The following is a 226,944-nucleotide window of genomic DNA, read 5'->3' as shown; positions in this document are numbered from 1 at the left end:
CAGCGGACTGGAGACCACCATCCTGTTCGACCTGGGCATCGACCTGCCCCATTTCGCCGCCTTCGACCTGCTGCGCGACCGCGTCAGCCGCATGGTGGTCGAGGCCTACTACCGCCGCCACCTGCAGATGGCGCTGGCGCGCGGCACGGGCTTCGTCATGGAATCGGCCACCTGGCGCGCCCACGCCGACTGGGGCCCGAAGCTGGGCTATGACGCCCACGCGCTGGATGCCGCCAACCGCGACTGCATCGCCCAGCTGCGCGGCATCCGCGACCGCTACGAGACCGCCGCGACGCCCTGTGTCATCTCGGGCAACATCGGGCCGCGCGGGGACGGCTATGTCGCGGGCGCGATCATGACGGTCTCGGAAGCCGAAGCCTATCATGCGGTCCAGGTCGAAAGCCTGGACCGGGCCGGAGTGGACCTGGTTACGGCCATGACCCTCACCAACGTGCCCGAAGCCATCGGCATCGTCCGCGCGGCAAAGGCCCGTCAGGTGCCGGTCGTGATCTCGTTCACGCTGGAAACCGACGGGCGGCTGCCGGCCGGCGACACGCTGGGCGATGCCATCGCGGCGGTGGACCGGGCGACCGGCGATGCCGCGGCCTACTTCATGATCAACTGCGCGCACCCGACGCACTTCATGGGGATGCTGGCCGAAGCCGGCGACTGGAAGCACCGCATCCGGGGCATTCGCGCCAATGCCTCCCGCATGAGCCACGCGGAACTGGACGCGGCGACGGAACTGGACGACGGCGATCCGCAGGAATTGGGGGCCGAATATGCCGAACTGATGGCGTTGCTGCCGGATCTGGCGGTCATCGGCGGCTGTTGCGGCACTGATCACCGGCATGTCGCGGCGGCGGCGGACTGCTGTCTGGGTCCGCAAAGCCTCGCCGCCTGAGGCCCGGAAACGGGTGCGGTTTTCCAGCAAAGCCGCACCCGCTATCCTGACAGGATGACCCGCCCAGTGACTGAAACTGTGACTGAATCTGTGACCGAACCTGCGCCCGATTCCCTCGACCCGATCCTTCGTCCGTGGACCGCCGCCGATGCGCGGGCCTGCCTGCGGGTCTTCCGGCGCGCGGTCAGCGTCGGGGCCGCGCACGCCTATTCGGTCCCGCAGCGTCATGCCTGGTCGCGCATCCCCTACAGCTTCGACCGCTGGCGGCAGCGTCAGGCGCGCAACCTCACGCTGGTCTGCGCAACCTGCGACGGCACCCTTGCGGGCTTCACCGAATACCGCGCGGACGGGCACGTGCACATGCTGCACGTCGATCCGGCCTTCACGCGGCGGGGCATCGGCATGGCCCTGCTGCGGGCGGGCGACGCCATCCTGACCGCGCGCGGCGTGCATCACCGCAGCACCTGGGCCAGCCACGTCTCGAAACCGGTGTTCGCCCGTGCGGGCTTCACGGCCACCGGCTACCGCCTCGCCCCGGCGGCGGACCAGCGTCTGCTCACCTGGCGCATGGTGCGCCGCGGCGGCGTTTCGTGTGAAAGCATCCGGTGATCGCTGCCGGTCTGACGCCGGCCTCCCTGCGGAAAGACCCTATTCGGGGCATCCGAGCACGGCCTCGGGCGATCCGCCGTAGACGTTGGCAAAGGAATGCCGCCAGTTCCGGGTCAGGCCGATGTCCGCATAGAAATTCCCGAATGACTCCGGTCCAAATCGTTCCTCCAGTTCAAGAACAGCAAGCTTCGCGACCGTTCGGGGTCCCAGAATGCGTTCGAAACTGGCCACCTGCCGGCGACGTACCCGACAGATGTCAGATGCGCGATAATCGTAGTCGGAAATTGTCTGCTGGTAGCGGCGCTTGATCCCGGCGACGCTTGTGTGCATCCGTTCACCGGCATATTCCGGAAAACCCTCCAGCATCCAGTAGGGACCCGGCGACCCGAACACGGGCAAAAAACCGGCTGGAAGCTGTGCGAAGGCTCCCGACACCTGCGACTGAAAGCTGTGCAGATATTCATGAGCGACGACAGCCGCTACTGTTTTCAGATAGCTCGGATCCTCGATCAATCCGGCGCCCGATCCGCCAGTCAGGCAGATCACGATGCGAAAGGCATCTGCAAATCCGGCCACCGATCCGTCGCGCCTGCAGACACGCGACCACAGCCGAATATCCGAATCGATGCCATCTTCCGAAACGCCCTGCTTTCGGGAGACCGTGGCAAGGCCCGACGCGGATGCGGCCAGGTAGATGCTGACAGGCACAGGCACATCGGCGCGGTAAGTGTCCTGAACATGGGCAATCGCCCCGGATACCGCTTTACCGAGTGACGTTTCGTGGGGCGTGAGAGCGTTCGACAAAAAAACCTCGTATCTGTGGCTCCTCGTCGGCCAGAACTGCCTCAGGGCGCGAACGCGCTGGCCGAACTGAAAACAGACGACAGTAGGGGAGAACAGGATACCGGTCCGATCATGCCCGTTCCGGATGTCGTCACGCAGCCGGAGCAGCGCATCGACATCATCAATTCTCAATTCTGTTCCTGCCAATTCGCGCAGTTCAGCCAGTTGCTGGTCGACGCACTGCCGGGCAACAGCGTAACCGGTGTCCATTGAAGCCTTGGCGGGCGACAGCCAGGCCATCATCAAGAATGGAACCATCCAGAGTCTGCTCGTCACAACGCCGCCCTTCTTCCGTTCGCTGCTGCCCGCAGTATGCTTCTATCGCCCGTCAGGATCACCGTAGGTGGCATCACCGGAATATGGGTCACCTTCGTTGAACCTCGGACGGCCAAACGCAAACTGTTCATCCGAGATGCCTCTGCGATAGATGTCTGCCGCCCTGCGTCGACGCTCTTCATCCTCGATCGCGCGGATTTCATCATCCGGTACGTTTTGCGGGCGCTGCTTGGGCATTGTGCCATAAATTCGATCCCCGATGCCTTGTTCATGCCAGCTCGGGATTTTCTGCCCGCGAGCGGGGCCGCCAACGCCCCTGTTCTGCGCACGCGCCTGCCCGACACCTATCATCTCACGCACTGCCTCGCCAATGCGCGAAAGCAACCCGACCGCCGCCTCGTGTTCCTCCTTCGTGGGCAGGGTGCGGGGGTCTTGCTGGAAGGTGCGGATGGTGCTGCGGCGGCTGTTCAGGACGCGACCGACATAGGCGGGCTCCTGCGGGGTGAAGGGTTTGGGGCGCTCCGGATCCGCCCCCACCAGATCGACCACATGCGGCGTCGCGATGAAACTGAGCTTCTTCTGCGTCGGCCCGCCGGGCAGCACCGTGCCGTCATCCGTCTCGCCCTGCGCCTTCTGGAAGGCCATGGTGATCGGGCGGATCTGTTCGGCGCCGCGCGGGTCTGCGGCGTCGGGATCGGGCGCGGGCGGCAAAACCGCGCGATGACCGGCGAGCGTCAGTCCGTTGGCAATCGTGCGCACGTCGCCCGCACGGTTCGGCTGTCCCGGCCCGACACCTGATTTGATCGGGATCGGCACATTCTGCGGCAGCCTTGCGTTCTGTGCATGCTTCTCGGCGGCGACGCGTTTGGCGGTCGGGCCCTTGGGCTTCACGACGGCATCGGCCGCCATCGCGCGCTTCTGTTGATAGTCCCGGACCTGCTGGAACAGGGCCGGCTTGTCGAGCTGTCCCGGCGTGAGGAACTTCAGTGGGCGGTTGTCGATATCGTCCATCGCATTGACGGTCTTGATCAGTTCATTCTCGTCAATGTCCTTTTCGGGATCAATGCGGTCGGTCACGGAAAAGGGTTTCGCTGTCATCGTCATGCTTCCTCCGGGTTTGCAGGTTGATGACTGTGTATTTATACCGCTCACAGTAAGGCGTACCGGGAATCTTGGATCTTTCCGGAAACCGGCGTCCGGGATGGCGCGGTTGGCAGGTGCGCAGCCTGGGCGACGGCGATTTCCGTCCCGACTTAACAAGAAGCGCAACAGGCCCCATAAAGGCAGGACAACCAGTGACGGATCGGGGAGGATTTCAGGCATGGATGTACGCACGCTGATGAAGCGGTCGGCGACCTTTTACGCGGACCGGGAATGCGTGGTCTGGCGCGACCGGCGGCATACGTTCGCCGACATGTGGACGCGCGGCTGCCAGCTGGCCAACGCGCTGCTGGCCATGGGCCTGAAGCCCGGCGACCGTGTCGGCGTGCTGGAAGACAATTCCATCGAGAGCGCGGATTTCTTCCTGGGCGCGGCCATCGCCAACATCGTGCGTGTGCCGCTCTACGCCCGCGACAAGCGCGAGATGCACCTGCACATGCTGGGGCACACCAACTGCCGCGCCGTACTGGTGGCCGGGCACTATGCCTCGGACATGGACGGTTTCGTCGACGAGCTGCCCGATCTGGAACATGTCATCGTCCGCGACGAGACCTACGAGGACTGGCTGAAGCAGCAGTCGCCGGACGATCCGGACGTCGACGTCGACCCCGACGACAATTTCATCATCCGCCACACCGGCGGCACCACGGGCAAGCCAAAGGGCGTGGCCTACACCCACCGGGCCTGGCTGGCTGCGGGCCGCGACTGGTTCTACCTGTTCCCGCCGGTCGAGCCGGGGGACGTCTGCATGCATGTCGGCCCGATCAGCCATGGCTCGGGCTACCAGTTCCTGCCGATCTACCTGGCGGGCGGCTGCAACCTGCTGCTGGATCATTTCCATCCGGCCGAGACACTGGACCTGATCGTGGACGAGAAGGTCGGCTACGCCTTCTTCGTGCCCACCATGCTGAACACCATGCTGCAGGATCCGACCTGCGAGGGCCGGGACTATTCGGCGCTGAAGTGCATCACGGTCGCCGCCGCGCCGATCGCCGACGCCACCGCCTACCGGGCGCGCGAGGTGTTCGGCGACGTGCTCTATCAGGGCTACGGCCAGACCGAGGTGCTGCCGGTCTCCATGATGGGCCCGCGGCAATGGTTCGCCGAGGTCGAGGGCTCCAACCCGATCCGCTCGTGCGGCATGCCCCTGCCCTTCGCGCAGATCCAGATCTGGGACGAGGAGAACAACGAGGTCCCGCTGGGCGATCCGGGCGAGATCGTGGCCAAGACCGACGGCCAGATGGTCGGCTTCTGGCAGAACCCAGAAGCCACCGCCGAACGCGTCATCGACGGCTGGGTGAAGACCGGCGACATCGGACGGCTGGACAGCAACGGCTATCTCTACATCCTGGACCGCTCCGACGACATGATCATCTCCGGCGGCTACAACATCTGGCCGCTGGAGCTGGAGAACGTCATCGCCGATCTGCCGGGCGTGGTCGAGGTCGCGGTGTTCGGCGTGCCGCACGAACGCTGGGGCGAGACGCCGATGGCGCTGTGCGTGCTGGACGGCAGCCACGACGTGTCCGAGGACGATGTGATCCGCATCTGCCAGGAACGGCTGGGGTCCTACAAGAAACCCAGCAAGGTGGCGTTCCAGAAGGACCCGCTGCCCAAATCGCCCGTCGGCAAGATCCGCCGCAAGGACCTGCGCGAACCCTACTGGGAAGGCATCGACCGGCGCGTGGCCGGCAGCTGAGGCCGTCCGGGCGCGGGGAGAAGCGCGCGGATGCGGTCGTGACAGACCATCACGCGCAGCGTTACCACCTGCGAGAACAGTGGCAGGTTTCACCGCCCGCTGGGTTCCGGGATCGAGTCCCGGAACAGGGATGAGTGTGTGGATGCGGTCGTGACAAACCATCACGCGCAGCGGGATCCCCGGTCAGGCCGGGGACAGGCTTGATCAAAGTTTACCCCGCACCCCGATGCGGGGCTGCCCAGTGCAGCGGCCCCGTCTGCCAGAACCGTGACAGATTTCGCCATCCGCTGGGTTCCGGGATCGAGTCCCGGAACGCGTGGGAGCGTGTGGGGAGTCCCTTATGAAAACCGCCACACGCAGCGGGATCCCCGGTCAAGCCGGGGACAGGCTTGATCAGTTGAGGGTCAACCCTCTCCAACTGCTTAACAAGCTATGCGTTTAACGCAATGCTGCGCGTGCGAAGGGCGGATTGCCGGGGGTTCGCAACGCATTATGTTGTGGTGCAACAAACGCACACAGAAGGAGCGACCCCATGCGCTATGAACAGATCAACCGCTTCGACAATGCCGACTATGCCTCCATCGCACACGGCATGCCGGAATACCGCGTCCTGTCCTACACCGAGATCGATAACGGTGTGGCGCTGGCCCGTCAGTACCAGGGCCAGGTCTACGCGAACGCCATCCGGTCCGCCTGGCGCTGGGTCAGCGGCCTGTTCGGCCGCCGCAGCGATGCACAGACCGCTGCCTGAGCACAGTCGATACCGGCGCGGGAGATACCGCCGGAACGGTTTCCCTCGCCGCTGAAATGCCCTATGTCTCCGCCCGGTGTGACGGATTTTGCCGTCACGGAACGGAGCGGGAGCCATGACGGACACTCAGGACAGGAAGATCAGGGTCGGCATTCTGGGCGCCAGTGGATACACCGGCGGCGATCTGGTGCGGCTGCTGGTCCGACATGGTGCCGTCGATATCGTCTTCATGACCGCCGACCGGCACGCCGGCAAGCAGATGGATACGGTGTTTCCGCACCTGTTCGGTCTGGAACTGCCGCCGCTGGTTTCCGTCGATGAACTGGCCTGGTCCGCCGTCGATGTGGATGTCGTCTTCTGCTGCCTGCCGCATGGCACGACCCAGAACATCGTCAAGCAGATCCTGACCGAGAACGACAGCATCCGGGTCGTGGACCTGTCTGCCGACTTCCGGCTGGACGATGCCGACACCTATGCCGAATGGTACGGCCACCCCCACTACGCCACCGAGATCCAGCCGCTGGCGGTCTACGGCCTGCCGGAATACTATCGTGAACGGGTGGTCTCGTCGCGGCTGGTGGCGAACCCCGGCTGCTATCCGACCGCCGCGCTGCTGGGTCTGCTGCCGCTGGTCGAAGCCGGCCAGATCGATACCGGCGACGTCATCATCGATGCGAAGTCCGGCGTCTCCGGGGCGGGCCGCGGCCTGAAGGAGAACCTGCTGTTCTGCGAAGCGGGCGAGGGCATCGCGCCCTATGCGATCGCCGCGCACCGGCACGCGCCCGAGATCGAGCAGGAGATATCCAAGCACGCGGGCGGCGCCGATACGCATGTGAACTTCACGCCGCACCTGATGCCGATGAACCGGGGCGAGCTGTGCACCTGCTACGTGCGGATGACCGGCGGCGCGACGGTCGCCGACCTGCGTCAGACCTTCGAGGCGCGCTTTTCACAGGAACCGTTCGTCAGCCTGGTGCCCGAGGGCGTGATGCCCTCGACCCGGCATGTGCGCGGATCGAACTATTGCCTGGTCGGCCTGTTCCAGGACCGCATCCCCGGCCGGGCGATCGTCGTCGCGGTGATCGACAATCTGGTGAAGGGATCGTCCGGCGAGGCGATCCAGAACATGAACCTGATGTTCGACCTGCCGGAAACGCAGGGGCTGGAACAGGCTCCGCTGTTCCCGTAGGGCGGTCCGCTCCCGGTCCCCCCCGGACGCCATCTGTCGTGACCAGTGTCTGATGACTTCACCAGACCCTATCCCGGTCTGCGCTCGAACGACGGCAGGCCGTCGGGGATGTGGTGATAGGGCTGCCGGTCGATGGTGAAGATCGCGGCCTGCGGCTTGAACGCGCTCCGATCGTCCAGCGTGCCGACCTTGATCACGAATGAATCAGGGCGCGACGGTGTCCGCGACCCGATGGCCGTGCCGCAATCGGCGCAGAAATAGCGGCGCACCGGCTTCTCCAGATCGGACCGCGCGAATTCCTTCGGCTCGCCTTTCGTGAACCGGAAACCGTCCGCAGGCACCACGATGATGACATTGGGGTTGCCGCCGGTGATGTACTGGCATTCGCGGCAGTGGCACTGCATGGCGAACTGTTGCTCCCCGGTCGATTCATAGCGCAGCGCGCCGCAATAACATCCGCCGGTGACGGCCATGGTTTCCTCCTCAAGATGATCTGCCGGCCCGAATCTAGTCCAGTTCGACCCTGGGCGACAGCCCGCTCTGCCAGTCGATCATTGACTAAATCGGCGTGTCCGCTATCAACACGGCGCAGCATTGAACAGGCGTCCCCCGGCGCGCCGCACTGCAGTCAGTCAGAACACAAGGCGCGTTGATGGCATCGAAGTCCAAGGGCGGCATCCTCGAAACGATCAAGACCGTGGTCTATGCCGTGGCCATCGCCATGGTCATCCGCACGTTCGCCTATGAACCGTTCAACATCCCGTCGCGGTCGATGGTGCCGACGCTGCTGGTCGGCGATTTCCTGTTCGTGTCCAAGCTGTCCTATGGCTACAGCAGGCATTCCATCCCCTTCAGCCCGGACCTGTTCGACGGCCGGATCCTGCAGACGCCGCCCGAACGCGGCGACGTCGCGGTCTTCAAGCTGCCGTCCGACAACCGCACGGACTACATCAAGCGCGTCATCGGCCTGCCCGGCGACCGCATCCAGATGAAGGCGGGCGTGCTGCACATCAATGACAAGCCGGTCGAGCGCGTCCGGGTCGAGGATTTCGAGTATGTCGACGCGGCAGGCCGCCTGAGCTTCGTGCCGCAGTTCAGGGAAACCCTGCCCGGGGGCCGTGTCTATTACACGCTGGATGCCTCGCCGAACCAGCGCTACGACGATACGGGCGTCTACAGCGTCCCCGAGGGGCACTATTTCATGATGGGCGACAATCGCGACAATTCCACCGACAGCCGGGTGCCGATGCGGCTGCGCGGGGTCGGCATGGTGCCCGCCGAGAACCTTGTCGGGCGGGCGGATGTCCTGTTCTTCTCCATCGATACGGACTTCGAATGGTGGCAGGTCTGGAAGCTGCCGGCGAACATCCGTTATTCGCGCCTGGGCGACCTGATTGAATAGCGCCCTGTCCGGCATCGAGACCATCCTCGGACACCGGTTCGCCGAGCCTGCGCTGCTGGCCGAGGCCCTGACCCACCCGTCGGCGCTGACCCGCGGGCGCAGCGACCGCGCCAGCGACTACGAACGGCTGGAATTCCTGGGCGACCGGGTGCTGGGGCTGGTGATCGCCGAGCAGATCTATCTGGGCTATACGGGCGCGAATGCGGGCCGGCTGGCATTGCGCTACAATGAAATGGTCCGCAAGGAGACGCTGGCCGAGATCGCCGTCGAGATCGGGCTGCCCGATCACATCCGCATGTCCGACAGCGAGCGGGCGAGCGGCGGGCTGGCGAAACCCGCCATCCTGGCCGACATCTGCGAGGCGGTGATCGGTGCCCTGTTCATCGACGGCGGACTGGAAGCGGCGCAGCGGTTCATCCTGCCCGTGTGGAAGGACCGCATCGCCGGCCTGAAGAAGGCACCGCAGGATGCGAAGACCGCGCTGCAGGAATGGGCGCACGCCCAGGGGCAGGAACCGCCGACCTATGAGGTGATTGCGCGCGAGGGGCCGGACCACGCCCCCAGCTTCACCATCCGCGCGGCGCTGCACGCCGGGTCGGCGGAGGCATCCGGCCCGTCGAAGAAGGAAACCGAACGCCGCGCCGCGAAGGCGCTGCTGGAAAAGGTGACAGGCAAAGATGGCTGAAGATCGACCGACACAGGAAACCCGCGCCGGGTTCGTCACGCTGGCCGGCGCCCCCAACGCGGGCAAGTCGACCCTGCTGAACCAGCTCGTCGGCGCCAAGGTCTCCATCGTCAGCCCCAAGGTGCAGACCACCCGCGCCCGCGTCATCGGCATCGCCATCGAGGGCAATGCGCAGATCGCCTTCGTCGACACGCCGGGCATCTTCATGCCGAAACGGCGGCTGGAAAAAGCCATGGTCGAGGCCGCCTGGGGCGGCGTCTCGGACGGCGATTTCACGGTGCTGCTGATCGATGCGCAGCGCGGCGTCTCGGAGAACGTGCAGCGCATTCTGGACGGGCTGGCCGAACAGAAACGGCCCATCTGGGTGGTGCTGAACAAGATCGATCTGGTGAAGAAGGAAAACCTGCTGGCGCTGGCCGCGCAGCTGGGCGAGATGGCACAGGTCGAGCAGATCTTCATGCTGTCGGCGCTGAAGGGCGACGGCGTAAGCGACCTGCTGGAAGCGCTGGTCGCGAAGATGCCGGTCGGCCCGTGGCTGTATCCGGAAGACCAGATCTCCGAGATGCCGAACCGGCTGCTGGCCGCCGAGATCACCCGCGAGAAACTGTTCATGCGGCTGCATCAGGAACTGCCCTATGCGCTGACGGTGGAAACCGAAGCCTGGGAAGAGAAGAAGGACGGGTCGGTCAAGATCAGCCAGGTCATCTACGTCACCCGCGAGGGCCACAAGGCCATCGTGCTGGGCAAGGGCGGCAAGAATGCCCGCATCGTCGGCCAGATGGCGCGCGAGGAACTGTCTGAACTGCTGGAAAGACCGGTGCACCTGTTCACCTTCGTGAAGGTGCGCGAGAAATGGCTGGACGATCCCGCCCGCTACCGCGAGATGGGACTGGACTTCCCCAAGGGCTGAGAACCGGTCCTGATCGGAAGCCCGACGGTTCGCCTTGTACAGGCGACCTTCGGCACAAGCCTTCCGGCAATCACGCCGCCATCGCCCATCGCCCCCGGATAAACCGGGGGTGACAACCTTCCGCCCGGCATCTCCGCCGCCACGAACCGTCACCCCCGCCGCCGTGCGGGGGTCAGCCGGGCCGCCAGCACCACACGTCACGACGAAGGCCCGCCGGGATGAATGCTGAACCACCGGCTTCAATCGTTCGCGTGCGTACGATATAAGGGCGGCATGAGCGTTTCAGGGGAGAGCTTCCGGGAGGATGAGCGGCCGCGGCGCGGGCTGCCGCCCGCGCTGGTGAAGGACCTCACGCGGCAGGATGACCGCAAGGCCTGGGCCGGCGTGATCGAACTGTACGGCGTCATCGCGGCCCTGATCGCGATCGCGGTCTGGGCCTGGCATCCGCTGGTCACGGTCATCGCCATGTTCCTGATCGCGACCCGCCAGCAGGCCTGTTTCGTGATCGCGCACGACGCTGCCCATTACCGCCTGTTCCGCCATCGCACCCTGAACGATGCGGTCGGCCGCATCACCGGCGGGATCGTGGGCATTTCCATGTGCACCTATCGCGTCACCCACCGGCTGCATCACAACCATCTGTACGAGAAGCAGGATCCGGACATTCCGCTGAACGCGGGCTACCCGCGCGGACGGTCCTATCTGCTGGGCAAGCTGTTCAAGGACCTGTTCGGGCGCACGGCCATCATGACCTACCGCTATTTCTTCGGCGCGCCGGCGATCAACGCCGACACCGGCGACAGCAACCGGCCGCTGAACGATACCTCGCCGCGTCTGCGGGCGGCGGCGCGGGCCGACCGCTGGTGGGTGCTGGGATTCCACGCCGTCATGCCGCTGGTCGCGCTGGCGGGCGGGTTTCTGATCGAGTACCTGATCCTGTGGGTGCTGCCGCTGCTGACCTTCCTGCAGCCGATCCTGCGCCTGCGCGCGATCTGCGAACATGGCGCGGTACGCGATGTGTCATCGCCGCTGACCGCCGCGCGCACCAATACCGGGCCGCGCTGGCTGATGTGGCTGTTCTTTCCGCATCATGTGAACTTCCACATCGAGCATCACATGTACCCGTCGATCCCCTTCTACAATCTGCCCCGTGCGCACGAACAGATGCTGGCCCACGGTGTGCTGGAAGGTGCCGAGGTCCGCGACGTGCGCGAGACCCTGAAGCTGGTGATCGCCGACAAACCCGTCCCCCAGCCGGAGACCGCCGCCGCATGACCAACCTGACCGACCTGCTGCAGATCGCCGAGGACCGCGCTGACGGACGTCCCGCCCTCATCTACCGCGACCGGGAGATCGGCCACGCGGACCTCGCCGCCGAATCCCGGCGGCTGGCCACCGGCCTGAGCCGGCTGGGCATCGGCAAGGGCGACCGGGTCGGGTTCTGGCTGCCGAACGCGCCCGCCTATCTGGCGATGTTCTTCGCCTGCGCGCGGCTGGGCGCCATCGCCATGGCGGTGAACACCCGCTACAAGTCTGCGGAAGTGGCCGATCTGGTCGGGCGCGCCGGGGCGACGGCGCTGATCTACTGGCCCGACTTCAAGGGCATTCCCTTCAACGACATGCTGGCCGAGATCGACGCCGCCGAGGTGCCGGATCTGAAGCATCTGATCGTCTATTCCGAAGAGGGCGCGCCCGTCACCTCACCGTTGAGCGGGGTCGAGGCGGTCGCCTATGACGATCTCGCGGCGTCGGAGGAGATGACCGAGGATCACGCCGACGACAGCCTGGGCTGTGCCATCTTCACGACGTCGGGCACGACATCGAAGCCCAAGTTCGTGCTGCACAACCAGTCGTCGATTGCCGATCACGGCCTGCAGATCGCCGACGCGTTCGGCTGGCGCGCCGAGGGCATCACACACCTGATCGCGGTGCCCTATTGCGGGGTCTTTGGCCTGACCCAGGTCATGGGCACCATCGCCTCGGGCCGCACGGCGGTCACCATGCCCTATCTGGACGTGCCCGAAGCCATGCGGCTGATGAAGGCGTACCGGGTGACCCACACCGCCGGATCGGACGACATGTACAACATGATGCTGGAAGCGACCGATGAACCGGTGCCGTTTCCGGACTTCCGGTGCGGCATCTACGCATCGTTCAACGCGGCGCTGGACGATATCGTCGAGCAGGCCGACGCGCGCGGCATGTATCTGATCGGCGTCTACGGCATGTCCGAGGTGCAGGGCCTGTTCTGCAAGTGGCCCGACGGTGCGTCCCCGGCCCATCGCAAGCGCGGCGGCGGCATTCCCATCGGCAAGGGCGCCGAACATCGCGTGCGCGACACCGAAACCGGCAAGCTGCTGGGCGTCGGGGAACCGGGGGAACTGGAACTGAAGGGCCCGTCCCTGATGATGGCGTATTTCCGCAATCCGGAGGCGACCTCGAAGGCCATGACCGATGACGGTTTCATCCGCACCGGCGATCTGGCGCAACTGACCGATGACGGCGGCTTCCACTATCTGTCGCGCATGGGCGACGTGCTGCGGCTGGGCGGGTTTCTGGTCGCGCCCGCCGAGATCGAGGCGCGGGTACTGGAGCATCCTTCGGTGGCCGACGTTCAGGTGGTTGGGGTGACTGTCGGGGGCCGCAACCGCGCCGTTGCCTTCGTGCTGCCCGAAGGCGCGGATTTCGACGAACAGGCGGTCGTCGAACACTGTCAGACCGGGCTGGCCAAATACAAGGTCCCCGCCCGCATCGTCGCACTGGACGCCTTCCCGGTGACCCAGTCCGCCAACGGCGTCAAAATCCAGAAGGCCAAACTGCGCCAGATGGCCGAAGCGCTGTAGAGGCCGATACGCAATCCGCATGTCCCGATCTTCCAGCCTGAGCGGCCATGCCTATCGCCCCGAGATCGACGGCCTGCGCAGCGTCGCCGTGCTGCTGGTGCTGGTATTCCACGCCGAGTTCGCCATCGCCGACGGACATCTGCTGAGCGGTGGCTATGTCGGCGTCGATGTCTTCTTTGTCATTTCCGGCTATCTGATCACACGCATCATTCTGGCTGATCTGAACGGCGGCGGGTTCAGCTTCGCACGCTTCTACGAACGGCGCGCCCGCCGGATCCTGCCCGCGCTCTACGTCGTGATGCTGGTGTCGATCCCCTTCGCCTTCTGGCTGCTGGTCCCCCACCAGCTCATCGGTTTCGCCGACACGGTCGGGTCCACGGTCGGTTTCTTCTCGAACTTCCTGTTCTGGAAGCAGGCCGGATATTTCGATGTCGCCGCCATCGAGAAACCGCTGCTGCACACCTGGAGCCTGGCGGTCGAGGAACAGTTCTATTTTCTGTTTCCCGTAATGCTGCTCGGCATGGTCCGGTTTATGCCCCGTGCCTTGCCTGCGATCTGCCTCTTCCTGCTGCTGGTCTCGCTCGGCGCGGCGCATTTCACCAGCGGACGGTGGCCTGACGCCGCCTTCTATCTCCTGCCGATGCGCGGATGGGAACTGCTGGCGGGCGCGATCCTCGCGGCGCTGGAACTGAGCGGGCACCGCACCGCACGGTCCGCGCCGGCACTGATCCTGCCCGCTGCCGGTCTGGGCCTGATCCTCTACGCCGCCGTCGAGTTCGATGCGCAGACGCGTCATCCGTCCATGATCACGGTACTGCCGGTTCTGGGGACAGTCCTCATCATCCGGTTCTGCAACGGACGCGACATCGTCTCGCGCCTGCTGGGCAGCCGCCCCTTCGTCGCCGTCGGCCTGATCTCCTATTCACTCTATCTGTGGCATTTTCCGGTGCTCGCCTTCGCACGTTTCGCCGATCCCGGCCTGAGCGATGCCGCACGCCTGCTCTGCCTGATCGGATCCGGTGCGCTGGCCTGGCTGACCTATGTCGCCATCGAGAGACCCGCGCGCGACCGCACGCGGCTTGGCCGGAAAGCGCTCATTGTCTGGGTGCTGGCCGCGACGCTGCTGCTGCTGGGCTTCGTCGGTGCGGCGCACTGGAGCAGAGGATTTCCGGGACGCTACGATCCGGCGGAACTCGAACTCATCAACCACGACACCGAAACGAACGCCGCCTACGTGAGGGCCCGTTTTCAGGCCCATCGGCTGGCCGGATTCTCCAGCAATCCCGAGACCCTGAAGATCATGATCATCGGCGACAGCTATGGTCAGGATCTGGCCAACGCGCTGCACGAAGGCGGCCTGCTGGAAAATGCCGAGCTCTCGACGCACTACATCCCGGCGATCTGCGGCAACCTGATGGTACAGCAGGACCTGACCGATCTGGTTGCCGAGAAGGACCGCGAGGTCTGCAGCCGCTATGCACGTTACGCGGAACCCGGTCTGGAAACGCTGATGGCGCAGGCGGATATCATCTGGCTGGCATCCAGCTGGCAGCCCTGGCAGGTACCGCTGCTGAACGACTCCCTCGCCAACATCCACCAGCAGACAGATGCCCGTCTGCTGGTGGTGGGCACGAAGGGTTTCGCGAAGCGGGACGTGCAGTCGCTTCTGGCCCTGTCGCACGATGCCCGCGCCGCATTGCGCGATCCCGTCCCCGAGGCCGTCCTGTCGACCAACGCAAGGCTGGCGACAGCGCTGGATGAGGCGGCCTTCATCGACGCGCAGTCGCTGATCTGCGGTGCCGGGACGGACTGTGCCGTGTTCGATCCGGGCCTGCGCTGGATCTCCTACGATGGCGGACATCTGACACAGGCCGGCGCCGCCCACCTGGGCCGGCAACTGGCCGATCATCCGCAGGTGCGCGCGGCCTATCGGCTGGCACGCTGACCCGTTCATCCGCGCTCAGGATGCTGTCGGGCAGTAGATCTTCATCGCGGCGCTGCGGCCGCGGATTTCGGCCTGTGTCACGAACCGGCAGGCGGCCGCGCCCACCATGGCCGAGCTGCGGTCGCAGATCAGGGTCCGCGTCCCGTGCTGCTTGTTCAGCTGCTCCAGCCGGGCGGCCAGATTCACCGTGTCGCCGATCACCGTATAGGACTGGCGCGCGCGGCCGCCCAGGGTCCCGGCGATCACCGGGCCGGTTGCGATGCCAACGCGGACGTTCAGATGCTGACCGTCGAAGGCGTGTCCGGCGACCAGTTCGTGAATATCCGCCGCCGCCGCGCAGGCCGATAGCGCCATGTTCGGTTCCGCAAGGGGCGCGGAAAACGTGGCCAGCAGACCGTCCCCCTGGAACTGAGTGACGATCCCGCCGTGCCGGGCGATCACCTCGCCCACGGCGTCATAATAGGCGTTCAGCATGGTCAGCACGCGGCCCGGATCGGCCTGCTCGCTGGTCCGGGTGAAGCCCTCGATATCGGCGAACAGGATGCAGGCGTCCCGGCGGACCGGCTGCAGGATGCCCTCGTGGCTCAGCAGGGCGCGCGCGGCTTCCTCGGGCACATATTTGCTGAAGGTATCGCGCACCAGGCGGCGTTCTTCCTCAGCCTCGGCAAACCGGCGGAAGGTCCGGCGGCCCCGCCACGCGGCCAGTGCCAGCAGTCCCGAAAGCGCCATCATGGTCAGGGCTTCCAGCAGGCGCGCGGAATTGTCGAAGAAATCCGGATGCAGGAACAGTTCAAGCGCATCCGCCGGATTGCTGTTGCCCGTCCCGCCCGGCAGGTCGAACCACGTCAGCGTCCCCGCCGTCTGCGTCACGACGAAGGTGGTGACAATCCATGAGGCCGAGATGAGCACCCCCACCCCCAACACCAGCCCCGGGGAATTGGTCAGGGCCACCGCGCCGAGATAGATGAAGAAGAACAGGAAATATTCCAGCCGGAACGACTGCACCAGCGTCCAGAGGTTGTCGCCGAACGGGTTGCGGAAGACCACCGCGATGAAGATCACCGTCAGGTCGAGCGCGACGAAGCAGTAGCGGCCCCAGCGCCGGAACCAGCCGCGGTCCGCCATCGCCATCTGAAGCGCGCTGATCGCCGCGAACCCGGCAACGCCCAGCAGCACCTCGGTCTGGGTCTCCTGCGGAAACCCCAGCGGCACGTAGAGCGCAAAGGCCAGGCAGAAGACCAGGCGTCCCAGACCGGCGACCCGGAAGCCGAAGATGTTCTCGGCGCGCCGCGCCTCGACCGCCGATCCCGGCACCAGCTGCCCGCCGTTCAGCCATTGGCGGAATTTCAGAACTGCATGCCGTCCGATCGGATTTCCCGAATTTGCCACTTCCGACTCCTGCCTCCGCAAGGTCTGATACGGCGATGCAGCCGCTTACAGGCCTTACCATGTGGCGCAGTCTGCTGAGGTAACCAATTGTAAATCGTCCAGACCACTTCCAGGCCTGACGGGGTCGGTAGCAGCAAATATCAGCTGGCTCTTGCCATCTCAGGACGCGGGGACGGTTCGCACGACCGTTCCGGCGGAAAGCATAGTTGCGCGATGGTGCCTTCTCCCACAGTACTCAAGAGCTTCAACCGACCATCGTGCAGGAGCATCAGCGCATTCGTCAGTGGCAAGCCGACGCCCGCCCCGGATTTGGCGGTTTCCGCCTGCGAATATGCGTGCCCGAAATTATCGACGATGGTCGCAAGCTGCTTCCCGTCTATCCCCCTGCCGGTATCGCCGATCTCCAGCGTGATCGCCCTGTTCTTGCCGCACCGCGCACGCAGTTCAATGAGGCCGCCTTTGGGCGTATGGGTCAAGGCGTTCCGGCACAGATGCAGCATCGCCTCCCGTACCTTGACCGGATCGCCCCAGAGATCGGGCAGATTGCCGTCAGGCTGGATCCTGAATTCGATCCCCTTTTCCGCGCACGAAGGGCCCACCATCAGGCGCACCGACTCCAGTGCATCAGCGAGAACAATCTGTTCTTCCTCCAGATCCTCACCGCCACTTTCGATGCGTGAAAGATCCAGCAGATTGGTGACAAGCTTGAGCAGACTGGAGCCGGCATCGTGGATGCCATCGACATACTCGCCGTTCTTTTCATGCCCCAGAGAACCGAACGCCCGCATCTTCAGCATTTCCGAAAAGCCGATAATGGCGTTCAGCGGCGTACGCAACTCATGACTCATGTTGGCCAGGAACGCCGCGCGGATCTTGTCGGCTTCCTCGTGGCGCAGCAACTCCACTTCCAGTTGCTGCTGACGTGCCTGGCTGCGGATCATCCGCCGCGCCGTCATTGCCGCCCAGAACGCCGCCCAGAACACGAGTATCGAGGCAATCGCGATGGGCAGGATATAGAGTTCAGTCAGTTCGCCCACGCCGACGTTCACGCACTGATGCACAAGAACCAGACGATCACCGCCGTCGGAAAGCGGCGTCACGTGCCAGACAAGACGCGCGTCGTTGATATCCAGAACCTGCTGGTATGATTTCAGATCAGGCTCAGCCGTGATCCTGGCGATCACCTCCCGCATGCCGAACGGCGGTTCGCCAACCCAAGATTGGCCGGAAATCTCATTCCCGGCATTCAGGACAAAGGCGGCGACCTCCGGCGATTCCAGAACTTTGTGATCTTTGAGAAAGCTGTCTCGATCCTCGACACCGTAAAGATCAGAACGCAGGACCGACCCGAAGGAATTCAGGACACTTTGCTGATGCCCGACACTGATCGAATCACCGCTCTGAAAGGCGACAGCGCCCAGGAAAAGAAACAGGATTGTCAGGCCGATCGCTGCGTAAACGGCGACCCACGCGACCCGCAGCATCAGACCGTCTTGGTGCGCGTGCTGAAACCGGCCATGAAGTAGACGGGGCAGAAGGCCATCAGAGCCGATACGATGTTCACCACACCGAACAGGCCGAGGGCCCACGCAATCAACTGATTTGCAATGATGTCCTGATCAATGACCCCAATCCAGAGCAGAACCAGTCCTATAATCAATCGCAGGGCGCGGTCGACATTGTGCATATTCTTGTTCGGCATTTTTTCCCCTGTGGCTGGTCATCCATCACGGATGAAAGGACGTCGATGACTTCGGAGATAACGGCTGAATCTTAATCATCCGTGAAACATCAAGCCATAAGCAAACATCGTGCCAGAGATTACCGCTGCGCGGTTTCCCAGTCCGGATGGATCCACGGTTCCCGGTCGTCCGGCGACAGCGGCGTCCGGCCCAGAACATGGTCGGCCAGCTTTTCCCCTACCATGATCGACGGACCGTTCAGGTTACCGTTTGTAATCCGCGGGAAGATGGAGCTGTCGATGACGCGCAAGGCCTGGACACCGATCACGCGGCCTTCCGCATCGACCACGGCGCCGGGATCCTGCGGGTCGCCCATGCGGCAGGTGCCGCAGGGGTGGTAGGCGCTCTCGACCGCTTCCCGGATGAATTCGTCCAGCGCGTCGTCCGAGGTCACATCGTCGCCCGGCGCGATCTCCGGCCCCGCGAAGGGCGCGAAGGCGGGCTGTTCGAAGATCTCCCGGCTCAGGCGGATGCAGGTGCGGAAATCCTCCCAGTCCTGATCGGTGGACATGTAGTTGAACAGGATCGACGGATCGGCCTTCGGATCGTTCGACGTCAGGCTGACCCGGCCGCGCGAGGCCGAGCGCATCGGGCCGACATGCACCTGGAAGCCGTGGCTGGCCGCCGGGGCCTTGCCGTCATAGCGGATGGCGACGGGCAGGAAGTGATACTGGATGTCGGGGTAGGTCACGCCCTTGCGGGAACGGATGAAGGCCGCCGCCTCGAAGTGGTTGGTCGCGCCGAGACCCGTCTTCGTGAACAGCCAGCGCGCGCCGATCATCGCCTTGGAAACGAGGTTCAGGCTGGAATAGAGCGAGACCGGTTCCTTGCAGATCTTCTGGATGTAGAGTTCCAGATGGTCCTGCAGGTTGCCCCCGACACCGGGCCGGTCAGCCAGCACGTCGATGCCGTGTTCGCGCAGATGATCGCCCGGACCGATGCCCGACAGCATCAGCAGCTTGGGCGAATTGATCGACGAGGCCGACAGGATGACTTCAGCCCTGGCCCGCACCTGCTCGATCTTTCCGCCCCGCTCGATCTCCACGCCGACGGCGCGGCCGTCCTCGAAGATCACCCGGCGCGCCAGGCAGCGCAGCAGGCGCAGGTTCGGACGCTTCAGCGCGGGCCTCAGATAGGCGTTGGCGGCGGACCAGCGGCGGCCCTGCCAGACCGTCATCTCCATCGGGCCAAAGCCTTCCTGCTTCTCGCCGTTGTAGTCGGCGGTGGTCTCGTAGCCCGCTTCGGCCCCGGCCCTGATGAAGGCGTCATAGAGCGGATTGCGGCCCGGTCCCCGGCTGACGTGCAGCGGCCCGTCCTGCCCGCGCCAGCCGGCCTGTCCGCCATGGCTGCTTTCCATGCGCAGGAAATAGGGCAGCACGTCCCGGTAGGCCCAGCCCCGCGCGCCCGCCTGCGCCCAGCCGTCATAGTCCAGCGCATGACCGCGCACATAGACCATGCCGTTGATCGAGGACGAACCGCCGATCACCTTGCCGCGCGGACAGGCCAGCTGCCGTCCGCCCAGGTGCGGTTCCGGTTCGGACCGGTAGCCCCAGTCATAGCGGGACATGTTCATCGGATAACTAAGGGCTGCCGGCATCTGGATGAAGGGGCCTGCATCCGTGCCGCCGAATTCCAGCACCAGCACCGAATGCTTGCCGTCTTCGGACAGGCGGCTGGCCAGCGCGCTGCCCGAACTGCCGGACCCGACGATGACGAAATCGGCCTCGCCTGCGCTATTCAGGGTTTCTTTCATGGCCCCGTTCCATAAAGCACTTGCGGGGTGCGCGAAACCTGCAGTGCACGTCATCGCGACTTTCGTCTAACGTCCCGCGAAACAGGAGCATGAATGTCCGATAACAGCAAACAGGCCGGACCGGTCGAATTCGTCATCATGATGGCGCTGCTGATGTCCATGATGGCACTGGCCATCGATACGGTGCTGCCCGCCCTGCCGATGATGGGTGACGATCTGGGCGTCGCCGATCCGACGGACAATCAGCTGATCATCTCGGTGCTGTTCGCCGGGCTGGGGCTGGGGCAGCTGATCTACGGCCCGCTGTCGGACGGTATCGGACGCAAGCCCGCCGTCTACATCGGGGTCACGATCTTCCTGTTCGGCTGCATCCTGTCCCTGGTGGCCGAAAGCTTCACCGTCATGCTGATCGGGCGCGGGCTGCAGGGTTTCGGTGCGGCCGCCACGCGCATCGTGACCGTGGCCCTGATTCGCGACAGCCTGTCGGGCCGGGCGATGGCGCGGATCATGTCCTTCATCATGGCGGTCTTCATCCTGGTGCCAGTCTTCGCGCCGATGGTCGGTCAGGGCATCCTGTATCTGGGCGACTGGCACCTGATCTTCGTCTTCTTCATGGTGCTGGGCATCGGGGCAACGCTCTGGTTCGGCCTGCGCCAGCCGGAAACCCTGCCCGCGGAAAAGCGCGGCCCGTTTTCGATCCGGCGCATCCTGCGCGGTGTCGGCGCGGCGGCGTCCCACCGCACGACGCTGGGCTATACCATCGCCACCGGCTTCGTCTTCGCGCCGTTTCTGGCCTATCTCAGTTCATCGCAGCAGGTGTTCCAGGACATCTACGACACCGGCGACGCCTTCGTCTTCTACTTCGCGGCGGGTGCGGCCACCATCGGTGTCTCGTCGGTCCTGAACGGGCGCATCGTCATGCGCTACGGCATGCGGCGGCTGCTGCGGCTCGCCCTGACCGGCAGCATCCTGGCCTCGGCGGTCATGATCGCCTGGATGCTGGCCAGCGGTGCCGAGCCCGGTCTGACCGGCTACATGATCTATCTGATGGTCGTGTTCTTCGGCACGGGCATGCTGTTCGGCAACATGAACGCCGTGGCGATGGAGCCGATGGGCGACAATGCGGGCGCGGCGTCCGCCTTCATCGGCTTCTGTTCGACCATCGTCGGCCTGCCCATCGGCATCGCGTTCGGCATGGCCATGGACGGCACGGTGCTGCCGCTGGCCATCGGCTTCGCGGTCTGCAGCCTGACCGCCCTTCTGATCACCCGCTGGGCCGATACGGGCCTGCCGACGCGGCCCGTCGAGCCGAAGCAGGCTTGACCCCCGGGCCGCAAGTCCCGAACCTTCAGCGAGGGCGGGGAGGCCTTCTGACATGAGTGACGACACAGCAGCAGCGCGCATGGCCGCCATCCGGGCCAAGCGGGATTCGGTGATGGACGGCGGGCGGCCCGAGGCGGTGGCAAAGCAGCATGGCCGGGGCCGGATGACGGCCCGCGAGCGCGTGGCGGCGATGCTCGATCCGGGCAGCTTCCGCGAGATCGGCGCGCTGGTGGAACCGATGCGGGACACTGACCTGACCAGCGTGCTGGAAGCCCCGGCGGACGGCATCGTGGCGGGCCGCGGCACCATCGAGGGCCGACCGGTCTATATCCTGGCTGACGATTTCACCGTGCTGGGCGGCTCGGTCGGGCCCATCGGATCCGACAAGACGCAGCGCCTGATGGATCTGGCCGAGCGCACCGGCTATCCGCTGGTCTGGCTGCAGGAAGGGGCCGGGCATCGCATCCAGGACGGGCTCGACAGCCGCCATTTCGTCTCCGCCGGGCCGCTGTTCTGGAAACTGGGACGCCTGTCGGGCCGGGTGCCCGTCGTCACCGCCGTGCTGGGCCCGGGCTCCGCCGGGCCGACCAACATCGCCGCCTTCGCCGATTTCACGGTGATGTGGCGGGGCCGCGCCCAGATGGGCATCGGCGGTCCGCCGCTGGTCAAGGCGGCCACCGGCCAGGACATCGACACCGAGGATCTGGGCGGGGCGGCGGTACAGGCCGACCGCCAGGGCATGGCCGACATGGCCCCGGACACCGAGGAAGCATGCTTCGCGGCGCTGCGCCGCTATCTCTCCTTCATGCCGTCGAATTCCGAACAGTTGCCGCCCGTGACCGAATGCAAGGATCCGATCGACCGGCGGTCGGACGATCTGTCCGCCATGATTCCGGACAGTCCGCGACGGTCCTACGACATGCGCAAGGTGCTGCAGGAAATCGTCGACCGCGACAGCTTCTTCGAGATCAAGCCGACCCACGCGAAGAACATCACCACCGCCTTCGCACGGCTGGGCGGCAGGCCGGTCGCCCTCATCGCCAACAACCCGCAGTTCCTTGCCGGCATGCTGGATGCGAAGGCGTCCGAGAAGGCGGCGCGCCACATTGCCATCGCCGATGCCTACGGGCTGCCGCTGGTCTATTTCATCGACGTGCCCGGCATCATGGTCGGCTCCGATGCCGAGGCCTCCACCCTGGGGCTGCGCTCGGGCAAGCTGCTCTATGAACTCGCCGTCGCCACCGTGCCGCGCTATTCGGTGGTGGTGCGCAAGGGCTATGGCGGGGCCTATTACGCCATGAACGGCGGGCGCGGCTTCCACGCGGACGGCTGCTGGGTCTGGCCGACCTCGGACGTCTGCGCCATGTCCATCGAGACAGCGCTGAACGTCGCCTATCGCCGCGACTGGCAGAACGCGCCCGACCCGGCGGCCCGCAAGGCCGAACTGGAAGCCGAGATCCGTACCAAGCTGACGCCGCTGCGCGCCGCCGAGCACTTCGGCATCGACGATGTGATCGATCCTGCCGAGACCCGTCAGGTGCTGGCCGAAGCCATCGCCATCGCACCCGCGCGCCCGCACGATCCCGGCCCCCGCAAGAAACGCGCGATCAGTCCGATCTGACCGTGGCCTCGCCGGGTGGCACCCGACGGGCCTGCCATTCGGGCGGTGCCACCAGATAGCGAAGCGCGGTGCGCGGTCCGGGTGCCGTCGCCATCTTGCGGCCCAGCCGTACAAAGCCGTGGAACAGAACCGTCAGCGGGCTGTTGCTGTCGATCGGCTCGACCAGGCCATAGATCACCGGCTCGGTTTCTTCCGCAAACGTGCCGAACAGCCGGTCCCAGACAATCAGGATACCGCCATAGTGGCGGTCCAGATAGGTGCCGTTCGAACCGTGGTGCACGCGGTGATGCGACGGCGTGTTGAACACGGCCTCGATCCAGCGCGGCAGCCTGCCGACCAGTTCGGTATGCAGCGGTGTCTGATAGGCCAGCACCACCGCTGCCGTGAACAGCACAAGCACCGGATCGAACCCGATCAGCACCAGCGGCAGATGGAAGATCACCGGCCAGAAACCGTCCATGATGCCGAACCGCGACGCCACCGACATGTTGAAGTTGGGCGAGGAGTGATGGACGCTGTGCGTGGCCCAGGCGGCGTTCACCCGGTGCGAGAACCGGTGCTCGGCATAATAGGTCAGATCGGCCAGCACGAGACAGACCGCCGCCGTCAGCCATGTCGTCGGGATCTCGAACAGGGCGTGGTTCGACACCGCGTCCTGAACATCCGGGAAGACCAGCGTCGCCACGACGAAGGTCACCACGAAGACGGCAAGACAGCCATAGCTGACCGCAACATCGCCCACCAGCCGCCAGTTCAGCTCACCGCGGACCGCATGGCGGATCAGCTCAGCCGAAAGCAGGACAAGGGATGCGGCGAACATCCAGTCATCCATCAGCGCCTCCCAGACGGGCAGCCGCATGATGTCGAGGGGCAGAAACAGAAAGTCCAACGCAGGGCCTCATGGGTATGGCAGTTGATTATCAAGTGTGATAATAAATGGGGCACTCATGTAAATTGTCAAGACTGATAATCAATCATGCCCAGACCTGATCTCAAAGCGCTCCGTCGTGAACAGATCCTTGATGCGTTCGAGCGCTGCATCGCCCGCGATGGCGTCGAGGGTGCCGGCCTGGATCGCGTGGCCGAAGAGGCCGGACTGGCGCGCGCCCTGATCCGCCACAACATCGGCAACCGTGACGCGGTGCTGGCCGCCGCCGTCCATCGCTTCATCGAGAGATCGCGTGTCGAATGGGCCGAAACACTGGCCGGGATGCCGCGCCGGAACGGCCTGAAGACACTGGTGGGCTGGCTGTTCGATCCCGCGCACGCCGACCCGCACATGGTCCGCGTGTCCGAAGCGCTGATCGCGGCCTGCACGGGCAATCGCGAGCTGACCGCGCAGATCCGGCAGTGGCTGACCGGCTTCACCGATGCGCTGCAATCGGCCATTGCCGACCATCATCCGGACGCCGCCGAGCCCCGCGTGAAAGCCGTCGCCGCCGGATTGACGGGCATCTATTTCAATCTTGATTCCGTGACCGTGCTGGGCGAGATGCCGGACCTGAGGGATGCCTCCAGAGAGGCTGCGCTTCTGCTGGTGGCCGCCCTGGACGGCTGACGGCCGTCTGGTGTGCGCCCGATCAGGCGCGGTCCGGGCGCATCTGCTGCAGCCGGTCGATCCGGTCCGCCACCGCCGGGTGGGTGCGCAGCCACGATGACCGCTTCAGTCCGGTAAACTCCTCGATCGTGTCCTTGAGATGAAGCCGGTTGGCGAACTGGATGCGGGCGAGCGCCTGTACCAGCGCCGCCGGGTCGCCGGTCAGCCGCACCGCGCCCGCGTCCGCCGCATATTCGCGGCGGCGCGACACCGCCAGCAGCAGCCCCGACATCAGCGTCGGCGCAACGGCGAGAAACCAGTAGACCCAGTTCGGGGCCAGCACCCGCCCCCATATCATGAAGGCCGCACCCGCCGTGATCAGGCTGACCACCGCGAGCGCGAAGGTCACGCGACTCAGGGCCTCGCCCAGCCGCATCAGGCGGATATCGCCGCTTGCGATGTGCGTGACCTCATGCGCCAGCACAGCCAGAAGCTGACGTTCCGACAGCATGTCGTGCAGGCTTTCGGAGATCAGGATGGTCACCCCGTCCCGGCGGTTCACCGACAGCGCATTGGGCGGCCCGCCCGTCCAGCGCAGACGCGGCGCATCCGGCAGGCCCGCCCGTCGCGCGATGTCGGAAAACCGCTCCCCGAAACCGGGCGACAGGCGCTTGCGCGACGGCGACGGCGCAGACCGCCTCAGCAGCGCCTCGTGCGGCACGCGCGGCAGGGTCAGCACGGCGAAAATCAGGCCCAGCACCACGAAGGCCGCGATACCCCAGCCCGATACCGCCCAGGCGGCCACACCGCAGACCAGCGCCATGCCGATCAGCGGCAGGCGGTCCAGAAGGGCGGCAAGGCGGGCGCTCATCGCCGCGGCTACGGCGCGCGCAGCACGGTCGCGGCACCATCCGCCAGCGGAATACGAACCGTATCGGTGCCCTCGACCGAGAAATCGCCCGCCACGGCGGCGGCAAGCGGGCGGCGATGCAGTTCCCGGATCCCGCCGCCGGCGAAACTGACCACGACGACCGCGCCTCGCGTTTCGTCGGGCAGCACGAGATCCGGCAGGCCGTCACCGTCCCAGTCCAGCACGGCGCTCAGACCCTGGTCGCGGCTGCCGATGGCGTGGTTGGAAAAGCCCCACCGCTCGGCCACCAGCGTCATCTTCCGGCCTTCGGGCCGCAGCAGCCGCAGCGTGCCGCCGATGTGCGGCGTCTCGACCACGGCGATCTCCAGCGCGCCGTCCCCGTCGAAATCGGCAATGCCCGCGGGATTGAGCCAGCGGTTCGCCGTCCCGATCCAGGCGTCGCGCGCGATCAGCTGCAGGCGGCCTTCACGGATACCGTAGACCGCCAGGGCCGCGCCCTCCGTCAGGCTGCTCTCCACGACCACCAGTTCGTCCGTGCCGTCGCCGTTGAAATCGGCCAGACGCACCTGCCGGTCCTCGAAGACGGATGTTTCGGGCAGACGCAGGCCGAGCACCCGCCCGCCCCGAAGTTCGGCCATCAGCGCGCCCGCCTCGATCCGGTCGCCCAGAATGCCGTGCCGGTAGCGGTCGGTGGGTTCGGCCAGCCAGGCCCGGCGGACCACGCCCGCGCCTTCGGCGACGACGGCATCGGGCAGGGCACCAGCCGGTCGTGACTCGCCCGCGATCGCGATCGCGCTGCCGGCCGTCACGGCACAGAGCAGCAGGACCGGAAGCAGCTTCACGCGAAGCGGTCCGTGATCAGCCGGTACATGGCGCGCAATGCCATGGCCTCGCCGCCCCTGGGCCGTCCCGCACGGTCGCGGCTGTTCCAGGCCATGATGTCGAAATGAATCCAGTTGGCCGGCTCGGCGACGAACTCCTTCAGGAACAGCGCCGCCGTGGATGCACCGGCAAACCCGCCCGATCCGGCGTTGTTGATGTCGGCGAAGGGCGTGTCCAGCAGATGCCGGTAGTCCTGATGCAGCGGCAGCCGCCAGACGGGGTCCATCGCCTCGGCCCCGGCCTTCACAACCGCTTCGGCCAGCGTGTCGTCGTCGGCGAAGAAGGCGGCGATCTCGGTGCCCACGGCCACCCGCGCCGCGCCGGTCAGGGTCGCGAAGTCGATCAGCAGTTCCGGCGCTTCCTCGGACGCCAGGGTCAGCGCATCGCCCAGCACCAGCCGTCCCTCGGCATCGGTGTTGCCGATCTCGACCGAGATGCCCTGCCGCGTCGAGAGGATGTCGCCGGGGCGATAGGCATTGCCGGAAATGGCGTTCTCCACCGTCGGCAGCAGCACCCGCAGCCGCACCGGCACCTGCCGCGCCAGCAGCAGATGCGCCAGTCCCAGCGCGGTGGCCGCGCCGCCCATGTCCTTGCGCATCAGCATCATGCCCGCCGCGGACTTGATATCCAGTCCGCCGGTATCGAAGCAGACACCCTTGCCGACCAGGGTTACCTTCGGCGCGTCGGCCGGGCCGAAGGTCAGGTCGATCAGCCGCGGCGGGTCGTCCGAGGCCCGGCCGACCGCGTGGATCATGGGAAAATTCTCCGCCAGAAGCTGATCCCCGGCGATGACGTTCACCGCGCCGTCGAACCGGCCGGCCAGTTCCCGCGCGGCGGCCTCCAGTTCCGACGGCCCCATGTGGTCGGCGGGCGTGTTGACCAGATCGCGGGTCAGGCAGATGCCTTCCGCCATGGCGCGCACAAGATCGCGGTCGGCGGCCTCGGGCCAGACCAGCGCGATCTCGGGCCGGTCGGTGGTGCTGAGATAGCGGTCGAACCGGTAGCCGCCCAGGGCCCATCCGGTCGCGAAGGCGGTCATGTCGGGGTCGTCCAGCGCGCCGGCATCCAGGTGAAACGCCCCCGGCCACAGGGCTTTCCGCAGATCGGCGATGGCCCACATGTCCGGATCGTCGGCCACGACCCACAGCACACCCGCCGGCGCACCCGACGCGTCGGGCAGGCGTGCCGAACTGCCCGGCTTCATCCCGTCCGCCCGGTCCGCCAGCCAGTTGCGCACCGGCTCGGGCCGCCCGGCCAGCCAGCCCGTCACGTCCGCCGCGCGCACCAGAAACACGGGCAGGCTGTCATCTGACGGTTCGATCAGGTCGAAGTCGGTCATTTCAGCAAGCCCTTTTCCTCGTAATACAGTCTGGCCCCCGCATGGAACGGTATGGTCACGCCCTTGACCGCCTGTTCCGGCGACAGGCGGCGCGCCTGCACATGACCCGAGTTCAGCAGGTCGCGGTTCTCGGGCCGCCACAGCGCCGCCGTGATGTCGCGGATCAGGTCGACCGGTGCCGATGCATGGGTCACCAGCTGCGCCCCCACCGTCAGCGTGGGGACCGGCTCATCGGTGGCGTAGATCTCCGCCGGGATGGTATCGGCGGCATAGTAGCGATTGGCGATCATCAGTTGCTCGGCGGCGATGCCGCTGATCGGCACGATCTCGAACTCGCCGGTTTCCATCAGTTCGCTGACCGCCGTGGACGGATAGCCGACGACGAAGAACGCCGCATCCACCTCGCCGTCCAGCAACCCGGCGATCGAGGCCGCAGGTCCGGCATTGATCGCCTGGATGTGATCGTGGTCCAGTCCGAAGGCCGCCAGGATCAGCAGCGCGTTGATGCGCGTGCCCGATCCCTCCCGGTCGATCGCCACGCGCCGGCCGCGCAGGTCCGGTATCGTACCGATCTCCAGATCCTTGCGCGCCACCAGGTGGACATATTCCGGATAGAGGTTGGCGATGGCCCGGAGATCGGGAAACCGGCCCTTGCCGGTGTAGACCGCAGCCCCATCATAGGCCCAGGCCACGATATCCGCCTGCGCCAGCCCGGAATCGAAACGGCCGCTGGCGATGCCCTCGATGTTCTCGAACGAGCCTCGGCTGGTGACGGCGGTCGCGATCAGATCATCGACGCCGCACGCCCCGCCCTCGTTGCAGGGGGAGCTGCCCCGGGGCCGCGAGATCGCCGCCGCGATCAGCGATCCGACCGGGAAATAGGTCCCCGCCGTCGATCCCGTCCCGATCGAGAAGAAGCGGGTGTCGTCGGCCGGAACGGTGCTGCTGAAACAGACGACTGCGGCCAGAAGCGCGCAGGCACGGGCAAGATAATTCCACATCGGCATGATGTCCTTATACGCCGATGAGAGGCGGGAACAACCGCCTTCGCCACCGGCTTCGCTGCAGGTCGATGATTTGTGATCGCGCGGCGGCTTCCGGCCATCACCATCGAACCGCATCAAAGATCGGCGACGACCCTGTCTGCAGCATGAACCGGCCGGCGCATGGCCAGCAGACGGCGCGCCTCGGCGGTCTGTCCCTGCCGCAGCAGCGCGTTCAGCAGCGCGAATTCCAGCAGGTCGCGCTGCGCCCGGCTGCCGCCGATCCGCTCGTGCTCGGCCATGATGGCGACCAGCGCCGCCGTCGCGCCCGCCGCGTCATCCTGCGCCAGATCGCGGAACGCGACGGCGATGGCGCGCACCGTATCCGCCGCCGGTCCCTTCGCCCCGTCGATGATCCGGTTCAGTTGGCCGTCGTTGCCCGCAAAGGCGAAGATGATCGCCGCGTGCGCATCGACGAAGCCGATGCCGGTGCGCGGGAAGGTGGCTGCGGCGTAGTCGCTGAGGTGCTGCCACTGGGCGGCGGGCACATCGACCCCCGCCACCTGCGCGCGGTAGAGCAGGGCGGCGCTGTCGGTGATCACATTGATCGACGGGCCCCAAGCACCGCCCGGCTTCACCGCCGCCTCATAGGTCCGCCACATCGCGTTAATGCGCCCCTGCGCCAGGTGCGTCAGCGCGACATGCCAGGACAGGTGGCAGTGCAGGATGCCCTCGCGCTCATAGTCCGGCATCCAGTCCGTCACGCGCCGCAGGCCGGCATCCGTATCGCCGGCCTCGTAATCGACATGGGCGCGGATGTGGACGTTGTGGGCGCTGCGCGGACGGCCCTCCAGCGCGCGCTCGATGCTGTCGCGGGCGACGTCGGTCTGTCCCGCCTCCACCTGCGAGAACGCGTGCTGGCCCAGAAACCACCAGTCGTCGCCATAGTCGGGCAGCAGCGATGTCGTGAAAGCGAGCTGTTCCGCCTCCCGGCCCCGCTGACCGCTGAACCCGATCAGACCGAACACGCCGCAGCAGGTCTGCGCCACGACCGCATCACGGGGATGGTCCAGCAGGTGACGGCGGATGCCGCCATAGGCCTCGGCCATGCGGCCCTCGATCAGGTCGGTCATGACCGTGCGATGCGCGGCCTCGCGATCCGTCAGGGCCGCGCCGCCATCCTTAGCGCGACCGATCGCGGTGCGCGCCGCGCGGCCGTCGCCCAGAAACTGGAAGCTGCGCGCGAGGGCCACATGCGCCAGCGAGAATTCGGGATCGGCATCGATGGCGCGCTGAAAGGCGTGTTCCGCCCCGCCATCGGCGGCCAGCAGGCGGTCCACCCCGTCCACATAGGCATCCCGCGCCGCATTCGATTGCGTCGAAAGTTCCAGTCCGTAGCGATCATCCAGCATCATGCACCCTCCCCGGCCGGCACCAGCCTATCCGGCCCGAAACCGGGAAGGAAGAGGGACCGCCCCTGAGACCGTCAGGAGGCCTGCTTTGCCTCGAAGCTGATGACGGGTTCCATGCGGGACAGGATGTCGTCGGCCAGGTGGCATTTGACGAAGTGGCCGCCGGCAACTTCCTTCGACGGCGGCACCTCGGTCTCGCACAGGTTGCCCGGCACCTGATCCTTGTAATTACAGCGCGTCTGGAACGGACAGCCCGGCGGCGGGTTCATGGCCGAGGGAATATCGCCTTCCAGGATGATGTGTTTCTTGGTGACGCTGGTGTCAGCAATCGGGATCGCCGACAGCAGGGCCTCGGTATAGGGGTGATAGGGCGGCGAGAAGATGTCGTCGGTCGTGCCCTGCTCGACGATGTGGCCCAGATACATGACCACCACACGGTCGGCGATGTAGCGCACCACCGACAGGTCATGGCTGATGAACAGCATGGTCGTCTTGGCCTTGCGCTGGATGTCCATCAGCAACTCGGTCACCGCCGCCTGCACCGACACGTCCAGCGCCGAAACCGGCTCGTCGGCGACCACGACCTTCGGTTCACCGGCGAAGGCGCGGGCGACACCGATCCGCTGTTTCTGGCCGCCGGAAAGCTGGCGCGGCATGCGGTCGGCGAAGGCGCGGGGCAGCTTCACCAGATCCAGCAGCTCCAGCATCCGCTCCCGGCGCTCGGCGGTATTGCTGCCGATGTTGAACTTCTCCAGCGTGCGCATGATCTGCGATCCGACCGAATGGCTGGGGTTCAGCGTGTCGAACGGGTTCTGGAAGACCATCTGGACCGAGGCGACGGTGCGGCGGGTCCGGTCGTTGACCTCGGTATCGCCGATGGCGACCGAGCCGAGCATGACATCGCCGTCGGTGGCGGTCTCCAGCCCCAGCAGCACCTTGGCCAGCGTGGACTTGCCGCACCCGGATTCGCCGACGATGGCGACGGTTTCGGATTCGCGCGCCTGGAAGGTGATCGCTTCGTTCGCCTTCACGGTGCGCGTGTCGCCGCCGCCGAAGATCTTGTTGGCGGCGACGTCGTAGTATTTCTTCAGATCGCGGATATCCAGCATCACGTCGCCGGGCTTCACCGGGTCCTCCACCAGCCGCCGCTCTGGCTCCGCCGCCCAGTCGATCTCGGCGATGCGGACACAGCGCGAGCGGTGGTTCCCGGAATCGGGGATCGGCTGCATCGGAATCGGCCCCGCGTTGCAGACCGATTCCACATAGTGGTCGCAGCGCGGACCGAAGTTGCAGCCCACGGGCCGCTCCATCGGCAGCGGCAACTGCCCTGGTATCGCCACCAGCGGGCGGCTGTTCTTGTCCGCGCCCGGCAGCGGGATCGAATTGAACAGGCCCTGCGTGTAGGGATGCCGCATGCGGTCGAACACGTCGTTGACCGTACCGGTTTCCACCGCCTCGCCCGAATACATCACCGTGATCCGGTCGCAGGTTTCCAGGATCAGGCCCAGATTGTGCGAGATGAACAGCATGGAGGTGCCGGTGTTCTCGGCCAGTTCCTTGACCAGTTCGACGATACCCGCCTCGACGGTGACATCCAGCGCCGTCGTCGGTTCGTCCAGCAACAGCAGGTCGGGCTTCGACAGCAGCGCCATGGCGATCACGATGCGCTGCTGCTGGCCGCCGGAAATCTGGTGCGGATAGGCGTCCATGACCCGCGCCGGATCGGGCAGCTTCACCGAGGCCAGCATCTCCAGCGACCGCTGGTAGGCTTCCTCTTTCGAGACCTTCTCGTGGATCAGCGGCACTTCCATCAGCTGCCGGCCGATCTTCATCGCGGGGTTCAGCGAGGCCATCGGTTCCTGATAGATCATGGCGATCTTGGAGCCCCGGATGTCGCGCAGTTCCTCCTCCGACATCTCGCCCATGTCGCGGCCCTTGAACTTGATCTTGCCGCCGACGATCTTCCCGCGATTGCCCATGTCGCGCATGATGCCCAGCGCCACCGTGGACTTGCCGCAGCCGGATTCGCCCACGAGGCCCATGGCCTCGCCCGGCATCACCTTGCAGGAAAAATCCATCACCGCCGGAATCTCTCCGGCGCGGACGAAGAACGAGATGTTCAGGTCTTCGATCTCCAGGATCGGCTGGACGTCTTCGGTCATGGCATCAGTCCTTCAGCGATTCTTCGCGCAGGCCGTCGGCCAGCAGGTTCAGGCCCAGCACCAGCGACATCAGCGCCAGCGCCGGCGGCAGCGCCAGATGCGGGTAGATCGACAGCAGCTTGCGGCCCTCGTTGATGGTCAGGCCCCAGTCCGGGCTCTCCGGGCTGACCCCCAGGCCGAAGAAACCCAGCGTCCCCAGCAGGATGGTCGTGTAGCCGATGCGCAGGCAGAAATCGACGATCAGCGGCCCGCGCGCGTTCGGCAGGATCTCCCACAGCATGATGTACCAGGGCCGCTCTCCCCGGGTCTGCGCCGCCGCCACATAGTCGCGCGTCTGGATGTCGATGGTCAGGCCGCGCACGATGCGGAACACGGTGGGCGAGTTCACGAACACCACCGAGACGAAGATGTTCAGCAGGTTCGGGTCCATGTAGAAGACGCCCAGCGGATCGGCATTGAAAGCCAGTCCCGAATAGGCCCACAGCCCGACGATCAGGGTCACCGCCAGATAGGCGGCCAGCTTGTGCTTCTGCTCGCCGAAGCGCGACGAGAACAGCAGCACGAAGAACACGATCGGGAACAGGAACAGCACGCCCGACAGCACCAGCGGCACGCCCGTCGTCCGGATCTCCGGCGTGACCAGCAGGTAGAACAGCAGGATCACCGGAAAGGCCAGAACCAGATTGGCCAGGAAGCTGAGCAGCGTGTCCAGCTTGCCGCCGTAGTACCCGGCGGGCAGGCCCAGCGTGATGCCGACCATGAAGGCGAAGACGGTCGCCGCCGGCGCGATCGACAGCACGCTGCGGCTGCCCATCACCAGACGGCTGAAGATGTCGCGGGCCAGATTGTCGCCGCCCAGCAGGTACCAGGCGTCCTCCAGCCCGCGTACAGGCGTGCCGGGTTTCTTGTTCTTCATGCCCGACACCTGATCCAGCGCATCGAAGGTCACGATCAGGTCGGCGAAGATCGCGGTCAGCAGCCAGAACAGGCAGATGACCAGGCCGATGGTGCCGATGCGGCTGCCCAGCAGCTTGCCGTAGAGGCCCAGCTTCGACCTGAAGCTGTAGGACAGGAACAGGATGACGGCGAGGCCGATCCAGACGGGCAGGAATTGCCAGAGGATATGGCCGGTGATTTCGAGACTGCTCAAGGGTTCCATCCTGCGCTCCTCAATTGACGCGAACGCGCGGGTTGAGGAAGACGTAGCCGACGTCCGAGATCAGCTGCGTCAGCAGCACGACCATCACGGCGACGACCGATGCGCCCATCAGCAACTCGATGTCGTTGTTGCCGGCGGCCAGCACCAGGGTCCAGCCGAAGCCCTTGTAGTTGAACAGGGTTTCGACGATCACGACGCCGGTCAGCAGCCACGGGAACTGCAGCATGATCACGGTGAAGGGCGCGATCAGGGCGTTGCGCAGCGCGTGCCGCATGACGACATTGCGGAAGCTCACGCCCTTCAGCCGGGCCGTGCGGATGTACTGCGCCGTCATCACCTCGGCCATCGAGGCGCGGGTCATGCGCGCGATGTAGCCGACGCCGTACAGCGCCATCGTGGCCACCGGCAGCGTGAAGTTGGCGAAGGTGATGTTGTCCATCGCCGAGGCCGCCGTGCCGTTGAACCATTGCAGTCCGCCCAGACGGCTGGCGAAGATCACGATCAGGATGACGCCCGAGACATATTCGGGCGTCGATGTGGACAGGATCGAGAAGGTCGACAGCGTGCGGTCGGTCCGCGTGCCCTCGCGCATCCCCGCCAGCACCCCGATCAGCAGGGCCGTGGGCACCATGACGACCATCACCCAGAACATCAGCATGCCGGTCAGGCCGAGCTTCTTGCCGATGATGTCGATCACCGGTTCGTTGAACACCGTGGACTGGCCCCAGTCCCCCTGCAGCACGCCGCAGAAGGTCGGCGCGTCCGCGGGGTCCGTGCCGGGCCGGATGCAGCGGCCGATGGTCTTGCCGTTCTCCTGTTCGTTCACGAACCCGGGCACGACACCCAGCCATTCGCCATAGCGCACCAGCAGCGGCTGACGGTAGCCGTTGCGCGTCAGCCAGGCATCGACTTCCTGGTCGCTCATGCGCTGGTCGCCCTCACTCTTGGTGAGTTTCTCCAGGTTCGGTTCCAGATTGGTCAGAAAAAAGACGATGAACGTCAGGCAGAGGGCGGTCAGTATCATGACCCCGCTGCGTCTCAGCAAAAAGCTTAGCATCCCACTCCCCAACAGTGGCCCATCACCGGAACCCTTGCGGATTCCCCCTGTCTTGCCGCGCCGCGTGACACGACGCGTTCCTCATCCGGCGATCTCTTGGTGGATGCCTTTGCGTAATCGGGCCGGGGCGGCCAGCCGGATTGCGAAAGGGCAGCGAAGGGGACAGCAGGACCGGGGGCGCCGCAGCGCCCCCGCCCGCATGGGAAGGACTTACGCCTTCCAGTACATCTCGTGCGGATAGTACTCGAACTGGATGTGGTGGGCAGCGCCCCCCACATTCTTCTTCGAGAAGTTGGTCAGCGTCCGCCAGTACGGCTGGATGATCACGCCCTCGTCCTGCATGATCTTCTCGACCTTGGCCATGATCTTGGACCGCTTGCCCGGATCCGCGACGGCCAGCGCCTCGTTCAGCAGCTTGTCGAACTCGGCGTTCGCGAAGCCGGCCTCGTTCCAGGCCTCGCCGGTGCGATAGGCCAGCGCCATGATCTGCACGCCCAGCGGACGATGGTTCCAGTTGGTCGACGAGAACGGGTACTTGGTCCAGTCGTTCCAGAAGGTGTTGCCCGGCAGCACCACGCGCTTGACCTTGATCCCGGCCTTGCGCAGCTGGTCGGCCACGGCATCGGTCGTGTCCTTGCGGTACCCGGCGTCGATCGAGATCAGCTCGTGCTCGTAATCGCCCATGCCGGCCTCGTCCATCAGCGCCTTGGCGCCTTCCGGATCGTACTTGGCGGGGCCGATGTCGGCATATTCGGGGTGCATCGGACCGACGTGGTGGTTCTCGGCGACGATGCCCAGACCGGCGATGCCCAGTTCCAGGCAGACCGCGTTGTCGGTCGCCATCTGCAGGGCGCGCCGGACGCGGACATCCGCGTAGGGCGTCTTGCCGTCGACCACGGCCTGCTGGTTCGGCCGCACGACCACGGTCGCCGCCGTCACGATGTCGTCGCGGCGCCAGCCTTCCAGGGTTTCGAAGATCTCGATGAACTCGCCCTCGATCGAATAGGTCACATCGACCTCGTCGGATTCGGCGGCGGCGACCCAGGCGGCAGGTTCCTGGCCGTAGTCGATGAATTCGAAGCGGTCCAGCCAGGCGCCGTTGCCCTCGTTCCACCAGGTATGATCGGTGTTGCGGACCAGCACGCCCTTCACGCCGACCTCCAGCGATTCCGGAATGTAGGGACCGGTGCCGAGCGGGTTTTCCAGCGCGGTGTTGAAATCGTAGTCCTTGTGCGTGATCGCCGCGGGATAGTCGGCCATGCCCGGAATGATCGAGATGTCGGACTGCGGCAGGGTCAGCTTCACGGTGTGGCTGTCGACCACCTCGATCGCGCCCTCGATCGCCTTCTCGGTTTCCGGATCGATCAGCGAATTCATGCGGCCGGCCATGGAATTGCCTTCCACGGACTTGTCGCACCAGCCTTCGATGTTGCGGGCCACATCCTCGGCGGTGAAATCGTCGCCGTTGTTCCACTTCACGCCCTTGCGCACGTTCAGGACGTAGGTCCTGGCATCTTCCGAGACCTCCCAGCTTTCCAGCAGCTTGCCCTCGAAGGTCGCGTCATTGTTGTACTGGACCAGATATTCCAGCCAGCCGCGCGAAAAGTTGGCGATCTGCGACCAGTCGTAGGCGCGGGGATCCTTCAGGCCGCGCACTTCCTGCTGCATCTTCACCGTGCCGCCCATCTTGGCGTGCGCCGCCGCGTTGGCGGTCTTCGGTGCCGCCAGACCCAGCATGCCATAGGCACCGGCGGCGGTCGCGCCGAACGCGCTGGCCAGCGCGACGAACTCGCGGCGGCTGACATCGGTGCCGGACTCGCGGGCCGCATCGGCCATGGCGTGGATATGTGCGGGCACCTCGCCCGTGTTGGACTTGTAGAACTTCATGAATGCCTCCTGGATATTCCCTGTTCGCGCCGGTTTTTTCACCCGCGCAGCTTTATCGACATGAATTCGGAACCGCAGCGTTCCGCACCGGACCCCGGAAATGTGTATCGGCCCCGGGTCTCGAACGTGTCCTTCCCTGCGTTTCCGACATGCCGCGTAAGTCGCATTCTTGAGGCCGGACCGGGATCGGCCTGTCCCCAAAACGACACATACGGCCATGATGACGGCAGCGATTATAACGTGCGTGAAACAGGTTCGGCCACCGTCAATGGGAAATTGGTATCAGGCCACCCGGTTCCACGGGTTATTCGGATGTTGTTTCGATTTCGGAATATTCAGATGTCCGACGACACCTCGCCCCTTGCACGACATCCGGCGTGTCGCCGCGGGAACAGCCTACCGGTCCGCTGCCGGGCCGAACAGCCCCTCCAGAAGCGCTGCGAACCAGTCGGCCTGAGCCCGGTCATGGCGGATCATCAGGGCATCCTGCTCGTGGCGATCCTGCGCGCCGTTCCTGCCGAACATGGCCCAGTCTGCCGCCTGCCAGCGCCGGAAACCCTCGATGGTCACCTCGGGATGGAATTGCAGGCCGTAGACCTTCCTGCCGTATCGGAAGGCCTGGTTCTCGAAGGCCGCGCTCTGCGCCAGCCGCTGTGCGCCGGCCGGTATGTCGAACATGTGATGATGCGCCTGACAGAACCAGCGCGGGCGGTCCAGAAAATCTGAAGCGCCGGGTACGGGATCGACGCGATAATATCCGAACTCGTGGGGGTGGCCGGGTTTCGGGCCGCAATCCGCTCCCAGATGAAAGGCGATCTGCTGTGCGCCCTGGCAGATTCCCAGCATGGGAAGTCCAGCCTTCAGGCACGCGGCGATCCAGCGGTCCTCATCCTTCAGAAACGGATGCCGTGCCGTCTCGGAGACATTGTAGGGCCCGCCGTGCAGGACGGTACCGGCCACCGATTCGTCCACATCACCGAGCGTATCGCCGGCAAAGGGCTTTCGCAGGTCGATCTCGTAGCCACTGCCGTGCAGCCACGTTTACACGCGGTCATCGGGCGGATCGTCCCCGTGGCGGATGACAACAATCTTGCGCCGCCCGGCCGGCGGACGCTCAGACAACCCTGCGACCGTCCTGCTGCCGCTCGGGCTCCAGCGACGTCCTGGCGAGATATCCGACGGCCTCGCTCAGACCGCTTTCGAAGGGGATCTCCAGGTGGGCCAGCGTGGCCTCGATCCCCGCCAGCGCGCCCAGGATCATCGGGTCGTTCAGGTCGCCCATGTGACCGATCCGGAAGACCTTGCCCGCCACCTGGCCCAGTCCGCCGCCGATGGCCACATCGAACCGCTCGCGTGCGGTGAAGCGGATCAGGTCGGGATCGACGCCCTCGGCGGTGCGCATCACGGTCAGCGCGTCCGCCCGCTGTGCGGGATGCACGGCGTTGAATTCCAGCGCGCCGCCCTCGGTCCAGCGCGCGGCACAGGTGCGCACGGCCTCCGCCAGCCTGCTGTGGCGGGCGAACACCGCTTCCATGCCCCATTCATTGATCATGGTGATGGATTCCTGCAGCGCGAAGAACAGGTGCTCGGGCGCGGTGCCGGCGAAGCGGTGATACTGCTCGCGGCCCATCCGGTCGGTCCAGGACCAGTAGTTGCGGTGCCGCGCGCAGGCCTTCGAGGCTTCCAGCGCCCTGTCGCTGACCGCGTTGAACGACAGGCCCGGCGGCATCATCAGACCCTTCTGGCAGGCCGCGATCACCACATCGATACCCCAGTCGTCCATCGGCAGCGGCATGGTCATGAAGGACGCGATGGCGTCCACGACCAGCAGCGCCGGGTGCCCCGCCGCGTCGATGGCGGCCCGCAGCGGCGGCACATCGGACAGGACACCGGTCGCGGTTTCCACATGCACCGCCAGCACCGCCTTGATGCGGTGGCCGGTGTCCGCGCGCAGGGCCTGTTCCAGCGCGTCCGGATCGATTGCCGACCGCCAGTCGTTGGGCAGGGTCTCGACGCGGATCCCCAGTTCGTCCGCCATCTCGCCCCAGGTCTTCGAAAACCGCCCGGTCTCCGGCATCAGGATGGTGTCGCCGACATCGAACAGATTGGCGAAGCAGGCTTCCCAGGCACCGTGACCCGATGCGGTGTAGAAGAACACTTCCGACGTCGTGCCGAACAGCGGCTTGATCGATTCCAGGCATTCGGTCGCGATGTCCATGAAATCGGGGCCCGAGAAGTCCATGGCGGGCCGATGCATGGCGCGCAGGATGCGGTCGGGAATGTTCGTCGGTCCGGGGACCTGAAGAAACTGGCGTCCGGGTCTGTCAGGCATGCGTGCGTCCTCGCGTGACAATCGTCGATCAGGCCAAATGGACCGATTGCCGGGCCAAGTCAAACACGCCGGGCCGGAACACGCGCCGACGGGACAATCCGGTCGGGGGCCGCGGCGGCCTCGGGACGCGGTTCGCGGCTCTCAGGCTGGGGCCAGCCCTGTGCCAGATGGGGTAAGTGCTTTTTCCGGGACAGACCATCCGGCGCTGAACGGGTCGAAAACGTGATTTGCGGTTCGGAAATGTGATCGCCCGCACGTTCGAAAGGCAATGGACAGTTGGCCGCCCCTTGCTGTGGTCTGATCGTACGGCGAACGAAAAGAAGCGGGAACGGACTGATGGCGGATGAGATCGAGACCGGCGAAGACATCAGCGGCAGCGGGCGCAACGACAAGCTGTCCGGCACGGTCGGCAACGATACGATTTCTGGCCAGCGGGGCAACGACCAGCTTGAAGGCGCGGGCGGAGACGACCTGATTTCGGGTGGCGACGGCAGCGACCGGCTGTCCGGCGGCGACGGCAGCGATTCCCTCGACGGCGGATCCGGCAAGGACACGATCGCCGGGGGTGCCGGCGACGACACGCTGTTCGGCGATACCGGCAACGATCAGCTGGACGGTGGCGCGGGCGACGATCTCTTCGTTCTGAAAGGCAATGATGGTCTTGACCGGTTCACCGGTGGCGACGGCCAAGACACCATTGATGCCTCGGAAGCAGGGACGGTCACGTTCAACACCTTCAACGCAACCGAATCTGGCATCGAGGTCGTGCGCGCCGAAACCATCTCCGGCACCGGCGGCAATGACCGGATCGACCTGTCGGGTGCAACCACCGAAGGCACGGCGCTGATCGACGGCGGGCGCGGCAATGACCAGATCACCGGCACGGCGGAGGCCGACACCATCGACGGTGGCGAGAGCAGCGACAGGCTGTTCGGTGGCAGCGGCGATGACGTGCTGGACGGCGAATCCGGCAAGGACACGATCTCCGGCGGCGACGGCGTCGATACGCTGGACGGCGGCAACGACAACGACCTGCTGATCGCCGGGGACGGCGGCGGCGTGCTGCGCGGCGGCAGCGGCACCGATACGGCCGATTTCTCGAACTTCGACGACGCCATTTTCGACGCCGACCAGAATCTGGTTCAGGCCGGTGGCAAGCTGTTCGAACTCGACAGCATCGAGAAGGTCATCGGCGCGACCGAAGGCTCGATCGACGATGGCGTCATGCGCGGCACGGACGATGCCGACGCCATCGAAGGCACCGAAACCGATGATACCATCGACGCCGGTGCGGGTGACGACACGATCAGGGGCGGGGGCGGCAACGACACGATCGATGGTGGCGCGGGCACGGACCGGCTGGGCTTCGGCGATTCCGGACGGGGCGTCGAGGCAGATCTGGAAACCGGCGAAGCACGGGTGAATGTCAGCGACACGGGCCTGAACATGTCCGTTTTCGCGATACCTTCGACCCGCAACCTCGACGACATCGATTTCTCGGCAGAGCCGATCCATACCGGCATCACGCCCGACATCGACTTCGCCAACAGCGGCGGCGGCTTCATCGAGAACGGCCCGACCGACCGGTTCGCCGTGAAGATCGACGGATCCCTGAACCTGTCGCAGGGCGGCACCTTCACGTTCCATACCGGTGCCGACGACGGCGTGCGTCTGCTGATCGACGGCCAGGTGGTCACCGACGATCCCAGCCAGCACGGTTTCCGTACGCGAAGCGGCGAGATCGAGCTGGAACCGGGATCGCACACAATCGAGGTGCTCTACTTCGAGAATGGCGGCAAGGCCGGGCTGAAGGTCGAGATCGAAGGCCCCGGTTTCGATGGTCCCACGGTCATCGGCGGGGATCTCGTCTCCACGAACAATGCCCCGGATGCCGTGACCAGCTTCGAGAACATCGAGGACCTGACCGGCTCCGGACAGGCCGACACGCTGTCGGGCGATGCCGGTGACAACCGTCTGGAGGGGCTGGGTGGCAGCGACCGGATTGAGGGCCGCGAGGGCAATGACGACCTGCGGGGCGACGATGGCAATGACACGCTGTCGGGCGGCGCGGGCGATGACACGCTGCAGGGTGGCGATGGCAACAACGTGCTGGACGGGGGCGACGGAACCGATACGGCTGACTACGCCGCTGCGGACGGCCCGGTCGCTGTCGACCTGTCGGCGGGCACGGCGCAGTCGATCACCGATCTTTCCGCCGGCCTGAACGCCAGGTTCTTCGCCATCCCGTCCACCCGGAACCTGGACGACATCGACTTCGGCGCGACGCCGATCCATCAGGAAACCATCGACGGTGTGGCCTTCGAGAACAGCAGCGGCGCATTCTTCGAAGGCGGTCCGACGGACCGGTTCGCCGTGCAGATCGACGGTTTCGTCGAGGTCTCCGAGGGCGGTGAATTCACCTTCCACACCGGCGCCGACGATGGCGTGCGGCTGCTGATCGACGGTGAAGTGGTGACCGACGATCCGGGTCAGCACGGCTATCGCACGCGCACCGGCAAGGTCACGCTGGAGCCGGGCCTGCACGCGGTGCAGGTGCTCTATTTCGAGAATGGCGGCAAGGCCGGCCTGAACGTCGAGATCGAGGGGCCGGGCATCGAGGGCCGTCAGATCCTGGGCGGCGATCTGGTGAAATCGGGTGACGCGCCCGACATCAGCGACCGGCTGGCCGGTATCGAGAATGCCGAGGGTTCGGGCTTCAGCGACGTCCTGACCGGCGGCGATGGCGCGAACCTGCTGGACGGCGGGGCGGGCGACGACACCATCGCTTCCGGCGGTGGCGAAGACACGGTTGACGGCGGCGCGGGCGACGATGTGATCATCGCCGGGCCGGGCGGCGGCACGATCCGCGGCGGCGACGGGACCGATACGGCGGACTTCTCGAACCTGGAAGGCGCCCTGCACGATCCGGACGCGGGCACGGTGACCGTCGGCGATGACGTCTATCTGCTGGAAGGCATCGAGGTCGTGCTGGGCGCGGAGTCCCCCGCCGCGCCGCAGGATCTGTTCACCGACGGGGACGACGTGGTCGATCTGGACCAGGTCAACCTGGAAGAATTCACCGAAAGCTCGATCCTCGCCGGCCTGGACGGCGACGATTCCGTTTCCCTGTCGTCGAATCCCGGGCAGGTGGTCGGCGGCGCATCCGGCTTCGACGTCGGGTCGGGCAACGATACGGTCGTCGGACGCGGCCTGGACGATGTCGTGCGCGGCAACAGCGGCAATGACCTGCTGTTCGGCGGCGACGGCGCGGACACGCTGGACGGCGGTGACGACGACGATGTGCTGCGCGGCGATGCGGGCGACGACAGCCTGACCGGCGGTGCGGGATCGGACCTGCTGCGCGGCGGCGAGGGCAACGATACCGCCGACGGCGGTACCGGCGACGACCAGTTGCGCGGCGCGGATGGCGACGATTCGCTGGACGGCGGCGAAGGCAACGACCGGCTGCGCGGCGACGCGGGCAACGATGCGCTGAACGCGGGCGTCGGCAATGACACGCTGTTCGGCTCCGGCGGCAACGACGTGGTCTTCGGCGGCGACGGCAACGATCTGGTGCAGGGCAACTTCAACGACGACCAGCTGTTCGGCGGCGAAGGCAACGATACGCTGAACGCGGGCGGGCAGAACGACCAGGCCTTCGGCGGCGCGGGCGATGACAGCCTGCTGGGCCAGACGGGTACCGATCTGCTGGACGGCGGTGTCGGCGACGACACCCTGCGCGGTGACATCCACGACGACACGCTGATCGGCGGCGCGGGCGCGGACAATCTGCGCGGCGGTGCGGACGATGACTCGCTGGACGGCGGGGACGGCAACGACTTCGCCGACGGCGAGGATGGTGACGACATCGTCATCGGCGGCGCGGGCGACGACACGGTGCGCGGCGGCGACGGCAACGATCTGCTGGACGGCGGCGATGGCGCGGACAAGCTGCGCGGCGGCACCGGCAATGACGCGATCATCGCAGGCGCGGGCAACGACTTCGTCGGCGCGGACAGCGGCCATGACACGGTCGATGGCGGCGCGGGCGACGATTCCATCTTCGGCCTGGGCGGCAACGACTCGATTGATGCGGGCGACGGTGCGGACCTGGTCCGCGGCGGCAACCTGAACGACACCATCCACGGCGGCGCGGGCGACGACACGCTGGAAGGCGAAAGCGGTGCAGACGTGCTGGATGGCGGCGACGGCTTCGACCGGCTGCTGGCGGGCTCCGGCAATGACGCCATCTTCGGCGGTCTGGGCGACGACTTCATCCTGGCGGGCGAGGGCAACGACCGGATCGAGGTCGGTGAGGGCGCGGATCAGGCCTTCGGTGAAGGCGGGCGCGACACGCTGATCGGCAGCGACAGCGGCGAGACCCTGTTCGGCGGCGGCGGCGAGGACCTGATCGATGCCGGTGCCGGCGATGACCAGATCGACGGCGGCATCAACAATGACGTGCTGAACGCGGGGGACGGCAATGACGACGTCTTCGGCGGATCGGGCAGCGATGCGATCGACGCGGGCGCGGGCGACGACGTGATCGACGCGGGCTCGGGCAATGACACCGTGGTTGCGGGCGACGGCGCGGATTTCGTCATCGGCGGGTCGGGGCTGGACAGCATCGACGGCGGCGCAGGGGCCGACACCATCGGCGGCGGCATCAGTGCCGACAGCATCCGGGGCGGCGACGGCGACGACAGCCTGTTCGGCGGGGCGGGCAGCGACGACATCTTCGGCGATGACGGTTTCGACCGGATCTTCGGTGATGCGGGCGACGACGCGCTGATCGGCGGTCTGGGCGACGACACGCTGCAGGGCGGCGAGGGCGACGACATTCTGGACGGCGGCGCGGGCGCGGACACTTTCGTGTTCCAGGCCGCGACAAGCGGGGCCTCCAACAATGACACCATCACCGACACCGACAGCGGCAACACGCTGGTCTTCGAGGGCCTTCAGGGTGACCCGGACGGCGTCGGGCTGGATGACGTGGACTTCGTGGAGAACGAGGACGGCACCTGGACCGCCTCCTTCCCCGGTGCAGGCGGGTCGATCACCTTCGATCCGACAGTGGTGACCGAGATCAACCTGTCCGACGGGATCGGCGGCACCAATGCGTCCATGCTCTACAACGGCGGCGCGGGCACCTACGAGGTCTTCGATCAGGACGCGAACCTGCTGTTCCTGATGTAGGCGGCGTCAGCCGCTGCGGCGGCGCAGCATCTTCTGCAGCAGCTTCGGACCGACCTCGGGCCGGCTCCAGGGGCAGACGGCGATGCAGATGCCGCAGCCGTAGGTCTGGTTGAAGTACGGGGCGCAGCGGTCGAAATCGACGTACCACTTGGTGACCCCGCGCACGAGCTGCTTCTCCGGCGCGATGGCGTCCGGCGGACAGGCCGTTTCGCAGACCCGGCAACTGCTGCAGAAATCGTCCACGCCGAATGCGTCGGGCGCATCCGCGACCAGCGGCATGTCGGTCACCACACCGGCCAGCCGGAACGACGACCCCAGCGTGCGGTTGATGATCGATCCATGCTTGCCCAGTTCGCCGAGTCCCGCCTCCAGCGCAGCCGGGATCAGGGTCATCGGCCCGCCGGTCGGCCCGCCATGGGGATGGGCGTCATAGCCCTGCGCCCGGATCCAGTCGGCCAGCGCGCGGGCGGCCCGCGTGCCGCGATTGTACTGCCGCATCACCTCGACCACCGACGGCGGATCAGGCGCGGTCGCCAGCTCGGCATGGTCCATCTGCACGGCGATGACGATCACCCAGGGCAGGTCGAGATCCATACCCTCATAGACCCATTCGGGCCGCATCCGCGCGATGCCGACCTGATCGGATTCATGATCCAGTGCGAAGGCTTTTGCCGCTTCCGAGAAGGCGTCGGGACTGTCCGTCACCTTCTCGTCCGCGATCGGCGTACGTTCGTTCGGGCCGCGACCGCCCAGCCCGTGCTGCATCTCGGCGACTTCCGGCACGTCCTGCCGCGTTTTCTCCAGCATCCACATCTGCATCGCGCCGTGCGCCAGCGTGCGCGGGTCCTGCCAGTAGATCGGCGTCGGCTTGCGCACGTCCGCCTCGCCCAGCCCGTTCACGTCGTTGCCCGACACATCGGGGATGATCGCCTGCTGATCGGGATCGATCGCGGCATCCAGCACCCTTCCGTCGTAGGCGCGCCCCGTCATTGTTCTCCCTCCCCCTTTGAAGGGGGAGGGCAGGGGCGGGGGTTGGCTGCGTTTGACCCAGTCGCAATGTCTGCACCCGATTGCCGAGCCATCAACCCCCTCCGACCGCTGACGCGGCCACCTCCCCCTCCCGAGGGGGAGGCGTTTTCTCGACCGCAAGTCATGACGCTTCCTTGCGGTAGCCGAAACTTTCGTTGATGCGGCCCAGGATGTGAGCGCCTGCCGTCGTGGCCTCGCCGGTCGCACCGAAGTCTGCCGGATCGACGGGCGCGTCGAAGGTCGGGTCATAGAAGGTTGCGATGGACAGCCGGTCATCGGCATGGCGATTGCGCGCGCGGTGCGGCGTCGAGCGATAGCGCCCGCCCGTCCAGCGCTGCATCAGATCGCCCGCATTCACCACCAGCGTGCCGTCCATCGGCGGCGCCGCAATCCAGTCGCCGTTGCGGTGCAACACCTCCAGCCCGCCGCTGCCGTCCTGCCAGAGCAGGGTGATCAGGCCGAAATCCGTGTGCGGCGCCACGCCGAACTGATCCTCGCCCAGCTCCATCGGCTGCCGTGGATACCAGACCGCCTGCGTGCGCTGCAGCGGCTTGTCATAGTGGGGGCGGAAGAAATGCCGCTCCGCATCCAGGCTCAGCGCCACCCCCTGCAGCAGCAGATCGCCCGCTGCGGCGATGGCCGAGAAATAGCGCTCGAAGGCCGAGCGGAAGTTCGCCGGCGAATCCGGAAACACGTTCGGGCCGCGCAACGGCTGACCGGCGGCGACATCCGGGTCGTCCAGCGGCAGGTCGAGACCGATCTGGAAGAACTCCTTGTGGTCGGGCTTGGTCGCGCCATACATCTTCGCGTCGCCCAGCGCGTTCCAGCCGCGATGGTGTTTCGTGACCGCGACTTCGCGCTTCGCCTCTGCGGGTTGGCGAAAGAAATCCAGCGCCGCCGCCTGCGTTTCCGCCAGCAGGTCTTCCGGCACGCCATGGCCAGTGATGTAGAAAAACCCGTGCTCTTCCATCGCCGCCGCAATCCGGGCCGGCACATCGCCGCCGCCGTCGCTTTCACGCAGCGGGCTCAGGTCGATGACGGGCAGGGTGGTGGTCATGAGCTACCACCCGCACCGGGACTTGATCCCGGTGCCCAGCCTGGCATCGACGCCTTGTCGTCGCGTTCGGAAACGCTGAGCCGCGCTGCGTGCCAGCCGCTCCATCCCACGCCGCGCGGTTTCCCCATGCTCACGGCTTCAGCACCTGCCGTCCGGACACGGTACCGTCGATCAGCGCCTGCAGGGCATCGTTCGCCTCGGCCAGCGGCCGGGGCGTGACCGGGATCGGCGGGACCTTGCCCGCGCGGACGAGCTGCATCAGTTCGTCCATGTCCTGCAGCGAACCGACGTAGGAGCCCTGAATGGCGAGCTGGAAGATCGGCATCCGCGGCAGGGCGACCGGCAGCGCCTCGCCATAGAGACCCACCAGCACCAGCTTGCCGCCCTTGGCCAGGCAATCGAGCGCAAAGCCCGCCGTTTCGGGACGTCCGACGAAGTCGATCACACCCTTCACGCCGCCGCCCGCCAGTTCCTTCAGCTTCTCGGCAGCATCGTCCTGGCTGTTGTCGAAGGTCTCGTGCGCCCCCGCCTGACGTGCCACGCTGCGCTTCTCGGCATCGGTGTCGGCAACGATGATCTTCGCCCTGGTCACGTGTTTCGCCAGCATCACGGCGGACAGGCCGACCCCGCCCGCGCCGATGATGACGACCGTGTCCTTCTCGGTCGCATCGGCCAGTTTCTTCAGCGCGCTGTAGGCGGTCAGGCCCGAGCACGCGTAGGTGCAGGCCAGATCCATCGACACGTCACCATGGTCGAACAGGTAGCGCTTGTCCGGGCAGATCACGTGGGTCGCGTAGCCGCCGTCGCGCCGGGTGCCGAGCGGACGCGTGGTCAGGCAGTTGATGTCCATCCCCGCGTCGCAATGCTCGCAGTCGCCGCAGCCGATCCAGGGATAGACCACATAGGACTGGCCGACCTCGACGCCCTCGACATCGGGCCCGACCGCCTCGACGATGCCGCCGATCTCGTGGCCCATGGTCATCGGCAGCTCGACGCCCATGTCCGACAGTCTGGCGAAGTGATCCTTCGACATGCGGAACCCGCCCTCGTGCAGGTGCAGGTCGCTGTGGCAGACACCGCAGGCGGAAATGCGGATCAGGATCTCGGACCCCTGCGGCTCCGGCGTGTCCATCTCGCGCTCTTCGAGGGGTTCACCCCAGTTGATGATCTGCTGCGCTTTCATCGGTCATCCCCTCCCAAGGTATGCATCCGAGTAATTGAGCCCTTCCCCGTCCTTTTCTTCAAGCCGGAAGATGGTGCGCAGGTGAACTTCATCCGGGCCGTCATAGATCCGGAAGGCCCGGGCCTGTGCCAGCGCGTCGGCGAAGGGCGCGTCATCGGTCATGCCCATCGCACCGTATATCTGTACGCCCCGGTCGGCGATGTTCTGATAGGCGCGGGCGACGGCGATCTTGATCAGGCTGATATCCTTGCGGGCGAGCTTGTTGCCCTCGCGGTCCAGCCGCCATGCCGTCCGCTGCACCAGCAGCCGGGCCTGCTCCAGATCCATCCGGGATTCGGCAATGGCGTCCTGCACCGACGAATAATCGCGCAGGGTGGTGCCGAAGGTCTGGCGCTTCGCGGCGCGCTCCACCATCAGCCGGATCAGCACCTCGCAGCGGCCGATGGCCCGCATGCAGTGATGGATGCGCGCCGGACCAAGCCGCGCCTGACCGATGAGAAATCCCGCGCCCTCTTCGCCCAGACGGTTGGCGACCGGCACCTCGGCGTCCTCGAACAGCAGTTCGGTGTGGGGCGTCACCTGCTCGACATGATGCATGACGGGGATCTTGCGCACGACCGTCACGCCCGGCGTGTCCTTGGGCACGATCAGCATGCTGTGCGTCTTGCCGCGCGGCGCATCCGGGTCGGTGACACCGACCACGATCAGGAAGCTGCACTTCGGATTGGCCGCCCCGGTTGCGAACCACTTCCGGCCGTTCAGCACATAGCTGTCGCCGCGCCGTTCCATGCGGGTCGCGATGTTGTTGGCATCCGACGAGGCCACGTCCGGCTCGGTCATCGCGAAGGACGACCGGATCTCCGCATTGAGCAGCGGCACCAGATATTCGGCCTTCTGGGCCGGGGTGGCGAACATCTGCAGGATTTCCATGTTCGGCGTGTCCGGCGCATGGCAGTTGAACGCCTCCGACGCCCAGCCGATCCGCCCCAGGATCTCGGCGATGGAGGCGAACTGCAGGTTGGTCAGCCGCGTCCCCGGCTCATCGTCGGCCAGCCGCGGCAGGGCCATGTTCCACAGGCCCAGTTCGCGATTGCGCGCCTTGAGCTCTTTCAGGAACGCCGGTTCCAGATCTCCGGCGCCTACCGCATCGGCATAGTCGGCGCATCTCGGCAGAATATCGTTCTGAAAGATTCGCTCGACCTGATCGGCAATCTCGCGCGTCTGCGCATCTGTCTCGAAATCCATAATTCTTTCTGGTCTCCCCATCGAACCTGTTGCCGTAATAATTCACTTGTATTAAGCTGAGCGCAAGACCGCCAGCAAAAGCGGCCACTGAAGACAGACAGAATTCCGAGGGAGGGCGACGGGTGGACACCCGCGAAGTGCTGCTTGAAACGGCGGAACGCCTGTACGGCGAACGGGGCATCAACGGTGTGTCGCTGCGCGAGATCGTGCGCGAGGCCGGACAGCGGAACGCCTCCGCCGCGCATTATCACTTCGGTTCCCGCGAGGGCCTGATCGAGGCCATCTTCGAGAAGCGCATGTCGGCCATCGACGCGCGGCGCAATGTGATGCTGGATCAGCTCGAAGCCGAGGGCCGGGCCGGCGAGATCCGCGCCATCGCCGAATGCGTGACCTGGCCGATCGGCGAGATGATGGTCGGTTCGGAAGACGGTGCCAGCTACATCCGGTTCCTGACGCAGATGTTCCTGACGTCCGATTTCGACGTGGAGGATTTCGTCGGCGGGCGCTGGAATCCCGGCATGCGGCGCTGCTACGAGCACCTTGAAGCCGCATTGGGCGAGATGCCCGCGGCGATCCTGCGGCAGCGGTTCCTGATCGTCATGCATGCGGGCACCTTCTCGCTGGCCGACATCGACACCGCGCGGCGGCGGCGTGCCGCCCAGAACCAGCCCTTCGATCTGGAACGGGCGATCGAGAACCTGATTGACACATGGGTGGGCGCGATGACCGCGCCGATCAGCGAGCAGACGGCCACACGGCTGGACGGCAAGGCAGCCGCCTGAGCCGCCGCAACGACCACGATACCTGGGGAGGAGACGTGACCATGGGATACGATCTGATCGACGTGAAACCGATCGCGGGGAACATCGGTGCCGAGATCGGCGGCATCGACATGGCGCAGCCGCTGGGCAACCAGGCGTTCAAGGAAGTGCACGACGCCCTGATGGCGCATCAGGTGATCTTCTTCCGCGATCAGGACATCAGCCCTGCCGAGCACGTCAGCTTCGCGCGGCAGTTCGGCACGCTGCATGTACATCCCTATGCACCGCATCACCCGGACCATCCCGAGGTGCTGATCCTGAAGAGTTCGAAGAAGAACCGCTCGGCGGCCAACGTCTGGCATTCCGACGTGACGTTCGAGGAGGAACCGCCGCTGGGGTCGATCCTGCTGGCGCGCGAGGTGCCCGAGCACGGCGGCGACACGATGTGGGCCAACATGTACATGGCCTACGAGGCGCTGTCCGAGCCGATGAAACGCTATCTGGAAGGCCTGAAGGCGCGCAACACCGCAGGCAAGGCCAGTTTCGAGAAGGCCTACGACAATCTTTCCGACGCGGAAAAGCTCGAGATCCTGAAGGGCCGGATGGCCCAGGAGGGTGCCGAACATCCCATCGTGCGCACCCACCCGGTCACAGGCCGCAAGGCGCTGTATGTGAACGCCATCTTCACCCAGAAGATCGTCGGCGTCTCGTCGAAGGAATCCCGCGCCATCCTGGATTTCCTGTTCGACCATCTGAAGCGCCCGGAGTTCACCTGCCGGTTCCGCTGGGAAAAGGGGTCGGTGGCCTTCTGGGACAACCGCTGCACCCAGCATTATGCCGTCGCCGACTATGGCGATGCGACGCGCGAGATGCATCGCGTGACCGTCAACGGCGACCGGCCCTACTGAGGATCACATGCGCACAGCTTCAGACCCCCAGGCGCCCGCGCCGAAAGACGAGGAGCGCAATGTCGCGCCTCTGACCGATCCGTTCTCGCGTGCGCTGCGGATGATCGGTCTGGTCGCTGCGGCACTGATCGCGCTGCACGCTATTTTCGTCGCCTTCCAGGGGCAGTATGTCAGCCCGGAACTGATCCGCGCCGCGGCGATGTTCGTCTGCGCCCTGATCGTGGTGTTCACATCGCCGCTGGCCGCCAACCTTGGTCTGCGCAAGACCCCGCAGGTGGCCGTGTGCTGGATCGTCGATCTCGCGCTGCTGGCCAACCTCGGCTACGCCTGCTGGAACTTCCTGAAGAAGATCGATGATATCGAGAACCTGATCGCCGAATTCTCGACGGTGGATCAGCTGACGGCGCTGATCGCGGTCCTGACCCTGCTGGAACTGACGCGGCGCGCCTTCGGCATCGTGCTGGCGGGCGTCGGCCTGGCCACGCTGCTCTACTGCCTGTTCGGGGAAAACCTGCCGTGGATCTTCCGCCATTCCGGATTCAGTCTGGAGCTGACCATGGAGATCCTGTGGTTCGGGGTGCAGGGCATCTTCGGCGATCCGGTCGGCATCGTGGTGCTGCTGATCTTCATCTTCATTGTCTTCGGCGCCCTGCTGGAGGGCACCGGCGCGGGCGCGGTGATGATCCGCATGGCGCTGGTCGGCACCCAGGGCACGCGCGGCGGCCCCGGCCATGCCGCCATCATCGCCTCGTCGGTGTTCGGCATGTCTTCGGGCAGCGTGGTCGCCAACGTCGTCGGCACAGGGGTGGTCACCATTCCGCTGATCAAGCGGCGCGGTTTCAAGGGATCCTTCGCGGGCGCGGTCGAAGCTGCTGCCTCGACCGGGGGACAGATCATGCCGCCCGTCATGGGCGCGGCGGCGTTCCTGATGGTCAGCCTGGCCGGCGTGCCCTATCAGACGATCTGCATCGCCGCCCTGATTCCGGCCCTGCTCTATTATGGCAATCTGTTTGTCTCGGTCGGGCTGGAAGCCCGGCGTCTGGGCCTGAAACCGACCCCGAAGGCGGAACGCAGGAAACTGGAGACCGGCGACTGGCTGCTGTCACTCAGTTTCGTGCTGCCCATCTGCGCCATCATCGGCACGCTGGCCATCGGCCGCTCGCCGTCCATGGCCGGCTTCTGGGCCGTCGTGGCGACCGTCGTTTCCGGCCTGGTCCTGAACCCCAACCTGCGCCGCAATCCGGGTGCGCTGCTGAAGGCCCTGTCCAACGGCGGCGTGGCCGGCGCACGGATCATGATGGCGGTCGGCACCATCGGCGTGCTGGTCGGCGTGTTCAACCTGACCGGCCTGGGGCTGAAGTTCGCCACCCAGGTCGCGCTGCTGGGCGACCAGTCGCTGTTCATCGCGCTGCTGCTGGCCGCCGGATCCTGTCTGGTGCTGGGCATGGGCATGCCGACCCTGCCCGCCTATCTGATCATCGTGCTGGTCCTGGGCATCGCCATGAAGAAGCTGGGCGTGCCGGACCTGTCGATCCATCTGTTCGTCTTCTACTTCGGTGTGCTGTCGGCGGTGACCCCGCCCGTGGCACTGGCGGCGGTGGCCGCCGCGCCCATTGCCGGGGCCGAGCCCATACGCACCGGCATCAACGCGCTGAAACTCTCTCTCGTGGGATTCATCGTCCCCTTCGTCTTCATCTATGAACCGCAGGTGCTGCTGGTGGTGGAGGACTTCGACCTGCTCGCGTTCCTGTGGGTCATGGGTCGGCTGATCTTCGCCATCTGGCTGATGTCGACGGCGCTGATCGGCTGCGAGATCGACCGCCTGCCCGCGTGGTCGCGGATCCTGCGCATCGTCGCCGGATTCGGCCTGATCATGACCTTTACCGAACTGCAGTTCGCGGCCATCGTTCTGGGCGTCGCCCTGATCGCGGTCAGCGTGATCACCGCGCGCCGCAATGCGGCGGCATCGACAGCTTGAGTTAAGATTTCGACCACAACAATGGCTAGACAGAGCCTTAACAGGGAGGAAAGAACCCAATGAAACGACGCACTTTCATCGCCGCCGCAGCGGCCGTCGCCACGGCGCTCGCCGTCGGGGGCGCACAGGCGCAGGACAAGAAGTTCCTGACCATGGACGGCTTTCCGGCCGGTTCGACGCCGGGCCAGTTCGGCATCGCCTTCACCCAGGTCGTGCAGAAGCATCTGCCCATCGAGATCCAGGTCTCGGTCGGCAAGCCGGCGACGAAATCCGCGCTGGACGCCGCCAAGCAGAAGGTCGACCTGTTCCTGACGGCACCGACCATCAACCAGTTCATGCAGACCAAGACGGCCATGTTCGCCAAGGTCGACGATGCGCCCGAGTTGAACGCCAACCTGCGCAACATCATGAACTACAATCTGGGCCCGTATCACATTGTGGTCTACGAGGACTCCGGCATCACGTCGCTGGCCGACTTCAAGGGCAAGAAGGTCTTCCTGGGCCCGCCCGCCGGTGCCGCGACCAAGGTCGCGACCCAGATCATGGAAGCCGCCACGAACCTGGTCCCGGGCGAGGACTATGAGGTCATGCGCTATGACTGGCAGTCCGCCGAGACGGCCTTCCTGGACCGTCAGATGGACGTCTATATCGCGCCGACCACCCTGCCGAGCCCGTCGGTACAGCAGTTCGCGCTGGTGTCCCCGATCCGCATCCTGGGCATCCCCGCCGATGCATGGGACCAGCCTTCGATGAAGGCCGCGCTGGGTCTGCCGGGCCGCACCGTGCAGGACATCCCCGCCGGCACCTACGAGAACCAGGCCAACAAGGAAGACGTGAAGACCATCGGTTCCTGGGTCGGTCTGGGCACCAACAAGTGGGTGGATGAGGAAACCGTCTACCAGATCACCAAGGCGATCTGGGAAAACATCGACGACTTCTACCAGACCGCCGAATGGATGAAGGGCATCACGAAGGAAAGCATCTTCAACGAGAGCAACATCCCGCTGCACGCGGGTGCCTACCGTTACTACAAGGAAGCCGGTTTCAACGTGCCGGCCGACCAGATCCCGCCCGAGGCGAAGTGATCAGCGTGACGTGACGACCGGGGCGCGGTTTCGGCTGCGCCCCTTTTTTTGATCATTTTTTCAAGCGAGACCACCATGTCCAGTATCGATTCCAGGGCCAATCTGAAGCGCATGTTCGAGGCGAAGTCGGTCGCCATCATCGGGGCGTCGGGCGATCCGACCCGCATCGGCGGACGGCCCGTCGCCATGATCCGGGACATGGGATTCGAAGGCACGCTCTATCCGATCAATCCCAACCGCGACGAGGTTCAGGGCCTGAAGGCCTACAAGACCATCGCCGATGTCCCCGGCGACGTCGATCTGGTGATCTGTGCGGTGCCGGGCGGTCTGGTGGAGGACATGCTGCGCCAGTGCGCGGCGAAAGGCGTGGCCGGAGTGATCGTCTTCGCGGGCGGCTTCGCCGAGGTCTCGGAAGAAGGGGCCGAAGCGCAGGCGCGCCTGACCGCCATCGGGCGGGAGTCGGGCATGCGGATCGTCGGACCGAACTGCATGGGCTTCGCCAATTTCGCCAACAACCTGCCCGCCAGCTTCCATCCCGCCTTCGCGACCCCCATGCCGAAGGGCAAGATCGGTCTGGTGTCCCAGTCCGGCGCGTTCGGCGGCCTGTCGTCCATCATGGCGACCCAGCGGGGCGTGGGTTTCCGGCATGTGCTGACCACGGGCAACGAAGGCGATGTCGGCGTCGCCGACTGCCTGGATTACCTGGTCGACGATCCGGGTACCGAGGTCATCCTGCTGTATATCGAGGGCGTACGCGACGGGCCGGCCTTCCTGGATGCGCTGGCCCGCGCCCGCAAGGCGAAAAAGCCCGTGGTCGCGGTCAAACTCGGGCGCACCGATGCAGGTGCCAAGGCCGCGGCGTCTCACACCTCGGCGCTGGCCGGTGCGGACGCGATCTATGACGCGGCGTTCCGGCAGTTCGGTGTGCATCGCGTGCATTCGATCGAGGAATTCTTCGATACCGGCGCGGCGCTGGCCGTCGGCGGACTGGCGCAGGGCGACGAGATCGCGCTGGTCACCGTCTCCGGCGGTGTCGGCGTGCTGATGGCCGACGACGCGGCGGCGCGCGGGCTGGACGTCAGCGAACTGCCACGGGGCACGCAGAAAAAGTTCAAGGAGATCGTCCCCTTCGCGGGCGTGAACAATCCGCTGGATGTGACCGGCCAGATCATCAACCAGCCGGAGATCTTCGAACAGGCCATGCGGCTGGTGCTCGACGAGGGCACCTATGATTCGATCGTGGGCTTTCAGGGTGCGGGCCTGAACACGGCCGAAGCGGCGGCGACGGCGCTGACCATGTGGGAGGCACTGAAGAAGGACTATCCCGACAAGTGTTTCGCGGTCGCCTCGCTGATGAGCGTCGAATCGCAGCAGATGTTCGAGGCTGCCGGAATCCCCGCCTTCCGCGAGGCCACCCATGCAACCCGCGCCATGGCCGCCGGGGCCTATTTCACGCGTCAGTTCGCGCAAGGGTTCGACTGGAACCCGGCACAGGGATCGGACGCGGGCCTGGAAGACGGCCCGTTCACCGAGGCGCGGGCGCTGAAAACGCTCGCCGCCGCAGGTGTGCCGGTCATGGAAACGCGCGTGGCGACCAGCGCGAAGGATGCCGCCCGCGCCGCCGGTGACCTGGGCCTGCCCGTGGTCATGAAGATCGTCTCGCCCGACATCATCCACAAGTCCGACGTGGGCGGCGTGAAGCTGAACCTGTCGAGCGCATCCGAGGTCGAGAGCGCCTTCACCGAGATGATGTCCGGGGTTGCCGCCAGGGCGCCGGATGCCAAGCTGGAGGGCGTGCTGCTGGCCCCGATGATTTCCGGCGGGGTCGAGACCATCATCGGCGTGCACATGGACCCGGTCTTCGGCCCGGCGGTCATGTTCGGTCTGGGCGGCGTCTTCGTGGAGGTGCTGAAGGACGTGACCTTCCGCATGGCCCCCTTCGACACCGCCGAGGCCCACCGCATGATCGACGAGATCCGGGGCCGGGCGATGCTGGACGGGGTACGCGGTGCGCCGGCCTCCGACACCGACGCGCTGGCCGAGGCGCTGGCCGCCGTGTCGCGCTTCGCCGCCGCCCATCGCGACCGGCTGCTGTCGATCGACATCAACCCCTTCGTCGTGCTGCCGAAGGGCGAGGGCGCGATGGCGCTGGACGCGGTCATCGAACTGCAGGACTGAAATCATGTCATCCCCGTTTCTGCCCGGCAGAACACGGGGATCGGCATCAGGAAATGGCTGGTTCACCCCGATCCCCGAGTGGCTGTGCCATCGAGGATGACAACAGTTTTGAGAGAACGCTGACATGATGCAGAATGCCCTCACCGAACGGTTCGGCCTGAAGTACCCGATCTTCGGCTTTGCCCATTCCATCGACGTGATCTGCGCGCTGGCCGAGGCCGGCTGCTTCGCGGTCTATGGCGCGACACGCGACACGCCGGAAGAGATCGAGGAACGGCTGGCCCTGATCCGGTCCCGCATCGGCGACCGGCCGTTCGGCGTCGATCTGGTGATGCCGCGCGGCATGCCGCAGTTCGCCGACAAACAGGCCGTCATCGACCAGCTGCCCGAAACCCATACGGACTTCGTGAAGGGCCTGTACGAGAAATACGAGATCCCGCCGGCGACGAAGCCCGGCATGCGCTCGCGCTTCCTGCGTTCGGACGAGATCACCAACCGGCAGGTCGAGGCGGTGCTGTCGTCGGATGTGAACATCTTCGCCTGCGGGATTGGCGCGCCGCCCGACGTGGTCGCCGAAGCCAAGCGCCGCGACATGACCACGCTCGCGCTGGTCGGCCACCCGCGCCATGCGCAGGCCGCGCTCAGGGCCGGCGCCGATCTGCTGGTCGCGCAGGGCCACGATGCGGGCGCGCACACCGGGCCCATCGGCACCTTCTCGCTGGTCCCGCAGATCGTCGATGTGGCGGGCGACGTGCCCGTGCTGGCCGCGGGCGGCGTGGCCACGGGCCGCCACATCGCGGCGTCCTTCGCGCTGGGTGCGCAGGGCGTCTGGATGGGCACGGCCTGGCTGACCAGCCACGAACACGCGCTGCATCCGGTGATCGTCGACAAGCTGCTGGCGGCGGGCAGCGACGATACGGTCATCAGCCGGGCCAACTCCGGCAAGACCTTCCGCCAGATTCGCACGGCCTGGTCCGAGGAATGGGCGAAACCCGATGCGCCGAAGCCGCTGCAGATGCCGCATCAGGACATGCTGATCGGCGACCTGCTGGGGGCCATCGGCGAGCATGAGATCGAACCGCTGATGCATTCGGGTGCGGGGCAGTCGGTGGCCTATTCGACCGAACAGAAATCCGTCGCGCAGATCGTCGACGATCTGGTGACACAGACCGAAGCCGCGCTGGCCCGGCTCGCCTGACCGACGCCACGGCCAGTCGGGCCGATCAGTAGGTGGCGCGGCCGCCGGAAATGTCGATGACCTGGCCTGTGGTGAAGCTGCAGTCCTCGGACGCCAGCCATGCGACGAGAGCCGCGACTTCCGCCGTCTCGACAAAGCGGCCCATCGGAATCTTCGACAGCATGTAGTTGATGTGTTCTTCCGACATCTGGTCGAAGATCGCGGTGCGCGCCGCCGCCGGCGTGATGCAGTTCACCGAGACGTTCTTGTCCGCCAGTTCCTTGCCCAGCGACTTGGTCAGCGCGATCACCCCGGCCTTCGACGCGGAATAGGCCGAGGCGTTCGGATTGCCTTCCTTGCCCGCGATGGAGGCGATGTTGACGATACGCCCGTAGCCGTTGGCGATCAGCTTCGGCGTCACCGCGCGGCAGCAGTAGTAGACGCCGTTCAGGTTGATATCGATGATCTGCTGCCATTCCTCCGGGCTGTAGTCCCAGACCGTCCGGTTGGCGCCCGCGATGCCCGCGTTGTTGACCAGGATGTCGATCCCGCCCAGCACGGCCTCGGTGGTGGCCAGCGCCATGTCGATGGCGGTCGGATCGGTCACGTCCACAGCGATGGCCGTCGCGCCGATCTGGTCCGCCGTCTGCCGGGCGAGGTCCAGATCACGGTCCCACAGGACGGTCTGCGCACCGGAGGCGATGAAACGTTCGGCGATGGCGCGCCCGATGCCCTGGGCCCCGCCCGTGACGATGGCCTTGCGGCCCTGCAGATCGATCTGGTTCATGATGCTTCCCCCCTCAGGATGTCGGTGCCGGTTTCTCCACCGTCAGCAGCAGCCGCCAGGTGACGATGTCCTCGCGCGGCTGATCGGCATAGTCGGCGTGCACCGGCAGGCTGTCCGGATCGTCGACCGTCCAGCGCTCGGCCTTCAACGTGCGGAAGCCGGTCTTTTCCAGCCGCGCGATCATGTCCGAGGCCGGGATGCGGTTGATGTACTGCACGTCGTTCTCCAGCAGCCGGTCGAACGTGGCCTTCGAATGCCGCAGGTAATGCTTCTTCGAGCGCGATGGATCGTAGTGCGCCAGATGGTCGTCCAGCCCGACCTGGGCGACCATGCGCCCGCCGGGTTTCAGCACCCGGAACCAGTCGGCGGCGTTCCGGTCGAAGCCCGACGCCACCACATGCTCCAGCACATCGACCGAGAAGATCACGTCGAAATGGTTGTCGGCGTAGGGCAGCCTGCCGTCGTGGTCGATGTCATAGCGCATGTTCAGCACGGCATAGACCTCGTCGAAACTTTCCGCGCGCTGCATGGCGGCCAGCCGCTGCTCCGCCCTGGCCCTTCGGTCCGGCGACAGGTCCAGACCGTCCAGCGCCTGCCGCAGCACCGGCAGCTTGGCCTTCAGCGCGCCGAAGGCCCGGTTGTCCCAGACATCGAAGCAGGCCGTCTCGCCGTCGTGGATCAGCGCGGGCAGCATGCTGTAGGCATGCATCCAGCCGGTGCCGAGTTCCAGAAAGGCGGGTGCCGGCCCGAGATCGGCCTCGGCAATCCTGTCCAGTACCCAGCCGGCACGTTCCATCGACAGCTTGCGATCGGTCTTGCGATTGCCCAGCCATCGATAGAGTGCCTTGGTCGGACCCGTTGCCGAGAAGGCCCGCAGCGCCGTGGCGGCCAGATAATAGTTCACCCGGGTGCCTTATTCCGCGTCGGCGGCGACCTGAACCTTGACCATGCGGCCCGGCTCGCGCGGCGGCTCGCCCTTCGGAATCGCGTCGACGTGTTCCATGCCGTCGGTCACCTGTCCGAACACCGTGTACTGGCCATTCAGGAACGAACCCTGATCGAACATGATGAAGAACTGGCTGTTCGCCGAATTCGGGTTCTGCGACCGGGCCATGCCGACGGTGCCGCGCTCGAACGGCACGTTGGAGAATTCCGCGGGCAGGTCCGGCTTGCGGGAACCGCCGCGGCCGGTGCCGGTCGGATCGCCCGTCTGGGCCATGAAGCCCGGGATCACGCGGTGGAAGATGATGCCATCATAGAAGCCGTCGCGCGCCAGTTCCTTGATGCGCTCGACATGTTTCGGCGCCACGTCGGGCAGCAGTTCAATGGTCACACGACCGGTTTCAGTGTCGATATAGAGGGTATTTTCCAAGTCGGCAGCCTCGCCTTGCTTTGCGGTTGCAATCAGAACGACGCTCATCAGCGCCAGAAGGAATAGACGCATCACGATACTCCCAGAGATGCAGATGTGCGTGAAAACCGTTAGGTTTGTTCCTGTTTAGAGGAAGTTCCGGTCAACGGAAAGGACCAGCGATGTTTCCCACCTATTTTCAGCGCATGGCCGCCTACAACGCCTGGGCCAACCGGCTGGTCTACCTGGCCGTGGCGGAGATGCCCGACGCCGACTATCGCAAGGATGCCGGCGCATTCTTCGGCTCGGTCCACCGCACGCTCAACCATCTGGTCGTCACCGACCGGATCTGGCTGCGCCGCATGACCGGCACGGGCGAGAACCATGCCGATCTCGACGCCGTGCCATATGCCGAATTCGATGACCTGAAGGGGGCGCGGAAAGCCGAGGACCGGCGCATCGTCGACTGGGTGGGCGGGCTGACGGACAGCGATTTCGCGACCGACTTCACTTACCGGAACATGGCAGGCGATCCGTTCACCGACCGGCTGGATCTGCTGCTGGGGCACTTCTTCAATCACCAGACCCACCATCGCGGCCAGGTGCACACGATCATGTCGGTGCTGGGTCACATGCCGCCGTCGCTGGATCTGATCTATTTCTCGCGGGTGGGATAACAGTTCCGCCATCGCATGGAAACAGCCGGATACATGGAAACAGCCGGATACACAGTGCGTCATCCCCGCCCGCAGACGACGGAACGGCTCCAGACAACCCTTCCGAGGGGCTTCACTTCGTCTCGTGATCGGCCCGGTTGTAGGGGTCGTCCAGGCGGACGATGTCGTCCTCGCCCAGATAGGAGCCGGACTGGATCTCGATCACTTCCAGATCGACCTTGCCGGGATTGCCGAGACGGTGCGCCGTGCCGATGGGGATGTAGGTCGACTGGTTCTCCGACAGCAGCAGCGTGTTCTCGCCATTGGTGACTTCCGCCGTGCCGGAGACGACCACCCAGTGTTCCGCGCGGTGGTGGTGCTTCTGGTAGGAGAGCTTCGCGCCGGGCTTCACCATCAGCCGCTTGACCTGAAAGCGCGGGCCGTAGTCCAGCGGTTCGTAATAGCCCCAGGGCCGGTAGTGGCGGACGTGGGATTCATGTTCGACCCGGTCGTCGCGCTTCAGGATATCGACGACGTCCTTCACCTCCTGTGCGCGGTCGCGATGGGCGATCAGCACGGCGTCCGAGGTCTCCACCACCGTCAGGTCCGACACGCCGATGGCGGCGATGACGGTGGCCTCGGTGCGGATATAGCTGTTCTTCACATCCCTCAGGATGACGTCGCCCGAGGTCGCATTGCCGTCCGCGTCCTTGTCTGCGATCTCCCACAAGGCGTTCCAGGATCCGATGTCCGACCAGCCGAAGGCGCAGGGGATGACGGCGGCATGGTCGGTCTGTTCCATGACCGCGAAGTCGATGGACTGTGCCGGGCAGGCGGCGAACGCCTCCGCGTCCAGCCGCAGGAAATCGAGGTCCGGTTCGGCCCGGTCGACGGCCAGCCGCACGGCTTGCATGATGTCGGGACGGAACCGTTCCATCTCGGCGATCAGCACGTCGGCCCGCGCCACGAACATGCCGGAATTCCAGCTGTAGTCGCCGTCGGCGATGTAACCGGTCGCGGTCGCGGCGTCCGGTTTCTCGGTGAACTGATCAACGTGGAAGGCATCGCCCTCGATCGCCGCACCCTGGCGGATGTAGCCATAGCCCGTGTGCGGCTCGGTCGGCTTGATGCCGAAGGTCACGATGTGGCCCTTGTCGGCCAGCGCCACGGCCTGGTCCAGGCGGGCGCGGAACCCGTCGATCTGCGTGATCACATGGTCGGCGGGCAACAGTACGATGATCGCGTCGGCACTCTGCTGCAGGCAGAAGTATGCGGCGGCGGCGGCGGCGGGCGCGGTGTTGCGGCCCACCGGTTCCAGCATGATCGACAGGGCGGGCCGGTCGATGCTGCGCAGCTGTTCGGCGATGATGAAACGGTGGTCGTTGTTGCAGATCACCAGCGGGGCAGCGAACCGGTCATCGGCGGGCACGCGCAGGGCGGTCGCCTGCAGCATGGTGTTCTCTTCCGACAGCGACAGCAGCTGCTTCGGATAGAGGCTGCGCGACAGCGGCCACAGCCGTGTGCCGGATCCGCCCGAAAGCAGGACGGGAAAGAGGCGCGCGTCGGATGTCTGGGTCATGTCATGATCTCACTGCGGGGCGTGCGGGCGGACGGGACTTGCCGGTGCCCAGCGTAACCAGTGCCACGCCGATGGTCACCAGTGCCATGCCGGCGATGGCCAGCGGCCCGAAGGTCTCGCCGAACAGGGGCCAGGCGATCAGGGCGGCCACCGCAGGCACCAGGAAGAACAGGCTGGACACCTTCGAGGCCGCGCCCGAGCGGATCAGGATCAGCAGCAGCGTGGTGGCCCCGAAGGACAGCACGATCACCAGCCAGCCGAGCGCGAAGATGAATTCGGGGGTCCAGTCGACGGTGCCGGTCTCGAACAGGAAGGCCATGACGCTCAGCGACAGGCCCGCCGCCGTGAACTGGATGACGTTGCCGGTGCGCAGGTCCATCGCCCCGCAGTACCGCTTCTGATAGAGCGTGCCGATGGTGATGCCGACCAGCGCCAGCACCGAGAACCCCATCCCCACCGGCGTGCCCAGACCCAGTTCCAGCTTGCGGAACACGACCAGCGTGACCCCGGCGATGCCCAGCACGAAGCCGATCCACTGCCGGGTGGTGACGGTCTCGCCCAGCACCGGCGCGGCCAGCAGCGCGACCAGCAGCGGCTGGATGGCGACGATCAGGGCCGAAGTTCCGGCCTCGACGCCCAGGCTGATGGAGACAAAGACGCCGCCCAGATAGATCGCATGCAGCATCACCCCGACCAGCGCGATATGGGCCCAGTCCTGCCAGCGTTTCGGCCAGGGCGCCCGCACGATCAGGCAGAAGATGCCGAGGCCCAGCACCACCAGCGCGAACCGCATGACCAGAAAGGTGAGCGGTTCGGCGTGGGGCAGACCCAGCTTCGCGCCGATGAAGCCCGTGGACCACAGGAACACGAACAGGACGGGCATCAGAAGGGTCACGACCGGTCCGGACGCGGCAGGTGCGGTGCTGTTCGCAGGAGCAGACATGCAGCCGTGATGCCCCAACGGCGGGCGGCGGACAAGCGGCAAATGCTGCATGTACCGCATCGTCGAGGTCTCGCCTGAGGGCGAAACCCGGCGTCTGTTCTGCGAGTCTGAGCCGCACCGGATGCCCGGGCAAGCCGGGCATGACCCCCTTGAGTTCGGCACGACCACCCCCGCAAACGGGTCACCCCCGCCCTGCGCGGGGGTCCGGTACCGGCGGGCGGGTCGGCCATAGTCCTGGCACGCAGGTCCCTAAGGGCGCAGCAGTTCCGGACGGTCGCCGACGTCGCCCATGGCGTGCCGCATGAACAGCTTCTTCAGGGGTTTGGCGCGATGCACGGCGGCCAGGCCCAGATCGCGCGCGACCTTCAGCGGCGGCAGGTCGTTGGAGAACATGCGATTCAGAATGTCGGTCACAGCGGTCAGCGCCACCGAGTCCGTCCGCCGCCAGCGCTCGTATTTTTCCAGCACCGCATCGGACCCCAGATCGAGGCCCAGAGATGCGGCTTCGCCCAGTACCTCGGCCAGGGCTGCAACATCCCGCAGGCCCAGATTGAACCCCTGCCCGGCGATGGGATGGATGCCGTGCGCCGCGTCGCCGACCAGCGCCAGCCGGCGCGCGCGGTAGTCCTTCGCCAGCACCAGCGTCAGCGGATAGCGGAAGCGGGGGCCGACGACCTGTATGTCGCCCAGGAACCCGCCGATGCGCTGCTGGATTTCGGCGGTGAAGGCCGCGTCGTCCAGATCCATGAACCCGGGGGCCATGTCGCTGCGTTCGGTCCAGACCAGCGAGGCGCGATTGCCGGTCAGCGGCAGGATCGCGAAGGGTCCGGCAGGCAGGAACCGTTCGTGGGCAATGCCCTGATGCGGCAGGTCGTGGGCGATGGTGCAGACAATGCCGTCCTGCGGATAGCGCCACTGCAGCACCTCGATGCCGGCCTCCTGACGCAGCCGCGACATGCGCCCGTCGGCAGCGATGCACAGTTCGGCGCGGATCACGGTTCCGTCGTTCAGCGAGGCTTCGATGCCGCCAGGACCGCGGCGGACCCGGCCGACGGTCGCCGGTGCCTTCAGGGTGGCGCGCCTGGAACCCTCCAGGGCCTTCAGCAGCGCCAGCCGGGTGAACCTGTTCTCGACCATCTGGCCCAGCGGTTCGGTGCCCAGATCGCGATGGTCGTAATGCAGGAACAGCGGCGAATTGCCGTCCGAGACACGGATCTCGTCAATGGGCTGCACATCGCGGATGTGTCCGGCAATGCCGAGGCGGTCCAGCATCCGCCAGCTGGCGGCGGCGATGGCCGAGGCGCGCCCGTCAAAGGGCGGTTCGGTCATGGTCTCCGGGCTTTCCCGGTCCACCACGATGCTGGCGATACCCTGACGGTCCAGGGCCACGGCCAGCGTCTGCCCGACCAGGCCGCCTCCGACGATCAGGACGCGTGTGCGGAGTTCTTCCATACGCCTCTTGTCCCGTCACATGGCCGCGTGGTCAAGGCGCGGAATGGCGCGGTGCGGAAGGGGCGTCTGAAGACGCATCAGGCGGGCCGCATCGCGCAGCCCGCCTGGCGGTCGTATCAGCTGCGTCCGCCGAGATCGGCATCCGGATTGGCCCGGATCTGGTGGATCGACAGGTCCGCGCCGTTGAACTCCTCCTCTTCGGACAGGCGGATGCCCATCGCGACCTTCAGGATGCCGTAGACCACGAACCCGGCGATCAGGGCGAATCCGGCACCGATCAGCGATCCGACGAGCTGCGTCATGAAGCTGACACCGCCCATGCCCCCCAGCGCTTCGGCACCGAAGATGCCGCAGGCGATCCCGCCCCACAGGCCGCAGAGCCCGTGCAGCGGCCATACGCCCAGCACATCGTCGATCTTCCAGCGGTTGTGGCAGAGCTGGAAGAAGATCACGAAGACCACGCCCGCGACCCCGCCGACGACGAAGCTGCCGAGGGGGTGCATGACGTTGGATCCGGCGCAGACCGCGACCAGTCCGGCCAGCGCGCCATTGTGGACGAAGCCCGGATCGTTCCGGCCCGCGACGACGGCGGCCAGGATGCCGCCCACCATCGCCATCAGGGAGTTCATCGCCACCAGCCCGTTGATACCGTCGACGGCCTGCGCGCTCATCACGTTGAAGCCGAACCAGCCGATGCACAGCAGCCAGGTGCCCAGCGCCAGGAACGGGATGTTCGATGGCGGGATGCCGACCGGCGTGCCGTCCTTGCGGTAGCGGCCCCGGCGGACGCCCAGCATGACGACCGCACCCAGCGCGATCCAGCCGCCGACCGCGTGCACGACGATGGACCCGGCGAAATCATTGAAGGGCGCGCCGAAGCTGCCTGCCATCCAGTCCTGGAAACCGTAGTTGCCGTTCCAGACCAGCCCTTCGAAGAACGGGTAGACCAGCCCGACGATGACCGCGGTCGCGATCGCCTGCGGCCAGAACCTGGCGCGTTCCGCGATGCCGCCGGAAATGATCGCCGGGATGGCCGCGGCGAAGGTCAGCAGGAAGAAGAACTTGATCAGCCCGAAACCGGACAGGCCGTAGTCCAGTCCCTCGACCGATTCCGCGCCCGAGAGCACGGTCGCGCTGACCAGGAAGCCGGTCCCGTAGGCGACCATGTAGCCGACGAAAAAATAGGCAACGGTCGAAACGCCGAAGTCGACGATGATCTTGACCAGTGCGTTGACCTGATTCTTGTGACGGACGGTGCCGACCTCCAGAAAGGCGAACCCGGCATGCATCGCAAACACCAGAATCGCGCCCATCAGGACGAAGAACACGTCCAGGCCTGAAACAACCTGTTCCATGTGAGATGTCCCCTCCTCTTAAAGCCTGTTGCCCGGCGGTCTGTGATGCCGCCGGTTATCCTGAACGGGGAACAATCAATCTGCATGCCAAATAGGCAGTTTCAGAAAGTGTAAGCATTTCAGTTTGTTATCGGATTCGGAAATGAACAGTCCCCTGGATTGCCTGAAAATTCATCATCGAGGGCTGGAGCAGGGTTGAATCTGCACAAAAAAAGGGCCCGGCAGCCATTGCCGGACCCCTGAAAGAGGCGGTCCCGGGAGAGGGTCGGGACCGCCTGGTGTGTCGGGATGGCCCCGCGGACTACATCCGCTGCGACCCGCCGGCACCGAATTCGGGATAGGCTTCCATCCCCAGTTCGGACCGGTCGAGACCCATGACCTCGTCCTCTTCGTCCACCCGTACCCCGACGGTGAACTTGAGGGCCAGCCATACGATCGCGCTGGCGATCGAGACGAACAGGCCGATGGCGATGATGCCGACGAGCTGGCCGCCGAAGCTGGCGTCCGAGTTGGTCAGCGGTACCGCCAGCGTGCCCCAGATGCCGCAGACCAGATGCGCCGGAATGGCACCGACCACATCGTCGATCTTCAGCTTGTCCAGCAGCGGCACGGCCAGCACGACCAGCACGCCACCGACGCCGCCGATCAGCACCGAGTTGCCGATGGTGGGAGCCAGAGGTTCCGCGGTGATCGAGACCAGACCGCCGATGGCACCGTTCAGGGCCATGGTCAGGTCCACCTTCTTGTACATCAGCTGACTGGCGATCATCGCGGCCACCACACCGCCGGCAGCGGCGGCATTGGTGTTGGCGAAGATGTCCGAGATGGCGATGGCATCGGCAGCGGAACCCAGCGCAAGCTGCGAGCCGCCGTTGAAGCCGAACCAGCCCAGCCACAGGATGAACGTACCCAGGGTCGCCAGTGGCATGGACGAACCCGGCATCGGGTTGATGCGGCCTTCGGCGCTGTACTTGCCCTTGCGCGCGCCGATGATGATGGCACCCATCAGGGCCGCCCAGCCGCCGGTGGAGTGCACCAGCGTCGAACCGGCGAAGTCGGAGAAGCCGAACTCGGCGTCCAGCCAGCCCGCGCCCCATTCCCAGGACCCCTGGATCGGATAGATGACGGCGGTCAGGACGGCGACGAAGATCAGGAACGGCCAGAGCTTGACGCGTTCGGCAACCGTGCCGGACACGATCGAAGCCGCCGTGGCGACGAACACCATCTGGAAGAACCAGTCCGACGAGGCCGAATAGCCGGCGTCGAAGGTCGCGCCTTCCTCGGCCAACGCCGCGGCGTCGTCCGGCGACCAGAACAGGCTGAAGGAGCCGATATAGCCGCCCTCGTCGATGCCGTACATCAGGTCATAGCCGATCAGATAGAACATCAGGCCCGCGATGGAGTAGAGCGCGATGTTCTTCACGCAGATCGTGGCCACGTTCTTGGACCGGACCATGCCGCTTTCCAACATGGCGAACCCGGCGGCCATGAACATGACCAGGAAGCCGCAGATCAGGAACGAGAAGGTGTTGAAGATATAGGCGGTTTCGCCCGAGACCTCGGCAAAGGCCGGGGCGCTGGCGGTCACGGCAGCGGCAAGCGCCACGCCGGTTCCGAGTAGAAGTCGTTTGCTTGTCATTTGAAGTATGTTCCCCAGAAACTTAGAGCGCGTCGCCGTCGGTCTCGCCGGTGCGGATGCGCATGGCGCTCTGCACGTCGAGGACGAAGATCTTGCCGTCGCCGATCTGGCCGGTACCGGCGGCCTGGCGGATGGCTTCGACCGCCTGTTCAGCCAGTTCGGACTTCAGGACGATCTCGATTTTCACCTTGGGCAGAAAACTGACGGCGTATTCCGCGCCGCGATAGATTTCGGTATGGCCCTTCTGTCGGCCATAGCCTTTCACTTCCGTAGCCGTCAGGCCGTCGATGCCGAGCGCGGTCAGCGCTTCGCGGACCTCGTCCAGCTTGAACGGCTTGATCACGGCGATGATGAGTTTCATGCGCCACTCCCTCACTTTCTTCACAGGGACCCGCAGGTCCGGATGACAGAAAGGGTTCAAGCGGCGTGCCGCTTTTCACGGAGTCTTGTTTTTCAACAGGTTAGGGGGAATCAGGGTGGCAAACCGGGCCGTGGGGCAACATGATTTGATCAAATTTTATGCAGTCCGGCCAAATTGCCTGATATTTAGCCAGTCTCGCCAAGCGCCTGCTCGATGGCCTTGCCGGTGCGCAGCAGGTGGCCCTCAGCATCGGGCGGTGCGATCGCCATCAGGCCGACCGGCAGCCCGTCGCTCAGACCGCAGGGCAGCGACAGGGCGCAGAGTCCCAGATAGTTCACCCGGCGCGTGTTCGATGACGACAGCATGGCCAGCCTGGAATGGGCCTCTCCGTCACTCTCCACCAGCCTGATCGAGGGCGCGACGATCGGGCAGGTGGCCATGATCACCGCGTCATAGGCGGCCGCCTCGCGCAGCCAGACGCGGCGCATGTCCGGAAACCGGTGGCGCAGGATCTCGGCATCCACGGCTCGGGCGTCGCGCCCGGCGCTGATCCGTTCCCGGATGGGCGCATAGAGTTTGCCGGGGTTGGCATCGATGGTTTCGCCCCACAGCGCCCAGCCTTCCAGCGTGATGAGGTTGCCGTGCTGGGCGGCCAGGTCGTCCACGGCCTCGAAGGAATCCAGACGTTGCTCGTCGACGGTGGCACCGGCCCGGCGCAGGGTCTCGACGGCGGCCTCGATCCGCGCGGCAACGCCGGGTTCCAGCTCGTTGTCGTCGTGGCCGCGGGCCCAGAGCAGCCTCAGCCGGCCCGCATCGGTCCCCCGCAGGTCGGCGGCAGGCCGGCCCGACATGATGGCGTGCAGGGCGCTGGCATCGGCCACGTCCTTCGTCAGCGGGCCGACGGTATCCAGTGACGGGGCCAGCGGGATGGCACCTTCCAGCGAGATCGCGCCCCATGTCGTCTTCAGGCCGACGAGCCCGTTGAAGGCGGCGGGAATGCGCACCGATCCGCCGGTGTCGGAGCCGATTCCGGCGGCGGCCAGTCCGGCCGCGACCGAGACACCGGCACCGGCGGAGCTGCCGCCCGGCACGCGGGGATCGCCGTCCGGGCTGTAGGGATTCACCGGCGTGCCCGTATGGGGATTGGCACCGAGACCCGAATAGGCCAGATCCGGCAGGTTGGTCTTGCCCAGGCAGACGACCCCGGCGGCGGCGGCGCGTTCCAGCGCGACAGCGTCGCGTTCGGGCACGCGGCCGCTGAACAGTTTCGAGGCCCCTTCCGTCGCATGTCCGGCCGTGTCGAACAGGTCCTTCCAGCTGATCGGCACCCCGTCCAGCGGCGACAGCATGGCACCGGCTGCCGCGCGACGGCGCGCCGCCATGGCCTCGGCATAGGCGCGTTCGCGGGTGAGCGACACATAGGTCTTGCGGTCGGGGTCGGCCTCGGCGATGCGGTCGAAGAAATGCTCGGCCAGGGCCACGGGATCGATCCGCCCGGCGGCGATGCCGCGACCGAGCGCCAGGGCCGTCATCTCGTGAAACGCGTCGGTCATAGCTGTCTCCCCCCTGATCGATCCGGCGCGCATCCTATGCCGGTGGCGTCGGGAAGGGGAAGCCGCATCAGTGCGATGTCCGGCACAGGCCGTGATCCGACAGGCTGCGGATGACCTGGCAGTCTTTCACCGTCCCGTCCGCGCAGGACGCGACGATCCGGCTGAGCTCTGTCTCAAGTGCCTGCAACCGGCTGATTCGCTGGCGTACGCTTTCCAGATTGGCCGCGGCCAGCGCGTTGACGTCTTCGCACGGTGCGGTCGCGTGGGCACTCAGACGCAGCAGCGCCGCGATGTCGTCGATGCTGAAGCCCAGATCGCGGGCGTGCCGGATGAAGGTCAGGCGGTCGAGGGCGGTCCCGTCATAGCGCCGCTGGCCGCCGTCCGTGCGTTCCGGCGCGTCCAGCAGCCCGATCTGTTCGTAGTAGCGGATGGTCGGCACCTTCACGCCGGTCGCCTTTGCCAGAGCCCCGATCGCATGCATGGAGAAAACCTCTTGAACCTCTAGTCGCTAGAGGAATTATATACGGAGCCTCTCACATTCAAGGAGGCTTCCATGAGCGCAGGCTGCGGACATGACACGGATTTCTCGGGCGCGACGGCGGCGTACCGCCGGCGGCTCTGGCTGGTGATCGCGATCAATGCCGGGATGTTCGGTGTCGAAGGTGTCGCCGGGCTGCTGTCCGGCTCGCGGGCGCTGCAGGCCGACGCGCTGGATTTCTTCGCCGATGCCGTGACCTACGGCATGTCGCTCGCTGTCATCGGCATGTCCCTGCGGGTGCGCGCCACGGCGGCCATGGCCAAGGGGATCAGCCTGCTGCTGATGGGCCTGTGGGTGCTCGCAAGCACCGCCTGGGGCGTGGTCGCGCAGGCTACCCCGGCAGCCGAAACCATGGGTGCGATCGGCTTTCTGGCCCTGCTGGCCAACCTGGCCAGCGTGGCGGTCCTAATGTCATACCGCGACGGCGACGCCAACGTGCGCTCGGTCTGGCTGTGCAGCCGGAACGACGCCATCGGCAACATCGCCGTCATGATCGCGGCGCTGGGTGTCTGGGGCACGGCGACCGGATGGCCCGACCTGATCGTCGCCGGGATCATGGCCGGCCTGTTCCTCTGGTCGGCCGTCGGCATCATCCGGCAGGCGCGCGGCGAACTGGCACGTGCCGCCGTTGCGACCTGACGCAGGTGCAGGGCGGCCTTGCATTTGACTTTGGTGTCACCGCGCCATTTCATGTTAGTTTGAAGCCACGTTTGAGTTTTCACTTGGGAGGATGAGGAAAATGCCGTCCGGAATTCGCGACAAGGTCGCCATACTTGGCATGGGCTGCTCGAAATTCGGCGAACGCTGGGATTGCGACGCCGAGGATCTGATGATGGAAGCCTATGAGGAATGCATCAAGGATGCGGGAATCGAGACCTCGCAGATCGATGCGGCCTGGTTCTCCACCGCCATCGAGGAAGTGCACGTCGGCAAGTCGGCCCTGCCGCTGGCCACCGCGCTGCGCCTGCCCTACATCCCCGTGACCCGCGTCGAGAACATGTGCGCGTCCGGGACCGAAGCCTTCCGCGGCGCGGTCTATGCCGTGGCCTCGGGTGCCGCCGACATCGCGCTGGCCGTGGGTGTCGAGAAGCTGAAGGACACCGGCTACGGTGGCCTGCCCCAGCGTGGCCGCGGCCCGCTGAACGACATGATGAACCCGAACGCCTCGGCACCGGGCAACTTCGCACAGCTCGCCACCGCCTACCGCCAGAAGCACGGCGTGAAGGCCGAGGATCTGAAGCGCGCCATCGGCCAGGTGTCGGTGAAGAGCCACGAGAACGGCGCGAAGAACCCGAAGGCGCATCTGCAGAAGGTCGTCTCCATGGACACGGTGCTGAACGCACCGATGATCGCCGAACCGCTGGGCCTGTTCGACTGCTGCGGCGTGTCTGACGGTTCCGCCGCCGCGATCGTCTGCACGCCCGAGATCGCCAGGAAGCTCGGCAAGAAGGATCTGGTCACGGTCAAGGCGCTGCAGCTGGCGGTTTCCAACGGGACCGAAGCCCAGCACAGCAGCTGGGACGGCTCCTACTTCATGACCACCCGCCAGGCCGCCAAGCGCGCCTACGAGGAAGCCGGCATCAAGAACCCGCGCGAAGAAGTGTCGATGTTCGAATGCCACGACTGCTTCTCCATCACCGAGCTGGTGACGGCGGAAGACCTGTTCATCTCGAAGGAAGGCGAGGCCTGGAGGGATTTCCTCGACGGCTTCTACAATGCCGACGGCAAGGTGCCGGCACAGATCGACGGCGGCCTGAAATGCTTCGGCCATCCGATCGGCGCGTCCGGTCTGAGGATGCTGTATGAAATGTATGCGCAGCTTCTGGGCCGCGCGGACAAGCGTCAGCTGTCGAACCCGAAGATCGGCATGACCCACAACCTGGGCGGCGCGCCGCACCAGAACGTGTCGTCGATCGCCATCGTCGGCCTGCACGGTGCCTGAGACCTGTCCTGATCACCGCCGCTCTGCGGCGTGACCGTACGATGCCCATAAGAAAGCCCGGCGGATCGCTCCGCCGGGCTTTTTAGTTGCTCTGTATGCTACCTAGAGACTGTACTGTCGTTTTTTCTTTTGATCCCGATCACAATACGCAAACGCTGATCGTCGTATCGTACTCGGAACTACGGGGCCTCTTAACGCTAAATGCCCTAACCTCTACATCGCTATTCACTGCTTTTATTTCAACGCATCGTGGACAAGGACACAGACGGGTCACAAGCGTGTCACATTTACTGTTTCTGTCCGTGTCGATGAACGCCCGAATACACCCCGTACCTGAAGGAATGCCGCAACGCGCCCAAAGTTCCGGACAGCTGTCCAGTTTCCTGTGTCAGTCGTCCCTGGTGGCGCGGGCGGCGGCATCGACCGCCACGACAGCATCGACGACACGGCGCGTGGCTTCGGCGATCAGCAGCAGGTCACCGTCGACACGGGCATAGATGTGGCCGTCGCGGGGACGCGGCAGATCGGGGTACTGATCGGCGGGCACATAGATGATGCGGACATCGTCAGGCACCGGCTGTCCGATGGCGTAGCGTTTCTTGGCCAGACCCGGGGGCAGGCAGCCGTTGTTCTTCTTGGCCAGGCCCGGGGGACAGTTCTTCGGACCGCCGGCATGGGCGGTCGATGCCATGCCCCCGGCACCGATCGCCATCATCAGGGGAATTGCCAGGGTCGCCGGACGCAAAACGGAAAGGGTGCGCCTTGCCACGGGACCGGCGGCTTCGGCCGCGGCCATCAGTATCGGATAGGTCAGTGCAACACGTTTGCGGATGAACATTTGATTTCCCTCTTCTCTCGACGGTCCTGATCATGACAGCGCGCCATGAACCGTTACTGAACGGAAGATCGGGATGTGCGGGAGAGGGTTCAACGCCCGGGCGCCCGAGATCACCGCCCGATCACAGCCTGTGGCCATGCGGGCAGGCCGGCGGGACCGGTCAGTTGGTGGGCAGGCGGAGGCCGGGTGTCCGGCGCTTCAGGTACCAGCGCAGGAACGCGTTCATCAGTTCGGGTTCGTCCGCCAGCGCCTGGCGGACCTGCGGCAGGCCGGGCCGGTGCAGTACCGTCTCCGCCAGGATGCGGGGGTTATAGCGGGCCAGGCCCCGGATCTGGGCCAGCACGCGGTTCCGCTGACGGTCATCCAGGATCGGCCACAGCACAAGGCCCAGCACGACGCGGGGCTGCATCAGGTCGATCACCTGCGGGCCGGTTTCCAGGGACATGGTGTAGGCCAGCGCGGCTTCGACGCCGACGCCCCGGGCCAGCAACTCAGCCTGCGACAGGCGCAGCCATACATAGGGTTGTGCCGGATTGTTGGACAGCGATCTGCGGCTGGCCGAGATCGCGGTGGCCAGATGTTCGGCGCGATCCTTGTCGATCTGCTTCTGGGCCTCGCCCCCGACGTCTTCCAGTCGCTGGGCCGCCAGCAGTTCGACCAGGGCCAGATCGCGGGGCGCGCGATAGTCGCTGGGCAGGAACCGGATTGCATTCTCGAACGAGGCGCGGGCATCGCTCAGGCCGTGCTCGCCGACGGGCTTGCCTTCCTTCAGACGCTCGACCACCGCCTCGCCGGTCGTCGCGGCAAAGGTGCTGGCCACCTTCGGCAGGGCCAGACCGCCGAGCAGCAGCCCGCAGCCGAGGATCGCAAAGCCGCCGAACGATGAGCCGATCGCAATGCCCGGCCCCCGCCGGCGCCTACGTGCCATAATATTTGCCGTATCCCCGATAGTAGTAGTAGCTGTCGCTGTAATTGTATTTCTGATGCTTGCGGATGTCGACGCGGGTCATGGCGACACCGGCCAGGTCGCCGTTGGCCTCCTGCACCTGGCGGATCCCGGCCAGCACGGCCTCGCGGCGGGTCGAACCCCAGCGCACCAGGAACACGGCCTTGTCGACATGGCGCAGCAGCACCAGCGAATCCGAGACCGGCAGCACGGGCGGCGTGTCCAGGATCACCAGATCGTAGCGGCCTTCCAGTTCGGTGATCAGCTGACGCATCGCGACCGAGCCCAGAGCATCCGGCGGGTTCGGCGCCTTCGCGCCGGCGGTGATGTAATGCAGTCCGGACTTCAGGTCGATCTCGATGGCATCGTCCAGCTCGATGTTGCCGGTCAGGATCTCGACCACGCCCTTGCCGTTCGGCACCCGCAGCGATTCGTTCACCGACGGCTTGCGCAGGTCGCAGTCGACCAGGATCGTGCGCTGGCCCGCCTTGGCGGCGGCGCGTGCGACGGACACCGCCGTCGAGGTCTTGCCCTCGGCCGGCACCGAGGAGGTGAACATGACCGATCGGGGCGGGCTGTCGATGCTGGACAGCATCAGCGAGGTGCGGATGGTGCGTATCGATTCCGAATAGAGCGAGTTCGGTTCGTCCAGCACGAAGTCTTCCGGCGTGTAGCGGCGTCCCTCCAGCACCGACAGGCGCGGGATGATGCCGAGCGCGGGCACATAGGCCTGCTGCTGCAGCTGGTGCAGCGAACGGAAGCCCGAGTCCATGTATTCGATCAGGAAGACCACCATGATGGCCAGCATGGCGGATCCGACGATCGCCGCGGCCATGGTCAGGCTCTTGCGCGGAAAGCTCGGTTCCAGCGGCGTCGCGGCGCGGGAGATGATGCGCGCGTCGGCCTTCTGGGGGGCGCGTTCCTGCAGATTGATCTCGTTGAAGCGGGTCAGCACGGTCTCATAGAGTTGCTTGTCGGCATCGCGCTGCGACTGGAGCGACTGCAGCGTCACCTCGGCGTCGGACTGTTTCGCGATCTGTGCCTGCACCACCGCGACCTCGTTCTCCAGGTTGCGGACCTTGACCTGGGCCAGTTCCAGCTTGTTGTTCAGGCCGATGACGATCTTGTCGATCTCGCTGCGGATCTTCAGCTGCAGGTCTTCCAGTTCCGCGCGCTTCAGCAGCAGGCGCGGGTGACGGTCGCGCAGCTGGGTGCGCAGTTCGGCGATCTCGCGGACCACCTCGGCCTCCTGCTCGCGCAGGCGGCTGATCAGCGGCGATTCCAGCACGGATGCGACGGTCTCGATGCCACCCTCCTCGCTGAGCAGGCGGCGGACCTGCTGGTTGCGGGCCTGGGATTCCGCCAGTTCCTCGCGGGCCAGCACCAGCTTGCTGTTCAGGTCGGCGAGCTGCTCCTCGATCAGGGTCAGGCGGTCACCCACACTGACGAAACCGGTATCGCGGCTGAACTGGGCCAGCGCCTGTTCCGACTGCTGCGACTGCAGCAGCAGGCGCTCGACCTCATCCCTCAGGAAGCCCGACGCACGGGTGGTGGCATCGGATTTCTCGGTCTGGGTCGAATCGACATAGGCCTCGGCGAAGGTGTTGGCGATCTTGCGCGCCATGTCCGGCTTGTCGGAGATGGCGCGGATGGCGATGGTCCGCGACCGGTCGGACGGATCGACGGAGATCGCGTCCAGCAGGGTCCGGATCAGCGTCTGCCGTTCGAAGGCCGCGCGTTCTTCCGGGGTCATGCTCTTGATGACGGAACGGTCTTCCGCGGTCTGGCTGCCGCCGCGCAGCAGGTTCAGCACGCTGCGAAAGCCCTCGACGACCGGTTCGGGCAGGATGCTCTTGATGGTGGACTTGATCTGCTGGCCGGCCGACGGACCGGCGCTCGACTTCCAGTAGAGCTGTTCGGGGTTCTCGAACAGGTCCAGCCGCGTGGCGACTTCCTCGGCGATCTGCGAGGAGGAGATGATCTTGGCCTGGGTCTCGTTGAAATAGAAGTCCTGCTGCTCGCGCTGCACCACGCCCTCGATGCCGGTGACGGTGTCCTCGCGGATGCCGATCACGACTTCGGATCCGGCGGAGTAGAGCGGCGTCTGCGACTGCAGCCAGAAATAGGTCAGCGCGATGACCAGCGCCATGATCGCGACGACGATCCATTTGCGGCGCCAGATCACCGAGAACACCTGACGGAAGTTCATCATGCTCGATTCCGAGTTCGACTGGGACATGAAGGCGGGTGCTTCTCCGGTTTCATCCGCGTGTGTCGTATGCAGGTAGCTCACGTTCGCCATCGCTCTCTTGCCTTGAACCCAGCTCTGCGCCAGCCGACCGAATCACATCATAGACCGAAGGGTATAATCTGTAATTCTTTCAGCGTGTTGGCGACCGATCTTAAGTTCCCGTTTTATTTATCTGATCCGGCAGTATCGCTTTTTGCGTTTCAGCGAACCCGATAACCCAACATCTGGTATCTGTTTCAGTTCAGGCCGCTAGATCATCGACGTGCGACCCCACTTCCTCCTGCAAGAAGCAACAGATGTGCCAGTTCCGTTACCCATATCGCATTGTCCAGGGCAAACAATGTGTTCAGGTGGTGACAATTTGCGAACAGCCGGTCGCACCTCCGTGCGGGAACGCCGCAAGGGGGCCCGGGTTCCGGGCCGATGGATATTCCTGGCGGAAAGACCCAGCCGCGCTGCCGGTCAGAACAGGCGGCGATGCACCTCGATCGTGTCGCCCGGCAGGATCACGCTGTCCTGATCGGCGTCGAACTTGATCAGGTTGCCCGCCGAATCGGTGCGGAAGATGGTGATGGGTTCTTCCTTGGCACGGCGGGTGTAGCCACCGCCGACGGCGATGGCCATCCGCGCGTTCAGGCCGGGCTGATACTTGTAGGTACCCGGATTGCCGACCTGGCCCAGAATGAAGAAGGGCCGGTAGTTGGTGACCTCGACCGTGACCTGGGGCGTGACGAAGAATTCCTCCAGCGCGGCCGTCAGGATCTTGTTGAACTCGCCCGGGGTCAGGTTCTCGGCCGTGATCTGTCCGATCAGCGGGTAGGAGAGCTCGCCCGCGGCGCTGACCTCGAATTCGCCGGAGATTTCGTCCTGACCGAAGACCTTGATCTGCAGCCGGTCGCCCGGACCCAGCCGGTATTCCTCAAGCTGCCGTGCCACGTTTTCCGGCACGTCATCGACGGCGAAGACGGGGCGGCCGCCCAGGGTGCCCGCAGGGGTGGACGTGTTGGAGGCGGCGACCAGGCGGCGGCCTTCCGCATCGCGGCGCACGGGGGCGGCATCGTCGTCGGCGGTCGCGGCGGTGCGGGGCGGCTGCACCGGAACCGCGGCAGCGGTGTCCGGCGCGGCGACGACGGTCGTGCCGTCGACAACGGCGGGCTGGTTGACGATGGCCGGCGCGGCGGGGGCCGGGGTGACGACGGCGCGGGGTGCGGGCGGAACCGCCGTGGGCGGCGCAATGGCCGCGCGGCGCGGGGCAGCAACGGTCGCCGGTTGCGCGACGGCCGGGGCGGGCGCGGCCTGAGCGGGCTGGGCGGGCTGGATCACCACGACATCGCGGCCATAGCGGCGGTCCGAGCAGGCCTGCAGGACAGCCGCAAGCGCGATCAGCGCAAGGGTCGTCGATGCAAATTTTGCGATATGCCGGTTCATGTTCCGCTCTTTCCGTTCAATTCTGCGATTGGTGCGGACCGCTGTGCGGCCCTTGCCCCTAATAATGCAAGGTTAACACCACGCCAACACGGTGCTTGCCGAACTCGCGGTTCGCGTCGTTCGACGTCAGCGTCTCCCACGCCCAGAAGCCTTTCAGCCGTGCGTGTTCGTTCATCAGCCACAACAGCGCGAGTTCCGTGTCGACACTGGTCTGGCTGGTGTTGTTCTGCAGGGTATCCCCCAGTCCGATATCCAGCTTCGCGCTGGCCAGCAGTTCGAACGTCACTTCCAGTTGCGCTTCCAGACTGATCTCGTCCGTCAAAAAAGCGACATCGGGAATATTGACCCCGTTGACGGTTGTGAAGCTGTTCGTGCCTGTGATCCGCCGCTGGTATCCGGCCTTGAACGTCCAGGAGTCGTGAGGGTTCCAGACCCAGTCGAGTGCAGGTGCGAAGAACAGGAAGCCATCGGCATTACCGTCGAAGGAATCGCCGAACCCGATGCCGACGGCGGCTTCCAGGAATGTCACCGCAGTGGCGTCGTATGTCAGACCCATCGTCAGGCCCTTCGACGAAAAGCCGCGGGTTACGCCCTGATTGTCGGGATTGATGAAATTTCGACTGAAGCGGTAAAACGGTTCCACAAAGATGGTGGTGCCACGCCATTCTTCCCAGCCAAGCCGCAGGCTGTTTTCCCAGAACCAGCGATCGTTCTGGTCGTTCTCCCGTTCGCCGGCACCGGCGGGGGTGTCGACGAAATCGAACACGGTCATCTTGGTCTTGGCATCGACCAGAAACTTGTCGCGCTTGTAGCGGGCACGGAGTTCACCGAAGCTTTCATAGAACACTGTCGGCTCGTCGCCGCCGGTATCTGCCTCAATGTCACTACGCGCAGTCGTCTTGCGCTGCCAGCCGGTATTGGCGTTGATCCGCAGGAACTCGGTGACGTCCAGCCGTCCGCCGATCTCGACGCCGTGACGGCGGAAGCTTTCGCGGTTGTTGCGCAGATAGCGGCCGAACTCGCCAAAGCCCCGGACGAAGAATTCGTGATTGTCCCAGTTGGAATGCAGTTCCAGTTCCGGTCGGACCGTGCCGATGAAATCGGCGGTCTTGTTGCTGGCCTCGGCGAAGATGTTGGTGTCAAACACCACTTCGGTCTCGACCTTCGGGAACAGCAGGAAGCTCTCCAGAATCTGGCCGCGGCCCAGATACTTGATGTCGCGGAAGATGCCGCCGGCTTCCATGCCGATCGGGTCGTAGGGATCGCGGCGGCGCTGCAGCACGGCGTCCTGTTTCGCGGTGGTGAACGGCGGTTCGGGATCGGCGTTACCGGGAATGATCGGATTCTGGATGATGGTGGGGCGGACCTGGCCTTCGGACGAGGTGTCGGTCGCGCCCTGCGCGCGGGCCGCCGTCGACCCGGCAAGGGCCGCCAGAAGCATGAGAAACGCCGGGCAGAGTCCGAATCGGAGCTTTCCACTGCCGGCCATCAATCCCTCCAGAAGCCCGGGTCGCCGCGTCAGTTGGGGCTGACGTCGTTCAGGGGTTCAACGACAGGATCGGGCAGATCGAGCAGCCGTGCAAGCCGCTCCGGCTCCGCCTCCACGACGATGTCTGAAATCAGGTTCTGACGCGCGGTCTCGACCGCCTCGGTCGCCGCGACGATATCGGCGGGCTGGGTGAACAGCACGCGGCGCGCGGTCGGCGAGCCTGCGAACACGCTCTCCTCGGTCGCGGGTTCCAGAATCACGCCGGTCAGATAGGTCTCGCGGCCCTCGATCAGATCGAAGGTCAGATTCAGTTCGCCATCCGTGACCGTGGCATCGACGACCATCACGCCGCCGGTGGTACGGCCCCTGGCGTTGCCGCGGCTGGCAACCGCGTCGGCGGCCTTGTCGCCATCCTCGGCATAATACCGGTCGGGCTCGGCCAGATAGGTCTCGTCGACCCAGTTCTTCGGCGTCTGGGCGGCGACCCGGACGCGTTCGCCATTGATCTTCAGGCCGGCCCCGTAGGGACGCTCGCTCGCCTCGGGCACGCCGATGTCATCGGTGGTGATCATCACGCGATAGGTGCCGTTCTCGACGGGCAGCTTCACCTTGCGGATGTTGCGGATGCCGTCGCGCAGCAGGGATTCGCCTTCCGGACGGCGCATGGCGGTCGGGTTCGGGCCCTTGATGATGGTGCTCTTCGCGGTGACCTTGGTGAAACCCTCCTTAACCTGGGCATCGGGCGGGCCGAAGTCGAAGCCGATCCGCTTCTCGCCCAGTTCGAAGGTATTGGTCACGCGGGTCTTGTAGATCTTGGCGGCCACGAAAGAGCGGCTCGCCGCGGATGAAATGCGGTCCGCAGCCTTCTGGATGATCTCGGGATCGGCGACCAGATCGCTGCGCTGCAGCTCGCGGATCAGGCTGACCGCCCGCTGCGCCGCCGCCTCGGGCACGCCGCCGTCGTCCAGGAAGCGCTCGATGGCCAGCAGGCCCTCGTCACTGCCCGCGATGGCACCGGCCAGCGCGTCGGCGCGGTTGGGATCCTGCAGGACCTGCGCCTGCGCGAATGCGGGAGCCAGCGCGATCGCGGCAACCGTCAGAATTTGCGACATACGTTTCATGGTGCTTCCCATCATGCAAGAACCGGGCACAGTTCACCTAGTCGCTTAAAGGCATACCCTTACCAAATAGTGTGGTCCGGACCCGGTTTGAACCGGAAACCGTCCCGAATCAGTGACCCATCATACACTTGCCGCGCATTTCCTGTCCCGGAATGAGACTCGTTTTCCGTGCGGCTCAGCCCGGAAACCGTTCCAGAAATGATGCTTCACCCCGTCGCGAGAAACGCACGACACGCGACCCGGGTTCCCGCGCCGCCCAGCCCAGCGTCTGGAATCGCGTCAGAAAGGCCGCACCCAGCGATCCGGCGAGATGGGTGCGCCGCGCGCTCCAGTCCAGGCACGGGCGGCACATCGGCCGCCGGGTCCTGCCCATGTCAGGCAGGTCGATCCCGAAGTCCGCCACGAACCGTTCGCCCGCCCCGGTCAGGGCTATCCTGTCGTCGTGCGATATGATCAGGGACCGGCTGTGCAGGCTGTCGAACATGCGCACGGCCAGCTCACCGGCCAGATGGTCATAGCAGACGCGGGCACGGCGCAGGGCCGGGTCCTTCGGTCCGGTGCGGGTGCGGGTGTGACCGCGCCGCGCGGCGATCCCCATCATGCTTTCCAGCAAGGCACCGACATCGTCGTCGGCCAGACTGAAATAGCGATGCCGTCCCTGCCGGCGCTGCTGGATCAGGCCACCCTCCTGCAGCCGGCTGAGATGACTGCTGGCGGTCTGTACCGTGACGCCGGCCTCGGCGGCCAGCTCGGTCGCCGTCAGCGCCTTGCCGCTCATCAGGGCGGTCAGCATGTTGGCGCGGCCCGGATCGCCGATCAGCGACCCCAGCAGGGCAATGTCCGGTCCTTCTTTCATGGTTCGATCATAGTCGAAGCATCAGCGTCGTTCAATCGGTCAGACTCGCCCGCGTCATACAAACCCGAGGGGAGACATCATCGTGCTGACCTGTTTCATCCGCTATCACATCGATCCGACCAAGAAAGCCCAGTTCGCCGCCTATGCGCGCAACTGGGGACAGGCGATCCCGCGCTGCGGCGGCGATCTGATCGGCTATTTCGCACCGCACGAAGGATCGACGACGCTTGCCTATGGCGTCTACAACGTCGAAAGTCTGGCCGCCTACGAAGCCTATCGGGCGCGCCTGTCGGCGGACCCGCTGGGGCGGGAAAACTATGCGTTCGCCCAGTCCGAGAAGTTTCTGCTGCGGGAAGACCGGACCTTCCTGACGCGCGTTTCCGGTCCCCATGCACCCCTCACCCCGTTCGAATGAAAGCCAGCGACATGCGCCCCGGATGGATCGAATACGTGCTGCTCGGCCTGCTGGCGACCTTCTGGGGCGCGTCCTATCCGCTGCTGAAGATCGCGCTGGAGACCATCCCGCCGGTGTCGCTGGTGGCCTTCAGGGTCAGCGTAGCGGTGATCTTCCTGGTCATCGTCATGCAGGCGACCGGCCAGAAGTTTCCGCGCGACCGGGAGACCTGGCGCAAGCTGGCGATCCAGTCCTGCCTGAACGGGTTCGGGGCCTGGACCCTGCTGGCGTGGGGTCAGCAGTTCGTGGAGGCCTCGCTGGCCACCGTGCTGAACTCCACCGCGCCGATCTTCGTGGTGCTGGCCGGGCTGCTGCCGTTCCGCAGGCAGGCGGTCGGCGCGCGCGCGGCGTTCGGGGCCCTGCTCGGCCTCGGCGGCGTGATCCTGATCGTCGGCACCGATGCCCTGGCCGGACTGGGCGAGGCCGTGATCGCACAGCTCGCCATTCTGGCCGGGGCCATGCTCTACGGCATGGCCGCGATCTACGGCCGGAACTTCAGCCATCTCGGCCCGGCCACGACAGCCGCCGGTTCCATGCTCTGGTCCAGCGCCATCCTGCTGCCCGCCTCGGTGCTGATCGATCAGCCATGGACACTGGATATCTCGCTGCGATCGCTGGTCGCGGCCTCGGCGCTGGCCTTCTTCTCGACCGCGCTGGCGTTCCTGCTGTACTTCCGGCTGGTGCGGACCCTCGGCAGCCTGGGCGTGACCAGCCAGGCCTATCTCAGGATCGGTGTCGGCGTCGGCCTGGGCGTGATCTTCCTGGGCGACGTGATCACGCCGGTCATGGGCACTGGCATCCTCGCGGCCTTCATGGGGGTCCTGCTGATCAACTGGCCGGTGCGGGATCTCAGGTAACCGCCATGGCCGCGGTCGCCCATGTCCGGTTGCCGTGATCATCCTGCCCGCAATCCGGGCGATGCCGCCGGTCGATACTGTCCAGTATTCCTTGACAGTTATCTGTGCAGGATTATGTTACAGGTGTGATCAAGAGCTACAGGAACAGAAGTCTGCGTGACTTCTGGACGAAGGGCAGAACCCGTGGGATCAACCCGCAGTGGATTGCCAAGCTGAATGTCCGGATGGCCGCTCTTTCGGTTGCCAGGACGCCCGAGGACATGAACCTGCCGGGCTACCATTTCCATGGCCTGCAGGGCGTTGACCGCTATTCGGTCCGTGTGACGCACAACTATCGCCTGACCTTTGCGTGGGACGGCGAGGACGCAATCGAAGTGGATCTGGAGGATTATCACTGATGGAACGGCACCACAGCATCATCCCCGCGCATCCGGGGGCCACGCTGCGTGAAGACATCCTGCCTGCACTGAAGATCAGCAAGTCCGGCTTTGCCAGGGCGCTGGGCATCTCTCGCGGCCATCTCTACAACATTCTGAACGAGACCCATCCGGTCACGCCGGAAATGGCCGTCAGGCTCGGCAAGCTGTTGAACAGCAGGCCGGGCTTCTGGCTCGACATGCAGGCCCAGCATGATCTGGCGCTGGCCGAACGGTCCGTCGATGTGTCCGGGATCGAGGCGCTGGAAAGCGCGTGACGAGCACGTGAGCATCCTGCCCCGCGGCGTCCGGGAATGCACCATGTCACTGTACCATGATGAAACGCTCGACCCGGTCTGGCGTGCCATTGCCGGGCATGAGGGTCCTTTCGGTCCCCTGGATGAGGCCGCTGTTGTCGCGCTGGCGGACCTGATCTCGGCGGCGGGTGTGGCGGCACTGGTGCCGGCTGCGGCGGACGTGGTCGGACAGGACGCGGTACAGCAGGCCCGCCTGCTGAACCGGTTCCGGCGGCTGCAGGGCGAGCGCTGGTCGGCGGCGCTGAATGCGTCGGGCACGTTCAATATGGCCATGAAGGGTCTGGCGAGCGCGCATGCGGTCTGGCCCGATCCGGATGGCCGCGCCGTCTCGGACGCGGACCTGCTGGTCGCGCCCGCCGATCTGGACGCGGCGCTGCGCTTCTTTCTGGACCGGGGCTTTGCCTTCGCCGACATGCCGACCCGTGGCCCGTGGGGCTTTGTCGGCGACGCCAGCTTCCAGCCCCTGATCGGTCCGGACGACGGCTGCAACATCGACCTGCATGTCCAGGGCGATGCCCATCCCTTCGCGCGGGCGCTGCCCGCGGCGGACCTGCTGGGAGCGGCGGAAAAGGCGGACGTCGACGGCATCTGGCTGCCCTGTGCGAGCCATCGCTTCCTGATCGCGGCCAGCCATGCGGCGGGCGACCTGTTCACCGCCGACGCGATCAAGTCGGTGGTCGACGGCCTGCTGATGCTGCGCGACCCGGACCGGATCGATTTCGCTGAACTGCACAGCCGCTGCCGCGCGGGATCGATGACGAAACCGGTGACCGTCTTCCTGGCCCTGCTGGCCCGTCTGGGCGCGCGCGTGGATCATGCTGCCGCTGCGGGCTTCGCCATCGGCTCGGTCCGGGGCAGGGCCTTCGACCAGGTCGTTTCGGCGCACCGGCGCTGCTTCGCCGGCGTGCCGAAACCGGGCCTGCTGACACGGCTGAATCATGAGGCGCGTCTGGCTGCCGAACCTGATATCCTGCTGCGGCGGAATGCACGCCGTGTCTTTGGTATGGTCCGGCCCCGCACCGGACGGCCTCCGATCGGCGTGGCCTGACAGCGCTGGCACGGGCTTTGCCTTGTCAATTCCCGGAACATTAACGATGCTTCGACTTCTTTCTGCTAGGAAACCGGCATGTTTGCGTACCTGAAAGGTGAATCCGAGGGCCTGCCCGACAAGAAGGCCGCGCCCGAACGGCGCGTGGTCGAGGTCGGCTATATTCTGGATGCCGAGAAGGCCGGCTTCATCTGGGAGGCGCCGCGCCCCTGCCGGCGCAACGATTCGCAGGTGCAGCATTCGAAATCCGTCGGCGTCTGTCCGGCGGTGCTGGATTATGAGGCCCGGCTGTTCGAGATCCCGTGCCCCATCGACGTGCACCTGCGCTTCAAGATGGACGACAAGGGCCAGCCGCAGCTGATCAATGTCAGCGGCGACAGCAGCTCCATCCGCTCCAAGCACCTCCGCCAGATGGTGGCGGTCATGCCGCGCAAGGAATGGCGGCACCCCAATCGCCCGATCATCCAGTTCATCACGCCCTACATCTTCGTGGCCGACGATGTCTGCTGGATGAACCAGATGCCGGCCTTCAACCACTACCGGCCCACCCCGATGCCGGGAACGATGATCGGCGGACGGCTGCCGATCCACATCTGGCCGCGCCCGATGATGTGGGCCTTCGAATGGTATGAACCGCAGAAGGATCTGATCCTGAAGCGGGGCGAGCCGTGGTTCTATGCCCGCTTCGAGACCGATGATCCGCGCCGCCCGATCCGCATGGTCGAGGCGGAAAAGACCGAGACGCTGGCCGACTACATGACCGGCCTCAACAGTGTCACCAACTACGTCAACCGGACGTTTTCGCTGTTCCAGGTGGCCGAGCAGCGCCGCCCGAAGAAACTGCTGTCGAAGAAGGCGAAGGGCTGACCATGGCCGATGATCGCGACGTCCCGGACAACAAGGGTGACGCCGGGGGCTGGTCCCAGATCGGTCGTATCCCGGTCGTGAAACGTCCGGCCACCGAAGCCGAAAAGGCCGAGATCATGGCACGGCGGGCACGCGCCAACGCCGACAGGGAAGAAGAACCCGGGCGGGAAGACCGCCGGCGCGTGTCAAGGAATCCCGCCACGGGCGCCGGTCACCTGCATGTCGTCTCCTCCCGGCCCGCGCCCAAGAAGACCGCCGACGTCGCGGATTTCGCCGAAGAGGAATGGCGGCGTCCCGAATCCGCGCCCCGGCCTGCCGCGCCCGAAAGCAAGGCACCGGAAGCCGCCGACGCGAAGACCGATGACAGCCCGTCGCCGGCCCCTGCGGCCGCGGCGCGCGTCGATACGCTGCGCCGTCTGCTGGTGCGCAACACGCGCGATCTGGGCCGGCCGATCGGCTATGCCGATATTCAGGCCGCCGCCCCCGGGGCGGGCACGCCGATGACGCTGGACGGCTTCCGGCTGGCGGCCGAACGGCTCGGCTTTCCCGTCTCGGAACAGGCGCTGACCAGGAAATCCCTCGACAGGCTGAAACCCCCCTTCATCGCGATGAAGCGCGACGCGCCCATGGCCGCCGTCTCCGTGGTGCGGCGGGAAGGTGCGGCGTTCCTGGTCTACAATCCCGAGACCGATGCCACCGACCTGATGCAGGCCGAGGAGGTGAGCGCGCTCGGCAACGTCGCCCTGAAGATGAAGGAACCGGACGCCGCGTCGGTCAAGGAAAAGGGCTGGCGGTCGCTGGTGATCGCCAAGATGCGGGGCGTGCTGCTGGAACTGGCGGTGGCCTCGCTGATGATCAACATCTTCGCGCTGGCCGCGCCGCTGTTCATCATGACGGTGTTCAACAAGGTCGTGGGCGCGGGCGGCGGGGCACAGGCCACGCTGTTCGCCCTGGCCGTCGGCATGGTGATCATCTACCTGTTCGACCTGGTTCTCAGGATCGTGCGGGTCTATGTCTCCAGCCACACCGGCGCCCGCGTCGAGAGCCTGATCGGCGGCGAACTGGTGCACCATCTGCTGCGGCTGCCCTACAAGCATTTCGAGACCACCGCCTCGGGCATGATTTCCGAACGCATGCGCCAGCTGGACTCCATCCGCGCCTTCTTCACCGGACAGATGCCGCTGGTGATCGCCGACCTGCTGTTCGTCGGCGTGTTCCTGTTCGCGCTGGTCCTGATCGAACCGCTGATCGCGCTGATCGTCGCGGTCTCCATCCCGCTGTTCGTGCTGCTGTCGCTTGCGTCCCACGGTCGGCAGAAGAAACTGACGGAACAGAACTTCATGGGGCAGGCGGCCAAGGCCTCGGCGCTGCACGAGACCATGGCGAACGCACTGACGGTCAAGTCCCTGGGTCTGGAGTCCGAGATCGAGCGCCGCTGGGATCACCGGCTGGGCCTGTCGGCCTGGACCGGATACCGCAGCCACAGCCTGTCCGGCATCCTCTCCGCCGTGGGCCAGAACCTGCAGCAGGTCCTCAGCCTTGTCGTCATCGTGGTCGGCGCGCTGCTGATCATGTCGGGCGACATGTCCATCGGTGCCCTGATCGCGACCAACATTCTGGCCACCCGCGCGGTCGCGCCCATGCGGCAGGTGGTCTCGGCCTGGCATCAGGTGCAGGAAGTCCGCTCGGCCTTCCAGCGCATCGACGAGATCATGAACGAGACGCCGGAGAGCGAACCCGGCGACCTGAGCCCCGGTTCGCCGATCACGGGCAAGGTGGCGTTCGACAATATCTCGTACCGCTATGCCGACGACCTGCCGTTCGTGCTGAACGGGATCAGCTTCGAGATCGAGGCCGGTCAGGTGTTCGGCATCATCGGCCCGTCCGGCCAGGGCAAGACCACGCTCTCCAAGCTGATCCAGGGTTTGTATCAGCCCGAACACGGCCGCGTGCTGGTCGACGACACCGACATCGCCCACATCTCGCCCGCAACCCTGCGCCGCCAGATCGGCGTGGTGCCGCAGGAAGTACAGCTGTTCGCCGGGACGGTGCGCGAGAACATCGCCATGGGCATCGACGACAAGGATCCGGCACGCGTCGAATCGGTGGCGAAGTTCGTCGGCGCGCATGAGTTCATCCAGAAGCTGCCCAAGGGCTATGACACGGTGCTGTCGGAACGCGGCGGGGGCCTGTCGTCCGGTCAGCGGCAACTGCTGGCGGTGGCACGCGCGCTGATCCGCAACCCGAAGATCCTGATCTTCGACGAGGCGACCAGCGCACTGGACCCCGGCTCGGAGGAACGCCTGATCCGGGCCATGAACCGCGCCCGCCGGGGCCGCACCATCATCATGATCTCGCACCGCATGGCGCCGATGGCGATCGCCGACAAGGTGGCACTGCTGCTGGACGGCCGGATCGAACGCATCGGCGCGCCGCAGGAAGTCATCGCCTTCGCCCGCTCGCGCATGCGCGATGCCGCCATGAGCCAGCTGGGATCGCAGGGCGGTTCCAGCAGCGGCAACAGTTCCGAAGGCGCCTGACCGGACATGGCCGACAAGCCCCGCAGCAAGGACGCCCCGAACTATCGCGATTTCCTGCCCGAGGCGCAGGCGATCAGCGAACGCCGCCATTCGCCGCTCGCGTCGGTCCTGGTCATGGTGATCGGCGGGTTCTTTCTGGCCATCCTGCTGTGGGCGGGGCTCGCCGAAGTGGATCAGTCGGTCGTCGCCCCGGGCGAAGTCCGGCCCGGTGGCCGTGTGAAGGTGGTCAATCACCCGGAAGGCGGCGCGGTGGCCGAGGTTCTGGTCCGCGACGGCGATCTGGTGACCGAGGGGCAGGCGCTGCTGGTGCTGGACGATCAGCTGATCCGCGCCGAGGTCCGCCGCCTGAACGGCGACCTGCTGACGCTGGAGGCCGACCTGGCGCGGCTGGAGGCGGAAGCGGGCGGCAACGCATCCATCGACTTCCCGTCGAACGTGATTTCCGCTCGGCCCGATCTGGTCGCCACCCACAGCCGCCTGTTCGAGGCCCGGCGCGATGCGCTGGCCGCCCAGCGCGAAAGCGCCGACCGGGAGATCGAGCAGGCGCAGTCCGAGATCAATTCGCTGCGGGTGCGCATCCAAACCCTGCGTTCCAGCGCCGACGTGCTGCGCGAACAGGTGGCCTCGCTGCAGACGCTGACCGACAAGGGCCATTTCCCGTTTCTCCGGTTCCAGTCCGTGCAACGGCAGCTGAACGAGACCGAGGGCGAACTGCAGCAGACCCAGCAGTCGCTGGATTCCGCGACATCCGGACTTTCGGCGGCGCGGTCGCGGCGACGGGAGATCGACGACACCGCCCGCAGCGGCGTGCTGACCCAGCTGGCCGAGGTGCGCGGGGCCCGCGACCGGACCGCCGCCGCGCTGGCCCAGGCCCAGACCCGCCTCGACCGTACCGTGGTGCGCAGCCCGGTCGACGGTTATGTGCAGAATCTGGCGGTGAACAATCCGGGCCAGGCCGTCCGGCCCAACGAACCGCTGATGTCCGTGGTGCCCGAGGCGGAGAACCTGATCATCGAGGCCCGCGTGGCCAACAAGGACATCTCCGCCGTGGAGGTCGGCCAGGATGCCAGTGTGAAGGTCCGCGCCTATGACTTCATCAAGTACGGTACGCTGGACGGCAAGGTCGTGCGCGTGGCACGCGATGCCAACCGCGACGAACAGACCGGCCAGGTCTTCTTCCGCGTCGACATCCAGACCGACAAGGCCTATCTGGGCGAACAGCCCGGCCAGAACGAGGTGCGGCCCGGCATGGAAGTGGATGCCGAACTGAAGGCCGGATCGCGGTCGGTGCTGTCGTTCCTGACCGACCGGGTCATCGGCACGTCGGACGAGGCCTTCCGCCAGCGCTGAGGCCACCGGCCGGAATCGCTGCCTGGAGCTTCGTGAGCCGTTGGGGGTGTCAGCCCCGGCCTGTGCGGGCGCAGCGCGACTGCACCCGGCTGCGCTACAGGATGAACTTGCTCAGGTCGGTGTTGGTGGCCAGTTCGCCCACCCGTTCGTTCACATAGGCGGCATCCACGGGGATGGTTTCGCCGCTGCGGTCGGACGCGGTGAAGCTGACCTCCTCCAGCAGCTTTTCCATGATCGTGTGCAGCCGCCGCGCGCCGATGTTCTCGACGCCCTCGTTCACCTGCACGGCCAGGTCGGCGATGGCTTCGATGGCGCTGTCGTCGAAGTCCAGCGTCACCTCCTCGGTCGCCATCAGGGCGGTGTACTGGCGGATCAGGCTGGCCTCGGTGTCGGTCAGGATCTGCTGGAAGTCGGACTTGGTCAGCGGCTTCAGTTCCACCCGGATCGGCAGGCGGCCCTGCAGCTCCGGCAGCAGGTCCGACGGTTTGGCCACATGGAACGCGCCCGAGGCAATGAACAGGATGTGGTCGGTCTTCACCGCGCCATGCTTGGTCGAGACGATCGTGCCCTCGATCAGCGGCAGCAGGTCGCGCTGCACGCCTTCGCGGCTGACGTCGGCCCCCTGCCGGTCCGAACGCACGGTGATCTTGTCGATCTCGTCCAGAAAGACGATGCCGTTGTTTTCCACCGCCTCTATGGCCTCATGCACCAGCGCATCCTCGTCCAGCAGCTTGTCGGATTCCTCGGCGATCAGGATCTCGTATGAATCCACGACCTTGATCCGGCGCGGCTTGGTGCGGCCGCCCATCATCTTGCCCAGCATGTCGTTGATGTTCATCATGCCCATCTGGGCGCCGGGCTGACCGGGAATGTCAAAGGTCGGCATACCGAACCCGCCGGTGTCCTGAACCTGCAGTTCGATCTCCTTGTCGTCCAGATCGCCCTCGCGCAGTTTCTTGCGGAACTTGTCGCGCGTGTCCTTGCTGGCGCTCTCGCCGACCAGCGCATCCAGCACCCGCTCCTCGGCGGCGATCTCGGCCTTGGCCTTGACCTCGCGGCGCTTCTTCTCGCGCACCAGCGAGATCGCCATTTCGACCAGATCACGCACGATCTGCTCCACATCGCGGCCAACATAGCCCACTTCGGTGAATTTCGTGGCCTCGATCTTGATGAACGGCGCTTCGGCCAGTTTCGCCAGACGGCGCGAAATCTCGGTCTTGCCGACACCGGTCGGGCCGATCATCAGGATGTTCTTGGGCAGCACCTCATCGCGCAGATCGTCGGGCAGCTGCTGCCGCCGCCAGCGGTTGCGCAACGCCACCGCCACCGCGCGCTTGGCGTCGGCCTGGCCGATGATGTGGCGGTCCAGCTCGGAAACGATCTCGCGCGGGGAAAAATTACTCATCGACACTCTCGATAATCAGGTTCTCGTTCGTATAGACGCAGATGTCCGCCGCGATCTTCATGGCTTTCCGGGCGATGGCCTCGGCGTCCATGTCCTCGCGGTCGACCAGCGCCATGGCAGCCGACAGGGCGTAGTTGCCGCCCGAACCGATGCCGATCAGCCCGTCCTGGGGTTCCAGCACATCGCCCGTTCCCGTCAGCACCAGCGAGGTGCTGGCATCGGCGACGATCATCATGGCTTCCAGGCGGCGCAGATAGCGATCCGTGCGCCAGTCCTTGGCCAGCTCGACGGCGGCGCGGGTCAGCTGTCCGGGATGCTGTTCCAGCTTGGCTTCCAGCCGTTCGAACAGGGTGAAGGCATCGGCGGTCGAGCCCGCGAAGCCCGCGATGATGTCACCCTTGCCCAGCCGCCGGACCTTGCGCGCGTTCGACTTGATGACGGTCTGGCCCAGGCTGACCTGCCCGTCGCCGGCGACGACAACCTTGCCGCCCTTGCGCACCGTCAGGATCGTAGTGCCGTACCATGTGTTGGGATTGTCGTGATTCATGATCTCTCCATAAACGACCGGAGCCGTCATGTAAGCCCGAAAGCGACCCGGTCAAGCAGGGGGTATCGCTCTCAGTGTTATATTGACAATCAGGTACCAAGGTAACAATATACGATCATGAAAACCGTTGATCGTATCCAGACCGGCGTGCGGATGGAAAAGCGCCTGGTGAAGGTCCTGAAGGGGCTGGCCGAATATCTCGACATGTCGCTCGGCGACCTGCTGGAGTGCATCTGTCTGCACGGCATGGAGGGGAAAGCCCCCTTCTCGGAAGATACGCTGGCCCGCATCCGCAAGCTTCGCGATGTCTACGAACTGGATCTGACCGCAGCGGACTGCCATCAACTGCAGGACAGGGAGGCCGACCGGTGACCATCGATCCCGAGGCACTGCTGGACGACTTCGAGGCCCGGCGCATGCACAATTGCGACTTCGGTCATGCCCGTCATGTGGCGGTCGCCTGGGCCATGCTGCAACGATATGACTTTGTCGAGGCCGTCGCCCGCTACGGGCAGGGCATTCGTGCACTGGCCACGGCTGCCGGTGCACCCGAGAAGTTCAACGCGACCATCACGGTCGCTTTCCTCAGCCTGATCGCCGAACGGATTGCGGCAGCACCGCACACGGATTTCCAGCGTTTCACCGATGCCAATCCGGACCTGATGACGAAACAGGCCGTCACCGACCTCTATTCAGACGCGCGCCTCAATTCCGCTGCCGCCCGCAAGAGTTTCCTGCTGCCGGACCGGGCGGTCAGAACGGTTTGACGATGACCATGATGACGATGACGATCATCAGCACGGCGGGAACCTCGTTCCAGAAGCGGTAGAACCGCGCCGACTTCGTGTTGCGGTCAATCTCGAAATCCTTGCGCCATTTCGCGAACATGCCGTGCGCGACGGTCATCGCGATGACGCTGAGCAGCTTCAGATGCAGCCAGCCGTCGGCCATGGTCAGGAATTCATTGCTGAAGCCGATCCACAGCATCAGCCCGCCGAAGACCCAGGCCGCGATCATCGACGGGTTGATGATGCCGCGCAGCAGCTTGCGTTCCATCACCTTGAAGTCCTCGGACTGCTTCGAGCCGGCTTCGGCGGCGCAGTGATAGACATACAGGCGGGGCAGATAGAGCATGCCGGCCATCCAGGCGATCACCGAGATGACGTGGAATGCCTTGAACCAGATGTACCAGTCTTCCATCAGCGGGCGCTCCAGTTGCGGACCAGATCGGACAGTTCTGCCACATGATCCGGGTTGGTCTCGGGGACAAACCCGTGACCGAGGTTGAAGATGAAGGGACCCTTGCCCAGGGTCTGCAGGATGTGCCGGGCCGCATCCAGCATCGGCTCTCCGCCTGCGACCACCAACCGGGGATCCAGATTGCCCTGCACGGTCACATGCGGCTGCACATGCGCCGCCGCCCAGGCCGGATCCATGCCCCAGTCGATGCTCAGACCGGCAATCCCGTCAATCTGTGCGGCATGGGCGTAGGCCGCGCCGATGCCGCGCGGGAAGCCGATGACCGGCACGTCCGGATGATCGGCATGGATGCTGGCCGCGATCCGGCGCAGCGGTTCGAACACCAGCCGCTCGTGATAGGCCGCGGGCAGCGCCATGGCCCAGGTGTCGAAGATCTGCACGACTTCGGCACCGGCGGCGATCTGGCGTTTCAGGTAAAGCGTCGTCGCTTCGGTCACGACGTCGATCAGGCGCTGAAATCCGTCCGGATCGGCGAAGGCCCACTGCTTGATCGTCGGGTAATCCTTCGATCCCGCTCCCTCGACCATGTAGGTCGCCACCGTCCAGGGCGCCCCGGCAAAGCCGATCAGCGTCACGTCGCCGGGCAGGGATTTCGACAGACGGCCCACCGTGTCATAGATCGGACCCAGCACGTCGTGCAGACGATCCAGGTTCAGCACCGGTATGTCGGCGACCTTGCGGATCGGTTCCAGCACCGGTCCCTCACCGGCCCTGAACGCCAGATGCTGGCCCAGGGCCTGCGGCACCAGCAGGATATCGGCGAACAGGATCGCGGCATCCATGCCATAGCGCCGGATCGGCTGCAGCGTCACCTCTTCGGCCAGCGCCGAATTGTAGCACAGGTCCAGAAAATCCCCGGCCTGTGCACGGGTCTCGCGATATTCCGGCAGATACCGTCCCGCCTGGCGCATGAACCAGAAGGGCGGCCGGTCGAGGGTTTCGCCGCGCAGGGCGCGCAGCAGCAGTTTGTCACTCATGATGGCGATAGGTGTCCCGATCCGTTCCGTGTCTCAACTCAGGGTTCCAGAGGCACCCTCGCGCGGCCCCCTTCGACGACAATGCCGCCCCGGTCGCCGACTGTCACTGCGCCATATCGTTCAGCATAGACCTCGGGCAGCGGCCGCGCGCCGGGCACCGCCAGCCAGAGCCGCAGCAGATGCCGCTTGCGCTCCGGTTCCGGCCAGTCCTCGTACGCCAGACGGTCGTGCAGGATGGTGTGATTGTGCAGGAACTGCATGTCGCCGGGCCGGAACGTCATCTTCAGATGCAGGTCCGGGTCATTGGCCAGGGCATCGAACATGTCCAGCGCCTCGGTCTCCAGGTCGGTCAGTTTCCGGGCACCCTCCAGCTTCTGCGACGAGGTGATGTAGCGCCGGGCGTAGATCGCCGACAGGTGGCCCTCGAAGTGATTGAACACCGGGATCTCGAAGAAGGCCTTCTTGCCGGGCGGAATTTCCCCACGCCGGTCCGTCGGGAACGCATGGAACAGCGCCTTCAGCAGATCGGGCCGCGTCTGATACATCCGCTCGTAGATGGCCATCGAGCTGACGATCGCGGACTCGCCGCCGGACTTCGATGTCTTCAGGCACAGCAGGCTGACCACATCGCAGCTGTCGGTGTGAAAGGTCTGTCGTTCGGTGGTCTGGTAGATACGGACCTTCGGATCGTCCGTCGACAGGCCCAGGTCGCGGACATGGCCCAGCAGGTGGCCCGCGCCGTTCTGCGAGCGGGGGTTCCCCATCAGCAGACCCAGACCGTAATAGGCTGCGGCGACCTTCTCATAGGCCCAATCACCCACCGGCATGCCCCGGATCAGGATGAACCCGCGTCCGTGCAGCAACTCGTCCCGCCAGCGGCCGACCAGGTCCTCCAGATGCGGATCGGCCATATCCGCCTTTCGCATGTCGATCAGATCACGCCCCGAGGCCTGAAACCGCTCGATCCTTTTTCCCAGGCAATCGAGATCGCCGTCGCTCAGATGGTTGATCCAGTCGTCCCGGGTTGCCATATCGCTGCCAGTCCAGGCAGACGGACCGCCCGGCGGCGACGGCAGGTCGCTGATGGCTGTGTGCTGGTTCATGATGTTCTCCCCGTCGCGGATCCTCTTTTTCCATTTATATATAGAATCGGATGTTGTTGTTGTTGTCCCTGTGAATCACGGGGATGAATTTTTTCCCGGATCGTTCCACAGGCTGATCCCGGCAGCAGCAACCTGTCCCCGTTGTTCACAGCGGAGAGCGGATCGTCCGGTGCCCGCCAGATGCGTGGTCCGCCCGGTCCCGCAGGATGTCCCCATACAGTCCGGTTCCGGGCTTCGGTTCGATATCCCCGTCCGTACATCGTCCGGTCGGGAACGGGCGGGGGGCAGACGGCGGCTGTATGCTTCCCGGCCTGAAAAGGATGAATGCGCTGCCATTGCGCCGAAACGGGTGATATGCACAGATTCCGTGTCTTGCCCACAGTTCCGGATCCGTCTGCGCCATGCCCACCGCCAACCGCTTCCACCTGCACCTCGTCTCGGATGCGACGGGCGAGACCCTGACCACGATCGCCAACGCCGCGGTGGTGCAGTTCGAGGGAGCGGAGCCCGTCCAGCACCTCTGGCCGATGATCCGGTCCAGGGCGCAGGTGTCCACCGTGCTGGCCGGCATCGAGGCAGACCCGGGTCTCGTGCTGTTCACGCTGGTCGACCCCACCACGCGCTCGGCGCTGGAAGAGGGTTGCCGCAAGCTGAATGTCTCGCATCTGTCCGCGATCGATCCGGTGATGATGGCCCTGCGCGAATTCCTGGGCTCGGCGGCGCTGGGCCGGCCCGGCACGCAGCACGAGATGAACACCGAGTATTTCGAGCGCATCGAGGCCATGCACTACACGCTGAGCCATGACGACGGGCAGCAGGTCGAGGATCTGGACAGGGCGGATATCGTGCTCGTCGGGGTGTCGCGCTCGTCCAAGACGCCGACGTCGATGTATCTGGCCAATCGCGGGCTGAAGGTCGCCAACGTGCCGATGGTGCCCGGCGTCGATCTGCCCGAGGAACTGTTCGGCCTGAAGTATGCCCTGGTGGTAGGGCTGACGACCGCACCGGAGCGACTCAGCCAGATCCGGCGCAACCGGCTGCTGTCGCTGAAGGAAACCCAGACCAGCGAATATGCCGACGAGGAACGGGTCCGCGAGGAACTGGTGGCCGCGAAGCGCCTGTTCGCCAAGCACCGCTGGCCCGTCATCGACGTCACCCGCAAGTCGATCGAGGAGACGGCAGCGGCCATACTGACGCTCTACCAGCGTCGCAAGGGGGAACGGTCGGCATGAGGCTGGTACTCGGTTCCGGCAGCCCTACCCGTCGGCGGATGCTGCAGGACGCGGGCCTGGTCTTTCAGGTCATGCCGCCGGACGTCGACGAGGACGCGGTCAAGGCCGACTGGACGGACACGCCCGCTGCCCTGGCGCGCGAACTGGCATGGATGAAGGCGGCGGAGGTGAGCGCGCGCGTGCCCGATGCTTTGGTGATCGCCGCCGATCAGGTGCTGGAGCTGGAGGGCTGGATCTTCAGCAAGCCGGGCAACCGGCAGAAGGCCGCCCGTCACCTCAACCGGCTGTCGGGGCGGACCCACGACCTGCACACGGCCATGGCGCTGGCGCATCGCGGATCGGTGATCTTCGAACACCAGAGCACGCCGCGTCTGACGATGTTCGATCTGACCGAGGCCGAGATCGCGTCCTATATCGCGGCGGCCCCGCCCGATGCCTGGCAGACGGTGGGCGGCTATCAGGTGGAAGGCCCGGGCATCCGGCTCTTCCGGACGATCGAGGGCGGCTGGCACGATATTCTGGGCCTGCCCCTGCTGGTGCTGCAGGACTGGTTGCGGAAACGGGAGGCGGCATGATGCGCATGATCACCGGAGCGGCGCGGACTGCAGGCGTGACGGGCTGGCCCGTCGCCCATTCGCTCTCGCCCCGCCTGCACGGTTTCTGGCTGGCGCGGCATGGGATCGACGGGCTCTACGCGCCTTTCCCCGTGCATCCGGACCGTTTCGCCGAGGCCATGACCGGGCTGCGGGCGGCTGGCGTCCGCGGGGTGAATGTGACTGTGCCGCACAAGCAGGCCGCGCTGACATTCGCCGACACCGTGGACGAGGCCGCGGGCCTGATTGGGGCGGTCAACACGCTGATCTTTCACGCGGACGGATCGACCGAGGGCCGCAACACCGACGCGCCGGGCTTCATGCGGAACCTGATACAGCATGATGTGGATCCGGCGGCCGGCCCGGCCCTGCTGTTCGGCGCGGGCGGCGCGGCGCGGGCCGCCGTGTTCGCGCTGCTGGCGGCGGGTACGCCTGAAGTATGGCTGGTGAACCGGCATGTGGCCCGTGCGCGCCAGCTCGCCGCCGACCTGGCCGACCCGCGCGTCAGGGTTCTGGAGGCCACGCCGGATGCCGCGCGTCTGACCGAAGTAGGGCTGGTCGTGAACACCACGTCTGTCGGGATGAAGGGACGCGGCAGGATCGATCTGAATGTGTCCGCCCTGCCCGCGACGGCGGTGGTGCATGACATCGTCTATACCCCGCTGCGCACCGGCCTGCTGGCCGACGCCCAGGCCTGCGGCCTGAAGACCGTCGACGGGCTGGGCATGCTGCTGCACCAGGCGGCACCGGCGTTCGAGGCGTTCTTCGGGCAGGCGCCGGGTGTGGACGATGCCCTGCGCGACCATCTTCTGGAGGTTCTGTGATGACATATGTGGTGGGCCTGACCGGCTCGATCGGCATGGGCAAGTCGGCGGTTGCCGGCATGTTTCGAGACAATGATGTGCCGGTCTGGGATGCCGACGCGGCGGTGCACGAACTCTATGGCCCGGGCGGCGCGGCGGTCGCGCCCGTGGCGGCGCGGTTTCCCGAAGCGGTTGCCGACGGTCAGGTGGACCGGGACAGCCTGAGCAAGCTGGTGCTGGGGGACGATGCGGCCATCCGTGATCTGGAAAGGATCGTGCATCCGCTGGTCGGGGACCATCGTCAGGCGTTCTACGACAGGGCCGCCGAGGACGGGCACGATCTGGTCGTCGTCGACGTGCCGCTGCTGTTCGAGACCGGCGGCGAGTCGCGGGTGCACGCGGTGGTCGTCGTCAGTGCCCCGTCCGAGCAGCAGCGGGCGCGTGTCCTGGCCCGGCCCGGGATGACCGCGCAGAAGTTCGAGGCCATACTGGCGCGCCAGACGCCGGATGCCGAGAAACGGCGGCGGGCGGACCATGTCATCGATACCGGTACGACCAAGGACGAAACCAGGCAATCGGTTGCGCGCCTGGTCGTCGAACTGCGTCGGCAGGCGGCGGAGAACGGTTGATCCGGGCGCAGCTTTTTGCTGGCAACAGGCCGGAATCCCGGGTTATATAGTGGTCATACTTCAATCGAACCACCACGGGGTGTAGGCTTGCGAGAAATCGTGCTGGATACGGAAACCACCGGACTGGACCCGCGCGAGGGTGACCGGATCGTGGAAGTTGCCTGTCTGGAACTGGTGGACCGCGTCTGGACCGGCAGGTCCTACCAGGAATATGTGAACCCCGAGCGCGCGATGCCGGACGAGGCCTTCCGGATCCATGGTATCTCGGACGAGATGCTGGCCGACAAGCCGCGCTTTCACGAGATCGCGGATTCCTTCCTGGCCTTCGTCGACGGTGCGCCGGTGGTTGCGCACAATGCGGCCTTCGACATGAAGTTCCTGAATTTCGAGCTGGAACGGTGCGACCGCCCGACCCTGCCGATGGATCAGGTGGTGGACACGCTGGCCATCGCCCGCAAGCGGTTCCCCGGTGCCGGCAACAGTCTCGACGCGCTCTGCCGCCGGTTCGAGGTCGATAACACCGACCGGACGCTGCACGGCGCGCTGATCGATTCCAAGCTGCTGGCGGACGTCTACTATCATCTGGTGGGCGTGCGGCAGGCCGGGCTGGAGCTGGCCAGCGGCGGCAGCGACGAGAAGCGCGGCCGGGAGAGGCCGTTTCGGGAACCCCGCACCTTTGCGGTGCCCGAGGACGAGCGGCAGGCGCATCTGGCGTTCCTGGAAGCCGAGGTGACCGAGCCGATCTGGCTGAAACCGTGAGCCGGGATCGCGGCTGCGCGCATATTGACGCTTGCGGGCAGCGGTCATCCGTGTATTAAGAATGCCAGACCTTGGTGCGTCTGATGCCGGATCCCCTCTGGCGGAGTGCCATCTGTCCCGATTTCCATCCGACCGAATGATCTGACCGACGTTCGTGACGATTCCGAAACCTGTTCCAGAGACCCTTTCCGACATCGGATGCGGCACCTTCCTTTCCTGAAGCCAGAGCGACCCAATTCATGAACCTACGTGATCTCAAAGCCAAATCTCCGACCGAACTCCTCGAAATGGCCGAGGAGCTTGAGATCGAGAACGCATCGACCATGCGCAAGCAGGACATGCTGTTCGCGATCCTGAAGCAGAATGCCGAGGAAGGTGAGGAGATCACCGGCGTCGGCGTGCTGGAGATCCTGTCCGACGGCTTCGGTTTCCTGCGCTCGCCCGAAAGCAACTATCTGCCGGGGTCCGACGACATCTACGTCAGCCCGACCCAGATCCGGCGCTTTTCGCTGCGTACCGGCGACACGGTCGAGGGGGAGATCCGGGCACCGAAGGAGGGCGAACGCTACTTCGCGCTGCTGAAGGTCAGCCAGATCAATTTCGAGGATCCGGACGCCGTCCGCCACAAGGTCGCGTTCGAGAACCTGACGCCGCTCTATCCGGACGAGCGCCTGCACATGGAGTTCGACGATCCGACCAAGAAGGATCAGTCCAACCGGGTGATCGATCTGGTCAGCCCGATCGGTATGGGCCAGCGCGCCCTGATCGTGGCCCCGCCGCGCACGGGCAAGACCGTGCTGCTGCAGAATGTGGCGCACGCGATCGAAAGCAACCATCCGGACGTCTATCTGATCGTGCTGCTGATCGACGAACGGCCCGAGGAAGTGACCGACATGTCCCGCTCGGTGCAGGGCGAGGTGGTCTCCTCCACCTTCGACGAACCGGCCAGCCGCCACGTGCAGGTCGCCGAGATGGTGATCGAGAAGGCCAAGCGCCTGGTCGAGCACAAGCGCAATGTGGTGATCCTGCTGGACTCCATCACCCGCCTGGCCCGCGCCTACAACACCGTCGTCCCGTCATCGGGCAAGGTGCTGACCGGCGGTGTTGACGCCAATGCCCTGCAGCGCCCGAAGCGATTCTTCGGCGCGGCCCGCAACATTGAGGAAGGCGGTTCGCTGACCATCGTGGCGACCGCCCTGATCGACACCGGCAGCCGCATGGACGAGGTCATCTTCGAGGAGTTCAAGGGCACCGGTAACTCGGAAATCATCCTCGACCGCAAGCTGGCCGACAAGCGGACCTTCCCGGCGATCGACATCACCCGTTCGGGCACGCGCAAGGAAGAACTGCTGGTCAGCAAGAGCGATCTGACGAAGATGTGGGTCCTGCGCCGGATCCTCGCCCCGATGGGCACGACCGACGGCATGGAATTCCTGCTGGCCAAGCTGAAGGACAGCAAGAACAACGCGGACTTCTTCGATTCGATGAACGCCTAGGGCGTCCCGGCGTTCGATTGAAACGGTCGAGCGCGCTGGCCATCACCCCCGCCTCCGTGCGGGGCAACGGACGACCCAGCGAACGGCGCGTGATCCGGATATTCAGCAAGGCCCCCGGATAAACCGGGGGTGACAGTCTGCTGTCCGGCTTTCCCGTCACCGTAAATCCCCGCCCCCCGGACAGGCCGGGGGTGACTCTCGGTATACCGGTCCGCGTCAGAGCCCGCGCGTGATGAAGTCGGCCATGCGGCGGCTGAAGCCTGCGGGGTCGCTGATCGGTTCGCCCTCGATGATCAGGGCCTGGTCGAGCAGCAGCTTCGCCGCTTCCTCGAAATCGCCCTCGACGCCCTTTTCCTTCACCGTTTCGGCCATGCGGCGGATCAGCGGGTGGCGCGGGTTGATCTCGATGATCCGCCGCGAGGCTTCATCGACCTGCTTGTGAGCTTTCAGCACGCGCTCCAGCCGCAGGTCCATGTCGAACTCGTCGGCCACCAGACAGACCGGGCTTTCCTGCAGCCGGTCGGACTCGCGCACGTCCTTCACGCGGTCGCCCAGTGCCGTCTTGATCCCGGCGATCAGCGTGCCCAGCGCGGTCTCGTCGGGCTTTTCGGCATCGTCTTTCGCGGCGTCATCGGACCCGCCGTCGATCTTCGACAGATCGGCTGCGCCGCGTGTCACCGATCGGAAGGCCTTCTCCTCGAAGCCCGGACGTGCCGACAGCCAGAAATCATCGACCGGATCGGACAGCAGCAGCACCTCGACCCCCTTGGCGCGGAAGCCTTCAAGCTGCGGGCTGTTCTTCGCGGCGTCGATGTCTTCGGCGGTGATGTAGTAGATGGCGTCCTGGCCTTCCTTCATCCGCCCGACATAGGTTTCCAGGTCGATCATCTCGTCGCCGGCGGTGGTGTGGAAGCGGGCGAGTTTCAGGATCCGCTCGCCGAACTCCATGTCCTCGTAGATGCCTTCCTTCAGCACCGGCCCGAAGGTCTCCCAGAACTTCCGGAAGCCTTCGGCGTCGTTCTTCGCCTTGCGTTCCAGTTCGGACAGCACCCGCTTGACGATCTGTCCGCGCATGTGGCGCAGCAGCGGTTCGTTCTGCAGCATCTCGCGGCTGACGTTCAGCGGCAGGTCCTCGGAATCGACCACGCCCCGCAGGAAGCGCAGATAGCTTGGTGCCAGGTCCTCGGCCTCGTCGGTGATGAAGACGCGCTTCACATACAGCTTCACCCGGTGCTTGCGGTCGGGATGGAACAGGTCGAACGGCCGTTCCGACGGGATGAACAGCAGGATGCGGTATTCGACCTTGCCCTCGACATGCGCGTGCAGCGTCATCCAGGGCTCGTCGAAGCCGCCGCCGACGTGGCGGTAGAATTCGGTGTACTGTTCGTCGGTGATGTCGGACTTCGAGCGGGTCCACAGCGCCGACGCCCGGTTCACGGGTTCGTTCGCGTCGTCGGCTTCCAGATCCGCGTCCTTGTCCGCGCCGCCGCCGATGGTGATCGGCCAGGCGATGTGGTCGGAATAGGTTTCGACGATGGACCGCAGCCGCGAGGGCTCAAGATATTCCTTCTGATCGTCGCGGATGTGCAGGCAGATGTCGGTGCCGCGCCCGTCCCTGGAGGCCTCCTCGATGGTGTATTCGCCGGTGCCGTCCGATTCCCAGGTCCAGGCCTTGTCCTCGCCCGCCCGCCGCGTGGTGACGCTGACCCGATCCGCGACCATGAAGGCGGAGTAGAAGCCGACGCCGAACTGCCCGATCACCGACAGCGCGTCGGTCTTCGCATCCTCAAGCTGCTCCATGAAGGCGGTCGAGCCGGATTTGGCGATGGTGCCGAGATTCTCGATCAGCTCGTCGCGGGACATGCCGACGCCATTGTCGGAGATCGTCAGCGTGCCGGCGTCCTTGTCCACCTGGATGTGGATGCGGAATTCCGCGTCGCCCTCGGTCAGGGACGGATCGGCGATCGCCAGATAGCGCAGTTTCTCGCAGGCGTCGGAGGCGTTCGAGATCAGTTCGCGCAGGAAGATCTGCTTCTCGGAATAGAGCGCGTTGGTGACGATGTGCAGAAGCTTGGAAACTTCGGCCTGAAACTGGAAATTCTCGGCGGTCATGGGTCAGCTTTCCTCCTTCGGCTCCGACAGGGTTTCAAGAGTGTGCCTGAAATTCTGCGCGGTGAACTCGGCGAACAGATAGGCCCAGCCGTCGGTGCGCGCCTGCGCCTCGGTGGCGCGGGCGGCACCGGCGTCGACATCCACCTCGCGCTGCTTGCCTTCGTCGTTCGGTCCGGGAATGGGCAGGTCGTCCGGCGTGGTCGCCAGTTCCGGATCATGCTCGATGCTGAAGGTCACCCAGTATCCGGGGTCCTTGTCGACCTGGAAGCCGGCGGGGGCCGAGCGCACGGTGACCGCGGTGCCATCATCGGCATACAGCGTGGTGACGGTCGCGTCGGACATGTCCACCTCGGCGGCGGGTTTCACGTCCGCGAACGGCAGGAACTCCAGCGCCCGCTGGGTTGCGGTCAGGCGCACATCGCGGCTGGCGCGGTCATCGGGCAGATCGGCGATGTTCAGCGTGCCGAACCTGTTGCGGACCAGCCGCAGGACCTCGCCGTCGGGATGGTGGACGGTGATCGCGCTGATTTCCTCACGCGGGATCCTGAACAGGGTCTTGTCCAGCCAGGCGGTGGGGTCCTTGCGGATGTCGAAGCGGCCCTCGACCAGCCAGGTCCGGTCCTCGCCAGCGCGGCGCACATAGGCCTGCCCGGGATCGCGAGAGGTCGGCAGGGCCTTCACCTTGCCGATCAGCAGATCGGCCATCACCGCGCCGTCCGCCCCGCGCGCGGACAGGGCGATCGATGTCACGTCGTCCTCGGAATCGACGGCGGCTGGCGGATCGAGGTTCAGGCGGTGATGCTGCGCCGGATCGGCGGTGCGCGGGGCCAAGATGGTCGCGTTGGCCAGCGCCACCACGGCCTGCTTCACACGGTCCGGATCCACCGGATAGCCGGCGCGTTCGACCATCACCCAGCGGCCGCTCGCCTCGCGTTTCAGGGTCCAGGCCTCGTGTCCGGTATCCAGGCGCAGTTCGGCGATCCGGTTGACGTTCGCGCCGTCCAGTCCGGGGAACAGCGGCGTGCCGTAGTCGCGGGCGGCCAGGCGGGCGTTGCGCTCGGTCACCGACCAGACCGCGGCACCCGCGAACAGGACGGTGACGATCAGCAGGATCAGCCAGGTGGATCGTTTCATCGGTTCAGACCTCCCGCACGCGCTGGCTGGCGATGCGCCGCCGCCGCCGCCACAAGGCGATACCGATGGCGAACAGCAGCACCAGCGCGGGCATTGCCGCGATGTTCAGCATCTGGACACGCGACTGCAGCGCGTCAATATCGCGGCGCAGGCTGTGCTGCACGGCGCGCAGTTCCCGCCGGGTTTCAAGCATCCGGCTCTGGAAGTCCGCGATGGCGGCCTGTTCCTCGGCGGACAGCAGCTCGCTGTTGCCTTCACCGGCCTTGCTCTCCAGTTCCGCCAGCTTCTGCTCGGTTTCCGACAGCTTCTCGACCAGCGCCTGTTCCTCGGCCAGATAGCGCTGTTCGGCAGCGCGGCGCAGCTCCTCGATCCGCTGGAAGGGACGGTCGCCCTCGGCGCGGCTGCGCAGGCTGATCAGGTCCGCCGACCCGGCCAGATTGTCCAGGCCGTTGATCAGGAAGCTGCCGTTGCCGGCGGTCGGCTGGGCGATCTGCTGGCCCATCATGGCCTGCCGCGACAGCCAGTAGCGGTCGTCCAGCATGTCGGCATCGGCCACCAGGATCAGGTCCACCGGTTCGCCGGACTGCATGACATGGTCTGCTTCCACACCGTCGGGTGCCTTTTCGAAAGCCGAATTCACCGGACCGCGCAGCCGGGCCGCCAGCACGTAGCGCTGATCGTCGGGTTTGAACTCGGCCAGAAGCGCCTGCGGGTTCGGCCGCGTGCGGAACTTCGCCGCGTCCAGAAGCTGCGAGTCCGGGCTGGAGAGCACCAGCGGCCGCACGTCCAGGGTGGCCTCGTCGGTCTGGCGGATGTGACCCGCCGACGGGATCAGCAAAGGCATCTGCAGCTCGGCGGTGACAACGTCGTCGCTGTTCAAAGCGTCGGGTCCCGCCGTGATCCAGCCCACGTAGTCGATGATGGCGCGGCGGCCTGCCCCGGCATTGACGCGCGTGGCATAGCCCCGGTCGCCGACGATGCGGTCGGCCTCGACCTCGACGCCCCAGGCCCTGAACAGCGGCGTCAGCAGCGATTCATGGCGGTCCAGCGGGTTCGGCACACCCTGCGGCAGGGGCAGATTGACCCCGGTTTCCGAGAAGGGATCGGCGAAGATCATCGCCTTGCCGCCCTGCACGATGTACTGGTCGATGGCATACATCTGCGCTTCGGTCAGGTCGCGTGCATGCACCAGCAGCAGCACATCCGTTTCCGGGTCGATGCTGTCCCAGTTGCGGGGCTGGACGCGGACATCGAAGAATTCGCGCATTGGCTGCATGATGCCATAGGGCTGGCTCTCGCCGCGCATGGCGGCCTGAATGCCGCCGGGACCGAATTCCAGCGGGAAGCCGGTCACCACGGTCAGCATCGGACGGTCCGGATTGGACAGGCCGTAGATCGTGCGGGTCAGATCGTATTCCAGAAAGCGGGCGCGCTCGGGCGAGAAGAAGCCGATGGCTTCCTGATCGTCGGTCATGTTGGTGCCGACCAGACCGAAATAGAAGTTCTCGCCCACCTGCCCGATGGGCACACCCGTCAGCCCGGCATCGACGGCGCGGTCCTCGGCTTCGGAAAACGGCTCGGGGTCGATGATCTCCAGCCGGATGTTGTCGCCACCGGCGGCCGCATATTCTTCCAGCATGTTGATCACATTGTCGGCGTGGTTGCGGATCTCGGGCGCGTCCCCGGCCAGCGAGCGCGAGAAATAGAGCTTCAGCGTGACCGGTTCGTCGAGATCGTCCAGCAGGGTCCGCGTGCCGTCCGACAGGGTGAACAGCTTGCGTTCGGTCAGATCGATGCGGGTGCCGCCGAACAGGCTGTCGGACAGGATGTTGACCGACAGGAACAGGACCGCCGCCAGCACGATGGCGGAAAAATGCATGAAACGCTGGTTCATCATGCTCACCCCGCCAGCTTCTTGTGTTCGATGATGATCACGTTGGCGAACAGCCAGACCGCGATCAGCGAGGCGAAATAGATCAGGTCGCGGACGTCGATCACGCCTTCGACGATGGCGTTGAAATGCACCAGGAAGCTGAACCCGGCGATCTGGTCCAGCATGGCCTGCGGTGCCCAGGCCGAGAAGAACTCCAGCACCAGCGGCGCGCCCGAGACGGTGAAGGCGAAACAGACGACCGTGCCGACGACGAAGGCGATCACCTGGTTCTGTGTGGTGGCCGACACGCAGGACGCGATGGCCAGGTATCCGCCCGCCATCAGCAGGCTGCCGATATAGCCGGCCAGAATGACGCCATTGTCCGGCTCGCCCAGATAGTTGACCGTGATCCACAGCGGGAAGGTCAGCGCAAGCGCGATGCCGGTGAAGGCCCAGGCGGCCAGGAACTTGCCCAGCACGGCGGCCGGCACCGACACCGGCAGCGTCAGCAGCAGTTCGATCGTGCCCGTCTTGCGCTCTTCCGACCACAGCCGCATGCCGATGGCCGGGATCAGGAACAGATAGAGCCAGGGCAGATAGCTGAAGAAGCTCTTCAGGTCGGCCTGCCCGCGCTCGAAGAAGTTGCCCAGATAGAAGGTGAAGGCCGCCGTGGTCAGCAGGAAGATGGTGATGAACACATAGGCCACGGGTGTCGCGAAGTAACCGGCGAGTTCGCGGCGGAAGATGATCAGCGCGTTCATGCGGCATGCTCCGTCGGTGTCTTTTCGCCCAGGGTGATGGTGCGGAAGACCTCGTCCATGCGGCCCTGGTCGACGTGGAAGGAGTCCAGTTCCCAGCCGCGGGCGCGGGCCAGCTGCGCGACCTGATCGGCGATGGCGCGTCCCTGTTCCGGGAACACGATGATCCGGCCCGGTCCGTCTTCCTCGACGCGGGCCACGCCGGGCACCATGGCCACGTCGTCGCGAATGGTGGCGAAGGCCGGCAGGCTGTCGCCCGACAGCTGCACCACGACCGCATTGTGGAACCGCGAACGGGCCATCAGCTGATCGGGCGTGCCGTCGGCGACGACCTTGCCGTGTGCGATGATCATGGCGCGGCTGCAGACGGCGGACACTTCCTCAAGGATGTGGGTCGAGATGATGATCGCCTTGCCGGGCGACAGTTCCCGGATCAGGTCCCGCACCTGGTGCTTCTGGTTGGGGTCCAGCCCGTCCGTGGGTTCGTCCAGGATCAGGATCTCGGGATCGTGCAGCAGGGCCTGCGCCAGACCGACCCGTCGCTTGAAGCCCTTCGACAGGGTTTCGATGGGCTGGTGCAGCACGTGCTGCAGTTCGATCCGCTCGACCATCTCGCCGATGCGGCGCTTGCGCTCCGCGCCCTTCAGGCCCCGCACTTCCGCGATGAAATCGAGATAGCCCGCCGGTGTCATGTCGGGATAGGCGGGCGCGCCTTCGGGCAGGTAGCCGATCTTCCGCTTGGCCGCGATCGGATCGGCCAGGGCATCGACCCCCGCGACCCGGATGCTGCCTTCGGTTGGTCCCAGAAAGCCGGTGATCATTTTCATTGTGGTGGACTTGCCCGCGCCGTTCGGGCCGAGAAATCCCAGGACCTCGCCGCGCGCGACGCTGAATCCGATACCGTCGACCGCCGTGAAGCTGCCGAACCGTCTCACGAGACCTGTCACTTCAAGCATCGTTTCCACGTGCCTGATCTCCCTTGTGCCCATCGTCAGACTGTGTCCGGACCGCGCGATCAGTCACGCTGTTCTTGTTGGTTGCCGGACGGTGTGGAGAGTTAGGCGAAGCCGTCGCGCGGTTCAAGGCCCGAGTGCGCCGGTCGATCAACTGTTGCGTGAAATCGGGCCATACAACTCGACGGCGCGAAAAGCTTGCGGCAGAATATGACGATGATGTCTGCACGGTTTGCCTCTCTTCTGGCGCTTCTGATGTTCGCCGTTTCGGCTGTGACGGTCGCGCCTGCGTCCGCCGACCAGACCGACCCGGAACTGGACCGTCTGTTCGGTGCGCTTCAGGGTGCGGAAGGACCGGATGCCCAGAAGGTCCAGAACGCCATCTGGGGCGTGTGGCACGATTCCGGATCCGACACGGTCGATCTGCTGATGAACGACGCGGCGCAGGCCGTGCAGATGGGTCTGCACGATCAGGCCGAGGCGCAGTACGATGCGGTGGTCGATCTGGCGCCGGGCTTTGCCGAGGGCTGGAACCGCCGGGCGACCCTGCGGTTCATGCGCGGCAATTACACCGGCTCGATCGAGGACATCTCCCGCGTGCTGGATCTGGAACCGCGCCATTTCGGGGCGCTGGCCGGGCTGGGCGCGATTTATGACCGGCTGAACCAGCCCGAGGCGGCGCTGGAGTCGTTCCGCCAGGCGCTGCTGATCAATCCGCACATGGCCGAGGTCAGGCAGCGTGTCGAGGCGCTGCGCAAGGAAATCGGCGACCGCGATATCTGAAGGGTGCGACCCTTCGGGCAGATGATGGCGGCGTGGATCGGGTCTTGTGTCCGCCGCGGCCACACCGTTTGATGGGCGGATGACCGATACAGCAGAAAGATTCGCCTTGGGGCATGGCGCGGACACGGACTGGCGCACGGCGGTCGCGGCCTGTCTGGATCAGCTGGAAGAACAGCTCGACGGGGCGGACGGCCTCGGGTTCCTGTATCTCTCGGATCATTTCTCGCCGGTGGCGCAGGACATTCTGACCGTGCTGCGCGGCCGCACCGGCATCAACAGCTGGGTCGGTACATGCGGCATCGGCATCGCGGCGGGCCGCGCGCAGTACTTCGACATGCCGGCCCTGTCGGTCATGGTCGCGACCATCCCGCGGGATCAGTACGCCATCGTCACCACCGGGCAGGATGCGGCACTGCCCTTCGAACCGTGGTTCGGGGTGATGCACGGCAACCCGCAGGCCCCGGACCTGCCCGAGCAGGTCGCGGATTTCGCCGGCCACAACGGCGGCTTCTGGGTCGGCGGGCTGGCCGCATCCCGCGCCACCTACCCGATGATCGCGCGCGGCGTCTCGGACAGCGCGATTTCCGGCGCGGTGCTGTCCGCCGCCGTCGGCGTCCAGACGGCCCTTTCGCAGGGCTGCACACCCATCGGGCCGATGCACGAGATCACCCGGTCGCAGGAGAACCTGATCGTCGAACTGGACGGCCGCCCGGCCTTCGAGGTCTTCCGCGAGGAGATCGGCGAACTGCTGGCGCGCAACATGGAGCGCATTCCGGGCTTCATCTTCGCCGGGCTGCCGGTCAGCGGTGCGGATACCGAGGACTACATGGTCCGCGACATCGTCGGCATCGATCCCGGTCAGGGACTCGTCGCGATCGGCGATATGGCCGAGACGGGCGGGCGCATCATGTTCTGCCGCAGGGACGGGGCCAGCGCGGTGGCGGATATGGAGGCGATGCTGGACCGGCTGGAGAAACGGCTGGACGGCAAGGTGCCGCGCGGCGCGCTCTATTATTCCTGCCTGGGGCGGGGACCCGCCATGTTCGGCGAGGAACGGACGGAACTCGACATGATCGCCGAACGGTTCGGCGAGCTGCCGCTGACCGGCTTCTTCTGCAACGGCGAGATCTCCAACGCCCGGCTGTATACCTACACCGGCGTGCTGTCGCTGTTCGTGTGACAGGGTCGTGCGGCAGCGCCGCGCTCAAAGCAGCGAGAGCTGATCCCCCGGTGCGGGCGGCGGGCTGAACAGGCCGGTCTCCAGCAGCAGCTTGCGTTCGTTCAGGCCCAGCCGCCGGGCCGCGATCCGGAACCGCCGTCCCATCATCGCGGCATAGGGCCCGCTGCCCGACATGCGCTTGCCGAACGCGGCGTCATAGGCCTTCCCGCCGCGCATGTCGCGGATCAGCCGCATGATCCGGCTGGCGCGGTCGGGCACTTCGGTTTCCAGCCATTCCTGGAACAGGTCCGCGATCTCCAGTGGCAGGCGGACCAGGATATAGCCGGCCTCGGTCGCGCCCGCGTCGCGCGCGCGCTCCAGAATGGCCTCCATCTCCGGCTCGTTCAGCGACGGGATCAGGGGCGCGGCCATCACCGCCGTGCGCACGCCGGCCTCTGACAGCTTGCGGATGGCATCGATGCGGCGGGCCGGGGTCGAGGCGCGCGGTTCCATCGACCGGGCGAGCCGGTGATCCAGGGTGGTCACCGACAGGGCGACCTTCGCCAGGCCCTTCTCGGCCATGGGTGCGAGGATGTCGAGATCGCGCACCACCAAATCGGACTTGGTGACGATGCCGACCGGATGGTTGAACCGCGCCAGCACCTTCAGGATCTCGCGGGTGATCATGCGTCGCCGCTCGATGGGCTGATAGGGGTCGGTGTTGGTGCCGATGGCGATCGTGCGGCACCGGTAGGATTTCGCCCGCAGCTCCTTCTCCAGCAGGACTGCCGCCTCGGGCTTGTAGAGCAGCTTCGTCTCGAAATCGATGCCCGGCGACAGGCCCAGATAGGCGTGGGTCGGCCGCGCGAAGCAGTAGATGCAGCCGTGCTCGCAACCCCGGTAGGGGTTGATGGAGCGGTCGAACGAGATGTCGGGCGACTGGTTGCGGGCAATGATGGTCCGGGTCGCGTCCGCTGTCTCGGTGGTGCGGATGCCGGGCGCGCCGTCCTGCCACTCGTCCGGCCCGCCCCAGCCGTCGTCGACCCAGACACGGCGTTCGCTGTCGAACCGGCTGGACCCGTTGGAACGCGCGCCCCGGCCCCGTGTCTGGCCCGGTGCCGCCCTGTCGGACATGTCGAAGCCATGCCCCCCATATGATTTGTTCTTTTTTTGTTCCATAAACGGAGGAAACCATGACGGGCGGGTGCGGTCAAGCGTCAGCCTGCTGTCAAGCGGTCCGGATCGGAAAGCCGTGGATCAGCGTCAGTTGCTGAGGCCGTCGCCCTGGCCCTGCAGCACCACCTCGACCCGGCGGTTGCGGGGTTCATAGGCGCCGTCGGCGGTCGGCACCTGCGGCGCGGTCTCGCCCAGCGCCTTGATCAGCAACCGCGACTGCACGCCATGGCGCTGGATCTCGCTGGCCGTGTTCTGTGCGCGCTTGCGCGACAGGGCGAGGTTGTAGTCGGCGTCGCCCGAACGGTCGGTATGTCCGGCCAATTCGATCACGGCGGTGCCGTCGGTCTTGGCGCGCTCGCTGGCCTCGGCGACGGTCCGGCGCGCCTCGGGGCTCAGGGCCGCACTGTCGAGGCCGAAATAGATCAGGTAGGTCTTGCGCAGGCTGGCCGCGGCGCGGGCCTGTGCGACCGGCAGGGGTGCGGGTTTCGGCACGGTCTTGGCGATCCGCTTCGGCGGTTGCGCGCGGGCGACCACAGGCAGCGCGGCCTGCTGGGCGGTGGACTGCACGGCACCGCCGGTCGACGGCGCGGCGCCGAAGCGGTAGCGCAGGCCCAGCATGGCATTGTGACTGACATAGTCGGCGCTGACGGTCACGCCGTTGGCCGCAGTAAGTTCGGCCTCACTGGTGCGGAAGTAGCGGTACTCGGCAATCAGCGAAAGGTTGGGGTTCAGGGCGAAGGCCACGCCGGCCAGACCCTGGTAGGCCAGCACGAAATCGTCGTCGTCGATGGTGGCAATGCCCGCGCCGGAAACACTGTTGGCTCCGATCCGGGCACCGCCAAGACCGCCGCCGATATAGGGGTAGATTCCGCTGGGATTGTCATATTCCCAGATGATATTGGCGATGGCGCTGGTCGAGTTGATGCTGCCGTCCAGATTGATGTTGCCCAGCCGGTCGGCGGTGTGGTGACGATAGGCGATCTCACCCTCGATGCGGAAGCCGGATCTGAACTGGTAGCCGACCGCACCGGTGCCGCCGTAGCCGAACTTCAGATCCAGCGGATTGGCAGCCGAATTGTCCACAGTCCGGTCCGTCGGATAGGCACCGAGTGCACCACCCGACAGGTAGGATCCGCTCACCTCGGCGCTTGCGGAGCCGGCCATCACCACCAGCGCCGCTGCCGCCATCGCACTTCGATTGAACATCGCACTCTTTCCGTCAATCATGACGCCCCCGTCCGATTCAGGATACCCGAACGCGGCATCCTGTACAGGAATAAGTTAAGGTTTTCCAAGGCGCTGCCGGAAAAAGGCCGAGGTGGTATTCAGGTCTCCTGCAGGCGCGGCAAAAGCTCGACGAAATTGCAGGGCCGGAAGCGGATATCCAGCTGCGTCGCCAGGATCATGTCCCAGCCATCCCTGCAAGCGCCGGGCGATCCCGGCAGGGCGAACAGGTAGGTGCCGCCCGCCACCCCGGCGGTACAGCGGGACTGAATGGTCGATGTCCCGATCTTCTCGTAGGACAGCATGCGGAACAGCTCGCCGAAGCCCGCGATTTCCTTCTCCTGGACGTCGGCAAGGGCTTCCGGCGTGACGTCGCGGCCGGTGACGCCGGTGCCGCCGGTCGTGATCACGACCTCGATGCCGTCGTCCGCGATCCAGTCGCGCAGCTTGTCGGCGATCGCCGCCCGGTCGTCGCGGACGATCTCGCGGCGGGCCAGCTCGTGGCCGGCGTCGGTCAGCCGCTGCACCAGCACGTCGCCGGACCGGTCATCGGCCTCGGTGCGGGTGTCGGACACGGTCAGCACTGCGATCCGGACGGGCACGAAGGGGCGGGTGTCGTCAATCGGCATGGGCGGGGGCTCCTGTGGCGGTGGCGGACGTGCCTGTCGCGGCCTGTCGCGGCGAGACATAGAGCGGCCAGCGCCCTTCGGCCATGTCGATCAGGCTGGGCGTGGGCAGGTCCATCCGGTCGCGGTAGATCCAGTAGGCCGACAGCACGTCCCGAACGAAATGCCGGGTCTCGCGCGATCCCAAGAGCTCGATGAACAGCAGCGGGTCGGCGCGGTCGCCGAAGCGCCGCTCCCAGGTCTGCAGGTTGCCCGGACCCGCGTTGTAGGCCGCCAGCATGTGGATCAGGCAGTTCCGCGGTTCGACTAGCCGGGACAGGTAGCCCAGATAGGCCTGACCGAACTTCAGGCTAACCTCGGGGTCGTGCAGGCGGTCGAGCGTGACGCGTTTCAGGCTGGTCTTGCGCGCCACATAGGCCGCCGTGTTCGGCATGATCTGCATCAGGCCGCGCGCGCCCATGCGGCTGCGGGCGTCGGGATTGTAGCCGGATTCGCGGCGCGCCACGGCCAGCAGCAGCGCACGTCCGATGGGATCGCGGGTATCCACCTGCCAGCGCGGCACCGGGTAGAGCGACGTATCGTGGTGTTCGCCGAAACTGCGCTGGCGGATGCGGGCCATGCGATAGGCGGAGGCGGGCGCGTCGATCGCGGCGGCGACGGCGATCAGCAGGGCACCGCCGCCGCTGTCGGTGTAGCGCGACAGCCGGTTCAATTCCATGTCGGCGCGGGCGATCTGTCCCGCCTGGGCCAGCGCGATGGCGCGGCGGATTCCGGCATTGGTCATCAGCGTCTTCAGGGTCGCCCGGTCGAGCGAGGGCGGGGTCCAGACGAAGGGGCCGAACCGGGCCAGCTGCGCCGCCGCCAGCAGGCCGTAGATATCGCGCGGGAACCGGGTCGTCCGTTCCAGCGCGGTCAGCGCCTCGTCGTAATGCCCGCCCGCCAGCGCGGCCCGCGCGTGCCAGTAATCGACCGCGCCGCCGATGTTGCCGATCCGGTCGGGCGGTGTCGCGGCAGCGGTGCGGAACCGGGTCAGGGCGTCGGCCTGCCGGTCCATCGCCCACAGGGCGATGCCCGCATGGAACGCCCCCAGCCGCCTGCCGCCACCGGCTTCGCGCATGGCGAGGTCGCCCTGCTGCAGCGCGCGTTCGAAGCGGCCCTTCGACAGGTGCCCGCGGGCCAGCGCGGCATGCGCCTCGGCCCGGCCCGCCGGGGTCATGCGCCGGCCGTCCGCGCCCGCCAGCCGCTTCTCCGAGACGGTCATGCGGTCGCGCCGGACGTTGCTCTTCACGATGTCGACAATGCGCCGGTCCGCTGCACTCGGCGCGCCGCCGCTCGCCGTGCGGGTGCTGCTCCGGTTCGGCAGCCTGAGGTTCTCCGGATAGGTCAGCCGTACGAAGCGCGGGCGCGTCAGCGGTTTCCAGCCGGAGCGCGGACGCCGCTTCGTCGCCAGCTCGTGGACGTCGCCGGAATCGGGATGGTCGGCATAGGCCTTCATCCAGGTGTGCAGTTCCTCGTAGGACGCGCGCCAGCCGGTCGGGTGCATGTAGCGCTGGTGCAGCACGTGACCCATCAGCAGCCGGTCGTCCAGCTGCCTGATCAGCCGGTCCGCCGCGCGCCAGTCCGCACGCCCCTGAAGCCGGAAGATCTCGGCATAGCGGGCGGCATCCTTCGCCGACAGCACATCGGGCAGGTCGGCGGCGGCGGCCTGCACCGGAATCGCCATCGCCGTCAGGACGGTCAGCGCGGCGGCCAGATTTCTCAGGGTCGAGAACATGGCGCGCATCGAATACCGAAAAACGGTGTGTCTGCAAGCTTGTCGCGTGAACCGCTGTCGGGAATGATGGCGGCATCTTCCAGAAAGAACGGTGTTCCGATGTCCCTGCCGCCCGAGATTGCCGATCGTCTGAAACTGCCCCTGATCGCCGCGCCGATGTTCCTTGTTTCCGGCCCGGAACTGGTCATCGCGGCCTGCCGGGCGGGGGTCATCGGATCGTTCCCGACGGCCAATTGCCGCACGGTGGAACAGCTCGACGAATGGATGGCACGCATCGGTCGGGAGACCGGCCCGGACGCGGCCCCGGTCGCGCCCAACCTGATCGTGCACCGGACCAACACGCGCCTGCCGCAGGATCTGGAGGTGCTGGTCGCGCATCGGCCGCCGGTCGTGATCGCCAGCGTCGGCAGCCCCGCCGGAATCGTCGATGCCATCCACGGCTACGGCGGACTGGTGCTGGCGGATATCGCCTCCATGCGCCACGCCGAGAAGGCCATTGCGTCCGGCGCGGACGGGCTGATCCTGCTGACGGGGGGTGCGGGCGGACAGACGGGCTGGGCCAATCCCTTCGCCTTCGTGCGCGGCGTGCGGGCCATGTTCGACGGGCCGGTGGTGCTGGCGGGCGGCGTCGCCGACGGCCAGGGACTGCGCGCGGCGGAGGTGCTGGGCTGCGATCTGGCCTACATGGGCACCCGTTTCATCGCGACCGCCGAAAGCATGGCCGATCAGCGCTACAAGCAGATGCTGGTCGATTCCGGCATGGACGACATCAAGCTGACCAATGCGATGACCGGGCTGGACACCAGCATCCTGATCCCCAGCCTGCGTGCCGCCGGACTGGATCCCGACAACCTGCCCGGACGCGGCGGGATCGAGATCAGCAAGGACATCAATCCCGACACGCCCCGGCGCTGGAAGGACATCTGGTCCGCCGGTCACTCGGTCGAACTGGTGCATGACGTGCCCGGGGTGGCCAGCCTGATCGAGGGGATCGGGGCCGAATACCGTCAGGCATGCTGATGCGGCCTGCGCGACCGGTCTGGCCGTGATCCGGCCCGTCCTGGAACCCGGTCGGACGATTCCTTCCGCCGCCGCACCGTTCTAGCACGGATTGTGCATTGAGTTCGCAAGGGCAGCTGCAGTAAATGCCAGGGCAACCAATACGGATGCGAGACGAAGGAGCAGGGTCGATGGCGGACGACAGCGCGGTGATCGAACGCAACCGCAGGGAATTCGGGATCGATGAAACCCTGAACTTTCAGGTGGTTGCCTTGAGCAACAAGCTGTCGCTGACCGTGGCGCGGCGGGCACTGGCCGACGACGGCCTGACCCTGCGCGAATGGCGCATCATGATGGTTGTGTTCATCTTCGGACCCAGCATCGCGCGCAAGATTTCCGAGATTGCATTGCTGGATCCGGCGCATGTCAGCCGGACCGTGCACGCGATGAGACGGAACGGCCTGGTCGAGTTCCGCGAGAACGCCGAGGACCGCCGTCAGATCATCGTCGCGCTGACCGCCGAGGGCGACCGGATCGCGCGCGCGGTTCTGCCGAAGTCCGTGGCGATCAACGCGGCCTTCCGGGAGATCTATACCGACGAGGAATTCGCCACGCTGATCGCGCTTCTGGGCCGTGCGAACAGCTTTGCCGATCGCCTGCTGGAAACCGACACCCTGCCCGCCGGACAGGATTGACCGCTGTTAACACGGCTTTCATAGGCCGCACGCCATGGTGCATGTCACGGGCGCTGCCGGATCGGCGCACACCAGAAACGGTTGAGGTTCTCATGAAGCTGCTCATGACTGTCCTTCTTGCGCTGGGACTGGCCCTGCCGGTGCTGGCGTCCGATGCCCAGCCGATCACCCAGAAACCCCACACGGCTGCCGCCGACTCCAAGGGCCTCTGCCGGAAGGGCACGAGCCAGTGCCGGTGGGGTGGCGACTGCGTCGAGAAGCAGGACATCTGCTACAACTGCCCGAAAGGCATGAAGTTCAGCCACCGGCTGGGCTGCTACGAATGCCCGGCCAACCGCACGGCGTTCGAGCAGGGCGACGACATCGTCTGCAAGTCCAACCTGAGAAAGCGCACCCTGATCCGCTGATCCGGCCCGGCTCTCCGCCTCAGGCGCGCTTCTGGATGCGGGGACTGTACATGCCGATCAGGCGGCGGTCCGCCGGCCAGTCGGGGATGTCCGCACCATCGAGATCCGCAGCCAGCGCCTGAAGCGCGCGGTCCAGCGCGGCCAGCGTCCGGGGCGCATAGGCCAGATCGCCGATGTAGTCGGCCAGTGCCGCGACCAGCGCGATCAGGCGGTCCCGCACGGCACCGTCCGGCGCTTCCGCCAGCAGGAAGGCCGCGCAGGCCAGCATGACGAACGGCGGCTCGGTGCGCCCGAACGCACGCATGTCCACACCGTCGACCAGCCCGTCCGGGCGCGCACCATCGAAGGCCGCGAAGCCCTGGCTGAGTTCCTTCAGGAACGCGGGCGCGTCGCGATGGCTCAGGGATATCCCGGCGGCGGAGGCGTCCAGCCGCGCGATCCGGTCGGCACCGTCCAGTTTCGCGGTGACCAGCAGGTGCCGGACGTGGCGGGACTGACCGACCCACGACTTGAACCCGTCGAGCCTGTAGCCCGTGCCGTCCGGCGTCAGCACCGTCCCCGGATGATTCTGGGGATCGGACCGGTCCTCGGCGGCGGCATAGGCGGCCCAGCCATCGGCCGGCAGGTGGCGGAACACCGTATGGAGCGCGCCCTGATAGCCCGCCACGAAGACCTGGGACAGGGACCGCGCCGCCAGGCCGCCGCGGATGGCCATGGCCACGGGCGACAGGGACCCGAACCCCTGCGCGTGCCAGAACGCATGCCAGTGCGCCTCGTCGGGCGCGCTCGCGCGGTCGAGGGCACCGTTCAGGTGGCCCTCTATGAGTGCCGATGCAGCGCTCATGGCGCCGGTGCCTCGCGGCAGTTCCTGCAGCGCCCGTGCAGCTCGACCGTCGCATGGTTCATGTCGAAGGATTTCTCGGTCGCCCGCTGCAGCAGCCGCTCCATCACCTCGCCGTCCTGAAACTCGGTGACGTCGTCACATGCGTCGCAGATTGCAAAAACGGCCACGCCGCCCGGCCGGTGCCGATGGCTGCAGGCGACATAGGCGTTCAGCGATTCCAGCCGGTGCACCATGCCGCGTTCGACCAGTTTCTCCAGCGCGCGGTAGACCTGCAGCGGCGCGCGCAGCCCGGCATCGCGCAGCTGGTCCAGAATGGCATAGGCCGACAGCGGCCCTTCGGTGTTCTCCAGCACCTGATGCACCAGGGTCTGATTGTGGGTCAGGCGTGTCGGGGATTCGGTCATCGGCTTGCGGCCTCCCGCCGTACGATCAGACTGAGCAGAAACGCGATCAGCGCGGCCACCACGATGGACGGGCCCGACGGCGTGTCCCAGGCGAACGAACCGCCCAGCCCGGCAATCACGGCCACGACCCCGGTCAGCGCTGCGAACACCGCCATCTGTTCGGGCGTGGTGGCGAACCGGCGCGCGGTTGCCGCGGGGATGATCAGCAGCGAGGTGATCAGCAGGATGCCCACGACCTTCATGGCGATGGCTATGGTCAGGGCCATGGCCAGCATGAAGCCGATGCGGGCGCGGGCCGGGCGCAGGCCCTCGGCCTCGGCCAGTTCCTCGCTGACCGTCCCGGCCAGCAGGGACCGCCAGATCACCGCGAGCAGGATCAGCACCAGCGCGCCGCCGCCCCAGATCACCGCGATGTCGCTGATGCCAACGGCCAGGATGTCACCGAACAGGTAGGACAGCAGATCGACGCGGACCCAGTCCATCAGCGCCACCAGCACCAGACCGAGCGCCAGCGTCGAATGCGCCAGAATGCCGAGCAGGGCGTCGATCGGCAGGGTGCGCCGCCGTTCCAGCCCGAACAGCATCAGCGACGACAGGCCTGCCACGACGAAGACGGCCAGGGTCAGGTTGACCTGCAGCAGCAGCGACAGGGCCACGCCCAGCAGGGCCGCGTGGGCCATCGTGTCGCCGAAATAGGCCATGCGCCGCCAGATCACGAAACAGCCGAGCGGTCCCGCGACCAGGGCGGTCCCGATCCCGGCTGCCAGCGCGCGGATCAGGAAGTCATCCATGATGGTGGCTCTCGTCGTGCTCATGGTCGTGCCCGTGATCTTCAGTGATGGTCCCGTCGGGATGTTCGATCCGGCCATCGGGCAGGTGGGTGTGATCGTGGTGGTGCTGATAGATCGCCAGCGACTCCGCCGCCCGCGCGCCGAACAGCCTGAGATATTCCGGGTTGCTGGCCACAGACATGGGCGTGCCCGCGCAGCAGACGTGACCGTTCAGGCACAGCACCGTATCGGTCGCCGCCATGACGATGTGCAGGTCGTGGCTGATCAGCAGCACGCCGCAGCCGGTCTCGTCGCGGATCTGGGTGATCAGGTCGTAGATCGCGACCTCGCCGGAGAAATCCACGCCCTGCACCGGTTCGTCCAGCACCAGCAGGTCCGGTTCGCCGATGATGGCGCGGGCCAGCAGGGCGCGCTGGAACTCGCCGCCCGACAGATGCTGGACCTCCTGTTTCGCCAGATGGCCGATCCCCGTCCGCGCCATCGCGCGATCCACGGCGGCGGCATCATGGCGGCCCGTCAGGCGCATCAGCCGCTCGACCGACAGCGGCAGGGTGCGGTCGATAGAAAGCTTCTGCGGCACATAACCGATGCGCAGGCCGGGTTTGCGGGTGATGCGGCCTTCGCTGGGCGGCAGCACGCCGGTTGCGATCTTCGCCGTCGTGCTCTTGCCCGATCCGTTGGGACCGATCAGGGTGACGATCTCGCGCGCATGCACCTTCAGGTCGACATGCCGGACCAGCCAGCGGCCGCCGTCCTGCACGCCGAACCCTTCGCCATCGACCAGCATGTCGGCCAAAACAGGTGCCTCCCGAAAAGATGTAATGTTATTACGCACGGACGGGAGGTTTGTGCAAGCCGCATGCGACGCCTGAAGCGGTCAGCCGCCCGCCGCGATCTGGCGGGCGATGACCAGCCGCTGCACGTCCGAGGTGCCCTCGTAGATCTGGCAGACACGGACGTCGCGATAGATGCGTTCGACCTCGTAGTCGGTGACATAGCCGTAGCCGCCGTGGATCTGGATGGCGTCGGTGCAGACCTGTTCGGCCATCTCGGAGGCGAACAGCTTCACCATCGAGGCTTCCTGCAGGCAGGGTTCGCCGCGCTGTTTCAGGTCCGCGGCGTGGAACAGCATCTGCGTCGTCACGGCGATGCGGGTCTTCATGTCGGCCAGCCGGAAGCCCAGCGCCTGATGGCCGATGATCGGCCTGCCGAAGGCCTCGCGCTCCTGTGCGTAGGCGACCGCCTTCTCATAGGCCGCGCGGGCCATGCCGATGGCCTGTGCCGCGATGCCGATCCGCCCGGTTTCCAGATTGGCCAGCGCGATGGCATAGCCCCGGCCCTCCTCGCCGACCAGATTCTCCAGCGGGATCTCGCAGTCCTCGAACGCGATCTGGCAGGTGTCGGAACAGCGCTGGCCCAGCTTGTCCTCCTTCGACGCCACGCGGTAGCCGGGGTTGTCCGTCGGCACCAGAAAGGCCGAGATGCCCTTCGACCCCCTGTCGGGATCGGTCACGGCGAAGACCAGCGCGACACCGGCGATGGCGCCCGAGGTGATGAACTGTTTGGTGCCGTTCAGCACCCATCTGTCGCCCCGACGCACCGCACGGGTCTTCAGGTTGGACGCATCGGAGCCGGCCTGCGGCTCGGTCAGGCAGAACGCGCCGATGATCTCGCCCGCCGCCATGGGCTTCAGCCAGCGGTCCTTCTGGGCGTCCGAACCGTAGCGCATCAGCGCCGCGCAGCAGGGCGAGTTGTTCACGCTCATGATGGTGGACACGGCCCCGTCTGCGGCGGCCACTTCCATCAGTGCCAGCACGTAGGAGGTCATGTCCGCGCCCGCGCCGTTCCAGGTCTCCGGCACGGTCATGCCCATCAGACCGAGTTCCCCCATCTGGCGCAGTAGGTCCATGGGCGGCGCGCCGCTGCGGTCGCGCGCGACGGCGCCGGGTGCCAGTTCGCTCCGGCTGAAGGCCTGCGCGGCATCGCGGATCAGAAGCTGATCTTCGGTCAGTTGCATCGGATTGTCCTTCCGGCATCGGGCATGTGTGACGATTTGTATATCACGGCCTCACAAGCGCGTCAGAGGGCAGTTTTGCCCTGTTATGGCCGTATTTCACCCTCACATCGAATTCGGATTTTTGCGATTGAGGAGCAGTACGTGACCACCTATAATCCCACAACATCTGGTGTATACGAGGAATAGATGGCTAAATCTGGACAAGCGAACAAATTCGGGATCGTGTTGATTATTGCCGTCGCGGCGATCATCGGTGCGGGTGCTTTCTATATTCTGTCAGGCGAGGAAGAGCCGGCCAAATCGGCGGGCACGGATCAGCCGGTAAACCAGGTTGAGCAGAAGGCTGAAACACCGTCGGTGGCGAAACCTGAAACACCTGTCGTGACGTCCAACACCGTGGTCGAGGTGCATGATACCGACATGATCCTGGGCGCGGAAGATGCGCCGATCACGATCATCGAGTACGCCTCCATGACCTGTCCGCATTGCGCCAACTTCCACCAGAACACCTGGCCGGAGCTGAAGAAGAACTGGATCGAGACCGGCAAGGTGCGCTTCATCTTTCGCGAATTTCCGTTCGACCGGCCGGGTCTGGCCGCGGCCATGCTGGCGCGCTGCGGCGGTGAGGACCGGTTCTTCGCCTTCATCGACGTGCTGTTCGCGCAGCAGGCGCGCTGGTCCCGTTCCCCCGATCCGATGGCGGAACTGCAGAAGGTGGCGCTGCTGGGCGGCGTCAGTCCTGAAGAGTTCGAAGCCTGCATGACCGATCCGGCGCTGGAAGAGACGGTGTTGAATTCGCGGCTGGAGGGGAATCAGAAGTACGAGGTCAGTGCGACCCCGACGCTGATCATCAATGGCGAGAAGTTCGAAGCGAACCATGACTATGAAACGCTGAACGAACATCTCGAAGGTCTGATCTAGAAACACGGTCCGGGGCAAGAGGGAGCGCGAGGGGCGGTTGCAGTTCAAGGGTCTCAGACTGGTCGGGTTCAAGTCGTTCGTCGAACCCACCGAACTGACGATCGCGCCCGGCATGACCGGCGTGGTCGGCCCGAACGGCTGCGGCAAGTCGAACCTGGTGGAGGCCCTGCGCTGGGCCATGGGCGAAACCTCGGCCAAGAACATGCGCGGCGGGGAGATGAACGACGTCATCTTCGCCGGGTCCGGCACCCGCCCCGCCCGCAACCAGGCCGAGGTGCAGCTGTCGCTGGACAATGCCGACGGCGACGGCCCGCCGGATTATGCCAACGAGCCGGAACTGGCCATCAGCCGCAAGATCACCCGCGATCAGGGCTCGGACTACCGCATCAACGGCGCGCCGGTCCGGGCCAAGGACGTGCAGCTGCTGTTCGCCGACATGGCGACCGGCGCACGCTCGACGGCCATCGTCAGCCAGGGCCGTGTCGGTGCGCTGATCGGCGCGAAGCCGGTCGAGCGGCGGCTGCTGCTGGAAGAGGCCGCGGGCATCACCGGTCTGCATTCGCGCCGCCACGAAGCGGAACTGCGGCTGAAGGGCGCCGAGACCAATCTGGAACGCCTGGATGACGTCACGCAACAGCTCGACGGCCAGCTGGGCAACCTGAAGAAGCAGGCCCGGCAGGCGTCCCGCTATCGCAATCTGTCGGCGCAGGCCCGGCAGGTCGAGGCGATGATCCATCACCTGCGCTACACGGCTTCGCTGGAGGCGCTGAACGCGGCCCGCAAGGCGATGGAACTGACCCAGGGCCTGGCGAGCGAGGCGACGCGCGCTGCCGCCGTGGTGACCACGCGGCAGGTCGAACAGGCCGCACGGATCGACCCGCTGCGCAAGACCGAGGCCGAAAAGGCCGCGGCACTGAACCATCTGAACATCGCCCGCGAGCGGCTGGATGCGGAAGAGGCACGGCTGAACGAGACCGTCCGCAACCTGAAGGAACGTCTGGCGCAGTCGGCGGAGGATCTGCGCCGCGAGGCTGAACGCCGCCAGGATGCAGGCGACCGCCTGAAGGAACTGGATCGCGAGGCGGAAAGCCTGACCGTGGCGTCACAGGGCGAGGATGCGGCTCTGGAACGTGCCGGCGATGCCGTGAAGCAAGCTTCCGGTGTTGTGCAGACGGCGGAGCAGGCGCTCGGTGCGGCGACCGAGAAACTGGCCGATCTGAAGGCGCGGCGCGGCGCGCTGGCCCGCCGGGCGCAGGAGCTGACCCAGCGCCGCACCGATCTGGAACGCCGGGTCGCCAGTGCCGAGCGCGAGCTGGCGGCTGCGGAATCGGGCGATCACACCGCGAAGCTGAAGGAGATCGGGGCGGAGCAGGAAACCGCGCGCGAGCTGGCCGAAACGCTGGCCGCCGAGATCGAGACGGCCGAGAAACAGCGCGCAGACAATGAAGCGCGCCTGACCGCCGCGGCGGAAGCCGACCGCCAGGCAAAGTCGGCCCTGTCGGGCCTGAAGACCGAGATCGACACGCTGACCCGGCTGCTGGCCAGGGAGAAATCCACCGGCCATGCCCGGATCATCGAACTGGTCACGGTCGCCGGCGGCTACGAGAACGCCTTCGCGGTGGCGCTGGGCGATGGCGTGAACGGTGCGCTGGAGGCCGATGCGCCCGCGCGCTGGCAGGCGGGCGAGACCGATCTGGCTGCCTTGCCCGAAGGCGCGGAACCGCTGGCGTCGAAGGTCGAGGGTCCCGCCGCGCTGGACCGCCGGCTGGCGGCCACCGGGGTGGTGGCGGATCGCGAGACGGGCGCGCGGCTGGCACCCGACCTGAAACCCGGCCAGCGGCTGGTGACGCAGAAGGGCGACCTGTGGCGCTGGGACGGCTACAGCCGTCAGGCGGGAAAACAGGCATCCGGCGCGATCCGGCTGGAACAGCAGAACCGGCTGGCGGCGCTGCAGGCGCAACAGGGCCCCGCAGAGGATGCCGCCCGGGCTGCCGAGGCCGGAATCGCCGCCGCACGGAACGCCGTGGCGAAATCCATCGAGGCCGAACGCGATGCGCGCAACCGCCGCCGCGAGGCCGAACAGCGTGTCGCCAGGGCCGGTCAGGCCATGGAGGTGCTGCGCCGCCAGGCCGATGCCGAGCGCCAGAAAAAGGAACGCATCTCGACCTTGCTGGAGGGCGCGAGGGCCGATCTGGCGCAGGCTTCGGAGGAATCGGAGACTGCCGAGCGGGAGATGGCCGGGTTGCCCGCCGTCGATGGCACGGAACAGGAAGTCACCAACGCACGGGAACAGGTCCGGCTGGCCCGCGAACAGATGGATCAGGCGCGGCAGGCGCTGGACCGGATCGAACGCGAGAAGCGGTTCCGTATCCGGCGTCTGGAAGAGATCGCGCGCGACCGCCAGGGCTGGCAGAAGCGCAGCGCCGAGGCCGAACAGACCTGCGCGGCGCTGACCGAACGCCGGGATGCGGCAGCGCAGGCGATCGAGGATCTGAAACAGCGCCCCGCCGAGATCGAGGCGCAGCGGGGCGACCTGCTGACGAAGATCGCCGAGGCGGAGGCGGCGCGGCAGGAAGCGGTGAACCAGCTGTCATCTGCCGAGGCGCAACTGGCGGAGGCCGACCGCGACCTGAAGGCCGCGCAGGCCGAGGTTCAGTCGGCGCGCGAGGAACTGGTGCGGCGCGAGGCCGCGACCGAGCACGGCGTCGAGGAGTTGCGCCGCCTGACCCGCGAGATCCAGGAGGCGATGGAATGCGCCCCGCAGAAGGTGCTGGAAGTCGCCGGTCTGGATGGTGACGCCGTGCTGCCGCCGCTGGACGATTGCGAGCGCAGGCTGGAGCGGCTGAAGCGCGAACGCGAGAACATGGGGCCGGTGAACCTGCGCGCCGAGATCGAGGCGAACGAGGTGCAGGAGAAACTGGACACGCTGGCCACGGAGCGCGCCGACCTGGAAGGCGCGATCCAGCGGCTGCGCCAGGGCATCTACAGCCTGAACCGGGAGGCGCGGGCGCGTCTGCTGGAAGCCTTCGAGAAGGTGAATACCCATTTCGAGCGGCTGTTCCGCCGCGTCTTCGGCGGCGGCGAGGCCCGGCTGGCGCTGACCGAGGCGGACGATCCGCTGCAGGCGGGGCTTGAGATCATGGCCAGCCCGCCGGGCAAGCGCATGCAGATCCTGACCCTGCTGTCGGGCGGCGAGCAGGCGCTGACGGCCACGGCGCTGCTGTTCGCGGTGTTCCTGACCAACCCGGCCCCGATCTGCGTGCTGGACGAGATCGACGCGCCGCTGGACGACGCCAATGTGGAACGCCTGACGGACCTGCTGGACGAACTGGCGACGCATGGCGAGACCCGGTTTCTGGTGATCACCCACAACCCGATCACCATGGCGCGCATGGACCGCCTGTTCGGCGTGACCATGGCCGAGCGCGGCGTCAGCCAGCTCGTATCGGTGGACCTGCAGCAGGCCGCGGCGTTGCGGGAGACCGCGTAGGGTCGACCCTCTGACCTGTGCCGAGCCCTTCCCTTCCTGCCGGCAGTCTGAGCGGCTGCAGGGACCGCCCGGCCCGTGTGTTTCCTTTTGCCCTTCGACAGTGCCGGCTCTTTTGCGCTATTGCGCCGGGGAGAGGTCTTGACCCGGAGTCACAGGAAAGCCGATGTCCGATCGCAATGACGCGGATCCGCCACGCGTGGATGAACAGCGGTCCTCGCGTGTCCGGCGCTGGACCGAAAGGCTGCGGAACTCCCGCCGCGCGCTGTGGATCCTGTTCGTCGCATCGTTCGCGGAAACGATCATCGTTCCCATTCCGATCGAACTGATCCTGATCCCGTTCATGGTCACCAACCGGCATCGGCTCTGGCTTACGGCTGCGATGGTCACGGCGGGCTGCCTGCTTGCCTCGCTCGTCGGGTATGGCATCGGTTATCTGTTTTTCGATACCGTCGGCCAGGACATCGTCAACGCCCTTGGCTGGTCGTCGCACCTTGAGCAGTTCCGGACGATGTTCGACCGTTACGGTTTCTGGGCGATCGTCGCGGTCGGCGTCATTCCGATTCCGTTCCAGATCGCCATGCTTGCGGCCGGTGCCGCCGGGTACCCGGTCCTGATGTTCGTCATTGCGGCAACAATCGCGCGCGGTCTCCGTTACTTCGGCCTCGCCCTTCTGGTCTATTTCTTCGGCGCTCGCGCGGAGAGCTTCTGGAAACGTCACAAGCTCAGCGCCTCGCTCGCTGCAGCGGTCGTGCTGCTCGCAGCCTTCGGCACCTCGCTGCTGCTTTAGGTTCCGGGCCCTACCGCTTTCGGCTGCCCTGTTTCTCGATCTCGCGGATTGCGCCGATTTCGTCCACCCAGGGCAGCGCCGAGCGATGCCAGATCTGGGTGCGGGGCCTCAGCTGGTGCCGCTGTCGCGCGGTGCCGATCCGCAGCGAGTAGCTGGCCGGGTTCTCCACATCGCCGCCATGGATCGAGGTGCCGCATCGCGGACAGAAGGAGATGGCGCGCCGGTTGCCGCTCTCGGCGGTCTTCACATAGACCTTCATCTCGCCCGTCAGCAGCCGGAAATCCTGCGCCGGGACCATGACGGCCACGCGAAAGGCGGTCGCGCTGTTGATCTGGCAGTCGGTGCAGTGGCAGATGCCGACCTTCTCCGGGTCGATGGTGGCTTCATAGGTGATGTCGCCGCACAGGCAGGCGCCGTCTATTTCCATGGTTCGTTTCTCTCCCGGACTCTCTCGTTTCGCCGCAATTGATTTGCCATGCGGGCCCGACGGTGGGGTAGCATGGCACGATCAGACGAAGGGAGCATGCCATGAATGTCATGAGCAAGACGTCGAGCACGACCAGTCACCCGCTGGATCCGCTGACCGCCGACGAGATCCGCCAGGCCGCCCGGCTGGTCCGGAACGCGGACTTCGCCACGGACACGCTGAAGTTCGAGACCATCGAACTGGCCTATCCCGAAAAATCCTTCCTGCGGGGCTGGACGGCAGGCGCTCCGTTCCCCCGGCGGGCCCATGTCTGCGCCTACGACACGGCGGACGGGACGGTTTACGAATGCCGGCTGGACCTGGACGAGGACAGGCTGACCGGATACCGGACCGTGCCCGGCGCGCGCACGGCCATCGTCATCGACGAGATCGTCACCTGCGCCGAGAACGTGGCACGGCATCCCGACTTCATCGCCGCCATGAAGAAGCGCGGCATCACCGATCTGGAAAACATCCAGGTCGATCCCTTCTCCGCCGGCAATTTCGGTTTCGAGGACGAGGAGGATGTGCGCATCGCCCATTGCTATGTCTTCTACCGCAACAGCCGCCACGACAATGGCTACGCCCACCCGGTCGAGGGTCTGAACGTCCTCTACGACCTGAACGCGGGCAAGGTGCTCAAGGTGCTGGACCGCACGGTCGCACCGGTGCCGATGGACGCGCACAATTACGCCGTGCGCTTCGAAGAGATCGCCGACAACCTGCGCGACGATCTGGCCCCCATCGACATCCGCCAGCCCGACGGCCCCAGTTTCACCGTGCAGGGACGGCAGGTCGACTGGCTGAACTGGCGCTTCCATGTGGAATTCAACGCCCGCGAGGGCCTGGTGCTGAACGATCTGCAGTTCCGCGACGGCGACCGGATGCGGCCCGTGCTGTTCCGCGCGGCGGTCGCCGAGATGGTCGTGCCCTATGGCGACCCGAACTACGGCCATTACCGCAAGAACGCCTTCGATGTCGGCGAATACGGGATCGGGCGGCTGGCCAATGCCCTGAAGCTGGGCTGCGACTGCCGCGGCCACATCCACTACTTCGACGGCATCGTCAACGACACGACGGGCGAGCCGGTGGTGATCGAGAACGCGATCTGCATGCACGAGGAAGACGACGGCATGCTGTGGAAGCACACCGACTACATGACCATGGAGGTCGAGGTACGGCGGTCGCGGCGGCTGGTGGTCTCGTCCATCGCGACGGTCGGCAACTATGAGTACGGCTTCTACTGGAACCTCTATCTGGACGGGACCATCGAGCTGGAGGTGAAGCTGACCGGGATCATGAACACCGGCGGCATGAACGACGTGTCCGGCGACCGGTTCGGTACCGAGGTGGCGAAAGGCGTGCTGGCGCCCAACCATCTGCACCTGTTCTGCGCCCGCCTCGACAGCGCCATCGACGGCGATGCCAACTCGGCGGTCGAGGTGAACGTGGTGCAGCCGCCGATGGGCCCGGACAATCCGATGGGCAATGCCTTCATGGCCGAGGAAACCGTGCTGGCGACCGAGAAGGCGGCGCGGCGGAAGCGCAATGCCGAGACCGAGCGCTACTGGCGGCTGATCAACCCGAACCGCCGCAACGGCATGGGCAAGCCCGTCGGCTACAAGCTGATGGCGCCCAGCATGGTGCGCGCCTTCCACCATGCGGAAACGCGGCTGGCGAAGCGGGCGGCCTTCACCGACAATCACGTCTGGGTCACGCCCCGCGACCCGGCGCAGCGCTATCCGGCCGGCCAGTACGTCAACCAGAGCACGGGCGACGACGGCATCGGCGTCTGGACCGAGGCGGACCGCCCGGTCGAGAACACCGACATCGTGCTGTGGCACACCTTCGGCATCGTGCACCTGCCCCGGCTGGAGGATTTCCCGGTACAGCCGTCGGTGAAATGCGGCTTCGCGCTGATGGCGGACGGCTTCTTCGACCGCAATCCGACCCTGAACATGCCGCCGTCAAGGGACGGCGGACCGGCGTGAGCGGACGCGGGGGTGACACCCTTCTGACCGACCTCTCCGCCCTCACGAACCGTCACCCCCGCTGAAGCGCAGTGGCATGCGGGGGCGATGTGGAGGACCAGCGGCTCAGTCCATGCGCAGGCCGCCGTCGACATTCAGGGTCTGGCCGGTGATGTAGCTGGCATCGGGTCCCACCAGAAACGAGACCGCGGCGGCCTGTTCCGAGACGTCGCCCTGGCGGCGCATCGGAATCTGTTTCGCGACGCCCTTCTTGATGCGGTCGAACTCGGTTCCGGCCCTGCCGGCGACCCGTCCGAAGGTGCCGTCCATCATGTCGGTGTCGGTGCTGCCCGGACAGATGCAGTTCACGCGAATGCCCTTCGATGCCAGTTCTGCCGCCATCTGCTGGGTCAGGCCGATGACCGCGAACTTGGTCGCGCTGTAGGCCCCGTAGTTGGCCATACCGACCCGCCCGGCGGTCGAGGAGAGGTTGACGATCGCGCCGCCCTCGCCGGCATCGACCATGGCGCGGGCCACGGCCTTCGAGACGCGATAGACGCCGGTCAGGTTCACATCGACCGTGTGGGTCCATGCGGCATCGTCGATCTCCAGGATCGGCGTGCTGCCCGCGCCGCTGGGCACGCCGGCATTGTTGACCAGCGCGTCGATGCGCCCGAATTCGGACAGGGTCGCGGCGACCATGGCGTCGATCCGGGCCTGATCGGTGACATCGCAGTCCAGCGCCAGCGCCGCGCCGCCCAGCCCCCTGATTTCATCGGCCAGCGAGGTCACACCCTGCCAGCCCATCTCCCGTTCATGGTCAGGGAAAGCGTACGGATCGGCCGCCCGCGCCGAAACCACCACATCGAAGCCATCCTGTGCCAGCCGCAGCGCAATCGCCCGCCCGATCCCGCGATGACGCGCGGCCCCGGTCACGATGGCCACCCGTTTTCCGCTCATGTGCTGCCTCCTGAAACGCAGATTGTCTCCGTCCAGCCTGTCCCGGAACAGCGCTCGACGACGTCATCGAATGCTGTTCCGCTCTTGCATGCGGCTCCAGGACACCATCATCGGGCCTGCGACGGCGCATGCCAACCCTGCCAGGAACAGGGGCGTGATGGTTTCGTCCAGCAACCACGCGCCTGCGGCAGTTGCGGCGATGGGGCTGAGCGGGACCCAGATCGCGGCGCGGGTCGGGCCGAGACGGCGCAGGCCGTAGTTGAAGAAGGCCATGCTCATCGCCCCGCCGGGGATGATCAGCCAGAGCAGCCAGGCCCAGTCATCGCCCCGATAGGCGCTCACCACACGCACCGGGCCTTCCAGCAGCGAGAAGGGCATCAGGAAGGCGAAGCCGCCGATCATCGTCAGAATGGAGATCGCGAGCACCGAATGGTTCTGGTACAGCCGCGCCGACAGCGCGTTGTAGGTCGCCCCGCAGCAGACCGCGAACAGGAACAGGGCCTCGCCGATCAGACTGTCGCCGCCCACGGCGGGGCGGAATGCGGCTTCGCCGACGGCCAGCGCCACGCCCGAGAACGACAGGATCGCGGCCCCGGTCATGACCATGGTGATCCGGTCGCGCCCGGCGGCGGCGGCGATCAGCATCGTCAGGATGGGGATCAGCGCGAAGATCACCGCGCCGCGCGCCGCCGGGATCTGTTGCAGGGCCGTGTTCACCGCCAGATGGAACAGGCCGAACTGCAGCACGCCCAGCACCATCGCCATCAGCACGATCCGCCGCGAGATGCGCCAGTGGCGGGTGGCCATCACGAAGGGCAGCAGGCACAGCGCCGCCCCGATATAGCGGACCAGCCCGAGCGTTGCCGGACCGTCCGAGTCCGCCATGATCGCCCGCGCGGCGACGAAGGAACTGCCGAGGAAGATCACCGCGAACAGCAACGCGATGTGCGGCAGGGCCAGACCCAGAACGGTTTCGCGATTCGGTGCCATGGCCCCGAGTCTTGCCGCGATCGCCGGGCCTGTCATGCGCGAAACCGGCAGACCTCAATCCCGGAACCCAGCGGATGGTGAAACCTGTCGCGGTTCTGGCAGGTTGAAACGCTGTGCCGGGTCGCGGGGTCAACCCCGCCGCGCGGGCGCGAACTGCAGAGCGGCGATGGACCTTGCGCGCTTTAGCCCGCACAATGCGCGCCGCAATTCAGGGGAGCGAGACAGAATGGCACCGAAGAGACGCATTGCGGTCACCGTACCGGCGGGACCGAAGCTGGAAGATACCGCGAAACGCATCGCATGGGCCGAGGCCAACGGCTATGACGACGCCTGGTTCGCCGACGGCGGCGCGCCCGACAGCCTGACCACGGTTGCCGCACTGGCGCACCGGATCGAGCGGCTGCGCGTCGGCATCGCCGTGACACCCGTCTTCACCCGCTCGCCCACCGTGCTGGCCGCGACCGCCAACGTGCTGGGGCAGGTGCTGCCGGGCCGGTTCGTGATGGGTCTGGGCGCATCCAGCCAGAACATGATGACCGGCTGGGCGGGCATTCCCTACGAGAAGCCGCTGACCCGCGTGAAGGAGACCGCCGAGATCGTGCGGTCGATGCTGGCGGGCGAGAAATCGGACTATGACGGTGAGGTGCTGAACAGCCACGGCTACCGGCAGATGCCGCTGGACCACACCGTGCCGCTCTATCTGGCGGCCCTGCGCCCGAAGATGATCGAGATGGCGGCGGAAGTGGGCGATGGCGTGGTCTTCAACCTGTGGCCCAAGAAGGCGCTGCCGAAGATGATCGAACACGTCCATGCCGGGGCCGCCAAAGCGGGCAAGAACGGCGCGGATGTCGAGGTCGTCAACCGCTTCATGGTGCTGGTCACCGACGATGTGGAAGACGCCCGCCAGCGCTTCCGGCAGAACTTCGCGCCCTATTACGCGACGCCGGTCTACAACAAGTTCCTGGCCTGGGCCGGCTATGAGGACGAGGCCGCGCAGATCCGCGAGGGCTGGGCCGAGAAGGACCGGGCCAAGACCACCGGCGCGCTGGTCGACAGCCTGATCGACGACATCGCCATCATCGGTTCGGCGGACGCATGCCGCGCGAAGCTGAAGTGGGCGATGGATACCGGCGTGCATACCGCGATCATCGCGCCGCTGTCCCAGGATCCGGCAGAGGTGCAGCGCACCTTCGATGCCTTCACGCCGCAGGTTTTCGATTCAGGAAACTGAGGTTCAGATGCCGACCGAAATCCTTCGGAGACCAACAATCAGATCCGGGAATAGCGAGACGGCAAAATGCCTCTAGAATGCATTTATGCGCAATTGAACTGCGCCGACATCGATCGCAGCGTGAAATGGTTCGAAGTACTTTTCGGTCGCGAACCTGACGCCAGTCCGATGACAGGGCTCATGGAATGGTACCATCAGGGCGGTGCAGGTTTTCAGCTCTTTGCAAATGCCAGCGATGCGGGTCACGGTTGCATGACACTGATCATAAGTGATCTTGAGACCGAGCGGCGGCGGCTGGACATGGCTGGTCTGGAGCCGGGAGAGATCAGGCGGGGCGATATCGCATCTGTCGTTCAGCTTTCAGACCCCGATGGCAACACCGTCGTGCTGGCTGAGCCGGTAAAGTAAACTTCTCAAGCGCGAGGCCGACAGAATATTGGGGATTCACATGACACAGAAGAAAATCGCACTGGTCACCGGCGCGGGTACGGGCGTCGGGCGCGCGGCGGCGGTGACGCTGGCGAAGAACGGATATGACGTGATGATCTCGGGGCGGCGGCTGGAACCGCTGCAGGAGACGCTGGACGAGATCACCGGCGCCGGCGCGCGCGGCACGATCCATCAGTGCGACGTGGGCGATCCGGATGCGGTCCGGGCCATGTTCGATGCCTGCATCGCCGAGTTCGGGCGGCTGGACGTGACCTTCAACAATGCCGGCACCGGCGCACCGCCCTGCGAACTGGACGAGATCACCGACGATCAGTGGCTGACGGTCGTCAATGCCAACCTGAACGGCGTGTTCTGGTGCACGCGCGAAGCTTTCCGCGTGATGAAGGCGCAGTCGCCGCAGGGCGGGCGGATCATCAACAACGGCTCGATCTCGGCGCACACGCCGCGCCCCTATTCCATCGCCTATACCGCGACCAAGCATGCGGTGACCGGCATGACCAAGACCACGGCGCTGGACGGGCGGCCCTATGACATCGCCTGCAGTCAGATCGACATCGGCAACGCGGCGACGCCGATGACCGCGCGCATGCCCCAGGGCGTGCCGCAGGCGGACCTGTCGATGAAGGAGGAGCCGGTGATGGACGTCCAGCACGTGGCCGACGCCATCCTCTACATGGCCAACCTACCGCCGGACGCGAACGTGCTGAACATGACCGTCATGGCCACCAAGATGCCGTTCGTGGGCCGGGGATAGGCCGTTCGGTCTTCGACGGGATCGTCGCCTCCCGGGCTGTCACCCCCGGTTTATCCGGGGCCCTTTCTGACTACCCGACATGCTCGGCGTTTGCCGGGTCGTTCGTTGCCCCCGCACAAGGCGGGGGTGACACCCTGTGCGTCTGACCGATTCAATCAGATGCGGGATCGCTGCGGGGGAAATATGTTTGATGTCGCAACCAACCATCACGCGCACCGGGATCCCCGTTCAGGCCGGGGACAGGCTTGATCCCGGTGCCCCGAGGGCGGCGATGCCGGGAAAAGGTAACGGGATGTCATTCCGGCATCACCGCAGCACTGGGTCGCCGGATCGCTCAGGCGGCGGCGCGATCGCCGACACCGGGGTCCTTGGTTGCGGTGAAGCGGATGGCGGGCCAGTCCTGCTGGCCGCGTTCCAGATGCCAGGCGTTGCGCGCCAGATAGACCGGGTCGCCCTCGTGATCATCGGCGATGGCGGTCTGGTTGGCGTCGCAGAACTGTTTCAGTTCGTCATGGCTGTCGGCGAAGACCCAGCGGGCCGTATACAGCTCTGACGGTTCGAACCGGACCGGCACATTGTATTCCGTACTGATCCGTTCCTGCAGGACCTCGAACTGCAGCGCGCCCAGCACGCCCACCACCCAGTCCGCGCCGAAGCGGGGCTTGAACACGCGGGCGACGCCTTCCTCGGCCAGTTGTTGCAGGGCCGCGCCCAGATGTTTCGCGCGCATCGGGTCGGTCGAGCGCACACGCTGCAGCAGTTCCGGCGCGAAGCTGGGCACGCCCCGGAAGCGGATGTCCTCGCCTTCGGTCAGCGTGTCGCCGATGGCCAGTTGCCCGTGGTTCGGAATGCCGATGATGTCGCCGGGCCAGGCTTCTTCCGTGGTGGCGCGGTCCCCGGCCAGGAACATCACCGGGTTGTGCACGGCCAGCGACTTGCCCGTGCGCACATGCTTCAGCCGCATCCCGCGTTTGAAATGGCCCGAGGCCATGCGCAGGAAGGCCACGCGGTCGCGGTGCTTGGGGTCCATGTTCGCCTGGATCTTGAAGACGAAGCCCGAGACCTTGTCCTCGGTCGGAGTGACCGCGCGCAGGTCGGCGGCCTGAGGACGCGGCGGCGGGGCGAACCGGCCCAGCGCATCGATCAGGTCCTGCACCCCGAAGGCGTTCAACGCGCTGCCGAAGAAGACCGGCGTCATGGTGCCGTCGCGATAGGCCTGAATGTCGAACGCCGGGCACAGCTCGCGCGCCATCTCGGCGGTGTCGCGCAGTTCGGCGGCGGCTTCATCGCCGATCAGCCCTTCCAGCGCCGGATCGTCCAGCCCCTTCACCTCGGCGATGGCCTCGCCCTGCTTCTCCTTCGTGCGCTCCATCAGCACCAGCCGGTCGCCCATCAGGTCGTAACAGCCCTGGAACCGGCGGCCCATGCCGATCGGCCAGTTGGCCGGGGTCACGTCCAGCGCCAGGTCCTGCTCGATCTCGTCCATCAGTTCGAACGGGTCGCGTGCCTCGCGGTCCATCTTGTTGACGAAGGTGATGATCGGCACGTCGCGCAGGCGGCAGACCTCGAACAGCTTGCGCGTCTGCGGCTCGATTCCGCGCGCCGCGTCGATCACCATCACCGCCGAATCGACCGCCGTCAGCACGCGGTAGGTGTCTTCCGAGAAGTCCTCATGGCCCGGCGTGTCCAGCAGATTGTAGGCATGGCCGTTGTAGTCGAAGGTCATGACCGAGGCCGAGACCGAGATACCGCGCTCGCGCTCGACCTTCATCCAGTCCGACCGCGCACGCCGCTGTTCGCCACGGGCCTTCACCGCGCCCGCCGCCTGGATCGCGCCGCCGAACAGCAGCAGCTTTTCGGTCAGCGTGGTCTTGCCCGCGTCAGGGTGCGAGATGATGGCGAAGGTGCGCCGCCGTTCGGTTTCGGTCTCAAGCTGTGTCATGGCGCGGGAGATAGCGGAAAACCGGCGCGGCGTGAAGGCGGGAGTGGTGTCCGGCGCATCGGGTGAGCCGCCAACACCGTTCTGCGCACCGGGATCAAGCCTGTCCCCGGCCTCAACGGGGATCCGGCTGCGCGTGGTGGTCTATCACGAACGTCTCCGCAAACTCTCCCCTGTTCCGGGACTTGATCCCGGAACCCAGTGGATGGTGAAACCTGTCACGGTTCGGGCCGGTGCAGACGCTGCACTGGGCAGCGGGATCGAGTCCCGCTGCGCGTGGTGGTTTGTCACTGACGCCCCCACAAACTCTCACCCGTTCCGGGACTTGATCCCGGAACCCAGTGGATGGTGAAACCTGTCACGGTTCGGACCGATGCGGGCGCTCACGAGGCGGCCCGCGCGCGGCGTTTCCCTTAGTTCCCGCCGGTGACTTCCAGCATCTGGCCGCTGACGTAGTCCGAAAGGGGCAGGCAGAGCATGACCACGGCGCCGGCGGCCTCCTTCGGCGTGCCCGGACGGCCCATGGGGATCATGCGCTTGGCGATCTCGACGTTCTGCGTCGGGATGCCGATCTGGACCTCGTTGCCCTCGACGGTGATCGTCTTCTTGGTGTCGGTGCCTTCGGTCAGGCGGGTCTCGATGAAGCCGAAGGCCACCGCGTTGACGTTCACCTGATAGCGGCCCCATTCCTTGGCCAGGGTCTTGGTCAGGCCGACCACACCAGCCTTGCCGGCGGAATAGTTCGTCTGGCCCGCGTTGCCGCGCGTGCCGGAGACGGACGAGATGTTGACCACCTTGCGGATCACGGTCTCGCCTTTCTCGGCCTCTTCCTTGGTCTTGATCCGGATGATCTCGGACGCGGCCTGCAGGATGCGCCAGGGCGCCTTCAGGTGCACGTCGATCATGGCGTCGAACTGCTCCTCGGTCATCCGCTGGATCACCGCGTCCCAGGTATAGCCCGCATTGTTGACGATGATGTGGACGTCGCCGAAGTTTTCCATCGCATCGCCGATGAAGCGATCCGCGAAACCTTTCTCGGACACACTGCCCGCGCAGGCCACGGCCTCGCCACCGGCGGCCCGGATCTCCTCGACGACCTCGTTCGCGGGGGCCTCGTCCAGATCGTTGACGACCACCTTTGCGCCGTGCGCCGCGAGTTGCAGTGCGATCTCGCGCCCGATGCCGCGTCCGCCGCCCGTGACCAGTCCGACCTTGCCGTCCAGCATGCCCATCCTCATATCCTCCCCTGAAACCTGAAAAAAATGCTGCCTCCGTCATACCCGGCGGCGCCATGAAGAACAAGAAACAGGGGGACCGGGTGATGGAAGAACCCGTCAACATCATGATGGAACAGCTGCGCGAGATCTGGATCGGCATGATCGAGATCGCCCCGCAGTTCGCGATCGCGATCGGCGTCCTGATACTGACCTGGGTCGTCTCCAGGCTGGGGCAGTTCGTGCTGCGGCGTGCGCTCAGCCGCGCCCGCATGCGTCCGTCGCTGAAGACGCTGCTGGGCAATCTGCTCGGTCTGGGCGTCTGGATCGCCGGTTTCATGCTGGCGGCGGTGATCCTGTTCCCCAACCTGACGCCGGCCAGCATGATCGCGGGTCTGGGGCTGGGCTCCATCGCCATCGGATTTGCCTTCAAGGACATCTTCGAGAACTTCCTGGCCGGGCTGATCATCCTGTTCCGCAAGGAAATGCGGATCGGCGACCACATCGAGGTCGAGGACGAAGAAGGCGTGGTCGATCACATCACCATCCGCGAGACCCACATCCGGCAGACCGACGGGCAACTGGTGATCATCCCCAACGCGATCATCCTGAAGAACCCGCTGACCATCCGCACCGACCTGGCACAGCGCCGGACGACCATCATCTGCGGTGTCGCCTATGGCGAGGATGTGGACGAAAGCCGTGAGGTCATCCGCAAGGCGGTCGAGAGCTGCGATACCGTGATCACCGACGGGCGTCCGGTGCAGATCTTCGCGCAGGCATTCAACTCCTCCAGCATCGATTTCGAGGTGACCTGGTGGACGGGGTCGAAGCCGGTGGACATCCGCACCAGCCGCGATCAGGTGGTCGCCGCCGTCAAGCGGGCGCTGGACGATGCGGGTATCGAGATTCCCTTCCCCTATCGCACGCTCACCTTCAAGGAGCCGCTTTCGGTCGATGGCCTGCGCGCCGGGGACGCGGACGAGCGCAAGGACGGGGACGATCGATCCGGCCATGGATCGGATGGCGAGAAACGTGCGGGGGACTCCGGCGAACAGCGGTCCGGCTGATGCCGGGGATGGATGCGGTACTGCGGGTTCCGGCCCTTTCTGTCCCTGGGATTTTCCCTGGACCCGCAGGCCTGGTTTCGTGGGATCATCGACCGATTCTTCTGGAGGAAACAACATGCTTGAACTGAAACCGGGGTGCGAATGTTGCGACAGGGACCTGCCGCCGGATTCGACCGACGCCATGATCTGCACCTTTGAATGCACCTTCTGCCGCGATTGCGTGGAAACGAAGCTGGGCGGCGTCTGCCCGAACTGCGGCGGCAACTTCACCGCCCGCCCGATCCGGCCCGCGCGCCTGCTGGAGAAATATCCGGCGGCGACCGAGCGGACCTACAAGCCCGAGGGCTGCGCGGCCTGATCCTGCGCGGTTGGTCCGTCGCCGAAGAAATTGCCAGCTCTCAGCTTGTCACCCCCGGTTTATCCGGGGGCCTTTCCTGAAGACCGGCCATGCGCCGCGTTCGCCGGGTCGTCCGTGGCCCCCGCACGGAGGCGGGGGTGACACTCCGTGCATTTGACCGTTTCAATCAAATGCTGAGCGGTTCTAGAGCGTTTTTCGTTTTCATGGAATCACCATGAAATCGAAATAACGCAATTCGCACAGGTGGTTGCCATTCCTGAAAACAGTCTGAATGGTTCCATTCAGACTGTTTCCGCCCTAGACCTGCAGCGCGTAGCCGCCGTCGGCGGTGATGGTCTGGCCGGTGACGAAGCCCGCGATGTCGTTCGACGCCAGGAACAGGACCGGGCCGACCATGTCTTCCGGCTCGCCCCAGCGGCGCATCGGGGTCTGTTTCACGATGGCGTCGGAGATCGCGTCGTTGGTGTGGCTGACCTCGGTGATGTTGGTCTTCACATAGCCCGGCGCGAGACCGTTCACCCTGATGCCGTCCTTGGCAAAGGCCACCGCGAGGGTCTTCGTCAGGTTCACCACGCCGGCCTTGGAGGCGCCGTAGGCCGGGTTGCCGCGCACCGCGCCGAAGGCCGCCAGCGAGGCGATATTGACGATCGCGCCCCGGCGCTTCGCCAGCTTCGGGCGGAAGCCGGTGCACAGGCGCATGACGGCGTTCAGGTTCACCTCCATCACCCGGCGGAAGCTCTCCATCTCGAATTCCTGCCCGCGATAGAGCACCATCGCACCGTTGTTGATCAGCACGTCCAGCGCCTCGATGCTGTCGATCAGGCGTTCGACCTGATCCGGATCGCCCGCATCGAACTGCCGGACATCCAGCCCGTGCAGGTCGCTGTCATAGGCATCGCGCGGTTTCGTGCCCGTCACCGTCACCGCCGCACCCAGCCTGCGGAACCCGTGCGCCATGGCATTGCCCATACCGTTGGTGCCGCCGGTGATCAGCACGCGCCGTCCCGTGAAATCGAACTGGGTCATCGCTCAATCGTCTCCTTCGTCCGGTCCGGTGTCGCGCCCGAAGTTCGGGGCCGCCGAATCCTGCCCGGCGTCGATGATCGCCCGGCGGATGTCGCGGGTGCGGCTGAACAGGCTGTAGAGCGCGTCTCCGTCGCCCCAGCGGATCGCACGCTGCAGGGCGGTCAGGTCTTCGGAGAACCGGCCGAGCATTTCCAGCACCGCCTCGCGGTTGTTCAGGAACACGTCGCGCCACATGGTCGGATCGGATGCCGCGATGCGCGTGAAGTCGCGGAAACCGGCGGCCGAGAACTTGATGACCTCGGACTTGGTGACCGCCTCCAGATCGTCCGCCGTGCCGACGATGTTGTAGGCGATCAGATGCGGGATGTGGCTGGTGATGGCCAGCACCTGATCGTGGTGCTTCGGATCCATCAGCTCGACATTGGCGCCCATGGCTTCCCAGAAGGCCTGCACCCGGGCGATGGCCTCGTCGCCACCTTCCGGAACCGGCGTGATGATGCACCAGCGGTCCTGGAACAGGGTGCCGAAACCCGCCGCCGGTCCGGAATTCTCGGTGCCCGCGACCGGGTGGGCGGGCACGAACTGCGCGTGCGCCGGCACGTGGGGCGCGATGCTCTCGGCAATCGTCTGCTTGACCGAGCCGACATCGGACAGGATGGCGCCTTCGGCCAGATCAGCCGAAATTTCCTGCGCGATCAGGCTCATTACACCGGGTGGCGTGCACAGAATGACCAGATCAGCACCTCTGACGGCTTCCGCATTGCTGGCGAAGGCTTCATCCACCAGACCCAGCGAAAGGGCCGCTTCACGGTGGGTCTGGTCCGGCGTGGCGCAGACGATGGTCTTCGCCAGCCCGCGTTCACGGACAGCGCGCGCGATCGACGAGGCGATAAGGCCGATGCCGATCAGGCACAGCCGGTCGAAGGGCTTGAAGTCGGCCATCAGCTTTCCAGAAAGGCTTTCAGCGCCTCGATCACGGCCAGATTGTCATCCTCGGTGCCGATGGTGATGCGCAGGCAGTCGGGCAGGCCATAGCCCGCGACGGGCCGCACGATGATGCCGCGCGCCTTCAGCCAGGCATCCGCCGCCTGCACCTGTTCCGCGCCGCCGGGAAACCGGGCCAGCACGAAATTGCCGATGCCGGGCGGCACGTCCAGGCCGAGCGCCCGCAGTTCGGCGCTCAGTTTCGGCAGCCAGATGTCGTTGTGGGTGCGGGCCGCGTCGATGTGGGCGGTGTCTTCCAGCGCCGCGATGGCCGCTTCCTGTGCGCCCAGATTGACGTTGAAGGGACCGCGCGCGCGATGCAGCACGCCGATGATCTCCGGCGGGGCATAGCCCCAGCCGACCCGCAGACCGGCCAGCCCGAAGATTTTCGAGAAGGTCCGCAGCATGATCACATTGTCATGCGCGCCGACCATCTGGATGCCGCTGTCATAATCGTTGCGGCTGACATACTCGGCATAGGCGGCGTCGATCACCAGCAGGATGTCGTCGCGCAGCCCGTCGCGCAGGCGCTGCACCTCGTCGATGGTCAGGAAGGTGCCGGTGGGATTGTTCGGGTTGGCCAGAAAGCAGATCCGCGTCCGCTCGGTCACCGCCGCCAGCAGCGCATCGACATCCGCCGTCAGGTCGGTTTCGGGTGCCATCACCGGAGTCGCGCCGTTGGCCCTGGCCGCGATCGGATACATCAGGAATCCGTGGCGGCTGAACAGCACTTCGTCGCCGACACCGGCGTAGGACGACACGATCAGCCCGATCAGCTCGTCCGACCCGTTCGAGCAGATCAGCCGGTCCGCATCCAGCCCGTGGTGTTTCGCCAGCGCGGTGCGCAGCCGGGTTGCCCCGCCGTCGGGATATTCCGCCATCCGCGGGGCCATGTCGCGCAGTGCCTGGATGGCGCGCGGGCTCGGGCCCAGCGGGGTTTCGTTGGCCGACAGCTTGCGGACGTGGGCCATGCCCTCGATCTCGGCCTCGCCGCCCTTGTAGGGGGTGATGTCCATCAGGCCGGGCTGGGGTGTCGGGTTGGTCATCTTCAGCTATTCCTTGTTGTCGTCCAGCACGCCGACCGGCCGGGCGGCGGCGCCGACGGATATGGCGGACATGATGCCGCCGCCGCTGGCTTCTTCCAGGCGCGTCAGGCGGTCATCGTCGCGGCGGACGAAGCCATCGACCTGCAGCAGCTGGCGCATGTAGCCGTCGGTCTGGTGCGCGGCCACGACACCGCCGGTCAGGCCCGCCTCCGTCAGCAGGGCACCCAGCCGGGCCCGCGACAGTTCCGGGTCGGTGCGGGCGATGATGAAGCTCAGATCGTCGCTGGACGGTTCCGGCGGATAGGTCGCCACCACCATCAGCCGCCGGCTTTCGAACCGTCCCGTGGCGCTTTCGTAGAAGGGCAGCAGGCCGACGATGTTCATGGTCTCGCTGTCCTCGGCGGACAGGTTCGGCCACCAGGGCTGCGGTTCCTCGTGCTCGGGCCAGGGCAGCACACCGATGGTACCGCCGTTGCCCGCCTCCTGCAGCACCCGCTGCGGGCTGCCGCACAGCTGGATCGGGGTCAGGATGCCGAAATGATTGCGCGCCAGATCCCAGTGGCTGATGGACCGCTCGGGGGCGTAGAGCGCGACCTTGACCGGCTGCTGCATGAAGCAGGCGGCCGACACGATCTCGCGCCAGATCCTCACGACCACCGCCGACGGCAGCGCGCCCTCGTGGCGGGCCAGCAGGCCCCTGACCAGTTCGGCTTCGCGGCCCGGGCGCACGAACGCCGTCACGTCGCCGCCCGCGCTGCGCTTGGCGAGTCCGATCCGCTTGACCACAGCGGCACGCTCGCGCAGCAGCCCGTGCAGTTCGCCATCGATGCGGTCAATCTCTTCACGCAGCTTGTCCAGACCAGCGGTCGCCTGTTCCGACATTCAGCCCCTCTCCTCAATCCTGCCCGGCGGCGGCGGAGCATAGAGCGGAAACCGGCCAGATGAAAACATTCTGATGGCCATGCGCCGAAATCGTCGCGCGGGCCTGCGCCCGATGCCGCATCCCGCCGCGCGGACGCTTGCTGGACAAGGCCGGATGCCGCTGCTACTCACCGCTGATCGACGGTATTCAGGGACGGGGTCCACCGATGAGCGCGAAGAAGAAGCCGCTGGTCATTGTCACACGCAAGCTGCCCGACGCGATCGAAACGCGGATGATGGAGCTGTTCGACACGCGTCTGAACCTTGATGACAAGCCGATGAGCAAGGCCGAACTGATGGAGGCCGTGAAGGTCGCCGACGTTCTGGTGCCCACGGTGACCGACCGGATCGACGCGGGCATTCTCAGCCAGGCCAACCCGGACCTGCGGCTGATCGCCAGCTTCGGCACCGGCGTCGATCACATCGATCTGGCCGCCGCCCGCCAGCGCGGCATCACCGTATGCAACACGCCCGGCGTGCTGACCGAAGACACCGCCGACATGACCATGGCGCTGATGCTGTCGGTGCCGCGCCGCCTGACCGAAGGCGAGCGCAAGCTGCGCGAGGGCGACTGGCAGGGCTGGTCGCCGACCCACATGCTGGGTCACCGGATCTGGGGCAAGCGGCTGGGGATCATCGGCATGGGCCGCATCGGCATGGCCGTGGCCCGACGCGCCAAGGCGTTCGGCCTGTCGATCCACTATCACAACCGCCGCCGGGTGCACGAAAGCATCGAGAAGGAACTGGAGGCCACCTACTGGGAGAGCCTGGACCAGATGCTGGCGCGCATGGACATCATCTCGGTCAACTGCCCGCACACGCCGGGTACCTATCACCTGTTGTCGTCGCGCCGCCTGAAGCTGATGCAGCCGCACGCCTATATCGTGAATACGTCGCGCGGCGAGGTGATCGACGAGAACGCGCTGACCCGCATGCTGCGCGCGGGCGACATCGCCGGCGCCGGTCTGGACGTGTTCGAACACGAACCGGCGGTGAACCCGAAGCTGGTGGAACTCGACAATGTCGTGCTGCTGCCGCACATGGGCTCGGCGACCATCGAAGGCCGCGTCGACATGGGCGAGAAGGTGCTGATCAACATCAAGACCTTCGCCGACGGCCACACCCCGCCCGACCGGGTGCTGCCCGACCTTTAGGCGTACCGGCGCATATACTCGTGTGACGAACGCGGCGGGTTTCACCTTCGTCTGGGTTCCGGGATCAAGCCTGTCCCCGGCCTGAACGGGGATCCCGGAACAGGGCAGGTTTGTGAATGCGGTCGTGACAGACCACCGCGCGCAGACCGGTTGCGAATGCCGATCGACCTTCAGACCACCGCCGCGGGGGCCTGCGGGACGGTGGCCCAGAATTCCGGGTCGTGGCCGTAGAAGATGCGCGCGCCGCGGTCCTGCAGGGCTTTCAGCTTCTTCAGGCTGTCCATCATCTGGTCCGCATCCGACAGGATCATCGGCAGGCGCATTTCCTCCAGCGTGCGGCGCAGGTAGCAGGCGTCGCCCGTCAGCACGATGTCGCCGCTGGCGTGCCTCACCTTCAGCGACTGGTGGCCCGGGGTGTGGCCGGGGGTCGGGATGCACACCACCGCGCCGTCACCGAACAGGTCATGTTCACCGTCGGCCAGGATACGGTCGTGGCCGTGATCGAAATCCTGCTTCATGTAGCCGACCTTTGCGGCGACATCGGGATCGTTGGCGGCCTCCCATTCGCGCCGCTGGAGCACGACGGGGCAGCAGTCCAGCGCGTCGTTGCCGCCCGCGTGGTCGAAATGCAGGTGGCTGTTGACCAGAAAGGTGATGTCCTTCGGTTCCAGCCCCAGGCTTTCCAGCCGCGCCACCACGTCCTGACCGGCCTCGAAGTCCACGGCGTAGTATTTGGCGATCTTGCCCAGCCGTGCTTCCGGGTCCGTCTGGACCTGCTTGTTCAGGCCGGTGTCGAACAGCACGTTCCCCTTCGGATGCCGGATCAGGTAGCTGGGTATGGGGATTTTCAGCTTGCCTTCCGCGCCGGCGAGCATGGCTTTCAGGCTCATGGTCAGCCAGCCGCAGGTCATCGCATGGATTTCGACGGTCATCGTTTCGTCCTCCCCGACGTGTTCACTTCTAGCGCGCGATCAGCAGGCCTTCGAGATAGTGCCCATACTCATTGCCCTTCAGCCGGGCGGCAAGCGCCTTCAGGTCGTCGTTGCCGATCCAGCCGTTGCGCCAGGCGATTTCCTCCGGCGCGGAGATCTTCAGACCCTGCCGCTTCTCGACCGCGTGCACGAACTCGGATGCTTCCAGCAGGCTGCCCGGCGTGCCCGTGTCCAGCCAGGCGAAGCCCCGGCCCAGGGTTTCCACCTTCAGGCGGCCCTGTTCGAGATAATGCCGGTTGACGTCGGTGATCTCCAGTTCGCCGCGCGGCGAGGGCGTGATCGAGCGGGCGATCTCGGCGGCCTTCGCATCGTAGAAATACAGGCCCGTGACCGCATAGGGCGAGGGGGCGGGATCGGGCTTTTCGATGATGTCGGTCGCGGTGCCGTCGGCATCGAAGACCACCACACCGTAGCGTTCCGGATCCCGCACCCAGTAGGCAAACACCACGGCCCCGTCATCGAAATCAGCGGCATCCTTCAGCATCTTCGAGAAGCCGCGCCCGTAGTAGATGTTGTCACCCAGTACCAGCGCGCACTTGTCCCCGGCGACGAAATCCTCGGCGATGATCAGGGCCTGGGCGATGCCCTTCGGTTCGGGCTGTTCCGCATACTGAATGCGGACGCCCCAGTCGCGCCCGTCGCCCAGAAGCGCCTGGAAGCGCGGCAGGTCCGATGGGGTCGAAATCAGCATGATGTCGCGAATCCCGGCCAGCATCAGGGTCGCCACGGGGTAATAGACCATCGGCTTGTCATAGACCGGCAGCAGCTGTTTCGAGACCACATGGGTCATCGGGTGCAGGCGCGACCCCGCGCCGCCCGCCAGAACGATACCTTTCATCAGCCGGTCTCCCTCACAGGTTTGCCGAACGCCGCCTTAAGTTCGGGCAGGTGCGTGCGCCAGTCCGGTTGCTCGATGCCGAAGGCGCTGCGGATGCGGCGGCAGTCCAGCACCGAATTCGCGGGACGGGGCGCTGGCCGCGGGTATTCTGCCGACGTGCAGGCGTCGACGGTCACGGGCCGGTCCTTCAGGATTTCCGAGGCGAAGCCGTGCCACGTGACCGAGGGCGCGCCGCAGAAATGATAGGTGCCCCAGGGCGCGATGTCGGCTGAATTGGCCCGCTCGGCGATGTCCAGGCAGGCATCCGCGATGGCATCGGCCGGGGTCGGCCCGCCGCGCTGGTCATCCACCACGCGCAAAGTGCCGGTGCCCTGGTCGGCCAGCCGCAGCATGGTCTTGACGAAATTGTCGCCGATCGCGCCGAAGACCCAGGCGGTGCGCAGGATGATGTGCTTGCCCCAGGCCTCGCGGACGGCGCGTTCGCCCGCCTCCTTGGTGCGGCCGTAGACGGAAGCAGGCGCGACCGGATCGCTTTCGGCATAGGCCGTGCGCTTGGTGCCGTCGAAGACGTAATCCGTCGACAGGTGAATCAGCGGCGTCCCGAGAAGCGAGCACGCGCGGGCCAGATGGCCGGGCGCTTCGGCGTTCAGAACGTGGGCGGCGTCGGGCTCGGCTTCCGCGCCGTCCACGTCGGTCCAGGCGGCGCAATTGATCAGGGCGGCGGGGCGGATGCTGTCGACCGCGTCCCGGACCGCGCCCGCATCGGTGATGTCCAGTTCGTTGCGGCTCATGCCGATGACGCTCTGCCCGCGCGCCATCGCCCGCCAGCGCAGCGCGGAGCCGACCTGCCCGTCGGAGCCTGTGACCAGCAGAACCACGCCTGCTCAGCCTTCGCCCAGACGGCGGCGGTCGTGCACGGTGTCGATCCAGTCGCGGTTGTCCAGATACCAGCGGATGGTCTGATCCATGCCGTCCTCGAACGATATGGCCGGTTTCCAGCCCAGTTCGGTCTCGATCTTCGTCGGGTCGATGGCATAGCGCTGGTCGTGGCCGGGCCGGTCGGTGACGAAGGTGATCAGCTTCTCGTGCGGGGTGAAGCGTGCGCCCTCGACCCGGTCCATGCGGGCGCAGATGGTCTTCACCAGATCCAGGTTGCGCCGCTCGCCCCGCGCCCCGACCAGATAGGTCTCGCCCGGCGTGCCGGACTCCAGCACGCGCAGCAGGGCGGCCACATGGTCGTCCACATGAATCCAGTCGCGCACGTTCGCGCCGTCGCCATAGACCGGCAGGGGCCTGCCCGCGACCGCGTTCATGACGATCACCGGGATCAGCTTTTCCGGGAACTGGTAGGGGCCGTAGTTGTTGCCGCAGTTGGTGATCAGCACCGGCAGGCCGTAGGTGGCCCCGAATGCGCGCACCAGATGGTCCGACCCGGCCTTCGATGCGGCATAGGGCGAGTTGGGCCGGTAGGGGTCGTTTTCCGTGAAATAGCCGCCGTCGGGCAGGCTGCCGTAGACCTCGTCGGTGGAGACATGCAGGAAGCGGAATGCCTGCTGCGCCTCGGGCCGGATGTTCCGCCAGTAGGCCAGTGCGGCCTCCAGCATCGCGCCGGTGCCGGTGACGTTGGTGCGGATGAAGTCGGCGGGGCCGTCGATCGACCGGTCAACGTGGCTCTCGGCGGCCAGATGCATGACCGCGTCGGGCCGGAACTGCTTCATGGCGGCAGCGACGGGCGCGACGTCGCAGACGTCGGCCTCCAGAAACGCGTAGTCCGCACTGTCGGCCACGCTGGCGACATTCTCGGGCAGGCCCGCATAGGTCAGCGCATCCACGTTCAGCACCTGATGGCCGTCGCCCACCAGCCTGCGCACCAGGGCCGATCCGATGAAGCCGCAGCCGCCGGTCACGATGATCTTCATCTGTTCAAACGCCCTCAAAATCCTTCAACGCCGGCCATCTGCGGTCCTTGTCGGACAGGATCGCATCGGCCACGGCCACCGGCCAGTCGATACCGATATCGGGGTCGTCGAACCGGATTCCCAGTTCTGCCGCCGGATCGTACTGGCCTGTGACCTTGTACAGCACCTCGGCCCCGTCCGTCAGCGTGCAGTAGCCATGGGCGAAACCTTCCGGCACCCAGAGCTGTTCCCAGTTCTCCGCCGACAGTTCCATCGCCACATGCCGGCCGAAGGTGGGCGAGCCACGCCGGACATCCACCGCCACGTCCAGGATCGCGCCCCGGCAGCACCGCACCAGCTTGCCCTGCGGGTTCGGTGCGCCCTGCAGGTGCAGCCCGCGCAGCGTCCCCTTCGCGCCATTCAGCACGTGATTGTCCTGCACGAAGTCGAGCGCCAGTCCCGCCTCGGCGAAGGCGCGGGCGTTCCAGACCTCGGAAAAGAAACCGCGATGGTCGCCATGCCGCACCGGCCGCACCCGTTTCACATCCGCTATGGCGGTCGCCTCAATCTGCATGGTGCGTGTCACTCCGGGACGGTTGCGGGCCGATTCACCTGATGGAACCGCAGGGTAGCAAGAAACATGCGACAGGCATCCCCGTGCTGTGGCGTGGCCCGAACGGGAAACCCGGAACGGGTAGGAGTGTGATGACGTCTTGACGAACCACCACGCGCAGCGTTCGCATCGGCACGAGCGGTGATGGGTTTCACCATCCGCTGGGTTCCGGGATCGAGTCCCGGAACAGGGAAGAGCGTACGGGTGCGTTCGTGACAGACCACCACGCGCAGCGGGACTCGATCCCGCTGCGCAGAGGGCGGTCAAATCTGATCCGACTGATGCAATGCGGACTCTGTACTGGGTTCCGGGATCAAGTCCCGGAACGCGGGAGAGTGTGCGGATGTGTCCCTGACTGACTACCACGTGCAGCGGGATCCCCGGTCAGGCCGGGGACAGGCTTGATCGAAGTTTACCCCGCAGCCCAAAGCTTGGCATATGCTGGGGCCATGAGTGCAGCAACGACTTCGCAATCCGACAGCCCGACGCGGTGGGCGCTGGTGCTGACGGCGGTCGGCGCGGGCGTGCTGATCGGGTTTCAGGTCGGCAAGGCCCCGCCGATGATCGGCGCGATCCGGGCGGAGCTGGGGCTGGATCTGGTGCAGGCCGGGTTCTACATGTCGATGATCAACGGCATCGCCGTGCTGACCGGGATCGTGGCGGGCATCCTTTCGGACAATGCGGGCCGCCGGCGGGCGGTGATGCTGGGCGTGATCTGCCTGATCGCAGGCAACGTGCTGGGCGCACTGGCCGACAGCGCCGCACTCCTGTTTGCGTCGCGCCTGCTGGAGTCCATCGCTTTCGTCGGCATCGTCGTCTCGGTGCCGGGCCTGATCCTGGAGGTCACCCGGCAGCGCGACCTGGGCACGGCCCTGTCGGTCTGGTCGACCTACATGCCCGCCGGATTCGCGACCATGATGGCGCTCGGTCCCCTGCTGGCCAGCCCCGAACAGTGGCGCAGCATCTGGTGGCTGAACGCCGCTCTGGGCGTGGCCTATCTGGTGCTGTTCCTGAGTGTCTGCCGCGGCGTCGGCGCGCCGCCCGAAGCCGCCCGCGAGCTGCGTGGCCTGCGCGCGGTGATGGCCCGGCCCGGCCCGTGGCTGCTGGGCGTATGTTTCATGCTCTACACCGTGCAGTGGTTCGGTGTGCTGACCTGGCTGCCCAGCATCATGCAGTCGGTCGGTCTCAGCGTTGCCGCGGCCGGGTTCGGCGTGGCGCTGGTGGTCGCGGGCAACATCATCGGCAACCTGATGGCCGGTGTCGCGCTGAACCGCGGCATCCCGCGCTGGGCCATCATTGCCTTCTGCAGCCTGTCGCTGGGGCTGCTGACGCTGGGCATCTACGACGACGGCATCGCGCCCGTGTGGCGCCTGATCATGGCGGGCGCGTTCTCGGCCATCGGCGGCGCGATCCCCGGCGCGGTGCTGTCGGGATCGGCGGTCCACAGCCCGACACCGCAGCAGATCGGCCTGACCAACGGCGTCATCGTGCAGTGCACCAACTTCGGCTCCCTGATCGGCCCGCCCGCCGTTGCCCTGGTCGCCGCCTCGGCAGGGGGCGATTTCACCGCCGCGCGCTGGCTGACGCTGGCTGCCGGCCTGACCGGGGTCGGCGTGGCGCTGATCCTGCGCGGTGTCGAACGGCGGATGGCCGAAGCCGGATAGCCGCCGCCCGCATCCCCGTCCATTTCGTCGCAGCCTCAGGTCGCGGATTGACCAATCCGTGTCGCAGCCTATTTTCCGCTGCGGGTCACCTCCCCCCAACGGGAGGCAGGGAACGCATGGTGGCAACCGGCGTGCCCGTACGTACTGGAAGGTACCGTCATGCAAAAACCGGAAGGGCGTCCGGCGACGCCCGAATTTTCCTCTGGTCCCTGCGCCAAGCGCCCGGGCTGGTCCCCCGAAAACCTCAATGACGCCGCGCTGGGCCGTTCCCACCGTGCCGCGATCGGCAAGGCCAGGCTCAAGGCCGTGATCGACCGTTCGAAAGCCCTGCTGGGCATCCCGGACGATTATGTGCTGGGCATCGTGCCGGGCTCGGACACGGGTGCCGTCGAGATGGCCATGTGGTCGCTGCTGGGTCCGCGCCCGGTCGATGTGCTGGCCTGGGAAAGCTTCGGGTCCGGCTGGGTCACCGACATCACCAAGCAGCTGAAGCTGGACGACGTCCGCGTGATCGAGGCCGGCTATGGCGCGCTGCCCGATCTGGGTCTGGTCGATTTCGCCCATGACGTCGTCTTCACCTGGAACGGCACCACGTCGGGCGTCTGCGTGCCGGACGGCGACTGGATCTCTGCCGACCGTGAGGGGCTGACGATCTGCGATGCGACGTCTGCCGCCTTCGCCATGGAACTCGATTGGCCGAAGCTGGATGTGGTCACCTGGTCCTGGCAGAAGGTGCTGGGCGGCGAGGCGGCTCACGGCATGATCGCGCTGAGCCCCCGCGCGGTCGCGCGTCTGGAAAGTTACAGCCCGCCATGGCCGATGCCGAAACTGTTCCGCATGACCAAGGGTGGCAAACTGATCGACGGCATTTTCAGGGGCGAGACCATCAACACGCCTTCGATGCTGGCCGTCGAGGATGCGCTGGACACGCTGGGCTGGGCCGAAAGCATTGGCGGTCTGCCCGCCCTGATCGGGCGCTGCACCGAGAGCCTGGCCGCCCTGGAAAGCTGGGTCGCGAGCTCCGACTGGGCGTCGTTCCTGGCCGGGGACAAGGCCAGCCGGTCGCATACCTCGGTCTGCATCTCGATTGCCGATCCGTGGTTCGATCAACTGTCGCCCGAGCAGCAGAAGGACGTGCCGAAGAAGCTGTCGAAGCTGCTGGAGGACGAGGGCGTCGCCTATGACATCAACGGTTACCGCGATGCGCCGCCGGGTCTGCGGATCTGGTGCGGTGCCACCGTCGAACCGTCCGATGTCGCAGCGCTGACGCCCTGGCTCGACTGGGCCTATGCGTCGGTGAAGGCGGAGATGTCCGCTTCCTGAACTGAACGGTCACCCCGGCCTTGTGCCGGGGTCCGGAGCGGCGCTGCCGCAAGATTCATGACTCGCCGGATGCCGGGACAAGCCCGGCATGACTGGCTTCTACCACCCAAGGAATACCCCCATGCCCAAAGTCCTGATTTCAGACAAGATGAGCCCCCTGGCCGCCCAGACCTTCCGCGAACGCGGTGTCGAGGTCGACGAGAAGACCGGCCTGTCGAAGGAAGAACTGATCGCCATCATCGGCGACTATGACGGTCTGGCCATCCGTTCATCGACCAGGGTCGATGCCGATGTGCTGATGGCGGCCAGGAACCTGAAGGTGATCGGCCGCGCCGGTATCGGCGTCGATAATGTCGACGTGAACGCCTCGACCGCCGCCGGTGTGTGCGTGATGAACACGCCCTTCGGCAATTCCATCACCACCGCCGAGCACGCGATTGCGATGATGATGGCGCTGGCCCGCCAGATCCCGCAGGCCGACCGGTCCACCCAGGCCGGCAAGTGGGAGAAGTCGAAGTTCATGGGCGTCGAGGTCACGGCCAAGACGCTGGGCGTCATCGGCTGCGGCAACATCGGCGCGATCGTGGTCAACCGCGCGCAGGGTCTGAAGATGCGGGTGATCGCCGCCGACCCGTTCCTGTCGGTCAGCCGCGCCAAGGAACTGGGCGTCGAGAAGGTGGAACTGCCCGAGCTTTACGCCCGCGCCGACTTCATCACCATGCACACGCCGCTGACCGACCAGACCCGCAACCTGATCGACGCGGATGCGCTGGCGCAGATGAAGGACGGCGTGCGCATCGTCAACTGCGCGCGCGGCGGCCTGATCGTCGAGGAAGACCTGAAGGCCGCGCTCGATTCCGGCAAGGTCGCGGGCGCGGCGCTGGACGTGTTCTCGTCGGAACCGGCGAAGGAGAACGTGCTGTTCGGCCATCCGGAGGTCATCACCACACCGCACCTGGGCGCGAGCACGACCGAGGCGCAGGTGAACGTGGCGCTGCAGGTCGCCGAGCAGATGGCGGATTTCCTGATCGACGGTGCCGTCTCCAACGCGCTGAACATGGCGTCGGTGACGGCCGAGGAAGCCCCGCGCCTGAAGCCCTATCAGGTGCTGGCCGAGCAGCTGGGTGCCTTCATGGGCCAGACGGTGAAAAGCGGCGTGAAGTCGGTCCGGGTGTCCTATCAGGGCCGGGTGGCGCGTCTGAACGTGAAGCCGCTGACGGCCATCGTGCTGCAGGGGCTGCTGAAGCCGCTGATGGATTCGGTGAACATGGTCAACGCGCCGATCATGGCGCAGGAGCGCGACATCCAGATCGTCGAGGAACGCGACGAGCAGCCCGGCAACTATCAGACCGCGATCCGCGTCTTCGTGGAGACCGAGAACGGCACCCGTTGCATCGGCGGCACCCTGTTCGCGGGCGACATGCCGCGCATCATCGAGATCGACAACATCACCATGGAGGCGGAGATCGGCAGCCACATGCTGTTCGTGCGCAACCACGACAAGCCGGGCTTCATCGGGCGGCTGGGCACCCTGCTCGGCGATGCGGGCGTTAACATCGGCACCTTCCATCTGGGCCGGGCGAACGGTAATGCCGTCTCCTTCATCCAGATCGACGAGCCCATGCCCGCCTCGGTCCTGAAGGCGGTCGAGGGCCTGACCGACTACGTCCAGCGGGTCGACGCCCTGAATTTCTAGCGCCGTCCTGTCTTTGACTGACTTGCCGACTCCCGGGCTGTCACCCCCGGCTTGTCCGGGGGCCTTGCTGCATATCCGGCCCGCGCGGCGTTCGCCGGGTCGTCCGCTGCCCCCGCACGGCGGCGGGGGTGACGCATGGTGTGTCCGGTCGTTTCAATCAGATGCCGGAGCGGTCCGGAGTGCTTCCAGCACGATTGAACGACTAGCGTGCTTCCAGCACGACGAAGGCCTGGGCCAGATCGCCTTCGTCGGTCAGCGAGATATGGGCCATGCCGGTCATCCCGTCGGGCGTCATGGCGGACAGGGTCTCGGCCGCCGCGCCGGTGATGCGCAGGTCCGGCTTGCCGTTGGCGGCGGAGATCACCTCCAGTTCCTTCAGGCCCGCGAACTCGCCGATGCCGGTGCCCAGCGCCTTCGAGGCGGCTTCCTTGGCGGCATAGCGGCGCGCGAGGCGCTGGGCGGTGTCCGCCCGGTCGACGCAGGCGGCCTGCTCGGCGGCGGTGAAACAGCGATCGAGGAAGCGCTGCCCGAACCGGTCCAGCGATTGCGCAATGCGGCGTGTGTCGCACAGATCGATGCCGATCCCCAGGATCATGAAGGGCAGACCATCAGGCGGTCGCGCTGCCGGTGGCTTCGGCGCGGGCCTTGTCCATCAGGCTGCGCATGCGCGTGATGGCGGATGTCAGGCCGGAGAAGATCGCCTCGCCCATCAGGAAGTGCCCGATGTTCAGTTCGACCACCTGCGGGATGGCGGCGATGGGGCCGACCGTATCGAAGGTCAGCCCGTGCCCGGCGTGGACCTCCAGTCCCAGATCGTCAGCATAGCGCGCGGCCTCGACGATGCGGGCCAGCTCGTGCGCGCGGGCCTGCGGATTGGCCGCATCGCAATAGGCCCCGACGTGCAGTTCGACCACGGGCGCGCCCAGCGCCTTGGCGACGTGAAGCTGCACCGGTTCGGGGTCGATGAACAGCGACACGCGCATGTCCCCGTCCAGCAGGCTTTTCACGAAGGGGGCGAGGTGCTTGTGGTGCGCGGCGACGTCCAGACCGCCCTCGGTTGTCACTTCCTCACGCTTCTCGGGCACCAGACAGGCCGCGTGGGGCTTGTGGCGCAGCGCGATGCCCAGCATCTCGTCGGTCGCGGCCATCTCGAAATTCAGCGGCAGGTCGATCTCGGCGGTCAGCCGTTCGATGTCGCCGTCGGAGATGTGGCGGCGATCCTCGCGCAGGTGCGCCGTGATGCCGTCCGCGCCCGCTTCCGCCGCCTGGCGTGCGGCGCGCACGGGGTCCGGATGCCCCCCGCCGCGCGCGTTGCGGATGGTGGCGACATGGTCGATGTTCACGCCCAGTCGAAGCCGGTTGTTCATGGGGCAGTCCTCCAGATCACGACGTCAGGCGCACTATATGCCGCTGTCTTCGTGAAGTTCCAGCCTGCGCTCAGGCCGCCCGCGCATGTTCGGGGATGGGAATGGCGTCCAGTTCGGGCTGGACTTCCTCGATCAGGCGGCGCGTCTGGTCCATCAGGTCGGCATCGTCGCTGCCGATGGGACGCAGGATGAACTTGGTCGCCCCCGCGTCGGCATATTCGGCCAGCCGCTTCAGGATGGTGCCACCGTCGCCGACCATGAAATAGCCGCGCGGGTCGCGTTTCAGGCGCTTCTCGAAGCGGTCCATTTCGGCGGCCACGGCTTCGTCGTCCGGCGAGCCGAAGCGGAACGGGAAGGCCGCGCCGAAGTGATCTTCGGGCACCTTGCGCCCCTGGGCGATGGCCGTGTCGCGGATCGCCTTGATGACGGGGCGGAGCTGCTCCGGCGTTTCGAAGGCCGCCTGCCAGCCGGTACCGTACTTCGCCGTGCGGTCCACCGCCGCCTTGGTCGATCCGCCGATCCACATGGGCAGGTTCGGGTTCACCGGCACGGGCGAGATCCGCGCGCCCTTCAACTGGAAGTACTTGCCGTCATAATCCAGCGTCTCGCCCTTCCACAGGCGCATGATGATCTCCAGCGCCTCGTCGGACTTCGCGCCGCGTCCTGCGGTGGGCGTGCCCGTCGCGTCCCAGTCGGGGGCCAGCTTGGCACCGATCCCGAAGGCGGGCAGCATCCGACCGCCGCCCGACAGATAGTCGATGGTGGCGATCTGCTTGGCCAGCAGCACCGGTTCACGCAGCGCCAGCGAGGCGACATTCATGCCGAACTTCAGCTTCCTGGTGCGCGCGGCCACGGCGGCCAGCGTCACCAGCGGCTCCAGATGCGGGCGCGCCGAGGCGATGCGATCCGACTGCCAGTAGCTGTTGACCCCGCCGTCCTCCAGCAGGTCGATCCAGTCCCAGAAGGGCGCGGCCCCGCTGAACGGCAGTTCGCCAAATCCCAGTCCGACGCGTACCGGCATGATCCCATCTCCCCGTTGCGGCTGGCCATCCGGCCAGACTCTGAGCACAATAGTGGCGCGGAACGCATGACAGGAAAAGACCGCTTGCAAAACATCGGGCCTTGGGGAGGGCATCTGGGATGGCACTGAAACTGGCGAAGAAGACCGAATTCGGACTGACCCTGAAGCTGTGGACGCACGACGAAACGGTCGCGGCGGTAAAACTGGCCGAGGACAACGACTATGATTCCATGTGGCTGGGGGACCACATCGTCTTCGCCGTGCCGATCCTGGATCCGATGCTGCAACTGGCGCAGGTCGCCGCGCTGTCGACCCGGCTGACGGTGGCGACCGGGGTCTACCTTCTGCCCCTGCGCCATCCGACCGCGACCGCCAAGCTGGCCACGACGCTGGACCATATCTCGGGCGGGCGCTTCATCTTCGGCACCGGCGTCGGCGGGGAGTTCCCCGGCGAGTTCGCCGCTGTCGAGACGCCGCACACCGAACGCGGCGGGCGTACGTCGGAGGCCATCGAGGTCATTCGCAAGCTCTGGACCGGCGAGAAGATCACCCACGAGGGCAAGTATTACACCCTGCCCGAAACGCAGATGCTGCCGAAGCCGGTGCAGAAGGACGGCCCGCCCGTCTGGGTCGGCGGACGCTCGCCCGCCGCGCTGCGCCGTGCCGCGACGCTCTGCGACGGCTGGATTTCCTATGTGGTGACGCCGGAGATGTTCGCCGAGTCCATGGCGACCATCGAACAGGAAATGGACAAGGCGGGCCGTACGGTCGATGCCTATGGCACCGGCCATCTGCTGTTCTTCCGCATCGACGATGATTTCGACACCGCCTGGGACAATGCGACCGACCATCTGACCACGCGCTACGGTATGGATTTCCGCAAGCCCGCGAAGCGCTACGCGGCGCTCGGCACGCCCGAACAGGTCGCCGACAGCATCCGCAAGTTCCACGCCGCCGGGGTCCGCCACTTCGTCATGGACCCGACCGGACCGCTGGACCAGGCCAACGACCAGCTCGCCCGCTTCGCGCAGGAGGTGCGCCCCCTGTTGCGCGATCTGGACTGACGACCGGCGGCGCATCGCCGGATGCTGCGCAACACGACTTGACAGGCAGGCCGGTCAGACCCTATATCGCGCGCTCTGTGGCGGGGTAGCTCAGCTGGTTAGAGCAGCGGAATCATAATCCGCGTGTCGGGGGTTCAAGTCCCTCTCCCGCTACCATTCCTTTTCCCCCAAGTTTCCGGTGTTTTGTCTCTGCGCGCGCCGTCCGCGCGGTATAGCCTTCCGGGCGACCGGTTCCGGTCAAAATGCTTGGGTCCGCGTCCGGACCGGACGATACTGGCACCCGCGACGCTGGAGGGGCCAGCGATGCCGGAGGGAAAAGACATGCTGCTGTACGAACATCCGCTTTCGTCCTATGCGCAGAAGATCAAGATCGCCCTGCGCGAGAAGGGAATCGACTTCAGCGCCGAGGTGCCGGAGGGACTCGGGTCGGGGCGGTCGGGCGGCGACTTTGCCGATGCCAGCCCCCGTCTCGAAGTGCCGACGCTGATCGACGGAGAGGCACGGATCTTCGATTCCACCATCATCATGGAATATCTGGAAGACCGCTTTCCGGACCCGCCGCTGCTGCCGCGCGATCCCCTCGCCCGGGCCGGGGCGCGGATGATCGAGGACGTTTGCGACACGCTGTACGAAGCGGTCAACTGGGGCATCGGCGAGATCCTGTGGTTCGACCGTGCGACCGGCGCGCAGGCCGATCGGATGCGGGCGACCGCGGCGCGTCAGACGGTCGAACTGCAGGACTGGCTGACGGCCCGGCTTGGCGACCGGGACTGGTTCAACGGTGCGCAATTCGGCTGGGCCGATGTGGCGGTTGCGCCCTATCTGAACCGGTCGTTCCACTATGGCCTTGGCACCGCGGAGGGAACGCCGCTGGCACGGTGGCGTGAACGGGCCGTGCAGCGACCCTCGGTCAAGGCGACGTTTGCCGAATTCGAGGCGGCGGCGAGCGGCATGTCCGGCGGGGCCGCGCGCCTGGCGTCCGGCGCGATCCGGCGCCAGTACCGCGATCACCGTCTGGAATGGATGATGAAATCCGGCGGCGTGCAGATCGTGCTGGATGGCATGGAGAAGGGAAACATCCGTTTCAGCTGGCCGCTGGGCGACAGCGGTTCGTATGGTTTCCGGTCGATCGCCTGAACGGGTTTCCGGTGCGCAGCCCGCACGAGAGGCGGCTGGCGATCCCGGCAGGACTTGAACCTGCAACAACCTGCTTAGAAGGCAGGTGCTCTATCCAGTTGAGCTACGGGACCGCTGGGAGGGGCTTATAGCCAATACCGCGCGGCCGTGCGCTGGGAAAAATTGCCGCTTGGCGGCCCGCGCGCGCACCGGACCCCCATGGTATCTTCTGGTGCGCCGCGCCTTGCTGCTATACTGCCGCGAACGGACCCGGAGGAGGCGCATCGTGAAACTTTCCGAAGAGCAACTGCAGCAGTTCGACGAGCTGGGCTATGTCATGCTGCCCGACCTGTTCGACCCGGCGGAGATCGCGGCCGTGACCGCCGACCTGCCGCGCATCTATGCCATGGACCGCCCCGAGGTCTGGCGCGAGAGCACCGGCGTCGTCCGCACCGCCTTCGCCGCGCACCACTACAGCGAGCCCTTCGCGCTGATCGGCAAACACCCGCGCCTGGTCGAGCCGGTGAAGCAACTGCTGGGCGGGGACGTCTACATCCACCAGTACAAGATCAACGCCAAGGCCGCCTTTGATGGCGATGTCTGGCAATGGCACCAGGATTACGGCACCTGGGCGCGCGACGACGCGATGCCCGAACCGCGGGCGATGAACATCGCGCTGTTTCTGGACGATGTGACCGAATTCAACGGCCCCCTGTGGATCATGCCGGGCAGCCACAAGCAGGGCGTTTTCGAGGCCGGGCACGATCTGGCCACCACGTCCTATCCGCTATGGACGCTGGACAAGCAGACCATCGCCGAGCTGGCCAACACCCACGGCATCTTCTCGGCCAAGGGCAGGGCGGGATCGGTGCTGATGTTCCATTCCAACATCGTGCACGCCAGTTCGCCCAACATCGGGCCGTGGGGGCGGACGATCGTCTATCTCAGCCTGTGTCACGTCGACAACCACATCCGCCAGTTCAAGCGCGAGGAATGGATCGCCCACCGCGACTTCACGCCCGTGCAGAGCGCGCCCGACGACTGCCTGAAAAGCTACGCCGCCGGACAGGTCGCCGCCGAGTGAGTCTGGCGGGCAAGACCGTCGACGGTTTCATCGAGCGTCTGGAGCGCGCGCCGACCGGGTCGGGGCCGCTCGACGGGCTGACCTTCGGGCTGAAGGACCTCTACGACGTGCAGGGGCGCACCGCCGGGTGCGGCAATCCCGACTGGCTGCGCACGCACGGACCGGCGGATGCGGACTGCCCGGTGCTGGCGACCCTGCTGGCGGCGGGCGCGACCCTGACCGGGATCACCCACACCGACGAACTGGCCTACAGTCTGAACGGTGAGAACCACCATTACGGCACGCCGCTGAACCCCGCCGCGCCGGACCGCATTCCGGGCGGTTCCTCGTCCGGGTCGGCGTCGGTGGTGGCCAACGGACAGGCGGACTTCGCGATCGGCTCGGACACCGGCGGATCGGTGCGCATTCCGGCGACCTATTGCGGGCTGTACGGCATCCGCACGACACAGGACCGGATCGACCTGTCGGGCTGCATGCCGCTGGCGCCCGGCTATGACACCTGCGGCTGGTTCGCGCGGGACACGGATGTGTTCGCCAGGGTCGGCGGCGTCCTGCTGGGCGAGACCGCCATGGCGGACCCCGAAAGCCGCCGCTGGCTGATGGACCCCGCGCTGTTCGGCCTGTGCGATGCCGAAACCCGCACCGTCTTGATCCGCGCGCTGGGCGGGCTGGGCCTGAAGGTCGGGCAGGCCGACCTGGGCTTCGATCCCGAGGGCTGGAAGGAAGCCTTCCGCATCCTGCAGGCGCACGAGATCTGGCAGGTGCATGGCGACTGGGTCGCGGCGGAAACTCCCGTCTTCGGCCCCGGCGTGAAGGACCGTTTTGCCATGGCGCGCGCCATCACGGCCGACGAGGTGGCGCGGATGCAGCCGGTCCGCGATCAGGTGACGGGCATGCTGGACGATCTGCTGGGCGATGACGGGGTGCTGCTGCTGCCGGCCGCGCCCGGCCCGGCACCGGTGAAGAACTGGGACGCGAAACTGCTCGACGACTTCCGCTACCGCATCATCGCGCTGACCTGCATCGCCGGCCACAGCGGCCTGCCCCAGGTCACCCTACCCGCCGGCACCGCCGACGGCGCGCCCGTGGGCCTGTCGATGATCGGCCCGAGAGGCAGCGACGCGATGCTGGTGGGACTGGCGACGGCGCTGGCGGGCCGGGGAAGCGCGTGATGATGGACCGATGGGGCACGCTTCCGGTGTCTCATCCGCCGATCAGTGTCGCGCGTGTCCCGTCTTCGCCATGACCGTCCCCATGGCGGCCCCGATGCTCGACCCGCCGCAGGATGACGGCGCGGGCTCGGGCAGTTCGGGTCGGGCGGTTTCCCATTCGTCGGCGGCGTAGATGTCTTCCAGGGTCAGGCCGGAGCGCGCGAGCACGTAATCCTCGGGCTTCGGGAACATGGGATGGACGGCGGACCAGTTGAACGGACCGGCCGTTCCGTCGGGCAGGGCGACCTGACCGTCGCCGTCCAGCCGTCCGCCCGCCGCCTCGACCAGCTCGCGGATCGATACATCGGTGCCGTCTTCCAGAAGGGTGCGCGTGCCGTAGCGCATGTAGTGCGTGCCGACGGACATCAGGCCGCTGCCGTCGCGCGCGGGCCGGGTCAGCACGCAATGCACCATCCGGTCGTCCGGACTGCCGACCTCGGCCCCGGTGGTGGCCCGTACCTTCGTGCCATCCGCCCGCATCAGCGCCCCGTCGCTGCGCAGGATATCGATCACCGGCACATGCCGCCCCTCGAACCGCCCGTCGGCGCACCACGTCGCGTGCCCCGGCGTCACCATCAGCCCGTGCAGGTCCAGAATACAGCGCACCTCGTTCGCAAACGTCCGCGACACCCGCCCGGCCTTCAGATTGCCGTCCGCGTCGTAGGACAGAACCTCATCGCCGGGCTGGACATCCTCAATCGGCTTGACGGACCCGTCCGCCATGGTGACCGGGGTGCCGGGGGCGAAGCATTCGTATGCCTCACTGACGTGTCTCGATGCGCCACCGAACAGAAAATCTTCTGTGTTTCCTCCAAAAGAGAAGCCGCCATAACTGCTTTGAAGTGAAATCATTGCAGTGCTTGGAAGGTTGTCAAAAATCCAAAGTCCGTCAAACCAGTCCAGAAACGATCCGCCCGCAGCCGCTACGTCTTTTGCAAAACTGTAGCAGTGATTATCATTGAGACTGTATTCTCCAAGGATGCTCAATTCATTGGCCATAGCGGATTCTGCAAACTTTACAGCATCCTCAAAGCCTCCATCGGACAATTCAATAATAGTGCCTTGAGCAACTGTTCCCTGTCCTGCGCGACTTGATACGCTCGCGATCATCCGTTCAAGACTCGAGCGATCAATCATTCCATCAGTAGATATCGTCAAATTCGGAACAGACCTTGTTCGAACTTGACCGATTGGATCGCCCGAGGAATTTCTGCCGTAGCGCCCATATTCAAAATAGCGTGTTAGGCCTGTATTGCCGTCAACAACAATGATTCCAGCATGGCCAAGTCCTGTAAACTGCTGCTCCCCAACAGTAATGTTATACAGTGGCCAGACAATCGGGATCGCGAAGTCTTTCATGATTTAGTCTCCTACACTATGGTGAAAATCGGCGACTATATACTTGACAAACCGAATCCCGATCACCACCTAAAAGGTGTAAGAGAGGGAAGAAGTTATGACCGTCGATCTCACCAACCCCGTATTCGCAGACGCCGACAAGGCAAGGTTGCATCTGGAGAGCGTTCGCTGGCCGAACGGTCCGGTCTGCCCGCACTGCGGAGAGCGTGACGAGATCACGGCACTGAAGGGCAAGAGCCATCGCCCCGGCCTCTACAAGTGCAAGGCTTGCGTGAAGCAGTTCACCGTGACGGTCGGCACCGTTTTCGAGCGTTCGAAGGTACCGCTGAACAAGTGGCTGCTGGCGACCTACCTGCTGTGCGGTTCGAAGAAGGGCATCAGCAGCAAGCAGTTGGAGCGGATGCTCGGCGTCACCTACAAGACGGCGTGGTTCATGTCTCACCGTCTTCGCGAGGCGATGCGTGAGGGGAAAGCCGTGATTGGCGGCGAGAACAAAGTTGTTGAGGCTGACGAGACCTATGTTGGCGGTAAATCGAAGAACCGTGCGTTCCGTGCGCCGCGCAAGAAAGAGGCAGTGTTTGCCCTTGTCGAGCGTGACGGCAAGGTGAAGTCGCAGCATGTGCCGAATGTAACCGCAAAGGTTCTGCGTAACGCGCTGGTAACGCAGGCGGATCGCGCGTCGTACCTGATGACTGATGAGGCTCCGCAGTATCGCAAGACAGGTCGAGAGTTCAGCGGCCACGGCACCGTGAACCACTCGATTGACGAGTACGTTCGCGGCAGCTTCTGGCACACGAACACAATTGAAAACTATTTCTCGATCCTGAAGCGCGGCATCAACGGCAACTACCAGTCGGTCAGCCCGAAGCATCTGAAGCGGTACCTCGGCGAGTTCGATTTCCGCTACAACACACGGGACATTGACGATTGGGCACGCACTGCCGAAGCTCTGAAAGGTGCAGAGGGTAAGCGTGTGACCTATGGGGGGCGTGCTTAGAGGTTTTGATGCGCACGAGCCCCTTACTGAGCCTGAGCGACAATACGTCCTTCATTCCCTCTTGCAGACATTGAGTCGAAGGTGAGATGATTCAAGGAACTCCCGTGGGCCGAATCCACTACCAAGTGTAGTGGACCCGCCCTTAGGCGGTGGCCGCAATGTGGCCTAGGCCCACGGGACGCTATTTTAGCTGGCGATGCCAGACGGTAAACTTGCCTCTGGCTGATGTGTCCCGTTTTGGATCCCGTATTTGGCTCAAATCCAGAACTTGCTGAGATAATTCTATTTTGGCGACTGACGCTCCGACTGCAAGATGCCTGTCATTCACCCGAAATGCCAAAGCGCCGGTGAATAGATCGACAAGCTGAAGTGTGAGCGATTGCTTGGAGTTGGCAAAGTGCAGGCGGCGCACCGGCCACGGCCTGCGATCACCAGCTTTGCGCGCTCCCAAATTTACGATGGTGCGTAGTTCATCCGTTGACTGCGGGGTTTCGCGGGAGTCTGGATAAACGTGGAAAACGCAGTCGCCGTATAGTCGGCGAAATTTTTGGATAATCTGGTAGATTTCCTTGTTGAAGCCGATCTCGCGACTGCCCTGGTTGAATGCCTTGTGGTCCTGACGATGGGTGTCCACAATCAAAGAGTGAAACTGGACCTGACCTCGCCATTCGGGTTCGAAGAAGGTTCCAGTGAAGCGTTTGTACGCCGCAAGCTTGGCTGGCGAGACTTTGGTCCACTTCATTTCTCCTGCCGGAAGTTCAGGCAAGCGGTTCTGTTGAAGGGCGGCCGCGAACGAGCCAACTAAATGCGCTGGGATGGTCAAGCCGCCAAGCACAAGATGCTTCGCCTTAGTTTGGCTGCTCTCGTCAATGTAGACGTTTCGGACGGGATATCCGTCACCGGAAAGGATGTTTGCCATGGCCTCTAAGTCTGACAAGTCGAAGAAGGATGAGAAACCGCCGAAAGAGCTGGACGACGCCCTGCGGACAATCCTGAAGGCGCCGCCCAAGCCAAACAAAGATCCGAAGGGCAGCTAGGCCTGTTCAAGGGCGTGCACGGCGTAAACACGATTCATCGGTTTTTTGTCTTTCTCGTCAAACCACTCGCACCAAGCGCTTTGATGTTTGTCCCAATCGTTCGCTTTATCGATCAGTGTGACGGTCATGTCGGGGCCGCCTGATTTCAGGCGCACCACGTCTCCGGGTTTGATGTCACTGCTCATCATTCTTTCTCCATGGCAATTATCCCCTTGAAGCAAGTAAGGGTTCGCCTTATATCTAAGGCATGGACAAGAGCAGCAAATCCCCGGCCTTCAGCGTTCGCGACTTCTTCAAGCGGTTCCCCGATGATGAAGCCTGCCTGACGCACATCATGGAAGTCCGCTTCGGCATGGAACACGAGTGCCGGGCGTGTGGCGAAGTAGCTTCGTTTCACCGTATGTCAAACCGCCGGGCCTATGCCTGCGCGAAGTGCGGCGATCACCTGTACCCGACTGCCGGGACGGTCTTCGAAGACACGCGGACGCCGCTGCAACTCTGGTTCTATGCGATCTATCTGTTCGTCACCACGCGCCATGGCGTTTCTGCGAAGGAACTGCAGCGCACCCTTGGCGTGACGTACAAGACCGCCTGGCGCATGGGTCATAAAATCCGCGAACTGATGACCAAGGCGGAAAGCTTCGAGATGCTGGCCGGTCACGTTGAGATGGATGAGGCTTATGTTGGCGGTCGCCGCCCCGGCAAGCGTGGTCGTGGTGCAGCAGGCAAAACCATCGTCATGGGCATGGTTGAGCGCAACGGTAAAACCCGCGCCAAGGTCATCCCGAACGTGAAGAAGACCACGCTCCGCGAAGTGACGCTGGCGAACGTCGAAAAGGGTTCGGTTGTCTCGACGGACGAACTGATGAGCTACGGATTACTGACTGGCGACGGGTACAAGCACGGTTCGGTCAAGCACGGCGCGAAGGAATGGAGCGTGTACGACTACCGCGAAGACGTGACGCACACGACGAACCACGTTGAGGCGTTCTGGCAGATTTTCAAACAGTCGGTTCGCTCGACGCACATCCACATCAGCGCCAAGCACGCGGAAAGCTATCTGAACGAGTTTACCTTCCGGTCGAACCACCGGCAGATGCAGAACGCGATGTTCGACGTTCTGATTGGGGCGATCTGATGACGCGGCGCAAGGCTTCGTCTAGGTCGCCCCGGTCGGCGGGGCCGACGCCTCGGGCTTCCTCCTGACGGATGAAATCCTCTAACTGATTCAACTCTATAGCTTTTCTCAGCGTCAGAAATCTGTCTCTCATGATGCGCCTAAATCCTTGACTTTCCTTGCTAACGTTAGCATAAAAGCACGTACGGCGCATCCGGATTGGACCCGGATACGCCGCCGTTCTTACCCCTTGTGGAAGGGGGCAGGATGAACCGCCGTCAGGCGGACCCGGCTAATCTCCGGGAGGTGTGCCAAACCACGCTTTGTCCTCCTTCTGTCTGTGTGCTTCCAGGCACGGGGTTAATCTTCTGAGGGTGCTGTAACGCCCTCGGCGTCTGGGCCACCTTCGGGTGGCCCATTCTCGTTGTGGCCTTGCTTAGGCCGCATCTTCGTTGTCGCGAGTCGTTCCCGCGTTTGAACCTTTGACCGTAATGGCGACCTCGCCATCACCCTCGTACATGAAGTCGAATGCGGAGGCCGCTAGGCGAAGCCATTTGGCACGGTCCTTATAAGACCACTCCTTCCCGGTCTCGGGCAGCGCATCTAACAACCCCTTGATGAACGGGTGATAGTGCTCGCCTCCGCCTCCGCCTCCACCGCCGACTCCAGTATCGTCCCCGGGCGGCTCATCCTCATCTTCGGGCGGCGGTTCGTCAGCAGTCCGATCCTGAACAGCAGGCTTCACAAAACGACCGCTACCGGGGTCTATGAACCCGGCAATCGTTGCGGACTTCTGGAACGCCTGCCGCGCTCGTTCCTTCTGCTTGTCCGGCACGCCAAGCTCAACGACCTGACGCTCAATGGCCGCGGCGGGCGGAAGAGGGTAGCCGTGATGCTGGTCGTACATCGCACGAAACAACGGCACACTCAGAAACGCGTCCGACAATGCCGACGCCTGACGAGTCCCATGCACTACGTCGCGCCCGAGAGGAGTGATGGCGATGCCCGACCGATCGGACGTGATGAAGCCGAACAGCGTTGCTGCAGACACGCGAGAGCGAAAGGTTCCCCCGCTAGAAGATTGATCCATCCACGCCGCGAGTTGTTCGCGTTCCGCCGTCCCGCCGCCCTTCTCGTGAAGCGTCCGAACAAGATCCAGCGCCTGCCCCACATCCGTATACGGGAACTCAATCCGGGAGCGCTCGCGCTTCCGCTTGGGCTTGTCATCAGGCGCATTCGCCGCGCCCGCAACCGAGTCTTCAATGTCCATTCTCAGGCACCTCCTGACCAGATTCGGTCATATGCCCGATTATCTATCAGTCCGTCTGACCAAGTGCAACACGAAAATCCGCGTCAGTGAGTGGTCGAAAATCCGACGGGCATCATAGCGTGACGAGAATTAGTGTTATCGAGGCTTCGCAAGCATTACTTGCTTCAAGGGGATAATTGCCTTCTCCATTATAAGGGGTGTAAATCATGAAGCGTGCGCAACTAAGTGTCGAGTCGTTGAAAGTGGTGGCGCGAGCTGAGAGATTTCGCCATCCGTCAGAAAACGATTTGGGCCTTGGCGCCGTCGTGAAGCTCAACAGCGGTGGCCCCAACATGATGGTCGTTGATCTAGAGGGCGACGACGTGACAGTCGCGTGGCGTGATTGGGGGGCGGCGCGGGAAACAACTTTGCCGAGCGTCTGTGTTCACCGTGTTCATCTTGTCTGACCGTTTTGGTTTGTCAGGTATATACTCGCCTGAAAATCACTCATGTGTCCCACCCAAGAGTCATCTATTTTTAGTTTACGTCCCTCGACAACCCAATCCGAGATTCCATACCGCTCAACTGATCCGCACGACAGGGATGTCTTGGTTTCCATGTCGCACGCCAAAATCCTGTAGGATATTTTTTCCTCCGAAATCAAATATCGCTCCATAATACAGCAATTGGGCCGTTTCGATGCTGTAGTTGAAAACCTAATATAACCATCATCGAAATAGGATTTTTCACAAAACAACTCATTCTCCGAAATATCTTCGCAATTTTGAGGTTCTCGATATACCATGTCAAAGTAACTCATGAAATAAGGAAAAAAATATATCACTGAAAATAGAAGTACCATCATTATCAGCAGTTTAAATAAATGCATGTTTTTCATAAAATGTTCATTTTGATATCTAGATGAACGAGTCGAATCTGAATAACAGATTATCATATATTGTCACTATCTTACCCCACACTTGTTGGTAAGCTGATTGAAGTCGAGCAGTCCTACTTCGACGGAGCGACTTGCTATCTTACGAAATTCTCAGATCTCCGTTGATTATGGAAACACTGCGTTTGATGTGTCTTCCTTATACGGGCTTGTCATGCTGTCCAGCTGTCCTCGCGCATTGAGTTCACACGATCAGGTATCTATTCGATTTCCGATCATAGCCATATGGCATGCGCGGCTTTCGTTTGCCTGTTTCCATGCCCGGAGTTCGGCCAAACCGCGTACCGCTCGGCAAGGGTGGAGAACCATGAGATGCTGCAAAAGTAATGGCATAGCCGAAAGGTAATTGACTCGCTGCCAATTGAAGGACTGCATCATTGAATTCATCGTCCCCCTTGCTAAGTTGATTCTTTAGGGATGAAAGTAAGTCGTTGCCATTCATCGTATCAGTCCATAAACAGCTATTTCGTAAGTGACTGGAACAAATATTGCCGCTAGTGGTGCCAATATTGCATGGATCAAAGCAATTCTTGCTAGCCTCGTGTGCGTCGGTTTGAGCGGGTCACCATCGGCCCGGCCCGCCGCAAAAAGGAACGTGTTCACGCTCATGGTTTTTGTTTTGTTGTCTGCACGTAATTGATCATAAGCAGGGGATTTCACATGATGCCAATACGAATACATCACGGCAATAAACGACCCAGTAGACAAAATATTGAAAAGCCAATCAGGTGTTTGCATCGTGTCTGAGCTCCATCGCCAGATCGATGGTTGATAGAGTAAATCGAAAAATCACAGTGCAATCTGGCTGCGTGCCAGTGCCATGCCTCAACTCTAGAGCATCAGTTTAACGCTATTAGCAATCAGAAGCCAGTGATAGCTCACCTGCAGGAATCGGAGCGGTGGATCGACAAGGCCCCCGCTCAAGGCGGGGGTCACGTCACTGGATGGCTTCGAAGTGTCGGGCTACCCCACTCGCAGCCCGCCCTTGTCGATCTCGGTGAACTTGCCGCCGTTCGCGGCCAGTTCGCGCAGGGTTTCGGCGGGGGTGTAGCGGTCGTCCTTGGCGGCGATCTGTTCCATCACGCGCAGGATTTCCTTCGCCCCCACCTGATCGCCGTACCACATGGGGCCGCCCTTGTCGGCGGGCCAGCCGTAGCCGTTCAGCCAGACCACGTCGATGTCGCCGGGGCGCTGGGCCTTGCCGTCTTCCAGGATCTTCACGCCCTCGTTGATCATCGGGTAGATGCAGGCCTCGATGATTTCCTGCGCGGTCATGGGGCTGCCGGCCTTCGTGTCGACGCCGGTGACCTCGCCGATGATGCGCTCGGTCACCTCCGACGGGACCGGCTTGCGGTTCTCGTCATAGTCGTAATAGCCCGCGCCGGTCTTCTGGCCGCGCCGGTCCAGTTCGCACAGTGCATCGCGGATCGGGTTGTCGGTGGTCGCGCCCTTCTTCCAGCCGATGTCCAGACCGGCCAGGTCGGACATCTGGAACGGGCCCATGCGGAAGCCGAAATGGTTCAGCGCGGCGTCCACGTCCCAGGGCATCACGCCCCTGAACACGAGGCCCGTCGCCTGCACCTGCCGCTGCCGCAGCATGCGGTTGCCGACGAAGCCCGGGCAGACGCCGACCAGCGCCGCGATCTTGTTGATGCGCTTGGCCAGATCCATGCAGGTCGCGACCACGTCGTCGGCAGTGGAATCCGAGCGCACGATCTCCAGCAGCTTCATGACGTTGGCAGGCGAGAAGAAGTGCAGGCCGATCACGTCGGCGGGCCGCGAGGTGGCCGCGCCGATCTCGTCGATGTTCAGGTAGGACGTGTTGGAGGCCAGGATCGCGCCGGGCTTCGCCACCTTGTCCAGTTGGGCGAAGACCTTCTTCTTCAGGTCCATGTCCTCGAACACCGCCTCGATGATCAGGTCGCAGTCGGCGAGGTCGGCCATGTCCAGCGTGCCGGTGAAGCGGTCCATGCGCGCCTCGACCTCGTCCTGAGGGAAGCGGCCCCGATCCGCCGAGCGCTGATAGTTGGTGCGCACGACGCCCAGGCCCCGGTCGAGGGCTGCCTGCTGGGTCTCGACGATGGTCACCGGGATGCCGACGGACGCGAAGTTCATCGAAATGCCGCCGCCCATGGTGCCCGCGCCGATCACGCCGACCTTGTTGATCGGGCGCAGTTTCACATCGTCGGGCAGGGAGGGGACCTCCCATGCTTCCTTGCCGGTGCGGGCGATATAGTCGGCGGTGGCCTGTTCGGTGGTCATGGTTCTTGTCTCCCGAGTGTCACCCCCGGCTTGTCCGGGGGCTGGAGAGCCGAGGCGGCCTCCGGTTGTGGTTGAGCAGGCCCCCGCATGAAGCGGGGGTGACATTCCGGGCAGATGGCGTATGCCCGTCGTGCCTCTGGATTTATTGCCGCTTACAGCCGGTCCCGGTAGGGGGCCAGCAGGCTGCGGCTGATGACGATGTTCTGGATCTCGGTCGAGCCGTCGAGCGTCTTGGCGATCTTGGCTGCCGCGAACAGGCGGGGCAGCGGGCTGTCGTGCTTCAGGCCGTTGGAACCCATCTGGCCCATGCAGATGTCCAGCCCGTCCATCGCGGCGCGGGTGGCGAACTTCTTGGCGTGGGCGGCCTCGACGGGGGCGCTGCCCTCGGTCTCCAGCCTGCGCGCGGCATCGAAGGTGACCAGTCGCGCGGCGTGCAGGTCGGTCGCGACCTCGGCCAGTTGCCACTGCATGCCCTGAAACGCGGCGACCGGCTGCCCGAAGGCGTGGCGCTGCGTCGTGTAGTCCAGCGCCGTCTGCAGCCCGACCGCCAGCGCGCCGCAGCACATGGCGGCGACATTGATGCGTGCCATGTCGATGGCCGACAGCGCCGCCTTCAGCCCCTCGCCCGGCGGCACGACCAGCCGCTCGGCTTCCAGGCGCACGTCCGTCAGTTTCAGATCGGCGATGGAGGCGACATGGCCGCCAAGCATCTCGTAGGGCGCACCGATCGAGACGCCGTCGCGCGCCCGCGGCACCAGAAATCCGGCGATGCCCTTCGCGCCGCTGCCCGGATTGGTTTGCGCAAACAGGAAATATTCGTCGATGTGCGGTGCGTTCGCGACCCAGGCCTTGGCACCGTTCAGCACCCAGCCGTCATCCGTACGGGCAGCGTGCGTGGCGATGGCGGTGGCGTCCGATCCCGCGCCGGGTTCGGTCAGCACGAAACCGGTGCTGATCTCGGCGGCCATCAGCCGGCGCAGCATCTCGTCGTGCCACGGATCGCTGCCGTAGCGTGCGATGGCGGCGATGCAGTATTCCTGCGGCATGAAGGTCAGCGCCCCGATGGGGTCGGCGCGGCCCTGCACCTCGGCCATCATGGCGACCAGCGTGGCACGGGCCGCATGACCGCCCTTCTCTTTCGGGACCAGCAGGCCCTTCAGGCCCGACGCCGCATAGGCCTCCCAGGCTTCCGTCGGCGGCCTGCGCCGGGCCTCGCAGTCCGCGGCGACTGACGCCACCACGTCGGCCACCTTCCGGTTGGCATCCAGAAGCTGCCGTTCCTCGTCCGTCCAGTCGTCGCTCATCCCGTTACCTCCCCATGATACCAGGGACGTCCCCGGGCCTGACCCGGGGACCTGTGTCCCGGCGTTGATGCCGGTGGATACGGCGGTTCACAGACCCTCGGGTCAGGCCCGGGAGATTCAGCCACCCTAGATATCCGCGTAGGTGTGCGTCTCCGCCTTGCCGCCCGGATGGGTGACCGCGCCCAGATGGGCCGGTCCGACCGTCTGGGCGTATTTCCAGATGGTGCCGGACTGGTAGTCGGTCTCGCGCGGCTTCCAGTTGGCGCGGCGTTTTTCCAGCTCCTCGTCCGTCAGTTCGACGTTCAGGGTGCCGGCATCGGCATCGATATGGATGATGTCGCCATCCTGCAGCAGGCCGATGGGACCGCCTGCTGCCGCTTCCGGCCCGACATGGCCGATGCAGAATCCGCGCGTGCCGCCCGAGAAGCGCCCGTCGGTGATCAGCGCGATCTTGTCGGAAATCCCCTGGCCGTAGAGCGCCGCCGTGGTGGCCAGCATCTCGCGCATGCCGGGGCCGCCCTTGGGACCTTCATAGCGGATGACCAGCACATCGCCCGCCTTGTAGTCGCGCTTCTCGACCGCGGCGAAGCATTCCTCTTCCGAATCGAAGCAGCGCGCCGGGCCGGAATGGCTCATCCGGTCCAGACCGGCGACTTTCACGATCGCGCCGTCGGGGGCCAGATTGCCCTTCAGGCCGACGACGCCGCCGGTCTTCGTCAGCGGCTTGGCGACGTGATAGATGACGTCCTGATCCTCGGGGAAGACCACGTCGGCCACGTTCTCGGCCAGCGTCTTGCCCGTCACGGTGATGCAGTCGCCCTTCAGGTAGCCGCCGTCCAGCAGTTCCTTGATCACGACCGAGATGCCGTTGATGTCGTACATGTCCTTGGCGACATATTTGCCGCCCGGCTTCAGGTCGGCGATGTAGGGCGTGTTCTTGAAGATGTCGCAGACGTCGTCCAGCGTGAAGGAAAGCCCGCATTCGTGCGCCAGCGCGGGCAGGTGCAGGCCGGCATTGGTCGACCCGCCGGTGGCCGCGACGACGGTCGCCGCGTTGGCGAGGCTGTCCAGCGTGATGATGTCGCGCGGGCGGATGTTCTGGGCCAGCAGGTTCATCACCGCACGGCCCGAGGCGGTCGCGAAGGTATCGCGGTTCTCGTAGGGCGCGGGCGCACCGGCGGAGCCGGGCAGGGCCAGACCGATGGCCTCGGAGATCATCGCCATCGTGTTGGCGGTGAACTGGCCGCCGCACGAACCGGCCGACGGGCAGGCCACGGCTTCCAGCTGCGCCAGACGCTCCTCGGTCCAGTTCCCGGCGGCGACCTGGCCGACGCCTTCGAACACGTCGACGACGGTCACGTCCTTGCCCTCGAACTTGCCGGGCAGGATCGATCCGCCATACATGAAGACCGACGGCACGTTCAGGCGCGCCATGGCCAGCATCAGGCCGGGCAGGGACTTGTCGCAACCCGCCAGGCCGACCAGCGCGTCATAGCAGTGTCCGCGCACGGTCAGTTCGGTGGAATCGGCGATGATCTCGCGGCTGACCAGCGAGGCCTTCATGCCCTGGTGGCCCATGGCGATGCCGTCGGTGACGGTGATGGTGGTGAATTCGCGCGGGGAGCCGCCGCCTTCCTCGACACCCTTCTTGGCCCACTGGGCCTGACGGGCCAGCGAGATGTTGCAGGGCGCGGCCTCGTTCCAGGTGGTCACCACGCCGACCAGGGGGCGATGGATTTCCTCGTCCGTCATGCCCATCGCGTAATAGTAGGACCGGTGCGGCGCGCGCTGGTAGCCCTCGGTGACGTAGCGGCTGGGCAGCCTGTCCTTGTCGAATGTTTTCTTGTCCATGGTCTCTTCCCCGTCTTCAAACGTGCCTATGATGCCCTTGTTAGACCAAATTCCGGGGGGACGGAATGCCTCTCGGATCAGCCCGCCCATGTTGCAGCAGGACAGCGGAGATGCAGATGACGGACGGACCCCGACGGATGAGCGATGTGGCCTATGCCCTGCGCACGGGCGCACAGCGGATCGAGCCGCACGGCACCGCCGGTTTCTGGCCCCGGCTGGCCGCCGGAGAGATCGCGCAGGATGCGCTGGTCACCTGCTCCCGCGTGGACGGCGACTTTCCGCACTGGGAGATGCATCCGAACGGCGATGAGCTGTTCATCCTCCACAGCGGCGTCATCGACATCGTTCTGGAGCAATCCGGCGGCGAACGGACCGTCCGGCTGAGCGCGGGCGAAACTTTCGTGATCCCGAAAGGCATCTGGCACCGGGCCTGCGTCGTAGAACCGGGTGACCTGACGTTTCTGACCTTCGGGGAGGGGACGCGGCACAGGCCGATCTGATCCGATGACGGGCGGCACATTTGCTTGCCCGGCCACGCAATTGGGACCACCTTATGGATATGTCGAACCCGGAACGCCCGAAAAGCCTCGCCAGCCTGCCCGAGCGGATTCCCATCTTTCCGCTGACCGGGGCGATCCTGCTGCCCGGCGGACGGATGCCGCTGAACATCTTCGAGCCACGCTACCTGGCGATGACGCGCGATGCGATGCGCGACCAGCGCATGATCGGCATGATCCAGCCCAATGACGAAGGCGACGATGACGATTTCGAACCGCCGGTCTTCCGGGTCGGCTGCCTCGGCCGCATTGTGGATTTCTCGGAAACCGGCGACGGGCGCTATCTGATCGCGCTGAGCGGCGTCTGCCGCTTTCGCGTGCGCGAGGAGCTGAAGCGGGACACGTCCTATCGGCAGGTGCTGGCCGACTACGAGGACTTCAAGGACGATTTCACGGCCGGCGACGGACCGCAGAACGTCAATCGCGACAGCCTGCTGCAGACGCTGAAGGCCTTTCTGGACAAGCGGGGCCTGAAGGCCGACTGGGATGCGGCGGAACGGGCGTCGGACACGGTGCTGGTGAACTCGCTGTCGATGGTGCTGCCGCTGATTCCGGCGGAGAAGCAGGCGCTGCTGGAAGCGCGCACGATCGCCGACCGGGCGGAGACAATGGTGGCGCTGATGCAGATGGCCCTGCTGGAAGGGGATGACGGCGAGACATCCGTGCAGTAGGGATGCAGTCGCACTGTCGAGGAACCACGCCATGCAAAAGCTTGATGCGAAACTGCTGGAGATTCTGGTCTGCCCGCTGACCAAGGGGCCGCTGGAATATGACCGCGAAGCCCAGGAACTGATCAGCAAGCAGGCCGGGCTGGCCTACCCGATTCGCGACGGGATTCCGATCATGCTGATCGACGAGGCGCGCAAGCTGGACGATGCGGACGCCTGATCATGTCCTTTGACCCCTACGAGGAAGCGGGCCGCCCGCAGCCCAGCGAGATTCGCCTGAAGCAGGCCGAACGGACGCTGGAGATCGATTTCGAGGACGGACGCAGTTTCAGCTTCAGCCACGAGTTCCTGCGTGTCGAAAGCCCTTCCGCCGAGGTCATGGGCCACGGCCCGTCGCAGCGCCAGTGGGTGCCCGGCAAGATCAACGTCGCCATCACCGAGATCGAGCCCGTCGGCAACTATGCGATCCGGCTGAAGTTCGACGATGGCCACAACACCGGCATCTATTCCTGGAGCTACCTCTACGATCACGGCGACCGCTATGAGGAGATCTGGGAGACCTACTGCGAGACCCTGGACAGCATGGGCCTCAGCCGCGGCACCTGACGACTCGGGCCGCTGCGCGTGATGGTCTGGCAGGGACGTATTCAAAAACGCCTCCCTGTTCCGGGACTTGATCCCGGAACCCAGAGGATGGCGAAACCTGTCACGGTTCTATCAGGTTGAAACGCTGCACTGGGCAGCCCCGCATCGGGGTGCGGGGTAAACTTTTATCAAGCCTGTCCCCGGCCTGACCGGGGATCCCGCTGCGCGTGGCGGTTTGACATGAACGTCTCCGCACACTCTCCCCTGTTCCGGAATCCCCGGCCTGACCCCGGATCTCGCTGCGCGTCGTGGTTTTATTCAGACCTCGCCACACACTCTCCCGCGTTCCGGGATCCCCGCACAGGGCGGGGACAGGCCCGATCCCGGAACCCAGCGGATGAAGAAACCTGCCACGGTTCTAACAGGTTGAAACACTGCACCGGGCAGCCCCGCATCGGGGTGCGGGGTAAACTTTGATCAAGCCCGTCCCCGGCCCGACCGGGGATCCCGCCGCGCGCGGTGGTTCATGGAGATATCGCCACACGAAAACCCCGCCGGGGTGGCCGGCGGGGTTTCCTTCGCACATTTGTCTGTTTCATCGCCGCATGTGCCGGTCGGAAGGCCCGGACGTCGGAGGAGAGGCGCTTTGAGGGTTCGGTCCATCCGGCGTCGTGGCGGGTCTCGTGCAGGGCCTTCCGGCCTGATCGGCGCGTCCCGGGGTTGCCGGGTTCCGGGTCATGGCCCGGTATTCGGATGCGGTCCGATCATGGTGATCTGTCGCCGCATTCTTCCGTGTTTTCCGGTCGTTGCCGGATATCTGTGATCAGGTTTTTCCCTGTTACAGGGTCTGCTCGGGCGGAATCATTTTTGTAGCCTCCGCTGTCTCAAGTTGACCCTACGGAAACTACAGGAATGCCGCTTTCCGGTCAAACGGAATCGTCGCAGCCGACGGCAATGCTTGAACCCGCCTGCGCGGCCCGCTATAAGCCCGCATTCCGACCGTCCGGCAGGGCATGCCGAGGCGGTTGTTCAGCTTGGGGCCATCGCGCGCCCCGCACCCTTTTGAAGAAACGAGGAAGCAAATGCCCAAGATGAAGACAAAGAGTGGGGCGAAGAAGCGTTTCAGCCTCACCGCCTCTGGCAAGGTGAAACGCGGTCAGGCCGGCAAGCAGCACGGCATGATCAAACGCACGAACAAGCAGCTTCGCGATCAGCGCGGCACGACCATCATGTCGGAATCCGATGCGAAGGTCGTGCGCAAGAAATTCCTGCCGAACGGCTGACCGGGGAGATTTGAGATATGGCACGAGTGAAACGCGGCGTTGTCAGCCGCGCCCGTCGCAAGGAAATTCTGGAAAAGGCCAAGGGATACCGCGGTCGCCAGAGCAACGTCCTGTCCATCGCGCGCCAGCGCGTCGAGAAGGGGCTGCAGTACGCCTATCGCGACCGCAAGGTGAAGAAGCGGAATTTCCGCGCCCTGTGGATCCAGCGCATCAACGCCGCCGTCCGCGAGCACGGCACGACCTACGCGGTCTTTATCGACGGCCTGCGGCACGCCGGTATCGAAGTTGACCGCAAGGTGCTGGCCGACATCGCGGTACGCGATCCTGACGGCTTCAAGGTTCTGGTCGATGCGGCCAAGGACGCCCGCGAAGCGAAATACGCCGACGCCTGAGGGGCTGGCTGACGCTTCGCAACAGAGCGGACGACCATCGGGACACGCGCTTTTTCAAACTGTCATGCCGGGCTTGTCCCGGCATCCGGTCGATTCTATGACGTGGCGGCGACGCCGCACCGGACCCCGGCACCAGACCGGGGTGACAGTCTGGAAAGCCGGCGAATGACCTGCAGCGTCGACCGCCCGGAGAGCGAAAGCGTTTGAACATGAACATCCAGGAACTTGAGACCGAACTGACCGGTCTGGTCGAGAGCGCTGCCGACATGGCGGCGCTGGAGGCCGCGCGCGTGACCGTACTGGGCAAGAAGGGCCGCCTGACCGAGCTGATGCGCGGTCTGGGCAAGATGGACCCGGAAGAGCGCCAGACGGTCGCCCCGCAGCTGAACCAGATGAAGGGCCGCCTGACCGACGCCATCGAGGCGCGGCGCGCGGATCTGAAACGGGCCGAGCTGGAAGCCCGGCTGGCTTCGGAATCGGTCGATGTCACCCTGCCGGTTCGACCGGAGGAGACGGGCCGCATCCACCCCGTCAGCCAGGTGATGGACGAGATCACCGAGATCTTCGCCGATCTGGGCTTCGCGGTCGCCGAAGGCCCAGACATCGAGGACGATTTCCACAATTTCACCGCGCTGAACTTCCCGCCCAGCCACCCGGCGCGGGACATGCACGACACGTTCTTCTTCCAGCCCGGTGACGACGGCGAACGGCAGTTGCTGCGCACCCATACCTCGTCGGTGCAGATCCGCTGGATGGAGAACAACCCGCCGCCGCACCGCATCGTGGTGCCGGGCCGGACCTACCGCTCCGACAGCGACATGACCCACACGCCGATGTTCCACCAGATCGAGGGTCTGGTGATCGACCGCGACGTGCACATGGGCCACCTGAAAGGCGTGCTGGAGGAATTCTGCCGTGCCTTCTTCGAGGTCGATGAGGTGCGCATGCGCTTCCGGCCCAGCTTCTTCCCGTTCACGGAACCGAGCGCCGAGGTCGACATCGGCTGTTCCTTCGACAAGGGGCAGATCCGCATCGGCGAGGGCGACGACTGGCTGGAGATTCTGGGCTGCGGCATGGTGCACCCGAACGTGCTGCGCGCCTGCGGGCTGGATCCGGACGAATGGCAGGGCTTTGCCTGGGGCATGGGCATCGACCGCATCGCCATGCTGAAATACGGCATCCCCGATCTGCGCGCCTTCTTCGAGGCCGATCTGCGCTGGCTGAAGCACTACGGCTTCATGCCCTTCGATGTGCCTGCGCTGGGCGGGGGACTGAGCCGATGAAATTCACCCTGAGCTGGCTGAAGGAGCATCTGGACACCGACGCGACCCTGGATCAGGTGGTGGAGAAACTGACCGCCGTCGGTCTGGAAGTCGAGGGCGTGGTCGACCGCGCCGCCGAGCTGAAGGACTTCACCATCTGTCACGTGGTCGAGGCCGTGCAGCACCCCGACGCCGACCGGCTGCGCGTCTGCACCGTGGATACGGGCAGCGACACCGTGCAGGTCGTCTGCGGCGCACCCAACGCCCGCACCGGCATGAAGGGCGTCTTCGCGCGCTCGGGCCTGACCGTGCCGGGCACGGGGCTGCTGCTGAAGCCGTCGAAGATCCGCGGCGTCGAATCCAACGGCATGCTGGTGTCGGAGCGCGAGATGGGCCTGTCGGACGAACATGACGGCATCATCGACCTGCCGGAAGACGCGCCGCTGGGCCGGCCCTTCGCGCCCTACATGGGTCTGGACGATCCGATGATCGAGGTGGCGATCACGCCGAACCGCCAGGAATGCCTGGGCGTGTACGGCATCGCACGCGATCTGGCGGCGGCGGGACTCGGCACGCTGAAGCAGCCCGATCTCACCGGCCCGGAAGGGACGTTCGAATCGCCCATCGATGTGCGCTTCACCTACGAGGACCCGGCGACGGCGGACGCCTGCCCGGTGTTCCACGGCGTCTATGTGCGCGGGGTCAAGAACGGTCCCAGCCCGAAGTGGCTGCAGGAACGGCTGATGGCCATCGGCCTGCGTCCGATCTCGACCCTGGTCGATATCACCAATTTCGTCACCTACGATCTGGGCCGTCCGCTGCATGTCTTCGATGCGGACAAGGTGCAGGGCGACATTCAGGTGCGCCTGTCCCGCAAGGGCGAGAAGGTCGAGGGCGTGGTCGGCGGCATCTACGAGATGACCGGCGCCGAATGCGTCATCGCCGACGATGGCGGCGCGCACAGCCTGGGCGGCGTGATGGGCGGCCTGTCCAACGGTGCGACTGCCGGGACCAGCAATGTCTTCATCGAAAGCGCCTGGTTCGACCCGATCCGCACCGCGCATACGGGCCGCCGCTTCGCCATCGAGTCCGACGCGCGCTACCGCTTCGAACGGGGTGTCGATCCGGAAAGCGTCGCCTGGGGCATCAGGGTGGCCGCACGTCTGGTCACCGAACTCTGCGGCGGCGCGGCGAGCACGATCGTCAAGGCCGGCGAAATCCCCGACCTGACGAAGACTGTCACCCTGCGCGCGTCACGCACGAAGGCGCTGGGCGGTGTCGAGGTGGCCGAAGCCGAACAGAAACGCATTCTGACCGATCTCGGCTATCGGGTGTCGGGCAGCGGCGAGGCCATCAGCGCGATGGTGCCGTCATGGCGCATCGACGTCGACGGCGAGGCCGACCTGGTCGAGGACATCGTCCGCATCAACGGCTATGACAGGATCGAAACGGCGCAGCTGCCGCGCCTGTCCGAGGTGGCGAAGCCCGGGCTGACGGCGGCGCAGCGCAACGTGCGCACGATCCGCCGCGTGCTGGCGGGCCGGGGCATGTACGAGGCCGTGACCTGGTCGTTCCTGCCGCGCGCGCATGCCGAGCTGTTCGGCGGCGGGTCGGACGAGATGATGCTGTCGAATCCGATCTCGTCAGATTTGGACTGCATGCGCCCGTCGAACCTGCCGAACCTGATCGCGGCCGCCGGGCGCAACGCCGACCGGGGCATCCCGAACGTGGCCCTGTTCGAGGCCGGACCGCAGTACCGCGACAGCACCGCGACGGGGCAGGATGCGGTGGCGGCCGGAATCCGGCGGGGCCAGACGGGCAACCGGCACTGGTCGGCTGCGCCGCGCGCCGTGGACTGTTTCGACGCCAAGGCCGATGCGCTGGCCGCGCTGGCCTGTGTGGGGGTCGATCCGTCGAAGCCGCAGGTCGTGGCCGAGGCACCGGACTGGTATCACCCGGGCCGGTCGGGCACGATCCGGCTGGGCTCGAAGCTGATCCTGGCCCATTTCGGCGAGATTCATCCGGCGGTGCTGGACGCGATGGACGTGAAGGGGCCGCTGGTCGGCTTCGAGGTCTTCATGGACCGCGTGCCGCTGCCCAAAGCAGCAAAGAAGGCAACCCGCCCGCCGCTGGTCGTGTCCGATTTTCCGGCGGTGAACCGCGACTTCGCGTTCGTCGTGAACAGCGACGTGCCGGTGGCCGACATGATTCGCGCCGCGCAAGGGGCCGACAAGACCCTGATCGAGGGTGTGGAGGTCTTCGACATCTACGAAGGCGACCGCATCGGCGCGGGCCGGAAATCGGTCGCCATCACCGTGCGCATGCAGCCGATGGACAAGACCCTGACCGACGAGGAGATCGACGCGGTCGCCGCGAAGATCGTCGCCAACGTCCAGAAGACCACGGGCGGCGAACTGCGGGGGTAGCGGAAACCGCCCTGCGTGGGCTGGTGCGGTATCGGCGGGTGGCGGACAAGCGGCAGATGTTTGCATGTACCGCATCGTCGAGGTCTCGCCTGAGGGCGAACCCCGGTGTCTGTCCTGCGAGTCCGAGCTGGACCGGATGCCCGGGCAAGCCGGGCATGACCCATTGAGTTCGGCACCGACCACCCCACCACAACGGGTCACCCCCGCCTTGTGCGGGAGGCGGGCATGACGCTATGGCCGAGGGTCGATGCAGCGATCAAATACCGAAATGCTTCTCCCTCCCCCTTTGAAGGGGGAGGGTCAGGGTGGGGGTTGTCAGCGGACCGATTGCGCGAGGGGTTCGACATTTGTCTCCGAGCCATCAACCCCCCTCCGACCGCTGTGCGGCCACCTCCCCCTTCGAAGCGCGGTTTGCAGGCAACCCACGAGAAGTGGGGGAGGCTTGATGACACCTACGTCACGAAGGCGATCAGGCGGCCACAGGCCAGCGCGCCGAGCCAGCAGGTGAGCGAGAGCACCGCGTGCAGGCGCAGGGTCGCCGGACGGGCGTCCCGCAACAGCCATCCCGCCCGCGCGTGCAGCAGGATGGCCGCGCTCGCGCCGGTCGCGATCAGGGCCAGCTTGACGCGGAAGATGTCCAGTCCGGCATATTCGCGTGCGCGGATGGCGAAGAGGCAGAGGCCCGCCGTCGCGGCCAGCGCCAGTCCGGCTGCCGCGACGGGCACCAGCACCCGGACGAGCGCCTGCCGGTCCACGCCGCGCCAGCACCCCAGCAGCCGCAGGTCCAGCGGCAGGATCGCGCCGACCAGCATCGCCACCCCCAGGACGTGGGTGCCGTTCACGGCGGCGTAGCCCCAGCGCGCGCCGCGCAGCCACTGCGCCGCTGCGGTGGTCTCCAGTCCCGCCAGCAGCGGCTCGATCACGCCGGTTCAGTCGCGCTCGGGGTAGAGTTCATACAGTTGCTCGCCCAGATAGAGGCGCTCCACCTTGATCAGCCGGTCGGCGATGTCCTCGGACGGTTCACCGATCAGCCGGACCTCGACGCCGGGGACCAGGTCGCCGTCTTTCAGGCCGGCCCTGTCGTTGCGCCAGGGCTGGCCCACCTCGGCGGTCCAGATGTCGCCGTCGGCATCCACGGTCAGCACGCCGTGCGGGTTGCCCAGTTCGGCCTTGGTGATGACGCCGGTCAGCTCGATGTTGCCGCCTGTGGTCCAGGCCCATCCATGGTGCGCCAGCGCCGCCCCGGCGGCGAGCAGCGCGGCGGTAACGGTGATGGCGGCGATCAGGTTCTTCATCTCGGTCCTCCGGAAAGCAGACGGGTACGCATCGTGTGACACGCCCCAGTCTAGAGCGTTTTTCGTTTTCATGGAATCACCATGAAAACGAAATAACGCAACTCGCACAGGTAGTTGCCATCCTTGAAAACAGTCTGAATGGTTCCATTCAGACTGTTTCCGCCCTAGCATGCCGGTACGCCGTCCGGGATCACACTGTGGCGGCGACCCTCGGCAGGCCGGGGGTGACGTCTTTGCATCGCCTCACCATCATCTCAAGCTGTCACCCCCGCTGGAGCGCAGCGCAATGCGGGGGCCGGGGCGGACATCCTGCGCTTTCAGAGCAACTCACGCATCCGCCCCCCCGGACAAGCCGGGAGTGACCGTCGTTTGCACGGGGATGAAAATCCTCTGCCCCGGCTTCTCCGCCCCACAAACCGTCACCCCCGCTGAAGCGCAGCGCAATGCGGGGGCCGGGGCGAACATCCTGCGCTTTCGGAGCGACTTCGGGCATCCGTCCCCGGACAAGCCGGGGGTGACAGTCGTTTGTCTGGCAGCACCGTTGTCGCCGACTGTCGCGGCCACATCTTGTGCGAGGCCAACGCCGCGATAGACTTCACGAATGCCGAAGACCTATTTCGTGTATCTGATGACCGACCGGAAATCGGGCAGGTTCTACTGCGGCGTCACCAGCGATCTGATCCGAAGATGCGCGCAACATCGTGCAGGCACCGCCGACAGTTACACCAGGCAGCACGGCCTGCAATATCTGGTCTGGTACGAGACCCACGAGAACATCCGTGATGCCCTTCGCCGCGAGAAGCGTGTGAAACGATGGAACCGCGACTACAAGTTCAACGCCATCGGAGCCGTCAATCCGGACTGGCGCGACCTGAGCGGATCGCTCGGCGGTGCCCCGATCGAGACCTGCCCGCTGATTCCGCGCGCCGGATAACAGGGCTGACAGCCGTCTACACCGGCTTCTCCGCCCCACAAACCGTCACCCCCGCCGGGCGCGCAGCGGGATGCGGGGGCGCCTGGGCGGTCAGCTCAGCAGCATGGTGGAGAGCTTGCGGCGGGTCGGGCGGGTCAGCGGGTCCTTCGGGCCCCACGCCTCGAAAAGCTGCAGCAGCTTCTTGCGCGCGCCATCGTCGTCCCATTCGCGGTCGTGTTCGACGATATGCAGCAGGTGGTCGGCGGCTTCCTCGCGCATGTCCACGGCCAGCATGGCGTTGGCGAGATCGAAGCGGATCTGTGAATTGTCTGGATCGGCATCCAGATCGGCCTGCAGCTTCGTCACCTCTTCCGAGGCACCGGGATCGGCGGCGTTCTGTGCGAGATCGAGTGCCGCGCGCGCGCCGGTCACTTCCGGATGGTTCGCGACCGCCTGCGGGGCCTGATCCAGCACCTGTCCGGCGGCGTCCAGTTCGCCCAGTTCGATGTAGGCGCGGGCCAGCCCGCCGAAACCCGCCGGGCTCTCCGGTTCCTGTTCCAGCAGCGCGGCCCAGGCCTGCGCTGCCTGCGCGTGATCGCCGGCCTCGACGGCGGCCTGTGCGGCTTCCGTGAGCTGCTCGGCGGGGCTGGGGCCGATGCCCCCGGCCACGCGATCGATGAACTCACGCACCTGGCTTTCGGGCAGCGCGCCCATGAAGCCGTCCACCGGCTGGCCGTTCTTGAAGGCGAAGACGGCGGGGATCGACTGGATGCGCATCTGCTGCGCGATCTGATGGTTTTCGTCGATGTTGACCTTGACCAGCTTCACCTTGCCCTCGGCCTGGGTGACGACCTTTTCCAGGATGGGTGTCAGCTGCTTGCAGGGGCCGCACCAGGGGGCCCAGAAGTCCACGAGCACGGGGACCTCTTTCGACGCCTCGACGACATCGGCCATGAAGCCCTGCATGTCGCTGTCCTTGATCAGATCGCCGCCCGCGGGCGCGCCTGTCGGTTCTCCGCCGATGATGGTTTCCATGCGTATCGTCTCCCCGGGTAGACTGGTGATGGAGACCATGTAGAACGTCAGGGCGGCAAGGGCAATCCGCAGGGTGCCACACCGGCCGGGACAGGGAGCGCGGAACGGGATCATGAACGGCGATCAGCCAGCGCCATTGCGCAGCGGATGGACGACCGGCGCCTGTGCGACCGCGGCGGCGAAGGCGGCGTTCACGGCACTGCTGACAGGCACCCTGCCCGGGAGCGTGCAGATCACCCTGCCGCGCGGCCAGACGCCGGTCTTCGCGATCACGGACCGCGGACGCGACGGGGAATCCGTGTCGGCCGGTGTGGTGAAGGACGCCGGCGACGATCCGGACGTGACCCATCAGGCCCTCATCGTCGCCACGGTCCGGCGGCTGCCCGAAGGCGCGGGCGTCCGCTTCCGCGCGGGCGCAGGGGTCGGGACGGTGACGAAGCCGGGCCTGCCGATCCCCCCCGGCGAACCGGCGATCAACCCGGTCCCGCGCGACATGATGCGGGCCATGATCTTTCAGGTGGCCACCGATCATGGCGTGGCGGGCGATGTGGAGATCACCCTGTCCGTGCCCGGTGGCGAGAAACTGGCCGAACGCACCTGGAACGGCCGGCTGGGGATCGTCGGCGGCCTGTCGATCCTGGGCACCACCGGAATCGTGAAGCCTTTCTCCTGTTCGGCCTGGATCGCCTCGATTCACCGTGGCGTCGATGTCGCGGTGGCCAACGGGTTCGACCATGTCGCCGCCGCCACCGGATCGACCTCCGAAGCTGCGGTACGGCTGAAGTATGGCCTGCCGGAAACGCATGTCCTGGACATGGGCGACTTCATCGGCGGCACCCTGAAGTACCTGCGGTCCCATCCCGTACCCCGCCTGACCATCGCCGGCGGTTTCGCCAAGCTGACCAAGTTCGCGCAGGGGGCCAACGACCTGCATTCGGGACGCAGCCAGATCGACATGGCCGCCCTCGCCGTCCTGTCGGGCGCTCCCGATCTGCTGGGGGACGCACACACCGCCAAGCATGCGCTGGAGATCGCGCGCCAGAACGACATCGATCTGGCCGGGCGGATCGCCCGGTTGGGACAGGCGCGCGCGGCGGAGATGCTGGCCGGGACCGGCACCGCCGTCAGCCTGATGATCACCGACCGGCAGGGCAGCATCGTGGCCGAAGCCGGATGACGCGCGTGCTGCTGCTGGCCGGCACCGGCGAGGCGCGGGCGATCGCCGCCGCGCTGCGCGACGATGCCGGCTTCGAGGTCCTCGCCTCGCTGGCGGGCGCGACGACGCGGCCGGCTGATCTGGGCGTGCCCGTCCGGTCAGGCGGTTTCGGCGGCCCCGAGGGCCTGCGCCGGTTCATCGCGGCGGAGCGGATCGATCTGCTGGTGGATGCGACCCATCCGTTCGCCGCGCAGATGAAACGGCACGCCGCGGCCCAATCGATCCCGGTCTGCCATGTCATCCGGCCGGGCTGGCCGCGGCAGGCCGACGATCGCTGGACGGAAGTCGCATCGCTCGCGGAAGCGGCACGGGCCCTGCCCGGTGATGCGCGGGCGTTGCTGGCACTGGGCCAGCGGCATCTGGGCGATTTCAGGGGGCACCATGCGACGCTGTTCGTCCGGAGCCTGGAACAGCCGCCGGACGATGCCGCGCTGCCGGGCGCGCACTTCATCATCGGCGGGCCGGGACCGGTCGATCGGGAGGCGGCCCTGCTGCGGTCGGAAGCGATCAGCCATCTGGTCTGTCGCAACGCGGGCGGACCGGCAGGTCATACCAAGATCGAGGCCGCGCGGCGATTGGGCGTGCCGGTGATCATGGTCCGGCAGCCGGACCCGCCCGATGGCACCATCGTCGAAACGCCGGAGGGGGCGGTCGCCTGGTGCATCGCCCGGCGCGATCCCCGGTAGGGCTCATTTCTTCAGGCGCTCTTCGGCCACCCTCTCGATGGTCGCCTTCAGGTCGGCATGTTCGTCCAGCAGCTTGTCGAAGTCGCGCTTTTCGAGGATCAGCAGGTCGCTGAAGGTTTCCGCCACCACATCCACCGTGCGCGGCGCACCGGTCAGCAGGGCCAGTTCGCCAAAGAAATCGCCCGACCCCAGCATCACCGGGTCCGGTTCGACATGCACGGCGATGGCGCCCGACGACACGAAGTACATGGAATTGCCGGCTTCGCCCTTGGCGCAGATGGTCTCGCCCGGAATCGCCAGCTGCGATTTCAGCAGGCGCGCGATGGCACCGATGCGCGCCGCGCTGAGATCGGCAAAGATCGGCACCCGGGAGACCATCGCCTCCGGGTCGAGGCCGAGGTCCAGATCCGGGCGGCGGCCCATGGCGGCTTCGCGTTCCTCCAGTTCGTTCTGCAGGTTGGCGTAGATCTCGGCGCCGATGATCGCCTCGTCGTGCAGGCGGTTGTAGTCGGCACGCTCCCGGCGCAGGGCGACCTGATGCAGATAGCGCTGCTGCAGTTCCGCCGCATAGTCCGGATACTGCGCGCGCAGGGCCGACAGCGCCGACATGGTGCGCTCCAGCCGCTCATCCAGCATCTGGCAGAGCGCATCGGCGGCGGCATCGCCGACCAGCGCGCGAATGTCGTCGACACCGCTCCGGCGCACGCCGGTCAGCACCGCCTGACAGGTCCGCAGCCGTTCCATGCGGTTGGCCAGCCGCTTGCTCATGGGTCCGGCTATGCCGAGGCGGCGCTGTAGCCGCATCGACAGGCGGAAGCGCCAGTTGAAGCCCAGGATGTAGTTGCAGACGTCGCGATAGCCCTCGACGCCTCTCGCCTTGGTCGCATCCATCAGTTCGTCCGTCATGGCAACCAGCTCGCGCGCGATGCCGCTGTGGACATAGCCGCCGGAATACTGCTGGAAATAGCCCTGACGTTCCTGGCCGATGGTGGCCATCAGGCCGATCTTCAGCCAGTCCTGCTCGCTCAGGTCCGCGCCGTCGCGTTCCTCGGCGCGGATCTGCTCGACCCGTTCGCGGTAGTGCCGGGCCACGGTGTCGGCCACCGATTCCGGTATCCGCCGTTCCGCCGCCACCCGATGTACCTGCGCGCCGATATCATCCAGCGCGCGGGCGATGGTCCTGTTGCGCAGGGCCAGGTCCGCCGGAGACAGCCTGTCCAGACCGAACGCCTTCATCACCGTGCCGACAGTGGTGGCATTGATGAACAGGGTGAACAGCACGAAGGCGCAGACCAGCGCCGCCACGAAGTTGCGCACATCCTCGGGGAAGGCGTCGTTCTCGAACACGGCCAGCGCCAGCGCCAGCGAGACCGCACCGCGCAGGCCGCCCCACCACATCACCGTCCGGAACCCCAGGCTGACGTCGGCGGCCATATGCGCCTTCGACAGGGCCGGCAGCACGGCATGGGTCAGCACGCCGCGCGCGACGAAGGCGGTCACCAGCAGCACGACCAGCGTCAGTACCATGTCGCGGGAGAAGTGCGTCATGATCTCGGGGACGGCCATACCGACCAGCACGAAGATCAGCGAGTTCGCCCAGAAGCCCAGGTTCTCCCAGGTTTCCGACAGCAGGTGCCAGCCGCCGCCGGACATACTGGTCCGCCCGATCGAGCCCATCACGAGCGCCGCGGTGACCGTCGCCATCACACCGGAGACATGCAGGTAGTGCTCGGCGATCAGGAACGACAGATAGGCCAGCGAGATGGTCAGGGTCACCTCGACCAGCGCGATGCCGCCGACATGCCCGATGATCCAGGCGAACAGCCGCGCCATCAGGAAGCCGACCACGATACCGCCGAAGAAGACCTTGATGAAGTTCAGCGCGCCGCCGAACAGGTCCGCGTCCGCGGCGCCCAGCAGCATGGCCACCAGAATGTTGAACAGCACGATGGCGGTGGCGTCGTTGAACAGGCTCTCGCCCTCGACCAGGATCGCCAGCCGCTTGGGCGCGCCGAGGTCCTTGAAGATCGCCACCACGGCCACCGGATCCGTGGCCGACAGGATCGCTCCCAGCAGCAGGCAGACCACGAAACCCATGCCACTGACGGCGTAGACCGCGCCGCCGACCATGAAGGCCGAGATCAACAGGCCGACGACCGCCAGGAACAGGATAGGCCGGATATCGGCCATCAGCTTGCGCACGTCGATCGACAGGCTGCTTTCGAACACCAGCGCCGGCAGGAACACGAAGATGATGATCTCCGACGTCAGGTTGAAACTCTCGAAACTGTGGAACAGGTCGCTGACCGGCCCCAGATGCGCGCCCCGGGTCGCATCGATCAGCAGCCCCAGCACGATGCCGAGCACCGCCAGCAGCACCGTGTACGGAAACTTGTAGCGTCTGGCCAAAGGCAGGATGAGCACCGCAATGGTCATCAGCCCGAACAGCCCGAGAATGGTCGTCCAGATCCCCTCGTGCATCGTGTATTCCCCCTGAAACCGATGCCGACGTATGATGTCGTGCGCGAATTATAGGCAGAAGGCCGGTCCGGACGCCATGACCTTGCGCGGTGGCGTGCCCCGGTCATACGTACGTCCGGCCCCGTGCTGGCCTGGGACGGTCCGGCATTTGACTGAAACGGTCAAACACAGGGTGTCACCCCCGCCTCCGTGCGGGGGCAATGGGCGGTTCAGCGAACGCCGCACGTATCAGGTATTCAGGAAGGCCTCCGGATAAACCGGGGGTGACAATCCGAGCGTCGGCGATTCAGTGAAAGACGGGACGGTTCTAGAGCGTTTTTCGTTTTCATGGAATCACCATGAAATCGAAATAACGCAACTCGCACAGATAGTTACCATTCTTGAAAACAGTCTGAATGGTTCCATTCAGACTGTTTCCGCCCTAGTCGTCCTCGTCCTCGCGCCCGATCATGTGCAGCGCCTGCGCCTTCAGGCCGATGGACCGCGCGTAATGGACCAGCGCATCCTCGCGTCCGTGGGTCACCCAGATCTCTTCCGCCTGGACGTCGCGGATGGTGGCCGTCAGTTCGTCCCAGTCGGCATGATCGGAGATGATCAACGGTAGTTCCGCGCCCCGCTGGCGCGCCCGCGCCCGGACCCGCATCCAGCCCGACGCAACGGCGGTCACCGGATCGCTGAACCGGCGCGACCAGCGGTCGGCCAGCGCCGAGGGCGGGCACATGACCAGCTTGCCGACCAGCGAGGAGGGCGGCAGCCCGGCCACGGGCGCGGTAGGGCCGAGATCGACACCGAAGCGCTCGTACAGGCTGCAGAGCTTCTGCAGCGCGCCGTGCAGATAGATCGTGTCATCGAAGCCCGCGGCGCGCAGCAGCCGGATCAGCCGTTGGCACTTGCCCAGCGCGTAAACCCCCAGCAGATGGGTCCTTTCGGGAAAGGCCGTCATGGAATCCAGCAGCTTCGCCACCTCGTCCTGGTCGGGCGGGTGGCGGAACACGGGCAGGCCGAAGGTGGCTTCGGTGATGAAGATGTCACAGGGTATGACTTCAAACGGCGGGCAGGTCGGATCGGGCCTGCGCTTGTAGTCGCCGGAGACGATGATGCGTTGCCCGCGCCAGTCCATCACCACCTGAGCACTACCCAGAATATGCCCGGCGGGCACCAGCCGTACCGAAACGTCACCGACCGTCAGAGACTGGCCATACTTCAGGGTCTGGACCTTGTCCCAGGCCCGTCCCTCGTAACGTGACTCGGCGATCGCGACCGTTTCGGGCGTCGCCAGGATCGTGTGATTGCCGGGCCGCGTGTGATCGGCATGACCGTGCGTCAGCACCGCCTTGTCGACCGGTCGGTGCGGGTCGATGAAGAAGCCGCCGGGACGGCAGTACAGGCCCTCGGGCCGGTTCTCCAGCCAGGGCGCAGGCGATGTCGCGGTGGCGCTCAAACCAGATCGTCGATGTGGGCGAGGGCTTCGGCGAACTTCTCTTCGGCCTCTGCCTTCAGCCGGGGCAGGTGATAATCGGGGAACAGGTCGTCGGTCGGCTCGACCTCGCGCAGCAGCTGCCGCGCGACGGTGACCTTGTGCACCTCCGACGGGCCGTCGGCGAGCCCCATGTGGAAGCTCTGCAGCACCTGGTCGGCGAAGGGCATCTCGGACGAGATGCCGATGGAACCGTGCAGATAGAGCGCCTTCGAGGCGATGTCGTGCAGCACCTTCGGCATCTCCGCCTTCACGGCGGCGATGTCCTTGCGCACCTTCATGTAATCCTGATAGCGGTCGATCCGCCACGCGGTGCGCAGCACGAACAGGCGGAACTGTTCCATCTGGATCCAGGCGTCGGCGATCTTCTCCTGCACCATCTGCTTGTCGGCCAGCTTCTCGCCCTTGGTGGTGCGGCTGACGGCGCGTTCGCACATCATGTCGAACAGCATCTTCACCCGCCCCAGCGTCCGCATGGCGTGATGGATGCGCCCGCCGCCGAGCCGGACCTGCGCGACCTTGAAGGCTTCGCCGCGCCCACCCAGCATGTGGTCCTTCGGTACGCGGACGTCGGTGTAGCGGATATAGGCGTGGCTGCCTTCCTTCTCGGTCGCGAAGCCCGTGTTGCGGACGATCTCGACGCCGGGCGTATCGGTCGGCACGATGAACATGGACATGCGGCTGACCGTCGGCTGCTCCGGATCGGTGACGCACATGACGATCAGGAAACTGGCCCAGCGCGCGTTCGACGAGAACCACTTCTCGCCGTTGATCACCCAGTCGTCGCCGTCCGGTTCGGCGCGGCAGGTGAACACGCCAGGGTCCGCGCCGCCCTGCGGCTCGGTCATGGAAAAGCAGGAGACGATCTCGTTGGCCAGCAGCGGCTTCAGGAATCGCTCCTTCTGCGCGGGCGTGCCGAAGTGGGCGAGGATCTCCGAATTGCCGGTGTCGGGGGCCTGACAGCCGAACACGACCGGCCCGAAGCGCGTGCGGCCCAGGATCTCGTTCATCAGGGCCAGCTTCACCTGCCCGTACCCCGGCCCGCCCAGCTCCGGCCCCAGGTGACAGGCCCACAGCCCGCGCTCCCGGACCTGCGCCTGCAGCGGGCGGACCAGCGCCACATTCTTCGGATTGTGGATATCATAGGGCGATCCCAGCACATGATCCAGCGGCTCGACCTCGCGCGCCACGAAATCGTCCATCCAGTCCAGCGCCGTCTGAAACGCGGCGTCCGTTTCGAAATCCCAGGCCATGTGTGTTTTCCTTCACCGGACTATTGAGTTGTGGTCCGCAGAACTGCGACCCCTTGGAGGTGACAATAAAATGACGGGCGATCAACCAACTCCTGAGCAACTGCACTTCATTAGGAACGGCGGATCAAGAACGATCGCTGATTTCGTTGCTGACCGCATGGTGCCGATTGGCTTTGTCGCGTTTGATCAGTCGAGACCGAACTATATAGCCAATGGAACCATGGTGCCGGTTGAAGTTCCCAACCGTGTGGGTTTTCTCACAGCACGGCATGTACTTGATGGCTTAGAGCGTCTCAAAACAGAGCATCCCAGTTTTCAGATACTGGCAGCAGATACGAAAATCGACCTTGATCGGGAGCTTTGTATTCGGGCGCCCGACGGAGGCGATATTTGTCTTCTGATGTTTCAGAACTGGGGTGAGATACTCAGTCGCTCATCAAAGACAGCAGTTCGCCCTGATCGGATATCCGAAGGCAGAATTTTCGAAGGTCAACGTCTTGATTATGCGGGGTTTCCTGGACTTGAGCGTCGTAGTGTCATTGTGACCGGAACGTTGCACGTCGAGCATGGAATTTACTCCGTTAGTTCACTGGTAAAGTCGGTCGGAGAGTTGGATTTTTCCTTGAACGTGGAGCATGAGTTTCTTGTTCAGTGGGCGGCAGGACCTTCATTGAAACCCGGGTACGACGTCGGCGGAATGAGTGGAGGACCTGCTTTCGTTTGGCAAGAGGACGGAAAGTTTGTTGTTCCCATGCTCGCAGGTATCGTTTCCGAAGGTATCTCGGCGTTCAATATGATCAAGTTCGTGCGTGTGAATGAATTTTACTCCTATGTTGTGGAAAAACTGTCTCAACCGCGCTGATCCTTCATTATCGCTTCGTAGTCACGACCTCTGGAGAATATGCCGATGATGTCGACCCGATCGTCATCTACCCGATAGAAGATGGCCACATGGCGCTCGAATGTCGTCATGCGTACGCCGGAAACAAGGTCGCTGCGGTCGACTCCTGTGTAGGGCGCATCGCCAATTGTCAGGCAGCGCCGGACGATTCTGGCGACATAGCTCTCGGCAACATTCGCATCACCACTGGCGTCACGGACATATTCAAATATCTCATCCAGATCGTTTCGTGCCGAGGGCGCAAACTCCACCCGCACGTCCGTTACCTGGCGGCAGCGGCGACATCTTCGCCGGCACGCCGTGCAAAGTGTTCGAGGATTTCCTCTGCACTGAGACGGGGGCGGGGATCATCGATGGCCTGTTGCAGCCGGCTGCGTATCGCTTCGATGCGGAGGGCGTGTTCCTCCTCTTCGCGCAGCCAGCTTCGCATTGCGGTCCGGATGACCTCACTCGACGAGGCGTAGCGACCGGATTCGACACAGGCCCGCACTTCCTCTGCGATCTCGTCGGGAAGTGAGATGCTGAGCTTTTCAACCACCTTGCGACCTCCAGATTGCGGTACCAAAAAATCGTACCGCGCCGCGCCACCTACGGCAACAGCACCGTACTCCCCGTCGTTTTCCGCGCTTCCAGGTCGGTGTGGGCCTGCACCGCGTCCGCGAGCGCATACCGCTGGTTGACCTCGATCTTCACCTTGCCCGAGCCGACCATGTCCATCAGGCGGCCGGCGGACAGGGCCAGTTCATCGTCGCTCGCGTTGTAGGCCATCAGCGACGGGCGGGTCATGTAGAGGCTGCCGCCCGCGGCAAGCTTGCCCGGATCGAAGGCGGGGACGGGGCCCGAGGCATTGCCGAAATTCACATACATGCCGCGCGGCTGCAGGCAGTTCAGCGACTTCTCCCAGGTCGCCGCACCGACCGAATCATAGACCACCGGCACGCCCTTGCCGTCGGTCATCTCCTTCAGGCGCGCCTCGAAGTCCTCATTGTCATAATCGATGACCTCGGCGAACCCGTGCGCCTTCGCCAAGGCGCATTTCTCCGGCCCGCCCGCGGTGCCGATGGCCCGCACGCCCAGCGCCTTCAGCCACTGGCCCGCAATCAGGCCGACGCCGCCGGCCGCCGCGTGGAACAGCACGGTCATGCCTGCCTGCACCTCGAACGTGCGGTGCACCAGATATTCGACCGTCATGCCCTTCAGCATCATGGCGGCGGCGGATTCGTCGTCCACGCTGTCGGGCACCTTCACCAGCCGCGATGCCTTGAACAGCCGCGCCTCGCAATAGGCACCGGGGGGCGGGTCGGCATAGGCCACGCGATCGCCGACCGCGACGTTGGTCACGCCGTCACCGACGGCCTCGACAATCGCCGCGCCTTCCATGCCGACGCCATAGGGCGCGGGCAGGGGATAGAGGCCCGAGCGGTGATAGACATCGATGTAATTCAGGCCGATGACCGTATGCCGGATGCGGGCCTCGCCGGGGCCGGGCTCGCCGACCTCGACCTCCTCCAGCACCATCGCTTCGGGGCCGCCGGGCTTGTGGACGCGGATGACCTTGACCATGGGTTTCTCCTCTTCGGATGAAGGAATCCCGGCCCGTTGGCCGGGGCGCCGTGGTGTCTGAGGCTACTTCAGCGCGCTGCTGAACAGATCCAGCGTGCGCTGGTTCGCCGTCGCCGCCGCCTCGGCATCGTAATGCTCGCCGCCGACGCGGGCGAAGGCGTGATCCTGGCCCTCGTAGTCGTGAATGGTGACGTGATCGTTGCCGTCCAGACCGGCGTGGATCGCGGCCTGCGCCTCGGCGTTGCAGAAGCCGTCTTCCCTGGCGATGTGCAGGATCAGCGGCTTCGAGATGTTCTTCGCCTCGTCCAGCTTGCCCTCGATCCCCACGCCGTAATAGCCGACCGCGGCATCGACGTCGGTGCGGGTCGCGCTGAGATAGGCCAGCAGGCCGCCCAGGCAGTAGCCGGTCGCGCCGACCTTGCCCGTGCAGGCGTCGTGCCCGCGCAGCGTGTCGATGGCCGCCTGGATGTCCTCGATCCCCTTGTCGGGGTCGAAGGTCTGGAACAGTTCGAACGCACGCGCCCATTCCTGCTCGGTCTTGTCGGTCAGCTGGATGCCCGGCTCGATCCGCCAGAACAGGTCGGGGCAGAGCGCCACGAACCCCTCGCCGGCCAGCCAGTCGGTGATGTCGCGCATCACCTGATTGACGCCGAAGATCTCCTGGATGACGACCACGCCCGGTCCGCTGCCCGACGCCGGTGTCGCCAGATACCCGCCGAACGTGCCGCCGTCCTTCGCCTTGATGTTGATGTTCTGACCCATCTGATCGTCCTCCCCACATACGCGCCGGCACAGGACGGCATGGCTGGCCATCCCGGGCCTGTCGAACTGGCGCTCTTCAATGTTTCACGTGAAACACTTCGTTAACGTCTGATGCTGCGGGATGTTAGGGAGGTCGGAGTCCGCCGACAAGGGCCTCGCGCTAAAGCAGGGCACCTTCGTGCCGCAGCAGCCAGACCTTGTCCTCGACGCCGCCCTCCGCCGAGAATCCGCCCAGCCTGCCGCCCGCGGCCAGAATGCGGTGGCAGGGGATGATCACCGGGATCGGATTGGCGCCGCAGGCCGTGCCGACCGAGCGGGCTGACGCTCCCAGTTCGCCCGCGACATCGCCGTAGGTGCGGTACCCGCCTTTCGGGATCGCGACCATCGCATCCCAGACCGCGCGCTGGAATGTGGTGCCGGACGGGCTGACCGGCAGGTCGAAGGTGTCGCGCTTTCCGGCAAAATATTCGGCAAGCTGGTCGGCGGCCCTGGCCAGCAGGCTGCCGGGGGCGGGCGGCGTGATGGTGCCGTCGTGCTTCGTCCAGCGCAGCCGGGTGATGGCTCCGTCCTCGGCCTCGATCCGGATGCGCCCCAGCGGGCTGTCGATGATCGCCTGTTCCATGAAGGAACATTAGCAGAATACGATCCGGTCGGCCAGCGCGGCAGAACGCGAACGCCAACCCCCGGACAGGCCGGGGCCGGCGGCTCACCCGGTGCGCAGATCCTCGGCCAGTTGCGCCGGATCGGTCACCGGCAGGCCGCAGACCATCTCGCGGCAGAGGTAGGCGGTGGCCTTGCTGTCCTGCATCGACCGACCCGCCGCGGGGTGACCCTCGGGCAGCGTCTCGCCGGGCGCGACACGGATCAGCAGGCGGTCCGGGCCGGCCTCGCGGGTGGCGGCGATCAGCGCTTCGGTATCGTCGGCACCGGAGGCGCCGATGATCACGATGTCCAGCGCGGCCATGTCATAGGCGATCGCGTTCAGGGCGCTGGCCAGCGGGAAGAAGTTGCGCGTGAGCTGGTCGGCGATGGCGCCCACCGCGGCATCGATGCGGGCCCGGTAATCGGTCTTGCCCGTGATCCGCCAGAGCCGGCTGAGATTGTCGATCATGACGCCATTGCCGTTCGGCGTGGCATTGTCGGCCAGGGTCAGGGTGCGCACGATCAGGGCTTCGGCGTCGTCGGCGGTGAAGTACCATGCACCGGATGCCGGATCGGCAAAATGCCGCTCGACCACCGCGAACCAGCGTTCGGCCCGGTCGACGAACCCCGTCTCGCCGGTCGCCTCATACAGCGCCAGCGCGCCACGCATCATGCCGGCGTAATCGTCCAGCATGCCGGTGTTCTGCGCGCTGCCGCGCCGCCAGGCGTGGAACAGGCGGTCGCCGTCACCCGACAGGTCGCGCACCACGGCGTCAAAGGCGGTGCGGGCCGTCGCGATCCAGTCCGGCCGTCCGAAGGTCAGGCCCGCCTCGGTCATGGCGGCGATCATCATGCCGTTCCAGTCGGCCAGCACCTTGTCGTCCCAGCCGGGCCGGATGCGGTCCGCCCGGCGGGTGAGCAGTTTTTCACGTGAAACAGCCAGCTGCGTCTCGACCTCGATATCCATCAGGTCCGGGTAGAGGCGGCGGTTGGGGATGTTCGCGCCTTCGAAATTGCCGTCGTCGGTGATGTCGTAATGGGCGCAGAACAGCGCGGCGTCCTCGCCCAGCACCTCCTCGACCTCGGCCTTCGACCAGACGTAGAACTTGCCCTCCACGCCCTCGGAATCCGCATCCAGGGTCGAGGCGAACGCGCCGTTCTCGGCGATCATCTCGCGCTGCAGCCAGGCGACGGTCTCGGCCACGCGCTGTTCCAGGATCGGCAGCCGTTCCCGGCGCCACACCTGACTCATCAGCATCATCAGCGCGGAATTGTCGTACAGCATCTTCTCGAAGTGGGGGACCAGCCATTCCGCATCGACCGAATAGCGCGCGAAACCGCCGCCCAGATGGTCGTAGATGCCGCCCTGGCTCATCCGGACCAGCGTGTTCAGCACTGCGTGCCGGGCATTCACGTCGCCGGTGCGCAGATGCCGCCGCCAGAGCACTTCCAGCACCGGTACCTGCGGGAACTTGGGCGCGCTGCCGATGCCGCCCATCTCGGGGTCCATCTCCTGCAGCAGCCGGTCGCCGACCTGATCCAGCACATTCGGCGTGATGTCGGGCCGGGAGTCCGCCTGTTTCAGCTGCGCGTTCTGTTTCAGGTTCGCGGTGATCGTCCCCGCGTTCTTCAGGATGGTCTCGCGGTCCTCGTCATAGACGCTGCGGATCTTCCGCAGGATCTCGGTGAATCCGGGCCGCCCGTAGCGCGCCGTGGGCGGGAAGTAGGTGCCGCCCCAGAACGGTCGCCCGTCGGGGGCCAGGAACATGGTCAGCGGCCAGCCGCCCTGTTCGCCCAGCATGTGCAGCGCATTCATGTAGATCGTGTCGATGTCGGGCCGTTCCTCGCGGTCGACCTTGATGTTCACGAACAGCGCGTTCATCACCTCGGCGGTCGCATCGTCCTCGAAGCTTTCGTGCGCCATCACATGGCACCAGTGACAGGCGGCGTAGCCCACCGACAGCAGGATCGGCTTCTCCGCGGCCTCGGCGGCGGCGAGAACCTCGGCCGACCACATCTGCCAGTGCACCGGATTGTCCGCGTGCTGCAGCAGGTAGGGGCTGGTGCTTTCCGACAGGTTGTTGCGGTTCAGATCCACGGTCATGATCAAGCCTTCGACAGTCACCGCCGTTCGCGGCTAGGATGGGGTCACGTACAGGACATCCTGACGTCGGCCCGACCATAGGACAGTGCAGATGAAAGTCACCATCAACATTGATTGCAGCCCCGAAGAGGCGCGGACCTTCTTCGGCCTGCCCGACGTGCAGCCCATGCAGGCGCGGCTGATGGCCGAGATCGAGGAACGGATGCAGCAGGGCCTGAAGGACCTGGAACCCGAGGCCCTGATCGGCAAGTGGCTGCCCCTGGGCATGCAGGGCATGGAGCAGATGCAGAAGGCCATGTGGGCCGCCATGTCGGGCGCGGCCAGCAAGACCGGGCCTGCCGCGAAAGACTGACCGGCCATGTCCGGCGGTGACACGATCTATGCCCTGTCGAGCGCACCGGGCCCGGCGGGGGTGGCCGTCATCCGTCTGTCCGGCCCGTCCAGCGACGCGATCTGCGAAGCCCTGACCGGGGCCTTGCCCGCGCCGCGCGCGGCCAGCCTGCGCACCCTGCGCGATCCGGAGACCCGCGAACCGGTCGACCGGGGGCTGGTGCTGCGCTTTCCCGGGCCGAACAGCTTCACCGGCGAGGATTGCGTCGAGTTTCAGGTGCATGGCGGGCGGGCCGTGCTGGACGATCTGTTCGCCGTGCTGAACCGCTTTCCGGACGCGCGGCTGGCCGAACCGGGCGAGTTCAGCCGCCGCGCCTTCGTCAACGGCCGCATGGATCTCACCGCGGCGGAAGGGGTGGCTGATCTGGTGGCCGCCGAGACCAGCGCCCAGCGCCGGGCCGCGCTGGCTCAGGCCGATGGCGCGCTCGCCCGCCTCTATGACGGCTGGCGCGCGCGGCTGATCCATCATCTCGCCCATATCGAGGCCTGGCTGGATTTTCCCGACGAGGATCTGCCCGATGATGTCTTCGCCGCGCTGATCGAGGGCGTGCGCGAGCTGACGGCGGACATCGCGGCCCACCTGCAGGACGCCCGGCGCGGCGAACGGCTGCGGGACGGGCTGACGGTCGCCATCGTCGGACCGCCGAACGCCGGCAAGTCGACCCTGATGAATGCGCTGGCCGAACGCGACGTGGCTATCGTCTCCGACGTGCCGGGCACCACCCGCGATGTGCTGGAAGTGCATCTCGACCTCGGCGGCTATCCCGTGGTGCTGATCGACACGGCCGGGCTGCGCGAAAGCGATGACACCGTCGAACGGGAAGGGGTGCGCCGGGCCCTCGACCGGGCGCGATCGGCGGATCTGGTCCTTGCGCTGACGCCGGTCACTGCTCCGGACGGGCCGCAGCCATACCGACCACCGCAGACCGGGGACGGACCCGATGTAGGTCCGGAAGTCATATCGGTGGGCAGTAAGGCCGACGCGCCGGTTTCAGACCTACCGTCCCGGAATGAAACAGAATTCGATGTCATTCTCTCCGCCCAGACCGGGGTGGGCCTTTCCGGGCTGATCGAGGGGCTGACGGCGCGTGCCGCCGCACTGACCGATGCCGGAGGGCGCGTTCTGCCCACCCGGCTGCGTCACCGCCAGGGGCTTTCCGACTGTCTGACGCATCTGGAACGCGCGGGGAGTTTCGATCCGGCGCTGCCGCGTGAACTGCTGGCCGAGGATCTGCGCCTCGCCATGCGCGCGCTGGGCCGGATCACCGGGACGGTCGATGTCGAGGATCTGCTGGACGTGATCTTCCGGGATTTCTGCATCGGCAAGTGACTCGCGCGCGATGTTTCACGTGAAACACTCGGAAATCGCCCGTCCGGAGATGGCCCGGCTGGCCGGACGGCGACACGGCGAGGCAAGACTTGCCCTGAACAAGCGACGGCGCGCTTGAAATCTAAAGAACGGCCCAGCAGTTCACCCCCCCAATCCCACAGTTTCCTTGAGCCCGGGCCCGCCAGCGCGTATATGCACCGCGATGGACAAGGTTACCGACATCACCTGGGACGTCGTGGTCATCGGCGGCGGCCATGCGGGCTGCGAGGCGGCGGCGGCCGCGGCACGGTTCGGCGCGCGCACGCTGCTGCTGACGCACAAGCTCGGAACCATCGGCGAGATGTCCTGCAATCCGGCCATCGGCGGGGTGGGCAAGGGCCATCTGGTGCGGGAGATCGACGCGCTGGATGGTGTGATGGCGCGGGTGGCCGACGCCGCCGGCATCCAGTTCCGGCTGCTCAACCGCTCGAAGGGGCCGGCGGTGCGCGGGCCCCGCGCCCAGAGCGACCGCAGGCTCTATCGCGAGGCCATGCAGGCCGCCCTGGCCGGACAGGAGAACCTGTCGCTGCACGAGGCCGGGGCCGACGACCTGATCCTGAGCGACGCCGATGCGCCCCATGTCGTGGGCGTGCGGACGGACCGGGGCGAGGAGATTCGCTGCGCGCGGGTCGTGCTGACCACCGGGACGTTCCTGCGCGGCCTGATCCATCTCGGCGAGAAGAACTGGCCCGCTGGTCGCATCGACGAGGCACCCTCGGTCGGCCTGGCGCTGACGCTGGAACGTGCCGGATTTGCGCTCGGCCGCCTGAAGACGGGCACGCCGCCGCGTCTGGACGGGCGTACCATCGATTGGGGCAGCCTTGAGATGCAGCCCGGCGATGATCCGCCGATCGCCTTCTCATGGCTGACAGAGAGAATCACGACACCGCAGATCGCCTGCGGCATCAGTGAGACGACACCGGCGGCCCACGACATCATCCGTGCGAACATCCACCGCTCGCCCATGTATTCCGGCCAGATCGATTCGGTCGGCCCGCGCTATTGCCCGTCGATCGAGGACAAGGTGGTGCGCTTCGCCGACCGCGCGCGGCACCAGGTGTTTCTGGAACCGGAGGGACTGGACAGCGATCTGGTCTATCCGAACGGGATCTCGACCTCCCTGCCCGAAGAGGTGCAGCGCCAGATCGTGGCCCTGATGCCCGGCCTGGAAAGGGCCGAGATCGTCCGGCCCGGCTATGCCATCGAATATGACTATGTGGATCCGCGCGAGCTGGAACGATCGCTGGAGACGCGGCGAATCCCCGGCCTCTATCTCGCCGGACAGATCAACGGCACGACGGGATACGAGGAGGCCGCCGCGCAGGGCCTGATGGCCGGGCTCAACGCCGCCCGCGCCACGGCGGGGCAGACCCCGCTGATCCTGGGACGCGCGGACGCCTATATCGGCGTGATGATCGACGACCTGATCACGCGCGGCACGATCGAGCCCTATCGCATGTTCACCTCCCGCGCCGAATACCGGCTGACCCTGCGGGCCGACAATGCGGACCAGCGGTTGACCGCAACCGGCATCGACGCCGGTGTCGTCGGATCGCGGCGGGCGGCTTTCTTCCGGGACCGAATGGTGCAGCTCGACCGGGCGCGGGCGCTGATGAACGGCCGCACGCTGACGCCGACCGAGGCGCAGCGGCACGGCCTGAAGGTGAACGCCGACGGGGTCCGGCGCAGTGCGGTCGAACTGCTTCGCTATCCGTCCATCGGTTTCGAGGACCTGCGCCGCATCTGGCCCGATCTGGGCGACATCGCCCCGTCTATCGTGGAGCAGATCGAGATCGATGCGGTTTATGCCGGTTACCTAGACCGGCAGCAGGCCGATATCGTCTCGTTCCGGAAAGAGGATGCGATCAACCTGCCCGCCGATCTGGACTATGCCGCCATCGCCGGCCTGTCCAACGAGATGCGCGAGAAGCTGACGGCGGCGCGGCCGGCGACGCTGGGGCAGGCGGCCCGGATCCCGGGTGTCACGCCCGCCGCGCTCTCGCTCGTCCTCGCGGCGCTCCGCAGGCCGTCGAAACGCGTCACCGCCTGAGATGGACCGGGCGCAGTTCGCCGCCGCGACGGGTGTTTCACGTGAAACACTCGAACGGCTGGACATCTACGCCGCCGAGCTCGCCCGCTGGAACCGGGCCATCAATCTGGTGGCGCCGCGCACGCTGGACGCCGTCTGGCAGCGGCACTTTCTGGACAGCTGGCAGGTGCTGGCGGTGGCGGGCCGCGCCGACGGTCCGTGGATCGACCTCGGCAGCGGCGGCGGGTTCCCCGGGCTGGTGCTGGCCGCCTGCGGTGCCGCGCCGATAACCCTGATCGAATCGGACCAGCGCAAATGCGTGTTTCTGAGGGAGACCGCGCGGAAGATGGCGGTGCCCGTGACCGTCCTGGCGCGCCGCATCAATGATGTGCCGCCCGCCGCGGCCCGCTTCGTCAGCGCCCGCGCGCTGGCTCCGCTGCCGAAACTGCTTGAGATGGCATACAGATTCAACGGACCGGACACGCGTTACCTGTTTCTGAAGGGCCAAGATGTAGAGAGTGAGTTGACGGACGCCACGAAATATTGGAAATTTGACGTCTCACAGCATCCGAGCCGCAGCGACCTCGGTCGCGACAGCCGCGGATCCGTTCTTTCCATCGGAGCACTCAGGCGCCATGACACAGATGCCGCAGACTGACCGACCGTCCGGCCATGCCCGTACCCTGGCGGTCGTGAACCAGAAGGGCGGGGTGGGCAAGACCACGACCGCCATCAACCTCGGCACCGCGCTGGCCGCCGTCGGCCGCTCCGTGCTGATCGTCGACCTCGACCCGCAGGGCAACGCCTCGACCGGCCTCGGCATCGACCTCAACCAGCGTGACCGGAACACCTATCATGTGCTGGTGGGCACGGTGAAAGGCGAAGAGGCCATTGTGGCCACGAAGATTCCTCGCCTCGACATCATGCCTTCCTCGGTCGAACTGAGCGGATCCGAGCTGGAACTGATAGAACTACCGACACCGCAGATGCGGCTGAAGAAGGCCCTGCTCGCCCTACCGGCAAAGTATGACTATGTGCTGATCGACTGCCCGCCCTCGCTGAACCTGGTGACGGTCAATGCGATGGCCGCTGCCGACGCCGTGCTGGTGCCGCTGCAGTGCGAGTTCTTCGCGCTGGAAGGCCTGTCGCAACTGCTGAAGACGATCGAGCGGGTCCGCGTGTCGCTGAACCCGGATCTGGAGATCCAGGGCATCGTGCTGACCATGTTCGACCGGCGGAACCGGCTGTCGGAACAGGTGGCCGACGATGTGCGCAGCCACATGGGCTCGAAGGTCTATGAGACCGTGATCCCGCGCAACGTGCGCGTTTCCGAAGCGCCGTCCCACGGCAGCCCGGCGCTGCTCTATGATTACCGCTGCGCGGGCAGCCAGGCCTACATCCGGCTGGCGGGCGAACTGCTGCGCCGCGAACGCCGCCGCGCGATGGCGGCCTGACCGATGTCGGACACGAACGAACCGCCGCGCCCGTCCCGCGGTCTTGGCCGCGGCCTGTCCGCCCTGCTGGGCGAATCGGCGCAGACCGACGGCGAAACCCTGCAGCGCTCGCGCGCCAACCGGACCCTGCCGCTGGAGAAGCTGCGGCCCGGCCGCTATCAGCCCCGGCATCGCTTCGATGACGAGGAGATGCGCGCGCTGATCGAATCGGTGCGCCAGCAGGGCATCATCCAGCCCATTCTGGTGCGCCGCGACCCGGACGTGCCCGAGACCTTCGAGATCATCGCCGGGGAACGCCGCTGGCGCGCGGCCCAGACGGTGCAGCTGCACGAGGTGCCGGTCGTCATCCGCGACATGAGCGACGACGACGCGCTGCAGATCGCGCTGATCGAGAACATCCAGCGTCAGGACCTGAACCCCCTGGAGGAGGCCGAGGGCTATCGCAGGCTGGCGGACGAGTTCGGCCATTCGCAGATGGAAATCGCCCAGGCCGTGGGCAAGAGCCGCAGCCACATCGCCAACACGGTGCGCCTGCTGGCGCTGCCCGACGAGGTCGCGGAAATGGTGCGCGGCGGACGGCTGAGCGCCAGCGCCGCGCGCACGGTGCTGAACGACGACGACCCGGTCGGCCTGGCGAAGCGTATCGTCGACGAGGGGCTGAACGTGCGCGAGGTCGAGGCGATCCGCCGTGGCGTCGAGAAGGCGGCACGGCCCGCCGCCCCGAAGAAGCCGAAGGATGCCGACACCGAGGCGCTGGAACAGAGCCTGCGCGACGCGCTGGGCCTGCAGGTCGATGTGCAGCACAAGGGCGGCAAGGGCGGGCAGGTCCGCATCCGCTACCGCTCGCTGGAACAGCTCGACGAGATCTGCCGCCGCCTGACGCGCGGGACCTGACAGCCTGTCGGCCCGCCCACCGGGAGCCCGCCCATGAAGATCGTCGCCATCACCGACACGCACATCGTCCCGCGCGGACAGACCTCGCGCGGCCTGGATACGGGCGAGCGGCTGACGATGGCGCTCGACGATCTGGCCGCAAACCATGCCGACGCCGCGTTCTGCGTGATCCTGGGCGACCTGGCCGATCACGGCGAGATCGACGCCTACCGGCATTTCATCGAACGGATCGACGGCTTTCCGATTCCGGTCCACCTGATGATCGGCAACCATGACAACCGCGCAAACTTCCGCCGGATGTTTCCCGACACCCCCGTCGATGCCAACGGTTTCGTGCAGTCGGTCGCGGTTACCGAGGCCGGGCATTTCATCTTCTGCGACACGCACCAGCCATACCATGTGGATGGCCGGCTGTGCCGCGACAGGCTCGACTGGCTGGATGCGCGCCTGGCCGAGGCCGCCGGCAGCGACGCTTTCCTGTTCCTTCACCATCCGCCCTACCGGACGGGCGGCCCGATCGATGCCCTGCGCCTGACCAACCATGCCGAACTCGCGGAAACCCTGACAGGACACGACAATGTCCGGCACATCTTCGCGGGCCATACCCATCGTATGTCGACCGGTGTCTGGCACGGCATGCCCTTCGCCACGCTGGGCGCGACCCATTACAACAACGGGCTGCCCCTGATCCCGCGTGGCGTGCACCTGCCGCGGTTCCTGACGCCCGGCTATACTTCGGTCATACTGATCGATGCGGAACAGGTCGTGGTGCATGGCAATGCCTTCCTGCACAATGACGTCGCGCTCGATCCGGCACAGTTCGATCTGGCGAAGATCGAGGCGCTGATCAATGCGGGCGGCGACATGCGCCGCGCGTTCGGCAATCCCGCAGACTGACCGCCCGAACCCATCACTCCGGAGGCCCCCATGTCCGACACACGGCCCGGCGCGACCGTCATCGTCGCCAACCACTATCAGAACGAGAACTGCCATCCCGACGGCAAGATCAAGGTGGGCATCGGTGCGGACAGCGCCTGGCGCGCGGAGCGGCTCGACAATGCGCGGCGGCTTTTTGCGGGCGCACGCCGCGCCGGCATTCCCATCGTGCATGTCCGGCTCGCCGTCGATCCCGACTTCCGGGGAGTCGTGGTGAACACGCCGCTGATCGAGGAGTGGGTGAAGCTGGGTGCGTGGCGCGAAGGCACCTGGGGCGTCGAGTTCATCGACGGGCTGGGGCCGGAGGGCGACGAGATCACCGTCACCCACACGCGCAACAGCGGCTTCCACAATTCCACGCTGGAGGAAGCGCTGTTCAGCCTGGGTGCGCGAAATCTGATTTGCTGCGGCGTATCAACGGCTTACACGGTTGAAGGCACGGTGCGTCAGGCCACCGACATCGGCTATCGGGTCACCGTGGCGGCGGATGCCTGCTCGACCGCCACCCATGAGCAGCACCAGAACGCGCTCGCCGCGATGCGCCCGATCGCGCAGGTCAGGAATGTGGACGAACTGATCGCATCGTTCGGCTGAAGCCCTTATTCTGCGCCGCATCATTCATATCGATCGGGGAGAACATCAGATGGGCAAGCTGGACGGCAAGGTGGTCATCGTCACCGGGGCGGGCCGGGGCATCGGGCGTGAGTGCGCGCTGCTGGCGGCGCGCGAGGGCGCGAAGGTCGTGGTCAACGATCTCGGCGGCTCGATCCAGGGCGACGACGATGGCGGCGATGTCTCGGTCGCCGAGCAGGTCGCGCGCGAGATCCGCGACGCGGGCGGGGAGGCGGCGGCCAACGGTGGCAGCGTCACCGAACTGTCCGACTGCAAGGCCATGGTCGAACAGGCGCTGGACGAACTGGGCGGCCTGCACGGCATCATCAGCCCCGCCGGCATCCTGCGCGATACGATGCTACACAAGATGTCGGAGGAAGACTGGGATGCGGTGATCAACGTGCACCTGAAGGGCTCGTTCAACATCTGCCGCGCGGCGATCAACCACTTCCGCGACCAGGAGGACGGCTCGATCGTGCTGTTCTCCTCGACCTCGGGTCTGATCGGCAATGTCGGCCAGTCGAACTATGGCGCGGCCAAGATGGGCATCGTCGGCCTGTCGCACATCGTTGCGCAGGAGAACGACCGCAAGAACGTGCGCTGCAACGTGATCTCGCCATCGGCCTGGACGCGGATGATCGGCACCATCCCGATCAAGGACGAGGCGACCCGCCACCGCATGGAGATGATCCAGAAGAAGATGCGCCCCGACCAGATCGCGCCGCCGACCGTGGCTCTGCTGGCCGACGAGGCCCGCGACGTGAACGGCCAGATCATCTCGGTGCGCGGCAACGAGATCTTCCTGTGGAACCACCCGCGCCCGATCCGCAACATGACCCGGCTGGAAGGCTGGTCGGTGGACAGCGTGCTGGAACACGCCCTGCCGGTGTTCAAGCCCGCGATGACCGGCCTGGAAAACAACACGCAGGTGTTTCCGTACGACCCGGTGTAGGCGAAGCTGCAGGGGAAACCGCCCCCTCGGGGATGGATCGGCTGGCCGAGGGGGCGGCTCGGGCATCACAGAACTGGCGCTGCCTGAGCCGATGCAGGCGCTGCGCGTGGTGGTTTGACATGAACGCTGCCACACACTCCTCTCCTGTTCCGGGATCCCCGCTCAGGCCGGGGACAGGCCCGATCCCGGAACCCAGCAGGCGGTGAAACCAGTCGCGGTTTGGGCCGATGCGGACGCTGCTCTGGGCAGCGGGATCAAGTCCCGCTGCGCGTGTTGGTTTGTGGAGAGGTCATCATACACTCTCCCGCGTTCCGGGACTCGATCCCGGAACCCAGACGAAGGTGAAACCTGTCACGGTTCTCTCAGGTGGAGACGCCGCACTGGGCAGCCCCGCATCGGGGTGCGGCTCCCGGACTGTCACCCCCGGTTTATCCGGGGGTCCTCCTGACCAACCGACACGCGCAGTGTTCGCCGGGTCGTTCGTTGCCCCCGCACGGAGGCGGGGGTGACACCCTTTGCGTTTGGCCGTTTCAATCGAATGCCGGAATGTTCCCGTCCCGCTGCGCGTGATGGTTTCACACGACCGCATCCACACACCCTTCCCCGTTCCGGGATCCCCGCACAGGGCGGGGGCAGGCTGGATCCCGGCACCTGCAGGGCACCGCCTCAGATCACGCCGTCTTCCTTCAGGGCGGCGATCTGGCCGGGGTCGTAGCCCAGCAGGTCCGCCAGCACCTCGTGGGTGCCCGCACCCAGGGTCGGGGCGCCGGTGGTGACGCCCGCCTCGGCATTGGTGAAGCGGAACGGCGTGTTGACCACCTTGTGCGGGCCCATCTGGTCGGTGACCTCGACGATCGAGCCGCGCTCCAGCATGTGCGGGTTCTGCAGGGCCTGCGCGGGCGTCAGATAGCGCCGGGCGGGACAGCCCGCGGCTTCGCAGGCACGGGCGGCGTCCTGCGCGGTCTTGTCCTGCGCCCATTCCTCGACCGCCCCGAACAGTTCGCCCCAGTGCGCCATGCGCGCGGGACCGGTGGCGAAGCGCGGATCCTCCATCCACTCGGGCTTGCCGCAGGCCTCGGCCAGCGCGTGGAAGTTCTTCTGGGTCACCGGCGCGACGACGAAATAGCCGTCCGTCGCCCGGATCGGATCGAAGATCGGGATGTTCAGCTTCTCGACCGGGAACTGGGCTTCCTGGATCTCGAACGGGATCATGTTCATCAGCCCCGCCAGCAGTTCGACATCGATATAGTCGCCCTCGCCGGTGCGCTCGCGCCGGTACAATGCCGTCATGATCGCGATCAGCGCGTGGTTCGCGCCCAGCACGTCGGCGGCGATGGTCCGCGACCGCTCCGGCTTGTCGGTGGCCCGCTGATAGCGGAACTCGGCCAGGGTGTAGCCGCTGGCGGCATTGATGATCGGCGCGAAGGCCGGGCGTCCGGCGTCGGGTCCGGTCTGGCCATAACCCGAGATCGAACAGTAGATCAGCCCGGGCCGGTCCTTCGACAGGGTCTCGTAGTCCAGCCCGAGACGCTTCATCACGCCGGGGCGGAAATTCTCGAAGATCACGTCGCATTTCGCCGCCAGCTCCCGCGCCAGCGCGATCCCGCGCTCGGTCTTCAGGTTCAGCGTGATGCTGCGCTTCCCCAGGTTCAGCGCCGCGAAGAAGCCGCTCATGCCGTTGGACACGGGCGGCGTGCCGCGCAGGGTCTCGCCCTCGGGCGGCTCCACCTTAATCACGTTCGCGCCCATGTCCGCCATCAGGCGGCTGGCATAGGGGCCGGCGACAAAGGCCGTGAAATCCAGCACGTTCAGCCCCGCCATGGGGCGCGGACGGGACGGGGTGGACGAAGCGGGACGGGGGTCAGGCATGCTTTGCGATCTCCTTGGCCAGAGCGTTGATTTCGGCGGCGGCCGCACTGCGCGGCGCAGCCTCGGTGACGCCCCGGCCTTCCAGGATGGCGGAGGCGAAGTGCTGCCGGTTGCCCAGGGTCGCCTTCGCGGCCTTCAGGCCATCGGCGCGCATCATCCCGCGGATGGTGTCGGCCAGCCTGCCGCGGGCGGGCACCCGGTTCAGCACCAGCAGGAAATCCCGTCGCTCGCGCTCGGCGGTCGTGACGGTCTGTTTGGCCGCCCAGTAATCCATCGGGCCGGGCTGGATCGGCATCAGCACCCGGTCGGCGGCCCGGATCGCGGCCTTGGTGTCCGTCTCGCCGTGCGGCGGGCTGTCGATCAGCACGAAATCGAAATCCCGGCGCAGACGGTTCACTTCCGCGCCCGTCCGCCAGCCGGACACCTGACGCTGCTCGATCTTCACCGGATCGTCGGTGCGGCTTTCGCGGATGGCATGCCAGGCGGTCAGCGACTGCTGCGGGTCGATATCGATCAGCGCCACCCGCCGGCCCATCCCGGCCAGCGCGACGCCCAGATGGATCGCCAGCGTCGTCTTGCCCGCGCCGCCCTTCTGCTGGGCGACGGCGATGATGGTTCCGGCCATGGGGGCTCCTTCCGGGTGATTCGGCATCTCAACACATTCTTAAACAGGCGTCGGGATACTCCTGCCGCAACCTCTATCATAAACCAGGCCTGCCAGCTCAGAACATGCCGACATCCATGTCCGCAACAGATACCAGACAGTCGGTCTGGACCGGTGACTTCATCAGCCGGTGGACGGAACACGGTTTCCGGCTGGCCACATATGACGTCTTCTTCCGGCAGATCCGGCTGCTGGCCATCATCATCCTGGCCCTCTCATGGCCCTTCATCTTCGCGGATTACCTGAAGGCGCAGCATTTCGAACATGTCGAACTGTTCACCGCCGCGCGATCCGTGCTGGCTCTCACGCCGCTCCTGTGGCTGCACGCCTTCCGCCGGCGCAAAAGCCATCGTCTGATCGACGGGATGGTGTTCGCCTACGCCATGTATGTGACGCTGGAGACCATCCTGCTGATGTACATCCATCGGGCCGATTTCATCGTCGTCTCGTCGCGGCTGATCTTCTTCATCATGGCCGCCAACACGCTGCTGCCGCTGCCCGGCCGGTACCGGATCATCATGAACGTCACCGGGGCGACGGGCGCGGCCGTCGGAATCTGGGCCTTCGCACAGATCTCGACCGACACGGCGATCAGCCTGTCGGTGATCGTCGGGTCCACCTATGCCATCGGTTTCATCGTCGGATCCTGGCTGGCCCGGATGCGGCGCGCCGAACACGCCCGCGCCATGGAACTGCAGGCCTCGAACGCGGCGCTGGTCGCGGCGCAGCAGCGGGCGGAACAGGCCAGCCGGACGAAGTCGATGTTCCTGGCCAATGTCAGCCATGAACTGCGCACGCCGCTGAACGCGATCATCGGCTTCTCCGACATGCTGGACCGCCAGATGCTCGGGCCGCTGGGCCATCCCCGCTACAAGGAATACATCGGCGACATCCGCTGGAGCGGCACCCACCTGCTCGGCCTGATCAACGACCTGCTGGATCTCAACCGGATCGAGGCGGGCAAGGCCGATCTGCAGCCGGACTGGCTGTCCCTGCGTCAGGCCTGCCGGGAATGGCTCACCATGGCCGGCGCAGAGACCCGCGCGGACGGGCAGACCATCGTCGTGCCGCCCGACGTGCCGGATGTCGAGATCCGCGCCGATGCCCGCGCGCTGCATCAGGTGATGATCAACCTGCTGACCAATGCCATCAAGTACAGCGGCGCCGGATCGACCATACGGCTGGACATCGCGCGGCGGCGCGACGGGGCCCTGAAGATCGACGTCGTGGACAACGGCGCGGGCATGTCCGCCGACGCACTGTCACGGGTCCTGCAGCCGTTCGAACAGGCCGACGCCAGTACCGCGCGCCAGACCGCGGGCTGGGGCCTGGGGCTGCCGCTGGTCAAGGCGCTGGCCGATGCCATGGGCTGCCGGTTCCGCATCGAAAGCACCAAGGGCGAGGGCACGCGCGCCTGCCTGCTGATTCCCGCCACGCTGGTGCGCAGGCCGGTGCCCGCGCCGGTCGCCCTGGACGATCCCGAACCGGTCCGGGTCAGCGCGTAACGTTCCTTTGATTGGCGGAGGCGGGCGCGGCACGCCAGATTCCGGACCATCACCGAACGGAGAAGTCAGATGCTGATCAGAAAACGACGCGGCTGGGAAATTCCCGAGAGCGAGGTCACCCCGGAGTCCGTGTTCCTGAACCGGCGTCGCTTCCTGAAGGCCGCCGGTTTCGGTGCCGCGGGCCTTGCCGCCTCGCGGATGATCCTGCCGGCGCAGGCCGCGGATCCGGCGATTCCGACCGCGGATCTGTATCCTGCAGCACGCAACGGCACCTATCAGGTCGAACGCGCGATCACGCCCGAGAAGATCAATCTGACCTACAACAATTTCTACGAGTTCGGCTCGCACAAGCGCATCTATGACAATGCGCAGGAACTGGTGGTCCGGCCCTGGACGGTCACGATCGACGGCATGGTCGACAATCCGAAGGTCTGGGATGTGGACGATCTGATCCGGACCGCCGGCGTCGAGGAACGGATCTACCGCCACCGCTGCGTCGAGGCCTGGTCGATGGTCGCGCCATGGACCGGTTTCCCGCTGTCGAAACTGGTCGAGATGGCGTCGCCGCAGTCCGGGGCGAAATACCTCCGCTTCGAGACCTTCCTGGACAAGGATATCGCGCCGGGCCAGCGTCAGGGCTGGTATCCGTGGCCCTATATCGAAGGCGTGACCATGGGCGAGGCGATGAACGAACTGCCGTTCCTGGTCACCGGCGCCTATGGCAAGCCGCTGCCGAAGCAGATGGGCGCGCCGCTGCGGCTGGCCCTGCCGTGGAAGTACGGGTTCAAGTCGATCAAGTCGATCGTGAAGATCACCTTCACCGACGAACGGCCGGTCAGCTTCTGGGAAACCATTCTGCCCAAGGAATACGGGTTCTGGGCGAACGTGAACCCCGAGGTCGATCATCCCCGCTGGAGCCAGGCCACGGAAGAGGTGCTGGGCGTGGGCAACCGGGTCCCCACACAGATCTACAACGGCTACGGCGCGTTCGTGGCGGACCTCTACAAGGGGATGGAAGACAAGCGCGTCACCTACATGTAGGACGCAGGCGGCGCCGCATCGTTGACCGTGCGTTAAGACATGTCGTGCGAAGGTATCGCCTGACGGTTCCATCCTTTTCGGGTTCAGCAGCGACGCATGGCTTCAGGCACGCGGTCATCCGCCCCTTCTCTCGGCAGTGTGCCGACCGGCCTGAGCCGCGCCGACGGCCAGACATCCCGGCTGAGCGGCGAATTCCTGGACCCGTCCACCGAGCATGAATACCGGCTGTGGCGCTACGACGCCACGCTGGCGCAATACAGGATCGTCGCCTGGTTCGTGCTGGTCGCCGTCTTTCCGTTCCTGTTCGCGGTCTACCAGTCCTGGGGCCTGACCGACGCCTTCTTCGTGGTGGCGGCGGGCCGCGCGGTCCAGTTCCTGATCTCGCTCTGGGCACTCTGGGCGGTCTACACGCGGGCCGGTTACCGGACCCTCGACCGGTCCGCACTCGCCTACGGGGCCGTCCTGTTCGGCGTCAACGCGCTGGCCATGTGGCTGTCGCCGACGACGGGGCTTCTGATGATCATCCAGGGGCTGATGATCATCATCGCCTGCTATGTGCTCTATCCCGGCCGTCTGATCGCGCTGGTGCCGGTCATCATCACCTTCAGCCTGTTCTTCATCGCGCTGGTGCTGTTCCGCTTCGAGATCGAGCGCAGCCACCAGATCGGCATCATCGTCTGGACCGTGGTGGGCAACGCCGTCGGGTTTCTGGCGGCCCGGCAGCTGAACCGCTTCCGGCGCAGCGAATTCATCGCCCTGCGGCGGGCGCAGCAGGATGTTCGGGAACTGAAGCTGGCCCGCAGCGAGGCCGAACAGGCCCGCGCAGCCGCCGAAGCCGCCAATCAGGCCAAATCCGCCATGCTGGCCAACACCAGCCACGAACTGCGCACCCCCCTGAACGCGATCATCGGCTTTTCCGAGATGATCCAGCGCCAGATGCTGGGGCCGGTCGACAACCCGCGGTACGTGCAGTACGCCGGCGACATCCATCGCAGCGGCACGCATCTGCTCAGCCTGATCGACGACCTGCTGGATCTGTCGAAGATCGAGGCCGGCAAGACGGAACTGCATCGCGAATGGGTCGGGATCGACGCCCTGATCGCCGATATCGTCCGCATGAACCGCCACCGCGCCGACGCCCGGGGCCAGTCGATCCACGTTACCGTCGATCCGGCCCTGACGTCGGTCTGGGCCGACGACCGGGCGCTGCGGCAGATCATGGTCAATCTGGTGACCAACGCTTTGAAGTTCTCCCGCCCCGGCACGACGGTCGATATCGTCTGCGAACGGATGGCGGATGGCGGCGCGTGCCTGTCGGTGCGCGATCGCGGTCCGGGCATCGCCCCGGACGACCTGAAACGCCTGATGCAGCCGTTCCAGCAGGCCGAGATCGATCCGTCCAAACCGCGCGAGGGCTGGGGCCTGGGTCTGGCCCTGGTGCGCACGCTGTCCGGCCTGCACGGGGCCGACTTCCGGCTGATCGCCAGGGACGGCGGCGGCACCGATGCGCGCGTCCGGTTTCAGGCCGGACACGTGGCCGGCGAAGCGGACTCGCCGGACCTCGCGGTCATCGCCTGAAACCCCGTCCGGGACGGCCCGGAGAGCCGCCGGATTCAGCACTTGTCCTGAAGCGCTTTTTGCGTAGTATGCCGCGCCTTGGCGTCCCGTCCGGTTCCGCATGAAGTGGTGCCGGGCGTCCGAGCCCCGGGAGTTGACCGATTCTCCGGGCGGGCGCCATGAAATGGTAAGGAAATCGATGACAAGCTATGAAACCGTGCTGATCGCGCGGCCGGACATCTCGACCCAGCAGGTGGACCAGATCAACGAACAGGTCGCCACCCTGCTGACCGAGAATGGCGGCGAGATCAAGAAGACCGAATACTGGGGTCTTCGCAACCTGGCCTACAAGATCAAGAAGAACCGCAAGGGCCATTACGTTCTCTACAACATCGACGCCCCGGCAGCCGCGCTGCAGGAAATGGAACGCGTGATGCGCCTGCACGACGATGTGCTGCGCTACATGTCGATCCGCGTCGAGGAGCATGAGGAAGGTCCCTCGATCCAGATGCAGTCGCGCGGCGGTGGCCGTGACAGCGGTCGTGGCCGGCAGGGCGGACGCCCCGGTGGCCGCGATGGCGGACGCCCCGGCGGCCGTGACGGCGATCGTCCGGCGCGCGATGGCGATCGCCCGCCCCGTGGTGATGGCGATCGTCCGGCCCGTGATGGCGACAGCGCACGCGAAGGAGACAGGTCATGAGCATTGGAACCGAGCACAAGGGTGTCGTCCGTGCCGCCGTCAAGGGTGGCCGCCGTCCGTTCTTCCGCCGTCGCAAGACCTGCCCCTTCTCGGGTGAGAACGCGCCGAAGATCGATTACAAGGACGTCAAGCTGATGCAGCGCTACCTGTCCGAGCGGGGCAAGATCGTGCCCAGCCGGATCACGGCCGTGTCGGCGAAGAAGCAGCGTGAACTGGCCCGCGCCATCAAGCGGGCACGTTTCCTGGCGCTGCTGCCTTACGTCCAGGACTGAGTGCAGTCGGACCGGCGGGCGCCGGCATGTCAACCCAGCTTCTCATCGCCGCGGCCTGCGGTCTGGTGGCGGCCTTGTGCAATCTGGCGCCCTTGTCGGGGAACAGCGGGGGATTCATGCTCAGCATGATCGCACCAATGCCGATCTTCATCGCCGGCCTGATGCAGGGCTGGCTGTTTTCGCTGGGTGCCGGCCTGCTGGCAGCCGCGATCACGCTTGGCATTGGCGGGACGCTGCCCGCAGCCCTGTTCACCGCGACCGTCGTCCTTCCGGCGTCGGTTCTGGTGCGGCAGGCCCTGCTGGCACAGCCGGATCAGGACGGCGATCTCGTCTGGTATCCGGTGACGCGTCTGGCGCTCTGGCTGGGCGGAGTCGGGGTCGTGATCGGCCTTGGCGCCATGGCGGTGATCGATGCCCAGATCCTGGACGGGATCGTGGACACGGCGCTGGCCATCGTCGCCGGGGAAAGCGAGATCCCGGCCGAGGTCAGGGACCGCGTCCGTGACTTCGCGGTGCGGGCCGTCCCGGCCTTCATCGCGACATCGGCGGTGCTGTCGCTGCTGCTGAACGGTTCGGTCGCCCAGCGCATCGCCGAACGGACGGGCCGGGCCGTGCGCCCGCGCCTGGTCTTCACCGACATGCGCCTGCCGTCGGTTCTGGCGCTGGGGCTGGCGGTGCTGACCCTGGCACCGCTGTTCCTGACCGGTGTGGCCGGGCAGGTGGCGATGATCCTGGCCTTCATGCTGGGCATGCTGTTCGCACTCCAGGGCCTGATCGTGGCCCATCTCTATGCCCGCGCCGCGGGCGGCGTCCCGCTGATGGCGGGACTTTACATCTTTGGACTGGCCTTGCTGTTGCTGCTCGGTCCGGTCCTGATCATGACATTGCTGCTGCTTGGCATCGCCGACGCGTTTTTCAGCCTGCGTCGCCGACCGTCCGGCAGCACCGGAACCTGAAGGAGAAACGACCATGCAAGTTATTTTGCTGGAGCGTATCGAGAAACTGGGCCAGATGGGCGACATCGTGTCCGTCAAGAACGGCTATGCCCGCAACTTCCTGCTGCCGCAGGGCAAGGCGCAGCGCGCCACCGACGCGACGCTGAAGGAGTTCGAATCCCGCCGTTCGCAGCTGGAGGCCCGCAACCTGGAGCTTCGCAAGGAAGCCGAGGACATCGCCAGCCGCATGGAGAAGCTGACCGTGACGGTGATCCGCCAGTCGTCGGACTCCGGGCAGCTCTACGGTTCGGTCAACACCCGCGACATCACCGAGGCCGTGTCGGGCGAGGGCTTCAGCATCGAGCGCCGCCAGGTGCAGCTGAACCGTCCGATCAAGACCATCGGCGTGCATGAGGTCGCCATCCGGCTGCACCCCGAAGTCATCATCGAGGTCGGCGTCAATGTCGCCCGCTCGGAAGACGAAGCCGCCGCGCAGCTGCGGGGCGAGAATGTCCTCAACCGCGACGACGACGATGACTACGAAGAGGAAGTCATCGACATCGAGGAAGTCGAGGAAATGCTGGAGAAGGGTCCGTCGGGTGCCGACGACCTGCTGCAGGCCATCGAACGCGCCACCGAAGGCGATGACGACGCCGAGGAGGACACCGGCGCGGACGACGAGGACGCCCGCAAGGACACCACCGGCACCTGAGGCAGCCGCCCTTCCGCGCCGTTCCTGCCCGCCGGCCATCGACTCAATCTTGCGGCCCGGCCCCCCAAAGGTTAATTTTGGGGCCGGGATAAGGGAAGGTTGAGTGGAGGCTCGGCATGATCCTTCTGCGCACGCTCATGCGCCGGCTGATCAAACGGGGGCACCTGACGGTCATCGACCACAAGGGTCAGCGGCACGAATTCGTTGGCGACATGGCCGGTCCGAAGGCCGTCATCCAGTTGAATGACGCCACGGTTGCGGCAGAAATCGCGCGCAATCCGCGCCTGAAGGTGGGCGAGGCCTACATGGACGGGCGGCTGACCATCCCCGACGGCCACACGCTCTATCAGTTCCTGGAACTCGCCGTCCAGAACCTCGCCTATTTCAACCGGGAGCGGACCCGCCCGGCGATCGCCCTGTCGCGGCTGGCGACGATCGCCGCGCACCACAATCCGGTCGGCAAGGCACAGCAGAACGTCGCCCATCACTACGACCTGTCCGATGAGCTGTTCGACCTGTTCCTGGACGAGGACCGGCAGTATTCCTGCGCCTACTACCGCGATCCGTCGGACACGCTGGAACAGGCCCAGGAACAGAAGAAACGCCATATCGCCGCGAAGCTGCTGCTGCAGCCGGGCCAGAAGGTGCTGGACATCGGCTGCGGCTGGGGCGGACTGGCGCTCTATCTGGCGCAGCAGGAGGACGTGCAGGTCACCGGCCTGACCCTCAGCGTCGAACAGCACGCCGTCGCCACCCGCCGCGCCGCCGAGGCCGGCCTTGCCGACCGGGTCACGTTCAAGCTGCTGGATTACCGGCTCGAAGACGGCACATACGACCGTATCGTCTCGGTCGGCATGTTCGAACACGTCGGCAATCTGCACTACGGCGAGTATTTCGCGAAGGTGCGGGACCTGCTGACCCCGGACGGCGTGGCCATGATCCATACCATCGGCTCGGCGGACGTGCCCGGCCCGGTCGCCGCCTGGATCCGCAAGTACATCTTCCCCGGCGGATATCTGCCCTCGTTCAGCGAGATCGCGCCGCATCTGGAACGCCTGGGCCTGTGGCTGACCGATTTCGAGAGCCTGCGCATCCACTACGCCGAGACGCTGAAGGCCTGGAACGCGCGCTTTCAGCAGCATCGCGATCACATCCGTGATAACCTCTACGACGAACGCTTCTGCCGGATGTGGGAATTCTACCTGCAAGCCTGCGAGGCCAACTTCCGCGAGTCCTATCTGACCGTCTTCCAGATGCAGATCGCCAAGGACATCAACGCGGTGCCGACCACGAGGGATTACATGTTCGACTGGGAACGCAGCCGCGCACCGGCACAGGACAGACACCCCGGCATGATCGCGGCGGGCGAATAGGGTGCGCGTCCAGGCGCTGGGCCATGTGGTCCTGAAGGTCCGCAACCTCGCCCGCGCCGAAGCCTTCTATCACGGCCTGCTCGGCATGCCGGTCGCGACCCGCTGGGCCGAGCGCGGCATGACCTTCTTCACGCTGGGCAACCATCATGATTTCGCCATCGCCGCGGTGGGGGACGATGCGCCCGCCGCACCCGGCCTCTCTCCCGGGCTGGCGCACATCGCCTTCAAGGTGGGTGACAGCCTGGACGACCTGCGCGCGGTGAAACGCGAAATGGACAGCGCCGGCATCCCCCAGCGTCCCGTCGATCACGGCGTCTCCCAGTCGCTCTATGTCAGCGACCCGGACGGCAATGTGGTCGAACTCTACGTCGATACCTCGGACGCCTGGAAGACGGACCCGTCCGCCGTGGCGAAGGTCGCACCGCTGGACCTGTAGAACGTCACTCCTCCGACAGCACCACGCCTTCGCGCCGGGGGTCCGCGCCGCCGCGCCAGACGCCGCCGACCCGTTCGATGCCGTGCAGCCCGCTGTTCAGGACCCGGACCCGGACCTCGTGCCCCATCGTCTCCAGCGCGGCCTGCCGGCCGGCGAGGGGCGTGTCCTGTTCCAGATCGATCGGGCCGTTACGGTTGACGTGATGCGGCAGGTCGATGGCCGCCTGCACCGGCAGGTTCCAGTCCAGCACGCCGACCAGCGTCTTCGCCACATAGCCGATGATGCGGCTGCCGCCCGGCGAGCCGATGGCCAGCCGGAAGCTGCCGTCCGCATTCAGCACGATGGTCGGCGACATGGAACTGCGGGGCCGCTTGCCCGGCGCCACGCGGTTGGCCACGGCATCGCCGTCCGCATCGGCGGGCGCGAACGAGAAATCGGTCAGCTGGTTGTTCAGCATGAAGCCCCGCACGAAGATGCGCGACCCGAAGGCGTTCTCGACCGACGAGGTCATCGAGACGACATTGCCGTCCGCGTCGGCGATGGCGAAATGCGTGGTCGCGGGCTGGGCCAGATCGGCACCGGGCGCGAACTGCGCCTTCTTGCGGACCACTCCCGGTTCGGCAGTGCCGGAGGCCCGCGCGGGATCGATCCCCTCGGCACGCGCTTTCAGATAAGCCGGCTCCAGCAGCGCCTTCACCGGCACATCCACGAAATCGCCGTCGGCCAGATAGAGACCCCGGTCGGCGTAGGCGCGCTTCTGGGCTTCCGAGATCAGATGCACCGCCCGCCGCGACGAGGGGGCCAGCGTGGCCATGGGGAAGTGATAGAGCTGTCCCATGATCTGCGCGACCGTCACACCGCCCGATGTCGGCGGCGGCATCCCGCAGATGGTGTGGTTGCGGTAGGGCGTGCACACCGGTGTCCGTTCCTTGGCCCGGTAGGCCGCCAGGTCCGCCATGGTCAGCAGACCCGGATTGTCCGGGTGGGTCTGCACCGCCTTCACGATATCCGCAGCGATCGGCCCTTCGGTCATGGCCGTCGCGCCCTCTGCGGCGATCATGCCCAGCGTCTCGGCCAGCGCCGGGTTCTTCAGCACATGGCCGACCGGCCAGGCCGTGCCGTCGCTGTCGTAGAAATAGGGTGCCGCCGTCGGCGAGGCCTTCAGATAGCGGTCGCGGTGCAGCAGGAAGTTCAGCCGGGGCGTCACCGCAAAGCCGTCGCGCGACAGGCGGATCGCATCCGCGAACAGATCGCGCCAGGCCAGCCTGCCGTGCTTTCCGTGCGCCAGTTCCAGCATTGCCAGCACGCCCGGCGCGCCGACGGCCCGCCCGCCGACCACCGCCTCGAAGAACGGCATGCGCGACCCGTCCGGTTTCAGGAACAGCGCCGGCGTCGCCGCGGCGGGCGCGGTCTCCCGCCCGTCCCAGGCGCTGATCGCGCCGTCCGACGCCCGCCGGTGCAGCATGAACGCACCGCCCCCGATGCCCGACGACTGCGGCTCGACCAGGGTCAGCACCGCCTGCACGGCGATGGCGGCATCGACCGCCGACCCGCCCTGGCGCAGCACCTTCATGCCCGCTTCGGCGGCCAGCGGATGCGCGGCGGCGACCATCGGCGGACGCTCGGCGGCCAGCGACGGCAGCGCCAGCAGGAACAGGCTCAGGGCAAGGACGATGCGCATGACGGACTCCCGGGCGGTTCGATACTCAGATCCGCAGGGTAACGCGCCGCGCGGCCCTGTCATCCCACCAATCGCCGGTCACTGGGTTTCCTCGCGGGCCATCTTCAGCGCCTTGTTGTGCGCCGCCAGCACGTCGCGGAACCGCACGATGCCCAGCAAATGGCGCTCGTCCGCGCTGTCGACGACGGCAAGGAAGCGGTAGGCCGTGCCGCTGAACGCAGTCATCGCCTCGTCCAGCGGCATGTCCGGCGTCAGCAGCGGCCCCGAGGCGGAGGCAATGTCGACGGCCCGGCCCAGATCGTCCAGATCGGGGTCCAGTAGCGCGTACTTCACATCGGTCTCGTTCAGCGCCCCGGCGATGCAGCCTTCCTCATCAACCAGGAAATAGGCCTGGGCATTGCTGTCGCGGTAGAGCGCGCGCAGCTCGGCGAAGCTCATGCCGGGGCTGATGGTCATGACGTTGCTGTCCATCACGTCGGCGACGATCTGTTCGTGCAGCAGCACCTCGTCCGCCGCCGCCAGCTTCACCGCGCGCCGGGCCAGCTGCCAGTGGAAGAAACTGCGGAACTTGAACTGCCGCCCCAGGATCGCCGCCAGCACGACCGCCGCCATCATGGCGATGGTCACGCGATAGTCCCCGGTCAGCTCGAACACGATCAGCGTGGTGGAAATCGGCGCGCCCAGCACCGCCGAGGCGACCGCGCCCATGCCGACGATGGCATACAGCCCGTGATCCAGTGCGACTTCGGGAAAGATGGACGCCGCGATCAGGCCGAACGCCCCCCCGGTCATCGCCCCCAGGAACAGCGCCGGCGAGAACACGCCGCCGCCGAATCCGCCCGCGATCGAGATCGCGGTCGCCGCCATCTTCGCCGCCACCAGCAGGATCAGGATGTGCAGCGGATAAAGCTGTTTCAGGGCATTGTCGGTCGCCTCGTAGCCGACGCCCAGCACCTGCGGGAACAGCAGCGCGATGCAGCCGACCGCCAGCCCCGCGACCGGCGGACGCCAGAATTCCGGAATGCGCAGGGTATCGAAACTGTCCTTGGCCACCGCCACCGACCAGAAGAAGATCAGCGCGATCAGGCCGGACACCAGTCCCAGCAGCATGAAGGCCGGGAAGTTCCAGAAGTTCGAAATGGCGTATTCCGGCACCAGGAAGGCGGGGAAGTCGCCGATGTGGATTCGGGTGACGATGGTGCCGATCACGGCGGAAATCACCACCGGGGCCAGCGCGCGCAGCGCGTAGTGGCCCAGCACGACCTCATGGGCGAAGATCACCCCCGCAATCGGCGCGTTGAACGAGGCGGCGACACCGGCGGCGACGCCGCAGGCCAGCACCGAATGGCCGTCGACGCGGCTCAGGCGCATCTTCTTGGTGATGATCCCGGCCAGCGAGCCGCCCAGATGCACCAGCGGCCCCTCCCGCCCGACCGACGCGCCGGCGCCGATCGACAGCGCACTGGCGAAGGCCGCGCCAAGCCCGGTCCGGAACGACATGCGCCCGTCGTGATACATGCCCGCCTCGATGACGTCGGCCACGCCCTGCGCCCGCCCCCCCGGCATCAGGTACTTCAGGAACAGGGCCAGCAGCAGGCCGCCCAGCGCCGGCGCCAGCAGCACGTGCCACCACGCCAGCCTGCTGACCGCCGCGACCATGAATTCGGAATATTCACCGTAGAAGAGATACTGGATCAGCGAGAGCAGCTCGCGGAACCCGTAGGCGGCATAGCCGACCGCCAGGCCGACGACCGACGCGAACAGCAGCATCGTCATCTGCTCGCGGGCCGCCAGATCCTTGCGCGGACGGAAATCGCGCAGGCTGCGTTTGCCGAAGACCCCGATCCATTCGCGCAGACGCTGGATCAGGGCGGCCATCATCAGGCGGCGCCGCTTTCGCGGCGGCGCAGGGCCATGCCCTTGCCCGCCTGTTCCGGCCACGGCAGCTTCGCGTGCGCCTGCCCCATCTCCTCGACGCGGGCGAACAGGTGATCGGGCATCTCCGCCGACCGGCGGGTTGCCATGTCCACGTGCACCACCATCTGTTCGGACGTGGCCGACAGATAGCCCTCGTCGGCGTTGTACATGTGGAAGAAGGCGTGCACCCGCTTGCGGTCGTATCCCAGGATCTGGGCGGTGTAGCGCAGGTTCGCGCCTTCCAGCACCTCGCCGATGTAATGCACGTTGGTCTGCAGGGTGAAGAACGACTTGTTCTCGGTCCTGATGTAGTCGGCCCCCATGCCCAGCAGGTCGAACAGCGCGTCCGTGGCCTTGTCGAAGGCGACGTTGTAATAGCCCACGTTCATGTGACCGTTGTAGTCGATCCATTCCGCCAGCACGGTGGCGTCCAGAATATGCGGCGCTTCGCTTGTCGGCATGTAACGGCTCCCCTCCCAAGGACGTATCGCTTTCCGGTCATAGCGCATTGACGGCTGCGATCAAGATGGGCTGACGCGACGGCCCCATGCGCGGGGATCGAACGGCCCTTCCGGGTTTCCCCTTCTGCGGCTAGTCTGGAAATCATACCGCAGAAGGAAACGACGATGATCACCATCCATCACCTTGGCGTCTCCCAGTCCGACCGCGTGGTCTGGCTGATGGAGGAACTGGGCCTGCCCTATGACCTGAAATGGTATCACCGGAAGGCCAACCGCCTGATGCCGGAGGACTATTTCGCCCTGCACCCGGCGGCGACCGCACCGGTGATCGAGGATGACGGGCGCGTGCTGACGGAATCGGCGGTCGTGCTGGAACATATCTGCCATACCCATGCGAACGGGCGGTTCACGGTGTCGCCGGACCAGCCGACCTACAGCGACTATCTCTACTGGATGCACTTCAACAACAACGCGCTGGGTCTGTACTTCGCGTATCTGGCACTGGGCGCGAACCCGGCGGGCGAGACCGCGCCACTGGTGAAGGAACTGCTGCACCGCCGCTGGTCCGGCTACTACGCCATGCTGGAACAGACGCTGGGCGACCACGACCATCTGGCGGGCGACGATTTCACCTGCGCGGACATGATGGTGGTCTACAATTTCGGCAACATCCTGGCCTCGGGCGGCAAGACCCTGGCTGACCTGCCGAACACGAAGGCCTATTTCCAGCGGATCGGCGCACGCCCCGCCTACCGGAAAGCGATGCAGATCGCCGGCCCGGAAGCGACACCCCCAGAGTAACAGTCTCCGACGGGTACCCCCGCCTTGTGTGGGCGGATGCCCGAAGCCGCTCCGATAGCACAGGATGTTCGCCCCGGCCCCCGCATTGCGCTGCGCTCCAGCGGGGGTGACAGGTCGTGACAGCGGTGACACCGGACAAGAGCATGTCACCCCCGGCTTGTCCGGGGGCGGGTGCGTGAGTTGCTCCGAAAGCGCAGGATGTTCGCCCCGGCCCCCGCATTGCGCTGCGCGCCAGCGGGGGTGACGGTTCGTGCGGGTGGAGGAGCCGGGGCAGAGGATTTTCATCTCTCGCAGAAGACCGTCACCCCCGGCTTGTCCGGGGGCTGATATCCCTACCGTCGGATCCAGCGCAGCAGGTTGAGCACGGACATCAGCGAGGCGGACACGTAGGTCATGGCGCAGGCGCGCAGGATGTTGCGGGCGGCGGGCATTTCCTCTTCGGGCAGATAGCCGCCCTGTTTCAGGATCGGCAGGGCCTTGCGGAAGGACGCGTCCAGTTCCACCGGCAGGGTCAGCATGTGGACCACCACGCGCACCAGCGACAGGCCGATGCCGGTCAGCAGGATCACGACGCCCACGCCGCGCACCGCCGGCAGGAACAGCGCCAGCGGGGCCAGCATCAGGATGCCGCTGCCGATCCGGTCGATCCAGAAGACCTGCTTGACCAGCACGGTGCGGCGGCGCAGGCCCGGGTCGCCCTGGTGGTCCTGCAGGGCATGGCCGAATTCGTGCGCCGCGACCGTCACGGCGGTGACCGAACGCCCGTCATACACGCGCGGTGACAGGCGGATCGCCCGGGCCTGCGGATCGTAGTGATCGCTGTCGTCGGGCAGCCGCTCGACGGTCACGCCTTCCAGCCCGTGTTCCGCGATCAGGTGCCGGGCCAGTTCCGCGCCGGTACCGGGACAGTCGGGCCGGTCGGCACCGTGTTTCGACAGCACGTGTTTGGTCCAGAGCTGCGGGCCAACGAAGATGACCAGTCCGAGAACGATGGCGATGGCGCCCAGAACCAGCATCCGGTCCTACTCCGCGGCTTCCGTCGCGCCGATCAGGAACCCGCCGGACTGGCGCGACCAGAGCTCGGCATAGAGCCCGCCCTTCGCGATCAGCGCGTCGTGGGTGCCTTCCTCGATGATGCGGCCCTGATCCATCACGATCAGCCGATCCATGGCGGCGATGGTCGACAGCCGGTGTGCGATGGCGATGACGGTCTTGCCCTCCATCAGGTGATAGAGATTCTGCTGGATGGCGGCCTCGACTTCCGAATCCAGCGCGCTGGTGGCCTCGTCCAGCACCAGGATCGGCGCATCCTTCAGCAGCACGCGGGCGATGGCGATGCGCTGGCGCTGCCCGCCCGACAGCTTCACGCCGCGCTCGCCGACATGTGCGCCGTATCCGGTGCGGCCGCGCATGTCCGACAGATCCTGAATGAAATCATGTGCCTCGGCACGCTTCGCCGCCCGGATGACCTCCTCGTCCGTGGCCCCGGCCCTGCCATAGCGGATGTTGTCGGCGACCGAGCGGTGCAGCAGCGAGGTGTCCTGCGTGACCATGCCGATGGCCTCGCGCAGACTGTCCTGGGTCACGTCAGCGATGTCCTGTCCGTCGATCCGGATGGCACCGGCCTCCAGGTCGTAGAACCGCAGCAGCAGGTTCACCAGGGTCGACTTGCCCGCGCCCGAGCGGCCCACGATGCCGATCTTCTCGCCCGGCGCGACCGACAGCGACAGGCCGTCGATCACACGGTCTTCCTGCGTCTCGGGCGACTTGCCGTAGTTGAAGCGGATGGCGTCGAAGCTGACCGCGCCTTCAGGTACCTGCAGCGGCCGCGCGCCCGCCCTGTCGACCACGGCCTGATCGCGGGCGATGGTCTCGATCCCGTCGCGGACGACGCCGATGTTCTCGAACAGGTTGGAGACCTCCCACAGGATCCACTGCGACATGCCCTGGATGCGCAGCACCAGCCCCAGCGCGAAGGCCATGGCCCCCGCCGTCACCGCGTTGAGCTGCCACAGCCAGATGCACAGGCCCGCCAGCGACGCCAGCAGCAGCGCGTTCATCGCCGTCAGCGTGAAGGTCAGCATGGTGGACAGGCGCATCTGGCGGTAGACCACGTCCAGAAAGGTCTCCATGCCGGACCGGGCGTAGGCGTCCTCGCGCTCGGTGTGGGCGAACATCTTCACGGTGGCGATGTTGGTATAGCTGTCGACCACCCGGCCCGTGACCATCGACCGGGCCTCGGCCTGTTCCTGGGCGTTGCGCGACAGGCGCGGAATGAAATACTTCAGGATCACCAGATAGCCGACCAGCCAGCCCAGCATGGGCAGGGCCAGCCGCCAGTCGTTGGTCGCGAACAGCACCAGCGCCGAGATGAAATAGACGCCGACATACAGCAGGATGTCGGTGGTCTTCATCACCGTCTCGCGCACGCCCAGCGCGGTCTGCATCATCTTGGTCGCCACCCGGCCCGCGAAATCGTCCTGATAGAAGCCGACCGACTGGCGCAGCAGATAACGGTGCGCCTGCCAGCGCGTGCGCATGGCGAAATTGCCCAGCAGGCCGATCTGGCTCACGCTCTCGGCGACCAGCGTGATCAGCGGATAGATGACGACCACGATGACCGCCATGCCGATCAGCTGCAGCCCGTAGGTATCGAAGAAACTCTCGCGGTCGGCGGTCATCAGCCAGTCGACCATCGACCCGACCAGCGAGAAGAACCAGACTTCCATCAGGGCAATGACGACCGCCAGCGCCGATCCCGTCAGGATCAGGCCGCGGAACGGTTTCGTGTAGTACCACAGGAACGGCAGGAACCGATCCGACGGCTTGTGCGGCATCGCCTCCGGGAACGGATCCTGCGTCCGCTCCATCCAGGTGAAAAATCGTCCCAGCACCGTGCCGCCTGCCTCATCTGTTGCCCGGCCTATATAGGGCAGGCGCGCCGGGGTTGCGAACGGCAATCGCATCGCAGCAGAATGCGCGCCGGGGAGGACAGGCGCATGGATCGATTCGACGACTGGACCATGGTTCATCTGGTGCGGAAACAGGCCGAGCGGTTCGGCGATCGCACCTACATGAGCTTCGACACGGGCCTCACGCTGACCTACGCGGGACTGAACGCGCAGGCGGACCGGCTGGCAGCGGCGCTGGCCGCGCGGGGCGTGGGGCGGGACGACCGGGTATTCTGCTTCGTGAAGAACCGGGCCGAATTCATGATCGCCCTGTTCGGCATCATGAAGGCGGGTGCGATCTTCGTGCCCATCAATACCGAACTGAAAGGGGCCTTCCTGCAGCACCAGTTGCGCAACGCCGAACCGAAGGTGGCGCTGGTCGATACCGACCTGGTGCATCATTTCGACGGGGTCGACGCGGGCGATGCCGCCCCCGCGCACGTGGTCATCGTCGCCGGCGCGGTGCCGGCGGACATGCCGGATGCGCTGGCCGGGGCGCAGGCCGCGACGTTCGACGATTTCCTGGCCTCGGGCGACGGTGAGCCGGTGCCGGACAGCCTGCCGACGATCCATGACACCGCCGCCATCATGTACACGTCCGGCACCACCGGCCCGGCCAAGGGCGTGCTGCTGCCGCACGGACATTTCTACGTCTGGCTTGAGCGCCAGATCGCGAAGATCGGCCAGACCGAAGACGACGTCTATTACATCTGCATGCCGCTGTTTCATGTGAACGCGCTGAACCTGCAGGCACTGGGCACCTTCATGGCAGGCGGTCGGGCACATGTGGTGCAGCGCTTCAGCCCCAACCGCTGGCTCGACGATGTCATCGACAGCGGCGCGACCCTGACCAACCTGCTGGGCGTGATGCCCGAGTTCGTGTTCAACACCGCCCCCGACCCGCGCGACCGCGATCACGCGTTGCGGCTGGTGCTGGCCGTGCCGATCTCGACCGAATGGGGCGCGGCGATGCAGGACCGCTTCGGGTTCACGATCGTGCAGGGATTCGGCATGACCGAAGTGGGCATGACGGCCTGGGGCGACACCGGCGAATCCGGTCTGGAACCGGGCTGCGCGGGCTATATCGACGAGGACTTCTACGAGGTGCGGATCGGCGATCCCGAAACGGACGTTCCCGTCGGCGTGGATCAGGTCGGCGAGCTGCTGATCCGCCCGAAATACGCCGGCATCTTCTCCGCCGGGTATTACAGGATGCCGGAGCGGACGGTCGAGGCGTGGCGGAACCTGTGGTTTCACACCGGCGATGCCTGCCGCATCGATGCGAAGGGGCGGCTGCACTATGTCGACCGGATCAAGGACTGCATCCGCCGCCGGGGCGAGAACATCTCCGCCTTCGAGGTCGAGCAGGTGATCAACGGCCATCCCGACATTGCCGAAAGCGCCGTGGTCGGCGTGAAGGTCGAAGGCGCGGGCGGCGAGGAAGAGGTGATGGCGGTGATCGTGGAACAGCCGGGCAAGTCGGTTGCCGAGACGGACCTGCTGGACTTCTGCACGCCGCGCATGCCGCGCTATGCGGTGCCGCGCTTCGTGCTGAAGATCGCGGAACTGGACAAGACGGCCTCGGGCAAGCTGCGCAAGGGCGACCTGCGCGACGCGGGCGTCACCGGCGATACGTGGGACCGCGAAACCGTCGGCTACGAGGTGGCGCGCTAGGGATCAGCTCCCCCATTGCGCTGCGCTCCAGCGGGGGTGACGGTTTGTGGGGCGGAGAAGACGGGGCAGAGGATTTTCATCCCTCGCAGAAGACTGTCACCCCCGGCTTGTCCGGGGGCGGGTGCGTGAACTGCTCCGAAAGTGCAGGATGTTCGCCTTGTCCCCCGCATTGCGCTGCGCTCCAGCGGGGGTGACGGTTTGTGGGGGCGGAGGAGCCGGGGCAGAGGATTTTCATCCTTCGCAGAAGATTGTCATCCCCGGCTTGTCCGGGGGGCGGGTGCGTGAACTGCTCTGAAAGTGCAGGATGTCCGCCCCGGCCCCCGCATTGCGCTGCGCTCCAGCGGGGGTGACGGTTTGTGGGGGCGGAGAAGCCGGGGCGGAAAATCTTCGCCCCCCTGCAAAGGACTGTCACCCCCGGGCCATCCGCAGGGTGTGGCGGGGCCAGTGCCGGGTCTCAGCTGCCGGGTTGGGGTTCGGGTTCCATGCCGCCGCCGGACTCATCGCCCTTCTTGTCGTCGGCGTGACCGTCGGTTTCGGGCACGATGGACGCGGGCGTGCTTTTCGGTTTGGCGGCGGTCTCGTCCTTGCGTTCGATGCTCTCGCCGCGCTTCAGCGCCTGAATGTCGTCGCCCGACAGGGTCTCGAATTCCAGCAGCGCGTTGGCCACCCGGTGCAGCAGGTCGATGTTCTCGGTCAGGATCCGCTTGGCGGTCTCCATCGCCTCGTCGATCAGGCGACGGATTTCGCCGTCGATCAGTTCGGCGGTGTTCTCCGAGATGTTCTTCTGCTGGGTCACGGAATGGCCCAGGAAGACCTCTTCCTCGTTGGCGGAATAGCGGACGGTGCCCAGCTTCTCGGAATAGCCCCACTCGGTGATCATGCGGCGCGCGATGCCGGTGGCCTGGGAAATGTCGCTGGACGCGCCGGTGGTGATCTTCTCGTGCCCGAAGATCATCTCCTCGGCCACGCGGCCGCCCATGGCGACGGCCAGATGCGCGATCAGCTGGTCATAGCGCATCGACAGCTGATCCTTCTCGGGCAGGCGCATGACCATGCCCAGCGCGCGGCCGCGCGGAATGATCGTCGCCTTGTGGATCGGGTCGGAGGCTTCCATGAAGATGCCGACGATGGCGTGCCCGGCCTCGTGATAGGCGGTCAGCTTCTTCTCGTCGTCGTCCATCACCATCGACCGGCGCTCGGCGCCCATCATCACCTTGTCCTTGGCGTCCTCGAATTCGGTCATGGTGACCAGCCGCTTGTTCTTGCGGGCGGCCAGCAGCGCGGCCTCGTTCACCAGATTCTGCAGGTCGGCACCGGAAAAGCCCGGGGTGCCGCGCGCGATGATGCGGGCATCCACGTTCGGGGCCAGCGGCACCTTGCGCATGTGCACCTTCAGGATCTTCTCGCGGCCCAGAATATCGGGCAGCGGCACCACGACCTGCCGGTCGAAGCGGCCGGGGCGCAGCAGCGCGGGGTCCAGCACGTCGGGGCGGTTGGTGGCGGCGATCAGGATCACGCCCTCGTTGGCCTCGAAGCCGTCCATCTCGACCAGCAGCTGGTTCAGGGTCTGCTCGCGTTCGTCGTTGCCGCCGCCCAGGCCCGCGCCACGATGGCGGCCCACGGCGTCGATCTCGTCGATGAAGATGATGCAGGGCGCGTTCTTCTTGCCCTGTTCGAACATGTCGCGGACGCGGCTGGCGCCGACACCGACGAACATCTCGACGAAATCGGAACCGGAAATGGTGAAGAAGGGCACGTTGGCCTCACCGGCGACCGCGCGCGCGATAAGGGTCTTGCCCGTGCCCGGAGAACCGACCAGCAGGCAGCCCTTCGGGATACGGCCGCCCAGGCGCTGGAACTTCTGCGGGTCCTTCAGGAACTCGACGATCTCTTCCAGTTCTTCCTTGGCCTCGTCCACGCCGGCGACATCCTCGAACGTGACGCGGCCCTGGCGTTCGGTCATCAGGCGCGCCTTGGACTTGCCGAAGCCCATGGCCTTGCCGCCCCCGCCCTGCATCTGGCGCATGAAGAAGATCCAGATACCGATCAGCAGCAGCATCGGGAACCAGGACACGAAGATCGTGAACAGCGTGCTGCCTTCTTCCTTCGGCTTGGCGTCGATGTCCACACCGCGTTCGCGCAGCGTGTCGATCAGGGTCGGATCGGACGGGGCATAGGTGCTGAACTGCCCGCCGCCGGTCAGGTGGCCGGTGATGTCGTTGCCTTCGATGGTCACGTCGCGGACCTGCCCGGCATCGACGCGGCTCATGAACTGCGAATAGCTGAGCTGCTCGCCCGTGTTGCGGCTGGACGGGGACTGGAACAGATTGAACAGCGCCAGTGCCAGCAGCGCGATGATGATCCAGAGGGCGAGATTTCTGCCAAAAGGTGCCAAGTGCCGATGTCCCGATCGTCGTTGAAAGCCTGTTCGTCCGTTCCGCACCGCGGAACGCCGCTGAACAGACTGCTACATAAGGGTTAAAACCTTTCCAACAAGGCGACGCAAGCCCGTATGTGGGCAGACCCGGATCACGTCTTGCGGCGGGCCGGGGCCATGACGATCCGGATGCGGTCCGGTTTCAGGGCGATCTCGACGCCGGCAAGGGTGACCCGGCGCTGTGACGGCAGGCGTGCCAGCGCGTCCTCCAGGGTCGAAAGGCCGGGCTTTCTGCCGGCGACGCGCGCGACGAGCCGGGCGATCAGGCGCAGCGCGATCTCGTCGGACAGCGCTTCCCAGCCGGTGCGTTCGATCTTGTATCCGGCAGCGGTTCCGGGCGTGACCAGCGCCGCCTGCGCCCGGTCGGTGAGTTCCTCCAGGGCCGCCGATGCGCGCGCGCTGCGCCGGGCCAGCCGGGCCAGCCGCTCCGGCAGCCGCTCGCCCGGGGGCCGTGCGTTCAGCCATGCGTTCAGCCGGTTGCGTTCATGGTCCGGCGAGCGGTTGGTGGGATCGCTGACATAGGCGATGGCGCGGGCGTCCAGCCAGCCGGTCAGTTCGGCCTTGCGCACCTCCAGCAGGGGACGGATCAGGCGGATGCCGTCGCGCTGGCTGTTGGTCCGCATCGCGCCCAGGCCGTCGATCCCGCTGCCCGCCTTCAGGCGCATCAGGACCGTCACCGCCTGATCGTCCAGATGGTGGCCCAGAAACAGGGCGCCGACCCCGGTCTCGCGGCACCAGTCCAGCATCAGCGCGTAGCGTGCCGCGCGCGCCGCGGCCTGGATGCCGGTGGCGGGCTTTGGTCCCGGCCAGCGCAGCACGCTGGCGGCCGCGCCCGCGGCCCTGGCGGACGCCGCGACCTGGTGCGCTTCCGCATCGGAGCCCGCACGCAACCCGTGATCGACGATCAGGGCGGTCACGGTGCGGTCCTGCGCGCGCGCCCAGTCCAGCAGCAGGTGAAGCAGCGCGGTGCTGTCCGGCCCGCCCGACAGGGCCAGCGCCACATGCCGTCCGGGGTCCGGACAGGCGTCCAGTGCGGTCCGGAAAGCCGCTTCCGGCGTCCGGTCCGGACTGTCGCGATCGGTCAGATCAGCACCCGGCGCGCTGACGCTCCCGCTCGGCCCGGCGGGTGATGCTGGCAGACGCGTTGGGAAAGCGGTCCTGCAGTTCGGCGAAAACCGCGCACGCGTCCGCGTTCTGCTTCAGAACGGCGAGTGTCATGCCGAGTTTCAGCAGATTGTCGGGGGCCTTGGAACTGCTGCGGTACTTCTTGTAGCCGTCCAGGAACGCGCCCGCGGCCCGCTCGTGATCGCCCTGCACGTAATAGGTCTCGCCCAGCCAGTACTGCGCATTGCCCGCCAGCGCATGTTCGGGGTGGTCGGCCACGAAGCGGGCAAAGGCGGCTTCCGCCTCGGGGAAGCGCTTGGACTGCAACAGGCCGAAGGCCGCATTGTAGCGCTGCTCGGGGGTGCCCTCCAGCGCCTCGGCGGGGGCGGTCGCCGCGACGCGCGCGGTCTGTGTCGTGCCCGCGCCGCTGCCGGTCCCGGTGTCACCCTGGGGCACGCGGTCGACCGCGTCCTGGCTGACGGTGCCCAGCGAACGCGGTGCGCCGGACGGACCGCCCGCCGGTGCCGCACTGCCCGTGTCGCCGGTCGAACCGCCGCCGGTGCCCATGTTGCGCTCGATGGCGGTCAGCCTGAAATCAACATCCTCGACCAGCTTGGTCATGCGGTCGTCCAGACGGCGCACGGTGAAGTTGATTTCCTCCACCCGGTTGGTCAGGTCACGGACTTCCTGTTCCAGGGCATCGATCTGGCGGTTCACGCTGCCCGCTTCCCCGGTTGCCGGGGCTGCCGTTGTCGCGGCGGTGCCGTCCGGCAGCGGCTGGCCCTGGTGGACGAACCGTTTCAGGTCGTTGATGCTGCGTTCCAGCCGGTCCACCCGGTCCTGCAGGGGGGCGAGATCCTGCGCCTGCGCGGATGGCACGGCGGCAACGGGGGCGATGGCCAGCACCGCCAGCAGGGTCAGTCGTCTTGCGGTCCGCATCATGAACGGCTCCTCGATTCATCCCTCACCAAACGAAACCGCCCGCCGTCCTGGCCCGCGGGGAACCGGAAAGGCGGGCGGCAGTCTCGAACCCCGCGTCGCGGGATCAGTTGGCCAGCACGGTCACCGCACGGCGGTTCTGCGCCCATGCGGCCTCGTTGTGGCCCAGCGCCACCGGGCGTTCCTTGCCATACGACAGGGTGCGGATGCGGCTGGACGACACGCCCAGGCTGACCAGATAGTCGCGCGCGGAATTCGCACGGCGGTCGCCCAGACCCAGGTTGTATTCGCGGGTGCCGCGTTCGTCGGCATGGCCTTCGATGATCACGCTCACGTTCGGGTACTGGCCCAGGTAGGCGGCCTGACGGCGCAGCACGTTGCGCGCGTCTTCGTCCAGATCGTGCCGGTCGGTCGCGAAGAACACGCGGTCGCCCACGTTCAGGACGAAATGTTCCTGCGTGCCCTCGGCGGGGCCGGACGGCACCGGCGCGGCCTCCACGGCGGGTGCCGGTGCCGGCGCGGGCTGTGCCTGACTGGCACCGGTGTCGGTCGCCTGCACGACGGGTTCGTCGTCGCCGCATGCCACCAGCAGAAAGGCCGCCGCGAGAACGGTACCGGCCCTGATCAGAAAGCGCTGACCCATGATTGCAAAGTCTCCCTCTTCGATGGCGCGATGCTGCGCCGGAATCTGAACTTGTGAGGCAGAACACTGCACATCGCCTCAACCCACTGGTTACTTACCACTCTACGCGGTTCAGCAAAACGCCGGAGTTGGGCGAGCGCACGACAAATTGTGTCAATTCTGTGGCGCGGTGCCGGTCCGATGGCAGTGTGTCCTACTGCGACAGCTCCGAAAGCGGCGACCAGGCCGGGTCGGATGCGTCCAGCGGCGTCTGCACCTGCCGCAGGTTGCGCCCGGTCAGATCGACCGACCACAGGCGCACGCTGCCGCCCTTGCCCTGGTTGTTGCCGGGAATCTGACGGAAGAACATCAGCACCCGGCCGTTCGGCGACCAGGTCGGCCCCTCGTCCAGATAGCTTTCGGTCAGCAGGCGCTCGCCGGTGCCGTCGGGGCGGATCACGCCGATGAAGAAGCGGCCCTTGTGCAGCCGGGTGAAGGCGATCAGGTCGCCGCGCGGCGACCAGACCGGCGTCGCATAGCGGCCCTCGCCGAAGGTGATGCGCTGCACGTCCGATCCGTCCAGCTTCATGGTATAGATCTGCTGCGTGCCCGAGCGGTCGGAGTTGAAGGTCACGCGGTCGCCGTCGGGCGACATGCTGGGCGAGGTGTCGATCGCCAGATGCTTGGTCAGCCTGCGCGTCACGCGGGTTCTCAGATCCATCACGAAGATGTCGGAATTGCCGTCGCGGGACATGGAGAAGGAGACCTTCTCGCCATCCGGCGAGAAGCGCGGCGCATAGGTCATGCCCGGGAAGTCGCCCAGGATTTCCTGCTGCCCGGTGTCGATGTTGTAGAGATAGACCCGCGGCTGGTTGCGGAAATAGGACATGTAGGTCACGACCTGCTGCGTCGGCGAGAAGCGCGGCGTCAGCACCAGATTGGCCCCGTCCGTCAGATAGCGGTGATTGGCCGAATCCTGATCCATGATGGCCAGCCGCTTGACCCGGCGGTCGGCGGGGCCGGATTCGGCGACATAGACGATGCGCGTGTCGAAATAGCCTTCCTCGCCGGTCAGTCGCTTGTAGATCGAATCGGAGATGATATGGCCGATCCGGCGCGCATTCTCGGGCGTGGTGAAATAGACCAGCCCGGTCATCTGGGTGCCGCCATAGACGTCCCACAGGCGGAATTCGGTCCGCAGCCGCCCGTCCGAGGCGATGCGCACGTTGCCCGCCACCAGCGCCTGCGCCTGGATCACGCGCCAGTCGGCGAAGTTGGGCCGCACCTGGATGTCCTTCGGGTCTTCCAGATAGGCGCGCTGGTTGATCACGCGGAACAGGCCCGACCGTGACAGGTTGCCCCGGATCACGTCGGCGATCTCCTTGCCCACGGTGCGCGTGGTCTCGGTCTCGCCGTGGATGTCGGTGACCGCGACCGGCAGCGGGTCGATGTTCGCGCTGTTCACGTCGATGCGCAG

206 protein-coding genes and 2 tRNA genes (2 of these 208 running past the window's edge) are annotated in these 226,944 nt (G+C 65.8%); 98 read left to right on the top strand and 110 right to left on the bottom strand.

Annotation, left to right across the window (positions count from 1 at the left end; translation table 11 throughout):
• Together ACN0X7_RS08435 and ACN0X7_RS08430 are read left to right on the top strand one after the other, a co-directional pair.
• Positions 1-904 carry the 3' portion of a homocysteine S-methyltransferase family protein gene (locus ACN0X7_RS08435; protein WP_417516089.1) on the top strand. The gene continues 59 nt to the left of window position 1, outside the view, so 904 of the gene's 963 nt are visible here — the last part of the coding sequence; its start codon lies beyond the left edge, outside the window; the stop codon is at positions 902-904.
• 90 nt (positions 905-994) lie between these two features.
• Positions 995-1,513: a GNAT family N-acetyltransferase gene (locus ACN0X7_RS08430; RefSeq protein ID WP_417516087.1), complete on the top strand. Its 519-nt coding sequence runs from the start codon at positions 995-997 to the stop codon at positions 1,511-1,513.
• Positions 1,514-1,552: 39 nt separating this feature from the next.
• Here ACN0X7_RS08430 and ACN0X7_RS08425 read toward each other — a convergent pair whose 3' ends face one another.
• Both ACN0X7_RS08425 and ACN0X7_RS08420 read right to left on the bottom strand, forming a co-directional pair.
• The gene (locus tag ACN0X7_RS08425; protein WP_417516085.1) at positions 1,553-2,599 is read right to left on the bottom strand and encodes a hypothetical protein; all 1,047 of its coding nucleotides are present in this window, start codon (positions 2,597-2,599) and stop codon (positions 1,553-1,555) included.
• A 75-nt stretch (positions 2,600-2,674) separates the two neighbouring features.
• Complete coding sequence (locus tag ACN0X7_RS08420; RefSeq protein WP_417516083.1) at positions 2,675-3,955, bottom strand: hypothetical protein; 1,281 nt, start codon at positions 3,953-3,955, stop codon at positions 2,675-2,677.
• Here ACN0X7_RS08420 and ACN0X7_RS08415 point away from each other — a divergent pair.
• The 3 genes from ACN0X7_RS08415 to argC all read left to right on the top strand — a co-directional run bounded on the left by ACN0X7_RS08415 (position 3,954) and on the right by argC (position 7,432).
• The gene (locus tag ACN0X7_RS08415) at positions 3,954-5,492 is read left to right on the top strand and encodes a class I adenylate-forming enzyme family protein (RefSeq protein WP_417516081.1); all 1,539 of its coding nucleotides are present in this window, start codon (positions 3,954-3,956) and stop codon (positions 5,490-5,492) included. The genes ACN0X7_RS08420 and ACN0X7_RS08415 overlap by 2 nt on opposite strands.
• Before the next feature lie 532 nt (positions 5,493-6,024).
• Positions 6,025-6,243 carry an RSP_7527 family protein gene (locus ACN0X7_RS08410; protein ID WP_417516079.1) on the top strand — a complete coding sequence of 73 codons (219 nt, stop codon included), beginning with the start codon at positions 6,025-6,027 and terminating at the stop codon, positions 6,241-6,243.
• 115 nt (positions 6,244-6,358) lie between these two features.
• On the top strand, positions 6,359-7,432 hold the full coding sequence (argC, locus tag ACN0X7_RS08405) for an N-acetyl-gamma-glutamyl-phosphate reductase (RefSeq protein ID WP_417516077.1): 1,074 nt from the start codon (positions 6,359-6,361) through the stop codon (positions 7,430-7,432).
• A 68-nt stretch (positions 7,433-7,500) separates the two neighbouring features.
• Here argC and ACN0X7_RS08400 read toward each other — a convergent pair whose 3' ends face one another.
• The gene (locus ACN0X7_RS08400) at positions 7,501-7,905 is read right to left on the bottom strand and encodes a GFA family protein (protein WP_417516075.1); all 405 of its coding nucleotides are present in this window, start codon (positions 7,903-7,905) and stop codon (positions 7,501-7,503) included.
• 179 nt (positions 7,906-8,084) lie between these two features.
• Between ACN0X7_RS08400 and lepB the strand changes: the two genes are divergently transcribed.
• The 6 genes from lepB (at position 8,085) to ACN0X7_RS08370 (ending at position 15,217) form a co-directional block, all read left to right on the top strand.
• On the top strand, positions 8,085-8,834 hold the full coding sequence (lepB, locus tag ACN0X7_RS08395) for a signal peptidase I (protein WP_417516073.1): 750 nt from the start codon (positions 8,085-8,087) through the stop codon (positions 8,832-8,834).
• A complete protein-coding gene (gene rnc, locus ACN0X7_RS08390; protein ID WP_417516071.1) occupies positions 8,827-9,519 on the top strand; it encodes a ribonuclease III in 693 nt (230 codons plus the stop codon). The genes lepB and rnc overlap by 8 nt, the downstream gene beginning before the upstream one ends.
• Positions 9,512-10,429: a GTPase Era gene (era, locus tag ACN0X7_RS08385; RefSeq protein ID WP_417516069.1), complete on the top strand. Its 918-nt coding sequence runs from the start codon at positions 9,512-9,514 to the stop codon at positions 10,427-10,429. Before rnc ends, era begins: the two co-directional genes overlap by 8 nt.
• A 273-nt stretch (positions 10,430-10,702) precedes the next feature.
• A complete protein-coding gene (locus ACN0X7_RS08380; RefSeq protein WP_417516067.1) occupies positions 10,703-11,704 on the top strand; it encodes a fatty acid desaturase family protein in 1,002 nt (333 codons plus the stop codon).
• Positions 11,701-13,272, top strand: a complete 1,572-nt coding sequence (locus tag ACN0X7_RS08375; RefSeq protein ID WP_417516065.1) for an AMP-binding protein — start codon at positions 11,701-11,703, stop codon at positions 13,270-13,272. Before ACN0X7_RS08380 ends, ACN0X7_RS08375 begins: the two co-directional genes overlap by 4 nt.
• A 19-nt stretch (positions 13,273-13,291) precedes the next feature.
• Positions 13,292-15,217, top strand: coding sequence for an acyltransferase family protein (locus ACN0X7_RS08370; protein ID WP_417516063.1), 1,926 nt, complete (start codon positions 13,292-13,294; stop codon positions 15,215-15,217).
• Between the two features lie 15 nt (positions 15,218-15,232).
• On the opposite strand, the gene ACN0X7_RS08365 is transcribed toward ACN0X7_RS08370, so the two are convergent.
• The 4 genes from ACN0X7_RS08365 to betA form a co-directional block, all read right to left on the bottom strand.
• A complete protein-coding gene (locus tag ACN0X7_RS08365) occupies positions 15,233-16,606 on the bottom strand; it encodes an adenylate/guanylate cyclase domain-containing protein (RefSeq protein WP_417516061.1) in 1,374 nt (457 codons plus the stop codon).
• A 140-nt stretch (positions 16,607-16,746) separates the two neighbouring features.
• The gene (locus tag ACN0X7_RS08360; protein ID WP_417516059.1) at positions 16,747-18,090 is read right to left on the bottom strand and encodes a sensor histidine kinase; all 1,344 of its coding nucleotides are present in this window, start codon (positions 18,088-18,090) and stop codon (positions 16,747-16,749) included.
• A complete protein-coding gene (locus tag ACN0X7_RS08355; protein ID WP_417516057.1) occupies positions 18,090-18,308 on the bottom strand; it encodes a DUF2892 domain-containing protein in 219 nt (72 codons plus the stop codon). The genes ACN0X7_RS08360 and ACN0X7_RS08355 overlap by 1 nt, the downstream gene beginning before the upstream one ends.
• Positions 18,309-18,427: 119 nt before the next feature.
• A complete protein-coding gene (betA, locus tag ACN0X7_RS08350; protein WP_417516055.1) occupies positions 18,428-20,101 on the bottom strand; it encodes a choline dehydrogenase in 1,674 nt (557 codons plus the stop codon).
• Between the two features lie 93 nt (positions 20,102-20,194).
• Between betA and ACN0X7_RS08345 the strand changes: the two genes are divergently transcribed.
• Together ACN0X7_RS08345 and ACN0X7_RS08340 are read left to right on the top strand one after the other, a co-directional pair.
• On the top strand, positions 20,195-21,424 hold the full coding sequence (locus ACN0X7_RS08345) for a multidrug effflux MFS transporter (protein ID WP_417516053.1): 1,230 nt from the start codon (positions 20,195-20,197) through the stop codon (positions 21,422-21,424).
• A 52-nt stretch (positions 21,425-21,476) separates the two neighbouring features.
• Positions 21,477-23,045: an acyl-CoA carboxylase subunit beta gene (locus tag ACN0X7_RS08340; RefSeq protein ID WP_417516051.1), complete on the top strand. Its 1,569-nt coding sequence runs from the start codon at positions 21,477-21,479 to the stop codon at positions 23,043-23,045.
• On the opposite strand, the gene ACN0X7_RS08335 is transcribed toward ACN0X7_RS08340, so the two are convergent.
• Positions 23,032-23,934: a sterol desaturase family protein gene (locus ACN0X7_RS08335; protein WP_417516049.1), complete on the bottom strand. Its 903-nt coding sequence runs from the start codon at positions 23,932-23,934 to the stop codon at positions 23,032-23,034. The genes ACN0X7_RS08340 and ACN0X7_RS08335 overlap by 14 nt on opposite strands.
• Positions 23,935-24,021: 87 nt before the next feature.
• Between ACN0X7_RS08335 and ACN0X7_RS08330 the strand changes: the two genes are divergently transcribed.
• Positions 24,022-24,603 carry a TetR/AcrR family transcriptional regulator gene (locus ACN0X7_RS08330; protein ID WP_417516047.1) on the top strand — a complete coding sequence of 194 codons (582 nt, stop codon included), beginning with the start codon at positions 24,022-24,024 and terminating at the stop codon, positions 24,601-24,603.
• Positions 24,604-24,625: 22 nt separating this feature from the next.
• Here the strand turns inward: ACN0X7_RS08330 and ACN0X7_RS08325 are convergent, their stop codons facing one another.
• The 11 genes from ACN0X7_RS08325 to ACN0X7_RS08275 form a co-directional block, all read right to left on the bottom strand.
• Positions 24,626-25,453, bottom strand: coding sequence for a M48 family metalloprotease (locus ACN0X7_RS08325; protein WP_417516045.1), 828 nt, complete (start codon positions 25,451-25,453; stop codon positions 24,626-24,628).
• A gap of 8 nt (positions 25,454-25,461) precedes the next feature.
• A complete protein-coding gene (locus ACN0X7_RS08320; protein WP_417516043.1) occupies positions 25,462-26,295 on the bottom strand; it encodes an FG-GAP repeat domain-containing protein in 834 nt (277 codons plus the stop codon).
• The gene (locus ACN0X7_RS08315) at positions 26,292-27,674 is read right to left on the bottom strand and encodes a leucyl aminopeptidase family protein (protein ID WP_417516041.1); all 1,383 of its coding nucleotides are present in this window, start codon (positions 27,672-27,674) and stop codon (positions 26,292-26,294) included. Before ACN0X7_RS08315 ends, ACN0X7_RS08320 begins: the two co-directional genes overlap by 4 nt.
• Positions 27,671-28,681 carry a TAXI family TRAP transporter solute-binding subunit gene (locus tag ACN0X7_RS08310; protein WP_417516039.1) on the bottom strand — a complete coding sequence of 337 codons (1,011 nt, stop codon included), beginning with the start codon at positions 28,679-28,681 and terminating at the stop codon, positions 27,671-27,673. Before ACN0X7_RS08310 ends, ACN0X7_RS08315 begins: the two co-directional genes overlap by 4 nt.
• Before the next feature lie 113 nt (positions 28,682-28,794).
• Entirely contained in the window at positions 28,795-30,072 is a 1,278-nt protein-coding gene (locus ACN0X7_RS08305; RefSeq protein WP_417516037.1) for a tetratricopeptide repeat protein, read from the bottom strand.
• Between the two features lie 71 nt (positions 30,073-30,143).
• The gene (locus tag ACN0X7_RS08300; RefSeq protein ID WP_417516035.1) at positions 30,144-32,231 is read right to left on the bottom strand and encodes a dipeptide ABC transporter ATP-binding protein; all 2,088 of its coding nucleotides are present in this window, start codon (positions 32,229-32,231) and stop codon (positions 30,144-30,146) included.
• A 4-nt stretch (positions 32,232-32,235) separates the two neighbouring features.
• Positions 32,236-33,390 carry an ABC transporter permease gene (locus ACN0X7_RS08295; RefSeq protein WP_417516033.1) on the bottom strand — a complete coding sequence of 385 codons (1,155 nt, stop codon included), beginning with the start codon at positions 33,388-33,390 and terminating at the stop codon, positions 32,236-32,238.
• A 10-nt stretch (positions 33,391-33,400) separates the two neighbouring features.
• Complete coding sequence (locus ACN0X7_RS08290) at positions 33,401-34,447, bottom strand: ABC transporter permease (RefSeq protein ID WP_417516031.1); 1,047 nt, start codon at positions 34,445-34,447, stop codon at positions 33,401-33,403.
• Between the two features lie 210 nt (positions 34,448-34,657).
• Positions 34,658-36,334, bottom strand: a complete 1,677-nt coding sequence (locus ACN0X7_RS08285) for an ABC transporter substrate-binding protein (protein WP_417516029.1) — start codon at positions 36,332-36,334, stop codon at positions 34,658-34,660.
• 396 nt (positions 36,335-36,730) lie between these two features.
• Complete coding sequence (locus ACN0X7_RS08280; protein ID WP_417516027.1) at positions 36,731-37,294, bottom strand: glutamine amidotransferase-related protein; 564 nt, start codon at positions 37,292-37,294, stop codon at positions 36,731-36,733.
• Positions 37,295-37,448: 154 nt separating this feature from the next.
• Entirely contained in the window at positions 37,449-38,666 is a 1,218-nt protein-coding gene (locus tag ACN0X7_RS08275; RefSeq protein ID WP_417516025.1) for a pyridoxal-phosphate-dependent aminotransferase family protein, read from the bottom strand.
• A 336-nt stretch (positions 38,667-39,002) separates the two neighbouring features.
• On the opposite strand from ACN0X7_RS08275, the gene ACN0X7_RS08270 reads away from it, so the two are divergent.
• Complete coding sequence (locus tag ACN0X7_RS08270) at positions 39,003-43,862, top strand: beta strand repeat-containing protein (protein ID WP_417516023.1); 4,860 nt, start codon at positions 39,003-39,005, stop codon at positions 43,860-43,862.
• 6 nt (positions 43,863-43,868) lie between these two features.
• Here ACN0X7_RS08270 and ACN0X7_RS08265 read toward each other — a convergent pair whose 3' ends face one another.
• The 4 genes from ACN0X7_RS08265 to ACN0X7_RS08250 all read right to left on the bottom strand — a co-directional run bounded on the left by ACN0X7_RS08265 (position 43,869) and on the right by ACN0X7_RS08250 (position 48,376).
• Positions 43,869-44,852, bottom strand: a complete 984-nt coding sequence (locus ACN0X7_RS08265; RefSeq protein ID WP_417516021.1) for a 4Fe-4S dicluster domain-containing protein — start codon at positions 44,850-44,852, stop codon at positions 43,869-43,871.
• A gap of 160 nt (positions 44,853-45,012) precedes the next feature.
• Positions 45,013-45,948, bottom strand: a complete 936-nt coding sequence (locus ACN0X7_RS08260; protein ID WP_417516019.1) for an isopenicillin N synthase family dioxygenase — start codon at positions 45,946-45,948, stop codon at positions 45,013-45,015.
• A 130-nt stretch (positions 45,949-46,078) separates the two neighbouring features.
• Entirely contained in the window at positions 46,079-47,131 is a 1,053-nt protein-coding gene (locus tag ACN0X7_RS08255; RefSeq protein ID WP_417516017.1) for an alcohol dehydrogenase, read from the bottom strand.
• 3 nt (positions 47,132-47,134) lie between these two features.
• Entirely contained in the window at positions 47,135-48,376 is a 1,242-nt protein-coding gene (locus ACN0X7_RS08250) for an acyl-CoA dehydrogenase family protein (RefSeq protein WP_417516015.1), read from the bottom strand.
• Between the two features lie 122 nt (positions 48,377-48,498).
• On the opposite strand from ACN0X7_RS08250, the gene ACN0X7_RS08245 reads away from it, so the two are divergent.
• From ACN0X7_RS08245 to ACN0X7_RS08220, 6 genes are all read left to right on the top strand, one after another.
• The gene (locus tag ACN0X7_RS08245) at positions 48,499-49,158 is read left to right on the top strand and encodes a TetR family transcriptional regulator (RefSeq protein ID WP_417516013.1); all 660 of its coding nucleotides are present in this window, start codon (positions 48,499-48,501) and stop codon (positions 49,156-49,158) included.
• Between the two features lie 41 nt (positions 49,159-49,199).
• A complete protein-coding gene (tauD, locus tag ACN0X7_RS08240; protein WP_417516011.1) occupies positions 49,200-50,045 on the top strand; it encodes a taurine dioxygenase in 846 nt (281 codons plus the stop codon).
• A gap of 7 nt (positions 50,046-50,052) precedes the next feature.
• On the top strand, positions 50,053-52,023 hold the full coding sequence (locus tag ACN0X7_RS08235) for a TRAP transporter permease (protein ID WP_417516009.1): 1,971 nt from the start codon (positions 50,053-50,055) through the stop codon (positions 52,021-52,023).
• Positions 52,024-52,082: 59 nt separating this feature from the next.
• Complete coding sequence (locus ACN0X7_RS08230; protein ID WP_417516007.1) at positions 52,083-53,108, top strand: TAXI family TRAP transporter solute-binding subunit; 1,026 nt, start codon at positions 52,083-52,085, stop codon at positions 53,106-53,108.
• Between the two features lie 75 nt (positions 53,109-53,183).
• Positions 53,184-55,286 carry an acetate--CoA ligase family protein gene (locus ACN0X7_RS08225; protein ID WP_417516005.1) on the top strand — a complete coding sequence of 701 codons (2,103 nt, stop codon included), beginning with the start codon at positions 53,184-53,186 and terminating at the stop codon, positions 55,284-55,286.
• A gap of 124 nt (positions 55,287-55,410) precedes the next feature.
• Positions 55,411-56,484, top strand: coding sequence for an NAD(P)H-dependent flavin oxidoreductase (locus tag ACN0X7_RS08220; protein WP_417516003.1), 1,074 nt, complete (start codon positions 55,411-55,413; stop codon positions 56,482-56,484).
• A gap of 25 nt (positions 56,485-56,509) precedes the next feature.
• On the opposite strand, the gene ACN0X7_RS08215 is transcribed toward ACN0X7_RS08220, so the two are convergent.
• Genes ACN0X7_RS08215 through ACN0X7_RS08205 form a run of 3 tightly spaced genes read right to left on the bottom strand, consistent with a single transcriptional unit; the run spans position 56,510 to position 58,670 of the window.
• On the bottom strand, positions 56,510-57,250 hold the full coding sequence (locus ACN0X7_RS08215; protein WP_417516001.1) for an SDR family oxidoreductase: 741 nt from the start codon (positions 57,248-57,250) through the stop codon (positions 56,510-56,512).
• Positions 57,251-57,263: 13 nt separating this feature from the next.
• Complete coding sequence (locus ACN0X7_RS08210; protein ID WP_417515999.1) at positions 57,264-58,154, bottom strand: methyltransferase domain-containing protein; 891 nt, start codon at positions 58,152-58,154, stop codon at positions 57,264-57,266.
• A 9-nt stretch (positions 58,155-58,163) separates the two neighbouring features.
• Positions 58,164-58,670 (bottom strand): peptidylprolyl isomerase, encoded by a 507-nt coding sequence (locus ACN0X7_RS08205; RefSeq protein ID WP_417516142.1) that lies wholly within the window; start codon positions 58,668-58,670, stop codon positions 58,164-58,166.
• A gap of 113 nt (positions 58,671-58,783) precedes the next feature.
• On the opposite strand from ACN0X7_RS08205, the gene ACN0X7_RS08200 reads away from it, so the two are divergent.
• Positions 58,784-59,278 (top strand): DinB family protein, encoded by a 495-nt coding sequence (locus ACN0X7_RS08200; RefSeq protein WP_417515997.1) that lies wholly within the window; start codon positions 58,784-58,786, stop codon positions 59,276-59,278.
• Positions 59,279-59,390: 112 nt separating this feature from the next.
• Here ACN0X7_RS08200 and ACN0X7_RS08195 read toward each other — a convergent pair whose 3' ends face one another.
• The 8 genes from ACN0X7_RS08195 to ACN0X7_RS08160 all read right to left on the bottom strand — a co-directional run bounded on the left by ACN0X7_RS08195 (position 59,391) and on the right by ACN0X7_RS08160 (position 68,620).
• Positions 59,391-60,836: a mannose-1-phosphate guanylyltransferase/mannose-6-phosphate isomerase gene (locus ACN0X7_RS08195; protein WP_417515995.1), complete on the bottom strand. Its 1,446-nt coding sequence runs from the start codon at positions 60,834-60,836 to the stop codon at positions 59,391-59,393.
• Between the two features lies 1 nt (position 60,837).
• Complete coding sequence (locus ACN0X7_RS08190; protein WP_417515993.1) at positions 60,838-61,779, bottom strand: DMT family transporter; 942 nt, start codon at positions 61,777-61,779, stop codon at positions 60,838-60,840.
• Positions 61,780-62,028: 249 nt separating this feature from the next.
• Positions 62,029-63,231: a UbiH/UbiF/VisC/COQ6 family ubiquinone biosynthesis hydroxylase gene (locus ACN0X7_RS08185; protein ID WP_417515991.1), complete on the bottom strand. Its 1,203-nt coding sequence runs from the start codon at positions 63,229-63,231 to the stop codon at positions 62,029-62,031.
• 116 nt (positions 63,232-63,347) lie between these two features.
• A complete protein-coding gene (locus ACN0X7_RS08180) occupies positions 63,348-64,586 on the bottom strand; it encodes an ammonium transporter (protein WP_417515989.1) in 1,239 nt (412 codons plus the stop codon).
• 301 nt (positions 64,587-64,887) lie between these two features.
• Positions 64,888-66,225 carry an ammonium transporter gene (gene amt, locus ACN0X7_RS08175; protein ID WP_417515987.1) on the bottom strand — a complete coding sequence of 446 codons (1,338 nt, stop codon included), beginning with the start codon at positions 66,223-66,225 and terminating at the stop codon, positions 64,888-64,890.
• Between the two features lie 22 nt (positions 66,226-66,247).
• A complete protein-coding gene (locus ACN0X7_RS08170; protein ID WP_417515985.1) occupies positions 66,248-66,586 on the bottom strand; it encodes a P-II family nitrogen regulator in 339 nt (112 codons plus the stop codon).
• 185 nt (positions 66,587-66,771) lie between these two features.
• Positions 66,772-68,139 (bottom strand): amidase, encoded by a 1,368-nt coding sequence (locus tag ACN0X7_RS08165; protein ID WP_417515983.1) that lies wholly within the window; start codon positions 68,137-68,139, stop codon positions 66,772-66,774.
• Positions 68,140-68,206: 67 nt separating this feature from the next.
• Positions 68,207-68,620: a MerR family transcriptional regulator gene (locus tag ACN0X7_RS08160; RefSeq protein WP_417515981.1), complete on the bottom strand. Its 414-nt coding sequence runs from the start codon at positions 68,618-68,620 to the stop codon at positions 68,207-68,209.
• Between the two features lie 72 nt (positions 68,621-68,692).
• Here ACN0X7_RS08160 and ACN0X7_RS08155 point away from each other — a divergent pair, with 72 nt between their 5' ends.
• Together ACN0X7_RS08155 and ACN0X7_RS08150 are read left to right on the top strand one after the other, a co-directional pair.
• Positions 68,693-69,316 carry a cation transporter gene (locus ACN0X7_RS08155; protein ID WP_417515979.1) on the top strand — a complete coding sequence of 208 codons (624 nt, stop codon included), beginning with the start codon at positions 68,693-68,695 and terminating at the stop codon, positions 69,314-69,316.
• 100 nt (positions 69,317-69,416) lie between these two features.
• Complete coding sequence (locus ACN0X7_RS08150; protein WP_417515977.1) at positions 69,417-70,619, top strand: acetyl-CoA acetyltransferase; 1,203 nt, start codon at positions 69,417-69,419, stop codon at positions 70,617-70,619.
• 388 nt (positions 70,620-71,007) lie between these two features.
• Here the strand turns inward: ACN0X7_RS08150 and ACN0X7_RS08145 are convergent, their stop codons facing one another.
• The 7 genes from ACN0X7_RS08145 to ACN0X7_RS08115 all read right to left on the bottom strand — a co-directional run bounded on the left by ACN0X7_RS08145 (position 71,008) and on the right by ACN0X7_RS08115 (position 79,548).
• Positions 71,008-71,457, bottom strand: coding sequence for a hypothetical protein (locus ACN0X7_RS08145; protein ID WP_417515975.1), 450 nt, complete (start codon positions 71,455-71,457; stop codon positions 71,008-71,010).
• 160 nt (positions 71,458-71,617) lie between these two features.
• Positions 71,618-72,385 carry a hypothetical protein gene (locus tag ACN0X7_RS08140; RefSeq protein WP_417515973.1) on the bottom strand — a complete coding sequence of 256 codons (768 nt, stop codon included), beginning with the start codon at positions 72,383-72,385 and terminating at the stop codon, positions 71,618-71,620.
• Positions 72,375-74,705, bottom strand: coding sequence for a GumC family protein (locus ACN0X7_RS08135; RefSeq protein ID WP_417515971.1), 2,331 nt, complete (start codon positions 74,703-74,705; stop codon positions 72,375-72,377). The genes ACN0X7_RS08140 and ACN0X7_RS08135 overlap by 11 nt, the downstream gene beginning before the upstream one ends.
• A 411-nt stretch (positions 74,706-75,116) precedes the next feature.
• Entirely contained in the window at positions 75,117-76,082 is a 966-nt protein-coding gene (locus ACN0X7_RS08130) for a polysaccharide biosynthesis/export family protein (protein ID WP_417515968.1), read from the bottom strand.
• A 58-nt stretch (positions 76,083-76,140) separates the two neighbouring features.
• Positions 76,141-77,571 carry an outer membrane beta-barrel protein gene (locus tag ACN0X7_RS08125; RefSeq protein WP_417515966.1) on the bottom strand — a complete coding sequence of 477 codons (1,431 nt, stop codon included), beginning with the start codon at positions 77,569-77,571 and terminating at the stop codon, positions 76,141-76,143.
• Positions 77,572-77,600: 29 nt separating this feature from the next.
• Positions 77,601-78,692, bottom strand: coding sequence for a hypothetical protein (locus ACN0X7_RS08120; RefSeq protein WP_417515964.1), 1,092 nt, complete (start codon positions 78,690-78,692; stop codon positions 77,601-77,603).
• Between the two features lie 175 nt (positions 78,693-78,867).
• Positions 78,868-79,548, bottom strand: coding sequence for an ArsR/SmtB family transcription factor (locus tag ACN0X7_RS08115; protein ID WP_417515962.1), 681 nt, complete (start codon positions 79,546-79,548; stop codon positions 78,868-78,870).
• 82 nt (positions 79,549-79,630) lie between these two features.
• On the opposite strand from ACN0X7_RS08115, the gene ACN0X7_RS08110 reads away from it, so the two are divergent.
• The 8 genes from ACN0X7_RS08110 (at position 79,631) to ACN0X7_RS08075 (ending at position 87,397) form a co-directional block, all read left to right on the top strand.
• Positions 79,631-79,963: an NIPSNAP family protein gene (locus ACN0X7_RS08110; RefSeq protein WP_417515960.1), complete on the top strand. Its 333-nt coding sequence runs from the start codon at positions 79,631-79,633 to the stop codon at positions 79,961-79,963.
• A gap of 11 nt (positions 79,964-79,974) precedes the next feature.
• Positions 79,975-80,859: a DMT family transporter gene (locus ACN0X7_RS08105; RefSeq protein ID WP_417515958.1), complete on the top strand. Its 885-nt coding sequence runs from the start codon at positions 79,975-79,977 to the stop codon at positions 80,857-80,859.
• 104 nt (positions 80,860-80,963) lie between these two features.
• Positions 80,964-81,257: a type II toxin-antitoxin system RelE/ParE family toxin gene (locus ACN0X7_RS08100; RefSeq protein ID WP_417515956.1), complete on the top strand. Its 294-nt coding sequence runs from the start codon at positions 80,964-80,966 to the stop codon at positions 81,255-81,257.
• Positions 81,257-81,553, top strand: coding sequence for a HigA family addiction module antitoxin (locus ACN0X7_RS08095; RefSeq protein ID WP_417515954.1), 297 nt, complete (start codon positions 81,257-81,259; stop codon positions 81,551-81,553). The genes ACN0X7_RS08100 and ACN0X7_RS08095 overlap by 1 nt, the downstream gene beginning before the upstream one ends.
• A gap of 43 nt (positions 81,554-81,596) precedes the next feature.
• A complete protein-coding gene (locus tag ACN0X7_RS08090; RefSeq protein WP_417515952.1) occupies positions 81,597-82,640 on the top strand; it encodes a nucleotidyltransferase family protein in 1,044 nt (347 codons plus the stop codon).
• A 78-nt stretch (positions 82,641-82,718) separates the two neighbouring features.
• Positions 82,719-83,507, top strand: a complete 789-nt coding sequence (locus ACN0X7_RS08085; protein WP_417515950.1) for a hypothetical protein — start codon at positions 82,719-82,721, stop codon at positions 83,505-83,507.
• A 2-nt stretch (positions 83,508-83,509) separates the two neighbouring features.
• Positions 83,510-86,047: a peptidase domain-containing ABC transporter gene (locus tag ACN0X7_RS08080; RefSeq protein ID WP_417515948.1), complete on the top strand. Its 2,538-nt coding sequence runs from the start codon at positions 83,510-83,512 to the stop codon at positions 86,045-86,047.
• Positions 86,048-86,053: 6 nt separating this feature from the next.
• Positions 86,054-87,397, top strand: a complete 1,344-nt coding sequence (locus tag ACN0X7_RS08075) for an HlyD family type I secretion periplasmic adaptor subunit (protein ID WP_417515946.1) — start codon at positions 86,054-86,056, stop codon at positions 87,395-87,397.
• Positions 87,398-87,491: 94 nt separating this feature from the next.
• Here the strand turns inward: ACN0X7_RS08075 and hslU are convergent, their stop codons facing one another.
• Entirely contained in the window at positions 87,492-88,802 is a 1,311-nt protein-coding gene (gene hslU / locus ACN0X7_RS08070) for an ATP-dependent protease ATPase subunit HslU (RefSeq protein ID WP_417515944.1), read from the bottom strand.
• The gene (gene hslV / locus ACN0X7_RS08065; protein ID WP_417515942.1) at positions 88,795-89,349 is read right to left on the bottom strand and encodes an ATP-dependent protease subunit HslV; all 555 of its coding nucleotides are present in this window, start codon (positions 89,347-89,349) and stop codon (positions 88,795-88,797) included. Before hslV ends, hslU begins: the two co-directional genes overlap by 8 nt.
• A gap of 117 nt (positions 89,350-89,466) precedes the next feature.
• Here hslV and ACN0X7_RS08060 point away from each other — a divergent pair, with 117 nt between their 5' ends.
• Positions 89,467-89,721, top strand: coding sequence for a hypothetical protein (locus ACN0X7_RS08060; RefSeq protein WP_417515940.1), 255 nt, complete (start codon positions 89,467-89,469; stop codon positions 89,719-89,721).
• The gene (locus tag ACN0X7_RS08055) at positions 89,718-90,116 is read left to right on the top strand and encodes a hypothetical protein (protein ID WP_417515938.1); all 399 of its coding nucleotides are present in this window, start codon (positions 89,718-89,720) and stop codon (positions 90,114-90,116) included. Before ACN0X7_RS08060 ends, ACN0X7_RS08055 begins: the two co-directional genes overlap by 4 nt.
• On the opposite strand, the gene hemJ is transcribed toward ACN0X7_RS08055, so the two are convergent.
• From hemJ to ACN0X7_RS08040, 3 genes are read right to left on the bottom strand one after another with little or no spacing between them, the layout of a single operon-like run.
• Positions 90,103-90,549, bottom strand: a complete 447-nt coding sequence (gene hemJ, locus ACN0X7_RS08050; protein ID WP_417515936.1) for a protoporphyrinogen oxidase HemJ — start codon at positions 90,547-90,549, stop codon at positions 90,103-90,105. The two genes, ACN0X7_RS08055 and hemJ, sit on opposite strands and share 14 nt — an antisense overlap.
• Positions 90,549-91,586 carry a uroporphyrinogen decarboxylase gene (gene hemE, locus ACN0X7_RS08045; protein WP_417515934.1) on the bottom strand — a complete coding sequence of 346 codons (1,038 nt, stop codon included), beginning with the start codon at positions 91,584-91,586 and terminating at the stop codon, positions 90,549-90,551. Before hemE ends, hemJ begins: the two co-directional genes overlap by 1 nt.
• Positions 91,587-91,624: 38 nt before the next feature.
• Entirely contained in the window at positions 91,625-92,689 is a 1,065-nt protein-coding gene (locus ACN0X7_RS08040) for a TauD/TfdA family dioxygenase (RefSeq protein WP_417515932.1), read from the bottom strand.
• 401 nt (positions 92,690-93,090) lie between these two features.
• On the opposite strand from ACN0X7_RS08040, the gene ACN0X7_RS08035 reads away from it, so the two are divergent.
• From ACN0X7_RS08035 to rho, 6 genes are all read left to right on the top strand, one after another.
• Positions 93,091-93,921 carry a pyruvate, water dikinase regulatory protein gene (locus ACN0X7_RS08035; RefSeq protein ID WP_417515930.1) on the top strand — a complete coding sequence of 277 codons (831 nt, stop codon included), beginning with the start codon at positions 93,091-93,093 and terminating at the stop codon, positions 93,919-93,921.
• The gene (locus ACN0X7_RS08030) at positions 93,918-94,496 is read left to right on the top strand and encodes a Maf family protein (protein ID WP_417515928.1); all 579 of its coding nucleotides are present in this window, start codon (positions 93,918-93,920) and stop codon (positions 94,494-94,496) included. Before ACN0X7_RS08035 ends, ACN0X7_RS08030 begins: the two co-directional genes overlap by 4 nt.
• Before the next feature lie 5 nt (positions 94,497-94,501).
• Positions 94,502-95,338, top strand: a complete 837-nt coding sequence (locus ACN0X7_RS08025) for a shikimate dehydrogenase (RefSeq protein ID WP_417516140.1) — start codon at positions 94,502-94,504, stop codon at positions 95,336-95,338.
• Positions 95,338-95,946: a dephospho-CoA kinase gene (coaE, locus tag ACN0X7_RS08020; RefSeq protein WP_417515926.1), complete on the top strand. Its 609-nt coding sequence runs from the start codon at positions 95,338-95,340 to the stop codon at positions 95,944-95,946. The genes ACN0X7_RS08025 and coaE overlap by 1 nt, the downstream gene beginning before the upstream one ends.
• Positions 95,947-96,045: 99 nt before the next feature.
• Positions 96,046-96,705: a DNA polymerase III subunit epsilon gene (gene dnaQ, locus ACN0X7_RS08015; RefSeq protein WP_417515924.1), complete on the top strand. Its 660-nt coding sequence runs from the start codon at positions 96,046-96,048 to the stop codon at positions 96,703-96,705.
• A 239-nt stretch (positions 96,706-96,944) separates the two neighbouring features.
• Entirely contained in the window at positions 96,945-98,201 is a 1,257-nt protein-coding gene (gene rho / locus ACN0X7_RS08010; RefSeq protein WP_417515922.1) for a transcription termination factor Rho, read from the top strand.
• Positions 98,202-98,417: 216 nt separating this feature from the next.
• Here the strand turns inward: rho and htpG are convergent, their stop codons facing one another.
• From htpG to ACN0X7_RS07985, 5 genes are read right to left on the bottom strand one after another with little or no spacing between them, the layout of a single operon-like run.
• A complete protein-coding gene (htpG, locus tag ACN0X7_RS08005; RefSeq protein ID WP_417515920.1) occupies positions 98,418-100,313 on the bottom strand; it encodes a molecular chaperone HtpG in 1,896 nt (631 codons plus the stop codon).
• 3 nt (positions 100,314-100,316) lie between these two features.
• The gene (locus tag ACN0X7_RS08000; protein ID WP_417515918.1) at positions 100,317-101,447 is read right to left on the bottom strand and encodes a DUF4340 domain-containing protein; all 1,131 of its coding nucleotides are present in this window, start codon (positions 101,445-101,447) and stop codon (positions 100,317-100,319) included.
• Positions 101,448-101,451: 4 nt separating this feature from the next.
• Entirely contained in the window at positions 101,452-103,341 is a 1,890-nt protein-coding gene (locus ACN0X7_RS07995) for a Gldg family protein (RefSeq protein WP_417515916.1), read from the bottom strand.
• A gap of 5 nt (positions 103,342-103,346) precedes the next feature.
• Positions 103,347-104,081, bottom strand: a complete 735-nt coding sequence (locus tag ACN0X7_RS07990) for an ABC transporter permease subunit (protein WP_417515914.1) — start codon at positions 104,079-104,081, stop codon at positions 103,347-103,349.
• Positions 104,078-105,034 carry an ABC transporter ATP-binding protein gene (locus ACN0X7_RS07985; RefSeq protein WP_417516138.1) on the bottom strand — a complete coding sequence of 319 codons (957 nt, stop codon included), beginning with the start codon at positions 105,032-105,034 and terminating at the stop codon, positions 104,078-104,080. The genes ACN0X7_RS07990 and ACN0X7_RS07985 overlap by 4 nt, the downstream gene beginning before the upstream one ends.
• 216 nt (positions 105,035-105,250) lie before the next feature.
• Here ACN0X7_RS07985 and ACN0X7_RS07980 point away from each other — a divergent pair, with 216 nt between their 5' ends.
• Positions 105,251-105,814: a tetratricopeptide repeat protein gene (locus tag ACN0X7_RS07980; protein ID WP_417515912.1), complete on the top strand. Its 564-nt coding sequence runs from the start codon at positions 105,251-105,253 to the stop codon at positions 105,812-105,814.
• A gap of 79 nt (positions 105,815-105,893) precedes the next feature.
• A complete protein-coding gene (locus ACN0X7_RS07975) occupies positions 105,894-106,994 on the top strand; it encodes an FIST signal transduction protein (RefSeq protein ID WP_417515910.1) in 1,101 nt (366 codons plus the stop codon).
• Positions 106,995-107,018: 24 nt separating this feature from the next.
• On the opposite strand, the gene ACN0X7_RS07970 is transcribed toward ACN0X7_RS07975, so the two are convergent.
• The 4 genes from ACN0X7_RS07970 to ACN0X7_RS07955 all read right to left on the bottom strand — a co-directional run bounded on the left by ACN0X7_RS07970 (position 107,019) and on the right by ACN0X7_RS07955 (position 111,773).
• Complete coding sequence (locus ACN0X7_RS07970; RefSeq protein WP_417515908.1) at positions 107,019-108,107, bottom strand: PA0069 family radical SAM protein; 1,089 nt, start codon at positions 108,105-108,107, stop codon at positions 107,019-107,021.
• Between the two features lie 129 nt (positions 108,108-108,236).
• A complete protein-coding gene (locus ACN0X7_RS07965) occupies positions 108,237-109,355 on the bottom strand; it encodes an OmpA family protein (protein WP_417515906.1) in 1,119 nt (372 codons plus the stop codon).
• Positions 109,356-109,474: 119 nt separating this feature from the next.
• A complete protein-coding gene (moaB, locus tag ACN0X7_RS07960; protein ID WP_417515904.1) occupies positions 109,475-110,002 on the bottom strand; it encodes a molybdenum cofactor biosynthesis protein B in 528 nt (175 codons plus the stop codon).
• Positions 109,992-111,773 carry a lytic transglycosylase domain-containing protein gene (locus ACN0X7_RS07955; protein WP_417515902.1) on the bottom strand — a complete coding sequence of 594 codons (1,782 nt, stop codon included), beginning with the start codon at positions 111,771-111,773 and terminating at the stop codon, positions 109,992-109,994. Before ACN0X7_RS07955 ends, moaB begins: the two co-directional genes overlap by 11 nt.
• A gap of 99 nt (positions 111,774-111,872) precedes the next feature.
• Here ACN0X7_RS07955 and ACN0X7_RS07950 point away from each other — a divergent pair, with 99 nt between their 5' ends.
• The 3 genes from ACN0X7_RS07950 to ACN0X7_RS07940 all read left to right on the top strand — a co-directional run bounded on the left by ACN0X7_RS07950 (position 111,873) and on the right by ACN0X7_RS07940 (position 113,874).
• Positions 111,873-112,793, top strand: coding sequence for an NAD(P)H-dependent flavin oxidoreductase (locus ACN0X7_RS07950; RefSeq protein ID WP_417515900.1), 921 nt, complete (start codon positions 111,873-111,875; stop codon positions 112,791-112,793).
• Between the two features lie 170 nt (positions 112,794-112,963).
• On the top strand, positions 112,964-113,467 hold the full coding sequence (locus ACN0X7_RS07945) for a MarR family winged helix-turn-helix transcriptional regulator (protein WP_417515898.1): 504 nt from the start codon (positions 112,964-112,966) through the stop codon (positions 113,465-113,467).
• A 104-nt stretch (positions 113,468-113,571) separates the two neighbouring features.
• A complete protein-coding gene (locus tag ACN0X7_RS07940; RefSeq protein ID WP_417515896.1) occupies positions 113,572-113,874 on the top strand; it encodes a hypothetical protein in 303 nt (100 codons plus the stop codon).
• A gap of 19 nt (positions 113,875-113,893) precedes the next feature.
• On the opposite strand, the gene ACN0X7_RS07935 is transcribed toward ACN0X7_RS07940, so the two are convergent.
• The 5 genes from ACN0X7_RS07935 to ACN0X7_RS07915 form a co-directional block, all read right to left on the bottom strand.
• A complete protein-coding gene (locus ACN0X7_RS07935; RefSeq protein ID WP_417515894.1) occupies positions 113,894-114,718 on the bottom strand; it encodes a hypothetical protein in 825 nt (274 codons plus the stop codon).
• Complete coding sequence (locus ACN0X7_RS07930) at positions 114,715-115,122, bottom strand: Fur family transcriptional regulator (protein WP_417515892.1); 408 nt, start codon at positions 115,120-115,122, stop codon at positions 114,715-114,717. Before ACN0X7_RS07930 ends, ACN0X7_RS07935 begins: the two co-directional genes overlap by 4 nt.
• Positions 115,119-115,916, bottom strand: a complete 798-nt coding sequence (znuB, locus tag ACN0X7_RS07925) for a zinc ABC transporter permease subunit ZnuB (protein WP_417516136.1) — start codon at positions 115,914-115,916, stop codon at positions 115,119-115,121. Before znuB ends, ACN0X7_RS07930 begins: the two co-directional genes overlap by 4 nt.
• The gene (locus ACN0X7_RS07920; RefSeq protein ID WP_417516134.1) at positions 115,906-116,700 is read right to left on the bottom strand and encodes an ATP-binding cassette domain-containing protein; all 795 of its coding nucleotides are present in this window, start codon (positions 116,698-116,700) and stop codon (positions 115,906-115,908) included. Before ACN0X7_RS07920 ends, znuB begins: the two co-directional genes overlap by 11 nt.
• Before the next feature lie 90 nt (positions 116,701-116,790).
• Positions 116,791-117,930, bottom strand: a complete 1,140-nt coding sequence (locus ACN0X7_RS07915; protein WP_417515890.1) for an acyl-CoA dehydrogenase family protein — start codon at positions 117,928-117,930, stop codon at positions 116,791-116,793.
• A gap of 186 nt (positions 117,931-118,116) precedes the next feature.
• Between ACN0X7_RS07915 and ACN0X7_RS07910 the strand changes: the two genes are divergently transcribed.
• The 3 genes from ACN0X7_RS07910 to ACN0X7_RS07900 all read left to right on the top strand — a co-directional run bounded on the left by ACN0X7_RS07910 (position 118,117) and on the right by ACN0X7_RS07900 (position 123,128).
• Positions 118,117-118,851, top strand: a complete 735-nt coding sequence (locus ACN0X7_RS07910; protein WP_417515888.1) for a DsbA family protein — start codon at positions 118,117-118,119, stop codon at positions 118,849-118,851.
• Between the two features lie 37 nt (positions 118,852-118,888).
• Positions 118,889-122,341 carry a chromosome segregation protein SMC gene (smc, locus tag ACN0X7_RS07905; protein WP_417515886.1) on the top strand — a complete coding sequence of 1,151 codons (3,453 nt, stop codon included), beginning with the start codon at positions 118,889-118,891 and terminating at the stop codon, positions 122,339-122,341.
• A 163-nt stretch (positions 122,342-122,504) separates the two neighbouring features.
• Entirely contained in the window at positions 122,505-123,128 is a 624-nt protein-coding gene (locus ACN0X7_RS07900) for a YqaA family protein (protein WP_417515884.1), read from the top strand.
• Positions 123,129-123,138: 10 nt separating this feature from the next.
• Here the strand turns inward: ACN0X7_RS07900 and ACN0X7_RS07895 are convergent, their stop codons facing one another.
• Positions 123,139-123,555 carry a GFA family protein gene (locus ACN0X7_RS07895; RefSeq protein ID WP_417515882.1) on the bottom strand — a complete coding sequence of 139 codons (417 nt, stop codon included), beginning with the start codon at positions 123,553-123,555 and terminating at the stop codon, positions 123,139-123,141.
• 101 nt (positions 123,556-123,656) lie between these two features.
• Between ACN0X7_RS07895 and ACN0X7_RS07890 the strand changes: the two genes are divergently transcribed.
• Positions 123,657-125,585 (top strand): primary-amine oxidase, encoded by a 1,929-nt coding sequence (locus ACN0X7_RS07890; protein WP_417515880.1) that lies wholly within the window; start codon positions 123,657-123,659, stop codon positions 125,583-125,585.
• 105 nt (positions 125,586-125,690) lie between these two features.
• Here ACN0X7_RS07890 and ACN0X7_RS07885 read toward each other — a convergent pair whose 3' ends face one another.
• The gene (locus ACN0X7_RS07885) at positions 125,691-126,524 is read right to left on the bottom strand and encodes an SDR family NAD(P)-dependent oxidoreductase (RefSeq protein WP_417515878.1); all 834 of its coding nucleotides are present in this window, start codon (positions 126,522-126,524) and stop codon (positions 125,691-125,693) included.
• A gap of 63 nt (positions 126,525-126,587) precedes the next feature.
• Entirely contained in the window at positions 126,588-127,514 is a 927-nt protein-coding gene (locus ACN0X7_RS07880; RefSeq protein WP_417515876.1) for a DMT family transporter, read from the bottom strand.
• A 226-nt stretch (positions 127,515-127,740) separates the two neighbouring features.
• On the opposite strand from ACN0X7_RS07880, the gene ACN0X7_RS07875 reads away from it, so the two are divergent.
• From ACN0X7_RS07875 to ACN0X7_RS07865, 3 genes are all read left to right on the top strand, one after another.
• Complete coding sequence (locus ACN0X7_RS07875; RefSeq protein WP_417515874.1) at positions 127,741-128,745, top strand: LLM class flavin-dependent oxidoreductase; 1,005 nt, start codon at positions 127,741-127,743, stop codon at positions 128,743-128,745.
• Between the two features lie 66 nt (positions 128,746-128,811).
• Positions 128,812-129,153 carry a VOC family protein gene (locus ACN0X7_RS07870; RefSeq protein WP_417515872.1) on the top strand — a complete coding sequence of 114 codons (342 nt, stop codon included), beginning with the start codon at positions 128,812-128,814 and terminating at the stop codon, positions 129,151-129,153.
• Between the two features lie 40 nt (positions 129,154-129,193).
• A complete protein-coding gene (locus ACN0X7_RS07865; protein WP_417515870.1) occupies positions 129,194-129,949 on the top strand; it encodes an SDR family oxidoreductase in 756 nt (251 codons plus the stop codon).
• A gap of 334 nt (positions 129,950-130,283) precedes the next feature.
• Here the strand turns inward: ACN0X7_RS07865 and ACN0X7_RS07860 are convergent, their stop codons facing one another.
• Together ACN0X7_RS07860 and ACN0X7_RS07855 are read right to left on the bottom strand one after the other, a co-directional pair.
• The gene (locus tag ACN0X7_RS07860) at positions 130,284-131,891 is read right to left on the bottom strand and encodes a peptide chain release factor 3 (protein WP_417515868.1); all 1,608 of its coding nucleotides are present in this window, start codon (positions 131,889-131,891) and stop codon (positions 130,284-130,286) included.
• Between the two features lie 410 nt (positions 131,892-132,301).
• Entirely contained in the window at positions 132,302-133,120 is an 819-nt protein-coding gene (locus tag ACN0X7_RS07855; RefSeq protein ID WP_417515866.1) for an SDR family NAD(P)-dependent oxidoreductase, read from the bottom strand.
• A gap of 59 nt (positions 133,121-133,179) precedes the next feature.
• Between ACN0X7_RS07855 and ACN0X7_RS07850 the strand changes: the two genes are divergently transcribed.
• Positions 133,180-134,172 carry a mechanosensitive ion channel family protein gene (locus ACN0X7_RS07850; protein WP_417515864.1) on the top strand — a complete coding sequence of 331 codons (993 nt, stop codon included), beginning with the start codon at positions 133,180-133,182 and terminating at the stop codon, positions 134,170-134,172.
• 115 nt (positions 134,173-134,287) lie between these two features.
• Positions 134,288-134,530 carry a DUF1272 domain-containing protein gene (locus ACN0X7_RS07845; RefSeq protein ID WP_417515862.1) on the top strand — a complete coding sequence of 81 codons (243 nt, stop codon included), beginning with the start codon at positions 134,288-134,290 and terminating at the stop codon, positions 134,528-134,530.
• A 297-nt stretch (positions 134,531-134,827) separates the two neighbouring features.
• Here ACN0X7_RS07845 and ACN0X7_RS07840 read toward each other — a convergent pair whose 3' ends face one another.
• Genes ACN0X7_RS07840 through ACN0X7_RS07825 form a run of 4 tightly spaced genes read right to left on the bottom strand, consistent with a single transcriptional unit; the run spans position 134,828 to position 138,468 of the window.
• Positions 134,828-135,556 carry an SDR family NAD(P)-dependent oxidoreductase gene (locus ACN0X7_RS07840; RefSeq protein ID WP_417515860.1) on the bottom strand — a complete coding sequence of 243 codons (729 nt, stop codon included), beginning with the start codon at positions 135,554-135,556 and terminating at the stop codon, positions 134,828-134,830.
• A 3-nt stretch (positions 135,557-135,559) separates the two neighbouring features.
• Positions 135,560-136,498: a prephenate/arogenate dehydrogenase family protein gene (locus ACN0X7_RS07835; protein ID WP_417515858.1), complete on the bottom strand. Its 939-nt coding sequence runs from the start codon at positions 136,496-136,498 to the stop codon at positions 135,560-135,562.
• Positions 136,498-137,586 (bottom strand): histidinol-phosphate transaminase, encoded by a 1,089-nt coding sequence (gene hisC, locus ACN0X7_RS07830; RefSeq protein ID WP_417515856.1) that lies wholly within the window; start codon positions 137,584-137,586, stop codon positions 136,498-136,500. Before hisC ends, ACN0X7_RS07835 begins: the two co-directional genes overlap by 1 nt.
• Positions 137,587-137,592: 6 nt before the next feature.
• A complete protein-coding gene (locus ACN0X7_RS07825) occupies positions 137,593-138,468 on the bottom strand; it encodes a chorismate mutase (RefSeq protein WP_417515854.1) in 876 nt (291 codons plus the stop codon).
• Between the two features lie 206 nt (positions 138,469-138,674).
• On the opposite strand from ACN0X7_RS07825, the gene ACN0X7_RS07820 reads away from it, so the two are divergent.
• On the top strand, positions 138,675-139,661 hold the full coding sequence (locus tag ACN0X7_RS07820) for a 2-hydroxyacid dehydrogenase (RefSeq protein ID WP_417515852.1): 987 nt from the start codon (positions 138,675-138,677) through the stop codon (positions 139,659-139,661).
• A gap of 170 nt (positions 139,662-139,831) precedes the next feature.
• On the opposite strand, the gene ACN0X7_RS07815 is transcribed toward ACN0X7_RS07820, so the two are convergent.
• From ACN0X7_RS07815 to rfbC, 5 genes are read right to left on the bottom strand one after another with little or no spacing between them, the layout of a single operon-like run.
• Positions 139,832-140,593: an N-acyl homoserine lactonase family protein gene (locus tag ACN0X7_RS07815; RefSeq protein WP_417515850.1), complete on the bottom strand. Its 762-nt coding sequence runs from the start codon at positions 140,591-140,593 to the stop codon at positions 139,832-139,834.
• Between the two features lie 28 nt (positions 140,594-140,621).
• Positions 140,622-141,491 (bottom strand): glucose-1-phosphate thymidylyltransferase RfbA, encoded by an 870-nt coding sequence (gene rfbA, locus ACN0X7_RS07810; protein ID WP_417515848.1) that lies wholly within the window; start codon positions 141,489-141,491, stop codon positions 140,622-140,624.
• Positions 141,491-142,369: a dTDP-4-dehydrorhamnose reductase gene (gene rfbD / locus ACN0X7_RS07805; RefSeq protein WP_417515846.1), complete on the bottom strand. Its 879-nt coding sequence runs from the start codon at positions 142,367-142,369 to the stop codon at positions 141,491-141,493. Before rfbD ends, rfbA begins: the two co-directional genes overlap by 1 nt.
• A 6-nt stretch (positions 142,370-142,375) precedes the next feature.
• The gene (rfbB, locus tag ACN0X7_RS07800; RefSeq protein WP_417515844.1) at positions 142,376-143,410 is read right to left on the bottom strand and encodes a dTDP-glucose 4,6-dehydratase; all 1,035 of its coding nucleotides are present in this window, start codon (positions 143,408-143,410) and stop codon (positions 142,376-142,378) included.
• A gap of 4 nt (positions 143,411-143,414) precedes the next feature.
• The gene (gene rfbC / locus ACN0X7_RS07795) at positions 143,415-143,963 is read right to left on the bottom strand and encodes a dTDP-4-dehydrorhamnose 3,5-epimerase (RefSeq protein WP_417515842.1); all 549 of its coding nucleotides are present in this window, start codon (positions 143,961-143,963) and stop codon (positions 143,415-143,417) included.
• A gap of 488 nt (positions 143,964-144,451) precedes the next feature.
• On the opposite strand from rfbC, the gene ACN0X7_RS07790 reads away from it, so the two are divergent.
• The 3 genes from ACN0X7_RS07790 to serA all read left to right on the top strand — a co-directional run bounded on the left by ACN0X7_RS07790 (position 144,452) and on the right by serA (position 148,685).
• The gene (locus tag ACN0X7_RS07790; RefSeq protein WP_417515840.1) at positions 144,452-145,666 is read left to right on the top strand and encodes a CynX/NimT family MFS transporter; all 1,215 of its coding nucleotides are present in this window, start codon (positions 144,452-144,454) and stop codon (positions 145,664-145,666) included.
• A gap of 159 nt (positions 145,667-145,825) precedes the next feature.
• On the top strand, positions 145,826-146,989 hold the full coding sequence (locus ACN0X7_RS07785; protein WP_417515838.1) for a phosphoserine transaminase: 1,164 nt from the start codon (positions 145,826-145,828) through the stop codon (positions 146,987-146,989).
• 121 nt (positions 146,990-147,110) lie between these two features.
• Positions 147,111-148,685 (top strand): phosphoglycerate dehydrogenase, encoded by a 1,575-nt coding sequence (gene serA, locus ACN0X7_RS07780; RefSeq protein ID WP_417515836.1) that lies wholly within the window; start codon positions 147,111-147,113, stop codon positions 148,683-148,685.
• A gap of 202 nt (positions 148,686-148,887) precedes the next feature.
• On the opposite strand, the gene acpS is transcribed toward serA, so the two are convergent.
• From acpS to ACN0X7_RS07765, 3 genes are all read right to left on the bottom strand, one after another.
• A complete protein-coding gene (acpS, locus tag ACN0X7_RS07775) occupies positions 148,888-149,280 on the bottom strand; it encodes a holo-ACP synthase (protein WP_417515834.1) in 393 nt (130 codons plus the stop codon).
• A 13-nt stretch (positions 149,281-149,293) separates the two neighbouring features.
• Positions 149,294-150,052, bottom strand: coding sequence for a pyridoxine 5'-phosphate synthase (locus ACN0X7_RS07770; RefSeq protein WP_417515832.1), 759 nt, complete (start codon positions 150,050-150,052; stop codon positions 149,294-149,296).
• A 70-nt stretch (positions 150,053-150,122) separates the two neighbouring features.
• Positions 150,123-151,073, bottom strand: a complete 951-nt coding sequence (locus tag ACN0X7_RS07765) for an LLM class flavin-dependent oxidoreductase (protein ID WP_417515830.1) — start codon at positions 151,071-151,073, stop codon at positions 150,123-150,125.
• 119 nt (positions 151,074-151,192) lie between these two features.
• Between ACN0X7_RS07765 and ACN0X7_RS07760 the strand changes: the two genes are divergently transcribed.
• The 3 genes from ACN0X7_RS07760 to ACN0X7_RS07750 all read left to right on the top strand — a co-directional run bounded on the left by ACN0X7_RS07760 (position 151,193) and on the right by ACN0X7_RS07750 (position 153,274).
• Positions 151,193-152,137, top strand: a complete 945-nt coding sequence (locus ACN0X7_RS07760) for an LLM class flavin-dependent oxidoreductase (RefSeq protein WP_417515828.1) — start codon at positions 151,193-151,195, stop codon at positions 152,135-152,137.
• A gap of 79 nt (positions 152,138-152,216) precedes the next feature.
• Positions 152,217-152,293: transfer RNA gene (locus tag ACN0X7_RS07755), tRNA-Met, on the top strand.
• A gap of 147 nt (positions 152,294-152,440) precedes the next feature.
• On the top strand, positions 152,441-153,274 hold the full coding sequence (locus tag ACN0X7_RS07750; protein ID WP_417515826.1) for a glutathione S-transferase family protein: 834 nt from the start codon (positions 152,441-152,443) through the stop codon (positions 153,272-153,274).
• A 36-nt stretch (positions 153,275-153,310) separates the two neighbouring features.
• On the opposite strand, the gene ACN0X7_RS07745 is transcribed toward ACN0X7_RS07750, so the two are convergent.
• Positions 153,311-153,387 (bottom strand) — tRNA-Arg (locus ACN0X7_RS07745).
• A gap of 152 nt (positions 153,388-153,539) precedes the next feature.
• Here ACN0X7_RS07745 and ACN0X7_RS07740 point away from each other — a divergent pair.
• Together ACN0X7_RS07740 and ACN0X7_RS07735 are read left to right on the top strand one after the other, a co-directional pair.
• The gene (locus tag ACN0X7_RS07740; protein WP_417515824.1) at positions 153,540-154,337 is read left to right on the top strand and encodes a phytanoyl-CoA dioxygenase family protein; all 798 of its coding nucleotides are present in this window, start codon (positions 153,540-153,542) and stop codon (positions 154,335-154,337) included.
• The gene (locus ACN0X7_RS07735) at positions 154,334-155,509 is read left to right on the top strand and encodes an amidase (protein WP_417515822.1); all 1,176 of its coding nucleotides are present in this window, start codon (positions 154,334-154,336) and stop codon (positions 155,507-155,509) included. The genes ACN0X7_RS07740 and ACN0X7_RS07735 overlap by 4 nt, the downstream gene beginning before the upstream one ends.
• Positions 155,510-155,551: 42 nt before the next feature.
• Here ACN0X7_RS07735 and ACN0X7_RS07730 read toward each other — a convergent pair whose 3' ends face one another.
• Positions 155,552-156,271, bottom strand: coding sequence for a hypothetical protein (locus ACN0X7_RS07730; RefSeq protein WP_417515820.1), 720 nt, complete (start codon positions 156,269-156,271; stop codon positions 155,552-155,554).
• A gap of 733 nt (positions 156,272-157,004) precedes the next feature.
• On the opposite strand from ACN0X7_RS07730, the gene ACN0X7_RS07725 reads away from it, so the two are divergent.
• Positions 157,005-157,904, top strand: a complete 900-nt coding sequence (locus tag ACN0X7_RS07725) for an IS1595 family transposase (RefSeq protein ID WP_417515818.1) — start codon at positions 157,005-157,007, stop codon at positions 157,902-157,904.
• A gap of 181 nt (positions 157,905-158,085) precedes the next feature.
• On the opposite strand, the gene ACN0X7_RS07720 is transcribed toward ACN0X7_RS07725, so the two are convergent.
• Together ACN0X7_RS07720 and ACN0X7_RS07715 are read right to left on the bottom strand one after the other, a co-directional pair.
• Positions 158,086-158,823, bottom strand: a complete 738-nt coding sequence (locus ACN0X7_RS07720; RefSeq protein ID WP_417515816.1) for a DUF3800 domain-containing protein — start codon at positions 158,821-158,823, stop codon at positions 158,086-158,088.
• Between the two features lie 114 nt (positions 158,824-158,937).
• Positions 158,938-159,126 (bottom strand): YodC family protein, encoded by a 189-nt coding sequence (locus tag ACN0X7_RS07715; RefSeq protein WP_417515814.1) that lies wholly within the window; start codon positions 159,124-159,126, stop codon positions 158,938-158,940.
• A gap of 62 nt (positions 159,127-159,188) precedes the next feature.
• Here ACN0X7_RS07715 and ACN0X7_RS07710 point away from each other — a divergent pair, with 62 nt between their 5' ends.
• Positions 159,189-160,079 (top strand): IS1595 family transposase, encoded by an 891-nt coding sequence (locus ACN0X7_RS07710; RefSeq protein ID WP_417515812.1) that lies wholly within the window; start codon positions 159,189-159,191, stop codon positions 160,077-160,079.
• Between the two features lie 415 nt (positions 160,080-160,494).
• Here ACN0X7_RS07710 and ACN0X7_RS07705 read toward each other — a convergent pair whose 3' ends face one another.
• Entirely contained in the window at positions 160,495-161,328 is an 834-nt protein-coding gene (locus tag ACN0X7_RS07705; RefSeq protein WP_417515810.1) for a hypothetical protein, read from the bottom strand.
• Positions 161,329-161,534: 206 nt separating this feature from the next.
• Here ACN0X7_RS07705 and ACN0X7_RS07700 point away from each other — a divergent pair, with 206 nt between their 5' ends.
• Positions 161,535-161,774 (top strand): hypothetical protein, encoded by a 240-nt coding sequence (locus ACN0X7_RS07700; protein ID WP_417515808.1) that lies wholly within the window; start codon positions 161,535-161,537, stop codon positions 161,772-161,774.
• Positions 161,775-162,700: 926 nt separating this feature from the next.
• Here the strand turns inward: ACN0X7_RS07700 and ACN0X7_RS07695 are convergent.
• The 4 genes from ACN0X7_RS07695 to ilvD all read right to left on the bottom strand — a co-directional run bounded on the left by ACN0X7_RS07695 (position 162,701) and on the right by ilvD (position 167,679).
• Positions 162,701-163,000 carry a hypothetical protein gene (locus tag ACN0X7_RS07695; protein ID WP_417515806.1) on the bottom strand — a complete coding sequence of 100 codons (300 nt, stop codon included), beginning with the start codon at positions 162,998-163,000 and terminating at the stop codon, positions 162,701-162,703.
• A 225-nt stretch (positions 163,001-163,225) separates the two neighbouring features.
• Positions 163,226-164,524 carry a 3-hydroxyacyl-CoA dehydrogenase NAD-binding domain-containing protein gene (locus tag ACN0X7_RS07690; RefSeq protein ID WP_417515804.1) on the bottom strand — a complete coding sequence of 433 codons (1,299 nt, stop codon included), beginning with the start codon at positions 164,522-164,524 and terminating at the stop codon, positions 163,226-163,228.
• 152 nt (positions 164,525-164,676) lie between these two features.
• The gene (locus ACN0X7_RS07685; RefSeq protein WP_417515802.1) at positions 164,677-165,828 is read right to left on the bottom strand and encodes an acyl-CoA dehydrogenase family protein; all 1,152 of its coding nucleotides are present in this window, start codon (positions 165,826-165,828) and stop codon (positions 164,677-164,679) included.
• A 126-nt stretch (positions 165,829-165,954) separates the two neighbouring features.
• Entirely contained in the window at positions 165,955-167,679 is a 1,725-nt protein-coding gene (ilvD, locus tag ACN0X7_RS07680) for a dihydroxy-acid dehydratase (protein ID WP_417515800.1), read from the bottom strand.
• 116 nt (positions 167,680-167,795) lie between these two features.
• Between ilvD and ACN0X7_RS07675 the strand changes: the two genes are divergently transcribed.
• The 8 genes from ACN0X7_RS07675 to pheT all read left to right on the top strand — a co-directional run bounded on the left by ACN0X7_RS07675 (position 167,796) and on the right by pheT (position 174,852).
• The gene (locus ACN0X7_RS07675) at positions 167,796-168,179 is read left to right on the top strand and encodes a cupin domain-containing protein (RefSeq protein WP_417515798.1); all 384 of its coding nucleotides are present in this window, start codon (positions 167,796-167,798) and stop codon (positions 168,177-168,179) included.
• 53 nt (positions 168,180-168,232) lie between these two features.
• Positions 168,233-168,907 (top strand): LON peptidase substrate-binding domain-containing protein, encoded by a 675-nt coding sequence (locus ACN0X7_RS07670; RefSeq protein ID WP_417515796.1) that lies wholly within the window; start codon positions 168,233-168,235, stop codon positions 168,905-168,907.
• 31 nt (positions 168,908-168,938) lie between these two features.
• A complete protein-coding gene (locus tag ACN0X7_RS07665; RefSeq protein ID WP_417515794.1) occupies positions 168,939-169,124 on the top strand; it encodes a Trm112 family protein in 186 nt (61 codons plus the stop codon).
• A gap of 2 nt (positions 169,125-169,126) precedes the next feature.
• Positions 169,127-169,510, top strand: coding sequence for a gamma-butyrobetaine hydroxylase-like domain-containing protein (locus ACN0X7_RS07660; RefSeq protein WP_417515792.1), 384 nt, complete (start codon positions 169,127-169,129; stop codon positions 169,508-169,510).
• A gap of 1,061 nt (positions 169,511-170,571) precedes the next feature.
• Complete coding sequence (rpmI, locus tag ACN0X7_RS07655) at positions 170,572-170,772, top strand: 50S ribosomal protein L35 (protein ID WP_417515790.1); 201 nt, start codon at positions 170,572-170,574, stop codon at positions 170,770-170,772.
• A 17-nt stretch (positions 170,773-170,789) separates the two neighbouring features.
• Entirely contained in the window at positions 170,790-171,164 is a 375-nt protein-coding gene (gene rplT, locus ACN0X7_RS07650) for a 50S ribosomal protein L20 (protein ID WP_417515788.1), read from the top strand.
• Between the two features lie 209 nt (positions 171,165-171,373).
• Positions 171,374-172,447: a phenylalanine--tRNA ligase subunit alpha gene (pheS, locus tag ACN0X7_RS07645; RefSeq protein WP_417515786.1), complete on the top strand. Its 1,074-nt coding sequence runs from the start codon at positions 171,374-171,376 to the stop codon at positions 172,445-172,447.
• A complete protein-coding gene (gene pheT, locus ACN0X7_RS07640; RefSeq protein ID WP_417515784.1) occupies positions 172,444-174,852 on the top strand; it encodes a phenylalanine--tRNA ligase subunit beta in 2,409 nt (802 codons plus the stop codon). The genes pheS and pheT overlap by 4 nt, the downstream gene beginning before the upstream one ends.
• Positions 174,853-175,304: 452 nt before the next feature.
• Here pheT and ACN0X7_RS07635 read toward each other — a convergent pair whose 3' ends face one another.
• Positions 175,305-175,775 (bottom strand): hypothetical protein, encoded by a 471-nt coding sequence (locus ACN0X7_RS07635; RefSeq protein WP_417515782.1) that lies wholly within the window; start codon positions 175,773-175,775, stop codon positions 175,305-175,307.
• Between the two features lie 6 nt (positions 175,776-175,781).
• Entirely contained in the window at positions 175,782-176,147 is a 366-nt protein-coding gene (locus ACN0X7_RS07630) for a DUF6152 family protein (RefSeq protein WP_417515780.1), read from the bottom strand.
• Positions 176,148-176,748: 601 nt separating this feature from the next.
• On the opposite strand from ACN0X7_RS07630, the gene ACN0X7_RS07625 reads away from it, so the two are divergent.
• Positions 176,749-177,081, top strand: coding sequence for a GIY-YIG nuclease family protein (locus ACN0X7_RS07625; protein ID WP_417515778.1), 333 nt, complete (start codon positions 176,749-176,751; stop codon positions 177,079-177,081).
• A gap of 90 nt (positions 177,082-177,171) precedes the next feature.
• Here the strand turns inward: ACN0X7_RS07625 and trxA are convergent, their stop codons facing one another.
• Positions 177,172-178,095, bottom strand: coding sequence for a thioredoxin (trxA, locus tag ACN0X7_RS07620; RefSeq protein WP_417515776.1), 924 nt, complete (start codon positions 178,093-178,095; stop codon positions 177,172-177,174).
• Positions 178,096-178,207: 112 nt separating this feature from the next.
• On the opposite strand from trxA, the gene ACN0X7_RS07615 reads away from it, so the two are divergent.
• Both ACN0X7_RS07615 and ACN0X7_RS07610 read left to right on the top strand, forming a co-directional pair.
• Entirely contained in the window at positions 178,208-179,272 is a 1,065-nt protein-coding gene (locus ACN0X7_RS07615) for a cobalt-precorrin-5B (C(1))-methyltransferase (protein WP_417515774.1), read from the top strand.
• Entirely contained in the window at positions 179,269-179,997 is a 729-nt protein-coding gene (locus ACN0X7_RS07610) for a cobalt-precorrin-6A reductase (protein ID WP_417515772.1), read from the top strand. Before ACN0X7_RS07615 ends, ACN0X7_RS07610 begins: the two co-directional genes overlap by 4 nt.
• 3 nt (positions 179,998-180,000) lie before the next feature.
• On the opposite strand, the gene ACN0X7_RS07605 is transcribed toward ACN0X7_RS07610, so the two are convergent.
• The 3 genes from ACN0X7_RS07605 to ACN0X7_RS07595 all read right to left on the bottom strand — a co-directional run bounded on the left by ACN0X7_RS07605 (position 180,001) and on the right by ACN0X7_RS07595 (position 185,208).
• The gene (locus tag ACN0X7_RS07605; protein ID WP_417515770.1) at positions 180,001-182,478 is read right to left on the bottom strand and encodes a cation:proton antiporter; all 2,478 of its coding nucleotides are present in this window, start codon (positions 182,476-182,478) and stop codon (positions 180,001-180,003) included.
• 421 nt (positions 182,479-182,899) lie between these two features.
• Entirely contained in the window at positions 182,900-183,919 is a 1,020-nt protein-coding gene (locus ACN0X7_RS07600; RefSeq protein WP_417515768.1) for a ligase-associated DNA damage response exonuclease, read from the bottom strand.
• The gene (locus ACN0X7_RS07595) at positions 183,916-185,208 is read right to left on the bottom strand and encodes an acyl-CoA dehydrogenase family protein (RefSeq protein WP_417515766.1); all 1,293 of its coding nucleotides are present in this window, start codon (positions 185,206-185,208) and stop codon (positions 183,916-183,918) included. The genes ACN0X7_RS07600 and ACN0X7_RS07595 overlap by 4 nt, the downstream gene beginning before the upstream one ends.
• Positions 185,209-185,278: 70 nt before the next feature.
• Between ACN0X7_RS07595 and ACN0X7_RS07590 the strand changes: the two genes are divergently transcribed.
• The gene (locus ACN0X7_RS07590; protein WP_417515764.1) at positions 185,279-186,070 is read left to right on the top strand and encodes a hypothetical protein; all 792 of its coding nucleotides are present in this window, start codon (positions 185,279-185,281) and stop codon (positions 186,068-186,070) included.
• On the opposite strand, the gene ACN0X7_RS07585 is transcribed toward ACN0X7_RS07590, so the two are convergent.
• From ACN0X7_RS07585 to ACN0X7_RS07560, 6 genes are all read right to left on the bottom strand, one after another.
• Positions 186,058-186,366 (bottom strand): type II toxin-antitoxin system RelE/ParE family toxin, encoded by a 309-nt coding sequence (locus ACN0X7_RS07585; protein ID WP_417515762.1) that lies wholly within the window; start codon positions 186,364-186,366, stop codon positions 186,058-186,060. The two genes, ACN0X7_RS07590 and ACN0X7_RS07585, sit on opposite strands and share 13 nt — an antisense overlap.
• 5 nt (positions 186,367-186,371) lie before the next feature.
• Positions 186,372-186,647 carry a type II toxin-antitoxin system ParD family antitoxin gene (locus tag ACN0X7_RS07580; protein WP_417515760.1) on the bottom strand — a complete coding sequence of 92 codons (276 nt, stop codon included), beginning with the start codon at positions 186,645-186,647 and terminating at the stop codon, positions 186,372-186,374.
• 50 nt (positions 186,648-186,697) lie between these two features.
• Positions 186,698-187,672, bottom strand: coding sequence for a quinone oxidoreductase family protein (locus ACN0X7_RS07575; protein WP_417515758.1), 975 nt, complete (start codon positions 187,670-187,672; stop codon positions 186,698-186,700).
• Between the two features lie 63 nt (positions 187,673-187,735).
• Positions 187,736-188,434, bottom strand: a complete 699-nt coding sequence (locus ACN0X7_RS07570; protein WP_417515756.1) for a dienelactone hydrolase family protein — start codon at positions 188,432-188,434, stop codon at positions 187,736-187,738.
• Between the two features lie 160 nt (positions 188,435-188,594).
• Positions 188,595-189,056 carry a methylated-DNA--[protein]-cysteine S-methyltransferase gene (locus ACN0X7_RS07565; RefSeq protein WP_417515754.1) on the bottom strand — a complete coding sequence of 154 codons (462 nt, stop codon included), beginning with the start codon at positions 189,054-189,056 and terminating at the stop codon, positions 188,595-188,597.
• Positions 189,057-189,140: 84 nt separating this feature from the next.
• The gene (locus ACN0X7_RS07560) at positions 189,141-191,180 is read right to left on the bottom strand and encodes a thioredoxin domain-containing protein (protein ID WP_417515752.1); all 2,040 of its coding nucleotides are present in this window, start codon (positions 191,178-191,180) and stop codon (positions 189,141-189,143) included.
• Between the two features lie 91 nt (positions 191,181-191,271).
• Between ACN0X7_RS07560 and ACN0X7_RS07555 the strand changes: the two genes are divergently transcribed.
• The 9 genes from ACN0X7_RS07555 (at position 191,272) to ACN0X7_RS07515 (ending at position 199,816) form a co-directional block, all read left to right on the top strand.
• Positions 191,272-191,532: a DUF6489 family protein gene (locus tag ACN0X7_RS07555; RefSeq protein ID WP_417515750.1), complete on the top strand. Its 261-nt coding sequence runs from the start codon at positions 191,272-191,274 to the stop codon at positions 191,530-191,532.
• 6 nt (positions 191,533-191,538) lie between these two features.
• On the top strand, positions 191,539-192,900 hold the full coding sequence (mnmE, locus tag ACN0X7_RS07550) for a tRNA uridine-5-carboxymethylaminomethyl(34) synthesis GTPase MnmE (RefSeq protein ID WP_417515748.1): 1,362 nt from the start codon (positions 191,539-191,541) through the stop codon (positions 192,898-192,900).
• Positions 192,901-193,102: 202 nt separating this feature from the next.
• Complete coding sequence (mnmG, locus tag ACN0X7_RS07545) at positions 193,103-194,989, top strand: tRNA uridine-5-carboxymethylaminomethyl(34) synthesis enzyme MnmG (RefSeq protein ID WP_417515746.1); 1,887 nt, start codon at positions 193,103-193,105, stop codon at positions 194,987-194,989.
• Position 194,990: 1 nt separating this feature from the next.
• Positions 194,991-195,626, top strand: a complete 636-nt coding sequence (gene rsmG, locus ACN0X7_RS07540) for a 16S rRNA (guanine(527)-N(7))-methyltransferase RsmG (RefSeq protein WP_417515744.1) — start codon at positions 194,991-194,993, stop codon at positions 195,624-195,626.
• Entirely contained in the window at positions 195,604-196,422 is an 819-nt protein-coding gene (locus ACN0X7_RS07535) for a ParA family protein (protein WP_417515742.1), read from the top strand. The genes rsmG and ACN0X7_RS07535 overlap by 23 nt, the downstream gene beginning before the upstream one ends.
• A 3-nt stretch (positions 196,423-196,425) precedes the next feature.
• Positions 196,426-197,316, top strand: coding sequence for a ParB/RepB/Spo0J family partition protein (locus ACN0X7_RS07530; RefSeq protein WP_417515740.1), 891 nt, complete (start codon positions 196,426-196,428; stop codon positions 197,314-197,316).
• Between the two features lie 33 nt (positions 197,317-197,349).
• Positions 197,350-198,213: a phosphodiesterase gene (locus tag ACN0X7_RS07525; RefSeq protein ID WP_417515738.1), complete on the top strand. Its 864-nt coding sequence runs from the start codon at positions 197,350-197,352 to the stop codon at positions 198,211-198,213.
• Positions 198,214-198,243: 30 nt separating this feature from the next.
• Positions 198,244-198,846 carry a cysteine hydrolase family protein gene (locus ACN0X7_RS07520; RefSeq protein WP_417515736.1) on the top strand — a complete coding sequence of 201 codons (603 nt, stop codon included), beginning with the start codon at positions 198,244-198,246 and terminating at the stop codon, positions 198,844-198,846.
• 49 nt (positions 198,847-198,895) lie between these two features.
• Positions 198,896-199,816: an SDR family NAD(P)-dependent oxidoreductase gene (locus ACN0X7_RS07515; RefSeq protein ID WP_417515734.1), complete on the top strand. Its 921-nt coding sequence runs from the start codon at positions 198,896-198,898 to the stop codon at positions 199,814-199,816.
• Between the two features lie 666 nt (positions 199,817-200,482).
• On the opposite strand, the gene ACN0X7_RS07510 is transcribed toward ACN0X7_RS07515, so the two are convergent.
• Together ACN0X7_RS07510 and parA are read right to left on the bottom strand one after the other, a co-directional pair.
• Positions 200,483-201,685 carry a CaiB/BaiF CoA transferase family protein gene (locus ACN0X7_RS07510; RefSeq protein WP_417515732.1) on the bottom strand — a complete coding sequence of 401 codons (1,203 nt, stop codon included), beginning with the start codon at positions 201,683-201,685 and terminating at the stop codon, positions 200,483-200,485.
• Positions 201,678-202,310: a ParA family partition ATPase gene (gene parA, locus ACN0X7_RS07505; RefSeq protein ID WP_417515730.1), complete on the bottom strand. Its 633-nt coding sequence runs from the start codon at positions 202,308-202,310 to the stop codon at positions 201,678-201,680. The genes ACN0X7_RS07510 and parA overlap by 8 nt, the downstream gene beginning before the upstream one ends.
• A 116-nt stretch (positions 202,311-202,426) precedes the next feature.
• Here parA and ACN0X7_RS07500 point away from each other — a divergent pair, with 116 nt between their 5' ends.
• The 9 genes from ACN0X7_RS07500 (at position 202,427) to ACN0X7_RS07460 (ending at position 210,880) form a co-directional block, all read left to right on the top strand.
• Positions 202,427-203,854, top strand: a complete 1,428-nt coding sequence (locus ACN0X7_RS07500; RefSeq protein WP_417515728.1) for a sensor histidine kinase — start codon at positions 202,427-202,429, stop codon at positions 203,852-203,854.
• A gap of 69 nt (positions 203,855-203,923) precedes the next feature.
• Complete coding sequence (msrP, locus tag ACN0X7_RS07495; protein ID WP_417515726.1) at positions 203,924-204,895, top strand: protein-methionine-sulfoxide reductase catalytic subunit MsrP; 972 nt, start codon at positions 203,924-203,926, stop codon at positions 204,893-204,895.
• A 96-nt stretch (positions 204,896-204,991) separates the two neighbouring features.
• On the top strand, positions 204,992-206,473 hold the full coding sequence (locus ACN0X7_RS07490) for a sensor histidine kinase (RefSeq protein ID WP_417515724.1): 1,482 nt from the start codon (positions 204,992-204,994) through the stop codon (positions 206,471-206,473).
• A gap of 178 nt (positions 206,474-206,651) precedes the next feature.
• On the top strand, positions 206,652-207,152 hold the full coding sequence (gene rpsF / locus ACN0X7_RS07485; RefSeq protein WP_417515722.1) for a 30S ribosomal protein S6: 501 nt from the start codon (positions 206,652-206,654) through the stop codon (positions 207,150-207,152).
• Positions 207,149-207,424, top strand: coding sequence for a 30S ribosomal protein S18 (gene rpsR, locus ACN0X7_RS07480; protein WP_417515720.1), 276 nt, complete (start codon positions 207,149-207,151; stop codon positions 207,422-207,424). Before rpsF ends, rpsR begins: the two co-directional genes overlap by 4 nt.
• A gap of 26 nt (positions 207,425-207,450) precedes the next feature.
• Positions 207,451-208,380, top strand: a complete 930-nt coding sequence (locus ACN0X7_RS07475) for a DUF2232 domain-containing protein (RefSeq protein ID WP_417515718.1) — start codon at positions 207,451-207,453, stop codon at positions 208,378-208,380.
• Between the two features lie 13 nt (positions 208,381-208,393).
• On the top strand, positions 208,394-209,071 hold the full coding sequence (gene rplI / locus ACN0X7_RS07470) for a 50S ribosomal protein L9 (protein WP_417515717.1): 678 nt from the start codon (positions 208,394-208,396) through the stop codon (positions 209,069-209,071).
• 116 nt (positions 209,072-209,187) lie between these two features.
• On the top strand, positions 209,188-210,444 hold the full coding sequence (locus tag ACN0X7_RS07465; RefSeq protein WP_417515715.1) for a class I SAM-dependent methyltransferase: 1,257 nt from the start codon (positions 209,188-209,190) through the stop codon (positions 210,442-210,444).
• Position 210,445: 1 nt separating this feature from the next.
• On the top strand, positions 210,446-210,880 hold the full coding sequence (locus ACN0X7_RS07460) for a VOC family protein (RefSeq protein WP_417515713.1): 435 nt from the start codon (positions 210,446-210,448) through the stop codon (positions 210,878-210,880).
• Between the two features lie 4 nt (positions 210,881-210,884).
• Here ACN0X7_RS07460 and ggt read toward each other — a convergent pair whose 3' ends face one another.
• The 3 genes from ggt to ACN0X7_RS07445 form a co-directional block, all read right to left on the bottom strand.
• On the bottom strand, positions 210,885-212,561 hold the full coding sequence (gene ggt / locus ACN0X7_RS07455; RefSeq protein ID WP_417515711.1) for a gamma-glutamyltransferase: 1,677 nt from the start codon (positions 212,559-212,561) through the stop codon (positions 210,885-210,887).
• A 78-nt stretch (positions 212,562-212,639) separates the two neighbouring features.
• On the bottom strand, positions 212,640-214,442 hold the full coding sequence (locus tag ACN0X7_RS07450; protein WP_417515709.1) for a chloride channel protein: 1,803 nt from the start codon (positions 214,440-214,442) through the stop codon (positions 212,640-212,642).
• Positions 214,442-214,939: a thioesterase family protein gene (locus ACN0X7_RS07445; protein WP_417515707.1), complete on the bottom strand. Its 498-nt coding sequence runs from the start codon at positions 214,937-214,939 to the stop codon at positions 214,442-214,444. The genes ACN0X7_RS07450 and ACN0X7_RS07445 overlap by 1 nt, the downstream gene beginning before the upstream one ends.
• Before the next feature lie 165 nt (positions 214,940-215,104).
• On the opposite strand from ACN0X7_RS07445, the gene ACN0X7_RS07440 reads away from it, so the two are divergent.
• Positions 215,105-215,740 carry a glutathione S-transferase family protein gene (locus ACN0X7_RS07440; RefSeq protein WP_417515705.1) on the top strand — a complete coding sequence of 212 codons (636 nt, stop codon included), beginning with the start codon at positions 215,105-215,107 and terminating at the stop codon, positions 215,738-215,740.
• Positions 215,741-216,072: 332 nt separating this feature from the next.
• Here the strand turns inward: ACN0X7_RS07440 and ACN0X7_RS07435 are convergent, their stop codons facing one another.
• Both ACN0X7_RS07435 and ACN0X7_RS07430 read right to left on the bottom strand, forming a co-directional pair.
• Entirely contained in the window at positions 216,073-216,756 is a 684-nt protein-coding gene (locus ACN0X7_RS07435) for a zinc metallopeptidase (RefSeq protein ID WP_417515703.1), read from the bottom strand.
• Positions 216,757-216,762: 6 nt separating this feature from the next.
• A complete protein-coding gene (locus tag ACN0X7_RS07430; protein WP_417516132.1) occupies positions 216,763-218,610 on the bottom strand; it encodes an ABC transporter ATP-binding protein in 1,848 nt (615 codons plus the stop codon).
• Between the two features lie 129 nt (positions 218,611-218,739).
• On the opposite strand from ACN0X7_RS07430, the gene ACN0X7_RS07425 reads away from it, so the two are divergent.
• Positions 218,740-220,365 (top strand): AMP-binding protein, encoded by a 1,626-nt coding sequence (locus ACN0X7_RS07425; RefSeq protein ID WP_417515701.1) that lies wholly within the window; start codon positions 218,740-218,742, stop codon positions 220,363-220,365.
• Positions 220,366-220,819: 454 nt separating this feature from the next.
• Here the strand turns inward: ACN0X7_RS07425 and ftsH are convergent, their stop codons facing one another.
• From ftsH to tolB, 5 genes are all read right to left on the bottom strand, one after another.
• Positions 220,820-222,760: an ATP-dependent zinc metalloprotease FtsH gene (gene ftsH, locus ACN0X7_RS07420; RefSeq protein WP_417515699.1), complete on the bottom strand. Its 1,941-nt coding sequence runs from the start codon at positions 222,758-222,760 to the stop codon at positions 220,820-220,822.
• A 134-nt stretch (positions 222,761-222,894) separates the two neighbouring features.
• Complete coding sequence (gene tilS, locus ACN0X7_RS07415) at positions 222,895-223,803, bottom strand: tRNA lysidine(34) synthetase TilS (RefSeq protein ID WP_417515697.1); 909 nt, start codon at positions 223,801-223,803, stop codon at positions 222,895-222,897.
• Between the two features lie 85 nt (positions 223,804-223,888).
• The gene (gene ybgF / locus ACN0X7_RS07410; RefSeq protein WP_417515695.1) at positions 223,889-224,848 is read right to left on the bottom strand and encodes a tol-pal system protein YbgF; all 960 of its coding nucleotides are present in this window, start codon (positions 224,846-224,848) and stop codon (positions 223,889-223,891) included.
• Positions 224,849-224,951: 103 nt separating this feature from the next.
• Entirely contained in the window at positions 224,952-225,488 is a 537-nt protein-coding gene (gene pal, locus ACN0X7_RS07405; RefSeq protein ID WP_417515693.1) for a peptidoglycan-associated lipoprotein Pal, read from the bottom strand.
• Between the two features lie 193 nt (positions 225,489-225,681).
• Positions 225,682-226,944, bottom strand: the 3' portion of a protein-coding gene (gene tolB / locus ACN0X7_RS07400; RefSeq protein WP_417515692.1) for a Tol-Pal system beta propeller repeat protein TolB. It continues 105 nt past the right edge of the window; the window shows 1,263 of its 1,368 coding nt (coding positions 106-1,368); its start codon lies beyond the right edge, outside the window; it ends in the stop codon at positions 225,682-225,684.

The organism is Minwuia sp., from assembly GCF_048263705.1.
GTDB lineage: Bacteria > Pseudomonadota > Alphaproteobacteria > Minwuiales > Minwuiaceae > Minwuia.
This window is presented reverse-complemented; position numbering and strand designations above follow the sequence as displayed.

What these genes read in the sequence shown, in the direction of transcription:
- ACN0X7_RS08425 (WP_417516085.1), bottom strand. Translation starts at nt 2,599, where the DNA reads ATGATGGCCTGGCTGTCGCCCGCCAAGGCTTCAATGGACACCGGTTAC.
- ACN0X7_RS08415 (WP_417516081.1), top strand. Translation starts at nt 3,954, where the DNA reads ATGGATGTACGCACGCTGATGAAGCGGTCGGCGACCTTTTACGCGGAC.
- ACN0X7_RS08420 (WP_417516083.1), bottom strand. Translation starts at nt 3,955, where the DNA reads ATGCCTGAAATCCTCCCCGATCCGTCACTGGTTGTCCTGCCTTTATGG.
- ACN0X7_RS08410 (WP_417516079.1), top strand. Translation starts at nt 6,025, where the DNA reads ATGCGCTATGAACAGATCAACCGCTTCGACAATGCCGACTATGCCTCC.
- argC (WP_417516077.1), top strand. Translation starts at nt 6,359, where the DNA reads ATGACGGACACTCAGGACAGGAAGATCAGGGTCGGCATTCTGGGCGCC.
- ACN0X7_RS08400 (WP_417516075.1), bottom strand. Translation starts at nt 7,905, where the DNA reads ATGGCCGTCACCGGCGGATGTTATTGCGGCGCGCTGCGCTATGAATCG.
- lepB (WP_417516073.1), top strand. Translation starts at nt 8,085, where the DNA reads ATGGCATCGAAGTCCAAGGGCGGCATCCTCGAAACGATCAAGACCGTG.
- era (WP_417516069.1), top strand. Translation starts at nt 9,512, where the DNA reads ATGGCTGAAGATCGACCGACACAGGAAACCCGCGCCGGGTTCGTCACG.
- ACN0X7_RS08380 (WP_417516067.1), top strand. Translation starts at nt 10,703, where the DNA reads ATGAGCGTTTCAGGGGAGAGCTTCCGGGAGGATGAGCGGCCGCGGCGC.
- ACN0X7_RS08375 (WP_417516065.1), top strand. Translation starts at nt 11,701, where the DNA reads ATGACCAACCTGACCGACCTGCTGCAGATCGCCGAGGACCGCGCTGAC.
- ACN0X7_RS08370 (WP_417516063.1), top strand. Translation starts at nt 13,292, where the DNA reads ATGTCCCGATCTTCCAGCCTGAGCGGCCATGCCTATCGCCCCGAGATC.
- ACN0X7_RS08360 (WP_417516059.1), bottom strand. Translation starts at nt 18,090, where the DNA reads ATGCTGCGGGTCGCGTGGGTCGCCGTTTACGCAGCGATCGGCCTGACA.
- ACN0X7_RS08355 (WP_417516057.1), bottom strand. Translation starts at nt 18,308, where the DNA reads ATGCCGAACAAGAATATGCACAATGTCGACCGCGCCCTGCGATTGATT.
- betA (WP_417516055.1), bottom strand. Translation starts at nt 20,101, where the DNA reads ATGAAAGAAACCCTGAATAGCGCAGGCGAGGCCGATTTCGTCATCGTC.
- ACN0X7_RS08345 (WP_417516053.1), top strand. Translation starts at nt 20,195, where the DNA reads ATGTCCGATAACAGCAAACAGGCCGGACCGGTCGAATTCGTCATCATG.
- ACN0X7_RS08340 (WP_417516051.1), top strand. Translation starts at nt 21,477, where the DNA reads ATGAGTGACGACACAGCAGCAGCGCGCATGGCCGCCATCCGGGCCAAG.
- ACN0X7_RS08330 (WP_417516047.1), top strand. Translation starts at nt 24,022, where the DNA reads ATGCCCAGACCTGATCTCAAAGCGCTCCGTCGTGAACAGATCCTTGAT.
- ACN0X7_RS08325 (WP_417516045.1), bottom strand. Translation starts at nt 25,453, where the DNA reads ATGAGCGCCCGCCTTGCCGCCCTTCTGGACCGCCTGCCGCTGATCGGC.
- ACN0X7_RS08315 (WP_417516041.1), bottom strand. Translation starts at nt 27,674, where the DNA reads ATGACCGACTTCGACCTGATCGAACCGTCAGATGACAGCCTGCCCGTG.
- ACN0X7_RS08310 (WP_417516039.1), bottom strand. Translation starts at nt 28,681, where the DNA reads ATGCCGATGTGGAATTATCTTGCCCGTGCCTGCGCGCTTCTGGCCGCA.
- ACN0X7_RS08305 (WP_417516037.1), bottom strand. Translation starts at nt 30,072, where the DNA reads ATGATGCTGGATGATCGCTACGGACTGGAACTTTCGACGCAATCGAAT.
- ACN0X7_RS08300 (WP_417516035.1), bottom strand. Translation starts at nt 32,231, where the DNA reads ATGACCGAAGACGTCCAGCCGATCCTGGAGATCGAAGACCTGAACATC.
- ACN0X7_RS08295 (WP_417516033.1), bottom strand. Translation starts at nt 33,390, where the DNA reads ATGGAACCCTTGAGCAGTCTCGAAATCACCGGCCATATCCTCTGGCAA.
- ACN0X7_RS08290 (WP_417516031.1), bottom strand. Translation starts at nt 34,447, where the DNA reads ATGCTAAGCTTTTTGCTGAGACGCAGCGGGGTCATGATACTGACCGCC.
- ACN0X7_RS08285 (WP_417516029.1), bottom strand. Translation starts at nt 36,334, where the DNA reads ATGAAGTTCTACAAGTCCAACACGGGCGAGGTGCCCGCACATATCCAC.
- ACN0X7_RS08275 (WP_417516025.1), bottom strand. Translation starts at nt 38,666, where the DNA reads ATGCCTGACAGACCCGGACGCCAGTTTCTTCAGGTCCCCGGACCGACG.
- ACN0X7_RS08270 (WP_417516023.1), top strand. Translation starts at nt 39,003, where the DNA reads ATGGCGGATGAGATCGAGACCGGCGAAGACATCAGCGGCAGCGGGCGC.
- ACN0X7_RS08265 (WP_417516021.1), bottom strand. Translation starts at nt 44,852, where the DNA reads ATGACGGGGCGCGCCTACGACGGAAGGGTGCTGGATGCCGCGATCGAT.
- ACN0X7_RS08260 (WP_417516019.1), bottom strand. Translation starts at nt 45,948, where the DNA reads ATGACCACCACCCTGCCCGTCATCGACCTGAGCCCGCTGCGTGAAAGC.
- ACN0X7_RS08255 (WP_417516017.1), bottom strand. Translation starts at nt 47,131, where the DNA reads ATGAAAGCGCAGCAGATCATCAACTGGGGTGAACCCCTCGAAGAGCGC.
- ACN0X7_RS08250 (WP_417516015.1), bottom strand. Translation starts at nt 48,376, where the DNA reads ATGGATTTCGAGACAGATGCGCAGACGCGCGAGATTGCCGATCAGGTC.
- tauD (WP_417516011.1), top strand. Translation starts at nt 49,200, where the DNA reads ATGGGATACGATCTGATCGACGTGAAACCGATCGCGGGGAACATCGGT.
- ACN0X7_RS08235 (WP_417516009.1), top strand. Translation starts at nt 50,053, where the DNA reads ATGCGCACAGCTTCAGACCCCCAGGCGCCCGCGCCGAAAGACGAGGAG.
- ACN0X7_RS08230 (WP_417516007.1), top strand. Translation starts at nt 52,083, where the DNA reads ATGAAACGACGCACTTTCATCGCCGCCGCAGCGGCCGTCGCCACGGCG.
- ACN0X7_RS08225 (WP_417516005.1), top strand. Translation starts at nt 53,184, where the DNA reads ATGTCCAGTATCGATTCCAGGGCCAATCTGAAGCGCATGTTCGAGGCG.
- ACN0X7_RS08220 (WP_417516003.1), top strand. Translation starts at nt 55,411, where the DNA reads ATGATGCAGAATGCCCTCACCGAACGGTTCGGCCTGAAGTACCCGATC.
- ACN0X7_RS08215 (WP_417516001.1), bottom strand. Translation starts at nt 57,250, where the DNA reads ATGAACCAGATCGATCTGCAGGGCCGCAAGGCCATCGTCACGGGCGGG.
- ACN0X7_RS08205 (WP_417516142.1), bottom strand. Translation starts at nt 58,670, where the DNA reads ATGAGCGTCGTTCTGATTGCAACCGCAAAGCAAGGCGAGGCTGCCGAC.
- ACN0X7_RS08200 (WP_417515997.1), top strand. Translation starts at nt 58,784, where the DNA reads ATGTTTCCCACCTATTTTCAGCGCATGGCCGCCTACAACGCCTGGGCC.
- ACN0X7_RS08195 (WP_417515995.1), bottom strand. Translation starts at nt 60,836, where the DNA reads ATGACCCAGACATCCGACGCGCGCCTCTTTCCCGTCCTGCTTTCGGGC.
- ACN0X7_RS08190 (WP_417515993.1), bottom strand. Translation starts at nt 61,779, where the DNA reads ATGTCTGCTCCTGCGAACAGCACCGCACCTGCCGCGTCCGGACCGGTC.
- ACN0X7_RS08185 (WP_417515991.1), bottom strand. Translation starts at nt 63,231, where the DNA reads ATGGAAGAACTCCGCACACGCGTCCTGATCGTCGGAGGCGGCCTGGTC.
- ACN0X7_RS08180 (WP_417515989.1), bottom strand. Translation starts at nt 64,586, where the DNA reads ATGGAACAGGTTGTTTCAGGCCTGGACGTGTTCTTCGTCCTGATGGGC.
- amt (WP_417515987.1), bottom strand. Translation starts at nt 66,225, where the DNA reads ATGACAAGCAAACGACTTCTACTCGGAACCGGCGTGGCGCTTGCCGCT.
- ACN0X7_RS08170 (WP_417515985.1), bottom strand. Translation starts at nt 66,586, where the DNA reads ATGAAACTCATCATCGCCGTGATCAAGCCGTTCAAGCTGGACGAGGTC.
- ACN0X7_RS08165 (WP_417515983.1), bottom strand. Translation starts at nt 68,139, where the DNA reads ATGACCGACGCGTTTCACGAGATGACGGCCCTGGCGCTCGGTCGCGGC.
- ACN0X7_RS08160 (WP_417515981.1), bottom strand. Translation starts at nt 68,620, where the DNA reads ATGCATGCGATCGGGGCTCTGGCAAAGGCGACCGGCGTGAAGGTGCCG.
- ACN0X7_RS08155 (WP_417515979.1), top strand. Translation starts at nt 68,693, where the DNA reads ATGAGCGCAGGCTGCGGACATGACACGGATTTCTCGGGCGCGACGGCG.
- ACN0X7_RS08150 (WP_417515977.1), top strand. Translation starts at nt 69,417, where the DNA reads ATGCCGTCCGGAATTCGCGACAAGGTCGCCATACTTGGCATGGGCTGC.
- ACN0X7_RS08145 (WP_417515975.1), bottom strand. Translation starts at nt 71,457, where the DNA reads ATGTTCATCCGCAAACGTGTTGCACTGACCTATCCGATACTGATGGCC.
- ACN0X7_RS08140 (WP_417515973.1), bottom strand. Translation starts at nt 72,385, where the DNA reads ATGGCACGTAGGCGCCGGCGGGGGCCGGGCATTGCGATCGGCTCATCG.
- ACN0X7_RS08135 (WP_417515971.1), bottom strand. Translation starts at nt 74,705, where the DNA reads ATGGCGAACGTGAGCTACCTGCATACGACACACGCGGATGAAACCGGA.
- ACN0X7_RS08130 (WP_417515968.1), bottom strand. Translation starts at nt 76,082, where the DNA reads ATGAACCGGCATATCGCAAAATTTGCATCGACGACCCTTGCGCTGATC.
- ACN0X7_RS08125 (WP_417515966.1), bottom strand. Translation starts at nt 77,571, where the DNA reads ATGGCCGGCAGTGGAAAGCTCCGATTCGGACTCTGCCCGGCGTTTCTC.
- ACN0X7_RS08120 (WP_417515964.1), bottom strand. Translation starts at nt 78,692, where the DNA reads ATGAAACGTATGTCGCAAATTCTGACGGTTGCCGCGATCGCGCTGGCT.
- ACN0X7_RS08115 (WP_417515962.1), bottom strand. Translation starts at nt 79,548, where the DNA reads ATGAAAGAAGGACCGGACATTGCCCTGCTGGGGTCGCTGATCGGCGAT.
- ACN0X7_RS08105 (WP_417515958.1), top strand. Translation starts at nt 79,975, where the DNA reads ATGCGCCCCGGATGGATCGAATACGTGCTGCTCGGCCTGCTGGCGACC.
- ACN0X7_RS08095 (WP_417515954.1), top strand. Translation starts at nt 81,257, where the DNA reads ATGGAACGGCACCACAGCATCATCCCCGCGCATCCGGGGGCCACGCTG.
- ACN0X7_RS08090 (WP_417515952.1), top strand. Translation starts at nt 81,597, where the DNA reads ATGTCACTGTACCATGATGAAACGCTCGACCCGGTCTGGCGTGCCATT.
- ACN0X7_RS08085 (WP_417515950.1), top strand. Translation starts at nt 82,719, where the DNA reads ATGTTTGCGTACCTGAAAGGTGAATCCGAGGGCCTGCCCGACAAGAAG.
- ACN0X7_RS08080 (WP_417515948.1), top strand. Translation starts at nt 83,510, where the DNA reads ATGGCCGATGATCGCGACGTCCCGGACAACAAGGGTGACGCCGGGGGC.
- ACN0X7_RS08075 (WP_417515946.1), top strand. Translation starts at nt 86,054, where the DNA reads ATGGCCGACAAGCCCCGCAGCAAGGACGCCCCGAACTATCGCGATTTC.
- hslU (WP_417515944.1), bottom strand. Translation starts at nt 88,802, where the DNA reads ATGAGTAATTTTTCCCCGCGCGAGATCGTTTCCGAGCTGGACCGCCAC.
- hslV (WP_417515942.1), bottom strand. Translation starts at nt 89,349, where the DNA reads ATGAATCACGACAATCCCAACACATGGTACGGCACTACGATCCTGACG.
- ACN0X7_RS08060 (WP_417515940.1), top strand. Translation starts at nt 89,467, where the DNA reads ATGAAAACCGTTGATCGTATCCAGACCGGCGTGCGGATGGAAAAGCGC.
- hemJ (WP_417515936.1), bottom strand. Translation starts at nt 90,549, where the DNA reads ATGGAAGACTGGTACATCTGGTTCAAGGCATTCCACGTCATCTCGGTG.
- hemE (WP_417515934.1), bottom strand. Translation starts at nt 91,586, where the DNA reads ATGAGTGACAAACTGCTGCTGCGCGCCCTGCGCGGCGAAACCCTCGAC.
- ACN0X7_RS08040 (WP_417515932.1), bottom strand. Translation starts at nt 92,689, where the DNA reads ATGAACCAGCACACAGCCATCAGCGACCTGCCGTCGCCGCCGGGCGGT.
- ACN0X7_RS08035 (WP_417515930.1), top strand. Translation starts at nt 93,091, where the DNA reads ATGCCCACCGCCAACCGCTTCCACCTGCACCTCGTCTCGGATGCGACG.
- ACN0X7_RS08030 (WP_417515928.1), top strand. Translation starts at nt 93,918, where the DNA reads ATGAGGCTGGTACTCGGTTCCGGCAGCCCTACCCGTCGGCGGATGCTG.
- ACN0X7_RS08025 (WP_417516140.1), top strand. Translation starts at nt 94,502, where the DNA reads ATGATCACCGGAGCGGCGCGGACTGCAGGCGTGACGGGCTGGCCCGTC.
- coaE (WP_417515926.1), top strand. Translation starts at nt 95,338, where the DNA reads ATGACATATGTGGTGGGCCTGACCGGCTCGATCGGCATGGGCAAGTCG.
- rho (WP_417515922.1), top strand. Translation starts at nt 96,945, where the DNA reads ATGAACCTACGTGATCTCAAAGCCAAATCTCCGACCGAACTCCTCGAA.
- htpG (WP_417515920.1), bottom strand. Translation starts at nt 100,313, where the DNA reads ATGACCGCCGAGAATTTCCAGTTTCAGGCCGAAGTTTCCAAGCTTCTG.
- ACN0X7_RS08000 (WP_417515918.1), bottom strand. Translation starts at nt 101,447, where the DNA reads ATGAAACGATCCACCTGGCTGATCCTGCTGATCGTCACCGTCCTGTTC.
- ACN0X7_RS07995 (WP_417515916.1), bottom strand. Translation starts at nt 103,341, where the DNA reads ATGAACCAGCGTTTCATGCATTTTTCCGCCATCGTGCTGGCGGCGGTC.
- ACN0X7_RS07990 (WP_417515914.1), bottom strand. Translation starts at nt 104,081, where the DNA reads ATGAACGCGCTGATCATCTTCCGCCGCGAACTCGCCGGTTACTTCGCG.
- ACN0X7_RS07985 (WP_417516138.1), bottom strand. Translation starts at nt 105,034, where the DNA reads ATGCTTGAAGTGACAGGTCTCGTGAGACGGTTCGGCAGCTTCACGGCG.
- ACN0X7_RS07980 (WP_417515912.1), top strand. Translation starts at nt 105,251, where the DNA reads ATGTCTGCACGGTTTGCCTCTCTTCTGGCGCTTCTGATGTTCGCCGTT.
- ACN0X7_RS07975 (WP_417515910.1), top strand. Translation starts at nt 105,894, where the DNA reads ATGACCGATACAGCAGAAAGATTCGCCTTGGGGCATGGCGCGGACACG.
- ACN0X7_RS07970 (WP_417515908.1), bottom strand. Translation starts at nt 108,107, where the DNA reads ATGTCCGACAGGGCGGCACCGGGCCAGACACGGGGCCGGGGCGCGCGT.
- ACN0X7_RS07965 (WP_417515906.1), bottom strand. Translation starts at nt 109,355, where the DNA reads ATGTTCAATCGAAGTGCGATGGCGGCAGCGGCGCTGGTGGTGATGGCC.
- moaB (WP_417515904.1), bottom strand. Translation starts at nt 110,002, where the DNA reads ATGCCGATTGACGACACCCGCCCCTTCGTGCCCGTCCGGATCGCAGTG.
- ACN0X7_RS07955 (WP_417515902.1), bottom strand. Translation starts at nt 111,773, where the DNA reads ATGTTCTCGACCCTGAGAAATCTGGCCGCCGCGCTGACCGTCCTGACG.
- ACN0X7_RS07950 (WP_417515900.1), top strand. Translation starts at nt 111,873, where the DNA reads ATGTCCCTGCCGCCCGAGATTGCCGATCGTCTGAAACTGCCCCTGATC.
- ACN0X7_RS07945 (WP_417515898.1), top strand. Translation starts at nt 112,964, where the DNA reads ATGGCGGACGACAGCGCGGTGATCGAACGCAACCGCAGGGAATTCGGG.
- ACN0X7_RS07940 (WP_417515896.1), top strand. Translation starts at nt 113,572, where the DNA reads ATGACTGTCCTTCTTGCGCTGGGACTGGCCCTGCCGGTGCTGGCGTCC.
- ACN0X7_RS07935 (WP_417515894.1), bottom strand. Translation starts at nt 114,718, where the DNA reads ATGAGCGCTGCATCGGCACTCATAGAGGGCCACCTGAACGGTGCCCTC.
- ACN0X7_RS07930 (WP_417515892.1), bottom strand. Translation starts at nt 115,122, where the DNA reads ATGACCGAATCCCCGACACGCCTGACCCACAATCAGACCCTGGTGCAT.
- ACN0X7_RS07920 (WP_417516134.1), bottom strand. Translation starts at nt 116,700, where the DNA reads ATGCTGGTCGATGGCGAAGGGTTCGGCGTGCAGGACGGCGGCCGCTGG.
- ACN0X7_RS07915 (WP_417515890.1), bottom strand. Translation starts at nt 117,930, where the DNA reads ATGCAACTGACCGAAGATCAGCTTCTGATCCGCGATGCCGCGCAGGCC.
- ACN0X7_RS07910 (WP_417515888.1), top strand. Translation starts at nt 118,117, where the DNA reads ATGGCTAAATCTGGACAAGCGAACAAATTCGGGATCGTGTTGATTATT.
- ACN0X7_RS07900 (WP_417515884.1), top strand. Translation starts at nt 122,505, where the DNA reads ATGTCCGATCGCAATGACGCGGATCCGCCACGCGTGGATGAACAGCGG.
- ACN0X7_RS07895 (WP_417515882.1), bottom strand. Translation starts at nt 123,555, where the DNA reads ATGGAAATAGACGGCGCCTGCCTGTGCGGCGACATCACCTATGAAGCC.
- ACN0X7_RS07890 (WP_417515880.1), top strand. Translation starts at nt 123,657, where the DNA reads ATGAATGTCATGAGCAAGACGTCGAGCACGACCAGTCACCCGCTGGAT.
- ACN0X7_RS07885 (WP_417515878.1), bottom strand. Translation starts at nt 126,524, where the DNA reads ATGAGCGGAAAACGGGTGGCCATCGTGACCGGGGCCGCGCGTCATCGC.
- ACN0X7_RS07880 (WP_417515876.1), bottom strand. Translation starts at nt 127,514, where the DNA reads ATGGCACCGAATCGCGAAACCGTTCTGGGTCTGGCCCTGCCGCACATC.
- ACN0X7_RS07875 (WP_417515874.1), top strand. Translation starts at nt 127,741, where the DNA reads ATGGCACCGAAGAGACGCATTGCGGTCACCGTACCGGCGGGACCGAAG.
- ACN0X7_RS07870 (WP_417515872.1), top strand. Translation starts at nt 128,812, where the DNA reads ATGCCTCTAGAATGCATTTATGCGCAATTGAACTGCGCCGACATCGAT.
- ACN0X7_RS07865 (WP_417515870.1), top strand. Translation starts at nt 129,194, where the DNA reads ATGACACAGAAGAAAATCGCACTGGTCACCGGCGCGGGTACGGGCGTC.
- ACN0X7_RS07860 (WP_417515868.1), bottom strand. Translation starts at nt 131,891, where the DNA reads ATGACACAGCTTGAGACCGAAACCGAACGGCGGCGCACCTTCGCCATC.
- ACN0X7_RS07855 (WP_417515866.1), bottom strand. Translation starts at nt 133,120, where the DNA reads ATGGGCATGCTGGACGGCAAGGTCGGACTGGTCACGGGCGGCGGACGC.
- ACN0X7_RS07850 (WP_417515864.1), top strand. Translation starts at nt 133,180, where the DNA reads ATGAAGAACAAGAAACAGGGGGACCGGGTGATGGAAGAACCCGTCAAC.
- ACN0X7_RS07845 (WP_417515862.1), top strand. Translation starts at nt 134,288, where the DNA reads ATGCTTGAACTGAAACCGGGGTGCGAATGTTGCGACAGGGACCTGCCG.
- ACN0X7_RS07840 (WP_417515860.1), bottom strand. Translation starts at nt 135,556, where the DNA reads ATGACCCAGTTCGATTTCACGGGACGGCGCGTGCTGATCACCGGCGGC.
- ACN0X7_RS07835 (WP_417515858.1), bottom strand. Translation starts at nt 136,498, where the DNA reads ATGGCCGACTTCAAGCCCTTCGACCGGCTGTGCCTGATCGGCATCGGC.
- hisC (WP_417515856.1), bottom strand. Translation starts at nt 137,586, where the DNA reads ATGACCAACCCGACACCCCAGCCCGGCCTGATGGACATCACCCCCTAC.
- ACN0X7_RS07825 (WP_417515854.1), bottom strand. Translation starts at nt 138,468, where the DNA reads ATGTCGGAACAGGCGACCGCTGGTCTGGACAAGCTGCGTGAAGAGATT.
- ACN0X7_RS07820 (WP_417515852.1), top strand. Translation starts at nt 138,675, where the DNA reads ATGAGCGCGAAGAAGAAGCCGCTGGTCATTGTCACACGCAAGCTGCCC.
- ACN0X7_RS07815 (WP_417515850.1), bottom strand. Translation starts at nt 140,593, where the DNA reads ATGACCGTCGAAATCCATGCGATGACCTGCGGCTGGCTGACCATGAGC.
- rfbA (WP_417515848.1), bottom strand. Translation starts at nt 141,491, where the DNA reads ATGAAAGGTATCGTTCTGGCGGGCGGCGCGGGGTCGCGCCTGCACCCG.
- rfbB (WP_417515844.1), bottom strand. Translation starts at nt 143,410, where the DNA reads ATGAAGATCATCGTGACCGGCGGCTGCGGCTTCATCGGATCGGCCCTG.
- rfbC (WP_417515842.1), bottom strand. Translation starts at nt 143,963, where the DNA reads ATGCAGATTGAGGCGACCGCCATAGCGGATGTGAAACGGGTGCGGCCG.
- ACN0X7_RS07790 (WP_417515840.1), top strand. Translation starts at nt 144,452, where the DNA reads ATGAGTGCAGCAACGACTTCGCAATCCGACAGCCCGACGCGGTGGGCG.
- ACN0X7_RS07785 (WP_417515838.1), top strand. Translation starts at nt 145,826, where the DNA reads ATGCAAAAACCGGAAGGGCGTCCGGCGACGCCCGAATTTTCCTCTGGT.
- serA (WP_417515836.1), top strand. Translation starts at nt 147,111, where the DNA reads ATGCCCAAAGTCCTGATTTCAGACAAGATGAGCCCCCTGGCCGCCCAG.
- acpS (WP_417515834.1), bottom strand. Translation starts at nt 149,280, where the DNA reads ATGATCCTGGGGATCGGCATCGATCTGTGCGACACACGCCGCATTGCG.
- ACN0X7_RS07770 (WP_417515832.1), bottom strand. Translation starts at nt 150,052, where the DNA reads ATGAACAACCGGCTTCGACTGGGCGTGAACATCGACCATGTCGCCACC.
- ACN0X7_RS07765 (WP_417515830.1), bottom strand. Translation starts at nt 151,073, where the DNA reads ATGCCGGTACGCGTCGGACTGGGATTTGGCGAACTGCCGTTCAGCGGG.
- ACN0X7_RS07760 (WP_417515828.1), top strand. Translation starts at nt 151,193, where the DNA reads ATGGCACTGAAACTGGCGAAGAAGACCGAATTCGGACTGACCCTGAAG.
- ACN0X7_RS07750 (WP_417515826.1), top strand. Translation starts at nt 152,441, where the DNA reads ATGCCGGAGGGAAAAGACATGCTGCTGTACGAACATCCGCTTTCGTCC.
- ACN0X7_RS07730 (WP_417515820.1), bottom strand. Translation starts at nt 156,271, where the DNA reads ATGGCGGACGGGTCCGTCAAGCCGATTGAGGATGTCCAGCCCGGCGAT.
- ACN0X7_RS07725 (WP_417515818.1), top strand. Translation starts at nt 157,005, where the DNA reads ATGACCGTCGATCTCACCAACCCCGTATTCGCAGACGCCGACAAGGCA.
- ACN0X7_RS07720 (WP_417515816.1), bottom strand. Translation starts at nt 158,823, where the DNA reads ATGGCAAACATCCTTTCCGGTGACGGATATCCCGTCCGAAACGTCTAC.
- ACN0X7_RS07715 (WP_417515814.1), bottom strand. Translation starts at nt 159,126, where the DNA reads ATGAGCAGTGACATCAAACCCGGAGACGTGGTGCGCCTGAAATCAGGC.
- ACN0X7_RS07710 (WP_417515812.1), top strand. Translation starts at nt 159,189, where the DNA reads ATGGACAAGAGCAGCAAATCCCCGGCCTTCAGCGTTCGCGACTTCTTC.
- ACN0X7_RS07705 (WP_417515810.1), bottom strand. Translation starts at nt 161,328, where the DNA reads ATGGACATTGAAGACTCGGTTGCGGGCGCGGCGAATGCGCCTGATGAC.
- ACN0X7_RS07700 (WP_417515808.1), top strand. Translation starts at nt 161,535, where the DNA reads ATGAAGCGTGCGCAACTAAGTGTCGAGTCGTTGAAAGTGGTGGCGCGA.
- ACN0X7_RS07695 (WP_417515806.1), bottom strand. Translation starts at nt 163,000, where the DNA reads ATGCAAACACCTGATTGGCTTTTCAATATTTTGTCTACTGGGTCGTTT.
- ACN0X7_RS07690 (WP_417515804.1), bottom strand. Translation starts at nt 164,524, where the DNA reads ATGACCACCGAACAGGCCACCGCCGACTATATCGCCCGCACCGGCAAG.
- ACN0X7_RS07685 (WP_417515802.1), bottom strand. Translation starts at nt 165,828, where the DNA reads ATGAGCGACGACTGGACGGACGAGGAACGGCAGCTTCTGGATGCCAAC.
- ilvD (WP_417515800.1), bottom strand. Translation starts at nt 167,679, where the DNA reads ATGGACAAGAAAACATTCGACAAGGACAGGCTGCCCAGCCGCTACGTC.
- ACN0X7_RS07675 (WP_417515798.1), top strand. Translation starts at nt 167,796, where the DNA reads ATGACGGACGGACCCCGACGGATGAGCGATGTGGCCTATGCCCTGCGC.
- ACN0X7_RS07670 (WP_417515796.1), top strand. Translation starts at nt 168,233, where the DNA reads ATGGATATGTCGAACCCGGAACGCCCGAAAAGCCTCGCCAGCCTGCCC.
- ACN0X7_RS07665 (WP_417515794.1), top strand. Translation starts at nt 168,939, where the DNA reads ATGCAAAAGCTTGATGCGAAACTGCTGGAGATTCTGGTCTGCCCGCTG.
- ACN0X7_RS07660 (WP_417515792.1), top strand. Translation starts at nt 169,127, where the DNA reads ATGTCCTTTGACCCCTACGAGGAAGCGGGCCGCCCGCAGCCCAGCGAG.
- rpmI (WP_417515790.1), top strand. Translation starts at nt 170,572, where the DNA reads ATGCCCAAGATGAAGACAAAGAGTGGGGCGAAGAAGCGTTTCAGCCTC.
- rplT (WP_417515788.1), top strand. Translation starts at nt 170,790, where the DNA reads ATGGCACGAGTGAAACGCGGCGTTGTCAGCCGCGCCCGTCGCAAGGAA.
- pheS (WP_417515786.1), top strand. Translation starts at nt 171,374, where the DNA reads ATGAACATCCAGGAACTTGAGACCGAACTGACCGGTCTGGTCGAGAGC.
- pheT (WP_417515784.1), top strand. Translation starts at nt 172,444, where the DNA reads ATGAAATTCACCCTGAGCTGGCTGAAGGAGCATCTGGACACCGACGCG.
- ACN0X7_RS07630 (WP_417515780.1), bottom strand. Translation starts at nt 176,147, where the DNA reads ATGAAGAACCTGATCGCCGCCATCACCGTTACCGCCGCGCTGCTCGCC.
- ACN0X7_RS07625 (WP_417515778.1), top strand. Translation starts at nt 176,749, where the DNA reads ATGCCGAAGACCTATTTCGTGTATCTGATGACCGACCGGAAATCGGGC.
- trxA (WP_417515776.1), bottom strand. Translation starts at nt 178,095, where the DNA reads ATGGAAACCATCATCGGCGGAGAACCGACAGGCGCGCCCGCGGGCGGC.
- ACN0X7_RS07615 (WP_417515774.1), top strand. Translation starts at nt 178,208, where the DNA reads ATGAACGGCGATCAGCCAGCGCCATTGCGCAGCGGATGGACGACCGGC.
- ACN0X7_RS07610 (WP_417515772.1), top strand. Translation starts at nt 179,269, where the DNA reads ATGACGCGCGTGCTGCTGCTGGCCGGCACCGGCGAGGCGCGGGCGATC.
- ACN0X7_RS07605 (WP_417515770.1), bottom strand. Translation starts at nt 182,478, where the DNA reads ATGCACGAGGGGATCTGGACGACCATTCTCGGGCTGTTCGGGCTGATG.
- ACN0X7_RS07595 (WP_417515766.1), bottom strand. Translation starts at nt 185,208, where the DNA reads ATGGCCTGGGATTTCGAAACGGACGCCGCGTTTCAGACGGCGCTGGAC.
- ACN0X7_RS07590 (WP_417515764.1), top strand. Translation starts at nt 185,279, where the DNA reads ATGACGGGCGATCAACCAACTCCTGAGCAACTGCACTTCATTAGGAAC.
- ACN0X7_RS07575 (WP_417515758.1), bottom strand. Translation starts at nt 187,672, where the DNA reads ATGGTCAAGGTCATCCGCGTCCACAAGCCCGGCGGCCCCGAAGCGATG.
- ACN0X7_RS07570 (WP_417515756.1), bottom strand. Translation starts at nt 188,434, where the DNA reads ATGGGTCAGAACATCAACATCAAGGCGAAGGACGGCGGCACGTTCGGC.
- ACN0X7_RS07565 (WP_417515754.1), bottom strand. Translation starts at nt 189,056, where the DNA reads ATGGAACAGGCGATCATCGACAGCCCGCTGGGGCGCATCCGGATCGAG.
- ACN0X7_RS07560 (WP_417515752.1), bottom strand. Translation starts at nt 191,180, where the DNA reads ATGACCGTGGATCTGAACCGCAACAACCTGTCGGAAAGCACCAGCCCC.
- ACN0X7_RS07555 (WP_417515750.1), top strand. Translation starts at nt 191,272, where the DNA reads ATGAAAGTCACCATCAACATTGATTGCAGCCCCGAAGAGGCGCGGACC.
- mnmE (WP_417515748.1), top strand. Translation starts at nt 191,539, where the DNA reads ATGTCCGGCGGTGACACGATCTATGCCCTGTCGAGCGCACCGGGCCCG.
- mnmG (WP_417515746.1), top strand. Translation starts at nt 193,103, where the DNA reads ATGGACAAGGTTACCGACATCACCTGGGACGTCGTGGTCATCGGCGGC.
- rsmG (WP_417515744.1), top strand. Translation starts at nt 194,991, where the DNA reads ATGGACCGGGCGCAGTTCGCCGCCGCGACGGGTGTTTCACGTGAAACA.
- ACN0X7_RS07535 (WP_417515742.1), top strand. Translation starts at nt 195,604, where the DNA reads ATGACACAGATGCCGCAGACTGACCGACCGTCCGGCCATGCCCGTACC.
- ACN0X7_RS07530 (WP_417515740.1), top strand. Translation starts at nt 196,426, where the DNA reads ATGTCGGACACGAACGAACCGCCGCGCCCGTCCCGCGGTCTTGGCCGC.
- ACN0X7_RS07525 (WP_417515738.1), top strand. Translation starts at nt 197,350, where the DNA reads ATGAAGATCGTCGCCATCACCGACACGCACATCGTCCCGCGCGGACAG.
- ACN0X7_RS07520 (WP_417515736.1), top strand. Translation starts at nt 198,244, where the DNA reads ATGTCCGACACACGGCCCGGCGCGACCGTCATCGTCGCCAACCACTAT.
- ACN0X7_RS07515 (WP_417515734.1), top strand. Translation starts at nt 198,896, where the DNA reads ATGGGCAAGCTGGACGGCAAGGTGGTCATCGTCACCGGGGCGGGCCGG.
- ACN0X7_RS07510 (WP_417515732.1), bottom strand. Translation starts at nt 201,685, where the DNA reads ATGCCTGACCCCCGTCCCGCTTCGTCCACCCCGTCCCGTCCGCGCCCC.
- parA (WP_417515730.1), bottom strand. Translation starts at nt 202,310, where the DNA reads ATGGCCGGAACCATCATCGCCGTCGCCCAGCAGAAGGGCGGCGCGGGC.
- ACN0X7_RS07500 (WP_417515728.1), top strand. Translation starts at nt 202,427, where the DNA reads ATGTCCGCAACAGATACCAGACAGTCGGTCTGGACCGGTGACTTCATC.
- msrP (WP_417515726.1), top strand. Translation starts at nt 203,924, where the DNA reads ATGCTGATCAGAAAACGACGCGGCTGGGAAATTCCCGAGAGCGAGGTC.
- ACN0X7_RS07490 (WP_417515724.1), top strand. Translation starts at nt 204,992, where the DNA reads ATGGCTTCAGGCACGCGGTCATCCGCCCCTTCTCTCGGCAGTGTGCCG.
- rpsF (WP_417515722.1), top strand. Translation starts at nt 206,652, where the DNA reads ATGACAAGCTATGAAACCGTGCTGATCGCGCGGCCGGACATCTCGACC.
- rpsR (WP_417515720.1), top strand. Translation starts at nt 207,149, where the DNA reads ATGAGCATTGGAACCGAGCACAAGGGTGTCGTCCGTGCCGCCGTCAAG.
- ACN0X7_RS07475 (WP_417515718.1), top strand. Translation starts at nt 207,451, where the DNA reads ATGTCAACCCAGCTTCTCATCGCCGCGGCCTGCGGTCTGGTGGCGGCC.
- rplI (WP_417515717.1), top strand. Translation starts at nt 208,394, where the DNA reads ATGCAAGTTATTTTGCTGGAGCGTATCGAGAAACTGGGCCAGATGGGC.
- ACN0X7_RS07465 (WP_417515715.1), top strand. Translation starts at nt 209,188, where the DNA reads ATGATCCTTCTGCGCACGCTCATGCGCCGGCTGATCAAACGGGGGCAC.
- ggt (WP_417515711.1), bottom strand. Translation starts at nt 212,561, where the DNA reads ATGCGCATCGTCCTTGCCCTGAGCCTGTTCCTGCTGGCGCTGCCGTCG.
- ACN0X7_RS07450 (WP_417515709.1), bottom strand. Translation starts at nt 214,442, where the DNA reads ATGATGGCCGCCCTGATCCAGCGTCTGCGCGAATGGATCGGGGTCTTC.
- ACN0X7_RS07445 (WP_417515707.1), bottom strand. Translation starts at nt 214,939, where the DNA reads ATGCCGACAAGCGAAGCGCCGCATATTCTGGACGCCACCGTGCTGGCG.
- ACN0X7_RS07440 (WP_417515705.1), top strand. Translation starts at nt 215,105, where the DNA reads ATGATCACCATCCATCACCTTGGCGTCTCCCAGTCCGACCGCGTGGTC.
- ACN0X7_RS07435 (WP_417515703.1), bottom strand. Translation starts at nt 216,756, where the DNA reads ATGCTGGTTCTGGGCGCCATCGCCATCGTTCTCGGACTGGTCATCTTC.
- ACN0X7_RS07430 (WP_417516132.1), bottom strand. Translation starts at nt 218,610, where the DNA reads ATGGAGCGGACGCAGGATCCGTTCCCGGAGGCGATGCCGCACAAGCCG.
- ACN0X7_RS07425 (WP_417515701.1), top strand. Translation starts at nt 218,740, where the DNA reads ATGGATCGATTCGACGACTGGACCATGGTTCATCTGGTGCGGAAACAG.
- ybgF (WP_417515695.1), bottom strand. Translation starts at nt 224,848, where the DNA reads ATGATGCGGACCGCAAGACGACTGACCCTGCTGGCGGTGCTGGCCATC.
- pal (WP_417515693.1), bottom strand. Translation starts at nt 225,488, where the DNA reads ATGGGTCAGCGCTTTCTGATCAGGGCCGGTACCGTTCTCGCGGCGGCC.